This window comes from Nocardiopsis sp. iso_40, assembly GCF_056173285.1.
The window spans coordinates 1489056-1719741 of sequence record NZ_CM149666.1; the positions used below are offsets into that span (position 1 = coordinate 1489056).

Annotated in this window: 188 protein-coding genes, 6 tRNA genes and 2 pseudogenes; 122 read left to right on the top strand and 74 right to left on the bottom strand. The window is 69.9% G+C overall.

Going from position 1 to position 230686, the window contains the following annotated elements:
* Positions 1-2550: 2550 nt before the first annotated feature.
* A complete protein-coding gene (locus tag AC0VYD_RS06575) occupies positions 2551-2982 on the bottom strand; it encodes an integrase core domain-containing protein (protein ID WP_475479061.1) in 432 nt (143 codons plus the stop codon).
* A 250-nt stretch (positions 2983-3232) separates the two neighbouring features.
* Between AC0VYD_RS06575 and AC0VYD_RS06580 the strand changes: the two genes are divergently transcribed.
* Both AC0VYD_RS06580 and AC0VYD_RS06585 read left to right on the top strand, forming a co-directional pair.
* Complete coding sequence (locus AC0VYD_RS06580) at positions 3233-3715, top strand: hypothetical protein (RefSeq protein ID WP_475479062.1); 483 nt, start codon at positions 3233-3235, stop codon at positions 3713-3715.
* Positions 3716-3977: 262 nt separating this feature from the next.
* Positions 3978-4775: pseudogene (locus AC0VYD_RS06585) on the top strand (IS5 family transposase).
* A gap of 259 nt (positions 4776-5034) precedes the next feature.
* Here the strand turns inward: AC0VYD_RS06585 and AC0VYD_RS06590 are convergent.
* The 7 genes from AC0VYD_RS06590 to AC0VYD_RS06620 all read right to left on the bottom strand — a co-directional run bounded on the left by AC0VYD_RS06590 (position 5035) and on the right by AC0VYD_RS06620 (position 15930).
* Positions 5035-5358 (bottom strand): hypothetical protein, encoded by a 324-nt coding sequence (locus AC0VYD_RS06590; protein WP_475479063.1) that lies wholly within the window; start codon positions 5356-5358, stop codon positions 5035-5037.
* 10 nt (positions 5359-5368) lie between these two features.
* On the bottom strand, positions 5369-5863 hold the full coding sequence (locus tag AC0VYD_RS06595; protein WP_475479064.1) for a CdiA C-terminal domain-containing protein: 495 nt from the start codon (positions 5861-5863) through the stop codon (positions 5369-5371).
* Between the two features lie 79 nt (positions 5864-5942).
* Complete coding sequence (locus tag AC0VYD_RS06600) at positions 5943-6245, bottom strand: hypothetical protein (protein WP_475479065.1); 303 nt, start codon at positions 6243-6245, stop codon at positions 5943-5945.
* Between the two features lie 1086 nt (positions 6246-7331).
* Positions 7332-8510, bottom strand: a complete 1179-nt coding sequence (locus tag AC0VYD_RS06605; RefSeq protein ID WP_475479066.1) for a hypothetical protein — start codon at positions 8508-8510, stop codon at positions 7332-7334.
* 294 nt (positions 8511-8804) lie between these two features.
* Complete coding sequence (locus AC0VYD_RS06610) at positions 8805-11438, bottom strand: RNaseH domain-containing protein (RefSeq protein ID WP_475479067.1); 2634 nt, start codon at positions 11436-11438, stop codon at positions 8805-8807.
* A gap of 11 nt (positions 11439-11449) precedes the next feature.
* Positions 11450-14737 (bottom strand): hypothetical protein, encoded by a 3288-nt coding sequence (locus AC0VYD_RS06615; protein WP_475479068.1) that lies wholly within the window; start codon positions 14735-14737, stop codon positions 11450-11452.
* Complete coding sequence (locus tag AC0VYD_RS06620; protein ID WP_475479069.1) at positions 14734-15930, bottom strand: restriction endonuclease-related protein; 1197 nt, start codon at positions 15928-15930, stop codon at positions 14734-14736. Before AC0VYD_RS06620 ends, AC0VYD_RS06615 begins: the two co-directional genes overlap by 4 nt.
* A gap of 219 nt (positions 15931-16149) precedes the next feature.
* Here AC0VYD_RS06620 and AC0VYD_RS06625 point away from each other — a divergent pair, with 219 nt between their 5' ends.
* The 7 genes from AC0VYD_RS06625 to AC0VYD_RS06655 all read left to right on the top strand — a co-directional run bounded on the left by AC0VYD_RS06625 (position 16150) and on the right by AC0VYD_RS06655 (position 28891).
* Positions 16150-16476 (top strand): IS3 family transposase, encoded by a 327-nt coding sequence (locus AC0VYD_RS06625; RefSeq protein ID WP_475479070.1) that lies wholly within the window; start codon positions 16150-16152, stop codon positions 16474-16476.
* Between the two features lie 759 nt (positions 16477-17235).
* A complete protein-coding gene (locus AC0VYD_RS06630; RefSeq protein ID WP_475479071.1) occupies positions 17236-18264 on the top strand; it encodes a hypothetical protein in 1029 nt (342 codons plus the stop codon).
* 557 nt (positions 18265-18821) lie between these two features.
* Positions 18822-20579 (top strand): N-6 DNA methylase, encoded by a 1758-nt coding sequence (locus tag AC0VYD_RS06635; RefSeq protein ID WP_475479072.1) that lies wholly within the window; start codon positions 18822-18824, stop codon positions 20577-20579.
* The gene (locus AC0VYD_RS06640; protein WP_475479073.1) at positions 20576-22609 is read left to right on the top strand and encodes a type I restriction-modification system subunit M; all 2034 of its coding nucleotides are present in this window, start codon (positions 20576-20578) and stop codon (positions 22607-22609) included. Before AC0VYD_RS06635 ends, AC0VYD_RS06640 begins: the two co-directional genes overlap by 4 nt.
* Entirely contained in the window at positions 22602-23927 is a 1326-nt protein-coding gene (locus tag AC0VYD_RS06645) for a restriction endonuclease subunit S (RefSeq protein WP_475479074.1), read from the top strand. Before AC0VYD_RS06640 ends, AC0VYD_RS06645 begins: the two co-directional genes overlap by 8 nt.
* Positions 23928-23938: 11 nt before the next feature.
* Positions 23939-27160: a type I restriction endonuclease subunit R gene (locus AC0VYD_RS06650; RefSeq protein WP_475479075.1), complete on the top strand. Its 3222-nt coding sequence runs from the start codon at positions 23939-23941 to the stop codon at positions 27158-27160.
* Between the two features lie 90 nt (positions 27161-27250).
* A complete protein-coding gene (locus AC0VYD_RS06655; protein ID WP_475479076.1) occupies positions 27251-28891 on the top strand; it encodes a protein kinase domain-containing protein in 1641 nt (546 codons plus the stop codon).
* A gap of 204 nt (positions 28892-29095) precedes the next feature.
* On the opposite strand, the gene AC0VYD_RS06660 is transcribed toward AC0VYD_RS06655, so the two are convergent.
* The 10 genes from AC0VYD_RS06660 to AC0VYD_RS06705 form a co-directional block, all read right to left on the bottom strand.
* A complete protein-coding gene (locus AC0VYD_RS06660) occupies positions 29096-30127 on the bottom strand; it encodes a hypothetical protein (RefSeq protein ID WP_475479077.1) in 1032 nt (343 codons plus the stop codon).
* Positions 30128-30198: 71 nt separating this feature from the next.
* On the bottom strand, positions 30199-32217 hold the full coding sequence (gene fxlM / locus AC0VYD_RS06665; protein ID WP_475479078.1) for a methyltransferase, FxLD system: 2019 nt from the start codon (positions 32215-32217) through the stop codon (positions 30199-30201).
* Positions 32210-33463: a lanthionine synthetase C family protein gene (locus tag AC0VYD_RS06670; protein ID WP_475479079.1), complete on the bottom strand. Its 1254-nt coding sequence runs from the start codon at positions 33461-33463 to the stop codon at positions 32210-32212. Before AC0VYD_RS06670 ends, fxlM begins: the two co-directional genes overlap by 8 nt.
* Positions 33460-35631: a lantibiotic dehydratase family protein gene (locus tag AC0VYD_RS06675; RefSeq protein ID WP_475479080.1), complete on the bottom strand. Its 2172-nt coding sequence runs from the start codon at positions 35629-35631 to the stop codon at positions 33460-33462. Before AC0VYD_RS06675 ends, AC0VYD_RS06670 begins: the two co-directional genes overlap by 4 nt.
* Before the next feature lie 66 nt (positions 35632-35697).
* A complete protein-coding gene (gene fxlA / locus AC0VYD_RS06680; protein ID WP_473040223.1) occupies positions 35698-35856 on the bottom strand; it encodes an FxLD family lanthipeptide in 159 nt (52 codons plus the stop codon).
* Between the two features lie 97 nt (positions 35857-35953).
* Positions 35954-36826, bottom strand: a complete 873-nt coding sequence (locus AC0VYD_RS06685; protein ID WP_475479081.1) for a helix-turn-helix domain-containing protein — start codon at positions 36824-36826, stop codon at positions 35954-35956.
* A complete protein-coding gene (locus AC0VYD_RS06690; RefSeq protein ID WP_475479082.1) occupies positions 36816-37352 on the bottom strand; it encodes a DUF6879 family protein in 537 nt (178 codons plus the stop codon). Before AC0VYD_RS06690 ends, AC0VYD_RS06685 begins: the two co-directional genes overlap by 11 nt.
* Entirely contained in the window at positions 37336-37530 is a 195-nt protein-coding gene (locus AC0VYD_RS06695) for a hypothetical protein (RefSeq protein ID WP_475479083.1), read from the bottom strand. The genes AC0VYD_RS06690 and AC0VYD_RS06695 overlap by 17 nt, the downstream gene beginning before the upstream one ends.
* Positions 37531-37665: 135 nt before the next feature.
* On the bottom strand, positions 37666-38067 hold the full coding sequence (locus tag AC0VYD_RS06700) for an ATP-binding protein (protein ID WP_475479084.1): 402 nt from the start codon (positions 38065-38067) through the stop codon (positions 37666-37668).
* Positions 38064-38327 carry a hypothetical protein gene (locus tag AC0VYD_RS06705; RefSeq protein WP_475479085.1) on the bottom strand — a complete coding sequence of 88 codons (264 nt, stop codon included), beginning with the start codon at positions 38325-38327 and terminating at the stop codon, positions 38064-38066. Before AC0VYD_RS06705 ends, AC0VYD_RS06700 begins: the two co-directional genes overlap by 4 nt.
* A 231-nt stretch (positions 38328-38558) precedes the next feature.
* Between AC0VYD_RS06705 and AC0VYD_RS06710 the strand changes: the two are divergent.
* The 3 genes and pseudogenes from AC0VYD_RS06710 to AC0VYD_RS06720 all read left to right on the top strand — a co-directional run.
* Positions 38559-38753, top strand: a pseudogene (locus AC0VYD_RS06710) (helix-turn-helix transcriptional regulator); the annotation flags it as partial.
* A 66-nt stretch (positions 38754-38819) separates the two neighbouring features.
* The gene (locus tag AC0VYD_RS06715) at positions 38820-39350 is read left to right on the top strand and encodes a DUF5753 domain-containing protein (protein WP_475480204.1); all 531 of its coding nucleotides are present in this window, start codon (positions 38820-38822) and stop codon (positions 39348-39350) included.
* An 11-nt stretch (positions 39351-39361) separates the two neighbouring features.
* Positions 39362-39538 (top strand): DUF397 domain-containing protein, encoded by a 177-nt coding sequence (locus tag AC0VYD_RS06720; protein ID WP_475479086.1) that lies wholly within the window; start codon positions 39362-39364, stop codon positions 39536-39538.
* A 543-nt stretch (positions 39539-40081) separates the two neighbouring features.
* On the opposite strand, the gene AC0VYD_RS06725 is transcribed toward AC0VYD_RS06720, so the two are convergent.
* Positions 40082-40157: transfer RNA gene (locus AC0VYD_RS06725), tRNA-Arg, on the bottom strand.
* A 565-nt stretch (positions 40158-40722) separates the two neighbouring features.
* On the opposite strand from AC0VYD_RS06725, the gene AC0VYD_RS06730 reads away from it, so the two are divergent.
* Positions 40723-41586 (top strand): cobalamin biosynthesis protein, encoded by an 864-nt coding sequence (locus AC0VYD_RS06730; protein ID WP_475480205.1) that lies wholly within the window; start codon positions 40723-40725, stop codon positions 41584-41586.
* A 62-nt stretch (positions 41587-41648) separates the two neighbouring features.
* On the opposite strand, the gene AC0VYD_RS06735 is transcribed toward AC0VYD_RS06730, so the two are convergent.
* Positions 41649-42167, bottom strand: coding sequence for a hypothetical protein (locus AC0VYD_RS06735; protein ID WP_475479087.1), 519 nt, complete (start codon positions 42165-42167; stop codon positions 41649-41651).
* Between the two features lie 279 nt (positions 42168-42446).
* On the opposite strand from AC0VYD_RS06735, the gene AC0VYD_RS06740 reads away from it, so the two are divergent.
* From AC0VYD_RS06740 to AC0VYD_RS06750, 3 genes are all read left to right on the top strand, one after another.
* Positions 42447-45332 (top strand): penicillin acylase family protein, encoded by a 2886-nt coding sequence (locus AC0VYD_RS06740; RefSeq protein ID WP_475479088.1) that lies wholly within the window; start codon positions 42447-42449, stop codon positions 45330-45332.
* Positions 45333-45494: 162 nt separating this feature from the next.
* Positions 45495-45968, top strand: coding sequence for an NfeD family protein (locus AC0VYD_RS06745; protein WP_475479089.1), 474 nt, complete (start codon positions 45495-45497; stop codon positions 45966-45968).
* Positions 45969-46013: 45 nt separating this feature from the next.
* Entirely contained in the window at positions 46014-47099 is a 1086-nt protein-coding gene (locus AC0VYD_RS06750) for an SPFH domain-containing protein (RefSeq protein WP_475479090.1), read from the top strand.
* Between the two features lie 139 nt (positions 47100-47238).
* On the opposite strand, the gene AC0VYD_RS06755 is transcribed toward AC0VYD_RS06750, so the two are convergent.
* The 3 genes from AC0VYD_RS06755 to AC0VYD_RS06765 form a co-directional block, all read right to left on the bottom strand.
* Positions 47239-48204, bottom strand: coding sequence for a quinone oxidoreductase family protein (locus AC0VYD_RS06755; RefSeq protein WP_475479091.1), 966 nt, complete (start codon positions 48202-48204; stop codon positions 47239-47241).
* A 107-nt stretch (positions 48205-48311) separates the two neighbouring features.
* A complete protein-coding gene (locus AC0VYD_RS06760) occupies positions 48312-50540 on the bottom strand; it encodes a protein kinase domain-containing protein (RefSeq protein ID WP_475479092.1) in 2229 nt (742 codons plus the stop codon).
* Between the two features lie 180 nt (positions 50541-50720).
* A complete protein-coding gene (locus AC0VYD_RS06765) occupies positions 50721-52571 on the bottom strand; it encodes a serine/threonine-protein kinase (RefSeq protein ID WP_475479093.1) in 1851 nt (616 codons plus the stop codon).
* A gap of 310 nt (positions 52572-52881) precedes the next feature.
* Here AC0VYD_RS06765 and AC0VYD_RS06770 point away from each other — a divergent pair, with 310 nt between their 5' ends.
* A complete protein-coding gene (locus AC0VYD_RS06770) occupies positions 52882-53169 on the top strand; it encodes a DUF6504 family protein (protein ID WP_473036094.1) in 288 nt (95 codons plus the stop codon).
* Positions 53170-53224: 55 nt separating this feature from the next.
* Here the strand turns inward: AC0VYD_RS06770 and AC0VYD_RS06775 are convergent, their stop codons facing one another.
* On the bottom strand, positions 53225-53827 hold the full coding sequence (locus tag AC0VYD_RS06775; protein ID WP_475479094.1) for a GNAT family N-acetyltransferase: 603 nt from the start codon (positions 53825-53827) through the stop codon (positions 53225-53227).
* A 197-nt stretch (positions 53828-54024) separates the two neighbouring features.
* On the bottom strand, positions 54025-55143 hold the full coding sequence (locus AC0VYD_RS06780; protein WP_475479095.1) for a peptidoglycan recognition protein family protein: 1119 nt from the start codon (positions 55141-55143) through the stop codon (positions 54025-54027).
* A gap of 449 nt (positions 55144-55592) precedes the next feature.
* On the opposite strand from AC0VYD_RS06780, the gene cobT reads away from it, so the two are divergent.
* The 9 genes from cobT (at position 55593) to AC0VYD_RS06825 (ending at position 70398) form a co-directional block, all read left to right on the top strand.
* Positions 55593-57998, top strand: a complete 2406-nt coding sequence (gene cobT / locus AC0VYD_RS06785; RefSeq protein ID WP_475479096.1) for a nicotinate-nucleotide--dimethylbenzimidazole phosphoribosyltransferase — start codon at positions 55593-55595, stop codon at positions 57996-57998.
* 242 nt (positions 57999-58240) lie between these two features.
* Positions 58241-59521 (top strand): uroporphyrinogen-III C-methyltransferase, encoded by a 1281-nt coding sequence (gene cobA / locus AC0VYD_RS06790; RefSeq protein WP_475479097.1) that lies wholly within the window; start codon positions 58241-58243, stop codon positions 59519-59521.
* A gap of 116 nt (positions 59522-59637) precedes the next feature.
* Positions 59638-61530 (top strand): dynamin family protein, encoded by a 1893-nt coding sequence (locus AC0VYD_RS06795; protein WP_475479098.1) that lies wholly within the window; start codon positions 59638-59640, stop codon positions 61528-61530.
* Entirely contained in the window at positions 61527-64274 is a 2748-nt protein-coding gene (locus AC0VYD_RS06800; RefSeq protein ID WP_475479099.1) for a GTPase, read from the top strand. The genes AC0VYD_RS06795 and AC0VYD_RS06800 overlap by 4 nt, the downstream gene beginning before the upstream one ends.
* Before the next feature lie 623 nt (positions 64275-64897).
* Entirely contained in the window at positions 64898-66253 is a 1356-nt protein-coding gene (locus AC0VYD_RS06805) for a sensor domain-containing diguanylate cyclase (protein WP_475479100.1), read from the top strand.
* Between the two features lie 89 nt (positions 66254-66342).
* Positions 66343-67434, top strand: coding sequence for a DUF4192 domain-containing protein (locus AC0VYD_RS06810; RefSeq protein WP_475479101.1), 1092 nt, complete (start codon positions 66343-66345; stop codon positions 67432-67434).
* A gap of 198 nt (positions 67435-67632) precedes the next feature.
* A complete protein-coding gene (ettA, locus tag AC0VYD_RS06815; RefSeq protein WP_473036083.1) occupies positions 67633-69297 on the top strand; it encodes an energy-dependent translational throttle protein EttA in 1665 nt (554 codons plus the stop codon).
* Between the two features lie 97 nt (positions 69298-69394).
* Positions 69395-69727 (top strand): arginase family protein, encoded by a 333-nt coding sequence (locus tag AC0VYD_RS06820; protein ID WP_475479102.1) that lies wholly within the window; start codon positions 69395-69397, stop codon positions 69725-69727.
* 170 nt (positions 69728-69897) lie between these two features.
* Positions 69898-70398: a globin gene (locus tag AC0VYD_RS06825; RefSeq protein ID WP_475479103.1), complete on the top strand. Its 501-nt coding sequence runs from the start codon at positions 69898-69900 to the stop codon at positions 70396-70398.
* Between the two features lie 36 nt (positions 70399-70434).
* Here AC0VYD_RS06825 and AC0VYD_RS06830 read toward each other — a convergent pair whose 3' ends face one another.
* Positions 70435-70872: an acyl-CoA thioesterase gene (locus tag AC0VYD_RS06830; protein WP_191272853.1), complete on the bottom strand. Its 438-nt coding sequence runs from the start codon at positions 70870-70872 to the stop codon at positions 70435-70437.
* Positions 70873-71070: 198 nt separating this feature from the next.
* Complete coding sequence (locus tag AC0VYD_RS06835) at positions 71071-73164, bottom strand: prolyl oligopeptidase family serine peptidase (RefSeq protein ID WP_475479104.1); 2094 nt, start codon at positions 73162-73164, stop codon at positions 71071-71073.
* A gap of 381 nt (positions 73165-73545) precedes the next feature.
* Here AC0VYD_RS06835 and AC0VYD_RS06840 point away from each other — a divergent pair, with 381 nt between their 5' ends.
* Positions 73546-74046 (top strand): HNH endonuclease, encoded by a 501-nt coding sequence (locus AC0VYD_RS06840; RefSeq protein ID WP_452546840.1) that lies wholly within the window; start codon positions 73546-73548, stop codon positions 74044-74046.
* 129 nt (positions 74047-74175) lie between these two features.
* Positions 74176-74382, top strand: coding sequence for an FmdB family zinc ribbon protein (locus tag AC0VYD_RS06845; RefSeq protein ID WP_475479105.1), 207 nt, complete (start codon positions 74176-74178; stop codon positions 74380-74382).
* Positions 74383-74393: 11 nt separating this feature from the next.
* On the opposite strand, the gene ilvD is transcribed toward AC0VYD_RS06845, so the two are convergent.
* Positions 74394-76256 carry a dihydroxy-acid dehydratase gene (gene ilvD, locus AC0VYD_RS06850; RefSeq protein ID WP_475479106.1) on the bottom strand — a complete coding sequence of 621 codons (1863 nt, stop codon included), beginning with the start codon at positions 76254-76256 and terminating at the stop codon, positions 74394-74396.
* A gap of 221 nt (positions 76257-76477) precedes the next feature.
* Positions 76478-77263 carry a nuclease-related domain-containing protein gene (locus tag AC0VYD_RS06855; protein WP_475480206.1) on the bottom strand — a complete coding sequence of 262 codons (786 nt, stop codon included), beginning with the start codon at positions 77261-77263 and terminating at the stop codon, positions 76478-76480.
* 211 nt (positions 77264-77474) lie between these two features.
* On the opposite strand from AC0VYD_RS06855, the gene AC0VYD_RS06860 reads away from it, so the two are divergent.
* Positions 77475-78911, top strand: coding sequence for an amidase (locus tag AC0VYD_RS06860; RefSeq protein WP_475479107.1), 1437 nt, complete (start codon positions 77475-77477; stop codon positions 78909-78911).
* Here the strand turns inward: AC0VYD_RS06860 and AC0VYD_RS06865 are convergent.
* The gene (locus AC0VYD_RS06865) at positions 78811-80145 is read right to left on the bottom strand and encodes an MFS transporter (RefSeq protein ID WP_475479108.1); all 1335 of its coding nucleotides are present in this window, start codon (positions 80143-80145) and stop codon (positions 78811-78813) included. The two genes, AC0VYD_RS06860 and AC0VYD_RS06865, sit on opposite strands and share 101 nt — an antisense overlap.
* 199 nt (positions 80146-80344) lie before the next feature.
* On the opposite strand from AC0VYD_RS06865, the gene malQ reads away from it, so the two are divergent.
* A complete protein-coding gene (gene malQ, locus AC0VYD_RS06870; RefSeq protein ID WP_475479109.1) occupies positions 80345-82378 on the top strand; it encodes a 4-alpha-glucanotransferase in 2034 nt (677 codons plus the stop codon).
* 70 nt (positions 82379-82448) lie between these two features.
* On the opposite strand, the gene pepN is transcribed toward malQ, so the two are convergent.
* Positions 82449-84992: an aminopeptidase N gene (pepN, locus tag AC0VYD_RS06875; RefSeq protein ID WP_475479110.1), complete on the bottom strand. Its 2544-nt coding sequence runs from the start codon at positions 84990-84992 to the stop codon at positions 82449-82451.
* Positions 84993-85230: 238 nt separating this feature from the next.
* Here pepN and AC0VYD_RS06880 point away from each other — a divergent pair, with 238 nt between their 5' ends.
* The 10 genes from AC0VYD_RS06880 (at position 85231) to AC0VYD_RS06925 (ending at position 93517) form a co-directional block, all read left to right on the top strand.
* Complete coding sequence (locus AC0VYD_RS06880) at positions 85231-85866, top strand: mycothiol-dependent nitroreductase Rv2466c family protein (protein WP_475479111.1); 636 nt, start codon at positions 85231-85233, stop codon at positions 85864-85866.
* Between the two features lie 82 nt (positions 85867-85948).
* Positions 85949-86104, top strand: coding sequence for a hypothetical protein (locus AC0VYD_RS06885; RefSeq protein ID WP_191272872.1), 156 nt, complete (start codon positions 85949-85951; stop codon positions 86102-86104).
* 136 nt (positions 86105-86240) lie between these two features.
* Positions 86241-87662, top strand: coding sequence for an aldehyde dehydrogenase family protein (locus tag AC0VYD_RS06890; RefSeq protein WP_475479112.1), 1422 nt, complete (start codon positions 86241-86243; stop codon positions 87660-87662).
* Between the two features lie 127 nt (positions 87663-87789).
* Entirely contained in the window at positions 87790-87936 is a 147-nt protein-coding gene (locus AC0VYD_RS06895; RefSeq protein WP_191272876.1) for a hypothetical protein, read from the top strand.
* Between the two features lie 88 nt (positions 87937-88024).
* Positions 88025-88492: a ribose-5-phosphate isomerase gene (locus AC0VYD_RS06900; RefSeq protein WP_475479113.1), complete on the top strand. Its 468-nt coding sequence runs from the start codon at positions 88025-88027 to the stop codon at positions 88490-88492.
* Positions 88493-88867: 375 nt separating this feature from the next.
* On the top strand, positions 88868-89971 hold the full coding sequence (locus tag AC0VYD_RS06905; RefSeq protein ID WP_475479114.1) for a PP2C family protein-serine/threonine phosphatase: 1104 nt from the start codon (positions 88868-88870) through the stop codon (positions 89969-89971).
* Between the two features lie 272 nt (positions 89972-90243).
* Positions 90244-91584 (top strand): magnesium transporter, encoded by a 1341-nt coding sequence (gene mgtE / locus AC0VYD_RS06910; RefSeq protein WP_475479115.1) that lies wholly within the window; start codon positions 90244-90246, stop codon positions 91582-91584.
* A 141-nt stretch (positions 91585-91725) separates the two neighbouring features.
* A complete protein-coding gene (locus tag AC0VYD_RS06915) occupies positions 91726-91938 on the top strand; it encodes an Rv0909 family putative TA system antitoxin (protein WP_475479116.1) in 213 nt (70 codons plus the stop codon).
* A 52-nt stretch (positions 91939-91990) separates the two neighbouring features.
* Positions 91991-92851 carry a M23 family metallopeptidase gene (locus AC0VYD_RS06920; protein ID WP_475479117.1) on the top strand — a complete coding sequence of 287 codons (861 nt, stop codon included), beginning with the start codon at positions 91991-91993 and terminating at the stop codon, positions 92849-92851.
* Positions 92852-92974: 123 nt separating this feature from the next.
* On the top strand, positions 92975-93517 hold the full coding sequence (locus tag AC0VYD_RS06925; protein WP_475480207.1) for a (2Fe-2S) ferredoxin domain-containing protein: 543 nt from the start codon (positions 92975-92977) through the stop codon (positions 93515-93517).
* Between the two features lie 64 nt (positions 93518-93581).
* Here AC0VYD_RS06925 and AC0VYD_RS06930 read toward each other — a convergent pair whose 3' ends face one another.
* Together AC0VYD_RS06930 and AC0VYD_RS06935 are read right to left on the bottom strand one after the other, a co-directional pair.
* A complete protein-coding gene (locus tag AC0VYD_RS06930; protein ID WP_475479118.1) occupies positions 93582-95444 on the bottom strand; it encodes an ABC transporter ATP-binding protein in 1863 nt (620 codons plus the stop codon).
* Positions 95445-95567: 123 nt separating this feature from the next.
* The gene (locus tag AC0VYD_RS06935; protein WP_473036065.1) at positions 95568-96071 is read right to left on the bottom strand and encodes an adenylyltransferase/cytidyltransferase family protein; all 504 of its coding nucleotides are present in this window, start codon (positions 96069-96071) and stop codon (positions 95568-95570) included.
* 222 nt (positions 96072-96293) lie between these two features.
* Here AC0VYD_RS06935 and AC0VYD_RS06940 point away from each other — a divergent pair, with 222 nt between their 5' ends.
* A complete protein-coding gene (locus AC0VYD_RS06940) occupies positions 96294-96557 on the top strand; it encodes a hypothetical protein (protein ID WP_475479119.1) in 264 nt (87 codons plus the stop codon).
* A 110-nt stretch (positions 96558-96667) separates the two neighbouring features.
* On the opposite strand, the gene AC0VYD_RS06945 is transcribed toward AC0VYD_RS06940, so the two are convergent.
* Positions 96668-96741: transfer RNA gene (locus tag AC0VYD_RS06945), tRNA-Gly, on the bottom strand.
* 117 nt (positions 96742-96858) lie between these two features.
* Between AC0VYD_RS06945 and AC0VYD_RS06950 the strand changes: the two genes are divergently transcribed.
* The 5 genes from AC0VYD_RS06950 to clpX all read left to right on the top strand — a co-directional run bounded on the left by AC0VYD_RS06950 (position 96859) and on the right by clpX (position 101704).
* Positions 96859-96933, top strand: a tRNA-Pro gene (locus tag AC0VYD_RS06950).
* A 229-nt stretch (positions 96934-97162) separates the two neighbouring features.
* Positions 97163-98596, top strand: coding sequence for a trigger factor (gene tig, locus AC0VYD_RS06955; RefSeq protein WP_475479120.1), 1434 nt, complete (start codon positions 97163-97165; stop codon positions 98594-98596).
* Between the two features lie 286 nt (positions 98597-98882).
* Positions 98883-99431 carry a ClpP family protease gene (locus AC0VYD_RS06960; protein ID WP_191273690.1) on the top strand — a complete coding sequence of 183 codons (549 nt, stop codon included), beginning with the start codon at positions 98883-98885 and terminating at the stop codon, positions 99429-99431.
* Positions 99432-99475: 44 nt separating this feature from the next.
* Complete coding sequence (locus AC0VYD_RS06965) at positions 99476-100132, top strand: ATP-dependent Clp protease proteolytic subunit (protein ID WP_475479121.1); 657 nt, start codon at positions 99476-99478, stop codon at positions 100130-100132.
* Between the two features lie 291 nt (positions 100133-100423).
* Positions 100424-101704: an ATP-dependent Clp protease ATP-binding subunit ClpX gene (gene clpX, locus AC0VYD_RS06970; protein WP_475479122.1), complete on the top strand. Its 1281-nt coding sequence runs from the start codon at positions 100424-100426 to the stop codon at positions 101702-101704.
* 137 nt (positions 101705-101841) lie between these two features.
* Here clpX and AC0VYD_RS06975 read toward each other — a convergent pair whose 3' ends face one another.
* The gene (locus tag AC0VYD_RS06975; RefSeq protein ID WP_475479123.1) at positions 101842-102552 is read right to left on the bottom strand and encodes a DUF305 domain-containing protein; all 711 of its coding nucleotides are present in this window, start codon (positions 102550-102552) and stop codon (positions 101842-101844) included.
* A gap of 296 nt (positions 102553-102848) precedes the next feature.
* Here AC0VYD_RS06975 and AC0VYD_RS06980 point away from each other — a divergent pair, with 296 nt between their 5' ends.
* The 3 genes from AC0VYD_RS06980 to AC0VYD_RS06990 all read left to right on the top strand — a co-directional run bounded on the left by AC0VYD_RS06980 (position 102849) and on the right by AC0VYD_RS06990 (position 107365).
* Entirely contained in the window at positions 102849-104219 is a 1371-nt protein-coding gene (locus AC0VYD_RS06980) for an LVIVD repeat-containing protein (protein WP_475479124.1), read from the top strand.
* 193 nt (positions 104220-104412) lie between these two features.
* On the top strand, positions 104413-105834 hold the full coding sequence (locus AC0VYD_RS06985; protein WP_475479125.1) for an LVIVD repeat-containing protein: 1422 nt from the start codon (positions 104413-104415) through the stop codon (positions 105832-105834).
* 136 nt (positions 105835-105970) lie between these two features.
* Entirely contained in the window at positions 105971-107365 is a 1395-nt protein-coding gene (locus AC0VYD_RS06990) for an LVIVD repeat-containing protein (protein WP_475479126.1), read from the top strand.
* Between the two features lie 114 nt (positions 107366-107479).
* On the opposite strand, the gene AC0VYD_RS06995 is transcribed toward AC0VYD_RS06990, so the two are convergent.
* The gene (locus tag AC0VYD_RS06995; RefSeq protein ID WP_475480208.1) at positions 107480-108292 is read right to left on the bottom strand and encodes a hypothetical protein; all 813 of its coding nucleotides are present in this window, start codon (positions 108290-108292) and stop codon (positions 107480-107482) included.
* A 55-nt stretch (positions 108293-108347) separates the two neighbouring features.
* Positions 108348-108809: an IS200/IS605 family transposase gene (tnpA, locus tag AC0VYD_RS07000; protein WP_475476157.1), complete on the bottom strand. Its 462-nt coding sequence runs from the start codon at positions 108807-108809 to the stop codon at positions 108348-108350.
* Between the two features lie 19 nt (positions 108810-108828).
* Between tnpA and AC0VYD_RS07005 the strand changes: the two genes are divergently transcribed.
* Complete coding sequence (locus tag AC0VYD_RS07005; protein WP_475476156.1) at positions 108829-109992, top strand: RNA-guided endonuclease InsQ/TnpB family protein; 1164 nt, start codon at positions 108829-108831, stop codon at positions 109990-109992.
* A gap of 297 nt (positions 109993-110289) precedes the next feature.
* Here the strand turns inward: AC0VYD_RS07005 and AC0VYD_RS07010 are convergent, their stop codons facing one another.
* The gene (locus tag AC0VYD_RS07010) at positions 110290-111561 is read right to left on the bottom strand and encodes a hypothetical protein (protein WP_475479127.1); all 1272 of its coding nucleotides are present in this window, start codon (positions 111559-111561) and stop codon (positions 110290-110292) included.
* A 111-nt stretch (positions 111562-111672) separates the two neighbouring features.
* Between AC0VYD_RS07010 and AC0VYD_RS07015 the strand changes: the two genes are divergently transcribed.
* The 15 genes from AC0VYD_RS07015 (at position 111673) to proB (ending at position 130643) form a co-directional block, all read left to right on the top strand.
* Complete coding sequence (locus AC0VYD_RS07015; RefSeq protein WP_475479128.1) at positions 111673-113022, top strand: bifunctional folylpolyglutamate synthase/dihydrofolate synthase; 1350 nt, start codon at positions 111673-111675, stop codon at positions 113020-113022.
* Between the two features lie 35 nt (positions 113023-113057).
* Complete coding sequence (locus AC0VYD_RS07020; RefSeq protein WP_475479129.1) at positions 113058-113471, top strand: DUF4233 domain-containing protein; 414 nt, start codon at positions 113058-113060, stop codon at positions 113469-113471.
* Between the two features lie 236 nt (positions 113472-113707).
* Positions 113708-114112: a nucleoside-diphosphate kinase gene (gene ndk / locus AC0VYD_RS07025; RefSeq protein WP_475479130.1), complete on the top strand. Its 405-nt coding sequence runs from the start codon at positions 113708-113710 to the stop codon at positions 114110-114112.
* A 228-nt stretch (positions 114113-114340) separates the two neighbouring features.
* Positions 114341-115375: a rod shape-determining protein MreB gene (gene mreB, locus AC0VYD_RS07030; RefSeq protein WP_475479131.1), complete on the top strand. Its 1035-nt coding sequence runs from the start codon at positions 114341-114343 to the stop codon at positions 115373-115375.
* Between the two features lies 1 nt (position 115376).
* Positions 115377-116276 carry a rod shape-determining protein MreC gene (gene mreC / locus AC0VYD_RS07035; protein ID WP_475479132.1) on the top strand — a complete coding sequence of 300 codons (900 nt, stop codon included), beginning with the start codon at positions 115377-115379 and terminating at the stop codon, positions 116274-116276.
* Complete coding sequence (mreD, locus tag AC0VYD_RS07040) at positions 116273-116833, top strand: rod shape-determining protein MreD (protein WP_475479133.1); 561 nt, start codon at positions 116273-116275, stop codon at positions 116831-116833. Before mreC ends, mreD begins: the two co-directional genes overlap by 4 nt.
* Positions 116834-116836: 3 nt before the next feature.
* Entirely contained in the window at positions 116837-118969 is a 2133-nt protein-coding gene (mrdA, locus tag AC0VYD_RS07045; protein WP_475479134.1) for a penicillin-binding protein 2, read from the top strand.
* Positions 118969-120153, top strand: a complete 1185-nt coding sequence (gene rodA, locus AC0VYD_RS07050; RefSeq protein WP_475479135.1) for a rod shape-determining protein RodA — start codon at positions 118969-118971, stop codon at positions 120151-120153. The genes mrdA and rodA overlap by 1 nt, the downstream gene beginning before the upstream one ends.
* A 192-nt stretch (positions 120154-120345) precedes the next feature.
* Positions 120346-122286: a TIGR03960 family B12-binding radical SAM protein gene (locus AC0VYD_RS07055; RefSeq protein ID WP_475479136.1), complete on the top strand. Its 1941-nt coding sequence runs from the start codon at positions 120346-120348 to the stop codon at positions 122284-122286.
* A 658-nt stretch (positions 122287-122944) separates the two neighbouring features.
* On the top strand, positions 122945-123727 hold the full coding sequence (locus AC0VYD_RS07060; protein WP_475479137.1) for a TIGR03936 family radical SAM-associated protein: 783 nt from the start codon (positions 122945-122947) through the stop codon (positions 123725-123727).
* Positions 123728-123885: 158 nt separating this feature from the next.
* A complete protein-coding gene (locus AC0VYD_RS07065; protein ID WP_475479138.1) occupies positions 123886-127020 on the top strand; it encodes an Rne/Rng family ribonuclease in 3135 nt (1044 codons plus the stop codon).
* A 279-nt stretch (positions 127021-127299) separates the two neighbouring features.
* Positions 127300-127611, top strand: a complete 312-nt coding sequence (rplU, locus tag AC0VYD_RS07070) for a 50S ribosomal protein L21 (protein ID WP_191273694.1) — start codon at positions 127300-127302, stop codon at positions 127609-127611.
* A 13-nt stretch (positions 127612-127624) separates the two neighbouring features.
* Entirely contained in the window at positions 127625-127885 is a 261-nt protein-coding gene (rpmA, locus tag AC0VYD_RS07075) for a 50S ribosomal protein L27 (protein WP_191272926.1), read from the top strand.
* A gap of 130 nt (positions 127886-128015) precedes the next feature.
* On the top strand, positions 128016-129380 hold the full coding sequence (obgE, locus tag AC0VYD_RS07080) for a GTPase ObgE (protein WP_191272928.1): 1365 nt from the start codon (positions 128016-128018) through the stop codon (positions 129378-129380).
* Positions 129381-129479: 99 nt separating this feature from the next.
* Positions 129480-130643 carry a glutamate 5-kinase gene (gene proB, locus AC0VYD_RS07085; RefSeq protein ID WP_475480209.1) on the top strand — a complete coding sequence of 388 codons (1164 nt, stop codon included), beginning with the start codon at positions 129480-129482 and terminating at the stop codon, positions 130641-130643.
* 9 nt (positions 130644-130652) lie between these two features.
* Here the strand turns inward: proB and AC0VYD_RS07090 are convergent, their stop codons facing one another.
* A complete protein-coding gene (locus tag AC0VYD_RS07090) occupies positions 130653-131018 on the bottom strand; it encodes a DUF4276 family protein (RefSeq protein WP_475479139.1) in 366 nt (121 codons plus the stop codon).
* Between the two features lie 15 nt (positions 131019-131033).
* Between AC0VYD_RS07090 and AC0VYD_RS07095 the strand changes: the two genes are divergently transcribed.
* The 3 genes from AC0VYD_RS07095 to AC0VYD_RS07105 all read left to right on the top strand — a co-directional run bounded on the left by AC0VYD_RS07095 (position 131034) and on the right by AC0VYD_RS07105 (position 132854).
* Entirely contained in the window at positions 131034-131696 is a 663-nt protein-coding gene (locus AC0VYD_RS07095) for a DUF5753 domain-containing protein (protein WP_475480210.1), read from the top strand.
* A 2-nt stretch (positions 131697-131698) separates the two neighbouring features.
* Positions 131699-131878 carry a DUF397 domain-containing protein gene (locus tag AC0VYD_RS07100; protein ID WP_191272932.1) on the top strand — a complete coding sequence of 60 codons (180 nt, stop codon included), beginning with the start codon at positions 131699-131701 and terminating at the stop codon, positions 131876-131878.
* A 91-nt stretch (positions 131879-131969) separates the two neighbouring features.
* Positions 131970-132854, top strand: coding sequence for an alpha/beta hydrolase fold domain-containing protein (locus AC0VYD_RS07105; protein WP_475479140.1), 885 nt, complete (start codon positions 131970-131972; stop codon positions 132852-132854).
* 36 nt (positions 132855-132890) lie between these two features.
* Here AC0VYD_RS07105 and AC0VYD_RS07110 read toward each other — a convergent pair whose 3' ends face one another.
* Genes AC0VYD_RS07110 through AC0VYD_RS07125 form a run of 4 tightly spaced genes read right to left on the bottom strand, consistent with a single transcriptional unit; the run spans position 132891 to position 136832 of the window.
* Positions 132891-134000, bottom strand: coding sequence for a phosphotransferase family protein (locus tag AC0VYD_RS07110; protein WP_475479141.1), 1110 nt, complete (start codon positions 133998-134000; stop codon positions 132891-132893).
* The gene (locus AC0VYD_RS07115) at positions 133997-134746 is read right to left on the bottom strand and encodes an SDR family oxidoreductase (RefSeq protein WP_475479142.1); all 750 of its coding nucleotides are present in this window, start codon (positions 134744-134746) and stop codon (positions 133997-133999) included. Before AC0VYD_RS07115 ends, AC0VYD_RS07110 begins: the two co-directional genes overlap by 4 nt.
* Positions 134743-135579 (bottom strand): SDR family NAD(P)-dependent oxidoreductase, encoded by an 837-nt coding sequence (locus AC0VYD_RS07120; RefSeq protein ID WP_475479143.1) that lies wholly within the window; start codon positions 135577-135579, stop codon positions 134743-134745. Before AC0VYD_RS07120 ends, AC0VYD_RS07115 begins: the two co-directional genes overlap by 4 nt.
* Positions 135576-136832 (bottom strand): acyl-CoA dehydrogenase family protein, encoded by a 1257-nt coding sequence (locus tag AC0VYD_RS07125; protein WP_475479144.1) that lies wholly within the window; start codon positions 136830-136832, stop codon positions 135576-135578. Before AC0VYD_RS07125 ends, AC0VYD_RS07120 begins: the two co-directional genes overlap by 4 nt.
* 70 nt (positions 136833-136902) lie before the next feature.
* Here AC0VYD_RS07125 and AC0VYD_RS07130 point away from each other — a divergent pair, with 70 nt between their 5' ends.
* Together AC0VYD_RS07130 and AC0VYD_RS07135 are read left to right on the top strand one after the other, a co-directional pair.
* Positions 136903-137457 (top strand): TetR/AcrR family transcriptional regulator, encoded by a 555-nt coding sequence (locus tag AC0VYD_RS07130; RefSeq protein WP_475479145.1) that lies wholly within the window; start codon positions 136903-136905, stop codon positions 137455-137457.
* A 60-nt stretch (positions 137458-137517) separates the two neighbouring features.
* Positions 137518-137973: a type II toxin-antitoxin system PemK/MazF family toxin gene (locus AC0VYD_RS07135; RefSeq protein WP_475479146.1), complete on the top strand. Its 456-nt coding sequence runs from the start codon at positions 137518-137520 to the stop codon at positions 137971-137973.
* Here the strand turns inward: AC0VYD_RS07135 and AC0VYD_RS07140 are convergent.
* Complete coding sequence (locus tag AC0VYD_RS07140) at positions 137958-139013, bottom strand: aldo/keto reductase (protein ID WP_475479147.1); 1056 nt, start codon at positions 139011-139013, stop codon at positions 137958-137960. The genes AC0VYD_RS07135 and AC0VYD_RS07140 overlap by 16 nt on opposite strands.
* A 123-nt stretch (positions 139014-139136) precedes the next feature.
* Between AC0VYD_RS07140 and AC0VYD_RS07145 the strand changes: the two genes are divergently transcribed.
* The 5 genes from AC0VYD_RS07145 (at position 139137) to AC0VYD_RS07165 (ending at position 144558) form a co-directional block, all read left to right on the top strand.
* On the top strand, positions 139137-139964 hold the full coding sequence (locus AC0VYD_RS07145; protein WP_475479148.1) for a helix-turn-helix transcriptional regulator: 828 nt from the start codon (positions 139137-139139) through the stop codon (positions 139962-139964).
* 170 nt (positions 139965-140134) lie between these two features.
* Entirely contained in the window at positions 140135-141409 is a 1275-nt protein-coding gene (locus AC0VYD_RS07150) for a glutamate-5-semialdehyde dehydrogenase (RefSeq protein WP_475479149.1), read from the top strand.
* 278 nt (positions 141410-141687) lie between these two features.
* Positions 141688-142659, top strand: a complete 972-nt coding sequence (locus AC0VYD_RS07155) for a hypothetical protein (protein WP_475479150.1) — start codon at positions 141688-141690, stop codon at positions 142657-142659.
* Between the two features lie 215 nt (positions 142660-142874).
* On the top strand, positions 142875-143639 hold the full coding sequence (locus tag AC0VYD_RS07160; protein WP_475479151.1) for an SDR family NAD(P)-dependent oxidoreductase: 765 nt from the start codon (positions 142875-142877) through the stop codon (positions 143637-143639).
* 196 nt (positions 143640-143835) lie between these two features.
* Positions 143836-144558, top strand: coding sequence for an alpha/beta hydrolase family protein (locus AC0VYD_RS07165; protein WP_475479152.1), 723 nt, complete (start codon positions 143836-143838; stop codon positions 144556-144558).
* A gap of 106 nt (positions 144559-144664) precedes the next feature.
* Here the strand turns inward: AC0VYD_RS07165 and AC0VYD_RS07170 are convergent, their stop codons facing one another.
* The gene (locus tag AC0VYD_RS07170; RefSeq protein ID WP_475479153.1) at positions 144665-145753 is read right to left on the bottom strand and encodes a M48 family metallopeptidase; all 1089 of its coding nucleotides are present in this window, start codon (positions 145751-145753) and stop codon (positions 144665-144667) included.
* A gap of 254 nt (positions 145754-146007) precedes the next feature.
* Here AC0VYD_RS07170 and nadD point away from each other — a divergent pair, with 254 nt between their 5' ends.
* The 4 genes from nadD (at position 146008) to AC0VYD_RS07190 (ending at position 147949) form a co-directional block, all read left to right on the top strand.
* The gene (nadD, locus tag AC0VYD_RS07175; protein WP_473036031.1) at positions 146008-146661 is read left to right on the top strand and encodes a nicotinate-nucleotide adenylyltransferase; all 654 of its coding nucleotides are present in this window, start codon (positions 146008-146010) and stop codon (positions 146659-146661) included.
* 70 nt (positions 146662-146731) lie between these two features.
* Positions 146732-147130: a ribosome silencing factor gene (gene rsfS / locus AC0VYD_RS07180; protein ID WP_191272958.1), complete on the top strand. Its 399-nt coding sequence runs from the start codon at positions 146732-146734 to the stop codon at positions 147128-147130.
* A 45-nt stretch (positions 147131-147175) separates the two neighbouring features.
* A complete protein-coding gene (locus AC0VYD_RS07185) occupies positions 147176-147799 on the top strand; it encodes a histidine phosphatase family protein (protein ID WP_475479154.1) in 624 nt (207 codons plus the stop codon).
* 77 nt (positions 147800-147876) lie between these two features.
* Positions 147877-147949: transfer RNA gene (locus AC0VYD_RS07190), tRNA-Ala, on the top strand.
* A gap of 445 nt (positions 147950-148394) precedes the next feature.
* On the opposite strand, the gene AC0VYD_RS07195 is transcribed toward AC0VYD_RS07190, so the two are convergent.
* Positions 148395-150164, bottom strand: a complete 1770-nt coding sequence (locus AC0VYD_RS07195) for an ABC transporter ATP-binding protein (protein ID WP_475480211.1) — start codon at positions 150162-150164, stop codon at positions 148395-148397.
* Positions 150165-150323: 159 nt separating this feature from the next.
* Here AC0VYD_RS07195 and AC0VYD_RS07200 point away from each other — a divergent pair, with 159 nt between their 5' ends.
* Positions 150324-150911, top strand: coding sequence for a TetR/AcrR family transcriptional regulator (locus AC0VYD_RS07200; RefSeq protein ID WP_475479155.1), 588 nt, complete (start codon positions 150324-150326; stop codon positions 150909-150911).
* 96 nt (positions 150912-151007) lie between these two features.
* On the opposite strand, the gene AC0VYD_RS07205 is transcribed toward AC0VYD_RS07200, so the two are convergent.
* Positions 151008-151301, bottom strand: a complete 294-nt coding sequence (locus tag AC0VYD_RS07205) for a GroES family chaperonin (protein ID WP_191273706.1) — start codon at positions 151299-151301, stop codon at positions 151008-151010.
* Between the two features lie 196 nt (positions 151302-151497).
* Here AC0VYD_RS07205 and AC0VYD_RS07210 point away from each other — a divergent pair.
* A tRNA-Ala gene (locus tag AC0VYD_RS07210) sits at positions 151498-151570 on the top strand.
* A gap of 402 nt (positions 151571-151972) precedes the next feature.
* On the opposite strand, the gene AC0VYD_RS07215 is transcribed toward AC0VYD_RS07210, so the two are convergent.
* From AC0VYD_RS07215 to AC0VYD_RS07230, 4 genes are all read right to left on the bottom strand, one after another.
* Complete coding sequence (locus AC0VYD_RS07215; RefSeq protein ID WP_475479156.1) at positions 151973-152575, bottom strand: DUF998 domain-containing protein; 603 nt, start codon at positions 152573-152575, stop codon at positions 151973-151975.
* 115 nt (positions 152576-152690) lie between these two features.
* Positions 152691-152912, bottom strand: coding sequence for a hypothetical protein (locus AC0VYD_RS07220; protein ID WP_475479157.1), 222 nt, complete (start codon positions 152910-152912; stop codon positions 152691-152693).
* Positions 152913-152990: 78 nt separating this feature from the next.
* Positions 152991-154535, bottom strand: coding sequence for an endonuclease/exonuclease/phosphatase family protein (locus tag AC0VYD_RS07225; protein WP_475479158.1), 1545 nt, complete (start codon positions 154533-154535; stop codon positions 152991-152993).
* 153 nt (positions 154536-154688) lie between these two features.
* Positions 154689-155720, bottom strand: coding sequence for a LacI family DNA-binding transcriptional regulator (locus AC0VYD_RS07230; RefSeq protein WP_475479159.1), 1032 nt, complete (start codon positions 155718-155720; stop codon positions 154689-154691).
* A 154-nt stretch (positions 155721-155874) separates the two neighbouring features.
* Here AC0VYD_RS07230 and AC0VYD_RS07235 point away from each other — a divergent pair, with 154 nt between their 5' ends.
* The 10 genes from AC0VYD_RS07235 (at position 155875) to AC0VYD_RS07280 (ending at position 167120) form a co-directional block, all read left to right on the top strand.
* Positions 155875-157572, top strand: a complete 1698-nt coding sequence (locus AC0VYD_RS07235; RefSeq protein WP_475479160.1) for an HAD family hydrolase — start codon at positions 155875-155877, stop codon at positions 157570-157572.
* Between the two features lie 92 nt (positions 157573-157664).
* Positions 157665-158621 carry a DUF8171 family membrane protein gene (locus AC0VYD_RS07240; protein ID WP_475479161.1) on the top strand — a complete coding sequence of 319 codons (957 nt, stop codon included), beginning with the start codon at positions 157665-157667 and terminating at the stop codon, positions 158619-158621.
* Positions 158618-160393, top strand: coding sequence for an ABC transporter ATP-binding protein (locus AC0VYD_RS07245; RefSeq protein ID WP_475479162.1), 1776 nt, complete (start codon positions 158618-158620; stop codon positions 160391-160393). Before AC0VYD_RS07240 ends, AC0VYD_RS07245 begins: the two co-directional genes overlap by 4 nt.
* On the top strand, positions 160386-161216 hold the full coding sequence (locus AC0VYD_RS07250; protein ID WP_475479164.1) for an energy-coupling factor transporter transmembrane component T family protein: 831 nt from the start codon (positions 160386-160388) through the stop codon (positions 161214-161216). The genes AC0VYD_RS07245 and AC0VYD_RS07250 overlap by 8 nt, the downstream gene beginning before the upstream one ends.
* Positions 161217-161278: 62 nt before the next feature.
* Positions 161279-161351, top strand: a tRNA-Ala gene (locus tag AC0VYD_RS07255).
* Between the two features lie 448 nt (positions 161352-161799).
* Positions 161800-162609, top strand: coding sequence for an alpha/beta fold hydrolase (locus tag AC0VYD_RS07260; protein ID WP_475479165.1), 810 nt, complete (start codon positions 161800-161802; stop codon positions 162607-162609).
* Between the two features lie 100 nt (positions 162610-162709).
* Positions 162710-163969 (top strand): glutaminase A, encoded by a 1260-nt coding sequence (gene glsA / locus AC0VYD_RS07265; RefSeq protein WP_475479166.1) that lies wholly within the window; start codon positions 162710-162712, stop codon positions 163967-163969.
* 94 nt (positions 163970-164063) lie between these two features.
* Entirely contained in the window at positions 164064-164414 is a 351-nt protein-coding gene (locus AC0VYD_RS07270) for a metalloregulator ArsR/SmtB family transcription factor (protein ID WP_473036012.1), read from the top strand.
* Complete coding sequence (locus AC0VYD_RS07275) at positions 164407-164880, top strand: SRPBCC family protein (protein WP_475479167.1); 474 nt, start codon at positions 164407-164409, stop codon at positions 164878-164880. The genes AC0VYD_RS07270 and AC0VYD_RS07275 overlap by 8 nt, the downstream gene beginning before the upstream one ends.
* A 95-nt stretch (positions 164881-164975) precedes the next feature.
* Positions 164976-167120 (top strand): ATP-dependent DNA helicase, encoded by a 2145-nt coding sequence (locus tag AC0VYD_RS07280; RefSeq protein ID WP_475479168.1) that lies wholly within the window; start codon positions 164976-164978, stop codon positions 167118-167120.
* Positions 167121-167267: 147 nt separating this feature from the next.
* Here AC0VYD_RS07280 and AC0VYD_RS07285 read toward each other — a convergent pair whose 3' ends face one another.
* Both AC0VYD_RS07285 and AC0VYD_RS07290 read right to left on the bottom strand, forming a co-directional pair.
* Positions 167268-167792, bottom strand: a complete 525-nt coding sequence (locus AC0VYD_RS07285; RefSeq protein WP_475479169.1) for a DUF6315 family protein — start codon at positions 167790-167792, stop codon at positions 167268-167270.
* Between the two features lie 258 nt (positions 167793-168050).
* Positions 168051-168398: a hypothetical protein gene (locus AC0VYD_RS07290; RefSeq protein WP_475479170.1), complete on the bottom strand. Its 348-nt coding sequence runs from the start codon at positions 168396-168398 to the stop codon at positions 168051-168053.
* A gap of 187 nt (positions 168399-168585) precedes the next feature.
* On the opposite strand from AC0VYD_RS07290, the gene AC0VYD_RS07295 reads away from it, so the two are divergent.
* The gene (locus AC0VYD_RS07295; protein WP_475479171.1) at positions 168586-170121 is read left to right on the top strand and encodes a hypothetical protein; all 1536 of its coding nucleotides are present in this window, start codon (positions 168586-168588) and stop codon (positions 170119-170121) included.
* A gap of 29 nt (positions 170122-170150) precedes the next feature.
* On the opposite strand, the gene AC0VYD_RS07300 is transcribed toward AC0VYD_RS07295, so the two are convergent.
* Entirely contained in the window at positions 170151-170930 is a 780-nt protein-coding gene (locus tag AC0VYD_RS07300; protein WP_475479172.1) for a glutamate racemase, read from the bottom strand.
* Positions 170931-171169: 239 nt separating this feature from the next.
* Between AC0VYD_RS07300 and AC0VYD_RS07305 the strand changes: the two genes are divergently transcribed.
* From AC0VYD_RS07305 to AC0VYD_RS07325, 5 genes are all read left to right on the top strand, one after another.
* Positions 171170-172633, top strand: coding sequence for an FAD-binding oxidoreductase (locus tag AC0VYD_RS07305; RefSeq protein WP_475479173.1), 1464 nt, complete (start codon positions 171170-171172; stop codon positions 172631-172633).
* A 125-nt stretch (positions 172634-172758) separates the two neighbouring features.
* Positions 172759-174045 (top strand): class I SAM-dependent methyltransferase, encoded by a 1287-nt coding sequence (locus tag AC0VYD_RS07310; RefSeq protein ID WP_475479174.1) that lies wholly within the window; start codon positions 172759-172761, stop codon positions 174043-174045.
* Between the two features lie 217 nt (positions 174046-174262).
* Complete coding sequence (locus AC0VYD_RS07315; RefSeq protein WP_475479175.1) at positions 174263-174748, top strand: hypothetical protein; 486 nt, start codon at positions 174263-174265, stop codon at positions 174746-174748.
* A gap of 133 nt (positions 174749-174881) precedes the next feature.
* A complete protein-coding gene (locus tag AC0VYD_RS07320; protein ID WP_475479176.1) occupies positions 174882-176165 on the top strand; it encodes a sugar ABC transporter substrate-binding protein in 1284 nt (427 codons plus the stop codon).
* Positions 176166-176225: 60 nt separating this feature from the next.
* Positions 176226-177125, top strand: a complete 900-nt coding sequence (locus AC0VYD_RS07325; protein ID WP_475480212.1) for a carbohydrate ABC transporter permease — start codon at positions 176226-176228, stop codon at positions 177123-177125.
* Positions 177126-177196: 71 nt separating this feature from the next.
* Here AC0VYD_RS07325 and AC0VYD_RS07330 read toward each other — a convergent pair whose 3' ends face one another.
* Positions 177197-177484, bottom strand: a complete 288-nt coding sequence (locus tag AC0VYD_RS07330) for a hypothetical protein (RefSeq protein ID WP_475479177.1) — start codon at positions 177482-177484, stop codon at positions 177197-177199.
* A gap of 190 nt (positions 177485-177674) precedes the next feature.
* Here AC0VYD_RS07330 and AC0VYD_RS07335 point away from each other — a divergent pair, with 190 nt between their 5' ends.
* Positions 177675-178583, top strand: a complete 909-nt coding sequence (locus AC0VYD_RS07335; RefSeq protein WP_475479178.1) for a carbohydrate ABC transporter permease — start codon at positions 177675-177677, stop codon at positions 178581-178583.
* Between the two features lie 99 nt (positions 178584-178682).
* On the opposite strand, the gene AC0VYD_RS07340 is transcribed toward AC0VYD_RS07335, so the two are convergent.
* Entirely contained in the window at positions 178683-180263 is a 1581-nt protein-coding gene (locus AC0VYD_RS07340) for a long-chain-fatty-acid--CoA ligase (protein ID WP_475479179.1), read from the bottom strand.
* A gap of 264 nt (positions 180264-180527) precedes the next feature.
* On the opposite strand from AC0VYD_RS07340, the gene leuS reads away from it, so the two are divergent.
* The 3 genes from leuS (at position 180528) to AC0VYD_RS07355 (ending at position 184370) form a co-directional block, all read left to right on the top strand.
* The gene (gene leuS, locus AC0VYD_RS07345) at positions 180528-183023 is read left to right on the top strand and encodes a leucine--tRNA ligase (RefSeq protein WP_475479180.1); all 2496 of its coding nucleotides are present in this window, start codon (positions 180528-180530) and stop codon (positions 183021-183023) included.
* 124 nt (positions 183024-183147) lie between these two features.
* The gene (locus AC0VYD_RS07350; protein ID WP_475479181.1) at positions 183148-183720 is read left to right on the top strand and encodes a hypothetical protein; all 573 of its coding nucleotides are present in this window, start codon (positions 183148-183150) and stop codon (positions 183718-183720) included.
* Complete coding sequence (locus AC0VYD_RS07355) at positions 183717-184370, top strand: hypothetical protein (protein WP_475479182.1); 654 nt, start codon at positions 183717-183719, stop codon at positions 184368-184370. Before AC0VYD_RS07350 ends, AC0VYD_RS07355 begins: the two co-directional genes overlap by 4 nt.
* Before the next feature lie 81 nt (positions 184371-184451).
* On the opposite strand, the gene AC0VYD_RS07360 is transcribed toward AC0VYD_RS07355, so the two are convergent.
* Together AC0VYD_RS07360 and lexA are read right to left on the bottom strand one after the other, a co-directional pair.
* Entirely contained in the window at positions 184452-185543 is a 1092-nt protein-coding gene (locus tag AC0VYD_RS07360) for an alpha/beta hydrolase family protein (RefSeq protein ID WP_475479183.1), read from the bottom strand.
* Positions 185544-185599: 56 nt separating this feature from the next.
* A complete protein-coding gene (gene lexA / locus AC0VYD_RS07365) occupies positions 185600-186307 on the bottom strand; it encodes a transcriptional repressor LexA (RefSeq protein WP_475480213.1) in 708 nt (235 codons plus the stop codon).
* Positions 186308-186993: 686 nt separating this feature from the next.
* Here lexA and nrdR point away from each other — a divergent pair.
* The 3 genes from nrdR (at position 186994) to AC0VYD_RS07380 (ending at position 190948) form a co-directional block, all read left to right on the top strand.
* Complete coding sequence (gene nrdR, locus AC0VYD_RS07370; RefSeq protein WP_473040861.1) at positions 186994-187491, top strand: transcriptional regulator NrdR; 498 nt, start codon at positions 186994-186996, stop codon at positions 187489-187491.
* 104 nt (positions 187492-187595) lie between these two features.
* Complete coding sequence (locus AC0VYD_RS07375; RefSeq protein ID WP_475479184.1) at positions 187596-190397, top strand: vitamin B12-dependent ribonucleotide reductase; 2802 nt, start codon at positions 187596-187598, stop codon at positions 190395-190397.
* A 119-nt stretch (positions 190398-190516) separates the two neighbouring features.
* Complete coding sequence (locus AC0VYD_RS07380; protein WP_475479186.1) at positions 190517-190948, top strand: CBS domain-containing protein; 432 nt, start codon at positions 190517-190519, stop codon at positions 190946-190948.
* Between the two features lie 56 nt (positions 190949-191004).
* Here the strand turns inward: AC0VYD_RS07380 and AC0VYD_RS07385 are convergent, their stop codons facing one another.
* On the bottom strand, positions 191005-191310 hold the full coding sequence (locus tag AC0VYD_RS07385) for a hypothetical protein (protein WP_475479187.1): 306 nt from the start codon (positions 191308-191310) through the stop codon (positions 191005-191007).
* Between the two features lie 297 nt (positions 191311-191607).
* Between AC0VYD_RS07385 and AC0VYD_RS07390 the strand changes: the two genes are divergently transcribed.
* On the top strand, positions 191608-193416 hold the full coding sequence (locus tag AC0VYD_RS07390; RefSeq protein ID WP_475479188.1) for an SPFH domain-containing protein: 1809 nt from the start codon (positions 191608-191610) through the stop codon (positions 193414-193416).
* Entirely contained in the window at positions 193417-194883 is a 1467-nt protein-coding gene (locus AC0VYD_RS07395; protein WP_473040857.1) for an SPFH domain-containing protein, read from the top strand.
* Positions 194884-195020: 137 nt separating this feature from the next.
* Here the strand turns inward: AC0VYD_RS07395 and AC0VYD_RS07400 are convergent, their stop codons facing one another.
* The 3 genes from AC0VYD_RS07400 to AC0VYD_RS07410 form a co-directional block, all read right to left on the bottom strand.
* The gene (locus AC0VYD_RS07400) at positions 195021-195209 is read right to left on the bottom strand and encodes a hypothetical protein (RefSeq protein ID WP_191273044.1); all 189 of its coding nucleotides are present in this window, start codon (positions 195207-195209) and stop codon (positions 195021-195023) included.
* A gap of 165 nt (positions 195210-195374) precedes the next feature.
* The gene (locus AC0VYD_RS07405) at positions 195375-196031 is read right to left on the bottom strand and encodes a hypothetical protein (protein ID WP_191273046.1); all 657 of its coding nucleotides are present in this window, start codon (positions 196029-196031) and stop codon (positions 195375-195377) included.
* Between the two features lie 72 nt (positions 196032-196103).
* Positions 196104-196730 (bottom strand): DoxX family protein, encoded by a 627-nt coding sequence (locus tag AC0VYD_RS07410; protein WP_475479189.1) that lies wholly within the window; start codon positions 196728-196730, stop codon positions 196104-196106.
* A 185-nt stretch (positions 196731-196915) separates the two neighbouring features.
* Here AC0VYD_RS07410 and AC0VYD_RS07415 point away from each other — a divergent pair, with 185 nt between their 5' ends.
* The 4 genes from AC0VYD_RS07415 (at position 196916) to AC0VYD_RS07430 (ending at position 201912) form a co-directional block, all read left to right on the top strand.
* Positions 196916-197647 (top strand): ribonuclease HII, encoded by a 732-nt coding sequence (locus AC0VYD_RS07415; protein ID WP_475479190.1) that lies wholly within the window; start codon positions 196916-196918, stop codon positions 197645-197647.
* Between the two features lie 167 nt (positions 197648-197814).
* The gene (locus tag AC0VYD_RS07420; protein WP_475479191.1) at positions 197815-200298 is read left to right on the top strand and encodes an AAA family ATPase; all 2484 of its coding nucleotides are present in this window, start codon (positions 197815-197817) and stop codon (positions 200296-200298) included.
* Between the two features lie 35 nt (positions 200299-200333).
* Positions 200334-201068 (top strand): nucleotidyltransferase family protein, encoded by a 735-nt coding sequence (locus AC0VYD_RS07425; RefSeq protein WP_475479192.1) that lies wholly within the window; start codon positions 200334-200336, stop codon positions 201066-201068.
* Between the two features lie 46 nt (positions 201069-201114).
* On the top strand, positions 201115-201912 hold the full coding sequence (locus tag AC0VYD_RS07430) for a tyrosine-protein phosphatase (RefSeq protein WP_475479193.1): 798 nt from the start codon (positions 201115-201117) through the stop codon (positions 201910-201912).
* Between the two features lie 7 nt (positions 201913-201919).
* Here AC0VYD_RS07430 and AC0VYD_RS07435 read toward each other — a convergent pair whose 3' ends face one another.
* Both AC0VYD_RS07435 and AC0VYD_RS07440 read right to left on the bottom strand, forming a co-directional pair.
* On the bottom strand, positions 201920-203533 hold the full coding sequence (locus tag AC0VYD_RS07435) for a hypothetical protein (RefSeq protein ID WP_475480214.1): 1614 nt from the start codon (positions 203531-203533) through the stop codon (positions 201920-201922).
* A 188-nt stretch (positions 203534-203721) separates the two neighbouring features.
* Complete coding sequence (locus AC0VYD_RS07440; RefSeq protein WP_475479194.1) at positions 203722-204009, bottom strand: hypothetical protein; 288 nt, start codon at positions 204007-204009, stop codon at positions 203722-203724.
* 585 nt (positions 204010-204594) lie between these two features.
* Here AC0VYD_RS07440 and AC0VYD_RS07445 point away from each other — a divergent pair.
* Both AC0VYD_RS07445 and AC0VYD_RS07450 read left to right on the top strand, forming a co-directional pair.
* Positions 204595-206652: a SpoIIE family protein phosphatase gene (locus AC0VYD_RS07445; protein ID WP_475479195.1), complete on the top strand. Its 2058-nt coding sequence runs from the start codon at positions 204595-204597 to the stop codon at positions 206650-206652.
* A 194-nt stretch (positions 206653-206846) separates the two neighbouring features.
* Complete coding sequence (locus AC0VYD_RS07450; RefSeq protein ID WP_475479196.1) at positions 206847-208499, top strand: RNA polymerase sigma factor; 1653 nt, start codon at positions 206847-206849, stop codon at positions 208497-208499.
* A 348-nt stretch (positions 208500-208847) separates the two neighbouring features.
* Here AC0VYD_RS07450 and yaaA read toward each other — a convergent pair whose 3' ends face one another.
* Positions 208848-209642: a peroxide stress protein YaaA gene (yaaA, locus tag AC0VYD_RS07455; protein ID WP_475479197.1), complete on the bottom strand. Its 795-nt coding sequence runs from the start codon at positions 209640-209642 to the stop codon at positions 208848-208850.
* A gap of 187 nt (positions 209643-209829) precedes the next feature.
* On the opposite strand from yaaA, the gene AC0VYD_RS07460 reads away from it, so the two are divergent.
* Positions 209830-210522, top strand: coding sequence for a GNAT family N-acetyltransferase (locus AC0VYD_RS07460; RefSeq protein ID WP_475479198.1), 693 nt, complete (start codon positions 209830-209832; stop codon positions 210520-210522).
* A gap of 136 nt (positions 210523-210658) precedes the next feature.
* Here the strand turns inward: AC0VYD_RS07460 and AC0VYD_RS07465 are convergent, their stop codons facing one another.
* Positions 210659-210865 (bottom strand): DUF7455 domain-containing protein, encoded by a 207-nt coding sequence (locus tag AC0VYD_RS07465; protein WP_475479199.1) that lies wholly within the window; start codon positions 210863-210865, stop codon positions 210659-210661.
* A 475-nt stretch (positions 210866-211340) separates the two neighbouring features.
* Between AC0VYD_RS07465 and AC0VYD_RS07470 the strand changes: the two genes are divergently transcribed.
* Positions 211341-213446 carry a DNA gyrase/topoisomerase IV subunit B gene (locus AC0VYD_RS07470; RefSeq protein WP_475479200.1) on the top strand — a complete coding sequence of 702 codons (2106 nt, stop codon included), beginning with the start codon at positions 211341-211343 and terminating at the stop codon, positions 213444-213446.
* A 67-nt stretch (positions 213447-213513) separates the two neighbouring features.
* On the opposite strand, the gene cds1 is transcribed toward AC0VYD_RS07470, so the two are convergent.
* From cds1 to AC0VYD_RS07495, 5 genes are all read right to left on the bottom strand, one after another.
* Complete coding sequence (gene cds1 / locus AC0VYD_RS07475) at positions 213514-214650, bottom strand: L-cysteine desulfhydrase Cds1 (protein WP_475479201.1); 1137 nt, start codon at positions 214648-214650, stop codon at positions 213514-213516.
* Positions 214651-214698: 48 nt separating this feature from the next.
* Positions 214699-215025 carry a tetratricopeptide repeat protein gene (locus AC0VYD_RS07480; RefSeq protein WP_475479202.1) on the bottom strand — a complete coding sequence of 109 codons (327 nt, stop codon included), beginning with the start codon at positions 215023-215025 and terminating at the stop codon, positions 214699-214701.
* 68 nt (positions 215026-215093) lie between these two features.
* A complete protein-coding gene (locus AC0VYD_RS07485) occupies positions 215094-215624 on the bottom strand; it encodes a beta-class carbonic anhydrase (RefSeq protein WP_475479203.1) in 531 nt (176 codons plus the stop codon).
* Positions 215625-215712: 88 nt separating this feature from the next.
* Positions 215713-218208, bottom strand: a complete 2496-nt coding sequence (locus AC0VYD_RS07490) for a DNA gyrase/topoisomerase IV subunit A (protein ID WP_475479204.1) — start codon at positions 218206-218208, stop codon at positions 215713-215715.
* A 213-nt stretch (positions 218209-218421) separates the two neighbouring features.
* Positions 218422-221295, bottom strand: coding sequence for a glycosyl hydrolase (locus tag AC0VYD_RS07495; protein WP_475479205.1), 2874 nt, complete (start codon positions 221293-221295; stop codon positions 218422-218424).
* Between the two features lie 319 nt (positions 221296-221614).
* Here AC0VYD_RS07495 and AC0VYD_RS07500 point away from each other — a divergent pair, with 319 nt between their 5' ends.
* The 5 genes from AC0VYD_RS07500 to AC0VYD_RS07520 all read left to right on the top strand — a co-directional run bounded on the left by AC0VYD_RS07500 (position 221615) and on the right by AC0VYD_RS07520 (position 224656).
* The gene (locus AC0VYD_RS07500) at positions 221615-221821 is read left to right on the top strand and encodes a hypothetical protein (protein WP_191273082.1); all 207 of its coding nucleotides are present in this window, start codon (positions 221615-221617) and stop codon (positions 221819-221821) included.
* 6 nt (positions 221822-221827) lie between these two features.
* On the top strand, positions 221828-222382 hold the full coding sequence (locus AC0VYD_RS07505) for a DUF6879 family protein (RefSeq protein WP_475479206.1): 555 nt from the start codon (positions 221828-221830) through the stop codon (positions 222380-222382).
* Complete coding sequence (locus tag AC0VYD_RS07510) at positions 222383-223225, top strand: helix-turn-helix domain-containing protein (protein WP_475479207.1); 843 nt, start codon at positions 222383-222385, stop codon at positions 223223-223225.
* A gap of 145 nt (positions 223226-223370) precedes the next feature.
* Positions 223371-223511, top strand: a complete 141-nt coding sequence (locus AC0VYD_RS07515) for a hypothetical protein (protein ID WP_191273772.1) — start codon at positions 223371-223373, stop codon at positions 223509-223511.
* Complete coding sequence (locus AC0VYD_RS07520) at positions 223511-224656, top strand: methyltransferase domain-containing protein (RefSeq protein ID WP_475479208.1); 1146 nt, start codon at positions 223511-223513, stop codon at positions 224654-224656. The genes AC0VYD_RS07515 and AC0VYD_RS07520 overlap by 1 nt, the downstream gene beginning before the upstream one ends.
* A gap of 23 nt (positions 224657-224679) precedes the next feature.
* Here AC0VYD_RS07520 and AC0VYD_RS07525 read toward each other — a convergent pair whose 3' ends face one another.
* Together AC0VYD_RS07525 and AC0VYD_RS07530 are read right to left on the bottom strand one after the other, a co-directional pair.
* Complete coding sequence (locus AC0VYD_RS07525; protein WP_475479209.1) at positions 224680-225027, bottom strand: hypothetical protein; 348 nt, start codon at positions 225025-225027, stop codon at positions 224680-224682.
* A 102-nt stretch (positions 225028-225129) separates the two neighbouring features.
* On the bottom strand, positions 225130-225693 hold the full coding sequence (locus tag AC0VYD_RS07530; protein ID WP_475479210.1) for an ATP-binding protein: 564 nt from the start codon (positions 225691-225693) through the stop codon (positions 225130-225132).
* Positions 225694-225922: 229 nt separating this feature from the next.
* Between AC0VYD_RS07530 and AC0VYD_RS07535 the strand changes: the two genes are divergently transcribed.
* From AC0VYD_RS07535 to AC0VYD_RS07545, 3 genes are all read left to right on the top strand, one after another.
* Positions 225923-226777: a helix-turn-helix domain-containing protein gene (locus AC0VYD_RS07535; RefSeq protein ID WP_475479211.1), complete on the top strand. Its 855-nt coding sequence runs from the start codon at positions 225923-225925 to the stop codon at positions 226775-226777.
* 17 nt (positions 226778-226794) lie between these two features.
* Positions 226795-227025 carry a DUF397 domain-containing protein gene (locus AC0VYD_RS07540; protein ID WP_475480215.1) on the top strand — a complete coding sequence of 77 codons (231 nt, stop codon included), beginning with the start codon at positions 226795-226797 and terminating at the stop codon, positions 227023-227025.
* 162 nt (positions 227026-227187) lie between these two features.
* A complete protein-coding gene (locus AC0VYD_RS07545) occupies positions 227188-229386 on the top strand; it encodes a RecQ family ATP-dependent DNA helicase (RefSeq protein WP_475479212.1) in 2199 nt (732 codons plus the stop codon).
* Between the two features lie 96 nt (positions 229387-229482).
* Here AC0VYD_RS07545 and AC0VYD_RS07550 read toward each other — a convergent pair whose 3' ends face one another.
* On the bottom strand, positions 229483-230418 hold the full coding sequence (locus tag AC0VYD_RS07550; RefSeq protein WP_475480216.1) for a carbohydrate kinase family protein: 936 nt from the start codon (positions 230416-230418) through the stop codon (positions 229483-229485).
* Positions 230419-230686 lie beyond the last annotated feature (268 nt).

Genomic DNA, 230686 nt, shown 5'->3' on the forward strand with positions numbered 1-230686 from the left:
ACGCCTGTGACTACGCCCATCGCCCTACCTATGACTACGCCTGTGACTATGCCTGTGCCTACGCCAGCGCCCCCAGTGGCACGATCGGGCTGAAAACTCTCATCCTTGCAGGTCAGGGCATGTTTGAGCGTGACTCACGGGGCCAGACTTATACCCAGTGGGTACTCAACTTCACGTAGGGGGCGGCGGCCCCGGCCTACTGGCGGATCGGCCCACCGGCTGACCCGCCCCCGTTCTTTCGCTCTGACCTGACCATCATCTCCCACTCCTCTCCATTCATCTTCACTTATAAAAAAGTTATTCACTGATCTTATTAATGCTATTGTTCTGGGATCTCGTGGACCGTTCGAGATTCATGGGTTCTTCAGCGGTGTGATCGCTCGGGTGAGCGCCGGGCATGCCAGCGCCGTAGCCGCATGGTCTGGTGCGCTGTTGTGAGGTGCGCGGGCAGCAGTGGTGGAGGTGGGCCATGGCTGAGGAGTCGCAGACGGATCCGATGCGTGGTGGTACGAGTCTGGTCGGGAAGGTCGTGGCGTTAGCAGAGCAGGTGTTCGAGCTTGCTGGGAGCCTCGCCGTTCGAGGTCTGCTGGGGCCGCTGGTGTCGTTCTGCTGGCGTGTCCTCTCCGACGTGTGCGGGTCGAGGTGTCGAAGTCCTGGGGCGGGAGCGGTTCTCGATACGGGAGAAGAACTTAAGAGTGCGTACGGGTGCTCGGGGTGAGGGGTGAGTACGGGACGTGGGTGGCGCTTCGTGTCCGGGGTCGTGGTCGCCGGGCTCGGGGTTGGGGTGGGGTGCCGGGCTGGGTGGTTCCCGTCCTGTTCGGATCGTGGGGCGGTGTGGGGCCACCAGTGCCCCGCTGTCGCCCCGAACACCCCGGCCCCGGCATCAGGGCCGTCCCTGCGGCCAGCGCCCCCGCGGGGCCGGTGGTGGCCACGGCCAGCGAAAAGGGCATAACGCCCGTATCGGGTGGTGCGGGGGTGGAAAGGCCCGGTGGGGGTGTTGGTCAAGGCGCTTGAGCGTCAGGGCGAGTTCGAGTGTGGGTGTTGGGTCCTCGCGCTGTGTGGGCTTGCCTGGAAGGTGTTGGCCGCGGGCTCGGCTGTGCAGGTGGCCTCGGGCGGGTTGGGCCGCCTCATCACGTACTTCACACAGCACACCTGCCAGAGCGTGTTTTCCGCATGCGACGACGACGGAGGCTGGGGTCACTGCCGCGCTGTTACGCGGTGTGGCGGCTCCGGTTGAGGTGAGCAACCTGGCCCCGGTGCGGTAGCCGGTTCAGGGGAGCACACCAGGAGCACCACAGGGCCGCTGACCTCAAGTGGGGATGCGGGTTCACCCGTTCTGGCCTGGGGTTTCCTCGCGCCCGGGGCCGGTGGACCATCGGATCAAAGGTCCGATGGCTGAGTCACTCTTCAGGCAGTTCGTTTAGCCAGTGTTGTAGGAGCTGCTCGCTGACCTTCGCATCGGGGTGCTCGGGCCCGAGCACACCTGCTTGGTCACGCACCAGGGAGGAAAGAAGATCGATCTGACAGGGGGTCGAGGGGCGACGCGTTGAGCTGGTCGGGGCACTCTCACCCTTGCCGGGGACGCTTCAACACATACCGAGACCCGATCCTCGCGTTGGGCGATGAGTCGATTCCCACCAACTCCCACCCCTGCCCACCCAACTCGTTGAGTTTGTGCTGCGGGTTGTGGATCTTCTCCAACACCAAATACTCCCAGCCCTGCGGGGCCGCGTGAGTGCGGACGAGTGTGGGTGCGGCCGGGGCCTGTTGCTGGTACCCCTGCGAGGGCTGCGGGGCTGGGGGTGGTACTGCACGTGCTCCTCGTGTTCCTGCCACACCCGCCTGGAGGGGGCACCTGTGGCTGTAGGCGACGACTCCTCGCAACGGTACTGGCCGCACGGGCCACAAGCACTCCGGTTGGTTCCATCTGATGGCCAGCGGACGGGTGAACAGCACCCGCAGGCAGGACCTCCCCCGAACTGGGAGTCGGAGATCCGGCCCAGCACTTTGGCTCGTGTCGCCTGGCCGCGCTTCCCCAGGCACTGGCCCTCGCACCTTCACGGGAACACCGGCTTCGACTCGACCTGCCCGGCCGGGAACCCCGGTACGGCATTATCAACCCGACCCAGCTCGAATACAACCCGGACAGCGGCACCGCCCAACTGCCGACCGTCCTGGACCCGCTGCCCCTGGACGTCGTGTTGGCCAGGGCGTGGGCTGACGACCTGTTCGGCACTACCCCGAGGAGCCCACCCGCACCGACACCGTCACCATGGACGGCCGCCTCACCCTCGACACCTACATCGGCACGTACACCCTCGGGGACGGCCACCTCACCATCCCCCGCAGGCGACCGTTGACCGGTTGCTGCCGGGCTCCATCGGCCCCGCGATCGCCCAACTGTTGCGGGCAGCCGCGGACAGCCTGAATGCTCTTCACGAGGAACGCACGCAAGTTCTCGCCCTACCCCCAGGAGACAACATGTTTCGTGCCGGGTGTGATGGAGGCTCTGGCATGTCCTGAGTTTGGTGGAGCCGTGTTTCTGGATTCTCAGGCCGCGGTGCTCGATTTCTTGTTCTCAAACTCTACGGGTGTCAGCCAGCCGATCGCCGAGTGCCGGCGTTGGCGGTTGTGGAAGCTCTCCAGGTACTCAAAGATCGCGTTGGCCAACTCCATCCGGGTCCGCCACCTGAGCCGATCCAAGAGTTCGACCTGCGTGCGCGACCAGAACGACTCGATGACCGCGTTGTCGTAACAGTTCCCGATCGAGCCCATCGAGGGCACCAACCCGGACTCCTTGGCCCCCGGCTGGAACCGGGCGGTCTCCGAGGAGTGACAGGTGTGGCAGAGACCGCGACCGTATGAGGGGTCGTTGGGGTCCAACCCCATGGCGATCAACGTCTTACGGTCCAGCGGCCAGTGGTCGGCTTCCTCGGCCTCGGCCTTCTTGCAGATGCGGAACTGGCGATCACGCTTGAGCACGCCGGGCCAACCGTGTCCGGTGGGCGTGCCCGTACCCCTGCGCTGTGGAGTGGCCACGGCGTTGTCTCAGGTCGCGGTTGGATCGGGTTCGGCAGTCGGGACAGGTGAGTTTGCCGGGGCGGGCCTTCCCTCGGCAGCCGGGGGTTTTGCATGGTTGTCCAGGGCGAGCAGAGATTCGGCCACCTCCACACAACCGCTGCTGCGGTACCGACGTCTTACTAGGTAGGGACCAACTCGGGGGTGGAGGGCCATGTGGAGACGCAAGAAGATCGAACATCTCGAAAAGTGGAATCAGTACGCTGAAGCGGGGTGCTACGACGAGGGGGCTTGGTGCGAGCACCGAGAAACCGCGCGTACTAAGAAGCAAGCTGATGTAGCGAGATATCTTTCCCGTGGAATGAAGAAGACCGCCCAAAAGGTCGAGGGTGGCGACTACGACATTCTGTATCTCGCCGAGTGTGAGAAAGCGGATCTCAAAACGTACCGCAACAGGATGGGCAAGGTCACCGAGTGGCGAGAAGAGGTAACTGGGGAGAAGTTCTATCCTGACTATTTACCTGATAGTCAAATTCGGATGATGGAAGGGCGCCCCTCCAAGGCTTCAGAAGAAAGCGAGCGCAAAACGCAAGAGCGCATAGCAAGGATGCAGCAGAAGAGCAAGGAACGCAGCCAACGAGCGAATGAACGACTAGAAGCGGCTAAAGCGATTTGGCGCAGGAAGCCAAAAAACTGAACGTCCGGCCACAGCGACCGCACTCCCTGCTGACACTGCCACGAGTAGCCGACTACGAAGCAAGGTAGTCCAGGGCGAACCCGACGAAGAACAACGGCACCGCGACGAGTCGTCCATGACCACTCCCCTGCCTCCGATGTGGAGGCCCACCAGCGAAGCGGAACTCAAGGCAGCCCTGAGGAACGGTGCCTTCACCGAATCCCACTACCGGGACGCTAAGAGCTCATCTCATTTGGATTCTCGATAGCCTGGACCGGTGTCGATGGTTGAGCGTTTGGTGCCGGACGGACTGTGGGAGCTGTTTCAGCGGGTGGCGCCCGAGGCGCCCACCCGGCCTCAAGGTGGTGGGCGGCGCAGACACGGAGACCGTGAGGTGTTGGCCGTGGTCATCTTTGTGTCGACCACCGGCTGCACTTGGGCTCAGTTCCCACCGGTCTTCGGCCCCTCCGGGCCTACCGCGCACTGGCGTTTCGCCGAGTGGAGTCGGGCCCGTGTGTGGGCGAAGCTGCACCGCCTGGTCCTGGACGAACTCGGCTCCCGTGGTGAGCTGGACTGGTCGCGGTGTGCGGTCGACTCGGTGAACATGCGTGCTCTCAAAGGGGGACCTGACAGGTCCCAATCCTGTCGATCGGGGCAAGATGGGTGCCAAGATCCACTTGATCACCGATCGGGCCGGGCTTCCGATTTCCATGGCGATCTCGGGTGCGAACCTGCATGACAGCCAAGCGCTGCGACAGCTGATTCGCGCGATACCGCCTATCAGGTCCAGGCGAGGCCGCAGGCGGCGCAAACCCGGCAAGCTCCACGGCGACAAGGGTTACGACTACAACCACCTGCGCCGATGGCTGCGTGAACGCGGGATCGTCCATCGCCTGGCCCGCAAGGGCGTGGAGTCCTCGAAGCGGTTGGGGCGGCACCGTTGGCAGGTCGAGCGCACCATGTGGCCTGGCTAGCCGGATGCCGCCGGCTGCACCGCCGTTATGAGCGCAAGGCTGAGCACTTCCTCGCGTTCTCCGGCATCGCCCGCACGTTGATTTGCTTCCGCAGACTCACCAAATGAGATGAGTTCTTAGGGGGGAAACGGCCGTATACGGCCGCGGTCCTGGATAGTGGCAGCCTCTCGGCAGGGCCACCGTGAAGTGACGGCAAGGGCTTGGCAGGTAGACATGAGCTCCGGATCACGCGTGGAGGGTCATGCGATGGCAAAACACTCCGCGCGGCCCCACGCCTACCAGCTTCCCTGGGCTCCCAAATTCCACAGCGGGAAGCCAATCGGATCAAAGGTCCCCTGGTTCCCTTTATGGGATCACTCAGTTTGTTTAGGGGTGCGCTAGCGCTGGCCTGTCTGAGCTGTCGAAGTCCATGCCAAGAGGCCAGTCCAGTACATCGGCTAGCTGATGGAAGATAGCTCTGGCCGCTTTGTGCGCATCCCTTCGGCTGTCGCCATAGACGTCGATCGCGTAGTTGTAACCGGGATACTCGTCTGCTTGCTCGAGATCAACGATTCGTCCGTCGAGCAGCGTCATCTCGTATGTGACGCCGTCGAAGCGCGCAGGCTTGGTGTCCAGCCACGACGAAAGATGGTGTGCTACGGCATCAAGGTCTTCGGAGGTGGCCAGCATGATGGAGACGGAGTACGCCATCCTTCCCCCTCTAAGGCCAGTGCAAAGAGTAGTCGTTACCTAACAGGAGGATGCCCTCGATGCAGGGACGATACTGATTTCCTCTCAAGGCCCTGGCTAAACCTGCCTCAGCGTCTTCTGGTGACAGTATGACGGCTCGGGCATCGATCACGATCCTGCTGGACTGCTTACACCCCTTGCGGATCGCTTGCCTGACGGTGCTTACGGTTCCTTGCTCCAGTGTCTTGAACTCAGCAGTCACGTGGTGGCTACTGAGGACGCAGTCGGGTGTCTTTCTCGTGCGGGTCGTATCTACGGATACGACCGGGCATAAGTGTTGCTGGAAGTATCTGGCAATACGATTTTCTACTGTATCAAAGTACTCCCAAGCAGTACCAATCAAATTTGCCTCCACAAGATCGTCTACGGAGGCTCGATTGTGGGCGCAGTGCGCAGAGATCGTCGGCTCAGGGAGGTCTAGATTCTGGAGCAGATTCCCAGGCTTTGGAGGATACGAATCACACACTGATTCCGCCCTTCATGAACTTCCGTAGCCAAGAGCTCCGCTACACGGCTGATAGCAGATAGTTGGAGTCCGCCCCCCATCACCTGTCGAAGTCGAACCCACAAAGATCATCCATCGTGGGGATGAGGATCTCGTTTGCATCACGGTAACCCCAGCCTTGCGAGGAAGCATCCGCAACAACCTGGTCAGAGGGAGTCGTCCCGAAGTACATGCACAGGTCGTATTGTTCCGAATCGCTCAGGCTGTTGAAATTTTCGCGCAATGATTTTTCCTCGTTAGGCATCCAGTCATGCCCGTAGGCCAGATACAGTACGATGACAATTCCCAGGAACAATACGACGAGACCGATGCCCGCATGGTATTCCTTAATGAATTGGATCATTCTGTGACTTCCTGCTGTTCGAGGATGGTCCACTGAATCGGAGCGAACCTGATTAGCTGGTTGATTGCTGCCGCGCCTGATTCAGTCTCAATGACAGCAACTACTGTTCTCGTGTCTCCTTCAAGGATCGGCGCCGGACGACTCCCGGTCAAGCGCTCTCAAATTTGGTTCGGCTCAAGAGTCCAAGAAGCCTGAATCTGTCGAGTATTCCCCGGCTTGCGTAAAGGAGTTTTTGGCAGTCATGTCCCTTGGGGTGATGTAACTCCCTACGTGCACAGCGTCTCCACTGCGCAGTGGAGGACCTGGTCAAAGCGTTGAGAGCCGATGGGGGATCTTGAAGTCCGGAATTTCGCTGATCTGCGCCGAACTGGACGAGGTGGTTGAGGCCTTCGCCGAACGGCCGCTGGACCGTGAGGCAGTGCGCACTCATCTGGACACGGTCGCGTCCATGCTCGGGCATCAGTTCCCCCAGGTGGAACAGATGCTGACTGAGGCAGCGGGAGCTGGAAGGGGATCTGTCGACCAATCCTCTGGAGCGATTGAACCGGGAGGTCAGACGTTGGGCAGACATGTTTTGGGGAACGGCCGTGTCCGGCCGTGGACGGTGAGAGGGTCCTGAGGGCGGCGCCGCCCGTCCTGGGGCGGGTGTGGGGCGCTGATGGGCGGACACGGGCCGCCCCGGCGCGGGCCGTAGGGTCACGGTTCGGCAAAGTGCTCCGGGAGGTCGACCCCTACCTGCACCCACCTTGTACTGGGGAGCACACCAGGAGCACACATGGCACCCATACGCGGCGAGGACCTCGTTCGAGGTCCTCGCGCACCCCGTCTGACCTGGGGTTTTGTGGCGCACCCGGCAGGATTCGAACCTGCGGCCATCGGATTAGAAGTCCGGTGCCCGGGTATCGCCACGTGTCACTTCGTACTGCTGTGTCCCGCGCCATCCGAATTCGGATGGCGTTCTGTGCTGCGTCGTGCCGCCCTGTGGCGTCCCGGTCCAAAACTGCGGAGCACGAACGGAGCACACATGAGTGGTTGGTGGCGTCCGATGGCACCTCGCGAGGTCGCCGCGCGAGCACTACTCTCGTGTTAGAGGAACCGGTCCCGGTTGCTCTCGGCTTCGACACGGACCAGGGCGACGAACCTCTTGTGGATCTCCTGGGTGTAGGCCTCCCACTCCTCTTGGTCGACTTCATCATCGTCCGGGCCACTCTCGGGGAGGTCGATCGGCCCACCGAAAGCCTCGTCGAGCTGGTCTGCGTATTCGTGGAAGAGCGTTGCGCATCCTTCGATCCCGGCGAGGAGGTCCTCCAAAAGGTCCGGAGCGGGCCGGATTGGATCTAGCGGGGTGGTGCGGACCGAAGCCAGTAGCGCATGCCGCAGATTGGGGTCGTCGCTGTGCTGCTGCGCCATCTCCTCGGCCTCGGTGAAACGTTCCCTGAGCTCGTCAGGATCGGGAATTGTGCCTTCGGCCGCCATCATTGCCTCGCCGATGAGGCTCGTGACGATCTCATAGGGGCGGAGCCCGGCTTCCATCATGGTTAGTACATGGGTGGGGGTTTGGTGGGGGAGCGCATGGATGTTGTCGGACTCCACGACGATGTCGGCCGCGGGCAGGTCGCACACTTCGGAGGTTATGTCGGCGGCTGCCTGGAGCCAGTGCGCTGCGGCTACCGCGGCAGCGGCGGGGTCCACTTCGGTGAATAGTTTTTCGCCCCCGAGGGGATGGGTGTGTAGGAGTCGGTCGGCTGCCTCGACCTGCACGGGGGAGGCCCCGGCTCGGCTCAGCGCGATTGCTTGGATGGCGCGGCCGGACAGGTCACCGCGTTCGGCTTGTTCGATAGCGGTTAGCTCGGCTTTGACCTCGGTGGAGATCGCAGCGGTCAGGCTGGGGTCGTTGATGGTGTGCAGGGCCCGGCCGACACGGTGGGCTTGTTCCTGCGAGGGGACGTAGGACTGGATGATCCTTCCGTTGGAGGGCAGGTTCGGGTCAGTGATGGCGCTGGGAACGGAGGCGAGGTTGTCGCGTTCGTGTTGGCGTCGCCAGCCTTCGCCGTTGGGTTCGGTGCTGTGGGCCGCCGCGGGGGGATAGGTGTAGGTGCGCCACAGTATGTGGGAGAGGTCGGTGAGTTTCCGTGCCAGTGCTTGGGCTTGGCCGGGAACGGTGGTTGGAGGCAGGGGCGCGAGGGTTGCGGCGACGTCTCCTGAGCCTGTGGGCCAGGACACGATCAGCGCGTTGTGGTGGGGGTCGAATGCGTAGCGGCTCACCGGTCGTTCCCTTTCGTGCACGGTGGGGTTCGGACACCGATGCTGCCATCTGTCGGTGACAGGAAGGAGCCCTCTGCGTAGGGGATTGTCGAGTGAGTGATTTCCTTCCACCGTAGGGCTGCCGCTGTATTTCGACCCCTCAGGGCCACAACGGCGGCAAGATGAGGGTGTCGCCTCAAAGCCGCTCAGCTCCACTTTCTCTGGGCGACCAGTGCTCCGCGATCGCCGAGGTGAACGGCGAGCGCGGAGCTGAGAGAATGTCAGGTCGCCTCATAGGGGGCGTGACCGGGCGAGTCACGGTGATTTCTCATCCTGCGGTTTGGCGTCGTTTAGGGATGGCCCTCGGTACTCAGGATGAACTCGGTCGACTGCTCCAGCGACGTGGAGGGGGTACGGATGGCGGGTACGCCAATCCCAGGCCGCTGACTGGTGGCATAGCTGTGCTGCGAGGGTCGCCAGTTCCTCTTCCGAACGCCCTCCGCTGTTGGCGACGAGGAACTGAACCGCGGTGAAGCCGTGCCAGTCCTTCTTCAGGTGAGCGCGACGGTCCTCGTCGGGGAGGGTGAAGCGGGTGTAGACACCGCCAGCACGGCCGTCAGCACCGAACCCCTGGTAGGTGCGTGAGGCTTGGGCGATGTACCAGGTCGTGACACCGGTACTGGATGTGCGGTGGTAGAGGTAGTCCTGAGGGTTCGCCGGCCGCCTGAGGTTCTCTCGGCTGCGAGCGGTGTTCTCAACTGGGTCAGGCACCTCGCCGTAGGAGGTGTTGACCGAAACCACCGAGATCGACCTTCCGTTCCTACGCAGAGGGTCACCGGGGAGAGCCCCCTGTTTGAGAGATTGATGTTGCAATCCAGGCCAGATAGTTCGGCATGCCTCGGCGTCGACAAAGATGATCAGAGGGCGGTTCGTCGGTAGGGTGCGCAGCGCCGCCTCGACTTGGTCGCTTACTTTCTTGGCACCTTCCTCATGGCGCGCGTGGCCATCCTGGCCGATGGGCCCTTGCCCGAAGACAGCCTCAGCTTTGGCCTGGGGCAGCCAATCGTTGGTGTTCGGGTCATATGTCGTTGTTCGCCAGGGGATCTCTGGATCCGGGCTGGTGTGCACAGCGGTGAGGACCTCGACCATCTGTGTCTGATTGGCTCCCCGCGGGGTACGGGAGCTCTTGCGCTGTTGGCGCAGGTGGATACCGACCAGGATTGCGTTGTCGTCCAACCGAACCGCCTCGGACAGGCGGTGGTCGATGGCGCCTAGGCGAAAGAGCAGGTCACGTGGTGCGTTGATCGCGGGGTGATCCGTTTTCTCGCGATTACTGGTGGTCTCAGAGGTGTCGGTGTTTGATTCAGCGCCGGTGGTTTCGGTGGGCTCCTCCTGCTTGGGCTTGGGAGGGTCTTTGCGGGCGAGGAACTGGGAGACGACGCCCGCGCTGTAGAGGCTGCGTCGCAGGTCTCGCTTGTGGTCGTGGGGGGTGGTCTTGTCCTCGCGCTGCTTCTTGGTGGGCTTGGGCGTCCACACCGTCTCGACCAGGGCCCCGGTGAGCATGTCGTCGCGGAAGAGCTCGTGGAGAGGGGCCAACTCGTTGTTCCATACGACCGGCTTGGGAGAGTCGATCGCTGGTACGCGGCGGAAGTGGACGTAGAGGTTTTCCGAGAGCTCGTGGTCGGTGCGATCAGCGCACTCTACTGGTCGGTCGGGTGTTGGGGTGTAGGCGGTGAGTGCCGTGCTGACGCGCTTTCGCGTGAAACCCTCGCTGTAGAGCACGAGGATGCGGATCTTCTCGTGGCCTGTGGCTCGGATCGCGTGCTTGATGTCCTCTGGACGTAGCTGCCCAGTCAAGGGGCGGACGAGCTTCTTCTTCGAGGCGGCGGTGAAGACCACGGGCGTGATACGTGGACGCTTGACGGTGTCGGTGATGTGCTCGGAAAGCGTCTTGATGAAGCGCGTCCCCACTCCCTTGCCGATGGGATATTCCTGAGGTCCGGGTAGGAGCACGCGACCTGAACCGCCTAGGACCGCAAGTTCCTCGTTGGTGGGAAGGCCGATCAGTTCCAGCCCGCACTCCTGGACGATCTCGGCGGCGAAGTTGCGTGGATACGCCTCCCAGTGCGGTTTGCCTTCCCCGTCTGGAGCCTTGAGGGGGCGATGGCCCACAGGGAGTCGTAGCAAGGCCTGCTTACCCCGGTCGAGCACGACGGTGCGGGTACGGGCCCAGTGGGTGGCCAGCCGGGTGAACGTCGGAATGACGTGGACGGCGAAGAGTGGCTCCCCTGGCAGCGTGATGATGCGAAAGTCCAGCTTGTGCATTGCGAAGCCCACGCGTTTGGGGCGCAAGGTTTCGTTATGTGTCGGCAGATCCCATGACCACAGGCTGCCTTGGGTGTCCATCCTCCAGGCGACGTTAACCGCCTTCCCCTCTGTGCTGAGGGTGAGAGGTTTTCGAGCGAGGCGTTGAGCGAAAGACCAAGTGGCGACGTGGTAGAACCACCCGGGGGCAACGGGCCTGCCTTCCTTCGACCCCCGGACGAAGGACGCGAGTTCGTAGCGCTCGATGGCGGCTTCGCCCAAGAGAGGAGCCAACGTGTTGGCGTCATCTCCTTTACGCACCAAGCGTTCCCAGGTACGGACCGCACTGGCCATCAACCGAGAGTCGATGGGGTCAGTGGTGATCGCGACCATCGGGGTGATCTCGTCCGTGTCAACGTGGTGATAAGTGTCGGGCATCAGCACCACCGGTTGACCGGTGACCGCGCTCAGCGCTGAGGCTAGACCAGCATAGGGCGGCCGTTTGAAACGTTTCTTGGCTCCGTTGTCGGAGTCACTGTAGCCAGGGAGCCGCTGCCACGCGGCGGAAAAGTCTCGGCTAAGAGGGTAGGCGGTCACGGCCCCCAGACCGGTATGGGGGAAGAGATAGGCCAACGTGGTGATCATCGAAACGGCTCTCAGTGGTTGTCGGCGAAGTCAAAGAAGGCATCGAGCGTGGTGCCATAGAGCTCCCGCATGAGCGGTAGAGCACCGTTGCAGTCCCAGTCGGCACGAAGGTGCCGGATAAGTGAAGGCAGATCGGAGCGACCGGAGGGATCGATGAAGGCATGGTCGACGAGCTTGATCCGACCAGGAGTCCCTCCTCGGCGAGCCCGGCCGACGAGCTGGATGAGGGAGATGACGAGTTCGGCCGCAATGGCCCTCTTCGTCACATCAGGCAATGATCGGAAATAGCGCTCGTTGGTGACCAACTCCTCGAAGTAGTGCCCAGCCACCTTCCGGCGACGCTGCATCTCCACCCAGGGCTCGGCGCTGCTACGTGCTTTGGCCAGGCAGTGAGAGCCAAGAAAGGCGAGAAGCTCATCCGGATCGTCAACAAGCGGAATCGGGCGGATTACCACCCAAATAGAACCGATCGCGGAAACATGGGTCTCCGGCGCGAGGATGTTGAGCCCACGCTCGGCTCGCCCCAACGGGGCGATCAGGATCCTGGCGCCCGACAGACGCGGGAAGTCTTCCAAACGGTCGCCGGGAAGCTCCTGGCAGACCCCCTCAGGAGGTGCGACCGAGGCGCTCCCAGTTGAGGTGTACTCACCCGGACGGCCTGCGACAACCAACGAATTGGGTTGGGCACCTCCGTAGACCAGTCCTTCGGCGAGGTAGCGGCAACTGTCGTAGGACGTCGAGGCGAGCAAAATCCGATCCTGTACACCACGAGCCCCGGATTGTTCAAGGGCGTCCAGCTCGTTGCGAAGCAACGGCCACAGCCGCTCGCCCATGAGGCGAGTCGCCTCAACACGCTTCTTCCCGGACCGGCCCGAGACACGGACATTCTCTCGGTCGGGCCCGCGCACCGCGACCGATTCGATATCCACAGCTCCTGGCTTTTGGTCAGGAACCCACCAGGTCGGCTCGACATGCACGTGGTGACGGTGTGCTCCTGGCGCGTATGCGGTCGCCGAAAGCCCCAACACGGCCCGGCTATGACCACATCGTGCATAGGAGGTGATATCGCCCAGGGTGGCAACGTAGGAGTGAGGGTCGCCACCGAAGGCGGCCACACTGAGCTTGGTGTCCCCGGACCGGCCATGGCGGATGTCCTCGGTGAAGGCAAACATCAACCGGCCGAGGGGACCATGCGGGATAGCCCTCCACGCACTGTAAGGCCCAAGGACATCAGCGATGTCCCGTACGGATTCCATACCGGCCTGGGTAAACGCTGGAGCCCCGTGCACGAACTGGTACATCAGGAGCCGAAGAGGCTCCAAGAAGGCACGTCGCAGCAGCCGATCAGTGACGTCACCGCGCAGGCGCTGCTCAGGAACCCAGCCGTGCAGGAGATCATCGATCAGGCGACGGATCTGGTGAGTGTCACCCGAAGGCTGACGCGGGTGGACGACCTCCCGCAAAAGTCGGCCCAGTGGGCGCACGTGCTCAGGGAGTTTGTCGACAGCGACACGCTCGTCCGTAAGGTCGTCGAACAGGGAGCGATGGGGTGATTGAGAATCGCTTTCCTGCTCCCCTCCGACGATGAGTTCGGGGTTGTCTGCCATGTAAGCCCGAAGCTGGGTTACGAGCCAGGTGTCCCACCGCCGGGGGAGAATCCACCGCTTCTCGGCGGGCCGATGCCGCTTAAGACGGGACCTCTGCCTCTGAGAAGGGCCGAGAGTGCCGTCGGCCAGTGCGTTGATGTAGGTCTCCGCCAGCCAACGGGTGCTGGCGATCGTATTACGCAGCCCCTGGGAGAGCCGGGCGGGAAGGCGACCGAATGCGTCGATGTGCTCAGTGTCCGCATCCAGCAGCGGACGGTCCTCTCGGTGGTTGCCCCACGCCAGGGTCAGACCGCGGCCTTCACTGCTGAGCACGTGAGATTGGAAGTCATCGATCTCGTCGATGACGATCAACTGGCAGCGGCGCATCACCAGTTCCTCGACCGGCAGCCGGTCCACGAGCGCCCCATCGTCCAGTAGGACCGGGATGTGCACGCGCCCCTGGTAGAAGTTGGCGTGCGTCGTCACGATAACCCTCGCGGTACAAGCCTGCCGCTGTTGCTCGAACTTTCCGCACGTGGACTGGAAAGGACAGGTCTGCGCACGGGGCGGACTCTTGCGTCGGCGCACGAAAGCTTGACCGGACTCCTCTGGAGCAAGTTTCACGCAGGGCTCGTTGCCCGCGTCCCAGGTATCGACCTCATGCTCGGTCGAGGTGGCTGACGGAAGCGCGCAACCGTAGCCGAACTTCTCCTGAGCCCACAGGCGTACGTCCGGATCGGGTTCCTGCTCCATGACGCGCTGGAGTTCTCGCATCTGCGCATTGGGCGACATCAGTGGGACGACCAGACCCCGGGGATCGATTCCCTGGCTGCGCAAATCCTCCTCGATCCCGTGCGCCAGCTTAATCACATCGCTGTTACGAGGCGCGATGAGAGCGATGGTGACGTCCTCCTGGACGGCCCAGGAACCGAGCACCCGCATCTTCACGCTCTTTCCGAACCCAGTCGGAGCGTTGAGCACAGACACCTGACCCGACGGCACCCGCAGTACATCGACGGGAGACCGATTCCCCCGGCCGCGAAGGCGTTTGAACAACTCGGACAGGACCGAGGCCCGGTGTGTCCCCTTGGAAGCATGATCATGCAGGGCTGCCAGCTCTTGGACCTCACCAAGCTTGATGTCGATGTCCTCCCGAGCTACCGCCGTGGCGACGCGGGTCGGGGCAGTGATGGCGGTGGTGTGATGGTCTTCGAGCGTGAGGTGCGCGGTGACAACGGAGGGCACCCGGTCACCGATTTGAGGCACTCGGACGGTAGCGACATAGTGCCCGGGTTGAGCAACTGGGCGGTCGGTAGTCGATCCTGCTCGAATCCGGTCGATCTCGTCGAGAAGTTCGTCAGCGCAAGCACGGGGGGCCATCCCATGCCGAGGAAGGAGAAGCCCACTCTCCCCGAGCGTGTACTGGCACAGACTCCCGTCGCCCTCGATGAAACGCTGTAGTTCACCCTTGAACAATTCTTCGTTGCTGAGAGGGTTGGATCGATGACGGAGCAACCGTCCCAATCGGCGCAGATCCTCCTCGGGAAGATCGGGGTAACGGTCCCAAGCGTGCAGCTCACCACTGATCAGAAAATGTGCTGCCTCGACCGTTGGTATGGGAAAGTAGGCCTCGGCGAGGGCACACGCTGCGGCCAGGACCCGTGGCACGATGCGGTGGTCGCCGGAGCTCTCTTCAAGCAGAGAATCGGTCATGCGCTCTGTACCTTCCGCAACTGCCGCTTGACGTCCTTGACGACATCGCGGGCCAGAACGACTTCGAAGCGATAACGCGGGTTCAACAAGTCGTCGAGTTCGTCGCGCTGGGCCGTGCCGCGGTGATCCGGAAGCACGATGGTCGGCGCTGCCGGAGGCTTGGCTATGATGCGCTCAGCCAGGTGCGCGGCATGAGTGACATCCTTGAGGTCCAAATGCTTGGTCCACTGCAGAGCGGGGATACGAACGGTGATGTCGTAGGTGTCCTTGCCCGGCCACAAGTCCACCTTCACACCTCGAGGTCGTAGTCGCTCCAACTGGTTGAAGAGGTCAAGCTCGCTGATACCGGGCACGACGATATAGCGCCATACCGCCTGCTCGACGCACACTGTCCGGTCAGGGCCATCGGCGTGAAAACGTCGCGTTCTCGGCTGGCGAGGCACGTCCCCATCACGCGGCTGCAGCATGGGCTTTCCACGCTCACGCTTCGTGCGCACATAATAGACAGCGTTATGCGGCGAGTACTGGCAACGGACCTCGGTATCCTGGACGCGCATCGGCCATCGGCACACAGGACAAGGCCACCAGAAATCCCCTTCGAACCGGCGTTCAGGCGGGAGCAGGGCATAGCGCACCTGCCGCCGATCTCCCCTGACATCAGAGAGCTTGTCGACGATCTGCTGCCGTATACCGGCAGGGTTCTCGACGATGCACCGCCGGTGCGCTGTGTACTCCCGATCGCTGCTGTCCTCCTGGATAGCTGCGAACGCCTGACGCTCGATGAGTTCGGCGCGTGTCCATGCCCACGTCGGCATCCACCCCTGACGACCGGTCTCGTTTTCCCCTTCCAGGAGGTCAACGATGTGCTCACAGCCATACTCGTAGACGTTGTCGCTGAGCTGAACTTCCTTGTCCCGGCCGTCGCCGTGGCAAATGGTCAGATCGCCAACAGGGTCGTCCTCGAAGATCGCGGGAGCCATTTGGCGGAGTGGTCGGGATAGTGCGCGAACCAGTGCGCTCGAGGTATTCGGTCCCTGCCCCGGTCCGCAGGCGTTCATGACCACGCCTGCCATGCGCGCGAGCTCCAGCCAGGCGTCCTTTTCTGCGTCGAACGCCGTCCAGGCGTATCCGGCTCGGATGGCTGCGGTGACGAGTTTGTCCCTGCGTAGCAGGCGTTCCTCTGTGGGCAGCATGAATAGACCCCCATCTCACTTCACATAGTGATCACGACAGAGTTGTCTGTGCCCGAAGAAGCTAGCACTTCTTCGTGGTGCGCGTGGAAACTTTGGGTGATTCGAGGTGTCGCAGATGGAACTATCCCCACAAAGCGCACAAGGAACTTATTATAAATATATGTGTAAACGTCTGGATGGAGTGATCGTTTGTTGGCGTTGAAGTAGGGGTTGCAACGATTGGTTGAACCTGCCCAGTACACGAGTCTGGCGTTCGGTCGGCGGTGCGAGGAAGCGGGGACCAGCTATTCGGCCGGGCGGGCAGGGGCGTGCTACGACAACGCTGTCAACGAGAGCTTCTTCGCGTTGTTGGAGGCCGGGCTGACCGACCGCACCCGCTTCGTCACCCGGGTGGACGCCGAGTGGGAGGTGTTCTCCTGCATCGAGGGGTTCTACAACCCCTGGCGGCGTCATTCCGCGAACGGCCAGCTCAGCCCTGCCGAGTATGAACGTCGCCACAGCAGAGCTACCCAGGGCAAGCTTGGCGAGCTGTCGCGGGCTGCGTAAAAACACAGCTCACGGGTGTTTACCGAACTGAAGTGCCTTCATCAGGTCGAAGCTGCTCTAACGCCAGATGTACGTGCGGGCCGGGTTCCCGTTGCTCCGCCACCGCATCCTCCTGCCGTAAGGTCACCGACCTTTACCACCGGAATGAGGACCGAGCCAAACCCATGACAGCCTCATCCACGGCGCCGGCCAGCGCCTCAAGATCGGTGTGTCATCGCCTTATAGCCCTCCAGCCCGGCCAGCGCGGGCCCGAGACACCGGAACCGGCGCCTCGGGCCCTGCCTATGTCAGTCCAGAATCATGTGGAGCGCACCACTGGTGGCTACCGCGAGCGTGATGGCGGCAACGGGTCCCTCGGCAAGGAACACGACTGCGGCGGTTCCCAACGTGACGGCCAAGATGACCCCCCAACGCAGCGGCAGTCGGGGCGGTTCGCTCGGTCCGGAGGGGGTGAGGTGGGGGGTAGGAGTAGTCTGATCAGGCATTCTGCCTCCAAAATACTTCGGGACGGTTGGAATGGGACGGCCCCGGCGGCATCCGGGGCCGTCCGTACAGCACAGTCACAAGCGAGGTTCCTCCGGCCCTCAATCCGTAGGTTCGCTTGCCGACGAGCCCAGTTTGCTCCGATCTCGAGTAGGGTGGTGCGTAATGACAGCTCCGGCTTGATCCGCACTAGAGGACATTCCCAGTACCTTTAAGACCGACATGAGATAAATGCTTTAGTGCGGATCAAAGCGTTGAGATCAAGGCGGAGTAAGAGTGGGCAAGAATCTTGACGCGCTCGATACGCGGCTGCGGAGGCTGCGGTCCTTGGGTTCCGGGAACGGGCAGTACGAGCTCGTCAAGCGAGTCCTCTGGCGCACGTGGGATACCCCGCGCAGATCACCCGCGTACGTGTTCGTTCGCCTGCCTTTCATTCAGACGTATACGGAAGACGGGGAACCGCGTCGACCGGTGGCCACCCGCTTGTTGCACCCCCGTGGCATCGCTCTACGCTTTTACCTGCTCAGCCTCTTCGAAGCCCAGTGTCGCCTCGTCCCTGGGGCGCCCCTCACGAACGTCCTGCCTCTCGATGGCGAAGGCAGCAGGGACGGATGGACCGACCTGATTGCGGTCGATGCTCTCTACAGCTCGGAGTCCGACAGCTATGAGCGCACGGACGTCAAGCAACGCCGCGACTCCACCGTGGCGAAGATCCGTCAGGTCCAGGGTGCGTTGACGACGTTGGAGAAGTGTGGGCTCGCTGAGGTGCCCCGCAAGAACGCACGTGGTCACCGAGATTTCAAGCGCTTCGCGCTCATGGCCGAAGCAGGGCGTGGTGATCGCCCTACCCCGCGTCGATACACCACGCCTGACCCCAATAAGGAGCCGGTAGTCGGCATCCCTGCCGACTTCTTCCTCCAGGGGTGGATCCATGTCCTCTACCCGTCGGAGATTGCTACGTGGTTGACCCTGCGCTTCTTGCGGTGGCAGTACCCGGGTGAGCATAGGGAATCCGGTGTGTTCCTGTTCGCGGACAGAAGGGAGAAGGAGTTCTTCCTGAAACGGGACGCCTACGAGGACGGATGTGCAATGCTCCGAGACCTCGGCCTGATCCAACAGGCGTGGAAGTCACCGGACGTGGAAGACCTTTCCGCTGACCTCTCTCAGCTGAACGTCAATCCGGAGGAGACTCCTCGGTACGGACCTCACCGCCACCAGCTGTTGGACGAGCGCCTCGGATCGGATGCTTTGGAGACGGCGATTGCCGTGATCGAACGCAGGATCGACGAGTTCAGCGACGGTTGAGGTAAAGTGCCCGTCACCTTGCTCTGATATTTTTCATTGTGCTCTGCGAGCTGAAGCAACAGGACTGCCCGGGTGATTTGAAGCGCATGCTGTCGGCAGCAACAAAGCCTGTGCAGGGCTCACCACTGCTTGAGCCGGACCATTCACGCTAACCTGGTCTGCGAAATTTCTTGTGTTTTGTGCCTCCTGTTGTGGGGGGCTGTGGTGTGTGCGGGGACCACCTCCCGCCGCTCACGAGGGCGGGGTCCCGGTGGATCAGGTGCCCAGTCGCGTGGTGTCTCGTTGCTGACTGCACAGGAGATGACTGACTGGCGTTCGTGACTGACGCCGCGGGTGCCGACAGAGCTTTCTGGCGCGGCTCTGGAAAAGGCACAGGCGGAAGATCTGGTTCCACCTCGGCCCCACTTTGGCCCCATCAGTAGGAGAGCACGGCGCGAGAGAGGCCGCTGTACCTCGTCTTAGCTGGGGTTTTGTGGCGCACTCGGCAGGGTTCGAACCTGTGGTCGTCGGATTTGAAGTCGTTGGCGTTGTCAACAGAATGTAACTTGGCGACCTGAGTGCTACTTGTGTACGCTCATGCCATGGCCAGAGGAAACCAGGTATCCGATGCTGCGGTGACCGCTGCGGAGATCGCACGGTTGGCAGGCGTTACGCGCGCTGCAGTGTCCAACTGGCGCAGGCGCCGCTCGGACTTTCCCGCGCCCGTCGGTGGCACCTCGGTGAGTCCCCTGTTCTCGCTCGCCGAGGTACAGCAATGGCTGGAAGGGCAGCGCGAAGGGCGAGAGGTCAGTGGGGAGGTCCGGCTCTGGCAGGCGCTGCGTGGCACTTACGGCGAGGAAATGGTCAAGGCGCTGGCTGCTGTAGGAGAACATCTCCGAGGGGATGTGGACGAGCTGACCGACCAGACCGCCCGCGAGGCGGTGGACGGGCTGATCGCCGACCGGATGCCCACCGAGGTCATGGACGGCCTGGTCGCCCGGTTGCTGAAGTCCACCGCACGCGCCGCGTTGGACGGGGCCTCGACATTGCGGCTGGCTCGCGCTGTCCGAGAGTTCGCCGGTGAGACCTCTGGGACCGTCTTCGACCCGGCGTGTGGCATCGGCTCCCTTCTTGTTGCAGTGGGCGGTGGTGCGGTCAGTGGCAGGCTGGGGCAAGACACTCACATAGACGCGACGCGCGTGGCCCGGGTACGCGCGGCCCTGGCCGCTACCGGGGCGACGGCACCGGTTCAGATCGTGGCGGGCGACTCGTTGCGGGCCGATGCGTTCCCCGATCTCCGCGCGGACGTGGTCGTGTGCGAGCCGCCGACCGCCGTGGCTGACTGGGGTCGCGAGCAGTTGCTCGTCGATCCGCGTTGGGAGGCGGGTGTGCCCTCGCGAGGGGAGAGCGAACTTGCCTGGCTTCAGCATTGCTACCACCACATGGCACCCGGCGGGCGAGCCGTAGTGGTTCTGCCGGCATCGGTCGCCCATCGCCGCTCTGGTCGCAGAATCCGGGCGGAGTTGGTGCGTCGCGGCTGTGTCGCCGCAGTGGTGGCTCTACCACCGGGCCTCGCTGCCAGCCACGCACTTCCGCTACACCTATGGCTGCTGAGTCGTCCCTCTGGCCCCGGGCGGGCAGCGGGGACTGTACGCATGGTGGATCTCAGCACCAACAACCCGGACGGACCGTGGGAACCTCAGGCGCACCAGGTTGCGGAGGTGCCGCTGATTGATCTGCTGGACAACGAGGTGGATCTCACGCCCAGCCGCTACGTACGTGAGCCAGAACCTGACTACGCGGTGGAGTACGCCAAGCTGCGCGAGGACCTCGACACTCGCCTGAGCCGTCTGCGGGCGCTACTTCCTGAGCTGCCACCACGTGGCCGGGCCGACGCCCTGGACGATGGCGTCCCGATCGCGATGAGTGACCTGCTGGCCGCTGGCCTGGTCAGCTTGGACGGTGACGAGCTCATCTCCGCCAGCGACCAGTTGGATCCCGACTACGTACGCGGATTCGCCAATAGCGCGGCGAACGCCCGTCGTAGCACGTCCTCCTCGGGTACGTTCCGAGCGGACGTGCAGGCGGCACGCCTACCCCGCATGGACGTTGAGCGACAGCACCGCTACGGCGACGCCTTTCGCTTGTTGGGCGCGTTCGAGCGAGAACTCGCCGAACTTGCCAGCATCGGCGACCGGGCTGCGAGGCTCGCCCGTGACGGTCTCACCGAAGGTGCACTCGATCCGTTGCCAGCCTTTGACGGCGCCAACGCTGAACACCAAAGCACGACAAATGACGGAGACGCCGCAGTAGGGCGAGAGGACAGGACGCTTTGAGCAAGAACCAGGAACTGGCTGACTTCATCTGGTCGGTGGCCGATCTGCTGCGCGGTGACTACAAGCGCTCAGAGTACGGAAAGGTCATCTTGCCGCTGACGGTGCTGCGCAGGCTGGACTGCGTCATGGCCCCGACCCGGCAGGCGGTGTGGGACCGGGCGGCCTCCTACACCGGTGAGAACAAGGACGGCCTACTGCTAGCAGCTTCCAAGCTGAAGTTCTACAACCTCTCCGAGCAGACCTTCGACACCATCAGTAGCGACGCGGCCAATGTGGCGAAGAACCTCAAGGACTACATTCGGGGATTTTCCTTGGAGGCCACCGAGATCATCAACCGCTATGAGTTCCACCTCCAAATCGACCGCCTGGACAACGCCGACCTGCTCTACCAGGTGGTGCGGAAGTTCGCTGGCCTGGACCTGAGCTTCGAAGCCGTGGACAACCACGACATGGGCTATGTCTTCGAGGAGCTGATTCGCAAGTTCGCCGATGCCTCCAACGAGACCGCCGGTGAGCACTTTACCCCGCGCGAGGTCATCGAGCTGATGGTCGAACTGCTGCTCGCCCCGGACGACGACCGGCTGACGGGGGAGGGCCAGGTCGTCAAGATCCTCGACCCGGCCTGCGGCACTGGCGGCATGCTCTCAGCGTCCGAGGAACATATCCGCAAGCTGAATCCGCGCGTGCGCGTGAACCTGTTCGGACAGGAGCTGAACGCCGAGTCGTACGCTATCTGCCGGTCCGACATGCTGCTGAAGGGTCATACTGCCAAGAACATCCGCTTCGGTAACTCCTTCAGCCAGGATGGCCACGACGGAGAGACCTTCGACTATATGCTCGCTAACCCACCCTTCGGCGTGGAGTGGAAAAAGGTCGAGAAGGCCGTCCGCCAGGAGCACGAGGACCGCGGGTACGACGGCCGCTTCGGTGCTGGCCTACCCCGGATCAACGACGGATCGCTGCTTTTCCTTCAGCACATGATGAGCAAGATGCAGCCGCTCAAGAAGGACTCGGCCGGCGACGAGGTCGGCGGCACACGCCTGGCCATCGTATTCAACGGTTCCCCTCTGTTCACCGGTGGGGCAGGGTCGGGCGAGTCGGAGATCCGCCGGTGGATCATCGAGCATGACTACCTAGAAGCGATCGTCGCCCTCCCGGACCAGCTCTTTTACAACACCGGCATCTCAACGTACTTCTGGATCGTCACCAACCGCAAGCCCGCCGACCGCAAGGGCCGCGTGATCCTGCTCGACGCCCGCGACCAGTGGACCAAGATGCGTAAGTCCCTTGGCGAGAAGCGGAAGGAAATTACACGGGCGCAAATCGAAAATATCTGCGCGATCTATCGCGATGCACTGAGCATCGCTAGCGACGAAGCCCATCCGGATCACGGGCGGGTGAAAATCTTCGCCAACCGAGACTTCGGCTACCGACGCATCACTGTGGACCGGCCGCTCAAGCTCCGCTTCGAGCTGACCGAGGATAGCCTCGCTCAGCTTGGTGCATCGGCCGCCGTGAAGAAGGCGGTCGGGGGCGAAGCAGCGGTCGAGTCGTTGCTGGCCGCGTTCAAGCCGCTGCTCGGATCGCAGTGGGCCACCAAAGCTGAGGCATGGGACGCCATGCGGACGGCGATGGTGGCTGGTGGCGTGCTGTGGCCCTCCGCCGCGCCGTTCCAAAAGGCCCTGCGCGATGCGGTGGGCGTGATTGATCCAGAAGGCGAGGTTCAGCTCGTTAAGGGCAAACCCGAGCCTGACCCGGGCCTGCGCGACAACGAGAACGTATCGCTGGGGGAAGACATCGATCAGTACCTTGCCCGTGAGGTACTGCCGCACGTCCCCGATGCCTGGATCGCCGAGACCCGCAACCCGAAGACCAAGGAGATGGAGCGGTTCAAGCTGGGGTACGAGATTCCCTTCACTCGTCACTTCTACGTCTACACGCCGCCAAGGCCGCTCGCGGAGATCGACGAGGAACTGAAGTCGCTTGAGGCTGAAATCCAGGAGCTGCTGGGCGAGGTAACTAATGGATGAGAAGCTTAAAAGCGGAAAGAGCCAACTCGTACGCCTCGGTTACCTGTGCCGTTTGCAGACCGGTTTGACAGTTGACGGATCCCGAGATCTTGATGGCGATGTGGTGACGCGGCCGTATCTGAGAGTTGCGAATGTCCAAGCTGGCCATCTGAGCCTTGGTTCTGTTTCGCAAATCACTGTCCCGCGTAAGATGGCACAACGAAGCGAACTTCGCCCAGGTGATGTCCTGATGACTGAAGGTGGTGATCTCGATAAGCTTGGGCGGGGGACCGTTTGGCGGGGAGAATTGGATGGCTGCCTGCATCAGAATCACGTATTCGCACTTCGAGCAGATCCCGAGCGACTCGATGCCCGATATCTAGCTTGGGTTACACAATCCGCCTATGGTAGAAGGTATTTTGAGAGTACGGGCACTAAGACAACCAATTTGGCATCTACGAACAGTAGTAAAATCCTAGATTTCAGGATTCCTTTGCCTGGGTTGACTGAGCAGTGCCGCATCTCCGACTTCCTTGATGCTGAGACTGGCCGGATCGACCGCCTGATGGAAGCTCAGCAGCGAGTTTCTGACAGGTTGGCTGAGCGTAGGATCGCTGGAGCCATCGCCGCAGTCACCGGAGCACGTCATTCCGAGCAGCGGGCTTCTGCGCTCGCGTGGTCAAGGACCCTACCGGCTCACTGGAGTGAAGTTCGGGTAGGTCTGGTGGCTCGCATGGGTAGCGGACACACTCCAAGTAGATCTCATCCTGAGTGGTGGGTGGACTGCATCATTCCGTGGATCACTACAGGTGAAGTCAGCCAGGTTCGCGACGATCGACTCGAAGAGATCACTGAAACCCGCGAAAAGATTAGTGAGCTTGGCCTGCAAAACAGTTCGGCTGAACTGTGCCCTGCGGGAACCGTGGTTCTCTGTCGAACTGCATCTGCGGGATATTCGGCCGTAATGGGAAGAGAAATGGCCACTAGCCAGGACTTTGTCACATGGAATTGCGGGCCGCTTCTGGATCCGTATTACCTCTTGTGGTGCTTGCGTGCCATGCGGCAAGACCTCCTCGGGCGTCTTGCCATGGGGTCCACTCACAAAACTATTTACGTCCCTGATCTTCAGATGCTGCGCATTCCTCTTCCTGGCCTGGAAGAGCAACGCAACATCGTGCAAGAGATCCGCAAGCAGAACCAGGGGATTGACCGACTGGCTGATGCCGTTCAGTGGCAGATTGCACTCCTCAGTGAACGCCGCCAAGCGCTAATCACCGCTGCCGTCACCGGTCAGCTAGACGTCACCACAGCCCGCCCCATGCACGACCACGGCCTCTGAGGGGGACCCAGATGAACGACGCCCGCGTGTACACCGAGAAGGCATTCGAAAACGCCGTGGAAGCGGCGCTACTGCGCAGCGGCTGGCAGCGCGGGCTATCGAACACCTACAACCTCACGCTCGGCATCGACACCTCCGAGCTGGCCGCGTTCCTCGGCGCGTCGCAGAACGACGCGTGGTTGGCGCTCCGGGACGCCTACGGCGAGGACGAAGAGCAAGCCATCGGCCGATTCGCGAAGCGCGTAGCCCGGGAGATCGACTCGCGCGGCCTGCTGGACGTGCTGCGTCGGGGTGTGAATGACCGCAACGTGAAGATCCAGCTTGCGTACTTCCGTCCTGCGCACACCCTCGCCGCCGACGCCTTGGCTGAGTACAACGCCAACCGGCTCACCTTCGTGCGCCAGTTCCACTACTCGTCATCGCGGCCGACCGACAGCCTCGACATGGCGTTCTTCCTTAATGGACTTCCTGTCGCCTCGGTGGAGTTGAAGAACGGACTTACCGGCCAGACCATCGAGGATGCCAAGCGGCAGTACCGCCGCGATCGGGACCCGAAGGAGCTGTTCTTCGCCAAGCGCAGCCTGGTCCACTTCGCGGTCGATCCGACGCTGGCTTTTCTGACGACCCGCCTGGCTGGCGACGCCACTCGCTTTCTCCCCTTCAACACCGGCTCCGGTGGCCCTGGCCAAATCGGCGGAGCGGGCAACATCCCGGCCCCGACTGATGGGAAGTACCCCACCTCCTACCTCTTCGACCAGGTGTGGGCCCGGGACAACTGGCTGGAACTGCTTCAGCGGTTCCTGCATGTGGAGGATGCCGCTGCGAAGGCCGGTCGGGCACCGTCGCACAAGCCGGGCAGCGCGCACACGCAGCCGTTGATCTTCCCGCGGTTCCATCAGTGGGATGCGGTGCGCAAGCTCATCGCGCACGCGGCCCGCCACGGGGCGGGCGAGAACTACCTGATCCAGCACTCGGCTGGCTCGGGCAAGTCCAACACCATCGCCTGGCTCGCGCACCACCTATCCAGCTTGCACACCTCTCACGATCCTGGCCAGATCGCGCCCGCTGCACTCGCCTCCGGCCTGGGGGCGAACAAGCTGGTCTTCGACAAGGTCATCGTCATCACCGACCGTCGGGTACTGGACAAGCAGCTCCAGGACACCATCTACCAGTTCGACCACAAAGCTGGCGTGGTCGTGCGGATCGACGAGAACTCCCAGCAGCTCGCGGACGCGCTGACAGGGCCGACGGCCCGGATCGTGATCACCACGGTGCAGAAGTTCCCCTTCGTCCTGGACAAGGTCGCGGGGTTGGGCGGCCAACGCTATGCGGTGATCATCGACGAGGCGCACTCCTCACAGGGTGGAGAGAGCGCGGCGGCTTTGAAGAAGGCGCTGGGACGTCTGGGCTCGGACGCGGTGGACGAGGACGGCGACCCGTTGACAGCCGCGGCCCTGGCACGAGGAAAGCAGCCGAACCTGTCCTTCTTCGCGTTCACGGCCACTCCCAAGGCGAAGACGATCAACTTGTTCGGTACCCCTTACGGCAATCCCGGCTCAGGGGAGCAGGAGAAGGGGCCGTTCCACACCTACTCGATGCGGCAGGCCATCGAGGAGGGCTTCATCCTCGACGTGCTCGGCAACTACATCACCTACGCCACGTACTTCAAGCTCCAGGAAGCTGCCGCCGAAGAGGCGGAGCAGCAGGTGGACCCGCGCAAGGCCCGCTCGAAGCTGGTGCGGGCCGCGCTGATGTCGGAAGCCTCGATGGCCTCCCGAGCGAAGATCATCGTCGACCACTTCCGCTCACACTCCAGCCCGCGCCTCGGAGGCCGGGCCAAGGCGATGGTGGTCACCTCTGGCCGTGACCACGCCGTTCGGCTGTACCAGGCCATGCGGGCCTACATCGACCAGCGGGGCTTCACCGATTGCGGCACCCTGGTCGCCTTCTCCGGAGCACTGACCCTCGACGGGATCGAGTACACCGAGGCCAAGCTCAACGGCTTCCCCGAACGCGAACTGCCGGCACGTTTTGGCTACACCCGCGCGGACGACCCGAACCCGCCTTCCGTCCCCAAACCCGAGCACCGCATCCTCGTCGTCGCCGAGAAGTACCAGACCGGCTTCGACCAGCCGCTGCTGACCACCATGTACGTGGACAAGATCCTGGTGAAGCTGGCCGCGGTGCAGACGCTTTCCCGGCTCAACCGGCCCCACCGGCTCAAGACCACTGAGGACTTGTTCATCCTCGACTTCGCCAACCGGCCCGAAGACATCGAGCAGGCTTTCCAGCAGTACTACGAGGCGTCGGTCAGTGAGCCCACCGACCCCAACTTGCTGTTCGACCGCGAGCGCGAGGTGATGGCCTACCAGCTCCTGGTCGAAGCCGAGATGGACGCCTTCGTCACCGCGTACTTCGCAGCCTTCCAGGGCGGCTCAGTCACCGACACCACCGTCATGAAGGCCCACGCCCGCCTCTACGGCTACCTGCAGCCCGCTCTGGACCGCTTCAACGCCCTCAACGCCACCGAACCGGACACCGCTGCCGAGTTCCGCCACGCCCTGGACTCCTACACCAAGGCATACGGCTGGCTCTCCCACGTGATCGGATTTGAGAACCTCGAACTGGAACGGCTCTACCAATATGGACGTTTCCTACTACGCCGCCTGCCAGCGCCCGCTCGCAGCGCCAGCGCCGACATAGGGGCGGCAGCCCCGAGCCACATGCGCATCGCCCAAACGGGCACCCCGGAGCTGCGCCTGGAGGCAGCGGGCGCACAGGTACTGTCTGGCCTTGTACCCGAGGCTGCCGGAGCGGCGGCCGAGTCGGAGGAGATGTCGCTGGCCGAAGTGATCCGATCCGTCAACAACGAGTACGGGACCGGGCTCTCCAGCGCCGACCAGATCCTGCTAAGCCAGCTCGTGGTCGCCGTCAGCGAGGACCCCGAACTCCGGGCTATCGCCCTGCACCAGGACCAGGACGTCTTCGGCGGAGAACTGGAGAAGGACCTCGACCGGATCGTCATCGACCAGGCGGCGTCTAACGACGCCTTGATGGTCCGCTACTTCGACGACACCGACGTCAACCGCCTGTTCAAGCAGGTCGCAACCCAGCAGGCGTACCAGCTCATCCGGAGGCCGGTCCGACGCGAGGCCGAACGCCGGGCCACCCAACAGCGGGCCGCCGAACTCAAGTCGTCCGGAAGCCGTCGGGCGGAACCGCCGACCGCATAGCCTGTGCTCTGCAGCACGTCACGCAAGAGGCCGAACGGGGTGGTCACGCTCCGACCACACAGAGAGGGACCTCCCATGGTGCAGGGCGGCATGCCGAGCTTCGACGCTGGCGTACCGGCTCGCGTGATCGCGGGCCGGTACCGGCTGCACACACCCATCGGCGCGGGCGGCATGGGCGAGGTCTGGCAGGCGTACGACGAGCGACTGGACCGCCGGGTCGCGGTCAAGATGATGCTGGCCGATAGCCCGGTCCCGCCCGGGGTCCAGGGCGCGGCCTTCGCGGAGACTCTGCTGACTCGCCGAGCCCGATTCCTGCGCGAGGTCCAGATCACCGCTGGCATCGAGCACCTGGGTGTACCGGCCGTCTACGACACCGGAGCCGACGCGGCCAGCGGACGGCTGTTCGTCGTTATGCAGCTCCTACAGGGACGCGAACTGCAGACGTTCATCGACGAGACCGACTACGAAAGCGAGACGGTCCCCGTCTCTTGGGCCGCGGCCGTCGGTGCCCAGATCGCCTCCGTCCTTGACACCGTGCACCATCACGACGTCGTTCACCGCGATATCAAACCGTCCAACCTGATGCTCACCCCCGGAGGCGTGGTCAAGGTCCTTGACTTCGGTGTCGCTGCCCTGCGAGGAGTCGGTACCCTGCCCCGCCTCACTCAGGTCGGCATGACCGTAGGCACCCCGCCCTACATGTCCCCCGAACAGAGCCTGGCCAACGCGGTGGGCCCCGCAGCAGACGTCTACGCCCTCGCCTGCCTGCTCCACGAACTCCTCACCGGCAAACCGCCGTTCACCCCCGATGACAGCCGCTCCCACATGTGGCACCACGTCCACACCCTGCCCCCGCCCATCCGTGTCCTGCGCCCGGATGTGCCGGCCGATATCGAGAAGCTCCTGTTGGGGATGCTTACCAAGGAGTCCGAGCAGCGCATGGACGCGATGGAGGTCTATGACGCCCTCCTACCTTTCGTCCACGCTTCCACGGGCACCCCCGCCATGACTGACGAGGACATCCTCGACCCCCGTCTGCCGTTCCTGCGACCCTTCGGTGGCCGGATGCCCAGTCCCAGTGTCGCCGCCTCGAACACCCCCACAGTCATCGTTCCCTCGCCGCTCGCGCCCTCACCGGCAGCCGCGCCGCAGGGGCCGGAGACAGGCCCTGCCGCACTGACCGAGCAGGAGGCGGACGCGGTCTCCGACCGGGCAGCGCAGCTGGCTCAGGATGGCCAGTTTACTCAGGCCGCCGACGCACTCGCCGAGGCCATCGCGAGAGCCGCTGACCCTGAGCTACGAGAGGGCATGCAGTTCAGCCTCGCCCAGGTGAAGTTCCTGGCCGGAAGCCACCGCGAGGCCCTAGCGCTCTTTGAGCCGCTCGCCCACCATTACACCGACCGTTACGGCGACGGCGATGAGCAAGCTCAGCTGTGCTGGTACTACGCCGCGCAGTGCCGGATGGAACTCGGCGAGGCCACCGCCGCCACCCAAGCATTCAACCGAGTTAGCGAGAGCACGCCTGAGCCTGGCGACGAGGACGCCGTCTACCGCTACTTGGACGCCCTTGCACGATTGATGAGTCTGCATGCCGCGGCGGAAAGGCTCCCACAGGCACTGCACGTGGGCGACCGGCTGCGATCGGAGACATTCCGCCTCCGGGGAAGCGACTGGCCCGGCTTGGGGCAGATCGACGCCTACCTTCGCCGCCTTCGCCAAGACCTGGGCTGACCGTCTGATGTCTCGGGCTCTGTCAGAGCTGACACGTAAGTATTTCGTGCCGAGTTTGGTGGAGAGCGGTGCGTGCTCGGATCGCTGCCCGTCGCTCCCTCGACGTACTCGGGTCTGGATCGTAGAGCATCCGTGTTCACGAGTGTTCGGCCTCTACAACCGGCACTGGCTGTAGAGGCCGATCTTTGGGAAGAAACTCTTGGACTACTCGGAGCTGAGGGCCACGGGGGTAGTTGAAGGGAAGGCTGCGTCGAGTCTGTCGGACGCCGTCATGACCGCGTTCGTCAATCGATCGTGTAGGTGTATGGGGAGATCACCCCCGGCGAGACCAGACGCGTCAAGCACTCTCACTAAATCCCTGTTCTGATCAGCTGTGCCCTTCCACGAGCTGAGCAGCTCTCGGGCAGCGTACCCGTCCTCGGCACGTAGGACGATTGCCGTCACCGTTTTGGTGAGATCTGTTGTTTCGGCTCCCACACGGTGAAGCAGGTGCAGTGCTGCCAGCCCGAGCCGTGTGGAGAACAGAGGTCGGCTCACATCGAATGCCTGACTGACACTCCCGTGAAGATCGTCAACTTCGAGCGAGGTCTGATCCGAGAGTTCCGTTCGACACCACAGGTTCAGGACCGCTCGGAGCGCCTGGTCCCACGGCTCTTGTACGGTCGAGCCCTCCACGAGGGCCAGGGCGTGCTCGGTTCGGCCTGACAACAGATGGGCGATGATCAGGGTCTGGCGCCCATCGAAGAGCCGATCCCCGGCCCCGCCGTGCCGCTGAGCCTGCTCGGCGGCTTCGTCCCACCGGCCTGCTGAAGTCAGGGCGCGGAGCCCGTCACCGAGCAGGACCGTCCACACCCACTGGTGGAGTTCCTCGCGGTCGTCCGCGGTGGCGGTGATGCGGTCCAGGGGCAGTGTTCGACCGTCGAGCACGATCGCCTGCCCTGTGCGCACTCCTTCGTGAAGAGCAGTGAGCATCGTGAAGGCCTGTCCACCCTCGTCCGCGCGGATACGCAGCCGGGCCAGGTTCACCACGGGCTCCAGGGCACGTTGGGCCATCGTTGCGTTCAACGGAAGGCGGGCGAGGTAGTGCTCGGCATGCTCCCAACACCAGGTGCGGGCCAACTCCTGCTGTCCGGTGTCGGAGGCGATCAGAGCGGCCCCGTTGTAGACACGCGAGGCTGCGTCCAGCGCCTCTTGCCCGGTCCCCTCGCGGGCCAGAACAGCGTCCTGGGTGATCATGTCGACCCGGTCGGTGAGCCGGTGGCCGGGTGGACGGGGCCGCGGAACGAGAGGAAACCATCGCTCGAGGTTCATACAGGGTCGCCCCAGGCGACCACCAGCGAGGAGCCGCCCCTCGCCATGACGCGCCGCGTCTCGGTCTCCTCAGCAGACACCGAGCTGTAGGTCAGCGCGAAGTGCAACGGGTCGTTCCGGTGTGCCTCCCAAACGGCGACCTGTTCGGCCACCTGCTCCGCGAGCACGTGTCCGGCTTTGGCGTGTCCGATGACGCCGAGCTCGTGACGGCCCGGCTGGTTCTCCACCGAGCGCAGGGTGAGGTAGGCCAGGCCGCGCTCGACCACGGGCACTCCGGCCATGTCGCCCCAGGGCAGACCGGGTGAGACCAGGCCGCTGTCCACGGCAGGTCGGGTGACGGGCATGCGCGAGAGGCGGTTGGGCAGGTGGGTGGCCAGCCACAACCACATCGGGTCCAACGGCTGCCCCTTGCCGAACGTCACCCCCGACCACACGGTGCGGGGCTGTTCGGCCAGCACCTCGTGGACCTGGGCGCGTTCGATGGCCTGGTCCTGGTTGGCCTGGAGCAGCACGGTGGCGTCCGCATCCAGGGCCAGGACGGTGCGGGGGTCGTCACCGATCCCACCGCCGCGCAGCGGCATGAACGTGCACAGCTGACTGTCGGTGCTCGACCAGTGGTCGCCGTCGGCTTCGAAGACGATGGAGCGGGAAACGTCCCCGGCGATGCGCACCGGGGCGATGAGCCTTCCACCCGGGGCGAGCTGGTCCACCCAGACACGGGGTACGTCGTGTGAGCCGACCGTGGCGATGATCCGGTCGAAGGGCCCGCCCTCGGGGTGGCCGAGTGCTCCGTCTCCCATGAGGACCTGCACGTTGGTGATGCCGTTCTCCTTCAACCTGGCCCGGGCTCCCTCGACCAGGTCGGTGTCGACGTCGATGGTGGTCACCGATCCGGCTGGTCCGACCAGGTGGCCCAGGAGGGCGGCGTTGAACCCGGTGCCGGCACCGAGTTCGAGGACACGCATGCCGGGTTCCAAGGCGGCCTGTTCGAGCATCATCGCAACCACCCCGGGCTGGGAGCCGCAGCTGATCGAGGCGCCGTTCTCGTTGTGCTTGATGTGCACGGGCGCGTTGGCGTAGGCCTCTTCCAAGCTGGCGTTGGGGACGAAGGCGTGCCGGGGGATTGATCCGAACGCGTCAGCTACCGCTTCGCTTCGGATTTGGCCGCTCTGGCGCAGTTGGTCGACGAGTTCTTCTCGGAGCCGATCGGTATCGGCCGAGGAAGCGGTGGCGTGGGTGGTGTCGGTCATGACGACTTCTTTCGCGGTTGTGGTCAAGATGTGCTGGTCGCGGTAGGGCAGGCCCCACCGGTTGAAGGCGAAGATCAGGTGGTGGGCGAGCACGGCCCTGAGCCCTCGAGCCAGGAGCCCGCGGGTTGACAGGTCCGCCAGCGCTCGGCCGGTCGTGGTGAAAGCATCCGTCCACGGGGCGAGCACTCCCAGTGGTTCTGTCGTGCCCAAACCCTTGGGAGCGGTGCGCATGAGGGTGTGCACCTGGGCGCGGAGCCGGTCGTCGGAAGTGAAGAGTGCGGTGGAGGGGCGCAGATCAGCCACACGTGCCCACACGTCCCCCTGCTCGAACCAGTCCAGGCCCGCCCCGCGCAGCAGAGCGGACCCCAGCAGCAGGGAGAGTTCACGCCGCCCCAACTCCCGTTCAGGGGCCGCGTGGAGGCGGTCCAGGTAGACCAGGGTGTGGCGGCTGTCGGCCTGGAACAGGTGGTGGGCCAGCTCCATGCTCCTCCGGCCTCCGAAGGCGTGAACCTCCGGTTCGTAGACCGAGTGCACCCACTCGGATACGGCACCGCCAGAGCGGAGCCTTGCGAGCTCGGCATCGAGAAGAGCGACGGCCCCGGGCCCCGCGCTATAGCGCAGCCGCCAGTGCGGGCGCTTGCGGATGAACCACCACGGGCCCAGCGCCGCAGAGCCCTCCAACGCCCGGTACAGGCGCACCGCTGACGGTTCGGCGCTCTCCCCGTCCGACCAGGTGATCAAGACCTGCGCCTGCTGTTCAACCACGGGCGCCTCCTGTTGGGGCGCACAGCAAGAACCCTGCCCACCCGGACTCAGGGGCAGGACCGGTCAGGGTGTGCAGGGCCAGGGCGGTTCCGGCCGCGCCTTCCAAGAGGCCGATGCCGCCGGTGGAGATCAGCTCTGTCGCGACCGTGTGCGCGTCGCCGCCGCCCACTACCGGGACCAGCAGGTCTTCCGGGCGGCCTGTGCCGGTGGTGTGAGCCAGCAGCGCCAAGCCCGCATATCCATGGCACAGCGAGGCATCGTTGACCCCCAGCGAGACCGCAGCGGTCGTGAACATCCGGTTGAGCACAGCTCGGCACAGATCGGCCCTTGCCGCGTCCCCCAACGCCCTGGCAGCGAGCAGCTGAGCGTGGGCGACCCCGGCCGCCCCGTAACACCAGGACGGCCGCTGAGGGCCCACCACTTTCTCCGCCCCGGAGCGCTGGGCGCGGGTGACCCAGTAAGGCCACCACGCCTGGTCTGCGTCGCCCTGCTGCCAGGCATCGAGCCACTCCAGGATGCGGCCCATCGCCTCGGAGCACTCCTGGGCCGCGATACCGCGTTGCAGCGCAAGGGCGAGGAGCGCGAGCGGTCCGCAGATGCCGTGCGCCATGCCGGTGTTGGCGTGCCCTGCCGGGAAGCGTGGATCCTCTTTTCCATCGGGCCCAACGCGGGCCCACCAACCGGGCACGTCCACGCCGTCCACCGTGAGTGGTTCGGTCAGCGCCGCCAGGTAGGAGACCACGCCTGGTAGGAGCGGGTGGTGTTCGTCGCGGGCCAGGAGCAGGGCGCCGAGCCCGGCCAGACCTCGGATGGTGTCGAACTCCGCCAGCACCGGACCTGCCCCGGCCGCCAGGCGTGCCCGTGCGCGCTCCAGCCGGTCGGTGACGATCCGGTCCACGGCCGCATCGAGTCGGGCGAGCTGGGGCCCGAACTCCGGGCGGACGCTCTGCGCCCGGTTCAGGACGTGGGCGAGCGCGGGCGCCCCGTAGAACAGGTGCGCCGCGGGGGAGGCGTCCACTCCCTGGGCTACCGCGCACTCCAACCACGCCTGGGCCCGCTCCCACGAACCCTCTCCGGTGCGGGCGCGCTCGATGTGCAACAGCGCGACTCCGGCCGCGCCCTGGGCCAGGGACTGGGGCCACCAACGCTCTCCGGCCCAGGCGCGCGCCTGTTCGGGTGTGGCGAGCAGGTCGGCGACCCGGGCGGCCACAGCACTCGCCCTGCTGGTGGTGCACGCCGCTCTCATACTGACCTTCCGCGGCGCAGTTGCAGGACCACTTCGACCGGCCGGCCGCGGCACCACCCCGAGGCGGTGGGGGAGGGGGCTTGGGTGAGCACGGCGCTGCCTTCCTTGTTCAGGTGGCTGCGTAACAGGAACAGGCACCCCGGCTCGGACAAGTCCAGGCGGAGCCTTTGATCACCCGCCCCCAGCTCAACCGCCTCGGGAAGGCGACGCCGCCGTGCCCAGGAGTTCCAGGCCTGGCGCCAGTGCGGCCAGCTAGCACCGGCAGGAGGGAGTTCGGCGGCAGTGATGCGCCAGCGGGCGTCGGTGAGGACGAGGTTGCCGAAGCGCAGGCGGGGCAGGAACGGCAGCACGGAGGCGGCGCCCCAGTCGAAACCGGTGAGCACGGTCCTGTTGGCCCGGGGAAGCTCGGCCAGGAACCGGGCCAAAGGCGGGGCGTAGCGCAGGTTCAGCGCATGGGGAACGAAGGGCTCAACACGAGCGTCCAGGGCGTGGGACCACAGGAACAGCTCGCGGCCGTCGTCGCCGACCGCAAGGTCGTCCACAGCCGGGGAGCCATGCTTGCTCCCTGGGTATTCACCGATGTGCAAGACGTGTTCCACCAGCTGCGGGGCGTGGGCCACATGAGCGCTCGCAGCCCGTACCGGGGGAAAGGACAACTGCACCGGTACAGCGCCCATGCTGTGCGAGAACAGGGTCGCCCAGCCCGAGGTGGTGCCGGTCAGGGCGGTGAAACGCCCGGCCATGGTGGCCATGGCACGCGAGGCGCCCAGAACCGCCAGACGGAAGCGGCCGCTCTCCAACGCTCTGGTCGACGGTGATTCGATACGCAGGTTCAGCTCGGTGTGCTCTGGTGGGCGCAGCTCGCGTGAGGTGGCCAGCTCCTGCATGAGCTCGTCCACGAGGACCTCGCGCTCACCCTCCAGCGCTGCCACCTGGGCTCGTTTGAGCAACCACCGATCGCGCTGCCCCACCCGCTCCCCGCCTGCGGCCTGACCGGGGGCGCTGTGAGCGGGAGGCAGCCCCAGCCCTTGGGGGTCGATGATTTCGGCCAAGGGCACGAGCCGGTCCCCGTAGCGGTCAGCGAAGCGTTCCCGGTAACCGCGCCAGGCCGGAAGGCCTTCCGGGTGGGGTGAGAGCACACCGAGCAGGTGCGCGGCCTGTTCGGCCGAGCGCGCCACCGAGGAAGGGAGTGTGATTCGGGCGTCCACGCGCACGTCCACCCCCAAGGGGTGCGCCGGTGAGAGCTCGTCAACGGCCTCCTGTGCTTTGCGCAGCAGATCCGGATCGGCTCCGCACCGGTTGTGCGCACGGACCAAGGAGTGCACCTGCTCGAGCTGAGAGACCGAGGGGCGGGCCTGGGGCAGGGTGTGGCCGCCCAGCCGGGTGAGGGCACGCAACAGGTGTTCGATCGGGTCCTCGACCGTCAAAGGAGCACACAAGTGGGGGTGCAGGGCCCGCACGCTCAGCAGACGGACAAGCATGTCTCCGGCTTGGTCGGGCGATCCGCTGGGGTGGCTGCTGATGAGGGCCTGTACCAGGGCATCCCAGCTCCTCGGAGAACGGGCTTTGTCTAAAACGAGCCGGACTGGAGGGGACGCGCCGATCCGCACCTCTCCGGGGCCGGTGCCAGGCCCCGAACGGGCGAACTGCGCCACCGTGAACTCACCGTCCTGCTCGGTGACGGTGTTGTCCGCTGCCAGAAGTAGGCGTTCACGCACCTGGGGCAGCGATACCAGCTCCCCGACGACCTGCGCCATCCAGCCTCTACTGACGCGGGCGAGGCGCTGATGGTCGGTTCCGAACGCGGCGGAGGCAGACTCGGTGAACTCGGCCGGCGCCACCCCGGCGAAGAGCCCGAAGGGTGTGGCCCGGTGGCTGATGCGGAGTACGTACCGCAGCAGGGCCGCCGTTGTCTTACGGGCACGCTTGATGGGGACGTCCGCTGGTGTGCGGGCGCACAGCGATTCGACACCTTCAGCCAGGGTGGGGGAAGCGTGCGTGATCGCTTCGGTCACCGCGGGCACGGCCCACACCTGGCGCGCCCATCGCCTCCAGGTGGCGGTATCCGTACCGGTCAGGTCCGGGATACCAGGGTCCGCGAAGCTGAGAACACACGTACGCACGTGAGGTTGGCCCATCACCTGCCAGCCCGGTGTCGTCGCAGTCATGATTCCCGCTTTCCTCGAACGGCGGGCAGGCCGAGACCGGACCCGCCCGCCTGCAACAAAGACCGGTCAGTCCGCCGTGCTGGTGGCGCAGGCGCTGGGGCAGCTGGATCCGCACCCGTCATCGGTGAGGTTGATCAGCGGTGTCGTGTCGCTGTTCTCGATCAGGCGGATGTCCAGAGCGAAGGGGGAAGAGGTCTCCTGTCGGGTTTCCTGTGCAGCCTGCAACGTGGGCTCCTTTGTCGTAAGGGGGTTGGTGCACGGGAAACACTAGGGACCCTGATAGGTCAGATGAAGGGCTTTCTCGGGTGCGAATAAATTCGCCCTACGGAATGTCCGCTTTTGCTCTGAAGCGGAACTCTCGGGCGAGTTCATCGAGGAAAGAGCGACTCTTTTCACCTGAAAGGGCGTGCTCGTGGAAGAAGTCGAAGATCTCACGGCTGTAGGAGATGTCCTTGGGATCGCGCAGGGCGAGTTCCCCGGTGAACACCTCGATGGTGACCAGGCGGTCGTCGTAGAGCGTGAAGCCGTTGAGCGGGCCGCTGGGCACCGGAGGGTGGGCCGGGACGACGCGAATATCGACCCCCGCGAGTTCGCTGAGGGAAGCGATCCGGTCCATCTGCAGGGCCATGACCGCGGGCGGACACAGCGGCCAGCGCAACGCGGCCTCGGTCAGTACGAACACGAACCGTTTGCCGGGGCGGTAGAGGATCTGCTGGCGTTCCAGGCGCCGTGCCAGGGCTGACTGCCACTCCGCACCGCGGTTCACCAGCGGATGGGTCAGAGTCTGGCGCGCGTACTCGGGGGTCTGGAGCAGCCCGGTGATCATGCACGGAAGGAAGAAGCGCACCGTGGAGGCAGCGGTCTCGATCGCGGACAGGTCCCGCTGGAGCTCGCCCAGTCCCCTTTGCAGGGCGGTACGGAACCCCTGGTAATCGGAGTTAGCGACCCGGGCCAACTCCAGCAGGCGGGCACCGTCCTCGCCGGTGGTGGATACCCCGAGCGCGGTGAGGATGCGCTCGACATCCACCACCGAGGGGCGGATGCGGTTGTTCTCGATCTTGCTGACCTTGGCCTGGCTCATCCCGGTACGGGTGGCCAGGCTGGCACCGGTCAGACCGGCAGCGCGGCGCAGGCGACGCAGGGCGTCGGCCAGCTCGCCGCGCTGCCGGTCAGCGTGTTCGGGCTCAAGGGTCAAGCGGTGCGGCCTTGTAGTACTCGGTGAAGGGTGTTGCGTGTTTCAGCGCCAGGTCCTTGTACCGGACATAGGGGGCGGGATCCGCGCCCTCCAGGAGTTCCCGACCGGTCTGGGTGCCGTCGGCAGCGTAGTGCATCAGCACCACGTGCTCGTCGTCGAAGAGCCAGAAATCCTGTTGGGGCAGCCCGGGGTCAGGGGTGGTCGCGAAGTCGAGGATGTTGACCTCCTCGCCCGCCGCGACACTGAAGGCGTAGCCCCACTCGAACTGGAACCTCAGGTGGTCGTTGAGCGGGCTGGTGAGGGTGTGGACCCGGCGCATCCTGCGGCCCGCCTCGACGTGTTCACGGACCTTGATCAGGTAGGTGTCGGTGTGCAGCTCCTGAGCTGGGCGGGTTACCCCGGCCAGGAACTGGCGTAGTTCGTCCTCCTCTTCGGGCACCGTGTAACCGGGCAGAGTTTCGAGCCTGAACGCCTCTCGTTGGAAGGAGTGGAAGAACTCCTGCCAGGCCTCACCCTCCAAGCGCACGGGCGGCCTCCTCGATCAGATGGGCGGGGATGCGCACGGCCACCTCTCCTTCGGAGAAGGTCAGCCCTTCGGTGGCGGTCAGCAGCGGTCCCTGAACGATGACGGATCCGTCTCCGCTCGTGTAGACCCCGGGGCAGTCGTTGCGGTTGCAGTCACCAGAAAGCTTCTGAAGTGCCACGAAATAGCCTTTCCGTTCAGCACAATGCGGAATTCACGGTAGAGATTTCAGAGGTGGTGGTCAAGATTCCTGGGAGTATTCACGCCCATGAATAAAATCCACCTCGGAGAGGGACACCTTCGCGGGGACCCTCGTTCATCGGGGGAGTTCTGCGAACACTCCGGTGCCGACCTTCAGCGGTCCCCAGTGAAGGGAGAGGGAGTCGACCAGTGCCAGGCCGCGGCCGTGTACAGAGTCCAGGCGTGGGGTCCTTCGAGTGGGGGTGCGTCCGGTCCTGGGGCCCGCGTCCCTGACACCAACGCGAATGTGGTCGTTGTACAGGCTCAGACGCACGGTGAACTGTCCGTTCGGGGCGGAGCTGAGTGTGTGGCGGCAGGCGTTGGTCGCGAGTTCGGACACGACCAGGAGGGCGGCATCGGTAACGTGCACGCCCCACTCGTTGAGGGTGAGCGCGGTCCAGTCGCGGGCCCGGCCCACGGAGTGCGGGGTACCGGGCCAGGAGTGGCGGGCGTGCAGGGCGTCAGATGTGGCGATCACACGAGCCTCCTGTTCCGGTAGGAGGTCTCCCAGTCGAGTACGTCGAGGAGCTGTTCGCTGGTGCCGGCGTGCAGGCTGCCCTGGAATCCCAGGGTGATCTCCTGTCGGGTCAGCGGAACCTGGGCGTCTGCGCTCCATCGTCGAGAGGCGATCGCGTCGGTGTTGACACGAACCGACCATCCGGGGTGCTGCATGGCGATGCTGCGGGCCAGCCGGAGCAGACCTGGTGGAGGTCCTTCCGACAGGGGTGGGTGCGGCATTTTCTCACCTCACGGGCGTCTTGGCGGTTCAGCCTCAGGGGTGGCGCTCACCGCCGGGGTGCTGTTCACGAACAACGGCGCGGATTCTGATCAACGGAACCGCTGTGCGTGGGACGACCATGCCTGACCGGACAGTGAATACTCCACATGTGGTCGGATACTGAATTCGAACTAGTGCTTTCGCTATTCATCCGTGGTCTCTTGTGGTTTCCTGGTTTCATGCCTCCCAAGATGACCCCTGCGGAACGTGCGGCAACCACACTTTTCGGTCAGGAACTAAGGCGGTTGCGGGAGTTGGCCGATATGTCGCAATCGACTCTGGGAAAACTCTCTGGAACGTCGAAACAGCAGGTAGGGGCGGTAGAGCGTGGTATCCGCCGACCGTCCAAGCTCTTCGCCAAGCTCGCGGACGAAGCACTGGGTGCCCACGGACGACTACAGAATCTGTGGCCCGGAGCCAGGAAGGCTCAGCCCAGGTGGCTGGAGGAGTTCGTGGAACTGGAGGCGAAAGCGCAGGTCATCTATGAATTCCAGCCGCAGGCGATCCCGGGGCTGTTGCAGACCGAGGACTACGCACGAGCGGTGGTGGGTGCGAGCTTCCCGCCCCTGCCCACACTGGCGGTTCAACGTGAACTCGAAGCCAGGCTGGGCCGTCAGGAGATCCTCGACCGGGACCCGGCGCCGCTCACCCTGTTCGTGATCGATGAGGGCGCCCTGCGGAGGCAGGTCGGGGGAGCGGAGGTGATGAAGAGGCAGTTCCAGACGTTGCTGCGGCGAACGTCGAACCCCGCTGTGCAGATCCAGGTCCTCCCGTTCGGTCGTGGTGCGCACAGCGCGATGAACGGTCCCCTGGTCATCCTCGACATGGACCATGCGGAGTCGCTCGTGTACGCGGAGACGCCCGGATCGGGCCAGGTGATTACCGACCAGGTGACCGTGGGAAACTGCCAGCAGCAGTACGGGCACCTGAGGAGCCTCGCGCTCTCTCCGGACGAAAGCCTGCACTTCATCGCATCACTGTGAGGAGAACAACCGTGGACACGACCTGGCGGACGTCGAGCTACAGCGGCAACCAGGGCCACTGCGTGGAAGCGCGGCGGGATGCGGGTTCCGTTCTCGTTCGGGATTCGCAGAACCGGGGGTCGGGTCACCTGGAGTTTCCCGGCGAGCAGTGGATGCTCCTCCTGGAAGTGGCTACCTCGAAGCTCTGACTCCGCGAGGCCCGAGCGGCTCCGTGCGCTCTCGAGGCACACGGGTCGACCGGTGATGAGCCGCCGAGATGCCGTTCCGCGCTCTTGAGCGGGTGGCCGACCAGGTCGGCTGGTCGGGGTAGACAAGTCCCAACTGTCGGCTTCGTCCAGGGAAAACGCTGCGTCGGATTTACGGTCCGATAGGTTCTCGCACTTGCTTCGTCAGCACTACCTCAACACGCGCTCGTCGTTGGGTCAGCGGAGGGGGAGTGAAGGGTGCTGGAGGGAACGAGGCGCTCTCAAAGCGCCTCAAATCCTGCCAGAAGGCCTTCCTGTGGGCAGTCATGAGGCGGGTGGGGCTGCCCCAGGAGATTTGGTGGGGAGGACTCAGCCGAGAATCCGAGGGGTGGCGTGGCTGCGAGGTGGCCAAGTCCGATGGGGTTCTCACGGGTGCTGCTGTGACTGTGCTCCGACTGGGGAGCACACGAGGAGCACACATGGCCCCGAAACGCCGCGAGGACCTCGTTCGAGGCCCTCGTGCACCCAGTCTGACCTGGGGTTTTGTGGCGCACCCGGCAGGATTCGAACCTGCGGCCATCGGATTAGAAGTCCGGTGCTCTATCCACTGAGCTACGGGTGCCTGATTCAATTGTGGCCCTCTGTGGCAGGGCGCGACCGGCTGTCGCCGGTTGTGGGGCCGGGGTGGTGATCCTACGGCCGGGTGGGGGCGTGCCGTGGTCCCGGGCAGACATTCTAGGGTATTCCTCGGATGTCGCCCAAGGGAGGGCAAAGCCTCACCAACTACGGTGATTCGTAGTTGCGTCTCGTTATCACGCGCGTTCCACCAAACCGGTCGCTATGGGCCTCGCGCCCCACGTTACCGGTGATTAACCCCTGGTGCGCTGCTGTGCTGCTGGCGTTTCGTGAACTCCGGGGCCGCCCCGGGCCCGGGGCGGCCTGGCCGGTCAGAAGAGCCACCACTGACCTGCCAGGATCAGCAGTGACACCAGCGCGAACAGCATGAGCCGCCCCCTCTCTGGGTCGACTGTAAGGGTGCTCTACGTGTATGGGCGAATACATTGCGTGGCAAACGCTGGTTTGCCGCGGTTTGGGGATGACTGGGGGTGCCGTTGACTGCGCGGCTGAAGAAGGTACTGGGCAGGGGTTTTCGGTCGGCAGGACGGAGGGGGCTGCGCCAGGGGCTGATCGCCGGGTTCCTGCTGGACGGGATCGTGCGGGATCCGCAGCGGGGCCACCCGGTGGCGCTCTTCGGCACCGCGGCCGCGCACCTGGAGCGTCGGCTGCACCGGGACTCGGTGGGGGCCGGAGCGGTCTTCGCGGGCGCCGCTGTCCTGCCGGTCGTTCTCGCGGGATCGAGGGTGCGCCACCCGGCCCTGGTCGCCCTGTCCGCCTGGGCGGTGCTGGGCGGCAGCATGTTGGGGCGTGAGGCCGAGCGGGTCGCCGACGCCCTGGAGCAGGGCGACCTGGAGCGGGCACGGGCCCTGGTGCGCGGGCTGTGCGGGCGCGATCCGGAGTTCCTGGACGAGGCCGGTATCGCCCGCGCCGTGGTGGAGTCGGTGGCGGAGAACACCTCGGACGCCGTGGTGGGGCCACTGGTGTGGGGTTCGCTCTGCGGGGTCGGCGGTCTGGCGGGCTTCCGGGCGGTGAACACCCTGGACGCCATGGTCGGGCACCGCAGCCCCAGGTACGAGCGTTTCGGGAAGGCCTCCGCGCGCCTCGACGACGTGGCCGGGTGGGCGCCCTCGCGGTTGACCGCGCTGCTCGCCGTGGCGGCGGCTCCGGTGGTGGGCGGGTCCGCCCGTCAGGCGTGGCGGGTGTGGCGGCGGGACCGAGCCGCCCACCCGAGCCCCAACGCCGGTCAGTGCGAGGCCGCGTTCGCCGGTGCGCTCGGCCGGACCCTGGGCGGCACCAACACCTACGGGGACCGTGCGGAGCGCCGGCCGCTGATGGGGGAGGGGCCCGCCGTGGACGTCGCGGACATCCGGCGGGCGGTCCGGCTGGCCCGTGCCGTCAACCTGGGGGCCCTGGTCGCCGCGGTCGTCCGCTGAGCGGCGGCCCCGGCGGGATGCCGTTCATCCCGCCGGGGCCCGGTGCCCCTGGCGGGCCGGGGTCAGGCCGCGAGGCTGCGCGCGTAGTTGACCTGCTGCTGGACGTGCTGCACGTAGGCGCTGTTGCTCACCATGATCTGGGTCGCGTGGTAGTGGCCGCCGCCCTGGACGGTGACCTGGATGTGCCCGGTCGTCTTGGTCTCCTTGACCAGGAGCAGGAGCAGGCCGAGCAGGCAGGTCCACCAGAAGATGAGGATGGCCACGATGATCGCCCAGACGGGGGTGGACTGCTCGGTGCGGCTCATGTCGGTCGTCGTCCACACGGTGCCCTTGATGGGGAAGCGTCCGGACGGTGTGATCACGGTGTTCTGCGTGATCGCGATGTCGCCGATGGTGTCGAGGGTGGGCTCGGCGTGCTCGGGCATCCCACCCGTACCGGCGGGCTGGTAGCCGCCGGTGGGGTTGCCGTAGGGCTCGAGCTGGCCGCCGGTGTGCGGTTCGGGGGGCATGCCCCAGCCGGGATTTCCACCGCTGGGCTGCTGCCAGGGCTCACCCTGGTGGGGGTCGGGGTACTGGTTCATGGCAGCGATTGTCTCAAAGGCCGACGTGAACTCCGCTCCTCGGCCCTGAACGAAAACCGGTTGTGGCCGGATGTGGCCAGTTCCGACGGTGGGTGTCGGGGTCGACACGGGGAGCACGCGCGGATTTGCCCTGGTGTGGTGTGGGTCACCGTAAACCACGGGATTCCGGGCACCGGGAACCAGCACGGGACAAGAAACATGAAAGTCTTTCGCGATTTCCCCACCCGTACGTAGCATGCGGCAGATCCATCGCCCGCTCCCCCCAGGTGGTGACAGCACATGCCCCCCTCCCTCCGACTGAGGATCCGCACCGGCGCCGCGGGCGCGGCCCTCGCGGTCGCGGCGTCCACGGCGGCCGCACTGCCGGCCGCGCCGGTCCTGGCCGAACCCGCCTTCGAGGACTACTGCGCGCCCTCCGGCTGCCTCGACGTCCTCCCGCCCGGCCAGAACGGCAGCGCCACCCTGGTCGAGATCCTCGGTCACCAGGCCTTCGGCACCCGGCCCGAGCACTCCTCCAGCCAGCTCGACATGTACGACAACCTCGTGCACCACTACGACGGGCTCACCGACGACGGCCTCGACGCCTTCTTCAACGACGCCACCTTCGGGGTCGGTGATGACGAGGTCGGCCGCGAGTACCGGCCGCGCGAGGACGTCACGATCACCCGCGACTCCCAGCACGGCATCCCGCACATCCAGGGCACCACCCGCGAGGGCACCATGTTCGGCGCCGGGTACGCCGCGGGCGAGGACCGCCTCTTCCTCATGGACGTCCTGCGCCGGGTCGGCCGGGGCGAGCTCACCCCCTTCGCCGGGGGCGCCCCGGGCAACCGCGGCCTCGAACAGGACCTGTGGAACACCGCGCCCTACACCGAGGAGGACAAGCAGGCCCAGATCGACCGGGTCGCGGCCAGCGGTGAACGCGGAGCCCGGGCCCTCGCCGACGTCGACGCCTACCTCGACGGCGTCAACAGCTACATCGACGCGGCCGACAGCGGCCGCTACTTCCCGGGCGAGTACGTCCTGACCGGGCACAAGGACGCCATCACCAACGCCGGGGAGATCGAACACTTCACGCCCACCGACGTCGTCGGGATCGCCGCGATGGTCGGCGGCATCTTCGGCGGCGGTGGCGGCGGCGAGGTCCAGGCCGCGATCGTGCTCGCCAACTTCCAGGACCGCTACGGCGCGCAGGAGGGCGCCGAGCTCTGGCGGGACTGGCGGATGGAAAACGACCCCGAGGCGCTGGTCAGCGTCGACGGCGAGTTCCCCTACGCACAGACCCCCGAGAACCCGGTCGGCGAGGCGGTGCCCGACCCCGGCTCCGTCGAGCCCTACGACATCGTCCACGACGAGTACGGCTCCGCCGCCTCCGACGCGGCCGTGGCCGCACCCCTGGCCGAGCACGCACAGGAGGAGGCGCCCGAGGGTGAGGCGTCCACGGTGGAGGAGCTTCCCGGGGACCAGCGGGCCGAAATCGAGGAGATGGTCGAGGAGGGCGACCTGTCCGCGGCCGAGGGCGTCTTCGACGAGGGCGTCCTGCCGGAGGACTTCCTCGACCCCCGCGGCATGTCCAACGCCCTGCTCGTCTCCGGGGAGCACACCGAGAGCGGCAACCCCGTCGCGGTGATGGGCCCCCAGACCGGCTACTTCTCCCCGCAGCTCCTCATGCTCCAGGAACTCCAGGGGCCCGGGATCAGCGCCCGGGGCGCCTCCTTCGCGGGGGTGAGCTTCTACGTCCAGATGGGCCGCGGCGTCGACTACGCCTGGAGCGCCACCTCGGCGGGTCAGGACATCACCGACACCTTCGCGGTCGAGCTGTGCGAAACCGACGGCTCCGAACCCTCCACCTCCTCGCGCTCCTACGTCGACACGGCCGGGGAGTGCACGGACTTCGAGGAGTTGAGCGTCAGCAACGACTGGTCGCCCAGCGTCGCCGACGGGACCCCGGAGGGCGGTTACACCCTGACCTCCCTGCGGTCCGAGTTCGGCCTGGTGCGGTCGTTCGCCACCGTCGACGGCGCCCCGGTCGCCTTCACCGAACTGCGGTCCACCTACATGCGCGAGGTCGACTCCATCCTCGGCTTCCAGCGGTTCAACGACCCCGGGGAGATCACCTCCGCCGAGACCTTCACCGAGGCGGCCGGGGACGTCGGGTACGCCTTCAACTGGCACTACGTGGACGACGAGGACATCGCCTTCATCAACTCCGGCACCAACCCGGTCCGGGTCGAGGGCACCAACCCGACCCTGCCCATCGACGCCTACTCCGCGTCCGGCTGGTCCGGCTGGGACCCCGCCACCAACGAGGCCGACTACCACCCGCAGGAGGACCACCCGCAGCAGATCAACCCGGACTACATCGTCAACTGGAACAACAAGCCCGCCCAGGGGTACACCTCGCCCTGGGCCACCGGTCCCGTGCACCGGGGCGACCTGTTGGACGCCCGGGTCTCCGGGCTGATCGGGCAGGGGCACCGGTTCACCCCCGCCTCGCTCACCGCCACGATGATGGAGGCCGGGGTCGCCGACCTACGGGCCGAACAGGTCCTCCCGCTGCTGTTGGAGGTCATCGACACCGAGGCGGTGCAGGACCCCGAACTCGCCGGGACGGTGGAGGCCCTGCGCGCCTGGACCGAGTCCGGTTCCCTGCGCCGCGAGCCCCACCGCGACGCCGGATACTACGAGCACGCGGACGCCGCCCGGGTCCTGGACGCCTGGTGGCCGCGGCTGGTCCGGGCCCAGTTCGAACCGGAACTGGGCGAGGACCTGTACACGGAGCTGACCCGCGCCGCCCCGGTCGACGAGTCCCCGTCCGGTGTCGGGCACGTGGGCTCGGCCTTCCAGTACGGCTGGTGGTCCTACGTGCACAAGGACCTGCGCACGGTCCTGGACCGGGACGTGGAGGGCGCGCTCGGCGACGGGGCCTACTGCGGCGGGGGCGACACCGGGTCCTGCCGCACGGTCCTGCTGGACAGCCTCGCCGAGGCGGCGGCGGTCCCCGCGGGCGAGGTCTACCCCGGGGACGGCGTCTGCTCGGCGGGCGACCAGGTCTGCGCGGACTCCGTGGCCCACCAGGCGGTGGGCGGCATCAACATGTGGCCGATCGCCTGGCAGAACCGGCCCACCTACCAGCTCGTCTACCAGTTCTCCGGCGGAAGGTAGCCCGGACCCGGGGACGGCCCCGGGAGGACGCGGCCCGCGGTGCCCCGGCGACGGGGGCGCCGCGGGCCGCGATCGTGTATCCCTTCTCGGGATCTTGTGGTGTGCCGGGTCTGTGTGGGTAGCTTAGGACTACCCGAAACCACAGCGGGAGGGCCACAGGAAATGCCTGCCTGGCTGATCTGGATCATCCTCGCGGCCGCGCTCGGGGCCGCCGAGTTCTTCACCCTGACCTTCGTCCTGGGCCTACTGGCGGCGGCCGCACTCGTCGCCGCGCTCCTTGGTGCCGTCGGACTCCCCGTGGTCGTGCAGGTCATCGGTTTCGCCGCCGCTGCCGCTGCCGGGATCGTCCTGGTCAAACCCATCATGGACCGCCAGCTCACCCGGGGGCCGGACGCCCGTTCCGGCACGGCCGCCCTGGTGGGCCGCTCCGGCGTGGTCCTCCAGGAGGTCGGCGCCGACGACGGCAGGATCAAACTGCAGGGAGAGGAGTGGTCAGCACGCTGTATCGACGAGGACCTCGTGATCCCGGTGGGCGCGCACGTCGACGTCATGGAGATCGACGGCGCCACGGCCGTGGTCTACCCGCGTGAGGCGCTGCCCGAACTGCCCGAACAGAACCGACCGGAACAGAACTGAGCCGGAACACAGTTGCTTTCCCGGACCTAGGCACAGGTGCAGAACATGGAATCTGCCATACCCTTCATCATCCTCGCCGTCCTCCTGGTCGCCGTGGCGTTGTCGGCGATCCGTATCGTCCCGCAGGCGCGGGCGTACAACATCGAGCGCTTCGGCCGCTACATCCGCACCCTCGACCCGGGACTGAACTTCATCATCCCGGGGGTGGACCGGGTCAACACCAAGTTCGACCTGCGCGAGCAGGTCTTCAGCTCGCGTCCGCAGCCGGTGATCACAGAGGACAACCTCGTGGTCAACATAGACACGGTGCTCTACTACCAGATCACCCAGCCCAGGGCCGCCGCCTACGAGGTCGCCAACTACATCCAGGCCATAGACCAGCTCACCGTCACCACGCTGCGCAACGTCATAGGTTCCATGGACCTGGAGAAGACCCTCACCTCCCGGGAGGAGATCAACACCCGGCTGCGCGGGGTCCTGGACGAGACCACCGGCAAGTGGGGCATCCGCATCAACCGGGTCGAGATCAAGGCGATCGACCCGCCGCCCACCATCAAGGAGGCGATGGAGAAGCAGATGCGGGCCGACCGCGACAAGCGCGCGGCCATCCTGCACGCCGAGGGTGAGCGCCAGTCCCGCATCCTCAAGGCCGAGGGCGCCCGCCAGCAGGCCATCCTGGAGGCCCAGGGCGACCAGCAGGCGGCGATCCTGCGCGCCGACGGTGAGGCCAAGGCGATCGAGCGGGTCTTCCAGGCGGTGCACGCCAACAACGCCGACGCCAAGCTGCTCGCCTACAAGTACCTGGAGACGCTGCCGAGCCTGGCCGAGGGCGAGGGCAACACCTTCTGGGTGATCCCGGGTGAGCTGACCGAGGCGGTCAAGAACGTCAGCCACGCCTTCGCCGGCGAGGCCGCCAGCAGCGCCCCCTCCACCACCAAGGAGCAGTCCGGGGAGGACGCCGAGGGGCCGGCGCAGATCACCGGGCCCGACCCGGCGCAGAGCTCCGCTTCGGCGCAGGCGGCGGCGGAGGCCGCCGAGGCCGCGGAACGCGCGGTCGCCGACGCGCGCGACGACGTCCGCCGGGCCGGCGCCCGGATGGGGAGCACCCCGGAGCCGCGTCAGAGCGAGTGAGTGCACGCCCGTTCCGGCGCGCCCCCGCGGGTGCGGTCGGGCGGGACGGACGGGAACGGCGGTGGCCGCCCCGAGGAGGGGCCGCCACCGCCGTTTCGTGTCACACCCTGCCGCGGGTCCTCCGCCCGGGCCGGTCGGTTCAGACCAGCAGCAGCTTGCCGGTGGTGCCCCGGGAGGCGAGGTCGCTCTGCGCCCGGCCGGCCTCGCCGAGCTCGTACCGGCCGCCGATCCGCACGTCCAGGCGGCCCTGTTCCACCAGACCGAACAGGTCGTCGGCGCGTCCCAGCAGCTCCTGGCGGTCGGCCACGAAGTAGGCGAGCGAGGGCCGGGTCAGGTACACCGCTCCGGCCTTGTTGAGCCGCTGCGGGTCCACGGGCTCGACCGGTCCGCTGGACTGCCCGAACAGGGCCAGCACACCGCGCGGGCGCAGGGAGTCCAGGCTGGCGTCGAAGGTGTCCCGGCCGACCCCGTCGTAGACCGCCGCGACGCCCTCGCCCCCGGTGAGCTCGCGCACGGCCGGGGCGACCGGGTCCCGGGTGTAGCGGATGATCTCGTCGGCCCCCGCATCCCGGGCGATCCGCTCCTTGGCGTCGGTGGAGACGGTGCCGATGACCCGGGCGCCGCGTGCCTTGGCCAGCTGGGTCAGGAGCAGCCCGGTCCCGCCGGCCGCGGCGTGCACCAGCACGGTCTCGCCCTCGGCCACCGGGTGCACCGAGTGGGTGAGGTAGTGGGCGGTCATGCCCTGTAGCAGCAGCGCGGCGGCCTGGTCCGCGGAGACCGCGTCGGGCACCGGCACGAGCAGGGACGCCTTCACCACGGCCCGGTCGGCGTACCCGCCCGGGGCCATCGCCCAGCCCACCCGCTGGCCCACCCGCAGGTCGGTGACGCCCTCGCCCAGGGCCGCGACCACACCGGCGGCCTCCATGCCGGGGACGTAGGGGAGGGGTACCTGGTAGGCGCCGCTGCGCTGGTAGAGGTCGATGAAGTTGACGCCCCGGGCCTCGACGTCCACGAGGACCTCGCCCGGCCCCGGTTCGGGAGCCTCGGTCTCGGTCAGCCGCAGGACCTCGGGGCCGCCGTACTCCTCGATCACGATCGCACGCATGGTTCTCCTCAGTTGGTGGCTGGTTCCGGGACCGGTACCGGTCCGGTGTGTGGTTCTCGGTGCGGGTTCGGTGCGGGGCGGAGACGGCGCCCGGGGCCGGCGGGTGTTCAGCCCTCGACGTTGATCCTGTACAGGGCGAAGTCCGTGTACAGGGAGGCGATCGGTTCCGTGCCCGCGCCGGGGCGCATCACGATGCCGACCCGGCGCCGGTCCTCGTCGTCCAGGCCGCTGTCGTCGGGGAGCGGCGGCTCGTCCGTGGCGGAGAGCACGAGTTCGTCGTTGACCCACATGCGCAGGCCCATGAACGGCTCCTCGCCGTCCTCGGCCACGTACTCGCAGGAGAACTTGAGGTTGTTGGTGACCAGGTCGTCGGTTCGCACGTCGTAGGGCAGGCCCTCCACCACGGAGTCCTCGTCGAAGAGGTCGTAGGTCCGGAAGCCCCTGACGTCCGTGGTCTCGGCGATCGCGCTGTTGCCGCTCTCCTCGGTCACCCTGCGGATCTGCGCCTCCTGGCCGTCGAAGCGGAGCAGGGCCTCGTACATGGTGCGCTCGTCCTCGCCGTCCTGGTCCCAGCAGCGCACCCCGAAGTTGCTCTCGCCGGGGCCCTCCAGAGGCGCGAGGTTGGTGCTGATCAGGACGCGGTCCGGGGTCTGCCGGTCGTAGGGGGCCACCGTGCCGCGGGATTCGTAGCGGGTGGGGTCGAGTTGGAACACCATGGCGTTCTGCTCGTTCCAGTAGCCGTCCGAGTCCTCGGGGGCCTCGGGATCGAAGACGCGGCTGTCGGACCAGTCGGGTTCGGTGGCGAAGTCGGTGACGTAGATGCTCGTGGTGTTCTCCGGGGGGTCCTCCGAGCCGGAGAGCAGAACGGTGGCGCCCACACCGACGACCAGCAGGACCGCGGCCGCGGCTCCGCCGACGAGCAGCGCCCTGCGGCGGCCGCCCGGCTCCCTGCCGCCGTTCCGGGCGGTCGGGGGCTGCTGCGGGCCGCTGGGCCCGCCGGGCCCGCTGTGGGCGGCGTGGGCGGGTTGGCCGTGGGGCGGCGACTGACCGTACGGGGCCTGGCCGTGCCGGGCCGCCTGCCCGTACGGGGCCTGGCCGTACTGTGCCTGCCCGTACTGGGGCTGGCCCGGCTGCTGGTACGGCGGGACGGACGGGTGGCCGCCACTCGGCCCCCCGTGGCCGACCGGGCCCTGCGGCACACCCTGCTGGGGGCCGGACTGCGGGGCGTTCGGACGGGGGTACTGCCCCTGGGGGAACGGCTGTCCCTGCTGGACGGTCGGCACCTGCGGCTGCATCTGCCGGGTCGGGGGCACCGGCTCGGCCTGGGTGAGCGCCTGGGTGGGCGGCACCTGCGCGGGTGGGTTCTCCGGCGTGGCCGGGCCCTCGGCGGTCTGCCCCCGCGGCTCCTGCCCGGCGGCTTCCGGCGGTTGCCCGGGCACCGGGGAACTGCTCGGCGGCGCCCACGACGTGGTGATGGTGTGCCGGATCTCCGCCTCCTCGGGATCCTGCTGGCCGGTCAGCCGGGCCAGCAGCTGCTGGGAGGTGGGCCGGTTCCCGGGGTTCTTGTCGAGAGCGGATCCGACCAGGTCCAGCAGGCTCGGGTCGAGACCGTCGAGCCTGGGCGGGGCCGAGGAGATGTTGTGCAGGACCGCGGGGACGGTGGCCGCGTCGAAGGGTGCGCGGCCGGTTCCGGCGAAGGCCACCAGGCAGCCCCAGGCGAAGATGTCGGCCGCGGCCGTGGCCTGCTCGCCCAGGATCAGTTCGGGGGCCATGTAGGAGGGGGTGCCCATGAGCTGGCTGGACCGGGTGACCGCGCCGCCGGAGCCGTCCAGGGCGCGGGCGATCCCGAAGTCGATCACCTTTGGGCCCACGGGGGAGAGCAGCACGTTGGCGGGCTTGAGGTCGCGGTGCACGATCCCCGACCCGTGGATGGCGGTGAGGGCGGCCGCCACACCCATGGCGAGGCCCTCCAGGGTTCCGCCGTGCATCGGCTCGCCGCTGCGGACCGCCTCGTCCAGGTTCGGGCCGGGCACGTACTCGGAGACGATGAACAGCGGTTCGCCCTCCAGGCGGGCGTCGATGACCCCGGCGGTGGAGAAGCGGGCGACCCGGCGCGCGGAGGCGACCTCGCGGGCGAAGCGCATCCGGAAGGACTCGTCGTCGGCCAGGTCGGGGTGGATCAGTTTGACGGCCACGGACCGTTCGGCGGCGTCCTTGGCGAGGTAGACGGTGCCCATGCCGCCGCGTCCCAGGCGACTGACGATGCGGTAACCGTCGAGTTCGCGCGGGTCCCCCGCGCGCAGGGGTTTGCCGCTTTCGTGCCCGTTGGACGTCACAGTTGGGGGTCCCTCGTATGGATCGTGTGCTTCGCGGCTAACAGCGTACCGATGTCGATACGCCCACGTGCTCCGGTGGTTCCCGGTCGTTTCCGGCCGGGATGCGGTTCGGCCGCCGCGGTGGTAACGGCTGGGTGCGCGGTCGGGTCGAGGGACGCACGGGCGGGGCCGTGCGGGCGGTCACTCCCCGACGATCTCGTCGAGCCTGAAGCCCTCGAAGAGGACACGGAGCGGCTTGTTGCTCTGCCCGCGGTCGTAGTGGACGGCCTGGCGCTGGACGACCTGGAGATCCGCGTACTCGTCCGGGTAGGGCTCCTCGTCCGTCGCGCTGACCGCGAGCCGGTCGTTGACCCACAGGCGCAGCTCGGCGACGGGGGCCCCGCCGTCCTGCTCGGAGAACTCACAGGCGAACCTGACGGAGTTGCTGACCGGTTCGGCCTCCTCGGTGTCCCTTCCGCCATCGCCCGCCTCCTGGGTGAGCACGGGATAGGGGTCGAACTCGGCCACGTTCCCGCTGGCCAGGTCGTGGGTCTCCTCGTCGCTCGACCACTTGGAGATGGTGGCCTGGGCGCCGTCCGCGCGCAGCCAGGCCCGGTAGGAGAGCACGTACTCGTGGTCCGGGTAGTCGGGATAGGCGTCCTCGTCCGACAGGTCGGCGTCGGCCGGGTACAGGTACCGGACACAGCGCACCCCGAAGCTGAGGTAGTCGTACCCCTCCTCGACACGGACCCCTGTGCTGATGAGCAGGCGGTCGGCGGAGTGGACCCCCGCCACCGCGGGGGCCCGCCAGTTGCGGCCGCTCGAGGGGTCGGACTCCTGTGCGGGCTCCATGGCCATCATGAGGCCCTCTCCCGGTAGGTAACCGGAGGTGTAGGGGTCCTCCTGCTCGTCGTGGACGTTGTCTCCCCAGTCGGGGTTGGTGGCGAAGTCGCTGCGGTAGAGGTTGCGCAGGTTCTGCGGCGGTTCCTCGTCGCCCGGCAGCAGGGCGTACAGGAGCGCGGCGGCCAGGCCCAGGGCGGCCACACCCGCACCCGCGCCGATCAGCGCCCTGCGGCGGGAGGGCCGCGGGCCCGCGGGCGGAGACTGGTTTCCGGGCGCGGGCGGGGACTGGTCACCGGTCGGGACGGGGTCCGTGGGGGCGGGAGGGGTTTCCGGCGGGGGAGGCGTCCGGTCGCCGGGTGCCGGATGGCCGCTGTCGGCCACTTCACGGTGGCCGACGAGCCGGTCGAGGATCTGTTGGGAGGTGGGCCGCCGCGCGGGTTCCTTGTCCAGGGCCGCGGTCACCAGGGGGAGGAGTTTCGGGTCGAGCCCCGTCAACCGGGGCGCGGCGGTGGAGATGTTGTGCAGGACCGCGGGGACGGTGGCCGCGTCGAAGGGTGCGCGGCCGGTTCCGGCGAAGGCCACCAGGCAGCCCCAGGCGAAGACGTCGGCCGCCGGGGTCGCCCGCTCGCCGTGCAGCAGTTCGGGGGCCATGTAGGAGGGGGTGCCCATGAGCTGGCTGGACCGGGTGAGGTCGTCGCTCCCCTCCAGGGCGCGGGCGATCCCGAAGTCGATCACCTTGGGACCCACGGGGGAGAGCAGCACGTTGGCGGGCTTGAGGTCGCGGTGCACGATCCCCGACCCGTGGATGGCGGCCAGCGCGGCGGCCACGCCCACCGCCACGCTCTCCAGCGTGCCGCCGCTCATCGGGCCCTGCCGGCGTACCGCCCGGGCCAGGTCGGGGCCCTGGATGTACTCCGAGACCACGAAGAGGGGTTCGCCCTCCAGGCGGGCGTCGATGACCCCGGCGGTGGAGAAGCGGGCGACCCGGCGGGCGGAGGCGACCTCGCGGGCGAAGCGCAGCCGGAAGGACTCGTCCTCGGCCAGGTCCGGGTGGATGACCTTCAGGGCGACCTGAGCACCGGAGGGTGCCTGCGCCAGGTGGACGGTGCCCATACCGCCGCGTCCGAGGCGGCGCAGGATCCGGTACCCGCCCAGTTCGCGCGGGTCGTCCGGATGCTGTGGGGCGGGGTTGTCGTGCCCGTTCGACATGGGGTCCTCATGGGGGTCGAGGGGTGTGCGGGGCCCGGGAGGTGGGGCGATGGGACGGCTGCGGGGTGGCGGCCAGAATACCGAGTCCGGGGCGGGGCCCGGGGCCGGTGGCCCTGCCGGCTCCGGGCAGGCGGGGCCGCTACCGCTGTCACTGGTGGTGATGCCGAAAGCGCGGAAACAGTTCCACGGGCCCCCTGCCTTCGCTAGTATTCGAATGCACGTTCGAAAGCCTGGCCGTACTTCCCCACGGGCAGGCCAGCCGGTGGTGTGCCCGCGCACGCGTCCGGACGCCAGACACAGGGAACGGTCGATGCTGGGGAGAGCTGTCGTGGGGCGGTACTACGGGGCGGAGGTCACGGTCGTCGAGGCTGACGGGCGGCCCAGCCGGTTCACCTGGAACGGCAGGGTGTACGGGATACGCAGGATCATCGACCACTGGGTGACCCTGCGCGGCGGCTGGACCCCGGGCTCGGGCTCCCAGGTGCCCGAGCACAGGCACTGGCGGGTGGAGGCCGGTTCGGCCTACGCGCAGGGCGTGTACGAACTGCGCCACGACACCGCGACGGGCGGGTGGCTGCTCTCCCGGGTGTGGGGTTGAACCTCCGACGGGGCCGCCCGGGGACCACACGGGGCCGGGTACGGCCGGCGGCCCGTCACACCCGGGCAGCCGACGGGTCCTGGGGCCGCACGTCCGAGGGGACGAGGCCGAACACCGCGAGGTCGGAACGGCCCTCGTGCAGCGGCATCGCGTTGCGTTCGGTGCCCTCCCGGACGAACCCGGCCGACTCCGCCACCCGGCACGATCCGGTGTTGGCCGTGGCGGCCTTGAGCTCCACCCGCTGGAACCCCTGGTCCAGGGCCCACCGGGAGACGGCGACCACGGCCTCGGCGGCGTACCCGCGGCCCCGGCCCCACGGCGAGACCCAGTAGCCGATCTCGGTCACCATGGCGGGCCACTGCGTGCGCATCAGCGCCACCGAACCGGTGAACCTGCCGCTCTCCCGGTCCACCATCGCCCAGTGCTGGCCGTCACCGCCGGTGCGGATGGCCGGGGCGACGTTCAGGCAGAAGTGTTCGGCCGTCTCCCGGGTGTACTCCCGCCCCGGGGCGGGGAGCGGGATCCACCTCTGCAACTCGGGGTCCACACACGAGGTGTACACGTCTTCGATGTCGCGTTCGAGCAGGGAACGCAGGCGCAGCCGATCGGTCTCCAGGATGACCGCGGGCATGATCGGAGCGCTCTGGACGGTGGCCATGACGGGTGTTCCCTCTGTGCTTCGGACTGCGGGCATCGCGCTGGGGTGCGATCACGATACGCGCCCCGCCGGTGTGCGCGGCCGCCGGGGCCCTCCGCGCCGAAGCCGCAGCGGGGCCCTGCGGGAGCGCCCGCGCCGCGGTCCGTCACCGCGCCTCCCCCGTACCGTCCGCGGCACGGGGGTGTCGGCGCCCCGGCTCAGAGCCAGCCGTCGACGACCCGTTGCCGGATCACCGTGTCGAACGCCTCCGCGAAGGCGTTGCCCGGGCACTCGGTGTCCAGCCAGTCCCGGTGCCGCGCCACCGCCTCCTGCGGGGTCACCGACCCGGTGACCGGGTTCACGTACTCGATCCGTTCGGCCGGGTCCACGCCCGTCAGCGCGCACAGCACCCGCAGAACGTCCACGAGCGAGTCCCGGGCCGCCCGGGTGGGGAGCTCCCCGGTGAAGTCGCCGAGCAGACACACCCCGATGTTGGCGTGGTTGAACCCGAACGCGTGCCCGGCCGTCACCGACCTCGCCAGACCGGGCAGCGGCAGCCCGTCGAAGACCGGCAGGCCGCCGCCGGAGTGGCGCCCCTCGTACACCGTGCCCCGGGGGTCGACCAACAGGTGGTAGCCGATGTCGCCCCAGCCCTGTTCGGCCGCGTGCAGGTGGTACACCGCCCGTACGTCCGCGGCGTGGTCGCCGGTGGTCGCCATCGCCGTGTGGTGCACGGTCAGCGCCTGGACCCGGTGGAACTCGGCGGGCCACAGGTCGTTGCCCTCCTCGTCGAAACGCAGTGACTCGTCGGCGCCCCACCCCGCCCGGGTGCGAACACGCAGCGCCGAACCCCCGGAGAGCGTCGAGACCCCCTGGTCCCGTGCCGAGAGCGACACCCGCTCCCGGCCGCCGAACCGCAGCTCCTCGCCGTCGCGCACGTTCACGGCGGCCAGGTCGGCGCCGTCCGCGCCGCGCACCTGGTAGCCGACCGCTCCCTCGGGTGCCCGCACCAGCGCGGAGGCCGACGGCGGCAGGTGCTCGGGGCCGCCGGTGTGCGGGTGCAGGTCCTGCCAGCCGCCCAGAACCCCGTCGGCGGTCTCGAAGCGCACGGCGGCGGCCTCGGAGCCCCGGGCGAGGCCCTCGGGGCGGTGGGCGACGGAGACGAGGTCGAAGCGGTGCTCGGGGCGCACGACCGCGCCGGTGGCGGTGGCCCGCTCGGCCAGGACCCTGGGGGCGGTGCGGGTGTCCGAGGCCGCGGCCGGGGCGGCCGGGGCGGGAGCGAGCGCGCTCAGGCCCGCCGCCGCGGTGGCACTGGTCAGGAAGGTACGCCGACGCATGGGTGATCCGTTCCGTTCTGGGGTGTTTCCCGGGACAGGGGGTGCGGGCACCGGAACAGAGTGCCACAGGGGTGTGACCCAAAGCACTCCCCGTGTGGGGGTCGTGGTGCCGTAGTGCGCTTTGGCTCCCGTCCGAAAACCCGCTGGTCACAGTGGTCTCCTGAGCCACGACAACCTCTCGGGACACGAGTTCCCCAGGGGCGCGCGGCACGGTCCGCGCCGACGAGGCGGCGCCGGAGCCGACCCCGGTGGCCAGCGCGCGGCCGTGCGGACTCTGGCACAGTTGGTCCTGACTTGAGGACCCCGGTGTTCGTACCGGGGCAGGCTGCGCCCCGGGCCGGGGGACCCGTGTGAGCGGTGCGGACACCGCGGACTACGCTGGGCCGGATCCATGCCGGACCAGGTGGAAACGGGCAGCCCACAGGCCTCTTGAACCTTCGGGAGCGATCATGACCGACGATGACCGCGAGGACGCCCGCCGCGGCGACCAGGAGGGTGCGCGATGGCGTGGAAACCGTCCCGCGCCCGGCCTGGGCCCGGGACTGGGCGGCCTCCTGGACGGACTGCCGGAGAGCGGTAGGGGAACCCGGACGGGTCAGGAGCAGGAGCCGAGGGCCGCTGCTCCGGGCAACCCCTTCCGACGCCCCCTCCACGAGCCGGAGACACCGCCCGCTCCGCCCGAGCCGCCGCGCCCCGAGGCCGGGGCCGAGACTCCCGCGCAGCCCGAACAGCCGGGGGAGCAGCCCCCGGCCCCCTTCGCGCGGACCTCCGCCCCGGCGGCCCCCGTGAACGAACCCCGGCTCAACGTCATCCCCTTCCGAGGGGGTCCCCGGGACACCGCGGCCCAGCAGCCCGAACCCCAACAGCCCGAACCCCAGGCCGGGCCGACCCACCCGGCCGGGACCCGCGAGTCCGCGCCCGCCGACCCCGCCCACGCGGACGAGAACCCCATCACCACCGAACCGAAGCAGAGCGAGACCGTGCACGCACACGAAGCAGCGGCGCCCCTCCCGGAGCCGCAGCACACCGGACCGCAGCAGCGGGCCGAACCGGAGGAGACCCGGCCGCCCGAGGAGGACCGGCCCCGGCCTGTCCAGGCCGCCCCGGCACCCGCCGACGACGCCTGGGGCCTCGGCGGCCACGCCTTCGACGACGCCGAGCGCGCCGCCGTCTACCGCGCCATCCGCGAACGCCGCGACGTCCGCGCGGGCTTCCGGCCCGACCCGGTCCCCGCCGACGTGCTCACCCGAGTCCTGGAAGCCGCCCACCAGGCGCCCAGCGTCGGGCACACACAGCCGTGGGACTTCCTGGTGGTGGAGGACCGGGAACTGCGTTCGCGGGTGCGCGACCTCGCCCGCGACGAGCGCGACACCCGCTCCCGGGCCCGCCCCGGCCCCCGCGCACACGCCTTCTCCGGCCTCAAGGTCGAGGCCGTCCTGGAGAGCCCGCTCAACATCGCCGTCACCGTCGACCCGAGCAGGGGCGCGCACGGCGCGGGCCGGCACTCCCGGCCCGCCTCCTACTCCGCCGCGCTCGCCGTCGAGAACCTGTGGCTGGCCGCCAGGGCGGAGGGGCTCGGGGTCGGCTGGGTCGCCGTCGCCGACGAGCGCGAGGTCGCCGGAGCCCTCGAACTCCCCTCCCACCTCGAAGTCGTCGCCTACCTGTGCGTCGGCTACGTCGAGGAGTTCCCCACCGAACCCGAGCTCGGCCTCGGCGGCTGGGCGAAGGGACGCCCCCTGTCCTGGGCGGTGCACCGCGACCGCTACGGTCGCCGCGGTCTGCCCGGCCACGAGCCGACCACCCTGCTGGAGGAGACCATCGCCGCCATCGGAGCGCTCAACGCCCGAGCCGTGGAGGAGGCGAGAGACCGGCAGGCCCGGATGACCAAGCCCCAGGGCTCCCTCGGGCTTCTCGAAGAGGTTTCGGTCCGGCTGGCCGGGCTGGCGGGGGAGTGCCCGCCGCCGGTGCCCGAACCCGCCGCCGTGGCGGTCTTCGCCGGTGACCACGGGGTGTACGCCCAGGGGGTGACCTCCTGGCCGCAGGAGGTCACCGCGCAGATGGTGCAGAACTTCCTCGACGGCGGGGCCGTGGTCAACGCCTTCGCCGAGCAGGTGGGCGCCGAGGTGACCGTGGTGGACGTCGGCGTGGTCGGCGACCTGCCCGGGGCGGCCGGACTGCTGCCCCGCAAGGTCGCCCGGGGGACCGCGGACTTCACGCAGGGACCGGCGATGACCCGCGACCAGGCGCTCCAGGCACTGGAGGGCGGTGTCGAGGTCGCCCGGGACCTGGTCTCGGCGGGCAACCGCTGCCTGGTAACCGGAGACATGGGGATCGGGAACACCACCCCCGCCGCGGCTCTGGTCTGCGCCTTCACCGGGGCGGACCCGTCCGTGGCGACCGGGCGCGGGACCGGGGTGGACGACGCCACCTACGAGAACAAGGTGAAGGTGGTGCGCCGGGCGCTGGAGGCCAACCCGGTGGACCCGGAGGACCCCATCGGTACGCTCGCCGCGCTCGGCGGACTGGAGCACGCCGCGCTGGCCGGGTTCATCCTCGGCGGTGCGGCGCTGCGGGTGCCGGTGCTGCTGGACGGGGTGATCGCCGGTTCGGCCGCGCTGGTCGCCGCCGCGGTCTCCCCGGAGTCGGTGAGCGCCTGCTTCGCCGGGCACCGTTCCGCCGAACCCGGCCACGGGGTGGCGCTGGAGCACCTGGGCCTGACCCCGCTGGTGGACCTGTCGATGCGCCTCGGGGAGGGTTCGGGGGCGCTGCTGGCGCTGCCGCTGCTGCAGGGCTCGGCGCGGGCGCTGCGCAACGTGGCCACCTTCGACACGGCCGGTGTGTCCACCGCCCGGTAGGGGCACGGCCCCGAAGGGGACGAACGACGGGCCCCGACCGCCGCGGTCGGGGCCCGGGGGTGGATGCGTCCTGGGTCACGCCCTTCGGGGCTCGCCCCTTTACCGCGATGTAACACCGCTTTGACAAGGTAATTTGGAGCAATCGCCGAATATCGCCGGCGGCGCGCAGGGGCCTGTCCCCCACGCGTGCACCCCGCCGTCGAAGCCGGGGGCCGGTGCGGACGACCGAAGGGGTGCGATCCGTGACCTATCTCCTTGGCTTGCGTATGCGGGACCGTGACGTCCTCGTCGTCGGAGGCGGAAGGGTGGCCCAACGCCGGGTCCCCGTCCTGCTCGGGGCCGGCGCCCGCGTCACCCTCATCTCTCCGCAGGTGTCCGCCGCGCTCGAGGACCTCGCCGACGCCGGGCACCTGACCTGGCTCCGCCGCCCCTGGGAGCCGGGTGACGTCCGCGGCCCCGAGGCTCCCCTCTTCTGGCTCGTGCACGCGGCCACGGACTCCCCGGAGGTCAACGCGGCCGTCGCCGAGGAGTCCGAGCAGGCCCGGATCTGGTGCGTGCGCGCGGACGACCGGCACGCCTCCTCCGCGTGGACCCCCGCCAGCGGCTCCGCCAACGGCATCACGGTCGGCGTGGTCGCCTCGGGCGACCCGCGCCGCTCCGCCGGTCTGCGCGACGCCGTCATCGACGGACTGGCCGACGGCACCCTGGACGCCCGGCGCGGCCGTGAACGCCTGCGCGGCGTCGCCCTGGTCGGCGGCGGCCCCGGCGACCCAGGCCTCATCACGGTCCGGGGCCAGCAGCTGCTGTCCCAGGCCGACGTGGTGGTCGTGGACCGCCTCGCGCCGACCTCCCTCCTGGACCGCCTTCCCGCGGACGTCGAGATCGTGGACGCCTCGAAGATCCCCTACGGCCGCTCCATGGCGCAGGAGGAGATCAACTCCGTCCTCGTCGAGCGCGCCAGGGAGGGCAAGTTCGTGGTCCGCCTCAAGGGCGGCGACTCCTTCCTCTTCGGCCGGGGCGGTGAGGAGGCCGCGGCCTGCGCGGCCGCCGGGATCCCCGTGACCGCCGTCCCCGGTGTCACCAGCGCCCTGGCCGCACCCGCCAGCGCCGGCATCCCCGCCACGCACCGGGGCGTCTCCCAGGACGTGCACATCGTCTCCGCGCACGTCGCCCCGGGTGACGGCCGCTCCACGGTCGACTGGGCCGGGCTGGCCCGGGCCGACGGCACCGTGGTCGCCCTCATGGGCGTGCAGCGGATCGAGGCCATCACCGACGCCCTGATCGAGCACGGCCGGTCCCCGCAGACCCCCGTCGCGGTGGTCCAGGAGGCGACTCTGCCGGGTCAGCGGACGGTGACGGGTACGCTGGCGGACATCGCCGACTCGGTCCGAGCGGCCCAAGTCCGGCCCCCCGCCGTGGTGATCATCGGAGAAGTGGTCAAAACAGCGCGGGATCTTGACATACTGCACACGGGAGCCCAGGTCGAGATCGATCGAATGGCGACCGGGCGCGATCTCCACTAGGACCTCCGGCGGCGGCGCACGCCAGGGGCCGACGGGGGAACCTCAGTACCGGTAACGGGCCCCTCCCGGCGGAGGGGTATCCGCCCCAGACACTCGATGAGGAGGGCATACCGATCATGACCCGGCCGTCGGCCGCACCGGACGCCTCGGGCGCCGGTGCCTCGGACCGGTTCGGAACCGGACCGGACGCCACCTCCGCCCAGCCCGCCGCCGCGGGCGCCCAAGCCGCGCCCCGACCCGGCGGGACCGAAGGCGGACGCCGGGGGCCCACGGTCCCCGTGTCCGCCGGACCGGCCAAGCACCGGGCCCCCACGAACGAGGACGACCGCTTCGAACAGGTCCTGGAGTCCCTGCGCAGGCAGATCCGCGACCTCGCCTTCGCCGAGGGGCTGGCCGGGGCCGAGGAGGGCAGGGCGCTTCAGGAGGACGTCCTGGCCCAGCTCTCCGACTACGTCCTGCCCCGTGTGCGCCGCCCCGACATCCCCCTGCTCATCGCCGTCGCCGGTTCCACCGGCGCGGGCAAGTCCACCCTGGTCAACAGCCTGGTCGGTGAGCAGGTCACCACCACCGGCGTGCGTCGGCCCACCACCAACAGCCCTGTGCTGGCCTGCAACCCCGCCGACGTGGACTGGTTCAGCGAGGCCTCCTTCATCCCCTCCCTGCCCCGGGTGCGCCAGCAGGGCCTGGCCATGCCGGGCAAGGACGGCATGCTGGTGCTCGCCGCCACCGAGGCCATGCCCCCGGGTGTGGCGCTCCTGGACACCCCCGACGTCGACTCCGCCGTGGCCGCCCACCACGAGTTCGCCGCCAAGTTCCTGGACGCCGCCGACCTGTGGGTGTTCGTCACCACCAGCGGCCGGTACGCGGACGCGCGCGTGTGGGAGTTCCTCCAGGTGGCCCGGGACCGGGACACCTCGCTGGCCGTCGTGCTGTCCCGGGTCCCCCGCAAGGGCCGCCGCCAGCTCCTGGACCACTTCGGCGCGATGCTGGAGGCCAACGGCCTGGGCAACGCCGCCCGCTTCGCGATCCCCGAGACCGACCAGATCGAGGGCGAACGCTTCACCTCCAACGTCGCCGACCACATCCGCGAGTACCTGGCGGACGTGGCCGGGGAGGCCGGACAGCGCGACCGGGTCTCCCGGCGCACCTTCATCGGTGTCATCGACAGCTTCCGCACCCGTGTCCCCGAACTCGTCCGCCAGGTCGAGGCGCAGATCGAGACCGGGCGTTCCCTGGGCGCCGTCGTGGACGACGCGTACGCGGGAGCGGCCGCGCGTATCGACACCGCCCTGGGCGACGGCACCCTGCTGCGCGGCTCCCTCCTGGCCCGCTGGCAGGAGGTCGCGGCCAGCGGTGAGCTCGCCAAGAGCCTGCGCCTGCGCGGCAGGCGCGCCCGCAAGGGCCGTGCCGAACAGGCCGAGCGCGGACAGCGGGTCAGCGCCCTGGAACGGGCCGTCCGCGACGCTCTGGAGGCCCTGGTGGTCTCCGCCGAGGAGCGGGCCTCGGAACAGGTCGAACAGCGCTGGCGGGAGGTGCCCGGCGGTGCCGCACTGGCCGACAGGGCCCTCGACCAGCCCGGATCGGGCACGCTCGCCAAGCAGCTCCGCCAGGAGATCACCGAGTGGCAGCGGGAGGTCGCGGAGATGACCGCGGCCAACGGCGCCACCAAGCGGTCGGTGGCCCGCTTCGTCACCTTCGACCACGACATCGTCGCCCTGGTCATGATCATCGACCTGCTCGGTTACGAACGATCCAACTCCGGAGGCGGCGCCCACGCGGCCGACGCCTCCGGTCCGTCCCCGCAGCGCCTGCTCAAGGGGTTGTTCGGCGCCCAGTCGTTGCGCAGCATCGGCGGGAGCGCACGGGAGAACCTGCGCCAGCGTGTCCTCGGGCTGCTCTCCCACGAGCGCACGCCCTTCGACCACGCCCTGGCCGCGGCGGGCATCCCGTCCGAGGACAGCGCCGTCCAGCTCTATCAGGCCACGTACAACCTTGAGATTGCACGATGACGACTCAGTGGAACTCCCCCCGCGCGGGGGACGCCGACCACGGGGAGCCCCGGGCCGAGGGCGAGGAGCGCGAGAGCGGACCCGCCGCGTCCGGACCCTGGAACGACGAACCCGGCCGGGGGGCCGCCTCCCCCGCTCCGTCCGGGGGCCCAGCCTCCTACGAGAGCAGCCCCTGGCGCGGCTACACCATGCCGGTGCCGGAGCATCCCGAGCACGCCGAGGAGCGTGAACGGGCCGCGGAGGAACCGCCCGCCCACGAGCCCCCGGCCTACGACGGGATCGCCGGGTACCCGGACCCCTCCGGAGCCGGGGCGGCGCAGAACGCCCCCCAGCAGGCCCCGGAAACCGTCACGGACGCCTCCACCCGGCCGGAACCCCATCCGGAGTCGGCGGAGGCCGCCAAGGCCCGGCAGCGGCGTTTCGGACGCCACGCCCGCGCCTGGGCGGACGCCGAGGGGGAGCGGCGCCGCCAGGGGCACACCGAGCGGGAGGACGACCCCGACGGCCTCGCGGGGTGGGTCGGCAGCCTTACCGAGGCCGCTGACGACACCCGCATCGCCGGTCGCAGCACCGGCAGCTTCCCGGTGGTCACCCCGGAGACCGAGCGCCCCGCGGATCGGGCGGCCGACCCGGCGGCGGAACAGCCCGACCGGAGCGCTCCGGAAGGCCCCGAGGCCGAGGAGGCGCCCCGGCGCCACACCCGGCGCCCGGCGCCCGGCGCCACGCGTACACCGGCCACCGCCACCTGGGTGCCCAGCCCGGAACAGGACGAGCGGGACGGGGGGGAGGACGGGGGACACGCTCCCGGGGCGGCCTCGGAGCCCGAGCGCACCGAGGCAGCCGGCCCGGCGGGCCCGGTCGCGGAGACCGGTGCCGGGGGACCGCACGGCGGCACGGACGAGGACCCGCCGCCCCTGCCCCGCAGGATCCCCGGACCCTCCGCGGTCTCGGGGTCCTTCCGGGCGGTCGGCGCCGAGACCCCCGCGCCCGGGACGGAAACCGCGCCCGGTACGGAACCCGGAGCCGCCCCCGAGCGGGACGCCCGGTCCGCGTACGAACGGGAGGACACCGCCTCGGAGGAACCCGAGGAGGAGTACCGCCCCACCACCCACGACCACTGGCAGCCCACCAGCACCACCAGCCGGGCCGAGCTCATCGAGCGGTTGGACGCCCTGAGCACCCTCGTCGAACTCGGCCGGGAGGACCTGCCCGAGGAGGTCCTGGGCCGGGCCGGGCAGTTGCTCGACCACGCCGGGGCGCGTCTGCGCCTGTCCGGCGAACACACGGTCGTGGCCCTGGCCGGAGGCACCGGAAGCGGAAAGTCCTCCCTGTTCAACGCCCTGTGCGGGCTCGAACTCTCGCAGACCGGAGTCACCCGCCCCACCACCTCCAAGGCACACGCCTGTGTGTGGGGGCACGAGGGCGCCGACGCGCTCCTCAGCTGGCTGGGGGTGCCCACCCGGTACCGCCACTCGCGCACCAGCGTCCTGGACTCGGGCAACTCCGAGCTGACCGGCCTGGTCCTGCTCGACCTCCCCGACCACGACTCGGTCCGCAGCATGCACACCGCCGAGGCCGACCGTCTCATCGGTTCCGTGGACCTGCTCGTGTGGGTGCTCGACCCGCAGAAGTACGCCGACGCGGCCGTGCACCACCGCTACCTGGCCAAGATGGCCGGGCACGGCGCGGTCACCGTCGCCGTCCTCAACCAGGTCGACAAGGTCGCGTCGGACGAGCTCGAGGAGCTCCTCACCGACCTGCGCCGCCTCCTGGAGTCGGAGTCGGGCGTGCACCCGCGGGTGATCACCACCTCCACCGTGACCGGCCAGGGCGTTCGCGACGTGCGCGACTTCCTGAGCGAGACGGTCACCGAGCGGCACGCCCTGGTGGACCGGCTCGTCGCCGACCTCGACCAGGTCATCGTGCCGTTCGAGGAGTTCTACGGCGACAGGGAGGTCCCCGAGACGGTGTCCGTGCAGACACGGTCCCGGGTCCGGGAGGGGCTGGCCAACGCGGCCGGCGTCACCGCCGTCGCCGACGTGGTGGAGACCAACGACGTACGCAGGGGCAAGCGACGCGTCGGCTGGCCGGTGGCCCGCTACGTCGCCAAACTCCGCAAGGATCCCCTCGCCACCGTGCAGTTGGACTTCCTGCGCCGTGACGAACCGGGTGTCGGCGGCCGGGTCGACGCGCACGAGGCCGAGCTGGAGACGTCCCTGGGAGAGGCCGCGGACGAGGTGTCCGAGGGGATGCCCGGCCCGTGGCGCCGCCGGATGCGGGCGGCGGCTCGCAGCGGTGCCGCCGAACTCCCCGCCGAACTGGGTGAGGCGGTCGCCGGTGCGGTCGGTGACCCGGACCGCAGCCCGTCGTGGTGGCGGTTGGCCCGGACGGTGCAGTACTCGCTGCTGGCCGTGGCCGGGGCGGGGTTCGCCTGGGCGCTGCTGTCCCTGTTGAGCTGGCTCGGGGGCGGTATCACCGGCCTGCGGATGTTCGACGACCCGATCTTCATCGCCTACTCGGGTGCCGTGGTCGGCGCCGGCCTCCTGGTGGGCTGGCTGACCGGGGTGGGCTGCGGAAACCTCGTGGAGGTCGCCGCCGTCCAGCGCCGGGAGAGCGTGGAGCGCGCCGCTCAGGAGCGCGTTCGGGAGATCGCGGTCCTGCGGGTGGTCGCTCCGATGGAGGAGGAACTGGCGCGCTACCGGGCCTTCCGGGCCGCCTACGAGGTGGCGCGGATCCGGGACTGACGGAACCGCCGCCGGAGCGGGCCGCACTCACGGGACGCCCACGGGAGCGTACGAACCACAGGAGTACACGAACACAGCGAAGGCCGGCCGGGTCGAGACCCGGCCGGCCCGGACCGGGGACGGGCCGCCTGTCGGTGGCCCGTCCCCGCTCGTGTCAGGAAGAGGGGACTACAGCCAGTGAAGGACCTTCTTGGCCATGTGTTGCTCCTTGGTTCGAGTGCTGAGTGCTGACGGGCGTCGAGCGGCCGGTACGACAGACGGACGGACGAACCGGACCAGATTTCTGGCCGAAACCGTCGGCGCCCTCTGGCAGGATGCCCTAAATCGTGACGCCAACCAACCCCCTCTGGAACAGAGGGTGATGGCTGCGGTAGCCTCGGCCTGCAAGGCACATACAATCGGCAATTAAGTTATTACCCAAAGTAATGTAAAGTGGGGAGGGTGTGCTTGCCAGAGGCCCACCAGGGAGGATGTGGGGCCGCCCTGGTCACCGAGTGGCACCGCAGCGGAACGCGGGGCGAATCCGGTTCGTCGAAAGGAGAACCGTGGGAGGCGGTGGGCACATCAGAGACAGGTGTAGGGCTCCGGAGGCAGAGGGTGACACAGGGAGGGAGGATGGAGCGGTGAGCATCTCGGAGAAGCCGATGGCGGCGGAGGAACGCCGCCCCGGCGACCGCCGGACCTGGCCGATCTTCCAACAGCCCCTCGGGCTGGTCGTCTACCTGCTCCTGTTGGTCTTCGTCGCGTTGTTCCTGTTCGGGGTGGCCGCCGCGCAGACGGCCCTGACCGTCCCGGACCTCACGCTCTTCTTCGCCCTCGTGGTCTCCGCGGTGGTGTGTGTGGAGGCCATCCGCCGCATCGACATGCCGGCCGGCCTGACCCGCGACCTGCTGGGAGCCTGGTGGTTCCCCGCGATGCTTCTCCTGCCGCCGGTGTACTCGCTCCTCATCCCGGTCCCCGTGTACCTGTTGCTCCAGCGCCGGAGCCGACGCACGCTGCCGCACCGCCGGGTGTTCAACGCGGCCTCCGTGGGGGTCTCGGGGTTCCTCGCCTCGGTGGTCTGGCACGGTACCGAGGTGGGGCTGCTCGCCGGGATCGGCGGCTCCCCGGCCGCACACCAGGTCCTGACCACCGTCAACGGCGTGTTCATCGCGTTGGCCTGCTGTGCCGGGTTCACCCTGGTGAACACGTTCCTGGTGTTCATGGGCGCCGGACTGAGCGGGGGGTCGGGCGGTATCCGCAGCATGTGGGACCGAGAGGCTTTCCTCGTGGACTCCGTCGAATTATGTGTCGGGGCCACCGTCGCCATCCTCGCGCAGATCTCCCTGTTCCTCCTGGTCATCGCGGTTCCGCCGGTGCTCCTGCTCCAGCGCAGCCTGGTCTACCAGCAGTTGCAGGCCGCGGCCCGGACCGACCCCAAGACCGGTCTGCTCAACGCGCCCACCTGGGAGCAGGAGGCGGCCGCGGAGATCGCCAGGACCCGTGCCGCCCGGGGACGCGCGGCCGTGCTCATCGTCGACATCGACCACTTCAAACGGGTCAACGACAACCACGGCCACCTGTTCGGCGACCAGGTCCTCCTCGGCGTCGCGACGACCATAGCCCAGCAGTTGCGCCAGTCCGACCTGCTCGGCAGGTTCGGCGGCGAGGAGTTCGTGGTCATGCTGCCCGGGACCGACACCACGGAGGCCTGGCAGGCGGCGGAGCGACTGCGCTCCCAGGTCGGGCGGATGGAGATCGCGGTGGACGGCGTCCAGGTGTCGATCACCATCTCGGTCGGTGTCGCCGTCGTCGGCGACCACGGCAACGACCTCGTCGAACTGCTGACCGCGGCCGACCTCGCGCTCTACCGGGCGAAGGAGACCGGTCGCGACCGCGTGTGCCTGCCTGCCGGACGGCCGGAGGTGAGCGGGAAGATCCCGGGCCCCCGCGGCGGTGAGATCCCCGATTCGGCGGGCAGCCCGGGAGAACCTTCCTGACCTGCGGATAAGGCGGAGGTGGGGCGGGTTTTCCACAGGTTCGCGCGGGGCCGCTTGCGGGTCCGCGCCCGGTGACCGAACGTGAGGGTATGCCCTGTGATCAGCATGAACCCTCCACTGATCCCTTCGAAGACCCGCCCCCCACCCCCGACCCCGCAGCCGTCCCCCTCCGGTTGCGCAACCCGGCCGACCTCCTCGCCGCCCTGCCCTACCTGGTGCCCCACCCCCTGACCGACGCGGTGGTCTCCCTCGTGCTCGCGCGGGGGAGCGTCCTGGGTGTCCTGTACGGCGAACTCGACCACCTGGACCACGTCCTCACCCCGGCCCGGAGCGGCACGGCGGCCGTCGACGCGGCGCTGGCCGCAGGCGGCACCGGCATGCTCGTTGCCGGTTTCGGCCGTCCCGAACGCGTCACCCCGCACGTGGACGCGCTCCTGACCCGGGCCCGGGACCGGGGGCTGGCGGTCCCGGAGGCCCTCAGGGTGACCGGGAACCGCTACTGGTCCTACGTCTGCCGCGATCCCGGCTGCTGTCCGCCCGGGGGCGTGCCCTTCGACCCCGACGCCTCCCCGGTGCCGGCCGAGGCGGTCCTGCGCGGCCTGGTGCCGGGCGACGGGGGAGGGAGCGCCCGTACCCGGTTCCTGCTGGAGCCGGTGCTCGGTGCCCCGCGGGCGGAGGCCGCAGAGGCAGCGCAGGCGGAGGAGGAGCGGGTCCGCCACGAGGACACGGAGGAGGACCTGAGGGGCCGGCGGCTGCCCGAGGTGCTCGCCGCGCTGCGCCGGGAGGGCCACCGGAGGGTGACCGAACCGGCGGCCCTGGCCCGGCTGGGCGTCCACCTCACCGAACTCGGGGTGCGCGACGCCGTGTGGACCCGCATCACCCCCCGGACCGCCGAAACCCACGTCCGCCTGTGGTCCCGGGTCGTCCGCCACGTCCCCGAACGCCACCGCCCGGCCCCTGCCGCGCTGCTCGCGGTGGCCGCCTGGCAGCACGACGACCAGCGGTTGGCCCGGGCGGCCCTGGACGTGGCCCTGGCCGCTGACCCCGGGTACGCGATGGCGGTGCTCATGGCCCGGGCCCTCAGGTGGGGGCTGCCCGCCGAACGCTGGCGGGACTTCGTGGCCACGCGCCTCGACGGCGGGGAGGAACCGGGGGACGGGGAGTCCCCCGACCAGGGGTGAACCGGCCCGGGATACCGGACCGCCGGTTCCCCGGCGGTTCCGGCCCGGGGCCGGGCCGCCTCGCCCGGACCGTATCGACCCCGCGCAGGGGGCGTGCCGACGCGCTTCGGTACGCGTCGGCACTCCCGGGCACCGGGGTCCGCACGCGGGCCCCGGTGATGGCGGGGGCACCGTTTCCGACGCCCTAGGCTTGGAGGTATGCCGGAGTACATCTACACCATGCAAAACGTGCGCAAGGCGCACGGCGACAAGGTCGTCCTTGACAACGTTTCGGGGTCGTTCCTGCCCGGAGCCAAGATCGGTGTCGTGGGCCCCAACGGCTCGGGTAAGTCGACGCTGCTGAAGATCATGGCCGGCATCGAGCAGCCGTCCAACGGTGAGGCGCGGCTCATGCCCGGGTTCACCGTGGGCCTGCTCGCCCAGGAACCCCGACTCGACGAGAACAAGTCGGTCCTGGAGAACGTCGAGGACGGCGTCGCCGATACCAAGGCGATGCTGAACCGCTTCAACGAGATCGCCGAGAAGATGGCGACGGACTACTCCGACGACCTTCTCGAAGAGATGGGCAAGCTCCAGGAGCAGCTCGACCACCGCAACGCCTGGGACCTCGACAGCCAGCTGGCACAGGCCATGGACGCCCTGCGCTGCCCCCCCGGCGACGCCTCCGTCACCCAGCTGTCCGGTGGTGAGAAGCGCCGCGTCGCGCTCTGCAAGCTCCTGCTGGAGGCCCCCGACCTCCTGCTGCTCGACGAGCCCACCAACCACCTCGACGCGGAGAGCGTGAACTGGCTGGAGCAGCACCTGGCCAAGTACGCGGGCACCGTCATCGCGATCACACACGACAGGTACTTCCTGGACCACGTCGCCACCTGGATCCTGGAGCTGGACCGCGGCCAGTTCTACCCCTACGAGGGCAACTACAGCACCTACCTGGAGACCAAGCAGGCCCGCCTGAAGGTCGAGGGGCAGAAGGACGTCAAGAAGGCCAAGCGCCTCAAGGACGAGCTGGAGTGGGTCCGCTCCAACGCCAAGGCCCGCCAGACCAAGAGCAAGTCCCGTCTGGCCCGCTACGAGGAGATGGCCGCCGAGGCCGACAAGACCCGCAAGCTGGACTTCGAGGAGATCCAGATCCCGCCGGGTCCGCGTCTGGGCAACACCGTGGTCGAGGTCAGCAACCTCAGCAAGGGCTTCGGGGACCGGCTGCTCATCGAGGACCTCAGCTTCTCGCTGCCGCCCAACGGCATCGTCGGCATCATCGGTCCGAACGGTGTCGGCAAGACGACCCTGTTCAAGATGATCGTCGGTGAGGAGACCCCCGACGAGGGCAAGATCAGGGTCGGCGACACCGTCGACATCTCCTACGTGGACCAGTACCGGGGCCGTATCGACGACTCCAAGAACGTCTGGGAGACCATCTCCGACGGCGAGTCCTTCATCACGGTCGGCAAGGTCGAGATCCCCAGCCGCGCCTACGTCGCCGCCTTCGGCTTCAAGGGCTCGGACCAGCAGAAGTCCGCCGGTGTGCTCTCCGGTGGTGAGCGCAACCGCGTCAACCTGGCGCTCACCCTCAAGCAGGGCGGCAACCTGCTGCTCCTGGACGAGCCCACCAACGACCTGGACGTCGAGACCCTCGGTTCGCTGGAGAACGCCATCCTGGACTTCCCGGGCTGCGCCGTGATCACCTCCCACGACCGCTGGTTCCTGGACCGCGTCGCCACGCACATCCTCGCGTGGGAGGGAGGCTCCTCCTGGTACTGGTTCGAGGGCAACTTCGAGTCCTACGAGAAGAACAAGGTCGAGCGCCTGGGCCCGGAGGCCGCACGCCCGCACGCGGTCACCCACCGCAAGCTCACCCGCGACTAACCGCACCGCTCGGGCACACGGGCCCCGCCGTCCGGATCCGTCCGGACGGCGGGGCCTTCGTTCGCCCGGGGCGCGGGCAGCGCCAGCGGAGCAGGTCGTGCCCGGAACCGGGGAGCGGGCCTCCGCCGCGCCGGGCGCGGGGCCGCGGAGCACGGTCGCCGGCACCGACCCGACGGCGCTCCCGGAGGGCCCCCTCCTGCTCCACGTGGACCTGGACGTCGTCGACGCCTCCGAAGTGCCCGGTCTGCTCTTCCCCACACCGGGCGGTCCGCGGACCGACGAGGTCCTCACCGCCGTCCGCGCGGTCCTGGAAACCGGCCGGGTCACCGCGCTGAGCGTCGGGTGCACCTGGGCGCCCGACGAGGAGTCGGACGGTGACGGAGGGGTCCGGGCCCGCCTGCTCACCGCGCTCCTGGAAGCCTCGGCCTGAGGGCGCCGCCGCCCCCGGTACCGGTCCGCCGAACACGCCCCGGGCACCGGACGGTGCGGAACCGTTCCGGGACGGACGGCCCACGGAGGAGCCCGCGAACGTGGCATACCCTGGACGCGATGACTTCCGCGCGTGATGACCACCAGGGTGCGGGCGAAGAGCCCGTACAGATGACGTTCTACGAGGCCGTGGGCGGTGAGCAGACCTTCACCCGTCTGGTCCGCCGTTTCTACGAGGGTGTCGCCGACGACCCCGTGCTGCGGCCCATGTACCCCGAGGAGGACCTGGGACCCGCCGAGGAGCGCCTGCGCCTGTTCCTCATCCAGTACTGGGGCGGCCCGCGTACCTACAACGAGCAGCGCGGCCACCCGCGTCTGCGGATGCGGCACGTCCCGTTCCGGATCGGCGCGACCGAGCGCGACCTGTGGCTCGAGCACATGCGCGCCGCCGTGGACTCCCTCGGCCTGCACGGGGCCCTCGAGCGCCAGCTCTGGGAGTACATGGTCATGGCCGCGCACAGCATGGTGAACGTCGCCGAGGAGGCCACGCCCCCGGAGGTGGCCGACCCGACCTCACTGCGGGTGGGCGGCGACGGCAGGGTGCGCCGCGACAGCGGGGACGCGGGAGACGATGACGACGGCGAGGCCGTCACCATCTCCCTGAAGAGGTGAACCCTCCCAGGCGCCGTCCGGGGTGTCCGCGGGCCGTCAGGAGTACTTGTTCAGGAGCGCGCGCTCGGCGTCGTTGAGGCGTCGGGCGCTCTGCGTCGCCACGTCGAAGCCGACCAGGACCGTCCTGGCGCGCAGGTAGACCCGCTCGTCGTCGAGGATCTCGTAGGCCATGCTGAAACTGGCGTTGCGCACCTCGGTCACCCACAGCTCCACGCGCACCGGGTCGGTGCGGGGCAGCAGCGGGGCGACGTAGTCGGCCTCCTGGCGGGCCACGACCGTGGCGCCGAACGCCTCGGGGTCGTGGCCGCCGACCCCGAAGTTCAGGAAGCCGACGCGGGCGTCCTCCAGGTAGGTGAGCATCCGGACGTTGTTGACGTGCTGCTGCGGGTCAAGGTCGGCGTAGCGCACCTGGGCCAGGTGTACGTACCGCTGGGGCTCGGCGCTGGTGGGGCTCTCGGCCTCGATCTGTGTCACGTCCTGGGTCCTCTCCCGATGTTCTCCCGGATGGTCCTCCCCGGGTCGGGCGTGTCCCGTGCCTCACACGCTCGTCGTGACGCACGGGACACGCCTGTGGTCTCCTTCGATTGTCCCAAAGACACCTCGCGGGAACCCCGGCAGGGGATGTCCGGTTCCTGTGTCCTTGCTCTCTCCGGCAGGAGTCCGAGGTCCTGGTCAGGGGACCGAAAGGCCCAGGTGGTGGGCGAGGAAGGCGAGTTGCTCGGAGGTCAGGGCGACGCTCCGGCTCACCGAGCGGGAGCTGTGTCCGACCTCGGCCTCCCTGCGGATGAGCACCGGGTGTTCTCCGATCGGCGCCGAGGTGGCGTGCTGCATCCAGGCGCACAGCTTGCGGGCGTGCATCGGGTCGACCCGGGTGTCGTTGTCGAACACGGTGAACAGGGTGGCCGGGTAACGGGTCCCCGAACGCACGTTGTGGTAGGGGGAGTAGCCCAGCAGCCAGCCCAGCTGTTCGGGGTCCTCGGCGCTGCCGTACTCCACGTTCCACAGCTGGCCCAGGCCGAACCGCTCGTACCGCACCATGTCGAGCAGGGGCGCGGAGCACACCGCGGCGGCGAACAGGTCCGGTCGCTGGGTGACCATGGCGCCCACCAGCAGTCCGCCGTTGCTGCCGCCCATGACCGCGAGCCGTTCCGCGCTGGTGGTCCCGCTGGAGATCAGGTGTTCGGCCGCCGCGGCGCAGTCGTCGAAGACGTTCTGCTTGTTGCCGAGCATGCCGCCCCGGTGCCACTCCTCCCCCTCCTCCAGCCCGCCGCGCAGGTTGGCGACGGCGTACACGCCCCCGGCGCGCACCCAGGCCAGGATCGCGGCGGAGTATCCCGGGGTGAGGGAGATCTGGAAACCGCCGTAACCGTAGAGAACGGTCGGGAGCGGACCGTCCGCGGGTTCGGCCGGGGACACCACCAGCATGCGTACGGTGGTGCCGTCCTTCGAGCTGAAGGCGACCTGTTCGGTGCTTACCCCGGGCAGGTCGATCTCGCCCGGCGGGTCGGCCCACCGCGTCACCTCTCCGGTCCGGGCGTCGTAGTGGTACACGGACGAGGGGTGGGTGTTGTCGGTGTAACCGAACCACGCCTCGTGCCCGCCCTCGGGGCGGGTGCTGAGCCCGTTGAGACTGCCCAGGCCGGGCATCGCGAGTGTGCCCAGGCGCTCGCCGGAACCCGCGTCGTGCCTGCTGATCTCGCTGATCGCGTGCCGGCTCCAGGCCACGAGCAGCTCGGGGGAGTCGAGTCCCTCCCCGTCGAGCAGGGCGTGGCCCTCCAGAACCGCTTCGGGGTCCTCCGCGACCAGGGTGTTCCAGTTCTCGTAGCCGGGGGCGGCCGGGTCGGTGACGCACAGGCGTCCGCGGGGGGCGTCGCGGTCCGTGAACAGGTACAGGCGGCCGTCGAGACCCACCTCGGGGCGCAGGTCGTGGTCCACGTCCTCCTGGATGGTCACCAGGCGGGGGCTCTCCAGCGGCCCCGCCGACAGGTCGGCGATCCAGGCGTTGGTGGCCGAGGAGGTCCCCTTGACGGAGGTGAGCAGGAGCCAGCGCCCGTCCCTGCTCACGGAGACCCCGAAGTACTCGGTCTTGTCCCTGCCCGCACCGAAGACCAGGGCGTCTTGGTCCGCGGGGGTGCCCAGGCGGTGCAGGTAGACCCTGCGGTGGTAGGAGGTCTCGTCCTCGGGCACCTCGTCCTCGGGCAGGCGGCGCACGTAGTAGAAGGCCGAGCCGTCGGGCAGCCACGCCACGGGGCTGTAGCGGGTGCGGTCGACGGGGTCGTCGACGAGCTCGCCGGAGTCCACGTCGATGACGCGCAGGAGTGATTCCTCGTCGCCGCCCTCGGAGAGCTGGTAGGCGAGCAGCCGGCCGTCCGGTGAGGGACGCCAGGCGTCCAGGGTGGTCAGGCCGGAGGGGTCGAGCGCCCCGGGGTCGATCAGGGCGCGTTCGGGGCCCCCGCCGTCCCGGACGTGGAGCACCGCGTGCTCCTGGCCGGGGTTGCGGCGGCTGAGGAAGCGGCGCTCGCCGCGCCAGAGGGGTACCCCGACGTGCCCGGCGCCCATCAGCGAACGCACCTGGTCGGCGAACCAGTCGCGGGTCTCGTAAGCGCTGGAGAGTTGGTTGTACAGGGTGTCCTGGGCGGCGGACCACTCCTTGGTCTCGGTGGAGTCGGCGTCCTCCAGCCACCGGTAGGGGTCACGGACCGTGTGGCCGTGCAGGGTTTCGTCGATGTCCAGCCGGGTGGCCGGGGGATAGCGGAGTTCACGCATGCTTCGCACCCTATCCACCGTTATCTCACTGTGTGTGTTCGGCGCGGCGACAACGTGAATCCGGGTTTGTCGGACGCACAATGGGTCTCGGAAAGCGACAACGCGCGTTTTCCGGGTGGCCCGGACCAAATTGGGGTGGCGCCCGAGTGGTCCGACCAAGCAAACTGAATGCGGGACGCAACTCGGCGGGAACCACCGGGAGGTCCGTGTGGCAAGGCGTAAGAGGACACCGATCATCGGATCGGTGCACAGGGAGGTTTCCTGGCTGGCCGAACGGCTGGCCGGGGAGGAGACACGGCGGTCGGACACGGCCGTTGGGGCGACGCTGTGAGCGCCCGACGCAGCCGGGAGGGTGGTCCACCAGGTACCGCCCGCCGTCACGTGCTGCTGCTCAACGCCAGTTTTGAACCGCTCACGACGCTGCCCCTGCGCAGGGCGATTCTGCTTGTCCTGCGCGAGAAGGCGGAAGTCGTCCACGATGACGGAGCGGGGGCGGTACTGCACTCGGCGACACGTTCCTACGACGTGCCGTCGGTGATCAGGCTCAGGCGCTACATCAGCGTCCCGTACAGCCGGAGGGTGCCCCTCACCCGGGTGGCGCTCATGCGGCGGGACAGGCACACCTGCGGTTACTGCGGGAGGAAGGCCGAGACGATCGACCACGTCGTCCCGCGCAGCCGCGGCGGTGCCCACGTGTGGGAGAACGTGGTCGCGGCCTGCAAGCCGTGCAACCACCGGAAGGCGGACAAGTTCCTGGACGAGATCGGCTGGGAGCTGCACATCACCCCCAAGGTGCCCAAGGGCCCCCACTGGCGGTTGATCAACGGTGACCTGCACGGCGACCCCCAGTGGGAGCCGTACATGGCACATCTGGCCGCATAGCGGCCGCAAGGGTCGGAACCGGGCGTCCCACCCGGCCCAGACAGCGCCCTCGAAAGCGCCGGACCCCTCTCGGCGGCTCTCGGGGGCGCCCCCCTGTCCGGGATCGGAGCGGGGACCTATCCTTGGCCCATGCCCAGATACGACTTCCGCTGCCGCGAGTGCGGCGACACCTTCGAGCTCTCCCGCCCCATGGCGGACTCCGACGCCCCCGCGGACTGCCCCCGGGGCCACGGTGACACCGTCCGGCTGCTGTCCACCGTGGCCGTGGGCAGACGCGCCGCCGCCCCCGCGCCCTCCGGTGGCGGAGGCTGCTGCGGGGGCGGCTGCTGTTCCTGAGGCTGTCGGCCCTACTTCTCGATCTGGCTGACGTCGCGCGCCGCGCCGGTCGAGGCCGAGGTGGCCATCGCCGCGTAGGCGCGCAGCGCGGCGGTCACCGGTCGCTGGCGGTCGCGCGGCCGGAACCGGCCCAGTTCCTTGAGCAGGCGCTCCCGGCGGGCGTCCAGCTCGTCCGCGGGGACCTCCAGCACGAGCCCCCGGTTCGGGATGTCGATGCTGACGGTGTCGCCGTCCTCGACCAGGGCGATGTCGCCGCCCGCGGCCGCCTCGGGCGAGGCGTGGCCGATGGAGAGCCCCGAGGTGCCGCCGGAGAAGCGCCCGTCGGTGATCAGCGCGCACGCCTTGCCGAGTCCGCGGCCCTTGAGGAAGCTCGTCGGGTACAGCATCTCCTGCATACCGGGGCCGCCCTTGGGGCCCTCGTAGCGGATGACGACCACGTCACCGGGTTCGATCTGCTTGTTGAGGATGCCGTCGACGGCGTCCTCCTGCGACTCGAACACCTTGGCGGGCCCGGAGAAGGTCCACAGCTCCTCCTCCACACCGGCGGTCTTGACGATGGCGCCGTCCGGGGCGAGGTTGCCGAACAGGACGGCCAGGCCGCCGTCCCTGGTGTAGGCGTGCTCCACCGAGCGGATGCAGCCCTTCTCCCGGTCCTCGTCCAGCGTGTCCCAGCGGACGCTCTGCGAGTAGGCCTTGGTGGTGCGCCTGCCGCCGGGGGCGGCGTGGAAGAGCTCCACGGCCTCGGGCAGCACGGTGTCCGAGACGATGTCCCACTCGCCGATGAACTCTCCGATGGTCTTGCCGTGCACGGTCGGCAGCGAGGTGTCGAGCAGGCCGCCGCGGGCCAGTTCGCCCAGGATGGCGGGGATGCCGCCGGCCCGGTGCACGTCCTCGATGTGGTACTTCTCGGTGTTCGGCGCGACCTTGCACAGGCAGGGGACGCGCCGCGAGACCTCGTCGATCTCGGGGAGCCCGAAGTCCACCCCGGCCTCGGTGGCTGTGGCCAGCAGGTGCAGGATCGTGTTGGTGGAACCGCCCATGGCCACGTCCAGGGCCATGGCGTTGCCGAAGGCGGCCGGGGTGGCGATGGACAGCGGCAGCACCGAGGAGTCGTCGTCCTCGTAGTAGCGCTTGGCGGCCTCCACGACCCGGCGTCCGGCGTCCTCGTACAGGGCCCTGCGGGCGGTGTGCGTGGCCAGGACCGTGCCGTTGCCGGGCAGGGCCAGGCCCATGGCCTCGGTGAGGCAGTTCATCGAGTTGGCGGTGAACATGCCCGAGCAGGAACCGCAGGTCGGGCAGGCGTTCTCCTCCATCTCGTCCAGTTCGGCCTGGGAGACGCTCTCGTCGGCCGCGGCGATCATCGGGTTGATCAGGTCGAGCTTGCGGACCGTGGTGGCGGTGCCGTCGACCACCGTGACCTTCCCGGCCTCCATGGGGCCGCCGGAGACGAACACGGTGGGGATGTTGAGGCGCATGGCCGCGAGCAGCATGCCCGGGGTGATCTTGTCGCAGTTGGACACGCACACCAGGGCGTCGGCGCAGTGCGCGTTGACCATGTACTCGAGGGAGTCGGCGATGAGCTCGCGGCTGGGCAGCGAGTACAGCATGCCCCCGTGGCCCATCGCGATGCCGTCGTCGACGGCGATGGAGTTGAACTCGCGGGGGACTCCGCCGGCCTCGCGGATGGCGTTCGCGACGACCTCGGCGACCTCGCGCAGGTGCACGTGTCCGGGCACGAACTCGGTGAAGCTGTTGGCCACGGCCACGATGGGCTTGCCGAAGTCCTCCCGCTCCACGCCGGTGGCGCGCATGAGGGCGCGCGCGCCTGCCATGTTCCTGCCGTGGGTGACCGTGCGTGAGCGTAGGGCGGGCATGGGGCTAGCTCCCATCGTTACGGGTGTTTCCCCTCGATGGTAGTCCCCTCGGGGAACAGCTTCGGTCTCGCCCCGAAAGACGGGTGTTCCGCATGTTGAGATGGGCTGGTTCGGGGCGCCCGTTTCGGTGCTGGTGGGACCCGGTGCGGCCGGCCCTGGCGGGGCCCGCGCACGGCTGGGGCCCGGGAGGCCACGGCGGTGTGGCCTCCCGGGCCCGGGCGTCAGTGGCGGGGCGGCAGGGCTTTCTTCGCGGCCTGGTAGATCTCCTCGATCTCCGTTTCGCTCAGGCGGTCGCGCCCGCTGCGCAACCACTTGCGGACCTTGGTTCCGGTGATGATGTCCACGCCCCGCAGCCGGTGGCTGTCCCAGGGCATGCCCGGACCGTAGATGGCCAGGGAGGCGCGCACCGAGATGTCGCGGCCGAGCTCCTTGCTGATGAGCTCCTCCGCGCGCTTGGCCTCCTCCAGGGCCTCGTCGATCCGTTCGTTCTTGCTGAACCGGCCGTGGTAGAGCTTCTCCAGCTTGTTGCGCAGCGGGAGACGCTTGTCCCAGGACTCCGAGTCGATGGCGAACGCGCCGCGCCGACCCACGATGAAGTGGTCGATCTGGCCGTTGCCACCGGGTACGGCGCGTGCGTGAAGCACGCGGTAACCGAGCTGCTTCATGAGCTTGAGCTGGGCCTCGGTGCGGCGCTGCGCCGCCGAGGGCTTGCGCCAGCGGGGGATCTCGGACTCACGCCGGGCGCTCCACACCATGACGGAGACCAGGGTGAGGAGTCCGAAGGTGAAGCCGATCCTCCAGTCGCCGGTGAGCATGCCGAAGGCGCCCGCGGCCGCCGCCGCGACCAGGCTCCTGACGATCCACTTGCGCGCGGCCTCGTTGGACTTCAGGGCCCCGTAGAGGGCCCTGGGGTTCGAGGTCCCGGATTCCTTGCGCTGGTTGGGGAAGAAGAGGGATTCGGGTCGTTCGGGCTTCGACCCTTCGGACGATGGGCTGCGACCGTTCACTCTGGTTGCCGATTCCACGACGGACAGGTTAGTTCCATCCATATCCGAGTCCTAGTGCATTACTTCTCACACTTTTCTTCCCCTGTGCCCCGGTGTCCCTACGTGTCGTGGACGTCGGGGCGGGGAAGGATTGATCCTTGGCCACCTCTCTGGAGAAGTTCCGCCTCACCGCCGTGGTGCCCGTTGGCCTACCCGGTTAATCTCGGGTGCCATGACCCGAATCCACGACCTTCCCGTGCACCGGCTCGCGGCCTTGGTCCGCAGTCGTGAACTGTCGCCTGTTGAGATCGCTGAGCACTATCTGGAACGAATTCGGCGGCTTGGCGAACGTTACGGTGCCTACGTTACGGTCACTGAGGAATTGGCCTTGGAACAGGCCCGGAATGCGGAAAAGTGGGTGTTGAGCGACACGCCGGACGCGCTGCCGCCCCTTCTCGGCGTCCCCCTGCCCGTCAAGGACCTGGACACCCTCGCCGGTGTCCGCACCACCTTCGGCTCACGTGCCGTACCCGGCCTCCCGGCCCCCGCCGACTCCGCCGTGGTCGCCCAACTGCGCGCCGCCGGCGCGGTCTTCCTCGGCAAGACCAACACCCCCGAGTTCGGCGCGACCTGCTACACCGAGAACGAGGTCGCGCCGCCCAGCCGCAACCCCTGGGACACCGGCCTCTCCCCGGGCGGGTCCAGCGGTGGCGCCGCCGCGGCGGTGGCTGCCGGGCTCGCGCCCGCGGCCCAGGCCAGCGACGGCGGCGGGTCCATCCGCATCCCCGCCAGCGCCTGCGGCCTGTTCGGACTCAAACCCACCCGGGGCCGCATCTCCGGCGGCCCCGCCCAGGTCGACCTGACGGGCCTGTCCACGGCGGGCCCCCTCACCCGGACGGTCCTGGACGCGGCCCTCCTCCTGGACGTCATGGCGGTCAACCTGCCCGGCGACCCCTACACCGCCCCGCCGCTGCCGCCCGGCCGGACCTTCGCCGACCACGCCCGCCGCGAACCGGGAAGACTGCGCATCGGACGCTACGCCGACACCGGATCCGCCGGTATCCCCGTACACCCCGACGTGCTCGCCGCCCACGAGGAGGCCACCCGAACGCTCCTGGACCTGGGCCACGAGGTCGAGGAGATGGAGAACCCCGCCGACACCGCCTTCGGCGGGACCTTCGCCGAGGACTTCCGGTACCTGTGGGCGGCCACCGCCTCGGTCACCCCCGTCGCCCCCGCACGCGAGGGCGAACTGACCCCGATCTACCGGTGGCTCCGCGAAAGCGCCCGCGCCACCCCGCTCCCCGAGTACCTCGCGGCCAGCGCCCGTCTCCTGCACGGCACACGCGCGATGCTGACGGCCACGGCGCGCTTCGACGCCGTGCTCACCCCCACCCTGGCCCGCCCCCCGGTGCCGGTCGGACACTTCACCTCGGGCGGCCCCGCGGACGAGTTCCGGCTGATGACCGAGTTCACCCCGTTCACCTCGCTCTACAACGTGTCCGGGCAGCCCTCGGTGAACGTCCCGCTGCACTGGTCGCGCAGCGGGTTGCCGATCGGTGTGATGCTCACCGCCCCGAGGGGCGGGGAGGGGACCCTGTTGTCCCTGTCGGCCCAGCTGGAGCGGGCCCGTCCATGGGCGCACCGGGTTCCCGAGGGGTGGCACTGACCGGAGCCGGCGCGGCCGGGCGGGGCAGGAACAGGCTCAGTACGGCGGCCAGCAGGATCAGTCCGGTCGCGCCCAGTACCCCGCCCGCGATCCCGTGGGTGTCCACCAGGGCTCCGGCTACCGGACCGGCGAGCCCGCTCCCGGCCCCCATCGCCGTGGCCATCCACCCGAACGCCTCCGCCCGCCGGTGGGAGGGCGCGGTCTCGCCCAGCCGTCCCATCACGGCGGCCAGGGTGGGCGCTATCGCCAGCCCCGACACGAAGAGCAGCGGGGTGATCAGCAGGGGCGTGGACAGGTGGGTGACCGGTGGGACGAACGGGACCAGCACCGCGATCCCCAGCGCCGCCGCGAAGGCCCGCAGCCGGAGCCTCGGGGCGCCCTTCACCGTCCCGGCGACCGCCCCTCCGACCAGGGAGCCCAGGGCCCACACCGAGGCCAGCGCCATCACGTACTGGGGCGCGTCCAGCTCGTTGGCCCAGGCGACGATCACCAGGTCCATGTTGACCACGCCGGAGACGATGAGCATGCACATCACGAACACCAGGCACAGCGCCGGGTGGAGCAGCAGGCTGCGGCCGGGACGGGCGCCGGCGCCCCGGCCCCCGTCGGTGGGACCGCCGTCCCCCCCGGCCTCCCGCGGGGCCGGACCGGTCACCCCCGCCCGACGCAGTGACAACGCGAACCCCACCGCGCCCATCAGCCCCAGAACACCCAAGAGCAACAGGGCCCAGCGCGCTCCCGCCATCGCCACGACGCCGGCGGTCAGGATCGGGGAGAAGACGAACAGCAGCTCCTGGGTGGTGGCCTCGGCCGCGTAGACGGCCTGCCGTTCCGGGCCGCTGGTCAGCCGCGGCCACAGCGCGCGCACGATCTGGTTGGCCGGGGTGCCGAAGAGCCCGGTGCCCAGGGCCAGGGGGACCGACAGCCACCACACGGACGCGGGCAGCAGCGCCAGGGTCGTCAGGCCGACGGTGAAGACCACCCCGCACACCAGTACCAGCCGGTCGCTGTTGCCGCGGTCCGCCATCCGCCCGCGCAGCGGCCCGACCAGGGCTATGCCCAGGGTGAAGGCACCGGCGACCAGACCGGCCAGCGTGTAGGAGTCCGTCCAGCCCTGCACCAGGAAGGTGACCGCGATCATCAGCCCCGGAGTGTAGAACCGGGCCGCCAGGGACCAGCTCAACAGGGACAGGACGTGGGGAACGGCGAAGAGCCGCCGGTAGTTCGCGAGCACGCCACCGATTATGCAGTTCGTGCACGACATCCGCGACGGGATGAGCGCCCCGTACTGCCCGAACGCGGGACGGTAACGAAAAGTCGTGGGAAAGGGGAGGTCCATGGGGAACACAGAAACGGGGCCGAGGGGATCTTCTGCCCCCACACCGGGCCGTCCTCCGGTGTACACGGGCCCCTGTGGGGCATGATCGGTTCCTGTGAGGGACGTTCAGCTGGCCCGGGTGGCCGAGCAGCACGGGGTCGCGACCACGTACGAGGACTGGCGGGGACGGCAGGTGCCCGTCAGTCCGGACACGATCCGCCATGTCCTGTCCGCTCTGGGGGTGGATCCCCGGGACCCCGGCCAGGGACCGGGACGCGGTCCGCTGCCGCCCGCGGTGGTGGTTCGCGAGGGCAAGGCGCCCGACCTGGTGCTGCCGGAGGGGGCCCGCAGCACCGTGGAGACCGCCGACGGCTCCCTGCTGCCGTTCGACCCGGGGCTGCCGCTGGGGACGCACACCCTGCGGGTGACCGGCAACGGTGCCGAACACGACGCCCCGCTCCTGGTGGTCCCCGACCGGATCGACCCCACCGCGCTGCGGGAGAACCCGCGCCTGTGGGGTCTGATGGCACAGGTCTACAGCGTGCGCTCCCGTGCCTCCTGGGGGACCGGCGACCTGCGCGACCTCTCCGAGCTCGCCGACTGGAGCGCCCGCGACCTCGGAGCGGACTTCACCCTCGTCAACCCGGTACACGCCACCGAACCGCTGGTGCCCGTCGAACCCTCCCCCTACCTGCCGGTCAGCCGCCGCTACGCGAGCCCGCTCTACATCCGGGTGGAGGACGTTCCCGAGTACGCACGCCTCGACCCCGCGCAGCGCGAGGGGGTACAGCGCCTGGCACGGCCGCTGCGAGAACGCGGCCGCACCGCCGACCTGCTCGACCGGGACGCCGTCTGGGAGGCCAAGCGCACCGCACTGGAGATCCTCTTCCAGGTGCCCCGCGCCCCGGGCCGGGAGGAGGCGCTCCGCCGCTACCAGGAACGCGAGGGCCAGCCCCTGGTCGAGTTCGCGACGTGGTCGGCGCTGGCGGAGGAGCACGGGTCCGACTTCCGCGCCTGGCCCGCGCACCTGCGCGACGTCGGTTCGCTCGCGGTGGGCCGGGAGGCCCTGAGGCTGTGGCCGCGGGTGGAGTTCCACCGCTGGCTCCAGTGGATCCTCGACGAACAGCTCGCCCAGGCACAGGAGAGCGCCCTCGACAGCGGGATGCGACTCGGGATCGTGCACGACCTCGCGATCGGTGTGCAGGCGGGCGGCGCGGACGCGTGGATGTACGGCGACGCGCTCGTCCCCGGACTGCACGTGGGAGCCCCGCCGGACGAGTTCAACCAGCTCGGCCAGGACTGGGGGCAGCCGCCCTGGAACCCGACCCGTCTGGCCCGGCTCGGGTATGGGCCCTTCCACCAGATCCTCTCCCAGAGCCTGCGCCACGCGGGCGGCCTGCGGATGGACCACGTCATGGGCATGTTCCGGCTGTGGTGCGTACCCGAGGGCGCCTCCGCCGACCAGGGGACCTACCTGCGCTTCGACCACGAGGGCATGGTCGGCACCCTGGCGCTGGCGGCCCACCGGGCCGACGCGGTGGTCATCGGGGAGGACCTGGGGACCGTCGAGCCGTGGGTCCGCGACCACCTGGCGGACCGGGGCATCCTCGGTACTTCCGTGCTGTGGTTCGAGAAAGACGAGGAGGGGAGGCCGCGCGAACCCGGCCGGTGGCGCCGGGACTGCCTGGCCACCGTGGCCACGCACGACCTCCCGCCGGTCGCCTCCTACCTGTCCGCCGAGCACGTCGAACTGCGTGACCGCCTGGGGCTGCTCGACCGGCCCGCCGCGGAGGAACTGGCGGACGCCGAGGCCCGGGTGGACCAGTGGTGCGCGCTGCTGGTGCACCTGGGGTTCCTCGAGGAGGACGCCGACCCGGTCGGCGATCCGGCCGCCGTGGTCGCGGCGATGCACGCCTACCTCGCGGCGACACCGGCCCGGATGCTCGGGGTGGCTCTCACCGACGTGGTGGGGGAGCGGCGTATGCAGAACCAGCCGGGGACCAGCACCGAGTACCCGAACTGGCGGATCCCGCTCACCAGCAGCGAGGGCGAGCCGGTCCTGGTGGACGAACTACTGGCCGACCCGCGGATGGTCGCCCGGATCCGCCGCACCCTGGGCCCGCTCGGCAACCACTACCGGGAACTCTAGGCCGGGTGCACGGCGGCCCCGGGGAGGACTCCCCGGGGCCGCGGCGGACCGGTACCGTCAGTCGCCCGCCTCAGCCCTTCCGGCCGGCGGCGATGTCGGTGGCGCGGGCGCGCAGGGCGCGCTCGACCCCGGCCCGGCCCTCGATCAGCAGGCGGTGCAGCGCCGGGGCGGGGGCGTTGTCGGCGATGTAGGAGTCGGTGCGCTCCAGCGTCGCCTCCTCGACCAGCTGGCTCGGGTAGACCACCTCGGCGAAGGTCTGCGCGAACTCACCGGTCCACTTCTCCCAGGCCGGGGCGAGCTGGTCGAAGTACCGCTCCACGTAGGGGCGGTACAGCTCGGCCTGGCGCGGCTCGGTGAAGCCCAGCAGGGTGGCGCGGAACTCGGCGTTGGCCAGGTCCCCGCCCACGATCCGCTCCCAGGCGGACTCCTTGGCCTCGGCCGTGGGGATGGCGGCCCTGGCGCCCGCGGCGTTGCGCTGGCCGGTGGCGGTCGGGTCGGACTCCAGCTCGGCGGCGATCTCCGCCTCGCCCGCCTCACCCGCGGCCACCAGACGGCGCAGCAGGGTCCAGCGCAGGTCGGTGTCGACCGTCAGGCCGTCCACGGTGATGGCGCCGTCCAGCAGCCCGCGCAGCAGCGACAGGTGCGCGTCGCTCACGGCGGCGTCCGCCAGCGCGTTGACGTAGGCCAGCTGGAGGTCGCTGCCGGGCTCGGCTGCGGAGAGCAGCTCGCGCAGGCGGTCGGCCAGCAGCTCGAACCCGAACGGGCGCCACGCCGGGTCGGCGTAGTTGTACAGCGCCCCCGAGGCCTGGCGGAGCAGGGTCTGGGCGACCGTGACGTCGTTCACCCCGCCGATCCCGGAGATCACCAGGGCGACGTAGTCACGGGCGGCCATCTCGCCGTCCCGGGTCATGTCCCAGGCGGCGCCGAAGGCCAGTGCGCGGGGCAGGGACTCGCGGATCTCACCGGCGCCCTCCACCACGGTGCGCAGGGAGCGCTCGTCCAGGCGGATCTTGGTGAAGGTGAGGTCGTCGTCGTTGATGAGCACCAGGTCCGGCCGGGCCCTGCCGACCAGCTCGGGGACCTCGGTGCGCTCACCGCTGACGTCCAGCTCCACGCGCTCGCGGCGCACGATGCCGTCCGCGGTGCGGTCGTACAGGCCCACGGCCAGACGGTGCGAGCGCAGCGTCGGGTGTTCCGGGGCGGCCTCCTGCAGGACCGCGAAGGACGTGAGGTTCCCGTCCGCATCGACCTCGAAGTCCGGCCGCATGGTGTTGACGCCGGTGGTCTCCAGCCACTCGCGCGACCAGCCGGACAGGTCGCGCCCGGAGGCGGCCTCCAGATGCTTGAGCAGGTCCTTCAGCTCGGTGTTGCCGAACGCGTTCTCCTTGAAGTAGGCGCGCACGCCCGCGAAGAACGCGTCCACGCCCACGTACGCGGCCAACTGCTTGAGCACCGAGGCGCCCTTGGCGTAGGTGATGCCGTCGAAGTTGACCTCGACCGCCTGGATGTCGACCATGTCGGCGGCGATCGGGTGCGTGGAGGGCAGCTGGTCCTGGCGCAGCGCCCAGGCCTTCTCCACGTTGGCGAACGTCGTCCAGGCGTCGGACCACTTGGTGGCGTTGACCTGGCAGTAGACGCTGGCGTAGGTCGCGAACGACTCGTTCAGCCACAGGTCGTCCCACCAGCGCATGGTGACCAGGTCGCCGAACCACATGTGCGCCATCTCGTGCAGGATGGTCTCGGCGCGGCGCTCGTAGCGGGCGTCGGTGACACGGGACCGGAAGACGTAGTCCTCCAGGAACGTCACGGCGCCGGCGTTCTCCATCGCGCCCGCGTTGAACTCCGGCACGAAGAGCTGGTCGTACTTGCCGAACGGGTAGCGCAGGTCGAACAGGCCGTGGAAGAAGTCGAAGCCCTGCTTGGTGACCTCGAACAGGGCCTCGGAGTCCAGGTGCTCGGCGAGCGAGGCCCGGCAGTACAGGCCCAGCGGGATGCCGTCGTGCTCGTCGCGGACCACGTGGTACGGCCCGGCGATCAGCGCGGTGATGTAGGTCGACATCACCTGGGTGGCGGGGAAGTGCCAGCGCACCCGCTCCTCGCCCGCGGCCTCGCGCTCCACGTCGGGGGCGTTGTTGGAGACCACCTCCCACGTCGGGGGCGCGTACACGGTCAGTTCGAAGACGGACTTCAGGTCGGGCTGGTCGAAGCACGTGAACATGCGGTGCGCGTCGGCCGTCTCGAACTGGCTGTACAGGTACACCGATCCGTCGACCGGGTCCACGAACCGGTGCAGGCCCTCACCGGTGCGCATGTAGGCGGCATCGGCGACCACCGTCAGCTCGTTCTCGGCCGCCAGGTCCGGCAGGGTGAGCCGCTCACCGTCGAACAGCTCCGCCGCGTCCAGCTCGCGCCCGTTCAGCACGGCGCTCCGGATCCTCGGCGCGGCCAGGTCGACGAAGGTCCGTGCGCCCGGCTCAGTGCTGGAGAAACGCACCACGGTGGTGGACCGGAAGGTCTCGTCCCCGGTGGTCAGGTCCAGCTCCACGGCGTAGGAGTCGACGCTGAGAATGCGCGCCCTCTCCCGAGCCTCGTCCCGTGTCAGGTTCCCTGCCACGCCACGCTCCCTCCACGGCCGCCGTCATCGCCGGCCGGAAATCGTTGCCGACCGCGGCGAGCCTGCCGCCTGGGGTGGGCGTCGTCGGGCCGGAGGTCGTTGTCATCCGGGATCGATCCTGCCACGCACACGAGCGGAATGTGCAACCGATGGGCGTGGTTGGTGACCTACGGCGAGAAGTTCTCGGCCGTCCCGGGTCCGGCCCCGGGGCTTCGACCGTCCCAGACGAGGAGCAGCGATGACCCAGTCCCCCGAACAGACGGGCGACCAGGAGACCATCCACGCGGACATGTGGTTCGACCCCGCCTGCCCGTGGGCGTGGATCACCTCCCGGTGGCTGCTGGAGGTGGAGCAGGTCCGGCCGGTGCGTGTGCGCTGGCGGGTGATGAGCCTCGGGGTGCTCAACGAGGGCCGCGACCTGCCCCGGGAGTACCGGGACTCGATCGACCGGTCCTGGGGTGCGGTGCGCGTGTGCGTGGCCGCCGAGCAGCGTTTCGGGCCGGACGTTCTCGGCGACCTCTACACCGCCCTGGGCACCCGCTTCCACAACAACGGCGAACCGCGCACCGCGGACACGGTCCGCGCGGCGCTGGCCGACGCCGGCCTGCCCGCCGACCTGGCCGACGCCGCGGACTCCACCGAATACGATGAGGCCCTGCGCGCCTCGCACGGCGAGGCGATGAAGCTGGTCGGCGAGGACGTCGGCACGCCGGTCGTCCAGGTGGAGGGCATCTCGTTCTTCGGCCCGGTGCTCACCCCGATCCCGCGGGGCGAGGACGCCGGCAAGCTCTGGGACGGTGTGCGCCTGGTCGCCGGGACCGACGGGTTCTTCGAGCTCAAGCGCACCCGCACCCGCAACCCCGTCTTCGACTGATCCGCTCCGCGGGGCCCTGCCCCGCGGGACCCGCAACCCCGCAGCCCCTGCGGACACGTAGCTCCACGACCACGGAGGACCCATGCCCGGGCCTGACGGTGACCGCCGCCCCAACTTCCTCGACGACCTCGACCTGCTGCCCGACACCACGAGCGACGAACGCTCCGAGGGCTGGGGCGACGGCGACGAGGACTCCACCGCGCGGCTGATCGCCGACCGCCCCCCGCACTGGGACTGATCCGCACGGGCGGCCGGACCGGACTCCGGAGGCGCTCCGGGGCGGGTATCCGTGGAACCACGGGTCCCCGCCCCGGCCGCGCCTTCGCACCTCCCCGCCCTGGCCAACCAGAATCCCGTTCTGCGAAAATGGGACCATGCGATCCCTCTACATCGACGGCGCCTGGCGCGACTCCGCCTCCGACGAGGCCCTTGACGTGGTCAACCCGGCTACCGAGCAGGTCATCGACACCGTTCCGGCGGGTGCCACCGCTGACGTCGACGCCGCGGTCGAGGCCGCGGCCGCCGCCCTCCCCGCCTGGTCGGCGCTCACCCCGGGCCAGCGCGTCACCCACCTGACCAAGGCCCTGGAACTGTTCAACGCCCGTATCGGTGACATCGCCGCCGAACTCACCCGGGACATGGGCGCTCCCGCCACCTTCGCCGCCAAGGTGCAGGCCGGGCTGCCCTCGCTCATGTTCCGGACCTACATCGACCTGGTCGAGGAGCACGGGGAGCGCTACTTCACCGGGGAGAAGGTCGGCAACTCCCTGGTGGTGCACGAGCCGATCGGCGTGGTCGGCGCGATCACCCCGTGGAACTACCCGCTGCACCAGATCGTCCTCAAGGTCGTCCCCGCGCTCCTCGCGGGCAACACCGTGGTCCTCAAGCCCAGCGAGGTCGCCCCGCTGAGCGCCTACGCGCTGGCGGAGGTCTTCGACGGGGCCGGCCTGCCCGCGGGCGTGTTCAACCTGGTCTCCGGCACCGGGCCGGTGGTGGGCGAGGCGATCGCCGCCCATCCCGGGATCGACATGGTCTCCTTCACCGGTTCCACCCGCGCCGGCACCCGGGTGTCCCAGGTCGCGGCCGAAACGGTCAAGAAGGTCGCCCTGGAGCTGGGCGGCAAGTCGCCCAACCTCATCCTGCCGGGCGCCGACCTGACCAAGGCCGTCAAGCGCGGTGTCGCCGACGTCATGCGCAACACCGGCCAGAGCTGCAACGCGCTCACCCGGATGCTGGTGCACCGCGACTCCTACGCGGAGGCCGTGGAGCTGGCCGCGGCCTCCGCCGCCAAGTACGCTCCGGGCGACCCCGGGGACGAGGGCACCCGGATGGGCCCGCTGGTCTCCGCCGCCCAGTTCGACAAGGTCCGCTCCTACCTGGACCTCGGCGTCTCGGAGGGCGCCCGCCTGGTCACCGGTGGCTCCGAGCCGGTCGAGGGGCTGGAGAAGGGCTTCTACGTCCGCCCGACCGTCTTCGCCGACGTGCGCAACGACATGCGCATCGCCCAGGAGGAGATCTTCGGCCCGGTACTCGTCCTCATCCCCTACGACACGGTGGAGGAGGCGGTCGAGATCGCCAACGACACCGTCTACGGCCTCAACGCCGCGGTGTGGTCGGGCGACCAGGAGGAGGGCCTGGCGGTCGCCCGCCGCCTGCGTGCCGGCCAGATCGAGCTCAACGGCGGGGCCATGAACCCGCGGGCGCCCTTCGGCGGCTACAAGCGCTCCGGCAACGGCCGTGAGTGGGGTCTGCCCGGCCTGGTCGAGTTCTGCGAGGTCAAGGCCGTGCAGACCTGACCACTGTGGCCGGACTCACGGCCCTCGCGCGCGTTCGTCCGGAATCGGCCCCGGTGACGCGCGCGTTGTGGGGTGTGGAAAAATTCCGACTGGTCATCCCCTGGTCCGAACCCAAACGAGGTGTGAGTTGAGCAGCAAGCCCGCGGTCTCCAAGGCAGGTCCCCTCAGTAAGGACCTCAAGTCGATGTTCGTGTACAACCTGGTGGCGATCCTGTCGATGGTCGGCTTCGCCGCGCTCGGTCTGAGCGTCGCGGCCGCCGCGGCCGGTGCCTGACCCGCACGGAGAACGCCGCGCCCCCGCCGGTCCACCGACCGGCGGGGGCGCGGCGTCGTCCGTACCAGGGAGCTGTCACACTGGTGACGTGCGTGTTTACCTTGGATCAGATCATGCGGGCTTCGAGCTCAAAGAACACCTCGTCTCCTGGCTGAAGGAGCACGGCCACGAGGTCGTCGACGCCGGTCCGGACGTCTACGACGCGGTCGACGACTACCCGCCCTTCGTCCTGCGCGCCGCCGAGGGCGTCGCCGGGGACCCGGGTTCCCTGGGGGTGGTGATCGGCGGTTCCGGCAACGGCGAACAGATCGCCGCCAACAAGGTCCGGGGCGTCCGTGCCGCTCTGGCCTGGAGCGAGGACACCGCCAGGCTGGCGCGGGAACACAACGACGCCAACGTGCTCTCCGTCGGCGGTCGGATGCACTCCCTGGAGGAGTCCACCCGGTTCGTCGAACTCTTCCTCGCCACCCCGTACAGCGACGAGGAGCGGCACACCCGCCGCATCGCCATGCTCGGCGACTACGAGCAGACCGGCGAGCTCCCCCCGCTTCCGTAACCCCGTCCGTGGTCCCGCACGGGCGCGGGGCCGATCGTCCGCCCCCGTGTGCCCGGCGCGCGGGGGCGAACCCGTACTCTGGCCCCGCCCCCGTACACCCGGGTTTAGGCGGAACCCAAAACCGGGGTTAAGGGGCGGAACATCGCTGGTTGCACGTGCCACAGCCGCATGCCAACCGCTACAGTTCGTGCACGGCGGCGGGCTGACGTCGTCCGCGACCCAACGGTTTCCGCCCCCTGAACGGAACCAGCCACCACGATCGGGCGTGCCCCCACAGAGCCACGGCCCGCCGACACGAACCGACCCCCGGACCGCACCGGTGTGCCGTACGACCACCAGGAGTGACCCCCGCGGGCGAGCGGGCCGAGAGGACCGATGAACTCCACACCGACCGCCAAGACCACCCGGCTGCTGCGCTCCACCGCGCAGCGGCTCATCGCGGTGCTCCGGCGCAAGGTGTTGTTCCGCTACCGGCTCGTCCTGATCACCCTCGTCGCCATCGCGGTGGGGATCGGTGTGGGCGCGGTCTGGGGACCCGCGGGCTGGTTCCCGCCCAGCTCCACCATCCTGACCGTCCTCGCCGGAGGACTGCTGCTCAAGCGCAAGAGCCTCGCCTTCCTGCTCGGCGTGGTCGCGGCGGTCCTGCTGTTCGTGGCCTTCATGCTCGACTTCGGCCAGGTGGGCCCCGGCCTGCTCGTCACCATCGGTGTCACCGGGGTGCTGTCCTACCTGCTGTCCGGGGTGCGCGAACGCCTCGGCGTGCAGGGGCTGAGCGGCGAGATGATGCTGCTGGACCTGCGTGACCGCCTCCGCGACCAGGGAAACCTGCCCGAGCTCCCCGAGGGGTGGGGCCGAACCGCTGTCCTGCGCCAGGCGGGCGGCTCCTCCTTCGGCGGTGATTTCGTGGTCTCCATCCGCAGGGAGAACCGGCTCGACGTCGCCGTCGTCGACGTCTCCGGCAAGGGCGTGGACGCCGGGACCCGGGCCCTGATGCTCTCCGGGGCCTTCAGCGGGCTGATCGGGGCGGTGCCCGCCGGCGACTTCCTCGCCCACTGCAACGACTACCTGATGCGCAACAGCGGCGGTGAGGGCTTCGTGACCGCCGTGCACCTGAGCGTGGACACCGACACCGGCGCCTACCAGGTCGCCTCCGCCGGACACCCGCCCGCGCTGCACTACGACAGCGGCGGCGGGATGTGGAGCACCACCGAGGCCAAGGGCGTGGTCCTGGGCGTCATCCCCGAGATGACCTACACCTCAGTCGAGGGCAAGCTCCGTCCCGGAGACGCGATCATGCTGTGCACCGACGGTCTCATCGAGACGCCGGGGGAGGACCTGGACGCGGGCATCGACCGTCTTCTCGGAACCGCCGACATCCTGGTCACCCAGGGTTTCGCCACCGGTGCGGACGAGGTCGTGGACACGCTCAGCAAGGACAAGAACGACGACTGCGCCCTCGTGGTCCTCTGGCGCACCTGACCCGGACCCGCTCCGCCCCCGCGGGGATGAGCCGCCCCCGCCGCTCCTGGCGGTAGGGTCGACGTGTTCCCCGACCCCGGTACGAGGTCTTCGTACCCGTCCCCGGATCGCCGTGCCCGCCCCTCCACGCCCCCGGGCGCCGGCGCCGCACGGCCCACCACACCAGTGACGAGGGGCCGGACCCGAGCCCCGGGACAGGACCCGGACTTCCCAGATTTCGCGGCCCCGCGGGCGTGCCCGCCGGGCGATGGAGACGCAAGGGGGTGCTTCGCATGGACGGCGAGCGCGCTGAAGAACTCACAGATCTGGTCGAGAACAACGACCTGACCGGGATCAGGCTCTGGTTGGCCGAACACAGGCCCCACGAGATAGCGGACGAACTCTCCCGCATGGTCGGCCGCGAGGCGATCATCCCGTTCCGGCTCCTGGACAAGGACCGCGAGCTGGAGGTCTTCGAGGAGCTCGACCCCGGTCAGCAGCAGGCCATCCTCCTCGGCCTGCGCGGCACCGACTTCCACGAGATCCTCGAGGAGATGGACCCGGACGACCGGGCCCGCCTCATCGGGGAGGCGCCGGCCAAGATCGCCACCCGTGCCCTGGCCGGGCTGAGCCCCGCCGAGCGCAAGATGACCGCCGCGCTCCTGGGCTACCCGGAGGACTCGGTCGGCAGGTACATGACCCCCGAGACGGTCATCCTGCACCGGGACCTGACCGTCGGCCGCGCCCTGGAGGTGGTGCGCGCCAAGGGAGCCGACGCCGAGACGATCTACACCCTGCCGGTGGTCAGCGACGGCCGTCGCCTGGTCGGCACCATCACCCTGAGCGACCTCGTGGTCAGCGACGACGACCGCCTCCTCAAGGACCTGGTGGACGTGTTCGCGCCGCGGGTGGGTGCCAGCGAGCCGGTCGAGGACGCCGCCCGACTGATCCAGGAGGCCAACCTGGTCTCCCTCCCGGTGGTGGACTCCGAGGACCGATTCGTCGGGCTGTTCACCTTCGACGACGCCCTGGAGGTCATCGAGGCGGCCGACTCCGAGGACATGGCCCGCCAGTCCGGTGCCAGCCCGGTCGGCGAGCACTACGTGTCCGTCGGCGTGCTGCGCCTGGTCGGTGCCCGTTCGGTGTGGCTCATGCTGCTCATCGTCGCGGCGACCCTCACCGTCAACGTCATGCAGGTCTACGAGGCCACGCTCGAGCAGGTCACGGCGTTGGCGATGTTCGTCCCGATGCTCATCGGCACCGGCGGGAACGTCGGCGCCCAGTCGGCCACGGCGATCGTGCGCGCCCTCGCGGTCGGTGAGGTCCGGGTGCGCGACCTGCCCTCGGTGATCTGGAAGGAGAGCCGGGTCGGCCTGCTCCTGGGTGTGATGCTCGCCGGGATCGCCCTGGCCATCGGTTCCCTGCTGGTCGGGTTCGACATCGCGATGGTGGTCGCCCTGTCGGTGATCGCGATCTGCACCTGGGCGGCCGTCATCGGCTCGTCGATGCCCCTGCTGGCCCGCAAGGCGGGGGTGGACCCGGCGGTGGTCTCCTCACCGATGGTCGCGACCCTCGTGGACGCCACCGGCCTGCTCATCTACTTCTCCGTGGCCCAGACGGTCCTCGGCCTCTGACCGGACCCGGATCGGCGGATACGGGGCCTCTGACCGGTTCCGTGCCCGTACGCGAGGTTCCCGACCGGTGACACGCCGCATGAACCCCGGTTGGAGCGGGTATTGCGTCAGGAAGCAGGACGGATCTACAGGGGGGATTCCATGTCCGCTAGCGGAGGTGCGTTCGACCGGCTGAAGAAGGCCGTCACCGACAACGCCGACAAGGCCGAGGGCGTGGTCGGAAAGGCTGCCAGGGCCGCGAAGAAGGCCACCGGCGGCGCACACGACGACAAGATCGACAAGGGGGCCGGCGCGGCCACGGACTACCTGCGCAAACGCGCCCGGGAGAACGACCGGGACGACAAGGAGTCCTAGCCGGGACGGCAGCCGGGGACGCGGGGCGGTCGGGCCGTGTCCACAATGGTGGATGCGCTCCTCCGCTCCGCGTCCCCTTCCCGTCCTTCTCGCCAGGCTCCGTATGCCCCTGATGTGGCTGGCCATGGCCGCTCTCCTGGCCGGGTACCTCGGCCTGCCCTGGTGGGTCGGCGGTGTGTTGTTGCTGGTGGCCCTGGCCGTGCACCTGCGTCTGGGCACCCCGCGCTGCGCCCCGCGAGTCCTGGCGCCGCCGGTGCGCGGCCGATGGATGGCGTTGACCAGCCCCGTGGACAGCGTTCCGAGCCAGGGCACCCACGCCTACGGGCAGACGTACGCGCTCGGACTGGTCGCCGAGGACGGTACCCGCCCCGACATCGCCTGGCGCCCGCTCAGCCGTCCCCCGGAGGACTTTCCGGCCTTCGGCGCCCCCGTGTACGCACCGGCGGACGGGACCGTGGTCCGGGTGCACGACCGCCAACGCGACCACCGCAGCCGCAACTCCTGGCTCTGGCTGTTCGGCACGGTCGTGGAGAACACCCTGCGCGAGTTCCGGGGCCCCTCGGGGCTGATGGGCAACCACGTGGTCATCGACATCGGCGGCGCCCACGTACTCCTGGGCCACCTGCGCCGCGGGTCGGCCGCGGTGGCCCCCGGGGACCGGGTGGTGGCCGGCCAGCCGATCGCCCGATGCGGAAGTTCCGGGGCCTGCACCGAGCCGCAGGTCCGGATACAGCTGATGGATCTGCCGCACCCGCTCTTCGCCGCCGGGCTGCCCGTGGTCTGGGGGAGCGGCTGGAAGGCGGGGACTCCGGACTCCGAGGGCTCCGAGGGCCTGCCGGAGACCTGGCGTCCGGTGGAGGTCACCGGCCCCTACGCCGTACCCGCTGATCAGAGCGGTTCAGCGGGAGACTAACCTGACAGTCAGGTAAGGCGAACCTAACGGGGGTGCGGAGTGGTGAACGCGGTCGACGGTGCGCCCTGCAAACTCACGGTCTGCCGGGGCTGCTGCTGCGGGACGAAGAAGAAGGTGCCCGGGGTGGACCACAAGGCCCAGCTCGCCCGGCTCAGTGCGATCGAGGACCACTCCGCTCGCCGCGTCCCGGTCCGCACCAGCAAGTGCCTGGGCATCTGCTTCCAGGCCAACGTCGTCGTGGTCCAACCCTCCCAGGAGGGCCGGGCCGCGGGAGCGCGCCCCGTCTGGCTGGGCCGGATGACCGAGGACGGGCTCCTGGAAGCGGTGGACGACTGGATCTTCGAGGGAGGGCCCGGGATCGCTCCGCTTCCCGCCGTCCTGGAGGGCCACGTGACCTCCAAGGACGCCAAGAAGCCGAAGAAGCGCAAGAAGCCCAAGCACTCCAAGTCCGCGAAGAAGGAACGCAGGAAGGCCGAGGAGAAGCTGGCCAAGAAGGCCAAGAAGGCCAAGAAGGCCAAGAAGGCCAAGAAGGCCAAGAAGGCCGCCGGGGCGGAGTCGGCCGGAGGCGGCGCCACGAAGGACGGTGGCGGGAAGGCCGAGAAGGACGGCGCCAAGAAGAAGGGCAAGAAGTCCAAGAAGGGCAAGGGCAAGAAGGACGCGGGTTAGGGGGCGGCGGGGGAGCCCGGGGCGGGGCCCGGAACCCGTTGGGCCCCGCCCCGCCCGCCGCGCGCTAGCGGGACTGCGGCGCGAACTGGGTGCGGTACAGAGCCGTGTACAGGCCCTCCGCGTCCAGCAGCTGCTCGTGCGTACCGCGCTCCAGGATCCGGCCGTCCTCCAGGACCAGGATCTGGTCGGCCTCGCGGACCGTGGCCAGCCGGTGCGCGATCACCAGTGAGGTCCGGCCCTGCAGGGCGACCGCCAGGGCCTCCTGCACCGCCGCCTCGGACCCGGAGTCCAGGTGTGCCGTGGCCTCGTCCAGAACCACGATCGACGGCGCCTTCAGCAGCAGCCGCGCGATCGCCAGACGCTGCTTCTCACCGCCGGAGAGGCGGTACCCGCGGTCACCGACCATCGTGTCGAGCCCGTTCGGGAGCTGCTCCAGGAGCGGCCCCAGGCGCGCCATCCGCAGCACCTGCGCCAACTCCTCGTCGGTCGCGCCCGGCTTGGCGTAGCGCAGGTTGGCGCCCACGGTGTCGTGGAAGAGCTGCGCGTCCTGCGTCACCACGCCCACGGCCTCGCGCAGCGAGTCGCCGGTGGCCCCGCGCAGGTCCAGCCCGCCGATCCGCACCGCCCCCTCGGTCGGGTCGTACAGCCGGGACACCAGATGGGTGAGGGTGGTCTTGCCCGCGCCAGACGGACCCACCAGTGCCACCATCTGACCGGGCTCGGCCCGGAAGGAGACCTCGCTCAGCACCTGGGTGTCCTCGACGCCCTCGGCCTGGGGCGTCAGCTCCAGGGAGGCCACCGAGGTCTCCGCGGAGCCGGGGTAGCGGAAGGACACCCGGTCGAACTCCACGCTCAGCGGGCCCCCCGGCAGCGGCTTCGCGTCCGGGCTCTCCTTGATCTGCGGTTCCAGGTCCAGCACCTCGAAGACCCGGTCGAAGGAGACCAGCGCGGTCATGATCTCCACGTGCACGTTGGACAGGGTGGTCACCGGCCCGTAGAGCCGTGCCAGCAGGGTGGTCAGGGCGACCAGCGTGCCGACCTCGAAGGCGCCGCCGGCGGCCAGCACACCGCCCACGCCGTAGACCATCGCCATGGCCAGCGCCGTGATGGTGGCCAGCATCGTGAACAGCAGGCCGCCGATCACGGACTGGCGGACCCCCAGGTCGCGCACGCGCGCCGCCCTGCCGGCGAACCCCCGCGACTCCTCGTCGGGGCGCCCGTACAGCTTGACCAGCATGGCCCCGCCGACGTTGAACCGCTCGGTCATCAGTGAGCTCATCGCGGCGTTGTTGTCCATGGCGTCGCGGGAGATGTTGGCGAGCCTGCGGCCCAGCAGCTTCGCGGGGATGATGAACAGCGGTACCAGGGCCAGCGCCAGCAGGGTCACCTGCCAGGACAGCGCCAGCATCGTGACGACCACCGCCACCACACTGATCAGGTTGGACACCACGGACTGCAGTACCGAGGTGATGGCGCGCTGGGCGCCGACCACGTCCGTGTTCAGGCGGCTGATCAGCGAACCGGTCTGGGTGCGGGTGAAGAAGGAGATCGGCATCCGCTGCACGTGGGTGAACACCTGGGTGCGCAGCAGGTAGATGACGCCCTCACCGATCCGGGAGGACAGCCACCGGCCGGTCAGGGTGATGACGCCCTCCAGGAGCGCCAGCACCGCCGCGGCGACCGCCAGCCAGACGACCAGCGAGGTGTTCCCCGGAATGATGCCCCGGTCGATGATGGCCCGCAGCAGCAGCGGGTTGGCCACGACGATGGCCGCGCCCACCGCGGTCACCATGAGGAAGAGCACGATGGATCGCCAGTGCGGTGTCGCGTAGGACAGGACGCGCCCGGTGATCCCCGGGGGCAGTTCCTGCCCGCGTGCGCTTCCGTCGTTGACCAGTGCCCTGTAGGAGGGCCTCCCTGACATCATCGGCAGCCTCGTTTCGTACCTCGGTTCGCCACGCATGCGTCAACGCCGGTGTGCGCGCACCGCTTCCCGCCCGGGGACGGCGGCCGGACCGGGAGCGCCGGATGTGGGGCGCGGCACCCGGGGTCAGAGGGAGTGCGCGAGACGGCCGAGCGCCGCGGTCGTGGAGCGGCCGGGGGTGAAGGGAAGCTCCCAGGCCTGGGCGTCGAGGGCGTCGGCCCCGCGGATCTTGGCCTGGGTGTAGCGGTCTCCGGCGGTGAAGGCCAGGGCGGCCGGTGCGAGGGGGCGGAGCAGGTCCGCGTAGGCCGCCCAGTCGGCGACCGAGGGCGGGCCCTCGATGATGAAGGAGCCGGTCACACAGGAGAGGGCGGCGATGGTCTCGGCCCGTTCCGCGTCGGGGTTGACCGGGCGTCCGGGGCCCTTCCACGCCCGCACGCGCTCGTCGGACTCTATGCCCACGACCAGGGGGAGTCCGCGTTCTGCGATGGAGCGCAGGAAGCGCACGTGCCCGACGTGCAGGACGTCGAAGACACCGGTGACCACGGCTGGGCGCTCCAGCGGCTCCGGCCGCTGGAACCAGAGCGCGCTGAGCGGCTCCGCCATCTCGTGAGTCCCGTCCGTGTCCGTCATCTGGCCCCCGTTTCGCCGAACCCGAGGGGCGCCCGCACCTGATCGAGCCGACGGGGCCGCCCGAAAGGTCAACGTACCCGTTCGAGGCGGGTATTCCGCCTCCGGGGACGCCTGAACCGAACCGTGTTCGTCCGAATGTGTGAGTCCCCTCACCCGGAACCTTCCGGGTCGACGGTGAGTCCCATCACCGAAAGGGTTCGCGAAGAAGGGTGGATTCAGCTGATGGCGTGGTCGGTGCTGGTCGAGGAGAACATCAGCTACGGGCAGAACGTGCGCTGGGGGATGGGGCTGATCAGGGGCGAGTACCCCGAACGGGAACAGGCCAGGGCGGCGGCACTGGAGCTGACCGGGAGCTTCACCCCGAAGCACCCCTGGGCCGAGCGTGAGCGCACGGTCTACCGGATCTCCGAGGACTCCTACCTCGTCAACCTGGTCGGCGCCACGACCGAGTTCCACTTCCGGGTGAACGTCGCCGAACGGCTCTGACCCTTCGGGGCGCCGGGTCGCCCGCGCCGCACGGCGCGGGCGACCCGGGGTGCTCCCGGGCAAAGAAACGGAGCGAGCCGTGTGTGCCGTGCACACCAGCTCGCTCCGGGTGGAGCGGGCGACGAGAATCGAACTCGCATGACCAGCTTGGAAGGCTGGGGTTCTACCATTGAACTACGCCCGCGTGGCATCGGAGCCCTTGAGTTTCCTCTAGACTCGTGGAGCCGACGGAGACAAGAGTACAGTCTCCGGGGCGGTGGTCGCACACCCGATTTCGGGAACGTGTGTCCGCGCCGGGCAACGGGGTGTAGCGCAGCTTGGTTAGCGCGCATGCTTTGGGAGCATGAGGCCGCGGGTTCGAATCCCGCCACCCCGACGAAACCACCCACTGGTTGCGCTGCCTTCGGGCCGTGCGCCGTGGCCCCCTGTGTATCTGCCCTAGACTTGGTGCGATCAGCAGGAAACTGTAAGTCCCAGCCCGTCGCAGGGCACCCCAGTAGAACGTGGTCATCACTGGCCCGGGGTGCGCGCGTGCATTCGCCGTTTGTGTGGTGCGCCTGCGGGCCGACGCGGACACCAGCCGGCAAACCTAGGAGTACCGCCCCGTGAAGACCGATGTCGAGGAGCTCAGCCCGACCCGGGTCAAGCTGACCATCGAGGTGCCCTTCGAGGAGCTCGAGCACGCTTTCGACGAGACCTACAAGTCGCTCGCGAAGCAGGTTCGGATCAAGGGCTTCCGCCCGGGCAAGGCGCCGGCGCGGCTGATCGACCGCTACGTCGGCCGTGGCGCGGTGATCAGCGAAGCTGTCAACCACGCCGTTCCGGAGCTCTACAACGAAGCCATCCAGAAGGAGGAGATCTTCGCGCTCGGCCAGCCCGACGTGGAGGTCACCAAGCTGGAGGACAACGACGAGCTCGCCTTCACCGCCGAGGTCGACATCCGACCCAAGTTCGAGGTGAAGGACTACAAGGGCATCGAGGTGACCGTCGACAACGCGACCGTCACCGACGAGCAGGTCGACGAGCAGATCGGCACCCTGCGCGAGCGCTTCTCCACCCTTGTCGGTGCCGACCGTCCCGTCGAGGACGGCGACCACCTCTCCATCGACCTGGCCGCCGCCATCGACGGTGAGAAGCTCGAGGACGTCGCCGTCAGCGGCTACTCCTACGAGGTCGGCACCAACACCATGCTGGAGGGCCTCGACGAGACCCTGCGCGGCATGGAGGCCGGTGGCGAGGCCACCTTCAAGACCACCCTCGTCGGTGGCGAGCACGAGGGCGAGGAGGCGGACGTCACCGTCACCGTGCACTCGGTGAAGGTGAAGGAGCTGCCCGAGCTGGACGACGAGTTCGCCCAGCTCGCCTCGGAGTTCGACACCATCGACGAGCTGCGTGAGGACGTGCGCAAGCGCATGGCCGACGTCCGTCGGATGCAGCAGCTCTCCGCCGCCCGTGACAAGGCGCTGGAGAAGCTGATCGACTCCGTCGAGATCCCGCTGCCCGACGCGGTCGTCGACGAGGAGATCACCCGTCGTCGGCAGAGCCTGGAGCAGCAGCTGGGGCAGAGCGGCCTGACCAAGGAGGCCTACCTCGAGTCGCAGGAGAAGACGGAGGAGGAGTTCGAGGAGGAGCTGAAGACCGGCGCCAACTCGGCGGTCAAGGCTGGTTTCATCCTCGACCAGCTGGCCCTCCAGGAGGACCTCAGCGCCGACCAGGGCGAGCTCAGCCAGTACGTGTTCGAGCAGGCCCAGCGCATGGGTGTGAGCCCGGACCAGCTGGCCCAGCACCTGGTCGAGTCGAACCAGATCCGCGTCGCCTTCACCGAGGTCGTCCGCGGCAAGGCCATGGACCTGGTCCTGGCCGCCGCCAAGGTGACCGACGAGGACGGCAACGTCGTCGAGCAGGAGATCGTCGAGGCCTCGGACGAGGACGCCGTGGAGGAGGCCGCCAAGGCCGCCGCCGCTGCGGTCGCCGAGGCTGACGAGGCCGTCGAGGAGACGAAGGACGACGAGGCGGCCGCCGAGGCCGACTCCAAGTAGTCCTTCGGCCGCACAGCCCTCGTACGGGCCCCGACCGACCCGCACCGGGTCGGTCGGGGCCCGTCGTGTTTGTTCGCCGCCAGGAGAGAAGGCGCGTTCGGGGCCCGACGCACCCTGCGCTCAAAGCGAACAGGGACGGTATCCGGACGAGCCTGGCGTCTGTCGGCGTTAGTGTCGCTGTATCGCAACCGTTTCGATTCCGGAGCAGGTGACGAGAGTGCCGCCGACCTTTGATGAGTCCCCGCGATTCGACGCTCGTACGTCGGATCCGCAGCTTTCCCCTTTTATTGAGCAGACGCCTCAGCGCCTGTTGCGCCAGCGAATCGTATTCCTCGGCCAGCAGGTCGACGATGACATCGCCAACCGCCTGGTTGGTGAACTCCTGCTGCTGTCCGCCGAGGACCGCCAGCGGGACATCACCATGTACATCAACTCGCCGGGTGGTTCCGTAACGGCGGGCATGGCGATCTACGACGTCATGCAGTACATCCCCAACGACGTGCGCACCGTGGGTATCGGTATGGCCGCTTCCATGGGCCAGATGCTCCTGTGCGCCGGTGCTCCCGGCAAGCGTTACGCGCTGCCGCACACCCGCGTCATGATGCACCAGCCCTCCGGTGGCATCGGGGGCACCGCCTCCGACATCCGGATCCTGGCTGACCAGCTGCTCTACGTGAAGAAGATGTTCATCGAGAAGATCTCCGAGCACACCGGGCAGACGGTCGAGCAGATCGAGAAGGACGCCGATCGTGACCGCTGGTTCACGGCCCGGGAGTCACTGGAGTACGGCTTCATCGACGAGGTGCTCGAGGGCACCCTCGACGTGACCAGCTGACCTGGCCCAGCCCATGAATCGGCGCAGTGCGTGGAAGGCGTGAAATGACCGAGTTCAATCCCAGTCCCATCGGCGGCGCGGCCTCGATGGCTCCCCAGAGCCGCTACGTCCTGCCGTCCTACGTGGAGCGTACGTCGTACGGCGTCAAGGAGATGAATCCGTACAACAAGCTCTTCGAGGAGCGGATCATCTTCGTCGGCGTCCAGATCGACGACGTTTCGGCCAACGACCTGATGGCCCAGCTCATCACGCTTGAGCAGCTCGACTCCGAGCGGGACATCCAGATGTACATCAACTCGCCGGGCGGGTCCTTCACCTCGCTCATGGCGATCTACGACACCATGCAGTTCGTGCGCCCCGACATCCAGACGGTGTGCATCGGACAGGCCGCGTCGGCCGCCGCGATCCTGTTGACGGGCGGCACCAAGGGCAAGCGCGGTGCGCTGCCCAACGCCCGGATGATGATTCACCAGCCCGCGACCGAGGGTATGCACGGTCAGGCCAGTGACATCGAGATCCAGGCCAACGAGATCACCCGGATCCGCCAGCAGCTGGAGACCACTCTGGCCAAGCACACCGGGCGGTCCGCGGAGCAGATCTCGAAGGACATCGAGCGGGACAAGATCCTCACCTCGGAGGAGGCCGTCGAATACGGTCTCATCGACTTCGTGCTGCCCTACCGCAAGGCTTCCCTGAAGTAGGGCGACACCGGCCGTCGGCCTCTGGCCGGGACTTTCCGCGCATGCGGAGGCGTTCCCGGCCAGAGGAGTCCGGCCATCGGGAAGTACCTGCCGGACCGGTTTCTGACCCGCCTGGGACAGCCCGGTGGTGAAGCCGGTCCGGTTTTTCGCTTAGTCTGGCGGAGAGCGACACACAGATCGCCCCGTTCGTGGCTGGCCGGTCGTGAACGGATCACGGGAACTTGAGCTTTCCGTCCGTTCGGCGCCGGGTGCGCCGGGAACGGGGCGGCCTTAGTTTTGAGGAGTGGCTGGGTGGCACGCATCGGTGACGGCGGGGATCTGCTGAAGTGCTCATTCTGCGGCAAGAGCCAGAAGCAGGTGAAGAAGCTCATCGCCGGCCCCGGCGTGTACATCTGCGATGAGTGCATCGATCTGTGCAACGAGATCATCGAAGAGGAACTCGCCGACGCCACGGAGCTCACGTGGGACTCCCTTCCCAAGCCCCGCGAGATCTACGAGTTCCTCGACTCGTACGTGATCGGTCAGGAGCAGGCGAAGAAGTCCCTCTCGGTGGCGGTGTACAACCACTACAAGAGGGTCCGTTCGGAGACCGACCGTCCCGGTGACGAGGACGTCGAGATCGCCAAGTCGAACATTCTCCTGCTGGGGCCGACCGGGTCGGGCAAGACCCTGCTGGCCCAGACCCTCGCGAAGATCCTGAACGTCCCCTTCGCCATCGCGGACGCCACGGCGCTGACCGAGGCGGGCTACGTGGGCGAGGACGTCGAGAACATTCTCCTGAAGCTGATCCAGGCCGCTGACTACGACGTCAAGAAGGCCGAGACCGGCATCATCTACATCGACGAGGTCGACAAGGTCGCCCGCAAGAGCGAGAACCCCTCGATCACGCGCGACGTGTCCGGCGAGGGTGTCCAGCAGGCGCTGCTGAAGATCCTGGAGGGCACCACGGCGAGCGTCCCCCCGCAGGGCGGACGCAAGCACCCGCACCAGGAGTTCATCCAGATCGACACCACCAACGTGCTGTTCATCTGCGGTGGGGCCTTCGCGGGCCTGGAGCAGCTCATCGAGTCCCGCACCGGCCAGCAGGGCATGGGCTTCAACGCCGTGCTGCGGCCCAAGAGCGAGAAGGGCGAGACCGCGCTGTTCGGCGAGGTCATGCCGGAGGACCTGCTCAAGTTCGGGATGATCCCGGAGTTCATCGGCCGTCTTCCGGTGATCACCAGCGTGCACAACCTGGACAAGGCCGCGCTGATCCAGATCCTCACCGAGCCGCGCAACGCCCTGGTCAAGCAGTACCAGCGGTTGTTCGACCTGGACAACGTGGAGCTGGAGTTCACCCCGGACGCCCTGGAGGCCATCGCGGAGCAGGGCATCATCCGGGGGACCGGGGCCCGCGGTCTGCGCGCCATCATCGAGGAGGTTCTGCTCTCGGTGATGTACGAGGTGCCCAGCCGTGAGGACGTCGCCCAGGTGATCATCACCCGCGAGTCCGTCGAGCAGCACGTGAACCCGACGATCGTGCCGCGGAGCCAGCTGGACTCGGGCGACGGTCGCCAGGAGAAGTCGGCCTGATCCCGCCGGCCCGCTGAGAACGCGCGGGAGGCGGACGCGAGCCCTCGGGGCGCTCTTCTACCAGGGAGGGCGCCCCGAGGCGCGTCCGGGCCCCGCACCGCGCCGCCGGGGGCGGCGTGCGGGTCCGTGACGGAGTCCTAGTCCTCGGACAGGACCTGCTCCATGCGGGAGATCTCGGTGTTCTGTTCCGCGATGAGGTCGTTGGCCATCCGCAGGATCGTCTGGTCCTTGCCCTGTGCCATGACCTCCTCGGCCATGGTGACCGCGCCCTGGTGGTGGACGGTCATGAGTTCGACGAAGAGCCGGTCGAAGTCGTCGCCCTCGGCCTCGGCGAGGCGTTCCATCTCCTCGGCGGAGGCCATGCCCTCCATGTCCTCGTGGTCGACCTGGAGATCGCACTCGACCACCTCCCCGTCCTCGGAGTGGTGGCTGCCGTCGCCCTCCAGCCCGCAGAAGTTCTGGTGGGCCGGGTTCTCCCGGGCGGGGCCGAAGACGTTCTCCTCCAGCCAGCTCTCCATCGCGGTGATCTCGGGGCCTTGGGCCGCGGAGATCCGGTCGGCGATCCGCTCGACGCCGTCGCGTTCGTGGCGCTCCTCGACCAGGTCGGTCATCTCCAGGGCCTGGGCGTGGTGTTCGATCATCTTCACGAGGTAGGTGACGTCCGCCTCGTTGTGCCCCTGTTCCTCGGCGAGGGCGGCGATCTGGTCGGGGGTGGCGGGGGTGGAGGACTCTCCGGGGGCTCCGGGGGCGATGACGTTGGCGGAGTCCTGCCCGCCGTCCCCGCCGGTACAGGCCGAGGCTCCGAGCAGCACGAGGGCGGTTCCGGCTGCGAGTGCCAGGCGACGCACGAGGTCTCCTCCAGGGGTGGGGGTTCGGCGGGCCGGGTGCCCGACGGTGACGGAGGGCGCGCCAGGGTGAACGCGACATCCTGCGGGTTTTCTACTCACTCGGTGGGTGTTTTGTCCAGTGTCGGGCCCGTGTCGGTCGCGCTGCGTCGGTTCCTCGGGCGCGCCGGGGTGCCCGGTGAAGGGTGGTTTCAGGGTGAGATGTCTGATCTCGGTGTTTCGTCTGTTCTGTGAAGAGTGATGCGTGTATAACCCAAAGTAGTCGACTGGCTTCTTCGAGTGGTTCTCGGGGGTGGGGCATGGCTTCGGGAGCGGGGCGGGGGCATGGACGCCGCGGTGTCACGGCGCTCTCCGCGCTGCTCGCGGCGGTGGGGCTGGCGGTGCCGGGCGCGGCCGATGACGGGGCGAGCACGGGCGGGGGAGTGGTACACCTGGCCAACGTCCCCAAGCCCCAGGTCCTGACCTCGGCCTTCAACTCGGACCTGGCCTTCACGGGTGACTACGCGATCGGCGGCAACTACGACGGCTTCGTCGTCTACGACATCTCCGAACCAGCTTCTCCGGTCGTGGCGGCCACGGTGCTGTGCCCCGGCGGTCAGGGCGACGTCTCGGTCAGCGGGGACCTGCTCTACTTCTCCGTGGACTACCCCCGGGCGGGCGACGAGTGCGGGGCACCCGCCGTGCCCACCACCGATCCCGACGGGTTCGAGGGCATCCGGATCTTCGACATCTCGGACAAGGCCAACCCGCAGTACGTCGCCGCCGTGCGCACCGACTGCGGTTCCCACACCAACACCCTGGTGCCCGGCGCGGACGGCAGCAGCGACGTGGTCTACGTGTCCTCCTACTCGCCCTCGCCGGACTTCCCGAACTGCCAGCCGCCGCACGACGGGATCTCCGTCATCGAGGTGCCGCACGAGGACCCGGCCTCCGCCGCCGTGGTCGGCGAGCCGGTCCTGTTCCCGGACGGCGGCCACGCCACGACCACCGGATGCCACGACATCACCGCCTACCCGGAGCGGGGGCTGGCCGCCGCGGCCTGTCTGGGTGACGGGGTGCTGCTCGACATCTCCGACCCGCTCGCCCCGGTGGTCGTCGAACGCGTCCGGGACGGGAACTTCGCCTTCTGGCACTCCGCCACGTTCACCAACGACGCGGCCCACGTGCTCTTCACCGACGAGCTCGGTGGCGGGAGCGCGGCCACCTGTAACGAGGAGACCGGCCCGGAGCGGGGCGCCGACGCGGTGTACTCGCTGGACCTTTCCGGGGACAGCCACGAGCTGCAATTTCGGAGCTACTACAAATTGCCACGTCATCAGTCCGAAACAGAGAACTGTGTGGCGCACAACGGTTCGCTGATCCCCGTCCCCGGGGAGGACCTCTTCGTGCAGTCCTGGTACCAGGGCGGCGTCTCGGTCATCGACCTCACCGACCCCGACCGGCCCGCGGAGGTCGGCCACTTCGACCGGGGCCCGGTCGACCCGGACGGCCTGCGCACGGCCGGATCCTGGTCGGCCTACTACTACAACGGCCACGTCTACTCCTCCGACATCGAGCGGGGGCTGGACGTGCTCGAACTCACCGGTCCCCGGTTCGAGGGGGCCGGGGAGCCGGTCCTGGACGAGTTCAACCCGCAGTCACAGCCGGTGCTCCGGACGGAGGAGCAGTGACCGGCGCCGCGGTCCGCGGCCGACGAAGCGCTCGGAGCGCGATGCCGGACGAACCCTAGGCACTGTGCGTAGTCAGATCGGGTCAGCTCTACACCGTGTTAACAGCCATCTTTCTTTTGTTTCCCTCTATACATATTGATGTTGAACTGTGTACGTTCTTCCTGTTTCGCTCCATTCGGAATCAGGAGTACACATGGCGTCATCCCCCGTCCGTCCCGTCCCCAGACGCCCCTCGTACCGACGCGGTCCAGCCGGCCTCGCCCTCGCCTTCGCCACCGTCCTGACCACGGGACTCCTCGGTCCGGCCACAGCCTCGGCGGACCAGGCCCCCTTCGAGAGCGACGCCGACACCAGCGACAACGTCACCCATGTGACCAACGTCCCGAAGTCCGAGGCCATGGACGCCTTCAACTCGGACCTGGCCTTCACGGGTGACTACGCGATCGGCGGCAACTACAACGGCTTCGTCGTCTACGACATCTCCGAACCCGAGGACCCCCGGATCGTCTCCGAGGTGCTGTGCCCCGGCGGCCAGGGCGACGTCTCGGTCAGCGGGGACCTGCTCTACTTCTCCGTGGACTACCCCCGGGCCGGTGACGAGTGCGGCGCGCCCTCCGTGCCCACCACCGACCCCGACGGGTTCGAGGGCATCCGGGTCTTCGACATCTCGGACAAGGCCAACCCGCAGTACGTCGCCGCCGTGCGCACCGACTGCGGTTCCCACACCAACACCCTGGTGCCCGGCAAGGACGGCGAGTACGACTACGTGTACGTGTCCTCGTACTCGCCCTCGTCGCGGTTCCCGAACTGCCAGCCGCCGCACGACAAGATCTCCGTCATCGAGATCCCCGTCGACAACCCCGCCGAGGCGGCCCTGGTCAACGATCCGGTCCTGTTCCCCGAGGGCGGGAACCGGAGCACCAGCGGGTGCCACGACATCACCGCCTACCCGGAGAAGGACATCGCCGCGGGCGCCTGCATGGGCGACGGCATCATGATGGACATCTCCGACCCCGCGCACCCCGTCGTCACCGACGTGGTCCGGGACGAGAACTTCGCCTTCTGGCACTCCGCCACCTTCACCAACGACGCCGACACGGTCATCTTCACCGACGAGCTCGGCGGCGGTGGCGGCGCTATCTGCACCGAGGAGTACGGCCCCGAGCGCGGCGCCAACGCCCTCTACAGCGTCGACGGTTCCAAGGACGACCCCGGGCTCGCCTTCGAGAGCTACTACAAGATCCCGCGCCCGCAGAGCGAGACCGAGAACTGCGTGGCGCACAACGGTTCGCTGATCCCGGTCCCGGGCCGGAACTACTTCGTGCAGTCCTGGTACCAGGGCGGCGTCTCGGTGATCGACTTCAACGACCCGGAGAACCCCCGCGAGATCGGTTACTTCGACCGGGCCCCGATCAACGAGGACAGGCTGGTGCTCGGCGGATCCTGGTCGGCCTACTACTACAACGGCCACGTCTACTCCTCCGACATCAGCCGCGGCCTGGACGTGCTGAAGCTGACCGACCCGCGGATGCGCGTGGCGGAGCGAGTCACCTACGACGAGTTCAACCCGCAGTCCCAGCCCAGCTACCGCCCCGGAAACGGGCACGGACGCTGACCACGAATCCCTCCCGGTGGCTCCTCCTGGGGAGTCAGGGCAAACGGGAGGGACCGGGGCCGCGGCCACACGGCCGCGGCCCCGCCGCCCATCACCCCCGGACCCCCTCGCCCCCCGAACACGATCAGGAGAGACCATGCCCGAAGCTCCCCCGACACGGGCCGGACGCCGCCTGCGCGGAGCGACCACGGTCGCGCTGACCGCGTCGGCCACCCTGCTCGCCGGGCTCCTCGGCTCGGCGGCGGCCCACGCCGACACGCCCCCCGCCGACAGTGTCAGCAGCGACAACGTCGAGCACGTCGCGAACGTCCCCAAGCCCGAGGCGATCAGCAACACCAACTCGGACCTTGCGTTCACGGGTGACTACGCGATCGGCGGCAACTACGACGGTTTCGTCGTCTACGACATCTCCGAACCCGAGGACCCCCGGATCGTCTCCGAGGTGCTGTGCCCCGGCGGCCAGGGCGACGTCTCGGTCAGCGGGGACCTGCTGTACTTCGCGGTGGACTACCCCCGGGCGGGCGACGAGTGCGGCGCGCCCGCCACCTCCAGCACCGATCCCGACGGGTTCGAGGGCATCCGGGTCTTCGACATCTCGGACAAGGCCAACCCGCAGTACGTCGCCGCCGTGCGCACCGACTGCGGTTCCCACACACTGACCCCGGTACCGGGCAAGGACGGCGTGCACGACTACGTGTACGTGTCCTCGTACTCGCCCTCGTCGCGGTTCCCGAACTGCCAGCCGCCGCACGACAAGATCTCCGTCATCGAGGTCCCGTTGGACGACCCGGCCTCCGCCGAGGTCGTCGACGCACCGGTGCTCTTCCCCGAGGGCGGGAACCGCGGCACCAGCGGGTGCCACGACATCACCGCCTACCCGGAGAAGGACATCGCCGCGGGCGCCTGCATGGGCGACGGCATCATGATGGACATCTCCGACCCGGCGGCTCCGGTCGTGACCGAGGTGGTCCGGGACGAGAACTTCGCCTTCTGGCACTCGGCGACCTTCACCAACGACGCCGGGACCGTCCTGTTCACCGACGAGCTCGGCGGCGGTGGTGCCCCCACCTGTACCGAGGAGATCGGCCCCGAGCGCGGCGCCAACGCCGTCTACACGCTTGAGGAAACCGCTGACGGCCACAACCTGGAGTTCGCCAGCTACTTCAAGATCGACCGGCACCAGGGCGACCAGGTGTGCGTGGCGCACAACGGTTCGCTGATCCCGGTCCCGGGCCGGAACTACTTCGTGCAGTCCTGGTACCAGGGCGGTATCTCGGTGATCGACTTCAACGACCCGGAGAACCCCCGCGAGATCGGCTACTTCGACGCCGACTCCCGGGTCGACCCGGGAGTCCAGGACAACGACACCTGGTCGACGTACTACTACAACGGCTACGTGTACTCCTCCGACATCGTGCGGGGGCTGGACGTGCTGAAGCTGACCGACCCGCGGATGCGCGTGGCCGAGCGTGTCACCTACGACGAGTTCAACCCGCAGACCCAGACCAGCTACCGGCCCGGCAACCGGTAGGGGACGAGCCCGCCGAAGCGCCGCGGGGGCCGGAGGCGACCGTCATCCGGCCCCCGTGACAAGCGCGGGTTCGAGGACCGCCCAGCGTCCGTCCGGGGGCGGCCCCCGCACGGATCAGGTGAAGAGGTCCTCGGGGCGTTCCACCGTCACGGCAGCGGGAACCCATTTCGCCAGGGTCTCCAGGTCCGTGCAGTCCTCGATCCGCTCACGAACCTTGCCGGAGACGTCGAAACCCCGCGCCTCCAGAACCGAGATCACACTCCGTACCGCGAGAGCTCGCCCTTCCTCTCGCCCTTCTTCACGCCCTTCCTCTCGGCCGATTCCGACGTACTTGCGGGCGAAGTCGCTCTGCCACTCGTAGGTCTCCACAGCCATCAAGCTCTCCAGCTCCTTCCGAGCGGCCTCGTTGAGGCCGGACAGCACATAGTCATAATAAAACGCCCTGTTCGCCTCGGGCGTGGAATCCAGGGCCTCGATCACCGCGTCCAGAGTGCGGTGGTCGGTGTTTCCGTGGGCGTGGGCCGACAGCACCGCCAGCTCGGGGAGAGCGCGGGCTTGTTCCTTCTGCGCGATGACCGGCATCCGGGTCGGCCCGATGGTGAGCGGAACCAGATCGAACCCCGGGTGGCCGGTCCGGATCGGTTGGGCGCACCAGCGGGCCATGGCATCGCTCGGGCACAGGACCAGCAGCACCGTCGGGCACTCCAGCCGGACATGGAGGGTGATCAGGTAGGCGGGCCAACTGCGCCGTTTGTCCCTGTCATGGCCGTTTTGGCGTTCGACCACCACCGCCATCACGTTCTCGGTGCCGTCGCGCAGCACGACGGCACCGTCGCTGTTGAACTCCTTGGGATCGCAGTTGGTCAGTGCCGAACTGGTGTTGAGTACCTCGGTGTGTCGGGGCACATCACAACCGAGGGAGTTCAGCGTGTCTTAGCGAGGAATCCCGGGGCTTCAGCCCCGGGAGGAATCGCCCCCAAGACTAGGTAGAGCGCCGCTCGATCCCTGGAGCACCGGGACCGGGACGTTTCTGGTTCTCGATGTACTCCCGCACGATCGACATCGGCGCCCCACCACACGAGCCGACGAAATAGGACGGCGACCAGAAGTGTCCGTGCGTGCTGGCACGGTTGACCCGTCCGGTGAACTCCTGACGAAGCCTGCGAGCGGACACACCCTTGAGCGAGCCGACCAGGCGAGACAACGCGACCTTGGGCGGGTAGTGCACCAGCAGGTGGACGTGGTCAATCTCGCCGTTGAACTCGCGCAGTTGCGCCCCGAAGTCGGCACACACCTCGCGCATGATCTCCTCGCATCGGGTGAGCAGGGCGTCGTCGAACACACCCCGGCGGTCCTTCGGTGTGAAGACCAAGTGCGCGTGGAGGTTGTAGACGACGCTTCTTCCCCTGCGTACATCGGGTTCTTGTTCCCATCGCGGTGACATAGATCAATGCTGCGATGCGGTGGTGTCCACGATCGTGGTGCAGCTCAAGCTCACGTCTTCGCCCGGACAGGCGGCGGCGCTTGAGGCAACCCTGCACACGGTCAACGAGCAGGCCAACCGTGTTTCCCGGATCGCCCACAGCGAAGGTGCCCACCGCAACTACGCGCTGCGCAAGCTCGTCTACGCCGACGTGCGCGCGGCCGGTGTCGGATCCCAAGCAGCGCAGCACGTCGTCAAGAAGGTCGCCGACGCCTACACGACGTTCAAGGCCAACCTGAAGGCCGGGAACTATGGAAAACCCGGGTCGAAGCGGCGCAAGCGCGTCGAGGAAAAACCGATCGTCTTCCGGTCGGACGCCGCACAGCCCTACGACCAGAGGAACCTTTCCTTCTGTGTGGACGCCCGCACGATCTCGTTGTGGACTGTCCGGGGACGGTTGAAGGACGTGCCCTTCGCTTGCTCACCTGATGCGGCCAAGGCCTTGGGCGAGCACAAGCGTGGAGAGTCCGATTTGCTGTATCGGGACGGCGTGTGGTTCCTGTCCGTCACGCTCACCGTGCCCGACGACGAGGAGTATGACCCGGAGGGATTCCTGGGTGTGGATCTGGGGATCGTCAACATCGCCACCACCAGTGATGGCCGTGTCATGGCCGGGCGCAAGCTCAACCGGTACCGCAGGCGGCAGCAGCGTCTACGCCAGAAGTTGCAGGCCAAGGGCACCACGTCCGCCAAACGTGTGTTGAAGCGGCAGCGATGCAGGGAATCACGCGTTGCCAAGGACGCCAACCACTGCATCTCCAAACGCATCGTGGCCGAGGCTGAACGCACCTCGCGCGGGATCGCCCTGGAAGATCTTTCGGGCATCCGGCAGAGGGTACGGCTTCGCAAGCCCCAACGGGTCACGTTGCACTCCTGGGCGTTCGCCCAGCTCGGGAGCTTTATCGTCTACAAGGCCAGGCGGGCGGGTGTGCCCGTGGTGTTCGTGGATCCGGCGTACACGTCCCAGACGTGTAGCTGGTGCGAGTACCGCGAGAAGGGCAACCGCATCAGTCAGGACTCCTTTGTCTGCCGGTCGTGCGGCGTCGTTGCGCACGCCGACCGGAACGCTTCCCGCAACATCGCCTACCGTGGTGGGGTTGTATGGAACGCGGGGCGGAAGTCACACGTCCCACCCGGATTCTAGGATCGGGGTAAGACGCGGTGGACGTTCCTGGCAGCCAGTCAGGTGTTCAACCGCAAGCTCGGTCCTTCAGGGCCGAGAAGCTGACCAATGCCGGGGCCATGGCGGGTTGGTTCTGGACGAGCCGCAGCGGGATCTCGTGCTCGCGTGTGGGCATGCGGTTCCTTGGAGCTCGGGGACGGCCGAACGCACGTATCGACGCGGGTGTTCAGCCGCCGAGGGGACGACCAAGCGTGGTCATGCCGACTCGTCCCCAGCCGCGCGGGCCTTTTGCGGACTACGGGTCGCGGGGTGTGAAGCCTATGCTCGATCGGCGTTGAACAACCGGTCGGTGGGGGCGTCCAGGACCTCCAGCACGCGGCCGGTGAAGTAGACCGTGCCCAGGGCGAGCACCCGTGCGCCCAGGGCGGCGACGGCAGCGGGTGAGAGCTCCTCGGCCTCCATCCGGCCCCAGTGGGCGGGCAGACCGTGGTCGAAGCGCAGGTGGGCCTCGGGCAGCCGGACCGCAGTCACCGGCAGGTCCGCCAGGGCGGCCACCGCCCCGGACACGTCCTTGTGGTCGGGCAGGCACAGCAGGACGTGGTCCACACCGCCCCACAGACTTCTGGCGTGGGACAGGGCGGCGGTCACACCGACGCGGTCGATGGCTGAGTCCACCACCACCTCGGTGGTCGAGCCGGGCACGGTGTGCCGGGACAGCCGGGCGGGCAGGGTGACGGTCTCCAGGACGGAGTGGAGGCGTTCCGGGGGCGCCGCCGGGTGCCCGAGCAGTTCCAGTGCGCGTGCGGCGGCGGCCGTCCCCAGCACCCCCGAAGCCGCTGACAGCCCCGCCGGGCGCAGCTCCACCGGGGGCTCGGCGCCCTCGTCGGCGGGGTCCACCACCTCAGGGGCCAACCGGCCCCCGGTCGCCTCGGCCAGGGCCTGCTCCACCACGGGGGCCACCTCGGTGGTCTGCGGCAGCGTCACCAGGGCCCGGGTCCGTTCGGCGCTCACCACCCGGGTCTTCTCCCGGGCGATCTCGGTCACGGTGTCACCAAGGACACCGACATGCTCGGCAAAGACCATGCCAAGGGCCACGACCTCCGGGCCGAGCAGCCGCAACTCGTCGCGGTGGCCGCCCATCCCGGCCTCCAGGACGCACACGTCGGCGCCCACCGCCCGGGCGTGCAGCAGCCCGGTCACCAGGAACAGGCCGCTCGGCGCCAGGTATCCGCCCTCCCGCTCCGCGGGCACGAGCTCCCGCCGGGCGGACTCGACCTGCCCGCCCAGCCGACGGAGTTCCCCGTCGCTCACGGACACTCCGTCCACCCGGACCCGCTCCCGGTAGTTCCGGAAGCTCGGACCCGTCACCAGGACGGTCCGCAGCCCGGCCGCGGACAGCGCCGCGGCCGCGTACGTGGCCGTGCTCCCCTTGCCCTTGGAGCCGACCACCCCCAGAACCGGCGCCCGCGCGGAGTCCAGGCCGAGCCCGTGGAGCAGTGCGGCCGCGCGGTCCAGGCTCCGCACCTGGCCGGGACGGCGGTGCGTCCACTCGGAGAAGAAGGGGACGAGATCAGGGTCAAGGCTGGGCATACCCACAGTATGGTCCGGGTGATATCGCGCTTTGCACACCCGGACCGGCACCGGTGTCCAGGTGAGGCCGCGTACACTGGCGCGGGTGTACACCCCGACCACCGAGACGCCGTGAGCGGCGTGAGCGCCGACGAGCGCTACGCCGCGGTCACCGCGGAGATCCTCTCCCGCGCACCCGAGTCCGACATCGACCCTCGTCTGGACCGTGTCCGCACGGTCCTCGACCTCCTGGGCGACCCGCACCGCAACTTCCGGGTCATCCATGTCACCGGGACCAACGGCAAAACGTCCACAGCCCGAATGATCGACGCGCTCATGCGCGGCCGCGGCCTGCGCGTGGGCCGATACACCAGCCCCCACCTGCGAACGGTGCGCGAGCGCATCGTCGTCGACGGTGAGCCGGTCTCCCAGGAACAGTTCGTCGAGGCCTACGACGACATCCGGCCGTACCTGGAGATGGCCGACACGATGAGCGACGTGCGGTTGTCGTTCTTCGAGATCCTCACCGTCATGGCCTACGCCGTCTTCGCCGACGCCCCCGTGGACGTCGCCGTGGTGGAGGTCGGCATGGGCGGCAGGTGGGACGCCACCAACGTCGTCGACGGCGACGTCGCGGTCATCACGCCCGTCGGCATCGACCACACCGAGTACCTGCCCGACACCCTCGACGGCATCGCCGAGGAGAAGGCGGGCATCATCAAACCCCACTCCGTCACGGTCATGGCGCAGCAGCCGCTGCCCGCCGCGGAGGTCCTGGTCCGGCACGCCGCCGAGGTCGGGTCCACGGTGGCCCGGGAGGGTCTGGAGTTCGGGGTGACCTCCCGTGAGGTGGCGGTCGGCGGTCAGCAGATCGCCGTCAAGGGCCTCACCGGGAACTACGAGAACCTGTTCCTCCCCCTGTTCGGCGAGCACCAGGCCAGCAACGCCGCGGTCGCCGTGGCCGCGGTGGAGGCCTTCTCCGCGGCCGAGGACGCCGCCGGACTCGACCCCGAGATCGTCGGTGAGGCCCTGACGGGACTGGAGTCCCCGGGGCGGATGGAGGTCGTGCGGACCAGCCCGACCGTCATCGCCGACGCCGCACACAACCCGGCGGGGATGACCGCCACCGTCGCCGCCGTGCAGGAGGCCTTCTCCTTCTCGCGGCTGGTCGGCGTGGTAGCCGTCATGGCCGACAAGGACGTCGAGGGGATCCTGGACCCCCTGGAGCCGCTGCTCGACGAGATCGTCGTCACCCGCAACTCCTCACCGCGCTCCCTCGATCCGGAGCAGCTGTCCGTCCTCGCCCAGCAGATCTTCGGCGAGGACCGCGTACACGTGGCCCCCAGACTCGACGACGCCATCGACCGGGCCGTGGGCCTGGCCGAGGAGGGCGGCGAGTTCGGCGGGGTCGGTGTGCTGGTCACCGGATCGGTCGTCACCTCGGGTGACGCCGTCCACCTGCTGCGGGGCTCCGGGGAGTAGCGGGACAGACGAGCCACCTACGAAGGGAAACCGCCGTGCGCACACTCTGTGCCGTAGTCCTCGTGTTCGAGGTCATCGTGATCGGTCTTGCGATCCCCATCGCCATCAACCTGGAGGGCGCCGACCCGGCCCTGGCCGGGGGCGTCTGGGGCGGGATGGCCCTGGCCGCGCTGGTGCTCTCCGGGCTCCAGAAGCACACCTGGGCGCACTACGCCGCCTGGGGCCTGCAGGCCGCGTTCCTGTTCAGCTCCTTCATGGTCACCGGGGCGCTCCTGGTCGCGGTCGTTTTCGTGTCCCTGTGGATCACCGGGGTGATCCTGGGCCGCAGGGTCGACGAGGTCCGTGCGATGCACGCCTCGCGGGCCGACGCGGGGGAGGAGACCGGAACCCGGGGGGCGGCCGGGGCCGCGGAGACCGCCGGGGCCGCCGGAGGCGCCGGGCGGTCCTGAGCCGAGCGGTCGGTACCGGCGAGAACGCCGTGCCCACCGCGCTCCGGCGCCAAACGCGATAGTGTGACGCACGTCCGGGCAGGCGAACGGCCGGTCCCGCGGATGGCGGACCACACCCCTTCCCTCGCCTCCGACCCCCGGGCGCACACCCGTACACCCCACCGCGTGCGACCGCCACCGCGGGCGCAGGTCCGCGCGCGCCGCGCGGGGGGTCCCAGTGAGGAGTTGAAACGCACGTGGAGCGCACTCTCGTTCTCATCAAGCCCGACGGCGTCCGCCGCAGCATCGTCGGCGAGGTCATCTCGCGCATCGAGCGCAAGGGCCTGAACCTGGTCGCGATGGAGTTGCGCACGCTCGACGCCGACACCGCCAAGACGCACTACGAGGAGCACGCCTCGCGTCCGTTCTTCGGCTCGCTGGTGGAGTTCATCACCGGCGGACCGCTGGTCGCCATGGTGGTCGAGGGAGAGCGCGCCATCGAGGCCTTCCGCGCCCTGGCCGGTGCCACCGACCCGGTCACCGCCGCTCCCGGCACGATCCGCGGCGACCTCGCGCTGGAGGTCCAGCAGAACATCGTGCACGGTTCGGACTCCACCTACTCCGCCGAGCGCGAGATCAAGCTGTTCTTCCCCGACCTGTAGGGGATTCGGGCCCGAGCGCCCTACCACCGGTGCCCCGGGGCGTCTGCCCCGGGGCACCGTACTTTTCTCACCATTCGTCCGGTGACGAGGCAACAATTCGGTGTGTTTGCGTAACTATCCAAGTGCCGACCGTTACGATGCGGAGGACTAGACACCTAACGTGTTGGAGTGACTACGCGTGGTCGTGCCGAATCTCCACGCCCGACACGGCGCCTCTGAGGACGTTACATGCCGAACAACCTTGCATTTCTCGGCCGGGACATGGCCGTAGACCTTGGTACCGCCAACACACTCGTCTACGTACGCGGACGCGGCATCGTCCTGAACGAGCCGTCGGTGGTCGCGCTCAACACCTCGACCGGCAAGATCGTGGCGGTCGGTATCGAGGCCAAGCAGATGATCGGCCGCACGCCGACCAACATCACCGCCATCCGCCCCCTCAAGGACGGCGTCATCGCCGACTTCGAGGTCACCGAGCGGATGCTGCGGTACTTCATCCAGAAGATCCACCGCCGCCGCCACTTCGCCAAACCCCGCATCATCGTCGCTGTCCCCAGCGGTATCACCTCGGTCGAGCACCGCGCGGTCAAGGAGGCGGGCTACCAGGCGGGGGCGCGCCGGGTGTACATCATCGAGGAGCCCATGGCCGCCGCCATCGGCGCCGGGCTGCCCGTCCACGAGCCCACCGGCAACATGGTGGTCGACATCGGCGGCGGCACCACCGAGGTGGCCGTCATCTCCATGGGCGGCATCGTCACCTCCCAGTCCATCCGGGTGGGCGGCGACGAGATCGACCAGGCCATCATGACCTTCGTCAAGAAGGAGTACTCCCTGATGGTCGGTGAGCGCACCGCCGAGGAGCTCAAGCTGGCCATCGGCTCCGCCTACCCGACGGGCACCGAGGAGCTCCAGGCGGAGGTGCGCGGCCGCGACCTCATCAGCGGCCTGCCCAAGACCATCGTCATGTCCGAGTCGGACGTGCGCCAGGCCATCGAGGAGCCGGTCACCGCCATCATCGACGCGGTCCGCACCAGCCTCGACAAGTGCCCGCCCGAACTGTCCGGCGACATCATGGACCGGGGGGTCGCGGTCACCGGCGGCGGGGCCCTGCTGCGCGGCCTCGACGACCGCCTTCTGCACGAGACCGGGATGCCCATCCACATCGCCGAGAACGCGCTCGACTCGGTCGCCGTCGGCTCCGGCACCTGCGTGGAGAACTACGAGCGACTGCACCAGGTCCTCGTCCCGGAACGGCGGCGCTGACATGTTCCGCGACTCCCCGCAGTCCCGGCTGTTCCTCGCCGTGCTCGTCGTCGCGGCCGTGGTTCTGATCGCCGTGGACGCGCGCCCCGGCAGCAACCCGGTGACCGCACTCGCCCGCGGCGGCGGCGAACTCGTCTTCGTGCCCGCCGCGGCCGGGGTCGGTCTGGTCACCGGGCCCGCGGCCGAGCTCTACGAGGCCGTGCGCCAGGGGCCGAAGGCCGCCGACCGCATCGCCGAACTGGAGGAGGCCAACGCCGAGCTGGAGTCGCAGCTCGCGGCGGCCCGCCTCGACGACGGCCGCGCGGACCAGCTCGACGAACTCCTGCACCTGTCCGGCCTCGGCTCCTACGAGGTCGTTCCGGCACAGGCCGTCACCCGGACCACCGCTCGGGGGTACGCGCACACGGTCACGATCGACGCGGGCACCGGCTCCGGGATCCGCCCCGACATGACCGTCGTCAACGGTTCGGGTCTGGTCGGCCGGGTCATCGAGGCCGGGCCCCGCACCGCCACGGTCAGGCTCGCCACCGACGTCAACTCCACGGTGGGCGCCCGACTGGAGCAGACCCGCAAGATCGGCGCCGTCACCGGGGGCACCGTCCCGGGCGGCCCCGAGGCCGACATGACCCTGGAACTGTTCGACATGGAGGCGCCCATCGAGTCGGGGGACCGCGTGGTCACGCTCGGCTCGCACGACGGGGCTCCCTTCGTACCCGGCGTCCCCGTCGGCACCGTCGACGAGGTCCAGGTCGCGCCCGGCGCGCTCAGCCGGATCGCCCGCATCACTCCGGCCGTGGACTTCTCGTCCCTGGACGTGGTGGGCGTGGTCGTCGGAGGCCCCGACGAGGACCCGCGCGACTCCGTGCTTCCGCCCAAACCCGAACCGGAGGGGGACCGATGAGGGCCGCAGTGACCCTGCTCATGGTGACCGTCGCGGTGCTCGCCCAGGCCACCGTCGTCAACCGCCTGCCCTTCGAGTGGGGGCCTGGACCCGACCTCGTGCTCGCGGCGGTCGTCGCCGTCGCCCTGACCACCAGCCCGGCCGCGGCCGCAGGCTGCGGGTTCGCGGCGGGGCTGGCCGTGGACGTGCTCCCCCCGGCCGAACACCCGATGGGCCGCTACGCCCTGGTGCTGTGCCTGGCCGCCTACGTGCTCGCCCTGCTGCGCACCAACACCGGTTTCGGCGGCTCGACGAGTTCCGGCGTCTCGGCCTGGGCCGCGGTCGGTGCCACCGCCGTCACGGCGGCGGGCGTGGGCCTGGGGTACGCGTTCGTCGGTTTCGTGATGGGCGACGCCGGCATCACCCCGGCCGCGGTCGCCCTGCACACCGGGGTCGGCGTCCTGCTCACCACCCTGGCCGCCGTGCCGGTCACCCTGCCGGTCCTGTGGGTGCGGTCACTACTCACCGAGAGCGACTTCGCCACCATCCAGGGCCCGACCTCGCCTGGGGGGTGGTGAGCGGTGCACAAGCCTCCCGTGGACCCCGCGCTGCCGGGGCGCAGGCTCGGCCGGTTCGGCCTCTTCCTCGCCCAGTTCATGGTCCTGGTCCTGTTCGCGGCCCTGGCCGCCCGCCTCTGGTACCTCCAGGTACCCATGGCCGAGCACTACCGTGAGCTCGCCGTCTCCAACCACCACCAGGAACTGGTGGTCCCCGCCACCCGGGGACAGATCCTCGACGCCAGCGGCCGCACAGTGGTCAGCAACAAGACCGAGCTGATGGTCTCCGCCGACTACCACGAGCTCCAGGGCATGCCGGACGGGGGAGAGGCGGTCCTGAGCGACCTCTCCGAGGTCATCGACGTCCCCCTGGAGGAGCTCCAGCAGCGCATGCGGCTCTGCGGCCCCGAGGTACGGCGACCCTGCTGGCCCGGCTCGCCCTACCAGCCCGTCACGCTCGCCGAGGACGTTGCGGGGCCGGTCGCCCTCCAGGTCATGGAGCGCGCGGACGAGTTCCCGGGCATCACCGCGCAGGCCCAGGCCGTACGCGAGTACCCCTACGGGGAGCACGCCGGCCAGATGCTCGGCTACCTCCAGCCCGTCACCCAGGAGGAGTTGGAGGCACGGGAGGAACTGCGCACCCAGTTCACCGGGATCGACCAGGTGGGCCGGGACGGCCTCGAAGCCGTCTACGACAAGGAACTGCGCGGCAGGGCGGGACTGCGGACCCTGGGCGTGAACAACCACGGCGAGATCATGGACGTCATCTCCGAGCGCCTGCCCGAGGCGGGGATGCACCTGGTCACCCACATGGACATGAACGTCCAGAAGGTCGCCGAGCGGGCCCTGGCCAAGGGCATGGAGAGGGCCCGGCCCCGGTACCGGGCCGACTCCGGCGCCGCCGTCGTCCTGGACGTCACCAACGGCGGGGTCGTGGCCATGGCGAGCCTGCCCACCTACGACCCCGCCATCTGGGAGGGCGGGATCGACCAGGAGACCTTCGACTCCATGCTCAGCGAGGAGGCGGGCGAACCCCTGCTCTCCCGGGCCGTCCAGGGCACCTACCCGCCCGGCTCCACCTTCAAGGTGTCGTCGCTGTCCGCCGCGGTCGAGAACGGGTACTCGCTGCGCAGCACCTACGCCTGCCCGGGGTCGGTCTCCCTGGCCGGCCAGAGCTACGAGAACTACGCGGGCGCGGGGCAGGGCAGCATCACCCTGAAGCAGGCCATCATCGCCTCCTGCAACACCGTGTTCTACAACTTCGGCTACCAGATGTGGAAACAGGACGGCGGGCTCCACCCCGACGGCGAACCGGAGGAGGCGATGGCCGAGATGGCCCGCGGCTACGGCTTCGGCTCGCCCACCGGCGTGGACCTGCCCTACGAGACCGGCGGCCGCATCCCCGACCGCGAGTGGAAGCGCACCTTCTGGGAGGAGACCCGGGAGACCAACTGCTCGCGGGCGGAGAAGGGCTACCCGGAGGTCGCCGAGACGGACCCGTCCCGGGCGGCCTACCTCAAGCGGCTCGCCCACGAGCACTGTGTGCAGGGCTTCGAGTGGCGGGCCAACGAGGCCGTCAGCTTCGCCATCGGCCAGGGGGACGTCCTGGTGAGCCCGTTGCAGTTGGCCAGCGCCTACGCGGCCATCGCCAACGGCGGCACACTGTACGAGCCCCGCGTGGCCAAGGCGATGGTCTCCGCCGACGGCTCCCGGGTGGAGCCCGTCGAGCCCTCGGTCAAGGGGGAACTGCCGGTCAGCGACGAGACCATCAGCTACCTCCAGGAGGCCCTGACCGAGGTGCCCAAGACCGGTACCGCAGGCGGTGCCTTCGGCGGCTTCCCGCAGGACAGGGTGTCCATCGCGGGCAAGACCGGCAGCGCCGACGCGCAGGGGCGCCAGGTCTCGTCCTGGTTCGCCTCCTACGCCCCGGCCGACGACCCGCAGTACGCCATCGTCGTCCTGGTCTCCCAGGGCGGTACCGGCGGTGCGACCTCCGCGCCCATCGCCCGCGAGATCTACGAGGGCATCTACGGGTTCTCCTCCTCCGGGAACGCCGAGGACGTCGAGCAGGGGGAGCCGCTGCTGCCCGACGGCAGACCGTACAGCGAACTTCCGGTCGTACGCCCGGACGGTTCCATCGAGACGCTGGAGCCCTGATGATCACGAACATGGGGGGACCGCCGCGACGGCGGCACGACCTCGGACGGGCCCTCACCACGGCGGCGGGGGGAGCCCGCCGCCTCGACTGGGTGCTGATCTCCTCCGTGCTGGCGCTCGGGGCGATCGGGTCCCTGCTGGTCTGGTCGGCGACGCTGCCGGGTGACGGGGGCGACCCCCTGGAGTCCGTCGACCACCTGCTCCGGCACCTGGCGCACCTCGGTGTGGCCTGGACGGTGTGCCTGCTGGTGGCCGCCCTGGACTACCGGACGGTGCGCGCCTACGCACCGATCGCCTACGTGGCCACCCTCGTCGCGCTGATCCTGGTGCTCACCCCGCTGGGCGCGGTGATCAACGGCTCGCGCGGGTGGATCGTGCTCGGCGGCTTCCAGTTCCAGCCCAGCGAGCTGGCCAAGGTCGGCCTGATCCTGGTGCTGGCGACGCTGCTCGGCGAACCCCGGGACGGCGAGACCAGGCCGATGACCAGGGACGTCCTGTTCTGCCTGCTGGTGACGGCGGTCCCGCTCGGACTCGTGATGTTCCAGCCCGACCTCGGCACCGGCCTGATCCTGTGCGTGATCTTCCTCGGCATGCTCACCCTGTCCGGCGCCCCTTTCGTGTGGGTGGCGGGCATGGCGCTGGTCGGGGCCGCCGGCGTGTTCTGCGTGTGGTGGTTCGACCTGTTGGAGCCCTACCAGGTGGACCGGATCGCCACCCTCGTGGACCCGGCGGCCGACCCCCAGGGCGCGGGCTACAACTCCGCACAGGCACTGATCGCCGTGGGATCGGGCGGCTTCGACGGCACCGGGCTCTTCCACGGGGAACAGACCCACGGCCGCTTCGTGCCCGAGCAGCACACCGACTTCATCTTCACCGTCGCGGGGGAGGAGCTCGGGTTCGTCGGGGCCGTCTCGGTCATCGCCCTGTTCACCGTGGTGCTCTGGCGGATCCTGCGCATCGCCCAGGGGTGCGACCAGCCGTACCCGCGGCTGCTGTGCGTGGGTGTGGCCTCCTGGTTCGGCTTCCAGACCTTCGTCAACATCGGGATGGGCCTGGGGATGCTGCCGGTGACCGGGCTGCCGCTCCCGTTCGTGTCCTACGGCGGCACCGCCATCCTCGCCAACATGCTCGCCGTCGGCCTGGTCCTGGGCGTCAACTCCCGGGACCGGGGCTTCGAGTTCTGACGCCGGACCTGGCGCGTCGGGAGCAGACCGGACCGGATCGGGGCTGTGGACGGTCGGGCGGTGCCCGGCTGACGCCGGTAGCCTGGTGGAACACCGGGCCCGGTGGCTCCCACAGCACCGCCCGGACCGCACGCCCCTTCGGGGGCACAGGATCCAGCCAGACACGATGTCCGCCGATCGAAGGCCCGCACCATGTCCGTCGAAAGCCTCTTCCCGCGCCTCGAAGCCCTGCTTTCCCAGGTGAGCAAGCCGATCCAGTACGTGGGCGGTGAGCTCAACTCCGTGGTCAAGGACTGGGACGAAACGCAGGTGCGCTGGGCGCTCATGTACCCGGACGCCTACGAGGTGGGCGTGCCCAACCAGGGTGTGCAGATCCTCTACGAGGTCCTCAACGAACGCGAGGGGGTCCTGGCCGAACGCGCCTACGCGGTCTGGCCGGACATGGAGAAGCTGATGCGCGAGCACGGCCTCCCGCACTTCACCGTCGACTCCCACCGGCCGGTCCGCGCCTTCGACGTGCTCGGGCTGAGCTTCGCCAGCGAGATGGGCTACACCAACATGCTCACCGCGCTGGACCTGGCCGGGATCCCGCGCCGCTCCGCCGACCGGACCGGCCAGGACCCGATCGTCCTCGCCGGCGGGCACTCGGCCTTCAACCCGGAGCCCATCGCCGACTTCCTGGACGCCGTGGTCCTCGGTGACGGTGAGGAGATCACCCTCGCCATCACCGAGATCATCCGCGAGTTCAAGGAGGAGGGGGAGCCCGGAGGGCGCGACGGCCTGCTGCTGCGTCTGGCCGCCACCGGCGGTGTGTACGTGCCCCGCTTCTACGACGTGAGCTACCACGAGGACGGCAGGATCGCCGCGTACACGCCGAACCGTCCGGGGGTGCCGAACACGGTGCTCAAGCACACCGTGATGGACCTGGACCAGTGGCCGTACCCGAAGAAGCCGATCGTGCCCACGGCCGAGTCCGTGCACGAGCGCTACAGCGTGGAGATCTTCCGGGGCTGCACCCGCGGCTGCCGGTTCTGCCAGGCCGGGATGATCACCCGGCCGGTGCGCGAGCGCAACCAGCAGACCGTCCAGAAGATGGTGGAGGAGGGGGTGAAGGCCTCCGGTTTCCAGGAGGTGGGCCTGCTCTCGCTGTCCAGCGCCGACCACAGCGAGATCGGCGGTATCGCCAAGAACCTCGCCGACCACTACGAGGGCACCAACACCGGCCTGTCCCTGCCCTCCACCCGGGTGGACGCCTTCAACATCGACCTGGCCAACGAACTGACCCGTAACGGCCGTCGTTCGGGTCTGACCTTCGCCCCCGAGGGCGGCAGCGAGCGGATGCGCCGGGTGATCAACAAGATGGTCACCGAGGAGGACCTCATCCGCACCGTCACCGCCGCCTACGCGGCGGGTTGGCGCCAGGTGAAGCTGTACTTCATGTGCGGTCTGCCCACCGAGGAGGACGAGGACGTCCTGGCCATCGCCGACCTGGCCACCGAGGTGATCCGGACCGGCCGCGAGGTGACCGGCCGCAAGGACATCCGCTGCACGGTCTCCATCGGCGGTTTCGTCCCCAAACCGCAGACCCCCTTCCAGTGGGCGGCGCAGACCTCGCACGAGGACGTGGACGCCCGCCTGCGCAAGCTGCGCGACCGGCTCCGCGGCGACCGCAGGTACGGCAAGTCCATCGGCCTGCGCTACCACGAGGGCCGTCCCTCCATCGTGGAGGGACTGCTGTCCCGCGGTGACCGGCGGGTCGGCCGGATCGTGGAGGAGATGTGGCGTGCGGGGGGCCGGTTCGACGGCTGGAGCGAGCACTTCTCCTACGACCGCTGGATGGCGGCGGCCGAGGCCGGCCTGGCCGGAACCGGAGTGGACGTGGACTGGTTCACCACACGCGAGCGCGACGAGGACGAGGTCCTGCCCTGGGACCACCTGGACGCCGGGCTGGACCGCTCCTGGCTATGGCAGGACTGGCAGGACTCCCTGCACGGTGAGGAGTCCCTGGAAGTCGACGACTGCCGTTGGAACCCCTGTTACGACTGCGGTGTGTGCCCCTCCATGGGCACGGAGATCCAGATCAACGACGACCAGGCGCAGGGACGGCCGATGCTGCCGCTGACGGTGCTCTGAGGGACCCTGGCGGCGCCGACGGGCGCGCGGGGCTTCGGCCCGCGCGCCCGTTCGCGTGCGGGGCGGGGACGACGGAGGCGGTGCGGACCAGAGGATCTCCGTGCGCACGGGCCGGTCCGCGAACGCGCACGGTGAAACCGGGCAAACAGTGTGTCCTGGAGGGGAGTAGGATTCGCGCGCCGGACGCTCTGCGGCGCCTGCCTCGACCCTCAGTGGGGGAGTGGGGGCGCGGTGTCCTACGGAGAGGAAGGTGTACGGCCCGGCGCCCCGCTCGCGCCGGGCCGTACGTGAAGTAAGACTCGCGGGGTGCGCGGGGGGTTGCCATGGATTCGGGATTTTCTTTGGATTTTTTTTCCGGAACCCCGTGTTCTGGTGGTGAATGCCGGTTCGGTATCCGCCCGGATCCGGGCGGGACTTTTCGATCGCAGGTCATCGGGGGAGATACCGGTATGCGTGGTCCTGTTGGCGCATGTGCACCGCGGCGCACCGTACGCTGAACAGGACGAGGAACAGCCCCTGCGGGCCGCCACGACCGGCCCGGACCCAGGGGGCACTGAGGAAAGGAGTTGAGCTGCCCCCCGCACACGAGGGCACCACCTCACCCTCCACCGCCAAACCCGGCCAACGGCTCCGCGTCCGCTATGCCAAGCGCGGACGCATGCGCTTCGCGAGCCATCGCGACATCGCCCGGGCACTGGAGAGAGCCCTGCGTAGGGCCTCGGTACCCGTGGCGTTCTCCGCTGGCTTCTCACCACACCCCAAGATCTCCTACACCGGTGCGGCCCCGACCGGGGTCGCCAGCGAGGCGGAGTATCTTGAGCTCACCCTGGCCCAGGACCGCAGGCCCGAACAGGTCAGGGACGCGATCGACGCGGCCATGCCCGACGGCGTCGACGTGGTCGAGGTCGTCGAGGCCCGCACCCAGGGCCTGGCCGACCGGCTCCAGGCCTCCCTATGGCGGGTGGAGATGGCGGACGTCGACCCCGACGACGCCGCCGAGGCGGTGGCCACCTATCTGGCCGCCGAGAGTGTCGAGGTGGAACGGATGACGAAGAAGGGCCGACGCCGCTTCGACACCCGCCCGGCTGTCCTCGGCATCGAAGTGTGTAGCGGTTCCCACGGGCGCGCCCCAGAGGACCGACACGCGACATATGCCATACTTCAAATGGTCATACGGCACACGACACCTGCTGTACGACCAGACGACGTGCTGACCGGCCTTCGCCAACTGGCCGACCTCGCGCCGCCGTCATCACCGAAGATGACCAGGCTGGCGCAGGGGCCACTGGACGAGGCGACAGGTGCGATCGCCGATCCGTTCGACGCGGACCGAACCGGAGTTCCCGCCACAGGGAGCAACGGTTCCGCGCACGACCAGACGAACGATCGACGCACCCGCGCACCACGGCCGTCATCGCCCATGACGGGGCCGTCGCAATGAGCGGCCCCAACGCGGGGAACATGGGCGAAACCACAGGACTTTGCCCCGGAGGCACCTCGGTGTCTCCGGCGCCGACACAGCGACGACAGCTTTCGTGAGCCGCGCCGCCGACCGAGAGGTCGCGGCGCGCCCGAGGGCTTTGACGGGAGACCGCCCGGATGCTCGACAACGAGCCCAACAGCGGTGCCGAAGAAGGCACCGAGGGTACAACCGAAACAACCGAGAACAGGGCGGCGACGCCCCCTCCGGGGGACGGCGGGGTACGGGTGACCACACCCGCGCCCGCCAAGGGCGCTCGCCGCGCGGCAGGGCCACCCCCCGAGCCCGACGACGTCTTCTCCGCTCCCACCATGCCGGTCACCACCCTGGCCGGCTCCGGTGAGGGCGGCACGGTCAAGACCTCGGTGTCCACCGCCAGCTCGCGCAGGCGCACGGTCCGAGCCGCCGGCCGTCCCGAAGACGCGCCCGCGGCCCCTCCGCGCCGCAGCCGCACCCGGGCCGCCGCGCAGGAAACCGTGCGGGAAACGGAGGGGGCCACCACCGAACCGGCAGGGGCCGAGGAGCCCGGTGACGGACCCGAGGAGGGCACCGGAACCAGGAGCCGTGCCCGCGGCAGGACGCGCACCCGCGCCGCCAAGGCGCCCCAGGCGCCCGCTCCGGTGACCGAGCAGGAGGCCGGGGAGGACGAGGAGGGCTCCGAGTCCGGCGGCAGCGTCTTCCAGCCGCCCGGCGGCATGCTCTTCCAGCCCCCGGTCGCCAGCGCCCCCGCCCCGACCCGGTCCAGGAAGGACCAGCAGGTCGAGTCCGAGGCCGAGACCCCGGACGAGGCGGAGGAGGAGACCGCCGAGAGCCCCGCCGAGGAGACGGGTTCGGACGAGCGCCCCAGCCGTCGTCGCCGCCGCCGCGGCGGACGCGGCCGCGGACGCTCCCGCGGTGCCGAGGACGACGAGAACGAGAACGGCCAGAGCGACCCCGCCCCCGCACAGACCAGTGCCAAGGACAAGGAGCGGAGGCAGGACGACCGGCCCGCCGCCGAGGAGCACGGCTCCGCGGGAGGCGAGTCCGGCGACGACTCCGCCGACGACGAGCGCGGCAGCCGCCGTCGCCGCCGTCGCCGCCGCCGGTCGGGCTCGGGTGGCGACACCACCAACGACGACCCGCCCAACACCGTGGTCAAGGTGCGCGAGCCGCGCCAGGAACGGCCCATCGAGGACGAGGTCCAGGCGGTCCGCGGATCCACGCGTCTGGAGGCCAAGAAGCAGCGCCGCCGCGAGGGGCGCGAGCAGGGCCGCCGCCGGGCGCCCATCGTTACCGAGTCGGAGTTCCTGGCCCGCCGCGAGGCGGTCAAGCGCGACCTGGTCGTCCGCCGGACCGGAGACCGCACCCAGATCGCCGTCCTGGAGGACGACGTCCTGGTCGAGCACTACGTCGACCGGGCCACGCACCGCTCCTACGTGGGCAACGTGTACCTGGGCCGGGTGCAGAACGTGCTGCCGTCGATGGAGGCGGCCTTCGTCGACATCGGCAAGGGCCGCAACGCCGTGCTGTACGCGGGCGAGGTCAACTGGGACTCCTTCGGCCTGGACGGCCAGCCCAAGCGCATCGAGTCGGTGCTCAAGTCCGGCCAGTCGGTCCTGGTGCAGGTCACCAAGGACCCGGTCGGGCACAAGGGTGCCCGTCTGACCAGCCAGATCAGCCTGCCCGGCCGTTACCTGGTGTACGTGCCCGCCGGTTCGATGACCGGTATCAGCCGCAAGCTCCCCGACAAGGAGCGCGCGCGCCTCAAGCAGATCCTCAAGAAGGTGATGCCCTCCGGCGCCGGTGTGATCGTGCGCACGGCCGCCGAGGGGGCCAGCGAGGAGGAGCTGGAGCGCGACATCATGCGTCTGGCCAAGCAGTGGGACTCGATCAAGCGCAAGTCGAAGTCGGCCAACGCCCCCGCCCTGCTCAACAGCGAGCCCGACCTGACGGTGCGCGTCGTGCGCGACGTCTTCAACGAGGACTTCTCCAGTCTGGTGGTCTCCGGTGACGAGGCCTGGACCACCGTCCACGAGTACGTGGACTACGTGGCTCCCAACCTCGCCGAGCGGCTCTCGCACTGGGACGAGGACCGCGACGTCTTCTCCGCCTACCGGATCGACGAGCAGATCAACAAGGCCCTCGAGCGCAAGGTGTGGCTGCCCAGCGGCGGTTCGCTGGTCATCGACCGCACCGAGGCCATGACCGTGGTCGACGTCAACACCGGCAAGTTCACCGGACAGGGCGGCAACCTCGAGGAGACGGTCACCAAGAACAACCTCGAGGCGGCCGAGGAGATCGTCCGCCAGCTCCGCCTGCGCGACATCGGCGGCATCATCGTCATCGACTTCATCGACATGGTGCTGGAGTCCAACCGGGACCTGGTGCTGCGCCGGATGCTCGAATGCCTCTCCCGGGACCGGACCAAGCACCAGGTGGCCGAGGTCACCTCGCTCGGCCTGGTCCAGATGACCCGCAAGCGGGTCGGTCAGGGCCTGCTCGAAGCCTTCTCGCACACCTGCGACCACTGCAGCGGCCGCGGCCTGATCCTCTCCGTCGACCCGGCGGAGGGCAAGGGTGGCGGCAACGGCGGTCGCAAGAAGAAGAAGGGCAAGGCCGACGCCGAGCCCTCCGGTGACAGGGCCGACAAGCAGGAGAAGGCCGAGAAGAAGGAGAAGGAGGCCGCGGACAAGCCCGTGGACGGCGACGAGAGCGCCGACCAGGGCGAGCGGACCGCCGACAGGGCGGGCAGGGCCGACAAGCCGGAGAAGGGCACCAGGAAGAGCCGCAGCCGCAAGGCCGCGGCGGCCCCCGAGCCCGCCGCCGAGTCCGAGCCCGCTGAGGCCGACACGGCGGGGAGCGAGCCCGCCGGGGCCCCCGAGGCGGAGCAGGCCGCTCCCGTGAAGAAGACGCGCAAGCGCTCCTCCCGCGCGAAGAAGGCCGCCGAGCCCGCCCCGGAGGCGGAGGAGTCCGCGCCGCGGCAGGAGGAGCAGACCCCGGAGCAGCCCGAGGCCCCTGCGGCCGAGGAGCCCGCCCCGGCCAAGAGGACCCGCAGGCGCACCAGCACCCGCAAGGCCGCGACGGCCGACAGCGGTGAGGGTGTGCAGGCGCAGGCGAGCGGTGCCGAGCAGGCCTCGGACACCGACGCCGCAGAGGCACCCGCCGACGGTGACGCCGACGGCGCCACCGAGCGGCCCAAGCGCCGCCGTACGCGGCGGACCAAGACGGCGGTGACCTCACCGACCGGTGGTTCCACCGCTGTCGACGCCGGCTGACCGGCGGTAGAGGCGGGACAGCAGCCCGGTCCGGACCCCGTAACGAACGGGTCCGGACCGGGGCATGTGTGCGGTCCTGTGTCGGGTCGATGGTAATCTGATGGACGGTGCGTCGGCGCGCCCCAAATGTTCGCGCGCCCCGAGACCGCAGTGCTCTCCACCAAGGTGGGTTTGTTTCCCTCAGATCCCCGCGCCCCGCTACAGGCGATTCGTGGATCGTGGCATCACGGTCATGAGTGAGCGCATTATTCGTTGAGCGAGCAGGAAGAGAGTTCCCCGGTGTACGCGATCGTGCGAGCGGGCGGCCGACAGGAGAAGGTGTCTGTCGATGACGTCCTGAACATCGACAGGGTCTCCGACGAGACCGGCGCCACCCTCACGTGGCAGCCCATCCTTGTGGTCGACGGTGACAACGTCATCAGCGAGGCCAGCAAGCTGAGCGGCTACACGGTCACCGCCGAGGTCCTCGGCGAGACCAAGGGCCCCAAGATCAACATCATGAAGTACAAGAACAAGACCGGTTACAAGAAGCGCCAGGGGCACCGCCAGAAGCACACCCAGGTGCGCGTCACCGGTATCGCGGCGAAGTAGGAGGCCTGGAGAAATGGCACATAAGAAGGGCGCTTCGTCCAGCCGTAACGGTCGTGACTCGAACGCCAAGCGCCTCGGCGTGAAGCGTTTCGGCGGTCAGTCCGTTTCGGCCGGTGAGATCCTGATCCGTCAGCGCGGCACCAAGTTCCACCCCGGCGCCAACGTCGGCCGTGGTGGCGACGACACGCTGTTCGCGCTGGTCGAGGGCGAGGTCAAGTTCGGCAGCTTCCGCGGCCGCAAGGCCGTCAACATCGTTCCGGTCGCCGCCGAGTAGGCTGCGCCGTAACAGCGTTTTTCGGGGGCGGGCCAGGGAACACTGGCCCGCCCCTCGCGTTGTCACAGGTGACACGCGTGCAGTACCGGTCCCCGCCGCGCGGTGGGGGCCTTGAGCAACGGGGAGAACTATGCCTGACTTCGTCGACGAGGCGGTCTTGCACGTCAAGGCCGGGAACGGCGGGCATGGTTGCGCCTCCGTGCACCGGGAGAAGTTCAAACCGCTGGGCGGGCCGGACGGCGGCAACGGCGGCCGCGGCGGCGACGTCGTCCTGGAGGTCGACACCCAGTCCGCGACGCTGCTCGACTACCAGCGGCGCCCGCACCGCAACGCCCCGAACGGCACCCCCGGGCAGGGCGGCCACCGGGCCGGGGCCAACGGCCGGGACCTGGTGCTGACCGTGCCCGACGGCACCGTGGTCACCAGGGACGACGGTGAGGTCATCGCCGACCTGGTCGGCCACGGAACCCGCCTGGTGCTGGCCCAGGGCGGCAGCGGCGGCCTGGGCAACGCCGCACTGGCCTCCAAGAAACGCAAGGCCCCCGGCTTCGCCCTCAAGGGCGAGGAGGGCGAGGCCTTCGACGTGCGCCTGGAGATGAAGACCATCGCCGACGTCGGCCTGGTGGGTTTCCCCAGCGCCGGAAAGTCGTCGCTGATCGCCGCGATGTCCGCGGCCCGGCCCAAGATCGCCGACTACCCGTTCACCACCCTGGTCCCGAACCTGGGAGTGGTGGAGGCGGGCGCCACCCAGTACGTCATCGCCGACGTCCCCGGCCTGATCCCGGGCGCGAGCGCGGGCAAGGGTCTGGGGCTGGAGTTCCTGCGCCACATCGAGCGCTGCTCCACCCTCCTGCACGTGCTGGACTGCGCCACCTACGAACCGGGCCGCGACCCGGTCAGCGACCTGGACGCCCTGGAGGCCGAACTGGCCGCCTACGGGGAACAGGCCGGGGTCGACCTGTCCGACCGTCCGCGCATCGTCGCCCTGAACAAGGTGGACGTGCCCGACGCCCGCGAGCTCGCCGACATGGTCACCCCCATGCTCCAGGAGCGCGGCTACCGGGTGATGGAGGTCTCCGCTGCCTCCCGCGAGGGCCTGCGCGAACTCTCCTTCGCCCTGGGCGAGCAGGTCTCCGCCGCCCGCGCGGCCGCCCCGGCCGCCGAGCCCACCCGTATCGTGATCCGGCCCAAGATGATCGGGGACACCCCCTTCGAGGTCGTGCCGCTCGGCGACAACGCCTTCCAGGTGCGCGGCGACAAGCCCGCCCGTTGGGTCCGCCAGACCGACTTCTCCAACGACGAGGCCGTCGGCTACCTCGCCGAGCGCCTGAACCGCCTCGGCATCGAGGAGGCACTGGCCAAGGCCGGTGCCACCCAGGGCGCCGAGGTGCACATCGGCACCGAGGAGGACTCGGTGGTCTTCGACTGGGACAACTCCATGGACGCCGAGGCCGTCCCGTCCGGCCCGCGCGGAACCGACGCCCGGCTGGGCTGACCCGCGCGGGGACCCGCAGCTCCACACCAGCCGGACCCACACAGGTACGCGCACGGCGCCCCGAGCGGGCGCCGTGCCACGGATGGAAAGCCCCTCGTGGTGCACAGCGCAGACATTGAGAAGCAGCACATCGACCCCCTGGAGCTGGCCGGTCGCGCGGCGGTCGCCGAGGCCCGCAGGGTCGTGGTCAAGGTGGGGTCCTCCTCACTGACGACCCCGGACGGTCTGATCGACTCGGGCCGGATCCGCGACCTGGTCGAGGTGCTGGCCGCCCGCCGAGCCGTCGGCCAGGAGGTGATCCTGGTCTCCTCCGGCGCGGTGGCCGCCGGGATGTCGCCGCTGGGGATGACACGCCGCCCGCACGACCTCGCCTCCCAGCAGGCCGCGGCCAGCGTCGGCCAGGGGCTGCTGGTGTCCTCCTACGCGGCCGAACTGGCCGGGCACGGGCTGACCGCCGCCCAGGTCCTGCTCACCGTCGAGGACATGATGCGCCGGGTGCAGCACCGCAACGCCCAGCGCACCCTGCGCCGCCTGTTGGACATCGGCGCCCTGCCGATCGTCAACGAGAACGACACCGTCGCCACCCACGAGATCCGGTTCGGTGACAACGACCGCCTGGCCGCGCTGGTGGCGCACCTGATGCGCGCCGACGCCCTCGTGCTGCTCTCGGACGTGGACGCCCTCTACGACGGCAACCCGGCCGATCCGGGCACCTCGGTGGTGCACCTGGTGCGCGGCCGGACCGACCTGGACGGCATCGACATCGGCAGCACGGGCAAACGCGGTGTGGGGACCGGGGGCATGGTCACCAAGGTGGACTCGGCGCGCATCGCCACCGAGGCGGGCGTGCACACCGTGCTGACCTCGGCCGCCAACGCCCGCGCCGCGCTGGCCGGGGACCGGGTGGGCACGTTCTTCGCCCCCGCCGACGGCCGCCGCCCCTCCGCCCGCCAGCTGTGGCTGGCGCACGCCACCGCGGGGCGGGGCAGCCTCGTCCTGGACCCGGGCGCGGTCAACGCGGTGGTCACCGAGAAGGCGTCGCTGCTGCCCGCCGGGGTGATCAGGGTGCGGGGCGAGTTCAGCGCGGGGGATCCGGTGGACCTGCGTGACGAGGAGGGCGTGGTGGTCGCCCGGGGCCTGGTCAACTACGACGCCGCCGAGGTCCCCGACCTGATGGGGCGTTCCACCCGCTGGCTGGCCCGCGAGATGGGGCCCTCCTACGAACGGGAACTGGTCCACCGCGACGACCTCGTGGTGCTGTGACCCCTGTCCTCAGCGGGTCCGCCCGGTTCCGAGGTGCTCCTCCAGGGTCCGGAACCACGCGTCCGCGTGCGGGCGCTGACGACGGATTTCGTCGAGACCAGTCAGATGGATGGCCTCCGGGCCGTCCGTGGTTTTGCGATAACCCGGGTAGAGTTTTGCCAAGCGTCTGGCAGGCGCCGTGTCGTAGCCGTCGTTGACCTGTTCCGGTCCGCCCGCCGTGCGCGTCAGGTTGTTCACGTCTGCTGCCAGGCCGGATTTCCCGGTAACGATTTCCAAAGCCTCAGGGCAGGCGAGAACCCATGCCTCGGCTTCGTGGAGAACGAGGTGCGGAAGAAAACGCAGGTCTCCCACATGCTCGTTCAGGGTCTTCTCCACGTGAATGACGTCGCTATAAGCGATATCTCTGAAGCCGCGTGCTCATGCCCGGGGTGTCATGAGGAGGAGGCGTGCGGGCGTAGCGACTGGCACGAATACGCCGATCTTTTCACCGGACCCCTACCTGACCTGGAGGCGGAAGCCGTTCGGATCAGGACGTATGAGACGGTCCTCATTCCTGGGGTACTGCAGACGCCGGACTACGCCGAGGCCATCTTCAGGGCCGGGCGGGTGATCCCTCCCGAGCAGATCGAGCGCAAGGTCGCTTCTCGTATGGCGCGACGAGGGGTGCTCGACGCCCCGAACGGGCCACTGCTGACCGCGGTCATCGACGAGCCCGCACTGCGGAAGGCCGTCGGTTCGCACGCGGTGATGGCCGAGCAGTTGCGCTTTCTGGTCGGGATGGCCGCGCACTACACGGTGACCGTGCTGGTACTGCCCGATGAGGCCGGAGCCCACCCCGCCGTTGACGGTGCCTTCACGCTGTTCGACTTCCCTCGCCCGGAACCGGGCATCGTCTCCATCCCCACCGTCGTGGAAGCCCTCTACGTGGAGGACCCGGCCTATTTCGATAGGCATACGCTGGTCTTCGACGCCGTACAGAACCTGGCGCTGGATCCGCAGGGTTCCCTCGACCTCATCGGTTCCATTACCGCCGAGCACGACAAGAAGGCCTGACCATGCTGCTGGAGTTCCGTAAGTCCTCGTACTCGTCCGGTGGTGACAACTGCGTGGAGGTGGCCGACCTGCCCACCGGGGCGGCCGTTCGCGATTCGCAGAACCCCGACGCCGGTTACCTGCCGGTCGGCGCGGCCGAGTGGGTCGCCTTCGCCCGTGCCGCTTCGCTTCCGCGGGGCTGAAACACCCCGCGCCACACCGGCTCTCCACGGCGGGCTGTCGTCGGTCCGTGAAAGGGTCCGTGGGAGGACTTCCGGACGAGGGGGCGATGGTGTGACGAGTCTGGTGGCGCGAGTGCTCTCCCTGGCCCTCCGGGTGGTGCGCAAACGTCCCATGGCGTCCGTGGAGGGCGCCCGGGAGTGGCTCTACGAGCCCAAGGACGATCCGGCCCCGCCCAGGTGGGTGGCGCTGCGCCACGAGGTCACCGAGCGCAGGACCGGGGGGTTCGGCGTGTACACGGTCGAGCCCCGGGGCGGCGCCTGCGACAGGGCCGTGCTGTACGTGCACGGCGGGACCTACGTCAGCGAGATCTCGCCCTGGCACTGGGTGCTGATCTCCCGGATGGCCGACACGGGGTGCCGAGTGGAGGTGCCGCTCTACGGGCTGGCGCCCGAGCACACCTACCGGGAGGCCTTCGGTTTCCTGCAGGCCGTGTACCGGGAGCTGCTGGGGCGCGTCGACCCGGGGCGGACCGTGTTCGCCGGTGACTCGGCCGGGGCCGGGCTCGCCCTCGCCCTGGCGCAGACCCTGCCCGGGGCGGGCCTGCCCGGGCCCGCACGGCTCGTCCTGGTCTCCCCCTGGGTGGACCTGACCATGTCCAACCCCGACATCTCACAGGTCGACCCGGTCGACCCCTGGCTGAGCCCGGTGGGCCTGCTGGAGGCCGCACGCTCCTGGGCGGGCGGCGACGACCTGTCCCTGCCCAGACTGAGCCCGGTCAACGGGGAGCTGGCGGGCCTGCCGCCGATGGACCTCTACATCGGTACGCACGACGTCTTCCTGCCCGACACCCGACGCCTGCGGGACCTGGTGGCCGAGGTCGGGGGCGCGGTGAACCTGAGCGAGGAGGAGGGCGCCTTCCACGTCTACCCCCTGGTCCCCGTCCCCGAGGGCAGCCGGGCGCGCGCCGAGATCCTGCGGACCGTCCAGGAGCTGTGAGCCCCCCGGGCACCGGCCGCGCCCGGGGAGGCGGAGTCAGCGTTCGACGGCGCGGATGATCTTCCCGCAGCGCCGCTCCAACAGCCGGCAGGCCAGCCAGAAGAACCGGAAGGCCGGGTTGGTGGTCTGCCGGTGGTGGTACCGGTAGTAGATCTGCTGGCAGATCACCGCGAGCCGGAACAGCCCGAACACCTCGTAGAACGCCCACTCCCGGTCGGTGAGCGAGATCCCCGAGCGCCTCAGGTAGTACGCCAGGGCCTCGGCTCTGGTCAGCATCCCGTCCAGGTGGGTGGGCTGGCGGCGGAACAGCCGGAACAGCGGGTCGTCATCGGCCTCCACCCAGTACGCCAACGCCCCTCCCAGGTCCATCAGCGGGTCGCCCAGGGTGGCCATCTCCCAGTCCAGCAGACCGACCGGGCGGGTGGGGTCCCCGGCGTCCAGGACGACGTTGTCGAACCGGAAGTCGTTGTGAATGAGGCAGGTCCGGCGGTCCGGGGGCTGGTTGGCGTCCAGCCAGTCCGTCACCCTCCCGAACGACCCCACGTTCCAGGTCCTGGCGGCCCGGTACCGCCTGGTCCATCCGGCCACCTGGCGTGCCACGTATCCCTCACCGCGGCCGAACCCGTCCAGGCCCGCGGCCCCGGTGTCCACCGCGTGCAGGTCCACGAGCAGGTCCAGCACGTTCACGCACAGCTTCCGGACCTCCTCAGGGGACAGGTCGACCCCGCGGGGGAGCTCCTTGCGGGGGATCGGCCCGGTGAGGCGCTCCATCACGTAGAACTCCGAGCCGATCACCGACTCGTCCCCGCAGAACGCCACCATCTCCGGGACGTACGGGAAGACCGGGGCCAGCCGGGACTGGACCCGGTACTCGCGCTCCATGTCGTGGGCGCTCCTGGCCTTCCTCCCGGCGGGCGGGCGGCGCAGGATGAGGTCGTGCTCCGGGTAGCGCAGCAGGTAGGTGAGGTTGGAGGCGCCGCCGGAGAACTGGCGTACCTCGGGGACGCCCTCCAGCCCGGCGGTGTCCTCGGCCTGCCCGCGCAGCCAGTCGGCCACGGCGGCTGCGTCGAAGGCGTCCTCCGCACGCACCTCGCGCGCGCCCGCGACACGGCCGTCGGGGGAACCGGTGCCGGGGGATCCGCTCATGCCAGCTTCCTGACCACGGACAGCGGCAGGCGCTTCATCAGGAAGCCGATCGGCGCCCAGGGCCAGGCCGGGACGTAGGCCCTCACCCGGCGCTTCTCGATGGCGGCGACCATGGCGCGCACGCCGGTCTCGGTGTCCACCATGAACCGGGTCTTCTGGGCGACGTGCTCGTTCATCTCCGAGCGGATGTAGCCCGGGTAGATCACGGACACGTCCAGGCCGGGGACGCGTTCGGAGCGCAGCCCCTCGGCGATGGCGGCCACCCCCGCCTTGGTCGCGGCGTAGACGGTCATGGCCTTGCGCATGCCGCGCAGGGCCGACATCGAGGAGACCATCACCAGGTGGCCGCGGCCCTGCTCGCGGAAGATCTCCATGGCCGCCTCGGACTGGGCGAGGGCGCCCACGAAGTTGGTCATGGCGGTCTGCCGGTTGGCGTCGAAACGGCCCTTGCCGAGTGCGGCGCCCTTGCCCAGCCCCGCGTTGACGACGACCCGGTCCACGGAGCCGAACTCGGCGGCGAGCTCCCCGAAGACCCGGAAGACGGCCTCGTCGTCGGTGACGTCCAGGGCCCTGAGCACCACCCGGCGCTCGGGGTGGGCGGCGCTGATCTCGTCCTTCAGCGCGGCCATCCTCTCCGTGCGCCGGGCGCACAGGCCCAGGTCGTAGCCGAGGGCGGCGAACTGCCGTGCCATCTCGGCCCCCAGGCCCGCGGAGGCCCCGGTGACGATGATCGTTCCCTTGCTCATGACTGCTTCTCCGTGGTGTTCTTCTGGTCCCGCTCGACACGGCGGCGGACGCCTTCGGCCATCCGGCGCATCGTGCGGTCGTACAGGGGGCGCATCAGGCGCTTGGTGCGCAGCGCGAGGCGTCCCGCCCGGTCGGTGAGGACGACCGGCCTGCCCCGGTCGACGCCCTTCAGCACCTCGGCGGCGATGTCGTCCGCGGTCAGCTTCGACCTGTTGATCAGCCGTGCGGCGAAGGCCTCCACCTCGGGGTCCCGACCGCTGAGGGAGGAGGCGAGGTTGGTGCGGAAGAACGTCGGGCACACCACCGAGGTGGTGATGCCGTAGGGGCCCAGTTCGTGGGTGAGGGTTTCGCTGAGCGCCACCACCGCGGCCTTGACCGCGTTGTAGGAGCTCATCACCGGAGGATGGACGAGCCCGGCGGCCGAGGCCGTGTTGACGATGTGCCCCGAGCCCTGCCGTTTGAACAGCGGGGTGAAGGTGCGGCAGCCGCGGACCACGCCGAACAGGTTGATCTCGGTGATCCAGCGCCAGTCCTCGACGGTGAGGACGTCGATCCGTCCGCCCGCCGCCACCCCGGCGTTGTTGACCAGGACGTCCAGGCCGCCCCAGGTGTGTTCGACGCGGTCGAGTGCGGTGGCCCAGTCCTCGTCACGGGTCACGTCCAGGCGCAGGTACCCGACGCCCTCGGGGAGGGTGCCGGGGGCGTGTTCGGCCAGGTCGGTGGCGATCACCCGGTCACCGCGTGCGGCGAGGGCCCGGACGAGGGCGGCGCCCAGGCCGGAGGCGCCGCCGGTGACCAGGACGCGGCGGCCGGTGCCGCTGGGGCGGGTCATCTCCTGGCTCCGTGCTTCATGAGTTCGAGCCGGGCGACGACCCCGCGGTGGACCTCGTCGGGCCCGTCGGCCAGGCGCAGGGCCCGAGCGCTGGTCCAGGCTCCGGCGAGCGGGAAGTCGTTGGACATACCCGCCCCGCCGTGCAGCTGGATGGCGAAGTCGATGACCTGCTGGGCCATGTTCGGTACGGCCACCTTGATCTGGCTGACCTCGCTGAGGGCGTTGCCGGGGCCGCCCTGGTCGAGTTTCCAGGCCGCGTTGAGTACCAGCAGGCGTGTGGAGTCGATGGCGATGCGGGCGTCGGCGATCCGCTCGCGGTTGCCGCCGAGGTTGGCGATCGGCTTGCCGAAGGCGGTCCGGGACAGGCCGCGCTGGCAGGCCAGTTCGAGGGCCCTCTCGGCCAGGCCGATCAGGCGCATGCAGTGGTGGACGCGGCCCGGGCCCAGACGGCCCTGGGCGATCTCGAAGGCGCGGCCGGGGCCGGCGATGACGTTGGCCAGGGGCACCCGGACGTCGGTGAAGGTGACCTCGCCGTGGCCGCCGGGCTCGTCCTGGAAGCCCATGGTGTCCAGTTGGCGTTCGACCCGCACACCGGGGGCGCTGCGGGGGACGATGACCATGGTGTGCCGGTGGTGGCGGTCGGCCCCGGGGTCGGTGAGGCCCATCACGATGAGCATCTCGCAGTCGGGGTGGCCGATGCCGGTTGCCCACCACTTGCGGCCGTTGACCACGACCTCCTCGCCCACGACCTCGGCGCGCAGCTCCATGTTGGTGGCGTCGGAGGAGGCGACGCCGGGTTCGGTCATGCAGAACGCGCTGCGCACGCGCGCGTCCAGGAGCGGCTCCAGCCACTGCTCCTTCTGCTGTTCGGAGCCGTAGCGCAGGAGCACCTCCATGTTGCCGGTGTCGGGGGCGTCGCAGTTGAACACCGCCGGGGCCAGGTGTGAGCGGCCGGTGAGCTCGGCGACGGGGGCGTAGTCGGTGTTGCTGAGCCCGGCCCCGCCGAGGGTGCCGAAGCGTTCGGCGTAGGGGCCCTCGTGCCCGGCGGGCAGGAAGAGGTTCCACAGGCCCTGGGCGCGGGCCCTGGTGCGGAGCTCCTCGATGACGGGGAGGGGCTGCCAGGGGTCGCCGTCGGCCCTGAGGGCGGCCAGGTCGCGGTGGTAGGCCTCCTCGACGGGGTCGATCTCGGTCTCCATGAAGGCGCGGACCCGCTCGATCAGGTCGGCGGCGCGGGGAGATGGTGCGAAGTCCATGCCGTTGACACTACGTCCTTATTGAGCAATGCTCAATAGTGTGAGTGGAGGAGCGCCGCGCCGGACGCGGATGACCCAGGACGAACGCAGGCGCCAACTGGTCGGGATCGGCCTGAGAATGCTGGTGGAACGGCCCATCCAGGAAGTGGCGGTCGACGAGGTCGCCCGGGAGGCCGGGATCTCCCGGGGGCTGCTGTTCCACTACTTCCCGAACAAGACCGCCTTCCACGAGGCGGTCGTGGCGGCCGCCGGGCGCCGGGTGGTGCGCAACACCGCCCCCGACGAGGGGCTGACCGGCTGGGACGCGGTCGCCCAGTTCGTCGAGCGCTACCACGAGCAGGTGGACCGGCGGCGGGAGTCCTACCTGGCTCTGGTGTTCGGCGGGGGGCCGGTGACCCTGGACGGCGGGCTGGTGGAGGACCTGCGGGATTCCATGGGTACCCGTGTGTGCGCCCTGCTCGGCCTCACCGGGTCCTCGGGCCCGGTCGCCCGCGCCTGGACCGCCTACGTGGAGGCGCGCGCCCTCCAGTGGACGGCCGTCCCCGCCGCGGAGCGGGCCACGGACCCGGCGGCGGAGGCGGACCACTGCGTCCGGGCCCTGAGGGCACTGCTCGACCTCGGCTGACCCCGGGCCGGTCCCGGGGAGTCGCCCCCGCGGGGACGCGGAGCGTTCTAGGATGCGCTCGTGAGCCAACAGACGACGCAGCACAGCAACCCCGGCCAGCACCACCCCCACGAGGGCGCGGTCCGCGAGGTCCCCACCGGGCGCAACGCCACGGAACTCGTGTACGCGCCGGAGCGGGACGGGCTCGCCGACGCGGGCGAGATCGTGTGGACCTGGGTGCCCTACGAGGAGGACGCCGCCCGGGGCAAGGACCGCCCCCTCCTGGTGGTGGGCCGCAGGGGCGACCGCCTGCACGGCCTCATGCTCTCCTCGCGGACCCCCGGCGAACACGAGCACCAGGACTGGCTGCCGATCGGCGCGGGCGCCTGGGACCGGGAGGGCCGCGACTCCTACGTTCGGGTGGACCGGCTCTTCGAGCTCGACGAGTCGGCCGTCCGACGCGAGGCCGCGGTCATGGACGAGGAGCTGTTCTGGAGGATCGCCGCGGTCCTGCGTGAGCGCTACGGCTGGCGCTGACCCCGCGGATGCACCGGGCCCTCACCCGCCCCCGTACGGGTGAGGGCCGCGGCGATCTCGTCCAGGTCCTCCCCGGTGAGTTCCAGGGAGGCGGCGGGCAGCCACCCGTCGACCTGCTCGGGCCGACGCGCACCCACGATCGCCCCGGTCACACCCTTCCAGGCCAGGGTCCAGGCCACGGCGACGGCGGCGACCGGCACCCCGTGCCGCTCGGCCACGGGTTCGAGGGCGCGTGCCACGGACAGGTTCCTCTCCAGGCCGGTGGTGAAGTCCGGGGCGGTCCTGCGCCAGTCGGTGTCCGGCAGGGCGGCCACCCGGTCGGCGGAGAACTCCCCGCTGAGCAGGCCCGAGTGCATGGGCTGGTAAACGATCGCTCCACTGCCGTTGCGCGCCGCCCAGGCCAGGTCGGGGGCGGCCCCGCGGGACAGCAGGGAGAACTGGGGTTGGATCGCGTCCACGTGCGCGATCGTGTCGGCCTCGGCCAACCGGTCAGCGCCGTGGTTGGACAGCGCTATCGCGCCGACCTTGCCCTCCTGCCGCAGTTCGGCGAAGGTCGCCCAGTACTCGGCCAGCGGTACGGCGTCCGGTGAGGGTGTGCCCGGCGGTGTCTCGAAGTCGAGGGGGAGGCCGTCGCCGGGCCAGTGCGCCTGGTACAGGTCGATTCGCTCCACCCCGAGGCGGCGCAGCGAGTCCTCCAGCTCGCGGCGGACGCTCTCGGGGCTGAGGATCTTGCGTGGCGGGGCGAGGGGGTCCGCGTCGTCCCAGACCAGCCCGGCCTTGGTGAACACGAAGGGCCGGTCGGCCTCGGGGAGGGCGCGCAGAGCGGCGCCCACGACCTCCTCGGAGTGGCCCAGGCCGTAGACCGGCGCGGTGTCGATCCAGTTCACCCCGGACTCGACCGCGTGCCGAATGGCGGCGATCGACTCCAGGTCGTCCTGCGGCCCCCAGGCGAACTTCCACCCGGTGCCGCTGATCGCCCAGGCGCCGAATCCCACGGTGGAGATCTCCAGCCCGGCGAGGGTGCGTGTGGCCAGCGTCATCGAACGCTCCGTCCTTGTCGACTGAGTCCAGGTTCGTTCCGGCCGGGGGCCGGTGCCAGTGCGGGCCGATCCTGGTCGCGCGGCGACCACCACGGGCCGGGCCCGGCCCGTGATACTGGGAACGTGGACAGACGATCCGAACTCTCCGACTTCCTGCGCTCCCGCCGGGCCCGCCTGAGCCCGGAGGACGTGGGCCTGCGCGACTACGGGGGCCGAAGGAGGGTCCCCGGCCTGCGCCGGGAGGAACTCGCCCAGGTCGCGGGCCTCAGCGTCGACCACTACGTGCGCCTCGAACAGGGCCGTTCCCTGCGTTTCTCCCCGGAGGTGCTCGACGCGGTCGCCCGTGTTCTCCGCCTCGACCCGAGCGAACGCGAGCACCTGTACAACCTCGCCGTCCCGGAGGCCGGCCGTGGTGGGGGCGCGGGACAGCAGGTCCGCCCGGGCCTGGTCCGGCTGTTGGCGGCCGCCGAGGGGGTGCCCGCCTACGTGGTGGGCCGCCGCACCGACGTTCTGGCCTGGAACCGCCTCGCCGGTGCCCTGTTCACGGACTTCGACGCGTTGCCTTCGAACCACCGCAACCTGGCTCGCCTGCTGTTCCTCGACGAGGACTACGGGAGGGTCTACCGGGACCGGAACCGCAAGGCCGAGGACCTGGTGGCCTACCTGCGCCTGGACGCCGGGCGCCATCCGGGCGACCCGGTGACGGAGGCCCTCCTCGCCGAGCTGGCCGAGCGCAGCCCCGAGTTCCGGCGCCACTGGGGCGCCCACGGGGTGCGCGACAAGACCCGTGGCCGCTACCGGCTGCGCCACCCCGCGGTCGGGGACCTCGACCTCGCCTACGAGACCCTGCGCCTGCCCGACGACCCCGATCAGGTCCTGGTCTTCCACACCGCCGATCCGGGGAGCGGGTCCGACCGGGCGTTGGCCAAGCTCCGGGCCGAGTCCGGCTGACCGGCCACGGCCCGGGGCGGGCCCGGAAGGGGCCGGGCGTCCCACACTGTGGATAACTCCGTGTGTCCGGCGGCGGCGCGCTATACGCTGTGGGTGACCCACCTGACCCGGCGCCCTTCGACGCGGCAGGGCCCACCGGGTCGGGCGGCCTCCGAGTAAGGAAGAACCCCATGAGTGACATCGAGCGCGAGGTCCACGCGGTAGCCGAACGTGCCAGGGACGCGGCGGCCGACCTCGCCCCGCTCAGCCGTGCGGTGAAGGACGAGGCCCTGCTGGCCATGGCGGACGCCCTGGTCAAGCGGGCGGACGAGATCACCGCCGCCAACGCCGAGGACGTCCGGCGGGCCCGGGAGGCCGGTACCGGCCCGGCCATGGTCGACCGGCTCACCCTCGACCCGCAGCGGATCGAGGCCATCGCCGACGCCGTGCGCGAGATCGTCGAGCTTCCGGACCCGGTCGGTGAGTCCGTGCGCGGCGGAATCCTGCCCAACGGCCTCGACCTGCGCCAGATCCGGGTCCCGCTCGGGGTCGTCGGCATCATCTACGAGGGCCGTCCCAACGTCACCGCGGACGCCGCGGCCCTGTGCCTCAAGAGCGGCAACGCCGCCCTGCTGCGCGGCTCCTCCTCGGCCTACAGCTCCAACACCGCCATCATCGGGGTGCTCCGCGACGCCCTGGCCGGAACCGGGGTCCCGGTCGACGCCGTCCAGATGGTCCCGGGGCGCACCCGGGAGTCCTCCAACGCGCTGATGCGGGCCCGCGGACTCGTGGACGTGCTCATCCCGCGCGGCGGCGGCTCGCTCATCCAGGCCGTGGTCCGCGACTCCACCGTCCCGGTCATCGAGACCGGCGAGGGCCTGTGCCACGTGTACGTGGACGCCGACGCCGACCTGGACAAGGCCGTGGCCATCGCGACCAACGCCAAGGCCCAGCGCTGCTCGGTGTGCAACTCCGCCGAGACCCTCCTGGTGCACGAGGCCGTGGCCGAGGCCTTCCTGCCCCGGGTGCTGTCCTCCCTCGCCGAGGCCGGGGTGACCGTGCACGGCGATCCCCGCGTCCTGGAGGCCGCCGCCGCGCACCCGAGTGGTGCCACCGTGGTCGAGGCCACCGAGGAGGACTGGGCGACCGAGTACCTGTCCATGGACCTGGCCGTGCGGGTGGTGCCGGACGTGGACGCCGCACTCGCGCACATCAGGAAGTACTCCACCCAGCACACCGAGGCGATCATCACCGACTCGCTCAGCACCTCCCGGTACTTCGTCTCCCGGGTGGACTCGGCGGCGGTGATGGTGAACGCCTCCACCCGTTTCACCGATGGTGGCGAGTTCGGTTTCGGTGCGGAAATCGGTATTTCCACCCAGAAGCTGCACGCCAGAGGGCCGATGGGGCTCACCGAAATGACGTCCACCAAGTACGTGGTCACCGGGGACGGTCACCTGAGGTAATCAACCGCCGTTGCTTCGGCCTTGAACGGCCGCCCGGAGAACCGGGCGGCCGTTGTCGTTTCCGCCCACCCCGGAGGTGATCCCGTGCCCCAGGGGTAGCTTGTGCCACAACGACCGTTTTCCTTCTGGAAACCTGGACAGAAGCGAATCTTCTCCGGACAAGTATTCCCAAAGCGCTCGCCTCTCGGTACTTTCACTGTGGTGTCACAAGGCGCTCTCACCGCACCCCCACCAGAGCGTCGGCCCCCCACCGGTCACGACGAAAGGAAATCCCCCGCATGAAGCTCGGGAGTAAGATCGCGGCGTCCACCGCCACAGCTGCCCTGGCCATCGGCGGCGTCACCCTCATGGCCGCACCCGCCCAGGCAGATCTGGTCACCGTGTGCTCCGGACACGGCGGCGCGGTCACCCTGCCCACGGACCTGAAGGTCCCGGCCGGCGCGAGCTGTTTCCTGGACGGCACCGTCATCCAGGGGGACGTCACCGTCGAGGGCGACGCCAACCTGCACGTTCTCGGTGGCCAGATCGACGGAGAGGTCACCGTCTCCAGCAACGGTTACTTCGACGCCTCCGACACCTCCGTCGAGGGCGACGTGGTCAACTCCGGCTCCTACGGGACCTACCTGGAGGAGGGCACCTCGGTCGCCGGCCTGAGCGCCACGGCCGCCGAGGGGGCCGCCAACGACGGCTTCGTCTTCGTGGTCGACGCCTCCGCCTCCTCCATCGACGCCCAGGTGGGCGAACTCTACGTCTCCGGCGCCCGCCTCGGCGGTGTGTCCGCCGACGGCACGGAGTACGCCGACGTCTTCGACAGCGTGGTACGCGGCGACCTGTCGGTCTCCGGCACCTCCTCCGGCGCCATCCTGTGCGACAGCGAGGTCCTGGGCAACGCGACCTACGCCGACACCAGCGGCCCGGTCGCGGTCGGCGCGGGTGAGCAGGACGGCTTCTGCTCCTCCGTCAACTACGTCGACGGCGACCTGTCCGCCACCGGTGTCTCCGGCGGCGTCTACATCGACAACAACATCGTCGGCGGCGACCTGACCACCGCCCAGAACAGCCCGACCGCGCAGGTCGGGGACAACAACCGCGTCCGCGGCGGCATCATCACCGAGGAGGTGGCCATGCGCACGATGGCCGCCGAGGTGACCGCCGAGTTCGAGGAGCACGAGGCCGAGCTGGAGGAGACGGTCGAGGAGATGCGCTCCGAGACGGTCGAGGAGGCCATGGAGGCCGGCCCCGCCTTCTAGGGCCCCTCACGGTCGAGCGGCACGACCCGGCAGGGGACGGCCGCCCTCCCGGCACCACACAGCGCCGACGGCCCCGCGCCGTCGGCGCTGTGCGTGTGGGCGCCCGGAAGACCCGCGGAAATTCCGAACCTCCACGTGAACCCCGCTCGCCCCGTCCGCCCCGTACGTACGTCGTGGCGGTGACGACGGTCATGGACCGGTGATACGTTCCGGGCATGGCTGACTCCGAACGGCGTGTCGTGGTCTCCGGTGGTTCCAGCGGTATCGGCAGGGCCACCGTGTTCACCCTGGCGAAGGAGGGGGACGAGGTGATCGCCCTCGGGAGGGACTCCGGGCGGCTCGCCGCCCTGGAACGCAGAGCCCGCGCCCACGGGCTCAACGTCACCTCCCGGGTCTGCGACCTCACCGACGAGAGTGCGGTCCAGGCACTGGCGGACGAGCTGGGCGAGATCTCGGTACTGGTCAACAACGCGGGGACGGCGCAGAGCGCGCCCCTGGCCGGCACCAGCCTCGAACTGTGGGAACGCCACCTGAGCACCAACACCACATCCGCGTTCCTGCTGACCAGGGCCCTCCTGCCGGGCATGCTCGAACGCGACGAGGGGCGCGTGGTCTTCGTCGCCTCCACCGCCGCGCACACCGGCTTCCGTTACACCGCCGCCTACACCGCGTCCAAACACGCGATGCTCGGCCTGGCCCGCTCCGTGGCCGCCGAGGTCGTGGGCACCGGCGTCACCAGCAACACCGTGTGTCCCGCGTTCGTCCGCACCCCCCTGACGGAGCGGTCGGTGTCGCGTATCGCCCAACGCACCGGTCGCGGGCCCGAACAGGCCGAGGCCGCACTGGCCAGGACCAGCCCGCTGGGCCGACTCATCGAGCCCGAGGAGGTGGCCGCCGCGATCTCCTACCTGGCCAGCCCCCTGGCCCGAGCGGTCAACGGACAGTCCCTGACCATCGACGGAGGCGGTACCCAGCGGTGAGCCCGACCCGGGCGTGCCCGCACCCGACCGGACAGCGGCGCCGTTTCGCCCCGTACCGGGAGGCCGGTGCGGTCGCCGCGGCCCCGGAACTGCCGGCTCAACGCCCCGAACTCCGGGGCCGCCGGTTTCCTCCAGCGAGACAGACGCCGCCCGGCACCGGCGGCGTCCCGACCCACCCCGACCCAGGGAGAGCACGGTGGCAACCGCCTACGGTGAGCACCCCAGCCAGATCGTCCACCGCTGGGCGCCGCAGGGGGCCGACGCCCCCGCCCCCGTCGCCGTCCTCCTGCACGGCGGCTGGTGGCGGGACCTGCACGACGCCCGCCTGATGGACCCGCTCGCCCGTGACCTGTCCGCCGCCGGCTGGGCTGTGTGGAACGTCGAGTACCGGCGGACCGGGGCGGACGGTGGGGGTTGGCCGCAGACCCGCGACGACGTCGCCCGCGCCCTGGACCTGCTCACCGCCACCGCGGCCCGGGACGAACGCCTCGACACCTCGCGCGTGGTCTCGGTCGGCCACTCCGCCGGAGGCCACCTCGCCCTGCTGACCGCCGCGCACTCCCCGGTCACCTCCGTGGTCCCGCTCGCCCCCATCACCGACCTGCGCCGCTGTGCCGAGGCCGGGCTGGGGGAGGGGGCGGTCGGCCCGTTCCTGGGCCCCGACCCCTCACCGGAGCTGTACGCCGAGTCCTCTCCGCTGCACCGGCTGCCGTTCGGTGTGCCCCAACTGCTGGTGCACGGCGCCGACGACCAGCGCGTCCCGGTCGGGCACAGCCGCGACTACGCGGCCGCCGCCCGGGTCGCGGGCGACCCCGTCCAGTACCGGGAGGTCCCCGGGGCCGACCACTTCGCCGTCATCGACCCCGCACACACCGCCTGGCGCGCGGTGCGCGAGACACTCGCGACCGGCTGGGGCTGACCCGGCGGAACCGGGGACGGACCGGCCGTCCGTACACCGCCCCCGAAGATCCGACCGGAATCGTTTCCCTCAGCCCCGGTCCTGCTCCCGTGCCGGGCCGGGCGGGTCAGTTGCTGTTGCCGCCACCGCTGCCGTCGCCGCCTTCGCCGTTCCGGTCGCTTGCGGTGCCGCCGCCCTGGCCTCCCCGCCAACGGTCGGCCACCGTGTCGAAGAACTGGCCCCCGGCGCGCCCGGCGCCGCCCGCCACGTCCCGGAGGGTCTTGACCAGCGGATCCGAGCTGCGGTTCCACCCCTCCCGGTAGGACCTGGCCGCGTTGGCGGTCTCCTCGGAGACACTGGCGTCCCCGTCCGTGGCACGGCGCGGGTACTCGCCGTCGACGATCCGCCGGTAGTCGCCGCTCTCGACCCACCGGTGCAGCTCGGCCACCCGGACCACCGCGAACGGGTGGCTCTGCGGAACGGTGGTCATCAGCTTGAGGACGCTGTCCACGGCGTCACCGCCGCTCTCGTACTCCCGGGCCTGTTCCATGAACGCGTCGGGGTTCATCTGGGACAGGTTCGAGCCACCGGCCAGCTTCATCAGGGCGCGCTTGGCGGCCTCGGGGTTCTGACAGGTAAGCAGACCGGCGCGGTCGCTGGAGAGCTCCGACTTGCGCTGCCACTCGCGCAGCCCCGCGAGGATCGCCTGGATGGCTATGGCCCCGAGCGGGATCCACATGATCTTGGTGGACAGCCACACCAGCAGGAGGAGAATGGTGCGGTACACAGCGTGGCCGCTCAGCACGTGACCGACCTCGTGGCCGATGACGAAACGCTTCTCCTCGGCGTTGAACAGGTCGAACAGGCCGGTCGTCATGACGATGAACGGCTTCTTGCGGCCGATCGCCATGGCGTTGGGCTGGGGGTCCATCTTGACGTAGAGCTCGGGCACCTCGTCCAGGTCCAGGACGTAGGCGGCGTCGCGGAGGTAGTCGTGCAGCTCCGGGAACTGCGTGGGGCTCACCCGCACGGCGCTGGAGAGGAACATCAGGCGCAGCGAGCGCTCGTTGATCCGACCGAACAGGGACTTGACGAGGGTGTCGAACCCCGTCAGCGAACGCAGCGCCACCAGGGCGCCACGGTCCGCGGGGTGCTCGTAGGCACGAGGGGAGATGTCTGTGAGCCGGACACGTACGCGGTCTGGTGAGTTGGCCATATCGGCATGCTATGCGCCGCGTTGCCGCTTGGCCACGGTTTGCGGCGAACGAGATATGACGTGATTCGCCGGTGTTTCACGAAGCACCGGGGGAAGCAACGCGACACGGTCCTTGTTTGACCAGTTCCAGGGAGTGACACGCCCGCGGCCCCGCGGCGGGCGGACCCGCGCACCGCCGACGGTGCCCGGGGTCGGCTACCCTCGGTTGGCCGAAACCGGCAACACGGCAGCGCCACTGCGAAACGGAGCGCACAGTGACACAGCAGGCCACCGGCGTCTCCCACGGGGGGAGTTCCCCCGCGCGACGAGACGGTTCCGCGCCGACCAAGGTCGGCATCATGGGCGGCACCTTCGACCCCGTCCACCACGGACACCTCGTCGCCGCCAGTGAGGTCGCACACCTCTTCGGTCTCGACGAGGTCGTCTTCGTCCCCACCGGCCAGCCCTGGCAGAAGGACCTCGACAAGGTCACCCCCTCGGAGGACCGCTACCTCATGACGGTCATCGCCACCGCCGAGAACCCCCAGTTCAGGGTCGACCGCATCGAGATCGACCGCTCCGGGCCCACCTACACCCTCGACACCCTCCGCCAGATGCGCGCCACCTACGGCCCCGAGGTGGACCTGTACTTCATCACCGGAGCCGACGCCCTCGGCGCCATTCTGAGCTGGCACAACGTTGACGAACTCTTCGACCTCGCACATTTCGTAGGCTGTAACCGGCCCGGCCACCACCTCAGCGACACCGGCCTGCCCGAAGGCAAGGTCTCCCTGGTGGAGGTCCCCGCGCTCGCCATCTCCTCATCCGAGTGCCGCGAACGCGTCCGCAAGGGCGAACCCATCTGGTACCTCGTGCCCGACGGTATCGTCCGCTACATCAACAAGACCGGGCTCTACCTGGAGTCCTGAACCGCGCCGCGCACCACCCGGTCCGCGCGGCACCAGCCGAACACCGAACAAGTAAGGCAGCAAGCACAACGTGACAGCCACCGACAGGGCCGTGGAACTCGTCAAGGTCGCCGCAGAGGCCGCCTCCGACAAGCTCGCCCAGGAGATCATCGCCTACGACGTCAGCGACCAGCTCGTCATCACCGAGGCCTTCGTGCTGTGCTCGGCGCCCAACGACCGCCAGGTCCGCGCCATCGTCGACGAGGTCGAGGACCAGCTGCGCATCAAGTCCGGTGCCAAGCCCGTCCGCCGCGAGGGCGAACGCGACGGCCGCTGGGTCCTCCTGGACTACGCCGACATCGTCGTCCACATCCAGCACGAGGAGGAGCGGGGCTACTACGGCCTCGAACGCCTCTGGAAGGACTGCCCGGAGATCGAGCTCCCCGAAGGCGCCCGCGGTGCCGAACGCACCCCGCTGGACGAGCAGTAACCTCCGCGCGGCCGTCCAGGTCGCAGAACAAGAGAGACACACCGCGTGAGTGAGACCCCTCGTGTGCTGTTCTGGCGGCACGGACGCACCGCCTGGAACGTCGAGAAGCGCTTCCAGGGACAGACCGACATCGACCTCGACCCGGTCGGCCACGCCCAGGCCGAACGGGCCGGTCGGCTCCTCGCCACCCTGAATCCCGACGTCATCGTCGCGTCCGACCTCAAACGCGCGGCCGACACCGCCGGGTACCTCAGTCGCGCCTCCGGGGTCCCGGTGGAGTACGACAAGGCGCTCCGCGAACGCTTCGGCGGCTCCTGGGAGGGCTTCACCGCGGCCCAGCTCGCCGAACGCTGGCCCGCCGAACACCCCACCATGAGCATCCCCGACGGAGAGGACGTCGCCGAGGTCGGGGACCGGATGCGCGCCGCCGTCGACCGGGGCCTGGCCAGGACCCCGCCCGGCGGCCTCCTCGTCGTCGTCAGCCACGGAGCCGCCCTCAGGATGGGGATCTCCCGCATGCTCGGTATCCCCGACGAACGCCGCGAGCTCCTCGGGCCGCTCAGCAACTGCTGCTGGTCCGTCCTCCAGGCCCGCGGGGACGCCTGGCGGCTCATGGAACACAACGCCGCCAGCCTCCCCGAGCCCGTGGTGCTCAGCGACGACGCCTGAATCCGTTTCGACGGACCGCCAACTTTCCGCTAAGGTTCAGGGAGTCGGAAGGGCACGCGCCCGGACGACTCCCGCAAGGGGCTATGGCGCAGTTGGTAGCGCGCCTCCATGGCATGGAGGAGGTCTGGGGTTCGAATCCCCATAGCTCCACAAACTCAGGACGACCCTGCTTGCGCGTCACCGCGCTTGCCGGGTCGTCCTTCGTGTTTCCCGGGGGAGACGGCCCTGCCGGAGGCCGCGGAAGAACGCGCACACGTCACCGACCAGCGGGGCGGGCCTCTCCACGGCCAGGAAGTGGCCGCCCTCGCCGAGCCCGGTCCACCGCACCACGTCGTGGTCCCGTTCGGCCCGGGCACGGAGAGCCCCTACCGGCTGGTCTGGATGATCACCTCGGGCAATGTTTGCTTCACCGCCGGTCAGCGTCCCGCCCGAACTCGCCGGAGCCCTCCGGGACCAGGCCAGGAGGCGTGCTGCCGCCCTGCCTGACGGGGAGGTCCCGGGGACGGAGGACCCCGCGCCCTGAACCTGTGCTGTCCCGGCCCGGGCCCGTCGGGCGGCCCGGTCGGCCGCCCCGTGGAAACACCGGCGGGGTCGGTCAGGCTCCGGCGGGCACCTCCTCGCCCCGGCTCCCGGTCTCGGAGATGTGCAGCGCCGCGACGAGGTTCCGGTACAGGGCGTCCTGCTCCAGGAGCTCCTCGTGTGTGCCCCGGGCACGGATCCCGCCGTCCTCCATCAGCAGGATGCGGTCCGCGTGGATGACCGTGGACAGGCGGTGCGCGATGGTCACCACGGCGGCCCGCTCGGCCTGTCGGCGCACGCTCCGGGTGACGGCGGCCTCGGTGATCGCGTCCACCTGCGAGGTGGCCTCGTCGAGCAGCAGCACGTCCGGGGAGCCGAGCAGGGCGCGTGCCAGGGCGATGCGCTGCCGCTGGCCGCCGGAGAACGAGGTGGCGTCCAGGGGTGTGTCCAGCCCCTCCGCCAAGGAGTCGACCTTCTCGGCCAGGAGTACCTCCTCCAGCACCCGCCGGACCTCCTCCTCCCCGGCCCCGGGCCTGGTGAACAGCAGGTTCTCGCGGATGGTCCCGGGCACCACCGGGGTGTCCTGCTCGACGTAGCAGAAGTGCGACCGCACCTGCTGCGGAGACAGCTCCCGGTAGGGTGTCCCGTCGAGGGTGATCCGGCCGTGCTCGGGCTCCAGGAAACGCAGGAGCAGGGAGAACACGGTGGTCTTGCCCGCGCCGGAGGGGCCCACGATCGCGGTGTGACCGCGTCTGGGAATGACCAGGTCCACGTTGTCCAGGGCCGCGGCGGCGCCCGGCGCGTACCGGGCGGTGACCCCGCGCAGCTCCAGCAGCGGGCTCCCCTCTCCGCCGCCGCCTCCGTCGGCGGAAGCGCCAGTGGTGTCCGGCCCGCTCTCCGGGGTCTGGGCCGTGGGTTCGAGCGGAATCGCCTCCACCTCGCGGATGCGCCTGGCGGCGGCGATGCCAGACTGGAGGGTGGTCACACTCTGGGAGAGCTCCATGACCGGGGTCATCAGGGTGAACGCGTACAGCAGGAACGCCACCAGGGTGGAGACCGCGATCTCACCCGAGGAGACCCGGACCGCTCCCACGCCGAGGATGGCGATGATCGCCAATTGGATTCCGCCGAAGGCGACCGTCCAGGCCACGGCCTCGCGGCGCACTGAGCGGATGCCGTGCCGGGCCGACTCCCGCGCGTGTGTGAGGATCTGCGAACCCAGGCGCTCCTCGGCCCGGCTGACCTTGACCGTGCGGATCGCGCGCAGGGAACCGTCGAGCACCCCGCCCATGAGCCCGAGGGAGTTCTGCGCCTTCTCCTGGGCCCTGGCGATGGCGGGCATCAGGGTGAGGAACAGGACCGTGACGACGATCACCGCGCTGGCCGTCACGCCCAGCAGAACCAGGTCCAGGACGCCCATCATGACCAGTGTTCCGACCAGCAGGACGCCGCCGTTGACCAGGCTGATGACGCTGCTGGAAGCCGCCTCGCGCAGCAGCACGGTGTCGGAGGTGGCCCTGGTGACGAGTTCCCCGGAGTGCCGTTGGGAGAGCGGGATCAGGGCCGCCCGGAAGTAGCGGCGCACGAGGGAGGTGCGCGCGTCCAGGACGACCCTCTCCGCGACGGTGCCGAGCACGATCCAGTGCCACAGGCCGGTCACCATGCCCACGCCGAAGAGGCAGAGCAGGACAGCGATCGGCATGGCGAGGCCGCCCGCCTCGGAGACGGTGTCCAGTACGAGCTTGACCACCATCGGGTTGGCCAGCTCCAGTGCGGAGCCGAACAGGGCCAGGACCAGGCCCAGCAGGAGTTTGCGCCGGTGCGGGCGGACGAAGGCCCAGAGCACCCTCAGTTGGGCGAAGCGCGGCTCCGGTGTGCTCGTCCCGGTTTCTCCCGGTGGCATGAGCGAAGCATTATCTACTTTTGAATGTTCATCCATGCTCCAAATTAGGTCACAGGTGACCGATTATTGTCAATGAAGTACCCACGCCTCTAGGATGAGGGCATGGTGAAGAGTGCTTCCTCGGAGGAAGAGACGAGGACCCGCGCACGGACCCGCCGAGCGATCCTCGACGCGGCGGTGGACGTGCTTGCCGAGAACCGGGCGGCGCCGCTGTCCCAGGTGGCCGCGCACGCCGGGGTGGCCCGCAGTACACTGCAGCGCTACTTCCCCGAACGCGCCGACCTCATCACGGCGCTGGGCGAGTACTCCGACGAACTGGCCCAGGAGGCCACCGAACGGGCCCGCACCACCGAGGGCCCCGCCATCGACGCCTTCTCCCGCCTGGTGTCCGAGTACTTCGAGCTGCGCAGGATCGCCATGATCGCCCTCGGCGGCGAGGACCAGGCGCAGGAGTACGACGAGGAGGCGTGCGGGCCCAGCGACCTCGCCCTCTACGAACTCGTCGAACGCGGACACGAGGACGGCACCATCGACCCCAGGATCACCCCGCTGTGGGCCCAACAGCTCCTGTGGTCCTCGCTCTACGCGGGATGGCTCTACGTGAACGTCGCCAGGGTCCCCGCCTTCGAGGCCCACAACATGTGCCTGATGTCGCTGGTCAAAGCCCTGGCCCGGGACCGCAGGGGCTGAACGGCGACCTCCCGGGCCGCCGGGACCCGGAAACGGGCCGGGCTGGGGAGGCCCGGGCTCCGGTCGGGCCTGTGCCGACCCCGGCGGGGGCAGGTCTCACAGGTACAGGCCCGTGCCCCGCTCCGGCGCCTCGTTCGCGATCGCGTGCACGTCCCGCTCCCGCAGGATCACGTACCGCTCGCCGTTCAACTCGACCTCGCCCTGCTCCTCGGGGTCGAAGAGCACGCGGTCACCGGTCTTCACGTGCCGGGCACCGGTCCCGGCGCCGCAGACCTCACCCCACGCCAGCCGGGTCGCCAACTTCACCGTGTCCGGGATGACCAGACCCGCGCTGCTGCGCCGTTCACTCTTGTCCGGGACCGCCTTCACCAACAGGCGGTCGTGGAGCATCTGGATTTCAAGCTTGGTTTCGGGCACCAACCCAGGATATTCGGCCCCGGCCGGCCTCGGTTCCACGCCCCCGGGGCGCGCAGTAAGCCCCCTCGACGCCGTCCGGGGGTCACCCGTGGTTTCACCCTGGTTCGACCCAGCCTTGACTTCCTGTAGAGTATTCACGTGCCGAGCGGGGAAACCGCCCGGCCCACCAGGGGCTATGGCGCAGTTGGTAGCGCGCCTCCATGGCATGGAGGAGGTCTGGGGTTCGAATCCCCATAGCTCCACTCGACTCCGAGACGACCCTGTTCGCGCGTGACCGCGCTCACCGGGTCGTCTCGTCGTTTCCTCTGGGGGCGACCCCCAGACCCCCGATGCGGGGCTTCGCCCCGAGGGTTCGAGTGACGTCCCGTCAGGTCCACGGACTCAGGACGACTCTGCTCGCGCGTGGCCGCGCTTGCCGGGTCGTCCTTCGTTCTTCCCGGGGGACCCCCGACGCGACCCCCTGTGGTCGGGTTCGCGCGGATCCACAACGCGAGACCGCGTCTCGCGGGTGGCGGCCGGTTCGTCCAGGGGCCACGAGCAGGCCCGTACGGTCAGCCGCTTCGCGGCCTTTCGTGCGGGCCCGACCGCTGTCCAGGGGCCCCGCTCTGGTGCGCGTCTGTCGGCGCGCTCACCGGCCCGGCTCGTCACCGGACGGCGCCGTGCGTGAACAGCGCCCCGAGCCAGACCAGGCCGAGGAGGATCGTCGCGCGCTGCACCAGGCCGGCGTGCCGGGAGTCGTTCTCCCAGGCCTGCCCGAAGACACCGGTGCCCACGGCGGCCGCCGCGCAGACGATCCCCGAAGCCCACTTCCAGGCCGGGTCCGTCAGTACGAACGTGGCGACCAGCGCCGTCCCGGGCAGCAGTGTGAAGACGACCGCCCCGGCCGCGTCGTGGATCCGGTGGGCGCGGGACGGCTCCTCGGGGGTTCGCTCAGGGGCGCCGGGCGGGTAGCCCCGCATCGGGTCCATGGCGAACACCCCCGACGCCACCAGCGCGAGGCCGAGAGCCCCGACCGCGCCGGCGAGCAACAGGCTTTCGAACACGGCGGGGACGGCGCCCGCGCCCGCCGTGACCAGCAGCCCGCACACGATGAAGTTCGTGGTCTGCACCCACCCGCGGGAGCCGAGCGCCAGGGCACTGACCGGTTGCCGCACCGGGTCGTATCCGGGCCGGGTGAGGCCGTCCACCAGGAAGACTGCGTTGAACAGCAGGGCCCCGGCCGCGCCCGCCCACAACAGCGCCGTCACAGGGGGAGGTCCGCGTCATCCGCTGTCCGCATGCGACGACCCTAGGCCGGTCGGGCCGACCGCGGCAATCCCCGATCCGTCCCGGATCGCGGGCCGTGGCGCGGTCCGGGTCCCCTCAGCCCGACCGTTCCGGGCCGGACCGGCCGTCGACGAAGGCCAGCAGTTCCGGGTCCTCGGAGGTCAACCGCTCCACCTCGGTGCCGCCGTCACAGGTGAGCATCGACACCGTCACCGCGGTGTCCGTGCGCACCACCACCCGCCACGGCGCTCCGTACTCCTCCCAACGCGACAGGGCGGCGACGTGCGGGTTCGGCGGGTTCTCCTCGGACGTGCCCACAGCAGCCTCCCTCCGTCCGGGACGCCCAGGGTAGGGGAGGGCGTCGGCCCCCTCCGGGTCCCGGAGGGGGCCGACGGCTCAGGACGGGAGCGAGTAGGAGGTCAGCACCGCCGCGTGGTCGGTGGTCCACTCGTTGTCCGCGTGCTCCGGGACCGGGGCGGGGTCCCCGACGACCAGGTCCTGCGAGTCCAGGACTCCGAGGTCGCCCGCGTGGTAGACGAAGTCGATCCGGTCCTGCGGTTCCGCACGGCCGGTCGAACCCCCGTGGAACGGGTACAGCGGCGACCAGGTGGTGCCCGGGTCGGCCACCGGGTCGGGGTGGGCCACCCGGTAGGAGTCCGTCAGTCCGGCCTCGGCCGGCAGCACCGAGGTCGGCCAGGGCACGTCGGCGTACCCGCAGTTCCTTTCCCGCGTCCCCTCGGTCCAGTCCAGGTGCGAGGGGGCGTTGAAGTCGCCCAGGAGCAGGACCGGGACCTCCCCGGCCGCGTCCAGATGGTCGGACATCGCGTCGAGGGCGTCGGTGATCTGGGGGGTGCGGCCCGACTGGGCCTCCCGCGCCAGGACCTCCTCCACCCCCATCCCGTCGAAGCAGAAGTCATAGGGCCCGTACGGGGTGTAGCCCAGGTGCACGTTCCACAGGTTGACCTGTGACTCCTCGCCGTCGAGCGCGATCCGCACCCCGCCCGAGGCGTTGACCTCCCCGTACTCCTCCACGATCGGGTAACGGCTGATCACTCCGAGGCTGTTGGAACCCTGCCAGTGGTACCAGCCCAGGGCCTCGGCCAGCCGGGCGGCGTGCACGCCCTGCGTCTCCTGGAGGCCGACGACGTCGGCCCCGCTCTCCAGCAGGAACCGGACCTGCTTCTCGTGGTGGCCGTCGACCTGGGTGCCGCCGTGCCAGGTGTTGAGGCTCATCACGCCGAGCTCGTCGACGAGCGGCTGGTCGTAACGGCGTACCGGGACGGTCACGTCCAGGCGTGCCGTGGACCCGTCCGCCCCGGCGGCCTCGACCGTCACCCGGGCCGAGGAGTGGTCGGGGCGGGACACCCCGGGCGGGGTCTCACGCTGGGCCGAGGCCCGCGGAGTACCCGAGAGGGTGCCGTCCGACGACACCTGGACCCAGTCGTCCCCGTCGACCTTGCCGAACTCCGTCCCCGGGCCGCCGCCCGTGACCAGGCCGCCCAGGTCCGCCTCGTAGGGCTGGCCCTGGCGGGCGTTGTGCAGGGTGGCCTCCGAGACGGGGAAGGAGACCGGGCCCTGCGAGAACAGTTCCACCCCGATGGGCTCGGCCAGCCACCCGTAGCCGTCACGGGCCAGGTAGAAGGCGGTGTAGGAGCCGGGCTCCAGGGAGTCGGCGGACAGCCGCACGGTCCCCTCCGCCTCGGGCGCGTACTCCCAGACCAGGGAGGGGGCGACGTACTCCTCGTCCACGGGGCCGCCCCCGGAGGCGCGGTACAGGCCGACCCAGTTGGCGGGGTGCGGGTCGGGTGTGGAGTAGGCGAAGGTGAACTCCTCGCCGTCGGTCAGGGACAGGGTGCCCTGCGGGGCGGCGGACACGGGGTGGGCGCCCAGCGCCAGCAGGAGGGCGGTGAGGACCGTCGGGATCAGGAAACGGACACGCATCCGGGGGAGGGCCTCTCGTTACGGGGGATGGATGGTCAACCACCATCCGGTACCCCGGAAACGGGCGTCCCCAACCTGTGAGGAGCACGGTTTAAGGGGCGGTGAACAGGCCCGGTGAGCCCGGAGGGGTCCGGCGCGCGAGGCGCCCCCTCCTCAGCCCGTCGTCCCGCGGGGCGGCGCGGCCGTGGAGCCGCGGACCACCAGGCTCGGGGTGAGCACCTCGTGGCGTTCCCCGGTGCGCCCGCCCATCCGCTCCAGCAGAAGCCCGGTGGCCAGCCGTCCCATCACCAGGCGCGGCTGGTCCACGCTGGTCAGCCGGGGCCGCACGGTCTCCGCCAGTGACGTGTTGTCGTAGCCCACCACCGAAACCCCCTCCGGGGCGGCCCGCCCCGCCTCGTGCGCCCGGTCCAGCACGGCCAGGGCGGCGAGGTCGTTGACGGCGAACACCGCCGTGTGCCCCTCGCCGAGCAGTGCGGCGGCGGCCCGTTCCCGGCCCCGGGCGGGGTCCCCGCCCCCGTGCACGGCCGTCCGCCCGGCCAGACCCAGGGCACGCATGGTCTCCCGGTACCCGGCCTCGCGGGCCCGCGAGGCCGGACGCCCGGTCCCCGCCAGGTGTGCGATCCGTTCGTGCCCCAGCTCCGCCAGGTGCCGCACGGCCGCCTCGGCCCCGGCCCGGTCGTCGTTGGCGACGGTGTCCACCCCCGGTGCGAAGGCCTCCGGGCGCCCCACCATCACCACCGGCACCCGCCGCGCGGCGGCGGCCAGCACCTCCGGGTCCGGCCAGGAACTGACCACCACCACCCCGTCCACGTTCAACTGGAGCAGGGCGTCCAGCTGGCGGGTCAGCCGGGAGCGGTCGCGGCGCCCGTGCGCCAGCAGCACCGTGAACCCGCGCTCCTCGGCCGATTCCTCCACCCCCGACACGACCTCGGTGTGGTACGGGTTGGCCAGGTCGGTCAGGAGCACCCCCAACAGCATGGTGCGGCCCTGCACGAGCCCGCGCGCCAGCATGTTGGACCGGTAGCCGAGCCGCTCGGCGGCGGCGAGGATCCGCGCGCTGGTCGCCTCGCTCACCCCGTGTTCGCCGCGCAGGGCCAACGACACCAGGGACTTGGACACCCCGGCGGCGGCCGCCACGTCCACGATCGTCGGGCGCGGTGCGCGCCGTTCCTCTCCTTTTGTCACAGGTACATTCTGGCCCGGTCCGGGCAGCGGGGCACATCCGGATCTGGAACGTTCCAGACGCGTTTCCCGAAGATCCACCCGGGGGTCGCCCGGAGTCCGGGGCCCGTCTCTAACGTCACTGGTGAACACAGATCCCACCGGTAGGAGACACTCCTTGGACACGGACCCGCTCCGGCACCGCCCCGACGCCCTCCTCCTGGACTTCGGCGGCGTCGTCTTCCAGACCCGCAAACGCCCCGAGGGGCGCTCGGACGTCACCCGCCACCTGCACGAGTTCCTGGCCCGCGCCGGCCACCGCGTCGACCCCGCCCTGCTGCGCGGCTCCCTGGACGCCGGCCTGGCCGCGCTGAAGGACTGGAAGAACGCCGCTGGCCGCCGCCGCACCCCGACCGAACTCGACCACCGCACCATCTGGACGGACTTCCTCGCCTCCGACCTGGACGACCGCGCCCGGGAGCTCCTCGCCGGCAGTGCCGCGGACCTCCTGGCCGACATGTCACCACTGATCTCCGAGCACGAGGTCCGCCCCGGCGTCCGCGACCTCCTGGCCGCCGCGCAGACCCTCGGCGTGCACGTCGGCATCGTCTCCAACGCCCACTCGGGGCGCTCCCACCGCCGCATCCTCCGCGAGGCCGGGCTGGAGCACCGGTTCGGCGTGCAGGTCTACTCCGACGAGGTCGGTATCCGCAAGCCGCACCCCGAGATGATCGCCCTCGCGGCCCGCGCGCTCGGCACCGTGCCCGCCCGCTGCTGGTACGTGGGCGACACCCAGGACCGGGACGTCGTCGCCGGGCGCCGGGCCGGTGCCGGCGCCGTGGTCCTCACCCGCCACCACCACACCGACCACCCGCCCTACCCCGTCCGCGAACACGCCGACGCGGTCCTGGACACCCCCGAGGGCCTGGTCGCCCCGCTGTTGCACAGCCTCCCCGACGAGCCCGTGCGCCGGGGTGATGCCGCGGGCACCGCACCCGCCCAGGTCGCCCGGCAGGAACCGGAAACCGGGGAGTCCGCCGCTCCGCCCTCCGGCGACCCCGCCGGGCCGGGGCCCGCGGCCACCCGCCGGGTGCCCGGGGCGCTCCTCCTCGACCAGGGCGGCGTGATCGCGCACTCCACCGTCACCCCCGACACCCAGCGCGACTTCGCCCGGAGCCTGGCGGCCCGCCTGGACCGCGTCGGGTACGCGGCCACCACCGACACCGTCCTCTCCCTCGTCCTGGCCGGCCGCGACCGCTACCGTGCCTGGAAGGCCGCCCACCCCTCCGGCGGCCCGATCCCCGAGATCACCCCGCGCCGGTTCTGGTCCGACATGGTCGGCCGCGACCTGCCCTCCCGCGCCCGTTCCTTCCTGCTCGCCGAGTCGTCCGAACTCACCCTGGAGTACGCCCGCTCCAAGAGCCACGCCGTCATGCGCTCCGGGGTGCGCGAGGTCCTGGAGTTCTGCGCCGAACGCGGCATCCCCGTCGGGATCGTGTCCAACACCGTGTGCGGACGGGCCGTCCGGGAGGAACTCGACCGTTTCGGCATCCTGCACCTGGTCAGCGCGCACGTGTACTCCGACGAACTGGGACTGCGCAAACCCGACCCCGCCACGGTCCGCGCCGCCACCACCGCCCTGGGCGTGGCCGCCGCGGACTGCTGGTTCGTCGGGGACAAACCCTGGCGGGACACGGCCGCTGCCCGCCGCGCCGGGGTCGGGGTCCCGGTGATCGTCCGCGGCGGTTCCGCCGCCGACGACCAGATCAGCTCCGCCCAGGACGGCCCCGCCGAGCTGCGACCCGCCCACGTCATCGACGAGATGGGCGAACTTCTCGGCCTGTGGACCGAAGCCCCCGTGCCCTCCGGCACCTGAACCCGGCCGACCCGGCCACCGCGCCGGCTCCGCCCGCTCCCCGCAACCGTTCCCCGACCTCACCCTTCCCCGTCACGGCGAAAGGCACCCCCATGGCCGAGTCCTCCCGCCCCACCGCCCCGCCCGCCCGCTCCGGCGCGCTCCGGCGCCCCGGTCCACCCGAACTCAACTCCGGCCAGAAGCTCATGGTCTTCGTCCTGTCGATGACCCTCTTCGGCCTCGCGAACATCGTCACCGAGGTCATCCCCGAAGTCCGGGTCGGACCGGTCGAGGTGGGGGTCTCCTACCTGGCCTTCGTCCCGGTCATCATGGTCGCCCTGTTCAACCCGCTCTACGCGGCCCTGGGCGCCCCGCTCGGCGAGATCGTCTTCGTCGACCTGCTGATGGGCGACTTCTCCGGCATCGGTGAACTGGAGGGCTACCTCCAGATGTTCCTGGGCCTGTACATCGCGGGCTGCCTGGTCCGCGACCCGCGCAGCCCGCGCCAGCTCTTCGCGGCGGGCGCGGTCGTCGTCATCGTCGACAAGATGCTCTCCGCCATCGTCGACATCGCCAAGGTGTCGGTGGGCGTGGACGACGCCGAGTTCGTTCCGGGCCTGCCCCAGTCCATCCTGCTGCTGGAGGGCGTCGACCTCGTGGTCGCCCTGCTGGTCAGCGGAATCCTCTTCGGCGCCCTCCCCGCGATGGCCCTCGCCCCGCGCCTGTACGGCAAGATCGAGCCCCTCCTCGGCCTGGCACCGCGCGACCCCGGCCACCCGATGCCGCTCGCCCAGCGCGGCACCGCCGCCTTCATGCTGCTCGCCCTCTTCCTCTCCTTCGTGTCGATGATCGCCGCGTTCACCTCGGAGATCTTCGACAACTTCGGGGTGTGGGAGCCGGACTTCATCGAGCAGTACGGCGACCGCTTCCTGTGGATCGGGGTGTCGGCGGCGCTCATCGTGCTCGTCGCCCTGGCCGTCGCCGTCCGGTTCGTGCTCGCCTCGCGGCGGGCCCGGGCCGCGCAGGGGTCGGACAGCCCGGACGTGCAGAACACGGGGGAGCGGCGGTGACCGGTAACGACAACACCCCGGCGATCGAGGTGTCGGGGCTCTCCTTCCGCTATCCGGGCGCCGACCGCGACTCGCTCACCGGGGTGGACCTGCGGATCGAACGTGGCGACTTCACCGCCGTGGTCGGCGGCAACGGCTCCGGCAAGACCACCCTGTGCAAGACCTTCAACGGGCTGGTCCCGCACTACTGGTCGGGGACCTTCGACGGGGCCGTCCGCGTGATGGGACACGACACCCGCGACCTGTCCGTGGGTGCCCTGTCCCACCTGGTCGGATACGTCTACCAGGATTTCGGCAACCAGCTGGTGCGCCCCACCGCCCGGGACGAGGTCTCCTTCGCCCCGGTCAACTTCGGCCTGGCCGACCACCGCGAACGCACGGAGGAGGCCCTGGAGCTGCTCGGCGTCGCCCACCTCGCCGACCGGTTCACCTGGCAGCTGTCCGGCGGCCAGCAGCACCTGGTCGCCCTCGCCGCGATCATGGCCCTGCGCCCCGACGTGGTGGTCGTGGACGAGCCCGTGGCCGAACTCGACCCCGCCCACGCGGACGGGATCTACGAGGCCCTCGCCGACCTCAACGCCCGGCTCGGGACCACGGTCGTCGTCATCGAGCACCACGCCGAGTACGTCGCCCGCCACGCCCGCTCCGTCGTGCTGATGGCCGACGGGGCGCCCGTGTGGCACCTGCCGGCCCGGGAGGCGATGGAACGCGTCGCCGAACTCGAACGGCACGGTATCCCCGCGCCCCAGGTCGTCCGGGCCACCCGGAGCCTGGCGCCGTGGGCGCCGGTCCCGCTCACCGTGGAGGAGGCCGCCGGGCACCTGCGCGAGCACTTCTCCGACCCCGGCGGCTCCGCGTCCCCGGACCCGGGCGCAGCCCCCGGGCCCCCGCCGCCCGCCGCCCCGCCCGGAGCGTCGGGCCCTCCCGGACCCCGTCGGACCCCCGGGGAACCGGTCGCCGAGATGGTCGGGGTCCGGCACGGCTACCGGGAGGTCGGCGGCGGACTCGCCGTCGTCCTGCACGGGCTGGACCTGACCCTGCGCGACGGCGAGCGCGTCGCCCTCGTGGGTGGCAACGGTGCGGGCAAGTCCACGCTGATGCGCCTGTTCACCGGCCTCAAGGTGCCCCGCGAGGGCACCGTCAGGGTGGGCGGCACCGACACCCGGACGGTGCGGCCGGCGGCCCTCGCCGACCGGGTCTGCTACCTCTACCAGCGCCCCGAACAGATGTTCCTCAAGGACAACGTGCGCGAGGACGTCGCCATGTTCCCCCGGGGCAGGGGCCGTTCCGACACCGACGCCCTGGTCGCCGACGTCCTGGACCGGGTCGATCTCACCGCCCTCGCCGACCGCGACGGCCGGCTCCTCTCCGGCGGCCAGCAGCGCCGGGCCACCCTCGCCATCGGTCTGGCCATGCGCCCCGCGCTGCTCCTGCTCGACGAACCCACCTCGAGCCTGGACACCGCCAGCCGCGACGCCGTCATCGCCATGCTCGACGCCCTCGCCGACACCATCCGCTGCACCGTGGTCGCCACCCACGACATGCACCTGGTCGCCGAGTGGGCCCACCGCGTCCTCGTCCTCGACCACGGGCGGATCATCGCCGACACGACACCCGCCGCACTCTTCGCCGACCAGGCGCTGATGGCCTCCGTCGGCCTGGTCGCACCCCAGATCACCCGCCTCGGGCTGAGTCTGGGACTGAACCCGCCACCCCTGTCGGTCGGGGAGATGCTCGACCGGCACCGGACCACCGGGAGGATCCGTGCGTAAGGAACGAGACGGAATATCCGTGGAGTGGGTCAAGCTCGAACTGCTCCGTACCGCCTACGCCACCCGGGGCGGGCTGCTGGCCGCCCGCGACCCGCGGTTCGTGATCGGCTGGTACCTGATCTTCGCGGTCGTGCCCTGGTTCACCCACAACATCACCGTGCTGGCCGCGCTGTTCACCGTCTGCGCCGCCGCCGTCTTCCTCAGCCGGGTCGGCCCGCTCGTCCTCGGCCTGTTCGTCATCGGGTTCGTCCTGGAGAGCCTGTACGTCCTGTTCGCCGCCTGGCTCTTCGGCGGCGACATGAGTACCGTCCTCGCCCTGGTCGTCCTCACCCTCAAACTCGCCACCGTCAGCCTCGCCAGCATGGCGGCCTTCGTGTCCCTGGACCCCGAGAAGCTCTCCGACGGCCTTCTCAGCATGCACGCCCCCGCCATGCTCAGCTTCGGCGTGAGCTACGGCTACCGGATGCTGCCCGTCCTGATGGAGGAGTTCCACACCGTCGTCGACGGCCACCGGCTGCGCTCCGCGCCCCTGGCCGCCAGGGGGTTCCTCGGCTGGCGCGTCGTCGTCCGCACCGCCACGACCCTGGTCCAGGCCTTCTACCCGCTCATGCTCAACACCGCCAAACGCACCCGTACCACCGTCGAGGCCCTGGAGACCAAGGGGTTCACCTACGCCGCCGAACACCCCGACGGCCGCCGTATCCGCCTCGCCCACCTGCGCGCCGACCACCGGGACGTGCTCCTCATCGCGGTGACGCTCCTACTCGTCGCCGCCTCCTTCGCCCTCGGCCACGCCTACCCCCTCCAGGCGGGGGTGGGCTGAAACACCCTCCGATCCTGTACAACCCACTCCTCACCTCCGCTAGACTGGTGCCACAGCTTCACGGGGCTATGGCGCAGTTGGTAGCGCGCCTCCATGGCATGGAGGAGGTCTGGGGTTCGAATCCCCATAGCTCCACGGACTCAGGACGACCCTGCTCGCGCGTAACCGCGCTCGCCGGGTCGTCCTTCGTGTTTCCCGGGGGAAGACCCCCCGCCCCCCGAGGTAACCCCCTGTGGCCCGGGTCGCGCCGGTCGGTGGGGCAGATAAGGCACTTCCCTGCAACGCGAGGCCGCGCCTCGCGGGTCGTGGTCACGTCCCCCAAGCTCCACGGACTCGGGGCGCCCCTGCTCGCTCAGGACGACCCTGCCCGACGGATTTCTCCGCTCGGCAGGGTCGTTCGTCGTTTCTGCTGGGGGAGCCCTCCGCGCACCCGTCGGCGCTGGTGCTCCCCGCCGCCCCGACGGAGGACGCCCAGCCTGCTGCGGGCCCTCAGGCCGGGGCCCGACCCGTGTCCCACCTGCGGTTTCCGCCAGAGCGCTGTTAGCGTCGGATGCCCTGGTTCCGGGGGAGAGGGCCGAGACACATGGCGGATTTCAGGCGTGTTCGCGCGGGCGGGACCGAACTGGAGGCGGCCTGCTGGGGTTCGGGAGAACCCGTCGTGTTCGTGCAGACCGCACTCTCGGCCGACGAGTTCAGGCCGTTGGCCGAGGACGCCGCGCTGCGTGACGGCTACCGCAAGGTCCTCTACCACCGGCGCGGGTACGCGGGCAGCGCCCCGGCGCGGGGGGCCGGCTCGGTCGAGCGGGACGCCCGGGACTGCGCCGCCCTGATGGAGTCCCTGGGAATCGAACGGGCCCACGTCCTGGGCGGGTCCTACGCCGGTGCGGTCGCCCTGCGCCTGGCGGTCGACGCGCCCGAACGCGTGCACAGCCTCGTCCTGCTGGAACCCCCGCCGACGATCACCTCCCGGGCCCCGGAGTTCCGCGTCCTCGTCGAGCGACTGATCCGGGCCAGCGAGGAGCGCGGGCCCTCCGCCGTGCTGCCGGAGTTCCTCAGCTCCTTCGGATGGGACCCGGACTCGCAGGACCCCCTGGGCCCGGGGTCCTCCCGGCAGATGGAACAGGACGCGGGCACCTTCTTCGGCACGGACCTGCCCGCGCTGCTCGACTGGCGTTTCGGCGCCGACGACGCCCGCCGCGTCCGCTGCCCGGTCCTGCACGTCGGCGGAGCGGAAAGCGGACCCTACTTCGCGGAGGTGCGCGAGGTCGTGCGCCGCTGGTTCCCCGAGGCCGAGGACGTCGTGATCCCGGACTCCGACCACGCGATGGTCTGCACGCGCCCGGGTGCGGTCGGGGCCGCCGTCGCCTCCTTCCTGGGCCGCCACCCGATGTAGTCCGCGATGCCGTCCCCGAGCTCCTCCTCCCGGCCTTGAAGACCGTCCGGCGCCGCGTGGCCAGTGCCGGAGCCGGGCACTCCCTTCCTAGACTGGGCGTATGGACCACGCCGCGAACGGACAGCCGACCGACGGGCCCGAACCGGACGAGGTCCGGGAGGCTGACGAGGGCAGTCCCGTCAGCCGGGTCCTGGAGGGGATCCGCGAGGAGGTCGCCGCTCTGACCGGCGGTCGGGTGGCGGACTACATCCCCGAACTCGCGCACGCGGACCCGGACGCGTTCGGCATCGCCGCGGTCAGCGCCCACGGCCGCTCCTACTGCGTCGGCGACGCCGAGCACGCCTTCACGCTGCAGTCGATCTCCAAACCGTTCGTCTACGCGGTCGCGGTGGAGGAACTCGGTCTCGACGCCGTCCACGGACACGTCGGCGCCGAGCCCAGCGGGGAGCCGTTCAACGCGATCAGCCTCGACGAGCGCGGCCGCCCGGAGAACCCGATGATCAACGCGGGCGCCATCGTGACCACCTCCCTGGTCGGAGGGGCGGAAGGGCGGTTCGAGCACATCCGCTCCGTGCTCTCCGACTTCGCCGGCCGCCGGCTGTCGGTCGACGAGGACGTGTACCGCTCGGAGGCGGAGACCGGGCACCGCAACCGGGCCCTGGGCTACCTGAGCCTGGCCGGAGGGGTCCTCGTCGGGCCCGTCGAGGAGGCCGTCCAGGACTACTTCCGCCAGTGCGCCCTCAGCGTCACCGTGCGCGACCTGGCCGTCATGGCGGCCACCCTGTCGGTCGGCGGCGTCAACCCGGTGACCGGGCGCCGGGTCGTGTCCCAGCGGACCGCCCGGCACGCCCTGTCGGTCATGGCCAGCTGCGGCATGTACGACCGGGCGGGGGAGTGGGGGCTGCGCGTCGGGATCCCCGCCAAGAGCGGTGTCAGCGGCGGCATCCTCGCCTCGGCGCCGGGGGCGTTCGGGCTCGGCGTGTTCAGCCCGCCGCTGGACGAGGCGGGCAACAGCGTGCGCGGGGTGGCCGCCCTGGAACGGCTCTCCGACGACTACGACCTGCACATGCTCCGGACCCCCTCGGAGCCCCCGTCCCCGATGCACAGCGTGACCCGGGCCGGGGGCACGCTCGACGTCCGCCTGCGCGGCGAGATCGACTTCCTCGCCGCCGAGCAGGTGGTCTCCCGGCTGGCGGAGGCGATCGACGACGCACGGGTCACCTCCGTCAGCGTCGCCCTCGAACGCGTCTCCGGGCTCAGCGACGCGGCCCGGTCGCTGCTGGCGGCCGAACTCACCGAGCTCGCCGACGCCGGGGTCGACGCCACGGTCAGCGACCCCCGCGGCGTACGCCGGGCCTGACCGCCGCGGAAAGCCTCCCGCTCCCCTTGACCCGGGGGTCCTCCGGGCGCATAATCAACCTAACGGTTTATCAACTGGGAGGTTGAATTCACTGATGGCGAACGACCCGCTCAGCCTCACGTTCGCCGCACTGGCGGACCCGACCCGCCGGGAGATCCTCGCCCGGCTGGCCGAGGGCGAGGCGACCGTCAACACCCTGGCGGAACCGTTCGACATGAGCCTCCAGGCGATCTCCAAACACCTGAAGGTCCTGGAGCGGGCCGGACTCATCACCCGGGGGCGCGACGCCCAGTGGCGGCCCTGCCGCCTGGAGGCCGCCCCCCTGGAGGAGGTCGACCAGTGGGTGGACCGCTACCGGGACCGGTGGGAGGAGCGCTTCGGCCGCCTCGACCGGGAACTGCGCAGGATCCAGAACAGCACCGAGGGAGAGAAGAACCATGAGTGACCTCCAGGTCGTCGCCGAACCCGGCCGCCAGGACATCCTCATCACCCGCACCTTCGACGCGCCGCGCGAGACGGTCTGGCGCGCGCTGACCGAGCCCGAGCTCGTGGCCCGCTGGTTCGGGCTGGACGAGACCGCCACCGAGGTCGACCCGACCGAGGTCCGCACCGGCACCCCGTGGCGGACCTCGGAGAGGACCCGGGACGGCGAGGTGTACGCCTTCCACGGGGTCCACCACGACGTCCGGGCCCCGGAGCGGATGGTGCGCACCTTCGAGTTCGAGGGTTACCCCGGCCACGTCTCGCTGGAGACCCTCACCCTGGAGGAGGCCGACGGCCGCACCGAGTACCGCGTCGTGGCGCTCTTCCAGTCCGTCGAGGACCGGGACGGCATGGTCGCCTCCGGTATGGAGTCGGGGCTCGCGCAGTCCCTCGACAAGCTCGACGAGGTCCTGCGCTCCCTGCGCTGACCCCGGTCGCCTCCGGTCCGGACCGCGCCTTCCGGACCGGAGAACCGCCTGTGGACGACACCGAACCTGTCGTCGCGGCCCGGTACTGTCGACCCGTGGCAGATCTCCCCGACGTTCCCACCCTGCTCGGCGCGGCCGTCAAGGCCCTGGGCGGCAGCAGCCGAGAGGGCCAGCAGACCATGGCCGACGCCGTCTCCTCGGCGGTCGAACAACGCGAACACCTGGTGGTCCAGGCCGGTACCGGCACCGGTAAGTCCCTGGCGTACCTGGTGCCCGCGATCAGACACGCGATGGCGACCAGGACACCCGTGGTGGTCTCCACGGCCACCATCGCGCTGCAGAACCAGCTCATCGACCGCGACCTGCCGCGTCTGGCCGCCGCGCTCGCCCCGCTGCTGCCCCGCGAGCCCACGTTCGCGGTCCTCAAGGGACGGCGCAACTACCTGTGCCGCAACCGGATGCAGACCGCGTCGGACGAGGAGGCGGAAGGCACCGAACTCTTCGACGCCCGCCAACTCTCCTCCCTCGGCCGCCAGGTCGCGCGCGTGCACGAATGGGCCGAGGACACCCTCACCGGCGACCGCGACGAACTCGTCCCCGGCGTCAGCGACCTGGCCTGGCGCCAGGTCTCCGTGGGCGGGAACGAGTGCATGGGCGCCCGCGTGTGCTCCTTCGGCCAGGAGTGCTTCGCCGAGTTCGCCCGGGAGGCCACCACCGGCGTGGACGTGGTGGTCACCAACCACGCGATGCTCTCCATCGACATGTCGCAGGGCTACCACATCCTGCCCGAGCACAACACGATCATGATCGACGAGGCCCACGAACTCGTCGACCGGGCCACCTCGGTGGCCACCGGAACCCTCACCGAGCGCGCCGTCACCGCCGCCGCCAAACGTGCCGCACGCCTGGTCGAACCGGGTGTCAGCGAACGGCTCAGCGAGTGCGCCGACGGTCTGTCCCTGATGTTCACCGAGGTTCCGGAGGGCCGCCTCGACCAGATCGACGACGGCCTGGCGGGCGCGGTGGCCGCGACCAGGGACGCCGCGGCCGCCTGCGTCGCCGCCATCGGTCCCTCCCCGGGCGAACTCGACCCGGACACCGCCTCCGACCGCCGCCTGGCCCTGGCCGCGCTCGGCGAGGTCCGGGAGGCCGCCGAACGGGTCCTGGAGTCCTACGAGCCCCCGCTCCGCGACCGCACCGAGATCGTCTGGCTCACCAAGGGCATGTCCAGACCGCCGGCGCTCAACGTCGCCCCGCTCGGGGTGGGCGGGCTGCTGCGGGAGAAGCTCTTCGGTGACCGCACCGTCGTGCTCACCTCGGCCACCCTCACCCTGGGCGGCGACTTCACCGCCCTCGCCCGGCAGTGGGGGCTGGGCCGCGAGGCCGCCCAGGAAGCCGCGGACCGGGCCGCCCGCGCCGACGTGCCGGACACCGGCCCCGAACCCGCACCGGCAGCCGAGGGCACCGGGGACGCGGCGCAGACTGCGGGAGAGGGCCCGTCGGACGGCGACGATGACGGCCCGCACCGTGCCGCCGGGGAACCGCGCTGGCGCGGACTGGACGTCGGATCCCCCTTCGACCACGGCCGCAGCGGCATCCTCTACGTCGCCCGGCACCTGCCCAAGCCCGGCCGTGACGGGCTCTCCGAGGAGTACCTCGCCGAGATCGCCGGGCTCATCGAGGCCTCCGACGGCCGCGCCCTCGGCCTGTTCTCCTCGATGCGGGCCGCCCAGCAGGCCGCCGACGAACTCCGTGAACGCCTGGACCAGCCGATCCTGTGCCAGGGCGAGGACTCCACCGGCCAGCTGGTCCGCCGCTTCGCGGAGGAGGAACGGTCCTGCCTGTTCGGCACCCTGTCCCTGTGGCAGGGCGTCGACGTGCCCGGCCCCTCGCTCCAACTGGTCATCGTCGACCGCATCCCGTTCCCGCGCCCCGACGACCCGCTGGCCTCGGCCCGCCAACGCGCGGTCTCCGCCCACGGCGGCAACGGCTTCCTGGCGGTGTCGGCCACCCACGCCGCGCTGCTGCTCGCCCAGGGCACCGGACGCCTGCTGCGCTCCACCGAGGACCGCGGGGTGATCGCGGTCCTGGACCCGCGCCTGGCCACCGCTGGTTACGGCGGTTTCCTCAGGGCCTCCCTGCCCCCGTACTGGGGTACCGCCGACCCGGAGGTCGCCCGTTCCGCCCTGCGCCGCCTGGCCGAGAAGGCCGGGGCGGACCGGGGAGAGACCGCGGCCTGATCCGGGGCCCGATCCCGGCACGACGGCGGCCGGCCACCCGTGGGGGTGTCCGGCCGCTGCCGTCGTTCCGTCCGGGCCGCGGCCCCGCGCCCCGTACCCGTGCGGTTCTCCTGTTGTTCCGGGGTGCTGCTCCGCACCCGTGCCGGCTCAGCCCTTGGTGCGGTACCCGAAGAGGCGGACCGCGTAGCCGGGGGAGTTGTCCTCCGGTTCCTGGATCTGCCAGCGGTCGTCGTGTTCGCCTACCAGCAGCTCGTTCCACATCATGTCGATGAGCTTGAGCCGGGACACCACCGAGGACTCGGGGTCCAGCACGATCGAGTAGGCGTGGTCGGTGAGCCGTTGGGTCACCATCCCCACGGACTGGCCGTCCCAGATGGCCGGGACGGGGGCGTGGCCGACCTCGACCCCGCACAACCGGAGCTGCTCCACCTCCTCGTCGAGTGCTTCCGCGGCCAGCGCGCCGTCGAGCCGGAGGGCGTCCTCCAGCTCGTCGCGTTCCTCGTCGGTCCGCAGGTAGGCGTGGTAGGTGCGGTAACCGCAGGTGCGGCACTTGCGCCAGACCACGCAGCGGGCCAGTCCGTAGGCGGACTGCGCCTCGCCGACGCTCTGGTGGTCGCTCACCTCGCGAACCATGCCGCATTCGCAGCACAAGGCAGTGAGATCCTGCTTCATCGGAGTCCCCCCTCCCAGGTGAGTATGCGACGGATGGGGGCCGTTAGGGAACCCGTTCGGAGAGGAAGTCGCGGCAAGGACTCGTCATCAATGCCCAAAATGACCGGGCGACGGGTTTCGGACGTGCTCAGAGGGGGCGTCGGCGTGGCCGACCTCACCCCGGGCGGAGTTCCTCGGAGCCCTTCGGCGGGGGCTCCCGCCGGGGCCCGGGAAGGGCTGTCCCAGCGGGGCCCGGGGCGGTGCGAAACCGGGGCGGTGTCACTCGTCCATGCTGAGACCGCGCTTGTTGCGGGCGGTCCAGTCGCGCATCCGCTGGGGGTAGCCGACGATCTGCACGTCGTAGGCGGGCACCGCGAGCTTGCTCGCGACCTTGCGGATGACCTCCGGGGAACCGCAGCGCCGACGGATCCACTCGCCGTCGGTGGCGACCGCCACGGCGGTGGTCCGGGTGGCGAAGGTTTCGGGCTCGACGAAGAACTCCACTCCCACCCGGCTCTTGGCGAACTCGATCAGCGCCTTGACGTCCGAATCCTCGGAGACGCGGTCGAAGCGGGCCTTGCCCTTGCGGTTGGCCTTACGGAGCCCGAAGCGGTCTCGCCATCCCATGGGTGCTCATGTCCCCTTAATGCCTGTTCGTGACTGTCGTCCATGCGCACCGCCGAGTGTATCGGCCCGGAATCGGTCACAGCCGGGCTCCGAACGCCCAGGCTGCACCGGTTTCCAGCGTTTTCCGGACAGCTCTGTCACCGCGCTGCTACGTTCTGTCCACGCGTGACTCAGTCAGGGGGAGAGTATGACGATGTGGACATGGGCGGGGGAGGCAGGACGCCAACTACGTGCCGCGGGGCAGGACGAACTGGCCGAGGCCGTCACCGGCCTGCCTCAGCTCAGCGAGGCGGGCGACGCGGTCAAGGTGGAGGCGCTGGCCAGGTCGGCGATGCGTACCGCCAGGCGCCTGGTCGCCGAAGCGGGCAACACCGAGGCCGCGGTACCGGGGGTGTTCGGTCCGCCGACACTGTTCTTCCTCGCGCACTGGCCGCTCGCCGTGCGCGTGGGAGCGCTCGCCGAGGGCCGCAGGGCGCTGGAGCAGGCACGGGCGGCCGCGGAGGACGAGCCCGCTCCGCACGCGCACGGGCCGCTGCCGGTCTCCGCGCTGGAGACACTCGTTCGCTGCCACGCCAACGTCGACGCCCAGGGCACCACGGAACAGCGCCGTGAACTGCTCAGCGCCCAGCGCCTGTCCGGCTGGGAGAGCACCCCGGCCTGGCCCGCGTTCACGCTGGCACGGGTGCACCTGCTCATCGACGAGGGCCGGGCCGACCGTGCCGAGGCGGAGCTGCGCCGTTACGAACACACCGCCACCGGTCCGGCGCTCCTCGGCGCCGACGGGGTGTTCTCCATGGTCCGGGCCCTGCGCCACCAGGACAGGCACACCGACGCCCTGGACGCCCTGGACCGGATGGAGGCCGAACTCGGCCTCGGCGACACCGGCGACCCCGCCGGCAACCCGCGGCGCACGGCGCTGCGCCGGGTGATCCGCTTCGAGCGCGCCCGGCTCCTGTCCTGGCTGGCCCGCCTCGGCCTGTGCGACGCCCACAGGGCGATCGGGCTGCTGCCCACGGTGGAGGAGGCCGAGACCTACCCGAGGCTGCGCCCGGCCTGGGTGGAGGCGGTGGAGAACCTGGTGTGCCAGGGCAGTGTCCGCAACGACTGGCGGCTCGGCGTACGGGTGACGAGCTGGTCCCGCTACTTCGAGCGGGTGGGCGCGCCGCGGCGCGGGGCGGAGCTCGCCCTGGCCGCCACCCGCCTGGCCAGCGGCCGGGGCGCGCGCTGGGTGGCCGAGTGCTCCGCGCAGCGGGCCGAACGCCTCATCCGCGAACTCGGCGGTGCCGAGGAGATCATCGGTGACCTCGCGGAGGTCCGGTCGATGGTGCGGAGCATGAAGCCGATCCAGCCGATGGCTCCGGCGCAGAACATCCTGGAGTTCCTCCGGGCGCAGCGGACCGAGGACGTCAACCCCGAGGAGCAGGCGGAACAGGTCAACGTGGCGCTCGCGGAGCAGCCGCACGACACGGCGCTGCTGAGCGCCCTGGGCCAGGTCGGCCGGACCCTGATGCTGTCCGACGCCGCCACCGAGCCCCAGTGGCGCCACGTCCGGGCGCAGCCGGGCGACCAGCGCGCCGCCCTGTCGCTGCTGGAGACGCTGCTGCACGACAACGACACCGCGGGGGTGCGGAACCTGGTCAGCACGCTCGCCGCCGGGGCCCTCCAGCCGGAGGGCGGCGGGGTCCTCAGCACCGGGGCCGCGCAGTTCAGCACGAGTCGCTGAGGTCGCGCGGCCGAGGCCGGTCACCGTCCTCAGCCGCGCGGGCCGGCCCCCGTCACCAGCGAGCGCCCTGCCGGGTAGCTCAGGGCGGCCTCCGGCAGGGCCGCGGGGCGACCGCTGGCCAGGACGGTCACCCTTCCCGTCCCGCGGGTCGCCGCCCGGTCCGCGCCGATCCTGCGCAGGGCCTGGGCGGCCACCGCCCGGGCCGCGGTGAACAGTTCGGCACGACCGGACAGGGCCTCGGAGATCTCCTCGCCCACCAGGTCGTAGTGCGTGCAGCCCAGCACCACCCCGCGGACGTCGGCGGGGGTGAGAGCGGCGGCGTAGGCCACGGCGTCGGCGACCAGACCGGGGTCGGCGGACTCCACCGCCTCGGCCAGGCCCTTACAGGCCACCGGGGCCACCGACACGTCCCGCGCGAAGGTCTCCACCAGACGGCGCTGGTAGGCGCTGTAGGTGGTGGCCTCGGTGGACCACACCGCGATCGGGGTCCCCGGGGCGGCCGCCGGCTTGATGGCGGGGACCGTGCCGATCACCGGGACCCCGGGCTCGAACTCGGCGCGCAACTCGTTCAGGCCGTGCACCGACGCCGTGTTGCAGGGCACGACCACGGCGTCCAGGGAGCCCGCGGCGTCCAGGGCCGCCCGGGCTCCGGCCAGGGCCCGGGCGATGATCTGTTCCGGGGTATGCAGACCCCAGGGCATGTGGTCCGGGTCCATGGACAGGAACAGGTCCGCGTCTGGCCGGGCCGCGTGCAGGGCGGCGGCGGTGGACAGCATGCCGATACCGGAGTCAACGAGAGCGATGCGCACGGAACGGAATCCTACGCGGATCAGGGCGTGGCCATAACAACACCGCAGGTGAGGGCTTCTGGCTCCTGCCGTCGGTTCCGCCGGGCGCCCCGAAGGGCAAGACACGTACCGAAATGGGGTGGCCGAGGACCGTTACCGATAGGTAGAACTGAGGGGATCGGCCTGCCGCGGAACGCCGTCCCGGTCCCGGCCGACCCGCGCTGTGCGTCGTAGCTCGTGAGAAAGTCAGGGGATCCGACATGACTCCGAAACAGCCCGGTACGACTTCGGGGCAGCAGGCGAACCCCGGGTCAGGGCTCGCCGAGCACATCACGGCGGTCCAGCGGTTGCGCAGGCAGTACCGGGAGCTCCCGGAGGGAGCCCCGGTCCGGTTGGCCAAGCCGACCTCCAACCTCTTCCGTTTCCGCGAACCCTCCTCGGCCCCCGCCCTGGACGTGTCGGCCTTCTCCGGGGTCATCTCCATCGACCCGGTGGAGCGCCTGGCCGACGTCGGCGGCATGACCACCTACGAGGAGCTCGTCGCCGAGACCCTTCCCCACGGCCTCATGCCCATGGTCGTACCGCAACTGCGTACCATCACCCTGGGCGGGGCGGTCACCGGTCTGGGCATCGAGTCCTCCTCGTTCCGCAACGGGCTGCCGCACGAGTCGGTGCAGGAGATGCAGATCCTCACCGGTTCGGGCGAGGTCGTCACCGCCAGCCGGGACAACGAGCACCGGGACCTGTTCCACGGTTTCCCCAACTCATACGGGACGCTCGGCTACAGCCTCCGCCTGCGTATCGAACTCGAACCCGTCTCCCCCTACGTACACCTGCGACACCTCAGGTTCCACGACGCGGACGAGGCGATGGACGCCCTCGGCCGGATCTGTGCCGACGCGGCCCACGAGGGGCAGCCCGTCGACTTCGTGGACGGGGTCGCCTTCGGCCCCGGCGAGCTCTACCTGTCCCTGGCCCGCTTCACCGACCGGGCGCCCTGGACCAGCGACTACACCGGGAACGACGTCTACTACCGCTCCATCCCCCGCTACGCGGAGTCCGGGTCGACGGCCGGGCCCGGCGACTACCTCACCACCCATGACTACCTGTGGCGCTGGGACACCGACTGGTTCTGGTGCTCCCGCGCCTTCGGCACCCAGAACCCGCTGGTGCGCCCGCTGTGGCCGCGCTCCCTCAAACGCTCCGACGTCTACCGCAGGCTGGTCGCCTGGGACCGGCGCACCGACTTCTCCCGTCTGCTGAACCACTACCGGGGCCGCCCGCCGCAGGAGCCGCTCATCCAGGACGTCGAGGTGGGGATCGAGCGCGGGGCGGAGTTCCTGGACTTCTACCACGCGGAGGTCGGCATGACCCCGGTGTGGATGTGCCCGCTGCGGCTGCGCGAACCCCGCCGCCCGGGCCTGGCCGAGGACGGACACGTCTGGCCGCTGTACCCGTTGGAGAACGACCGCCTCTACGTGAACTTCGGGTTCTGGGGAATGGTCGACATGAAACCCGGCCAGCGCCGGGCCCACCACAACCGCCGTGTGGAGGAGGAGGTGTCCCGGCTCGGCGGGCACAAGTCCCTGTACTCGGACGCCTTCTACACCGAGGACGAGTTCTGGGAGCTCTACAACGGCACCGCCTACGACCACCTCAAGGAGGCCTACGACCCGGACGGTCGGCTCCTGGACCTGTACGCCAAGTGCGTACGCAACCGCTGAACAGTCGACACCGGCTCCAGTAGGCGTCGCTGGCCGGCGGACACCACCGCTGAACAGTCGGACACCACCACCGGGAGGCGACCCATGGCCACGGGCCGCATCCGAGAGGGGAAAGGAACAAGAGCATGCGGCTTGCAGAGATCTTCGAGCGCGTCGTCGGCCCTGGCGCACCGATCCGTTTCACCGCCTACGACGGCAGCACCGCCGGTGACCCGAACAGCGAGGTCACGCTGAACGTGCGGACCCCGGTCGCCGTCAACTACCTGGCCCAGTCGCCCAACGCCGTCGGCCTGACCCGCGCCTACGTCTCCGGCCACCTGGAGCTGGAGGGCGACATGTACACCGCCCTCAGACGGATGGCGGACTTCGTCTTCACCAAGGGCGTCGACGTCTCCGCCCGCGACGTCCTCGAGATCGTCCGCTCGGTCGGCTGGGTCAAGTTCGTGAACAGGGTGGCGCCGCCGCCCCAGGAGATGCGGCCCGGCACCCTGCTCGGCCGGGGGATGCGGCACTCCAAGGAGCGCGACGCCGAGGTCATCCACCACCACTACGACGTGTCCAACGAGTTCTACGAGATGGTCCTCGGGCCGTCGATGACCTACACCTGTGCGGTCTTCGACGAGGAGGACGGCTCCCTGGACCGGGTGGACGCCTTCGACGGGGCCCTGGAGTCCGCGCAGTTCCGCAAGTACGACCTGGTATCCCGCAAGCTGGGCCTGGCGGAGGGCATGCGCCTGCTCGACGTGGGCTGCGGGTGGGGCGGGATGGTGCGCCACGCCGCCCGGGAGTACGGCGTCAAGGCGGTGGGGGTGACCCTCTCCAAGGAGCAGGCCGAGTGGGGCGCCAAGCGGATCGCGCAGGAGGGTCTGACCGACCTGGCCGAGATCCGGTACATGGACTACCGGGACGTGCCCGACGGCAGCTTCGACCGGATCAGCTCGATCGGACTCACCGAGCACATCGGGGCGAGGAACCTGGGCGCCTACTTCGCCTCGCTCAACGACAAGCTGGTGCCGGGCGGACGGCTGCTCAACCACTGCATCACCCGGCCCCGCAACGACCTGAAGCCCATGAACGCCAAGGGCGTCATCAACCGGTACGTGTTCCCCGACGGCGAGTTGGAGGGACCCGGGCAGATCCAGACCGCGATGAACGACGCCGGGTTCGAGATCCGCCACCAGGAGAACCTGCGCGAGCACTACGCCCTGACGCTGCGCCACTGGGGGGCCAACCTGGAACGCAACTGGGACGAGGCCGTCGCGGAGGTCGGGGAGGGCACCGCGCGCGTGTGGCGGCTCTACATGGCCGGGTGCGTCCTGGGCTTCGAGCGCGACGTCGTGCAGCTCCACCAGATCCTGGGGGCCAAGCTCGACGGCACCGACGCCCGTATGCCCCTGCGTCCGGATTTCTGACCGCCGCCTCCCGGACCGGCACGGCGACCGCACGGGGGTGTTCGCGCGACGCGGACACCCCCGCCCGCACGCCCCGGCCTGCACCACACGGCGGCCCCGAGACGGCATCATGGTGCCGACGCGTCCCACGACGCGATCCCTCGCACCGAACCGCCGCACGAACCGCCCGGGCCCTGGGCCCGGGAGTCCGCACCCAGCACCGTGAAGGGACCCCACAGTGTCCTCCGACGACAACGCGCCCCGGGGCGAGCAGACACCCGGGAACGACCTGCCGGACCACGTCAAGGAGACCGCGATCGCTCTGGTGAGCGCCTACGCGGACCACAACCGGGAGGAACTGGACCGGGTCGTCCCCCGGGCGGCGGACGACGTCGACGACGTCCACTCCGAGCTCAAGGTGATCGCGGCCTTCCTCGGCCGTCGGGTCCAGGGGACCGGTGTCGTGTGGAAACCCGCCGACTCCCGCGAAGCGGTGGCCCGCACCGTCGCGGAGATGCTCCCGCCGGAGCTGGAGTTCGCGGTCTCCACCGCATGGGAGGCCCACTCGGTCGGTGAGGAGGAGGCCGCGGAGCGCTTCGCCCAGGGCGACCCCATGGTGTTCGTGCACATGCTCGCCGCCTTCTGCGCCGCCATCGGGCTGGCCGTCTACAAGCGCGCCGAACTCGTCTCCACCCTGCGCCAGGTGTCCGGCCTGAGCGGCTGAGGAACGGCCCCCACCGGACACGCCCTAACGGCTCAGCCACAAGTCGCAGTGGTTTACTTCACAAGACGCCGTTCATTACGTAGGTTTCCTACCAACCCTCAGGGGACCCTCGAAAGGAACGGGAGGCGAGCCGATGGCCCGCAGACGAGCACACAAGTACGTCCCCCTCCCCGCAGCCGCACTGGCACTGGTGCTCGCGGCGACCGCATGCGGCGGCGGGGGCGGCGACGCGTCCGCCGACAGCCTCCAGGTGTGGATCATGGAGGGCACCAACCCGGACGCCACGGCCTTCTTCGACGCGGTCAACGAGACCTTCACCGGACAGACCGGCATCGAGGTCGACGTCGAGTTCGTGCCGTGGGCCGACGCCCAGGACAAGATCTCCACGGCGATCGCGGGCGGTACCACGCCGGACGTCATCGAGCTCGGTACCACCTTCACCCCGGAGTTCGCCGACGCCGGCGCCCTGCACGACCTGTCCGGCTACATCGACGACCCCTCCCGGTTCCAGCAGGAGATGTACGAGATGGGCGTCATCGGCGACGCCGCCTACGGTGTGCCCTGGTACGCCTCCATCCGCTCCATCATCTACCGCAAGGACATCTTCGACGAGCACGGGCACCAGGAGCCGGAGAACTGGGCCGAGCTGCGTCGGACCGCGCTCGACCTCGCCGAGGCGGAGGAGGACATGATCGCCTTCCCGGTGCCCGGATCGGCCCAGTACTCGGTCATGCCGTGGATCTGGGGCGGTGGCGGGGAGGTCGCGGTCCAGCAGGACGACGGAACCTGGACCTCCACCATCAACTCCGAGGAGGGGCGTGCCGGGGTGGAGTTCTTCACCGGCCTGGCCCTGGAGGACGGCCTGTCCACCACGGGCGCGGTCAACTGGAACGAGATCGACGTCATGGAGTCCCTCGCCGACGAGCAGGCCGTCATGGCGATCTCCAACAGTTCCAACCCCAAGGCCATCATCGAGTCCAACCCGGACCTGGAGGACAAGCTCGGCGTCTTCGTGCTGCCCGGCCAGGAGAGCGGCTACACCGACTCCTTCGCCGGCGGGTCACTGCTGTCGGTGTTCGAGGGCACCGGCAACGAGGAGGCCGGCTGGCAGTACGTCGACCTCCTCACCAGCGGCGAGTACTTCGAGCGCTGGGGCCAGGAGAGCGGTTTCTTCCCCGCGGGCGTCGCGGAGATCGAGGCGTACGCGGACTCCGACGACCCGCTGGTGCGGCCGTTCGCGACCCAGCTCCTGGAAGCCGGGCGCAGCACCCCGGCCGTCCCCGCCTGGTCCCGGGTCGAGGCCGAGGGCGTCATCGTCGGCATGCACCAGGACATCCTGAACGGCAACGCCACCGTCGAGGAGGCCACCGACAGCGCGGCCGAGGCCATCGAGCGCATCCTCAACGAGGGCAGTTAGTTGCCCCTCACCGCCCCGGTCCGACCGGCCGAAGGCGGGAGGCGGGCGCCGGTCCTGGGCATGCGCAGGCGGCGCGCCCTCCTGCCCTGGGCCCTGCTCGTCCCCCCGCTCGGGGTCATCGGCCTCCTGCTGCTGTTCCCCATCTTCCGGATCGGGTGGCTGTCCTTCCGGGACTTCAAGCTCCGCAACCTGGTCTCCGGCGAGTCGGACTTCATCGGCCTCGACAACTACGCCGCGCTCCTGACCGACCCGTACCTGTGGCGGGTCGTCCTGGTCAACACCGTCGTGTTCGCCGTGGTCGCGGTGCTCGCCACGGTGGTCCTGGGGACGCTCGTCGCCCTGCTGCTGGCCAACCTCAAACCCGTCACCAGGGTCGTCGTGGTCTCCTGCATCATGGTGGCCTGGGCGATGCCCGCGGTCAGCGGTACCTACGTGTGGATCTGGATCTTCGACGTCGACCAGGGGGTCGTGGCCCAGGCCCTCAAGGCCCTGGGCGTGATCGAACCCGCGGGCTACAACTGGTTCGCCGACCGGTTCTGGTTCTACGCGATCGTCACGCTCAACATCGTGCACAGCGGATTCCCGTTCGTGGCCGTCACGGTCCTGGCCGGACTGCTCACCGTGCCCGGGGAGCTGCACGAGGCGGCGCGGATCGACGGCGCGGGCGCCTGGAAGCGCTTCTGGCACGTCACCTTTCCCACGCTGCGCCCGGTCTTCGCGGTCGTGACGGTGCTGTCGACCATCTGGGACTTCAAGGTGTTCGCGCAGATCTACCTGATGCCCGGCGGTGACGTCGCGGGGTCCCAGATGCTCAACCTGGGCGTGTGGGCCTACGTGCGGTCCTTCGGCCAGAACGACTTCGGTACGGGCTCGGCCATCGCGGCCATGCTCACACTGCTGCTCCTGGGAGTGACCGTCCTGTACCTGCGCGCGATGTTCCGGGAGGACGAGCTGAGATGACCGCGCCGCACCAGCTCCGCAGCACGCCGGCCGTCGGTACACCGGCGTTCCCCCCGCTCCGGGGGCCGTACTCAGCCCGGGTCGGGGACCAGCTTCTCCCGCACCGCCCGCCAGTCCACCGAGGTGAGCGAACGGCGGTCCAGGTCCTCGCGGACCGCGGCCATGGTGCGCAGGTCGTAGTCGCTCAGCGGCCTCCCGTCGTCGTTGTCCCGGTTGACCAGGCTGTCGACGTACACGTGGAGCCGTCGGCCGCTGGCGTCCCGCAGGGCGTGCCGGACCGCGCTGTCGCGGAACCGGGCGTCGTGCGGGATCCAGGCGGTGATGACCTCGGTGGGGGAGGGCGCGGCAGGGTCGTTCACGCTCTCCACCGCCCGTTCCCGTTCCGCACCCGTCCGATCGAGGAGGATTTTAGGGCATGTCCGGTGGGGGCGCGCCCCGCCGCCCGCTGCTCCGGCGGCGGCGGGGCCGCTCTCCCGAACCGGGTCCCGACGGCCGCCGGGGAGCCCCGCACGGCCCCGGGGGCAGCCCCTTCGCCCACGAGGAGGTCCGTTGGACACGCACACCGCTGAGAGGGCCCCCGACCTGACCGGGGCCGAGTGGCGGGCACGGCTTCGCGCCTCCCGGCGCCGGGGCGGCAGGCTCCGGGCGGGCCGCCTCCTGGGCAAGGCCGCCGGGGTCGGCGCGATCCTGTTCTTCACCCTCTTCCCGGTCTACTTCATGCTGGTCAGCGCCTTCTCGTCCAGCACGACCTCCGGTGGCGGGGCGCTGCTGCCGACCGCGCCCACCCTCGACAACTTCGTGTACGTCATGACCGAGGGCAACTTCGGGCTGTACCTGCGCAACTCGCTGACGGTCGCCGGGATCACGGTGGCCTTCGCGTGCGTGCTGTCGATGCTGGCGGCCGTGGCGGTGGCGCGCTTCCGCTTCAGGTTCCGCACCGCGGTGCTGGTGATGATCCTCGTCGTGCAGATGGTGCCCCTGGAGGCGCTGGTCATCCCGCTGTTCATCCAGGTGCGCGACCTCCAGCTGCTCAACACCGTGCTGGGCCTGAGCATCGTCTACGTGGCGCTGTCCCTGCCGTTGGCGATCTGGATGATGCGCGGCTTCGTGGCGGCGGTCCCCAGGGAGGTGGAGGAGGCCGCCTACATCGACGGCGCCTCCTGGCCGCAGATGTTCTGGAGGGTGCTGTTCCCGCTGGTGGCCCCGGGCCTGGTGGCCACGGCGATCTTCTCGTTCATCGTGGCGTGGAACGAGTTCGTGCTGGCGCTGACCTTCATGACCCAGAGCGAGAACTACACGGTCGCGGTGGGCCTGCGCCAGTTCTTCGGCCAGTACGCCAACGACTGGGGCCACGTCATGGCGGCCTCCACGATCATCACCATCCCCGTGATGGTGTTCTTCGTCCTGGTCCAGCGCTGGCTGGTGGCCGGGCTCTCCCAGGGCGCGGTCAAGGGTTAGCCCCGGCGGCGCGGCGGAGGTGGCCGACCCGCGGGTCGGCCACCTCCTGCCCGGCCGGGACCGTCCGGGCCCGGGGCGCGCCCGGGTCCGGACCGGGGCCTAGGAGTTGCGCAGCTCGCGCTTGAGGATCTTTCCGGTGGAGGTCATCGGCAGCTCGGTGCGGAACTCGATCTCACGCGGGTACTTGTACGCCGCCAGCCGCTCCCGGGCGAACGAGCTGATGTCCTCGGCGGTGGCCTCGACGCCGTCCTTGAGGATCACGAACGCCTTGATCTCCTCGCCGTGGGTGTCGTGGGGGACGCCCACAACGGCGGCCAGGCTGACCGCCTCGTGGGTCATCAGGACCTCCTCGACCTCACGCGGGTAGACGTTGTAGCCGCCGCGGATGATCATGTCCTTGGAGCGGTCGATGATGAAGTAGAAGCCGTCGTCGTCGCGGCGGGCGATGTCGCCGGTGCGGAACCAGCCGTCCTTGAGGACCTCGGCGTTGACCTCGGGGCGGTTGTGGTAGCCCTTCATGATCAGGTGGCCGCGGATCGCGATCTCGCCGACGGGGTCCCCGTCGCCCTCCTTGACGACCTCGTTCCACTCCGGGTCGATCAGCTTCATCTCGACCCCCCAGACCGGGCGGCCGATGGAGCCGGTCTTGGCTCCGGTGGCGGGGTTGTTGAAGGAGGCGACGGGAGAGGTCTCGGACAGGCCGTAGCCCTCCTTGATGCCCACGCCGAAGAGCTTGGTGAAGTCCTCGGCGAGCTGGCCGGGCAGGGCCGAACCGCCGGAGACGGCGTCGACGACGTTGCCCGCGATGCTCTCCAGGTCGTACTTGCCGGGCTCGGCGTTCTGGGCGGCGTTGAGCAGGCCCCAGTACATGGTGGGCACGCCCGCGAAGCCGGTGACGCCCTCCTTCTGCATGAGTTCCAGGGCCTGGTCGCCGTCGAAGCGCGGCATGAGGACCATGGTGGCGTGGCGGTACAGGGCGGCGTTGAGCATCACCGTCTGGCCGAAGATGTGGAACAGCGGCAGGACGGTCAGCGCGACGTCACGGCCGCTCGGGTGCGGGTTGACCAGGCTGGAGGCCACGACGGCGTTCATCATCAGGTTGTTGTGGCTCAGCTCGGCGCCCTTGGGCTTACCGGTCGTGCCGCTGGTGTAGATGATGACCGCGGTGTCGTCGGCGCTCGACTGCACGGTCTCGAAGGTGCCCGGCTGGCCGTCGAGGGCGGCCCACAGGGTCTGGGCGCCCTCGATCGTGGACTCGGTGGCCCCGGCCGTGGCGGGCATGTCCACGAAGGTCTCACAGGTGTCCACCTGGTTGAAGGCCTCGTAGGCGCGCTGCCCCAGCGGGAGTTCGGGGCTGCCGGTGAAGGCGAAGAGGGCCTTCGCGCCGGAGTCCTCCAGGTGGTAGGCGATCTCGCGCGGGGTCAGCAGCACGTTCAGCGGAACGACCACGGCGCCCGCCTTGAGCGCGCCGAAGTACACGAACGGGAAGTACGGCAGGTTGGGGCTGGCCAGGGCGACCCGGTCGCCGGGCCGGATACCCCTGGAGACCAGCAGGTTCGCGACCTGGTTGGCGATCATGTCGGTGATCGCGTAGTTGAGCCGGGTCTCGCCGAAGACCAGGCACTCCTTCTCGGGTACGGATCGGGCGCCGTCTTCGAGAAGCACGGACAGGTTGAACATGGGGGCCTCCCGCAGGCAAGTGAATCCAGACAGGCGAAACGAACCAGGTGTGACCTGGGCCGCGTGTTCTGCGCCACTTTTACGGCAGAGTAACAAACCAGGCGGTCGGTGTGCAGAGGCAAGGGGCCCGTAAAATCACCGGCATTTTCGTCACCCTCCGTGACAGGAGTCGGCTCCGGCCCGTGGAAAAGCGGTCCTCCACCGGGTGTCGCAGCCGCTAACCTGAAGGCGACACACCCAGACCCGGCTAAGGAAATTTCAGCGATGACAGCGGTAGACGGCGACCAGACGACGGGCGACACCTACGACGCCCACGCCCTCCAGGACAAGTGGCAGGCGCGCTGGGCCGCCGAACTCCCGTTCGAGGCCAACGAGGACCCGGCGGACGACCGGCCCCGTTCCTACATCGTCGACATGTTCTCCTACCCCTCCGGCGACCTGCACATGGGCCACGCCGAGGCCTACGCCATCGGGGACGTGATCGGCCGCTACCGCTTCCAGCGCGGTGACAACGTCCTGCACCCGGTCGGCTGGGACTCCTTCGGGCTGCCCGCCGAGAACGCGGCCATCAAGAACGACACGCACCCGCACGCGTGGACCTACGCCAACATCGAGACGCAGGCCGCCTCGATGCGCCGCTACGGCCTGGCCCTGGACTGGTCGCACCGCCTGCACACCAGCGACCCCGAGTACTACAGGTGGAACCAGTGGCTGTTCACCCGCTTCTTCGAGCGCGGACTGGCCTACCGCAAGGACGGCCTGGTCAACTGGTGCCCCCAGGACCAGACCGTGCTGGCCAACGAACAGGTCGTGCAGGGCAGGTGTGAGCGCTGCGGCGCGGACGTCGAGCGCCGCGCCCTGAACCAGTGGTACTTCAAGATCACCGACTACGCCCAGCGCCTGCTGGACGACATGGACCAGCTGGACGGCGGCCGCTGGCCGGACGAGATCCTGGCCATGCAGCGCAACTGGATCGGCCGCTCCACCGGTGCGGACGTGCACTTCGAGATCGAGGGCCGCGACCGCCCGGTCACCGTCTACACGACACGCCCCGACACCCTGTACGGGGCCACCTTCTTCGTGGTGGCCGCCGACGCGGACCTGGCCGACGAGCTGTGCGCGCCCGAACAGCGCGAGGCCTTCGAGGCCTACCGCACCGACGTCGCCAAGCTGTCCGACATCGAGCGCCAGACCACCGAGCGCCCCAAGACCGGCGTGTTCCTGGGCCGGTACGCGGTCAACCCCGTCAACGGCGAGCGCATGCCCGTCTGGGCCGCCGACTACGTCCTGGCCGGGTACGGCCACGGCGCCATCATGGCGGTGCCCGCCCACGACCAGCGCGACCTGGACTTCGCCCTGGCCTTCGACCTTCCGGTCCGGGTCGTGGTGGAGACCGGCGAGCCCGACCCCGCCGAGACCGGCGTCGCCACCGCGGGCGAGGGCACCCTGCGCGACTCCGGCCCGCTGGACGGCCTGTCCAAGACCGAGGCCATCGAACGCATCATCGGCATCCTGGGTGAGCGCGGTACCGGTGAGGCCACGGTCAACTACCGCCTGCGCGACTGGCTGCTGTCCCGCCAGCGCTACTGGGGCACCCCGATCCCGATCATCCACTGCCCCTCCTGCGGCGAGGTGCCCGTCCCCGACGACCAGCTGCCGGTCACCCTGCCCGACCTCAAGGGCGCCGAACTGGCGCCCAAGGGCATCTCGCCGCTGGCCGCGGCCGAGGACTGGGTCCGCGTCGACTGCCCCTCCTGCGGCGGGCCGGCCGAACGCGACACCGACACCATGGACACCTTCGTGGACTCGTCCTGGTACTTCCTGCGCTACGTCTCCGCCCACCTGGACACCGCCCCCTTCGACACCGAAGAGGTCAACAAGTGGGGCCCCGTCGACCACTACATCGGCGGAAAGGAGCACGCGACCCTGCACCTGCTGTACGCGCGCTTCTTCACCAAGGTCCTGTACGACATGGGCATGCTGAACTTCACCGAGCCCTTCCGCCGCCTGACCAACCAGGGCCAGGTCATCAACGAGGGCCGGGCGATGTCCAAGTCCCTGGGCAACGGCGTCGACCTGGGCCGGGAGATCGACCTCTACGGCGTCGACGCGGTCCGCCTGACCATGCTGTTCGCCTCCCCGCCGGAGGAGGACGTCGACTGGGCGGACGTGTCCGTGGTCGCCGCGCAGAAGTTCCTCAACCGCGCCTACCGGGTGATGAACGAGGCCGGTGCGGCCAGCGCCCCCGGCGCCGACCCGGCCGCCGGGGACACCGAACTGCGCCGCGTCACCCACCGCAGCATCGAGCAGATCACCGCTCTGGTCGAGGACAAGCGCTTCAACGTCGCCATCGCCCGCTGCATGGAGTTGGTCTCGGCCGTGCGCAAGGCCATCGACTCCGGTCCCGGCGCCGCCGACCCGGCCGTCCGCGAGGCCGCCGAGTTCGTGGCCGTCGCCCTGTCGCTGTTCGCGCCCTACGTGGCGGAGGAGGGCTGGGAGAAGCTGGGCCACACCGGCAGCGTCGCCGTCGGGAACTGGCCCCAGGCCGACCCCGCGCTGCTGGTCCAGGAGTCCGTGACCTGCGTGGTCCAGGTCCAGAGCAAGGTCCGCGACAAGCTGTCCGTGGCCCCCGACATCGACCCCGCCGAGCTGGAGCGCCTTGCCCTGGCCTCGGAGAAGGCCCAGAGCTTCATCGGGGACAAGACGGTCCGCAAGGTCGTCGTCCGGGCGCCCAAGCTGGTGAACATCGTCGTCGGCTGACACCTCTCGCGGGGCGGTGGTCGCGACAGCGGCCGCCGCCCCCTACCGTTGGCGTGACAACTGACTGGGAGGCGGTGGCCGGGTGGGCTCTGCGACGGGTGGACTCCGACCCTGGGTGCGGGCTGTGATCATCGGTACGGGCGCGGCGGCGGTCTCCGCCGCCGCGGTGGCGGGAGGACTCCGGTTCGCCGGGGACGACCCCGACCGGCCACGGGGCGGCGACGCCCACACCGCGGCGCCCGAGTGCGGTGCGGTCCCCGAGGAAGCGGTCGCCCGGGCCCTTCCCGAGGCCGTCCTGGAGTCGGCCGGAAACGGTCCCCTGCCGGGCGGCGAGAGCACGGTGTGCGTGTGGACCTCGGCCGGGCGGACCGACGGGGGGCAGGGCGTCCTGCGCGTCAACCTGTCCGCCCGCTTCACCGACGCCTCCGCCGAACCCGTCGTCACCGGCGAGGAGTCGGCCTCCCGTGCGCAGGCGGCCGCGGTCCCCCCGCGCGGCGAAGAGGTCGTCCTGGGAGCCGGGACCGAGGGCCAGGTGTGGCGCGGACAGGTCCCGGGCACCGCCGAACTCGCCTTCCGCACCGACAACCTCCTCGTCCGCGTCTCCTACAGCGGGGTCGGCGACGGTGACCCCGTCCCCTTCGAGGAGGCACGCGAGACCACCGTGGCCTTCGCCGACCTGCTCGGGGAGGCGCTGTGAGCGCGGCCCTTCCCGGCGGCCCCGCCCCCGAGGACCCCGGGGCCGTCCCGCCGCAGAGCCGGGGCCTGGCCATCGCGCTCCTCGCCGTCCTCGTCCTGGCCGTGCTGGGCCTCGCCGGCTGGCTCGGCTGGTACCTCCTGCACAACGGTGTGGAGGAAGGCGACTTCGAGGCGGCACCCGAGTGCGAGATCGGGGAGACGGAGGTCCTGGCTGAACTCGTGCCCGGCTACGAGACCGAGATCGAGGAGACCGTCGGCACCGTCCAGGACTCCTTCGGGACGGGCTGGCAGTGCCGGTGGGCCACACCCGAGGGGGCGGGGGAGTCCGTTCCGGCCGCCGCCACCCTCGTCCTGATCGCCGCACCGGTCGAGGGCGGCGAGGAGACCGCCTCGGAGACCATGAGCGCCACCGCGGAGCGCAGCGGTCCCCAGCCGGTCCAGGGCCTGGGCGACGAGGCCCTCACCTGGGTCGAGGAGGGCGCCTTCGAGGTCGGATGCGTGGCGGTGCGGGTCTCCAACCTGTACCTGGAGTCCTGCTACACGGCCGCCACCGACTACGACGCCGTCGACTCGGTCGACGGCGACCTCGCCGCGGAGGAGGCCGAACGCCTCGCGCGCGCCGTCGTCGACCAACTGCCCGAACCCGAATGAGGCGCGCCCGCCCTCCGGGGCGGGCTCCCGCCGGGCACGGCCGACCGCGTCCGGCGCGGTCCCCCGACGGAGGGGAGCGGTCTACAGACCGTTGAGGAACTCCTCGACCACCGGGGCGACCTCGGATGAGAAGGGCCGGTCGGCGTCGGGCGCCGCGGCCCCCGGCGAGTCGTCGTACTCGCGCAGGACGTGGTCGACCCCGGGCAGGTCCACCCGCTCGGCGTCGCTCAGACCGGTCATGAGCCGGTCCACCTCCTCACCGGCCACCTGGGCGTCCTCCTCACCCCACAGAACCAGGACCGGAGTCCGGGACGGCAGGTCCGAGGCCAGCTCCACCGGGTCGAAGGAGTCGATCCAGGCGAGGTAGCCCTCGTTCTCCGGGCTGAACAGACCTGTGGCGTCCCCCGGGGGCAGTTCCCGGCCGCCGCGGATCGCCGCCCGGGCCGCCCGGGTGTCGGAGAGCATCTGGACGGCCCCCGCCGTGCCCACCGCGCCACGGGCCTCACCGGTACGGACTTGTTCGGTCAGCTGCCGGTCGATGAGGTCGAGCATGCGGGTGCCGGGCGGGGCGGCCAGCACGAGGGCGGGTTCGGCGTCGAGGACCTCGTGGGCGCGCAGGGCGAACAGGGCGCCCTCGCTGTGGCCCAGGACGACGGTGCGCTCGGGGTCCACCTCGGGCTGGGCGAGCAGTTCCTCGTAGGCAGCCGCCATCTGCTGGTCGTAGACCAGCGGGTCCACCGGGCGTTCCAGGGCCTCCAGCTCCGCCTCGTCCATGTCGGCGGGGTCTCCGCTGCCGAACTTGTCGTAGCGCAGGGAGGCCGCGCCCGCTCCGCTCAGCACCCGGGCGAGGTTGAGGTTGGTGTCGGCTTCGGGACGGGTCTGACTGTTGCCGTCCCGGTCGGTGGGGCCGCTGCCGGAGATGAGGAGCACACCGGGGACGGCCTCGTCACCGGTGTGGGCGGGAGCGGTGAAGGTGCCGGGCACGGTGAACCCGCCCCCGTGGAAGGAGACCTCCCGCTCGTGCCCGACCGCGCCGGGCAGGGCCGGACCGGCGTCGTCGGCGGGGGTGCAGGAGGTGGCGATCAGGGCACCGGTGACCAGAACCGCGGTCATCGCGGTGCGGGGGCGGCCGGTGCGCCGGGAGAGTGCGGGGGCGGAAGCAGGTGTCGACACGCCCTCAGCGTATCGGCCCGCTGGCCGCCCCCGACGTGGCCGGGAGCCGGGAGGGATCAGACCCGGCGCATGACCGTGACGACCTTGCCGAGGACGGTGGCCTCGTCGCCCCTGATGGGCTCGTAGGCGTCGTTGCGCGGCATCAGCCAGACGTGCCCGTCCGGTTCGCGGTGCAGCACCTTCACGGTCGCCTCGTCGTCCAGCAGCGCCGCGACGATGTCCCCGTTCTCGGCGTCCTGCTGTTGCCGGATCACCACCAGGTCGCCGTCGGTGATGGCGGCGTCGATCATCGAGTCGCCGACCACGGTGAGCATGAACAGCTGGCCCTCGCCGACCAGTTGGCGGGGCAGGGCGAGGATGTCCTCGACCGCCTCCTCCGCCAGGATCGGGCCGCCGGCGGCGATCCGTCCGACCAGCGGGACCGAGGCGGCCCGGGCTGGGCCGGCGGTGAGCTCCTCCGCAGGCACGGTCTGCGCGGAATCACGGCCCGGCGTGCGCAGCTCCACCGCGCGCGGTCGGTTCTGGTCGCGGTACAGGTAGCCCTTGCGCTGGAGCACCTTGAGCTGGTGCGCCACGCTGGACGGGCTGGACAGGCCGACCGAGTCGCCGATCTCCCGGATGGAGGGCGGGTAACCGTGGTCCCGGACGTACCGCTGGATGCAGTGCAGGACACTCTGCTGGCGTGCGGTGAGTTTGGGGGCTTCGGGCGTGGCAGTACCCGTGTCACCCACAGGTGAAAGAACGGTGGTGGGTCCGGAGCCCACGGCTCCGGGATTCTCCTCCGGCACGGCCGGGCCTCCTCGGCGTTCGGTTCGGTCAGGGCCTGATCGTCTGGCCAGTACCGGCCCGCGACCGCGCCGACCTGGTGGTCCACGTGACGGCGAAACCGGCGTGAAATCAAGGTCAACATTAGTCGTTGCACACGGTGATATCAAACAAGCGTTCGAGGACGTGTGGATATCTCATTGTGTTTTCACGACCCGTTTCTGATGGCCTTCGCTTATGTGTGTACACGTGTTCACCCGTCGTTGTCCCCCGAATGCTGGAAGAGGTTCGCGGAACCGGTCCGGGCGGGCCGCTCCGGGTATGGGGTTCGTCTCGTGTCCGCGGCGGCATCCACCCCCGACACCAGGTGGGACCGGTGCCGGGGGAGCCCGTGCCGCACCGGGGCGTGGCGTCGGGGAACCTCCTGCTCCGACGCCCCTATCCTTGGGGTCTGCGCCCAGTGCCGCCCCTTCCGCCCCGCCCGCGCCGGGAACCCGTGGGCCGCCCCGCCGTCCGGAAGCGGCCCCTTTGCCGGACACGCCGTCGCCAAGGTTGCGGGCATTCCGGCAGGCCTCTACGTTCGACCACAACATCTGGTGTCGCCCAGGGGGCCGTGGTCCAGAAATTGTGGTTAAGTAGACCTTGAGGGTTGTTGGTCGGGTAGAGGGAAGCCAGGTGAACCGGGATGCACTGTCCGTTCTGTCGCCATCCGGACACCCGGGTGATCGACAGCAGGTCCACCGATGACGGTGCGGCCATCCGCCGCCGCCGGTCCTGCCCCGTCTGCGAACGCCGATTCACCACCCAGGAGACCGTCCTGCTGATGGTGGCCAAGCGTTCCGGGGTGACCGAACCCTTCAGCCGCACCAAGATCATCGCCGGGGTGCGCCGGGCCTGCCAGGGCCGTCCCGTCTCCGAGGACGCCCTCGCCAAACTCGGCCAGCAGGTCGAGGAGGAGATCCGCGGCAGAGGGGTGGCCGAGGTTCCGGCCCACGAGATCGGCCTGGCCATCCTCGGGCCGATGCGGGACCTGGACGAGGTCGCCTACCTGCACTTCGCCAGCGTCTACCGTGGCTTCGAGAGCCTGGCCGACTTCGAGGCCGAGATCGCGAGCCTGCGCAGGGACCGCGAGGACGAGGACGACTCGCGGGCGGCCAGGCCCACGGCCGACACCGCCCCCTGACGGACCGGACGTTCACCGAACCCTCCGGGACCGCAGCGACAGCAAGGACACCCGCGCGGTCACCACAGGTCCGCGCACGAACAGCACTTCGGGGAGTCGCCGCCATGACGCAAACCACGAGCGGTCCCGCGGGACGCAAGGGAAAGGGCCCGCGCAAGGGCCTGAAGCTGAAGCGGGTCTTCACGACCGCGGACACGCACCCCTACGACACCCTCGAATGGGAACGCCGCGACGTCGTCATGACCAACTGGCGTGACGGCACCGTCAACTTCGAGCAGCGCGGTGTCGAGTTCCCCGCCTCCTGGTCGGTGAACGCCACCCAGATCGTGGCCAGCAAGTACTTCCGCGGCGCCGTCGGCACCCCCGAGCGCGAGTGGAGCCTCAAGCAGCTCATCGACCGCGTCGTCGGCGTCTACACCGAGACCGGTCGCGCCCACGGCTACTTCGCCTCCGAGGAGGACGCCGAGGTCTTCGACCACGAACTGAAGTACGCCCTGGCCCACCAGTTCTTCAGCTTCAACTCACCGGTCTGGTTCAACGTCGGAACCTCGGCCAGGGCCCAGGTCAGCGCGTGTTTCATCCTCTCCGTCGACGACAGCATGGAGTCGATCCTCGACTGGTACAAGGAGGAGGGGCTCATCTTCAAGGGTGGCTCCGGCGCGGGTGTGAACCTGTCCCGCATCCGCTCCTCCAAGGAGCTGCTCTCCTCCGGCGGCAACGCCTCCGGGCCCGTCTCCTTCATGCGCGGAGCCGACGCCTCGGCCGGGACCATCAAGTCCGGCGGCGCCACCCGCCGGGCGGCCAAGATGGTCGTGCTGGACGTCGACCACCCCGACATCGAGGACTTCGTCGAGACCAAGTCCCGTGAGGAGCACAAGATCCGTGCCCTGCGCGACGCCGGTTTCGACGTGGACCTCGGCGGCGACGACATGTTCAGCGTCCAGTACCAGAACGCCAACAACTCCGTCCGGGTCTCCGACGCCTTCATGCGCGCCGTCGAGACCGGCTCCGAGTTCGGCCTGACCTCCCGCACCACCGGCGAGGTCATCGCCACCGTCGACGCCAAGGACCTCTTCCACCGCATGGCCAGGGCCGCCTGGGAGTGCGCGGACCCGGGCATCCAGTACGACGGTGCCATCCAGGACTGGCACACCAACCCCGAAACCGGACGAATCAGCGCAAGTAACCCATGCAGTGAATATCTGTCCCTGGACGACTCCTCCTGCAACCTCGCCTCGATCAACCTGCTGAAGTTCCTGCGCGAGGACGACACCTTCGACGTCGAGAACTTCACCAGGCTCACCGAGCTGGTCATCACGGCGATGGACATCTCCATCACCTTCGCCGACTTCCCGACCGAGAGCATCGGCGAGACCACCCGCGCCTACCGCCAGCTGGGTATCGGCTACGCGAACCTGGGCGCCCTGCTCATGGCCACCGGCCACGCCTACGACTCCGACGGGGGCCGTGCGGTCGCCGCCGCGGTCACCTCGCTGATGACCGGTACCGCCTACCGCCGCAGCGCCGAACTGGCCGGGGTCGTCGGTCCCTACGAGGGGTACGGGCGCAACGAGAAGGCCCACAAGCGCGTGATGCGCAAGCACGCCGCGGCCAACGACGACCTGCGTACCGTCGGCGCCCTGGAGAAGCCGATCCACGCCGCCGCCACCGTCGAGTGGGCCGAGTGCCTCAAGGCCGGTGAGCGCCACGGCTGGCGCAACGCCCAGGCCAGCCTCCTCGCGCCCACGGGGACGATCGGCTTCATGCTCGACTGCGACACCACCGGGATCGAACCGGACTTCTCGCTGGTCAAGTACAAGAAGCTGGTCGGCGGCGGATCCATGCAGATCGTCAACCGGGCCATCCCGCGGGCACTGGGCAACCTGGGCTACCAGGACGAGCAGATCGAGGCGATCGTCGAGTACGTCGCGGAGAACGGGCACGTCGAGGACGCACCGACCCTGCGGCCCGAACACTACGAGGTGTTCGACTGCGCGATGGGGCGCCGCTACATCCAGCCCATGGGCCACGTGCGCATGATGGCCGCCGTGCAGCCCTTCCTGTCCGGGGCCATCTCCAAGACGGTGAACGTGCCCGAGGAGGCCACGGTCGCCGACTTCGAGCACATCTACCACGAGGGCTGGCGCCTGGGCCTCAAGGCCCTGGCCGTCTACCGCGACAACTGCAAGGTCGGCCAGCCGCTGTCCACCGGCAGGACCGAGAGCGCGGCCGAGGAGGCGCCCGCGGCCGCCCAGGCGGCCCGTCCGGTCCGGCGCCGCCTGCCCAAGAAGCGCCCGAGCGAGACCACCTCGTTCTCCGTGGGCGGCGCCGAGGGCTACATCACCGCAGGGTCCTACCCGGACGACGGCCTCGGCGAGGTCTTCCTGAAGCTCGGCAAGCAGGGTTCGACCCTGGCCGGGGTCATGGACGCCTTCTCCATCGCGATCTCCATCGCCCTCCAGTACGGGGTGCCGCTGGAGACCTACGTGGAGAAGTTCACCAACATGCGCTTCGACCCGGCGGGGATGACCGACGACCCGGACATCCGGATGGCCCAGTCCGTGGTCGACTACATCTTCCGCCGACTGGCCCTGGACCACCTGCCCTACGAGGAGCGGGCCGCTCTGGGGGTGCTGTCCGCCTCCGAGCGCGAGGCCAGGCTGAACGGGGAGGACCCGGCCCAGCTCGCCGCCCAGGTCGAGTCGTACGCACAGTCCGCGGTCTCCGCCGAACCGGCTCCGGACGCCGCCCCGCGCCGGGAGCGGAGCGAACCCGCCGCCGAGGCGCCGCGGGCCGAGGGCTTCATGGCCGACGCCCCGCTGTGCACCACCTGCGGCACCAGGATGCGGCCCGCCGGCAGCTGCTACGCCTGCGAGGGCTGCGGCGCCACCAGCGGCTGCAGCTGAGGCGTCCCCGGGGCGGTGCGCCGCCCCGGGGAGACCGCTGTGGTCCACACCTGTGGTTGGCGGGGGAGGGAAGCGGGTAATCCTTCGGCACCCGGCGCCAGCCAGCGGAAGGTGGTCCCATGCTGATAGCCGCGATCCTCCGGGCCAAGGGCCCGGAGGTGGTGAGCGTCGCCCCGGAGGCGACCGTCGCTCAACTGCTCACCGAACTCGCCCGCCACAACATCGGCGCCATCGTCGTCGCGGCCGGGGACGGAAGCCTCGCCGGCATCGTCTCTGAGCGCGACGTCGTCCGCCACCTGGAGCGCAGGGGCCCGGAGCTCCTGACCGCCCCCGTCTCCGACATCATGACCTCCGACGTGGTCACCTGTACCGCGGAGGACTCCGTCGAGGAGGTCAGCGAACGCATGACGACGCGCCGTTTCCGGCACGTACCCGTGGTCTCCGAGGGGCGGCTGGCGGGGATCGTCAGCATCGGCGACCTCGTCAAGAGCCGCCTGCGGGTCCTGGAGGACGACCGCGCCCAGCTGGAGGCCTACATCCACGGCCGCTGAGGCCGCACCCGGACCGGCGGCGCCGTGCCGGGCGCGCCGCCGGTCCCGCCCCGCCGTCAGCTCCGCGAACGGTCCTGCGAGGCGACGGCCACGGCGGCAGTCGCCGCGGTCACTCCGAGGACGGCGGGCCAGGAACCGACCTTCTTGGCCAGCGGGTGCGACAGGCCGAAGGCGGCCACGTACACACCGGTCAGCGCGGTCGCCGCCCCCAGCCCGGAGCGGCGGCGCGCGGTCTCGAAGGCCGCGGCGCCGAACCCGGCCAGGACCGCGCCGCCCAGGGGCCGGTTCCCGGTGGCGCGGGCCACCGAGTAACCGCCGATCAGACCGGCCGTGGTCAGCACGGCACTGGGTACTGCGGGCATGGAGAACTCCCCGTTCGGTGTGGTTCGGTGCGTCCGACGTTAGCCCCGCCCCGGGCGGGGCGCCATCCGGCACGCGTGATCCGCGCCGGGAGCCGGTCGGGGCCGCGGTCACCGGGCGGCCGACTCCGCGTCACGCTCGGGAAACGGCCCCTGGGTTTCGGTCGGGGACCGTGACAGGCTAGACGCAGACCACTACTGCTTTTTCGTGCGTCGTTCCTGTTCCGGACCGGAACCGGCACACAGTACGCGACGTCGAAGCCCGTAGTTCCGATCTTCCGTCGCAAGGAGTGCATGCCTATGTCGTTCGCGCAGACCGTGCGCGGCGCGGCCGGTGCGGTAGCCCAGGGGGGCGATCCGCGCCAGGCCGTGTCCGACGCAGTCCAGCAGGCCGCTGGCCAGGTCACCGACCAGGGGTCCGGCCAGCGGTCCGGTCAGAGTTCGGAGGGCGGTCTCGATCCGCGGGACTTCGTCGCGGCACGCGAGCAGGGCGCCTCCGTCGACACCCGCATCGAGCAGAAGACCACCTCGCTCAGCAACGCGGGCGAGGCCCTCAACAGCAGCTACTACGAGCGCGGCAGCGGCGGCCCCGTCCACGTCATCTGCCCGATGGTCATCCCCCGGGGCCGTACCTTCGTCACCATGCTCCCGGCGATCGCCCTGGCGGTCATCGGTGTCGTCGGGTTCTCGGCCGTGTCGGCCACGGCCATGGCCACCGGTGCGAACCCGCTGCTGAACCCGTTCTTCGGCGTCCACTACTGGGTCATCACCGCCGGCGTCAGCGCCTTCATGTGGTGGCGCCAGGGCATGGTCATGGTCCCCGAGGGCTGCCAGGCCATCGTCACCCGCTTCGGCAAGATGGAGAACCTCTTCCAGCCGGGCAGGGTCACCCTGTTCAACCCCTGGAAGCGCGTTTCCTACATCGTCAACACCACGCGCGAGTACCCCTTCAACGCGCCGATCCGCTCCGCCCCCACCAAGAGCGGTGTCCAGGCCTCGGTCGACCTGTTCGTGCAGTTCAAGATCGAGAACGCCACGGACTTCGTCTACACCCTGGGCGGCGTCCCGGGCTTCCAGGAGAAGCTCAACAACGCCATCAGCGAGACCACCCGAAGCCTCATCTACGAGCAGGAGGCCTCGGCGATCTACGACATGGTCGGCGAGAGCACCCAGGCCCTCCTCGACCAGCTCAACCGGCAGTTCGGCGGTATCGTCGTCCTCACCAGCGCCAACATCACCCACGCCGAGCCCTCCAGCCAGGAGTACCGGATGGACCTGGCGGCGCCGGAGATGGTGCGGGTGGCCAAGGACGCCTACACCTTCGAGTACGAGCTCCAACTGCGCAAGGAACAGAACGAGGGCGACCTGAACAAGGAACTCGCCACCCTCAACGAGACGCTCTCCGCGATCCAGGCCGACATCGCCCAGTACCAGGCGCAGATGGACACCGCCCTGGAGCGCGAGACCAACCGGGCACGCGCCACCGCCCGCCAGCGCTTCGTGGAGGCCGAGTCCGAGGCCAACGCCAACGCCGCGCTCCTCCAGGCCCAGGCCCTGGACATCCGCGCGGTCAGCGCCGCCGAGGCCCCGGAGATCCTCAACTACCGCTTCCGGGAGAACCTCCTGGACAAGCTGGAGGCGGTCGCCGACAGCCTTCCCCAGGTGCTGCGGATCGGCTCGGGCGACGGCGCCAGCGTCGACTACCTGCGCATCGCCCAGGAGATCATCGGCCAGACCGACGCCGCCCTGTTCTCCGACGAGGACATGTCCGCGATCCGGGAGCGCCTGGGTGAGATCAACGCCCGTATCTCGGAGAGGGAGCAGGAGATCAACGCCCTCGTCGAGGACGAGGCCGAGGAGCGTCGCCGCCCCTCCGCGGAGGACCCGGGCGAGGACCTGGTGGAGGAGATCCGCCAGTCGGTGAGCGACGACTCCATCGACGAGCGCATCTCCGACGCCTCTCCGGAGGACGAGCCCCGGGAGTCCGCCCCGGCCGACGCACCGCCGCCCTCCGGGGCCCCGTACCAGCAACCGCAGGCCCCGCAGGGCCCGCCGCCGCCCCCGTGGTCGCAGGGCGGCGCCGAGGGCCAGAACCCGGGAGGTCAGTAGATGAGTGAGTCCTTCAACCCCGGCGGCGGCTCCAACATCAAGGAGTCCCTCGCCTCGTGGAGCGACCTCGCCGGTCTGCTGCGCGGCGGCGACCAGGGCGCCATCGTCCCGGTCGTCATCCCGCGCGACAACCGCGGCCTGCGCTGGACCGTCCTGGTCTGGTTCGGCCTGTTCGCGATCACCTCCGCGCTGATGATGTCGCTCAACGTCGCGTTCGGCGGCGCCCTGGCCGGCGTGGCCTACGGGGTCCTGGCGGTGCCGACCCTGATGGTCGGTGTGCTCAGCGTGCTGGCCGCCGGCCTGTGGTGGTGGCGCGGTTCGATCGTGGAGATCGAGGAGGGCACCACCGGCATCCTCACCAAGTACGGCGCCTTCGCCAAGAGCATCGGCCCGGGCCGCCACTACCTGTGGCACCCGTGGTCGCGTGTGGACTTCGTGGTGGACACCCGCACGGAGATCCCCTACACCGCGCCGGTCCTGGCCTGCCCCACGCGTGAGAACGTGCCGCTGAAGTCGATCGAGTTCTTCCTGAAGTTCCGGATCGAGGAGCCGTACCGGTTCGTCACCGTCATCGGTGCGAGCAACTTCGACCTGGTGCTCTCCAGCGCGGTGCAGGACGCCATCCGCCAGCGCAGCCGCATGGTCAACACCGAGTCCGCCTACGACCTGCGCGGCTCGAACGTCGAGGACATGCGCAGCCTGCTCAACGCCCAGCTGCACAAGTACGGCGTGACCATCACCGGCTGCAACATCCCGGACGTGCAGCTGCCCAGCCAGTACCAGCAGCACCTGGCCACCCGGGAGCGGGTCGCCAAGGAGCTGGTCGCCTACGAGCAGGAGTGGGAGCTCACGCGCAAGCGCCGCATCGACACCCTGCTGATGGACATCGAGCGCTCCAAGAAGACCCGCGACGCCAAGATCGTCGAGGTCAACGCCTCCCTGAACAAGGCGCGCAAGGACGTCGCGCAGATGCTGGAGGAGCAGGAGACCGAGGCCCAGCGGGTGCGGTACGAGATCGAGACGCGCGGCCGGGCCGACCTGGTCGCGGCCGAGAACGAGGCCAAGGCCCAGCGGCGCCTGGCCACCGCCTACCGCGACAACCGGGCGGTGCTGGAGTACGAGCTGGCCCGTCGCCGCCTGGACGTGGGCGCGGTGCTGGCCGAGCACGCGCCGCGTCCGGTCGTGGTGCAGACCGAGGGCGGTTCCGGGGACGGTTCGGCGCTGTCCACGCTGTTGACCGCGCAGCTGCTGCCGCAGGTCATGAACGGCGGGGGCAACTCCTCCGGCCGTTCGCTGGGAGCCTCGGCGGCTCAGGAGGCCTTCGAGAACGCCCAGGGGTCGGTGGCCGCGGCCGCCGCCCGCCAGCAGCAGATGGCCGAGGAGTACCAGAGCCAGCAGGACACCGCGATGCGCCAGCAGTTCGAGCGCGGTGAGGGCTACGGCGGCGGGCAGGGCAGGCGCCGCTGACCGCGGCCGAGTCCGACCGCGGCCGGTCGCCGGAAGGGCTGCGGACGACAGGGGCCCCTGCGGTCCGCCTGGTGCGGACCGCAGGGGCCCCTGTGCGTGTGGGGGAGGCCGCGGGTGGTGGTCGGCCCTTCCGGGGGTCAGCCGGTGGGGGACAGGGCCGCGTAACCGGCGATGTCGATTCCGTGCCGGGCCGCGATCTCCACCAGGTCCTCGACCTCCCCGGCCTGGGCGGTGGCGAGGTCGTCGTCACCGACGGCGTGTGCGCGGCGCAGCGCGGTGATCGAATCGTGGAGGCGTAGGTGGAGGGTGAGCACGAACTCGCGCATGGGGCTTCTCCTCGGGTGGGCGACGCTGCCTTGGGGGAGAACCTCGAGGGGTGTCTCCCGGGGGATCGCCACCATCTCTACACGTCGAGGGTGAGAGTCACGTTGGAGCGGGACAGCGCCCGGCAAAGAGCCGGGTAAGAGTCCGTGGCCGGGGCGCGGGGGCGGTCAGTGGTCCACCCAGACGTACCAGTCGCCGGACACGTGTTCGTAGATCCGGGAGTCCTGACCGGGGACGAAGACGCCCACGGGGATCTCCTCGGAGCTGTACGCCAGCCCGGCGGGCTGGAACAGCCCGGCGTCCGCCACCTCGTAGTGGGTGACCCCGTCGGTCTCCGAGACGCTGCGCAGCGAGTACAGGCCGGTCCACTCCCCGTTGCGCGGGATGGTCGTGGGGTCGGCCACCTCCTCGCGCAGTTCGAGGAGTTGTTCGGCGGAGGCCTGCACCCGAAGCTGGAGGGGCACGTCGGCGACGGCCAGTCCCAGGGCGGCGAAGGCGATGAGCGGGGCACTGATCCAGCGCAGCCAGTAGTGGCGGATCATCGGACGGGCGACGGCGAGCGCGATGCCCAGGCGCAGCGCGCCCATGCCGGCCAGGAGCAGTCCGGCGCCTAGGCCGACGAAGAACGTGGGCAGGTGCCCGGCGGGCACGCTGTCCTCGAAGAGCAGGACGAGACCGATCACCGAGCATGCGGGGATGTAGAGCCGACCGGGCGGGCGCGAGGCCCAGCTGATCAGCCGTTGGCCCAGCGTCGGCTTCTCCGCGATCTCGATCAGCTTGGCCACGGACCCGTCGGGGGTCGGGCCGGAAGCTGAGGCGGACATGGCGTTCCCCCCACCGAATCCTGGTCGTGGCGACGCGGTTCCCGGGGCAGCCGGGGGCTCGAACGGGCCGCGTCACAGTCGATACGGCCGTCGTGGTGCGGCCTGCCCCACAGGATAGAGCAGTGGCGGGGCGTGTTCGGGGCGCCGGGGGGAAATACCGGGAGCTTTCTCCTGTTCCGCGGATGTTGTCCGGTGGCGGACGGGCCGGGGCGTCCGGGGCCGGGGCGAGACGATCAGGTAGTCCCACGACCACCGTCCGCCGCCCACCGCCATGAGCACGCAGACCGCTGTGACCAGCGCGGTCGCCCCCCAGGAGTCGAACGGGGTCAGGTGCGGTGCTCCGGCGGTGAGGCTGCCGGCCACGGCGGCCAGCGCCAGCAGCGGCCCGGTCAGCCATGTGAGCAGACCCACTGCGAAGGAGACCGAGAGCGCGACGAGCAGGGCCGGTACGAGGGGTGCCGCGAGTGCGGCGACCGGCATGCCCGCCTCGGACAGGTGCCCGGCCACCAGGTCCTCCCTGCCGCGCAGGGCCAGGCCGTACTCCGCGAACACCCAGCCCACACCCACGCGGGTGGCGGCGGAGACGACGTCGTAGAGGCGGCCGCGCGGTACGCGCGGTTTCGCTCCCGGCTCGGGCCGGTGGCGCGGCGGGCGCCGTGTTGGGGTGCGCGGCCGTGTCCTCGGCGTGGTGCGCTGCATGTCCATTCCTCCCGGGCGGCCAGGCACGGCGGTTCCGACAAGCGGAAACTACCGAAAGTCATGGGTCATGACTGCTTGTCACTGTCGGTGAGTCGCACAAAACCCACCGGATCGGCTCCGGTGCCCTCGGGGTCGACCCCTCAGAGCGGGCCCGGGGGGTCACCGGACAGTCCTAGGGTTGGTATGTGCCGACGACGACTTCACAGACGATCCCATCGAAGAACGGCCCCGCCCGCGGGAGCGGACCGCAGCCCGCACCGACCTTCGAGGTCGAGGACGAACTCCGGGCGGCGGGCGCACGCGTGGTCGCCGGGGTGGACGAGGTGGGCCGGGGCGCCTGGGCCGGGCCACTCCTGGTCTGCGCCGCGATTCCCGGCCGGGGCGCACCGCCTGCCGGGCTCACCGACTCCAAGCGGCTGACCCCCAAACGGCGCCGCGAGCTCGCCGTGCTGATCGAACCCTGGGTCGCCGACCACGCCTTCGGCTGGTCCGAGGCGGCCGAGATCGACGAGGTCGGTATGACCGAGGCCCTGCACCGGGCCGCCCGCCGGGCCCTGGACGCGTTGGATCCCCGTCCGGAGGCGGTCATCCTCGACGGCCGACACGACTTCATCGGCCGCCCCTGGAGCGTGCGCACCCAGGTCAAGGGTGACCTGACCTGTGTGAGCGTGGCCGCGGCGGCGATCCTGGCCAAGGTGCGCCGCGACGCCCTCATGGCCGAGCTCGCCGAGGCGCACCCCGGCTACGGGTTCGAGAGGGCCGCGGGCTACCCCTCGCCGACGCACCGCGCCACCCTGGCCGAGGCCGGGCCCACCCCGCAGCACCGGATGAGCTGGGCCTACCTCGACGACCTGCCCCGGTGGAGGCATCTGCGCAGGGTCCGCCCCGCACCCGGAGGCCAGATCCCGCTGCTGTGAACCGGGGCGGCCCGCGACACGCCGCCCCGCACTGGACATCCGGCCCCGCTTGGGGCAAGGCTGTTCCTTGTCCACGGCCGTGTCCCGGGTCCCGGTCCCCTCCGGCCCCGCCCGACCTCCTCCGGCCCCGGGCCGACCACGTGACCCCCACGCAGGAAGGTGCATGGATGACGCGCGAGATGCGTTCCACCGCCGCCGCGCAGCCGGAACGCGCCTCGGGGGTGGACCGCCTGCGCGCCGTCTACCGCGGGGTCCCCCTCGGCAGGCGTCTGGTGGCTGCCCTGGTCGTGCTCACGGTGGTCGCCGTCGTCGCCCTCGTGCTGAGCCTTCCGGTGCTCACCGTGCTGGTCGGCACCCTCCTGCTGCTGGCGGCCTTCTCGGCGCTGATGCGTTCGCTCGACGCCCTCCTCACCGTGCTGGTGTCGGTCGTGTGGCTGCTCATCGCCGTCCCCCTCTTCCAGATCCCCCTGCTCGGGGAGCCGGTCGTCCTGCTGGTCCTGCCCCTGCCCCTGCTCGTGGTGCTGGCGGCGAGCCGGGCCCGGGAGTTCCCCGCCTGGCACACCGCCCTGCTCTCGCTGACCGCGGGACTCGTCGCCGGCTTCTCCGTCGCCCTGCTCGGGATGGTCGTCGAGCCCGTTCCGGCCGGGGCCGGGATCGCGGCCCTCTACGTCGCCGCGGGCGCCTGCCTGCTGTGGCGTCTGGCCGCCTCCGGCCAGGTGGCCAAGGAGAGCAGGGACAACGACGAGAAGAGGCGGAACAGCACGTCCGGCTCCCGTCCCGGGAGGAAGGAGGCCCCGGAGGGGAAGGGCGGCCCCGGGCAGGAGGGCGGGCCCCGCCCCCAGCGCGGCCGTGCCTCCCGGGTGCCCCGCCGGGGCGAGGCGGCCGGGGGCGGTACGGGTGACGGGGAGGAGCCCGTCCCCGTCGACCAGGCACTGGCCGAGCTGGAGAACATGATCGGACTTGACCCGGTCAAACAACAGGTCCGCGGGATCGCCGCCTCCATCGAAGCCGCCCGGCTGCGCGCGGACGCCGGCCTCTCCGTCGAACGCCCCCTGCGCCACCTGGTCTTCTCCGGGCCGCCCGGAACCGGCAAGACCAGTGTCGCCCGCACGCTCGCCACGATCTTCCACTCCTTCGGCCTCCTGCCCACGTCCCGGGTGGTGGAGGCCCAGCGCGCCGACCTGGTCGGCGAGTACCTGGGCGCCACCGCCATCAAGACCAACGAGCTCATCGACGGAGCCCTGGGCGGTGTGCTGTTCGTCGACGAGGCGTACTCGCTGGTCAACGAGGGCGACGGCCAGGCCGACCGGTTCGGCAACGAGGCGGTCCAGACCCTGCTCAAACGGGCCGAGGACGACCGCGGCCAGCTGGTGGTCGTGCTGGCCGGATACGAGAAGGAGATGGACTCCTTCCTGGCCTCCAACCCCGGGCTGGCATCCCGTTTCGCCACCCGTATCAGCTTCCCCAGCTACTCCTCCGCCGAGCTGTTCCGGATCGCCGAGACGCTCGTCGCCCAGCGCGGGGACGTCCTCGACCCGGACGCGGCACGCACCCTCCGGCGCAGGTTCGACCAGACCGTCCAGCGCGAGGCCGTGGACGAACTCGGCAACGGCCGTTTCGCCCGATCCATGGTCGAGAAGGCCTCCCAGGCCCGCGACGTCCGTGTGGTCACCTCCGGGGCGGGCGGGGACGAACCGGCGCCCCGGCCCAGCGCGGACGACCTCGTCACGGTACGCGCCGCCGACGTCGAGACCGCCTACACCGAACTCACCTCCCGCCTGCCCGGTTTCGGGGAGTCGCCGGGCCTGGAGGAGGCGATGGCCGAACTCGACGGCATGATCGGCCTGGAACCCGTCAAGGAACAGGTGCGCTCCCTGGTCGCCCAACTGCGGGTGGCCCGGTTGCGCGAGGAGCAGGGGCTGCCGCACCAGCCGCCGATGCGCCACTTCGTCTTCACGGGCCCGCCCGGCACCGGCAAGACCACGGTCGCCCGCGTGCTCGGGCGGGTCTTCTCCGCCCTGGGCATGCTGGGCCGCGCCGAGGTGGTCGAGGCCCAGCGCGCCGACCTGGTCGGCGAGCACCTCGGTGCCACCGCCGTCAAGACCAACCGGCTGGTCAACCGCGCCCTGGGCGGGGTGTTGTTCGTCGACGAGGCCTACTCCCTGGTCAACCCGGGGTACAGCGGCGGCGACGCGTTCGGCGCCGAGGCCATCCAGACCCTGCTCAAACGGGCCGAGGACGACCGGGACAGGCTCGTGGTGGTCCTGGCGGGCTACACCGACGAGATGGACCGCTTCCTGGCCTCGAACGCCGGGCTCTCCTCCCGTTTCAACGTGCGGGTGCGGTTCCCCTCCTACAGCCCGGGCGAGCTGTCCGAGATCGCGGACACCGTGGCGGCCCGCACCGGGGACGCCTTCGACGACACCGCGCGCCAGGACCTGCACAGCATCTTCACCCACGTGTGCGTGACCGGGTGGATCGACGAGCTGGGCAACGGCCGCTTCGCCCGCTCCCTCTACGAGGGTGCCTGCTCCCACCGCGACCTGAGGGTCTCCCAGGAGGTGGGGGAGGCGGCCACCGCCACCGAGCTGACCGTCATCACCAGCGAGGACGTGCGAAAGGCGTACGCCGACGCCACCCAGCAGAGCTAGGGTCCCCCGCCACCCGTACTGCTACTGTCCGGTATATGACCGCTTCACCCTCATCCAACGAGTCCCCCGTCACGCAGGCGCTGATCCTCGCTGGTGGACAGGCCACCCGGTTGCGGCCCTACACCGACACCCGCCCCAAGGCGATGGTGGAGGTGGCCGGGCGGCCCATCATCGACTACCAGCTGGAGTGGCTGGCCTCGCACGGAGTCGAGCAGGTCGTCGTCTCCTGCGGTTACAAGGCCGAGGTACTGCGCGAACACATCGAAGCGCGGCGGGTCGGCCCCGAGATCACGCTGCTGGTCGAGGACGAACCGCTGGGCCGCGGCGGTGCCCTGCGCTACGCCGCCACCGGGCTGCGCGACCCCCGAGCCCCCTACTTCGCGCTCAACGGCGACGTCCTCACCTGGTTCTCCCTGAAGGAGCTGACCGAGCACCACCGGGCCAAGGGCGGCCTCGGCACCCTGGCCCTGTCCCAGTTCCGCACCACCTGGGGCATCGTCGACGTCGACGGCGACGACCGGATCGAGGGCTTCACGCAGAGCCCCCTGCTGCCGGTGTGGATCAACGCGGGCGTCTACCTGTTCGAGCCGGGCCTGACCCCGCTCCTGCCGGTCAAGGGCGACCACGAGTCCTCGACCTTCCCCGAGCTGGCCAAGGAGGGGAAGCTGTCCGCCTACCGCATCGAGGGGTTCTGGCGCGGCGTCGACACCGCCAAGGACGTCAAGGAGGCGGGAGCCGAGATCGAGGCCCTCCGGGAGAAGTCCGGCTGAGTGTTCACCCGGAGGCGGGACCGGGTGATGACGGGGTACCGGGGCGGTGGGTATCGTCGCCGTCGTGACGAATGACGGCTTCCTCCTCCCCAGTGCCCCCAACTTCCGCGACCTCGGCGGTCACCGCACGAGGGAAGGCCGCACCGTGCGCGACGGCCTCCTCTACCGGTCCGACGCCCTGCACAGCATCTCCGAGCAGGACCGGGCCGCCTACGACGGCTTCGGTATCCGCCAGCTGATCGACCTGCGCACCCACCACGAACGGGACCGCCTCCCCGACCTGGTCCCCGAGGGCGCGGAGTACGCCGCCGTCGGGGTGCAGAACGCCGAGGCGCCCGGGGCCAACTTCGTCGATCTGCTCACCGACCGGGAGCGGGCCCGCAAGGCGTTCGGAAACGGCGCCGCCGAGCGCTTCATGTTCGGTGTCTACCGTGACCTGGTCACCGAGGACGAGGCCCTGGACGGCTACCGCGACCTGGTCGAACGCGCCGCCAAGGGCCCGACCGCCCTGGTCTTCCACTGCAGCGCGGGCAAGGACCGCACCGGCTGGGGCGCGGCGCTGTTGCTCACCCTGCTCGGTGTGGAGCGCGAGGCCGTCACCACGGACTACCTCACCAGCAACGAGCGCCAGGCCAACACCGACCACTGGATGCGCCAGCTGTCCCGGCACAGCGGTCTGCCCTGGGAGGACGTCGAGCCGATGACCCGGGTCCGCGCCGAGTACCTCGACAGCGCCTTCGGTCACGTGGACCAGGTGTACGGATCGTTCGACAACTACGTGGTCGACGGCCTGAAGCTCTCCGGCGGGACCCTGGAGAGCCTCCGCGAGCGACTGCTCGTGTGACCCCCGCCTACAGCGCGTCCAGCCTCCGGCGCAGGTCGCTCTCGCTGGAGGCGGAGTACAGCGTTTCGACCAGGGCGGACAGCACCGTGGGGCGGTCCGCGCCCCGGTCGAGCATCCTCCGGGCCGCCGCCCACAGGTTCGCGGGGCGCCCGTCCCACAGGCGTTTGGCCAGGCGCTCGTGGCGGTCCAGCTCCTCCTCCCGCTCCGGGTCCCTTCCGGTCACCGGCCGGTACCAGCGGTCCTGGCCGGTCGAGTGGTGCCGACCGCTGTGCGGGGTGGCCGCCTCGTACTCGCCGTAGTGGTCCAGCCGCAGCAGGGCCCGCCGCCCCCTGGACGTGGCCGGGTCGAACTCCTCCGGCGCCCCCGTCACGAGCTCGCTGGCCAGGAGCGGAAAGGCGAACATCCTCCGGGCCAGCGACGCGAAGTCGCCGTCCGGCAGCAGCCGCCGCACCGCGTCCTGCCGCAGGCCGAGGGGGCGTGCCGGGTCGCGGTAGGTCCTGGCGAAGGCCGAGGTGGCCTCCCACAGGGCGTCGAGCGTCGCCCCCACCGCGACATCGGGAAGCCGGGTCCGGGCCCCGGCCCAGCGCACCCACGCGGCGAGGACGTGCGGCATGGCCTCCTGCTCCTCGGGCAGCAGCACCACCCGGCCGGGCAGCCAGTGCAGCAGGAACGACTCCACCTTGCGCGGACTGACCCGCATCGGGCGCCCGCTGTCCACGTCGCAGCCGTGCGTGATGATGTGGTCCGCGCACCGGCTCGCCGCGTAGGAGTCCGACAGCTCGGCGGCCTGGTCCGAGGCGAGGAACCGGGCGGCCAGCACCGCGCGCCGGTCGCGCCGCCAGACGGGGACGGGGGAGTCCGGGACGCCCCGGGGCGGGCGGGGGAGCCGCTGGACCCGGGACGCGGCCAACGCGAAGTGCGCGGCCAGCGAACCGCCGGTCAGGTCGGCCGCGGCGATGCCCACCGGTTCCACCGTGGGTCCGGCGGAGGGGTCGGCCGCGGCCCCGGTGACCACGCGTTCGGTCCGCTCCAGGGCGCGGGCGAGCAGGGACCGGGCGTCGCTCAGCTCCAGTTGCTCGAAGCGGGCGAAGCCGTCGGCGCGGGCCTGTTCCCGGCACTGCTCCAGGAGCAGGTCGACCTTGGTGGTCACCCAGGCGTCGCGCAGCAGCCCGCCGCTGTTGTGGTCCACGACCAGGATGAGCGCGTGCTCGGGCGGCAGGGCGCCGGTGCTGTCGGGGGCGTCCCGGCTGAACACGCACACCACGTCGTCGGTGTCGCCGAACCGGTCCCCGTTGACGTACACGGACACGGGGGTCACCGCGCCCAGCTGGGACGCCCAGGCCGGGGCCTGCAGCCCTCGCTCCCGCAGGGCGATCATCCCCTGTTCGGCCAGTTCCCGCTGGGAGGCCGAGGTGCCCAGGGCGGTGATCGCGGCCAGCACGCCCAGCCCCGCGGGTTTGCCGGAGGCGGTGGCGTGCGTGATGAGCCCTTCGCCGAGCAGACGTTCGACGTCGACCCCGGGCAGCCGTTCGCCCCACCAGGAGCCGAGGAGTTCACTGAAGGCCAGTTCGGCGTCGAGCGGGTGTCGCATGGCGAGCAGGGCTCTGGCCGCGCGCAGCATCTCCTCGAAGGCGGCGGCGGGGACGTCGGGGCCTGTGGGTGAGGGCGAAGGGGAGGGCACGGTCCGAGCGTATGCCAGTTGGAACCGGCTGTGATCCCGCCTGTGCACGGTGGAGCCCCGCGGCCCCGGGCAGCCCGAAGCCGGGCACGGCGCCTACGGGGCCCGTGCCCGGCTTCGCCGCCACCGGGTCAGCGCGGTTCGGGAACCGCGCGGTGACCGGTGAACAGTGTGGTGCCAGGGTGGCGTGCGGCCTTCCTGACGGCTTGTGAGGGCGGCACGGAGTTCACCATGGCCTCGAGGTGTTCGCGGGCGACCCGCTCTACGAGGTGTGGAGTGACCGTGATGCCCAGGTGTTCGACGCAGTTCCAGGTATCGCTGACACAGCGCTCGACGCAGCGGTGGGACAGACCGCTGAACTCGTCGTGAAGTCTCGCCGAGATCTGCCTGAGATCCTGGACCGGGAAGGTCTGGAGCATTCTTGCTCACACCCCTAGCTGAAGATGGCCTGGACGGTGACCTCCACCCATTTCACTTGTTCTGGCTGGACTGTCAACCCCTCCCGCGGCACGCTGTTGATAAAACATGGGGGAGGTGCCGTTTACCCTGGTTGCTTTGTCGTCGCAGGTCAGCGAGGCGAAAAGGACGTTTCGGGCATATAACGGTCCTGTTTCGAAGAGTTCTCTGCAAACCGTCCGACCCGGCTCATCGCTGGTAATTATGGGAAAACACGCCCGCAAAACCCCCGGTCGGCTGTGGGGGGAGGGTTCGGTGGCCTAGCATTTACCTTCCGTGTCCGCAGCGGCTCCCCCTCCACGGCCGCCGTTGCGTGTGGACGGGTGTGTCTTATGCTTGAGCCGTGACAGCGGCCGAGAGGAGTCATGGAGCGTGACTCCCGGGGCCGCGGAGCCCCCGACCGGAATCGGCGCCCGCGCACCCCGCGCCACAGTGCCGCCGCGAACGGGTGGCGGGCACGGTGGCAGGGACGGACCCCCGCGCGGTCCACGAACAACCCCAACGAAAACACGGCTGGGGAATCCGACGGTTCCGGAGGTGTCGAGCAGTTGAGCGCCGAGACGTCCATTCCCCCACCCCGGATCAGCGTGGCGGAACTGCCTGACGCGGTGAAATCCCTTCTCACCGACGCGCCCATCGGATTCGCGCTGCTGGGGCCCGACGACGTCTTCGTTTCGATCAACCCCCGGCTGGCCACGGTCTTCGGCAGCACCCCCGCCCGCTGCCTGGGCCGCACGCCCGCCCAGGCCCTGGCCGAGGCCGGCGACGAGGCGGGGGCCCGTGCCCAAGGAGCCTCCGTGGTCCGGGTGCGCGAGACCGGGCACGCGGTGCGCGACCGCCACCGCGCGTCCTCCGGGCACGCCTGGGACCTCACCTGGTTTCCGGTCAACGACCCCGCCAACGGCGACGAGCACATCGCCCTCATCGCCGCCCGGGACCACGAGGACGCCGACTCCCGGCGCCAGGAGCAGCGCCTGCGCGCCCTGCTCCAGACGGGCAACCAGATCGTCTGGTCCGCGGGCCCGGGCGGCGACGTCCGCGAGGACTGCCCCCAGTGGCGGGCCGTGACCGGTCAGAGCCCGGACGACTACCTGGGCCGGGGCTGGTTCGACGCCCTCCACCCCGACGACCGCAGCCGGGTGGAACGCGCCTGGGACGACGCCGTCCTGGACGTCACCCCCTTCGACACGATGTTCCGTGTGCGCACCCGTGCGGGCGGCTACGTCCACTACCGGGCCCGGGCGAACCCGGTCATGGACGGCGCCGAGACCGCCGAGTGGGTCGGCACCCTGGCCGACATCACCACCGAGCGCGAGGCGGACGAACTGCGTCAGCGCCTCAACCAGCAGCTCAGCGAGGCGGCGATGCGTACCGCCCGCCTGCAGAAGGCCACCTCGGACCTGGCCGAGGCCCTCACCGCGGACGAGGTCGTCCAGGCCATGTCCGAGATCGGGCGTTCCGGTGTGGGCGCCGACCACACCTCCGTCGCCCTCCTGGACCGGGACCGGCTGCGCCTGCGGATGCTCTCCGCGGACGGCTGCGCGGGCCTGCCCGAACGCGGGTTCGCGTTGGACTACCCCGACGTCGCGGCCAGGGCCGTGGCCGACCGGGCGCCGCGGCTGGCGGCCAGCCCGGCCGAGCTGGGCGAACTCATGGAGCACGCGCCCGAGGTGGAGAGCCTGGTCGAGCGGACCGGGGAACGCGCCTGGGTGGCGCTGCCGATGATGGCGGCGGGCCGCCCGATCGGTGCCCTGCGCTTCTCCTTCGACGCCCAGCGGGAGGTCACCGACGAGGAGCGGGTTTTCCTGGAGGCGCTCGCCGGGCAGTGCGCCCTGGCCATCGGCCGGGCCATCGTCTACGAACGCGAACACGGAACCGCCGAGGAGCTCCAGCGCAGCCTGCTGCCCGAGGAACTGCCCGAGGTGCGCGGGGTGCGCCTGGCCGCCTACTACCGGTCGGGCTCCCAGCACGTGCAGGTCGGCGGGGACTGGTACGACGCCTTCCCGCTGCCCGACGGCCGCGTCGCCGGGGTGCTCGGCGACGTCATGGGCAAGGGCATCCCGGCGGCGGCGGGAATGAGTCGGATCCGCAACGCGTTGCGGGCACTGGCGTTCTCCATGCCCGAACCGGCCGACGTGTTGACCGGACTCGACCGCATGTTCACGGCCACGGAGGGAATGGACCAGGTAACAACGCTGGTCTACTTCGTCCTGGACCCCGTCACCGGACAACTCGACCTCAGCAACGCGGGCCACCTCCCGCCGCTGGTGGTCGCCGGCAACGCGGGGCCCTCGCTGCTCGACACCGAACCGGACACACCGCTCGGGGTCAGCTCCACGAGAGGTCACCACAAATTCTTCGTACAACCCGGTAACACTGTCGCTCTCTACTCCGATGGACTGGTTGAGAACCGCAAACGTTCGGTCGACGCAGGTCTCGACGAGTTGCTCCGGAGAGCGTCCCAGGCCCAGCCCGAAGTGGTGGGCGATCCACAGCAGATGCTGGAGTACCTTGTGGAGAGCATGCTCGAAGGGTATGAGCAGGACGATGACGTCACTCTGCTCGCCGTTCAGCTTCCGGTGATCGATTCCGGGTCGGAGCGGTAGACCGTACGAACAAGTCCATTGCCTTGCCTACAGTGAAGAAGCCGCCGTGCCCCGCGAAGACGGGGGTGACCCCGGCTTCCCCGCCCAGTGGGGACGATCCCAGGCCGCAGGTGGGAGAGGGTGCAGTGCCCGGTCCCGCGTCAGCGGGCCCACGGGTCCGACAATCTCGCCACACGTCCGTTCGAGAGGTGTTTGTGTCATCTGCCAGTTCGACTCGCTCGAAGCAGTCCGAGTCACTGCAAGAGCCCGTCATTCAGCAGCTGATCGAGCGTGGGCGGTCCCAGGGCTTTCTTGAGCCCGAGGACGTGCGCCGTGCCTTCGAAGAGGCCGAAATCCCGATGTCGCAGGCGCAGTCCGTGCTCCGAAGCCTCGCCAAGGAGGGCGTGACCGTACTCGTTCCGGAGTCGGCCTCCTCGCGGCGCAAGACCACACGGCGCAAGACGGCCGCTCCTCGGTCCAGCACCACGACCCGCTCGACCACGAGCCGGGCCGCCAAGCCCGCCCGTGCGGCGGCCGCCCAGGAGCAGCCGGAGACGGTCACCGCCGTCGTCGACTCCTCCGAGGGCACCGCCGCCAAGAAGCCCGCGGCCAAGAAGACGGCGACCGCGAAGAAGGCGGCCGCCCCCAAGAAGACCGCGGCGGCCAAGACCACCGCCAAGGCCCCGGCCAAGAAGGCGACGGCCAAGAAGTCGGCGAAGAAGGACCTCGAACTCGCTTCGGGTTCGGGTTCGGGCGAGTTCGTCGAGGAGGGGCTGGACGACGACCTCGAGCACACCGGTGCCGAGCTGGAACTGGTCGAGGACACCGACGCCCCGGCCAAGCCCGCCAAGCCCGAGACCGTCGGTGCCCCGGTCAAGCCGAGCAAGGACGACGACTCCTTCGTCCTGTACGACGATGACGACGACGCCCCCGCCGCGCAGGTGGTCGCGGCCGGTGCCACCGCGGACCCGGTCAAGGACTACCTGAAGCAGATCGGCAAGGTGCCGCTCCTCAACGCCGAGCAGGAGGTCGAGCTCGCCAAGCGGATCGAGGCCGGCCTGTTCGCCGAGGAGAAGCTCTCCGAGGAGGGCGAGGTCCTCACCTTCGAGCTCCGCGACGAACTGGAGTGGATCGCCGAGGACGGCGGCCGCGCCAAGAAGCACCTGCTCGAGGCCAACCTGCGCCTGGTCGTGTCCCTGGCCAAGCGCTACACCGGCCGCGGCATGCTGTTCCTGGACCTGATCCAGGAGGGCAACCTCGGTCTGATCCGCGCGGTGGAGAAGTTCGACTACACCAAGGGCTTCAAGTTCTCCACGTACGCCACGTGGTGGATCCGCCAGGCGATCACCAGGGCGATGGCCGACCAGGCCCGCACCATCCGTATCCCGGTGCACATGGTCGAGGTCATCAACAAGCTGGCCCGCGTCCAGCGCCAGATGCTCCAGGACCTGGGCCGTGAGCCCACCCCGGAGGAGCTGGCCAAGGAACTCGACATGACCCCGGAGAAGGTCGTCGAGGTGCAGAAGTACGGCCGCGAGCCGATCTCCCTGCACACTCCGCTGGGCGAGGACGGCGACAGCGAGTTCGGTGACCTCATCGAGGACTCCGAGGCGATCCAGCCGGGCGAGGCGGTCAGCTTCACCCTGCTCCAGGAGCAGCTGCACTCGGTGCTCGACACCCTGTCCGAGCGCGAGGCCGGCGTCGTCTCGATGCGCTTCGGTCTGACCGACGGTCAGCCGAAGACTTTAGACGAGATCGGCAAGGTCTACGGGGTCACCCGAGAGCGCATCCGGCAGATCGAGAGCAAGACGATGTCGAAGCTCCGTCACCCCTCGCGCTCGCAGGTGCTCCGCGACTACCTGGACTAGTCAGCCGGTCCGGGTGAGGACCCACGTTTCAGGCTGAGACGACGAAAGCGAACAGGCGCGCTCTCCCGGGCTCCGGGAAGGCGCGCCTGTCGTGTTCGGTGCCCTGGTCCGCTCACGGGCGTGGCGACCCCCGCGTGTCCCTCGCATGACTTCAGGCACTTCACTGTCCCCGCACGGAGTCCGATCTCCATCCGATGCCGCCCATGCTGCCGCACGCCCTGTAGGTGTGGCATAAAGTCGCCCTGATCCGGTTTCCTGCGCGGCTCACACCGTCCGGGGGCGCGCCCGGCGACGGGCGCCTTCGCCGGTCGGCGGGGTCGGGGAGGCGCCAGGGGACGCCTCACGCGGTCAGTCGCGGACGATCACGTCCATCGTGCGCGCGGTCCCCGGCCTGGTCGCGGGCGGCAGCTCCACGGTGTGCCCGAGGTCCCGCAGCGCCGAGACCAGCTCCTGTGGCGTGCGGGCCCGGACGTTCTCGCTGACCAGGGCACGGGCGACGTCGCCCCGGGTGGCCTTGGCCATGTGGCTGACCACGGAACGCCTGGTCACTCCGTCCACCTCGCGCTCGCGCAGCACACGTACCGCCACGGTCCGCTCGGCCGCCTCTCCGGCGGGCTTGAAGGCCGCTGCGTAGGCCGCCGAGCGGCAGTCCACGAGCAGGCGCCCCTCCGTGAGCTCGCCGAGCGGCCCGGCCAGCGCCCTGCGCCAGTACGCGCCCAGGCCGCCCAGCGGCGGCAGTTTCACGCCCATGGCCAGCCGGTAGGGCGGCAGCCGGTCGGCGGGGCCCACCACGCCCCACAGGCCGGAGAACACCAGGATCCGGTCCCGGACGAGCGCCTCGTCCCCGTCGAGCAGCCCGGACAGGCCGAGACGGTCGTAGAGCACGCCCGTGTAGAGGTCGGCGGCGCGCAGCGTGGGCGCGGTGGCCACGTCCAGGTTGCGTTTGAGGGCCTCGCTCTGGGACGCCGACAGGCCGAGGACCTCGCGCGCGGCGTCCTCGGGGCCCGAGCAGAGTTCGGCCAGCGCGGCCGTGACCCGCTCCCGTGCCGGGGCCAGCTCGGGCAGGGTCAGCGCGCCCTGGTCCAGGCGGGGCCCGTCACCGGAGGTGGCCTTGCCCTCGGAGGGCGGGAGCAGGATGAACATCTGAGGATTCTCCAGGTCGTGCGTGGTGCGGGGCCGAGCCCATGCTAGGCCGTCGCTCGATCGGGCGTGCTCCTGCCGGACGCCTCCCGGGGCGCGGGTGCCGGGCGGGCGCCGTGGAGGAGACCCGGTGCCGGCCCGGACGGATAGGATCTGCGGCCTCCGACCGTAGGACAGCGAGGGAACGAACATGCACGCATGGGCGGAGCGGGTGTCACGGGACTGGCCCGCGTTCCACACCCGCACGCGGGGCGGCTGGCGCTTCGGCCTGGCCGACGGGATCACCAAGCGGGCCAACTGTGCCCTGGTGCGGGACCCGGGAGCCGACGTCGAGGAGGTCACCCGGTTCTACCGTGCGCGCGGGCTGCGGCCCTGCGCGCAGGTGTGGCCGGGGGAGGAGGAGGTGGACGCGCGGTTGGCCGAGCACGGTTACGCGGTGGTGGAACCGACCCTGGTACTGGCCAGAGAGCTGCGGGAACGCCCCCGGGGGCCGGGGGCGACCGGGATCTCGGACACCCCCACGGAGCGCTGGAGGGAGCTCTCCTCCCAGACGGGCGCGGGCGCGGACCACGCCGAGGGCGTCGTGCGCATCCTGAGCCGGGTGAACGCCGTCTACGGGGTCCACGGGGACGGGGACGGCCGGGGCTGCGCGGTGCTGGACGGGGAGTCGGTGGCGATCTGCGCCATGGTCACCGCACACCGCGCCCGCGGGCGCGGTGTGGCCGGGGCGGTCCTGGCCGACCTGCTGGCCCGGGCGCACGACGAGGGCGCCCGCCGGGCCTACCTGTGTGTGGTCGCCGACAACGAACCCGCTCTGCGGCTGTACCGGGGCGCGGGGTTCGCGGAGGTCTCGCGCTACCACAACCGGGTGCTGGCCGACTGAGACCCGCCTTACGGCCCGGTCGCGGGACCGGGGGAGCCCGCCGACCGCGGGTCCCGACAACGAGGGCGGCGGCCCCCGTTCTCCGGGGGCCGCCGCCGACGTTTCGTGGTCGTTGTGGCTAACGCTCTACCGCGCGCTACTTGCTCTCGTTGAGCTTGTCCGTCTCGTCCTGGATGTCCGAGGCGATCTTGCGGATTGAGTCGTCATGCTTGCGCATGTGGTGTGCGCAGAACAGGAGTTCGCCGCCGGAGTTGAACAACACTCGGACGTACGCCGGTGCACCACAGCGGTCGCAGCGGTCAGCAGCCGTCAGCGGCTGAGTGGGGGCAAGGGTTCCAGTCACTTCGCCATCCTCAATACTCGGCGTTAGTCACCTCTGACAACATCTAACCCGACCCAGACGTTCCCAACCGGACCCCGTGTACGCCGACAGCGGAATCCGACCGATTCATGCCTGGGTGTAGCGCTATGGCACCTTTCTTGTCGGAGACCGTCTCTGCTCCTTGTTGTACCCCCGGGTGAGGCACGGCTATCCCCGGAAAACGGGAGTATCCAGGTCGCATCCACCGGAGGTGGTAGTCTCGCGCGGGGCAGGCCCGTCCGACCCCGCGTCGGCCCGTGGAGCCCGTCACAGCGGCCCCGGCGACGAAGCCGGCGCCCCGGATCCGGGGGACACGGCTCCGCCCACACACGGCCGTGCCACCACGGAGCCCCCGGCTCGTCGTAGCCTGGCCCCCTCAACAGTCGGTGCGGCGCGGTACGAAGGGCACGCACCGCACAGCGCCCCGATTGCCCCTCAAGACGCAGGAGATGTCCGAGTGACCGCCTTGACCGCAGCCGTCCACGATCCCGAGGATTACTCCGCCCGGCACCTGTCGGTCCTCGAGGGCCTCGAGGCGGTGCGCAAACGGCCGGGCATGTACATCGGCTCCACCGACAGTCGCGGCCTCACCCACTGCATGTGGGAGATCATCGACAACTCCGTGGACGAGGCCCTCGGCGGCCACTGCGGGCGCATCGACGTGACCCTGCACAGCGACGGCTCCGTCGCCGTCAGCGACGATGGCCGCGGTATCCCCGTCGACACAGAGCCCAAGTCCGGCCTGTCCGGTGTCGAGCTGGTCATGACCAAGCTCCACGCGGGCGGCAAGTTCGGCTCCGGGTCCTACACCGCCTCCGGTGGTCTCCACGGCGTCGGCGCCTCCGTCGTCAACGCCCTGTCCGCCCGGGTCGACGTCGAGGTCGACCGCCAGGGCAGCACCCACGCGCTGAGCTTCCGGCGCGGCATCGCCGGGCGCTTCGCCGGAGCCGGGCCCGACGCCGAGTTCACCCCGGTCTCCGGGCTTGAGCAGACCCGCAAGATCGCCAAGAAGATCACCGGCACCCGGATCCGCTTCTGGCCGGACCGGCAGATCTTCCTCAAGGACGCCGATATCACCCGGGAGAACCTCCTCGACCGGGCCCGCCAGACCGCCTTCCTCATCCCCGGGCTGACCATCGCGGTGCGCGACGAGCGCGCCGAGGGCGAGCCCGCCTACACTGAGGAGTTCCGCTTCGACGGCGGGATCAGCGAGTTCTGCACCTTCCTGGCCCCGGACGAGGCGATCAGCGACGTCCTGCGGATCCAGGGCTCGGGCAACTTCACCGAGACCGTCCCGGTCCTGGACGAGTCCGGCCACATGGTCCCCGCCGACGTCGACCGACGCCTGGACGTCGACGTGGCCCTGCGCTGGGGCACCGGCTACGACACCACCGTGCGCTCCTTCGTCAACGTGATCGCCACCCCCAAGGGCGGCACCCACATCAACGGCTTCGAGCGCGCCCTGGTCCGGGTCGTCAACGACCAGTTGCGCGCCACCAAGCTGCTCAGGAACAACGACGACCCGGTCACCAAGGACGACACCCAGGAGGGGCTGACCGCGGTCGTCACCGTGCGCCTGCCCGAGCCGCAGTTCGAGGGGCAGACCAAGGAGATCCTCGGTACCTCCGCGGCCTCCCGTATCGTCTCCCAGGTGGTGGGCAGGGAACTGCGCGAGTTCCTCGCCTCCACGAAGAAGGCGGAGAAGGCCAGGGCGCGCAGCGTCATGGAGAAGGTCGTGGGTGCGGCCAAGGCCCGTCTGGCCGCCCGCCAGCAGCGCGAGACCCAGCGCCGCAAGAACGCCCTGGAGAGCTCGGCCCTGCCCGCCAAGCTGGTGGACTGCCGCAGCGAGGGACTCGAGCACAGCGAACTCTTCATCGTGGAGGGCGACTCCGCGCTGGGCACCGCCAAGCTCGCCCGCGACTCCGAGTTCCAGGCCCTCCTACCCATCCGGGGCAAGATCCTCAACGTGCAGAAGTCCTCGGTCGCGGACATGCTCAAGAACGCCGAGTGCGCGGCGATCCTCCAGGTCATCGGGGCCGGCTCGGGCCGGACCTTCGACCTGGACGCCGCCCGCTACGGCCGTGTCATCCTGATGGCCGACGCCGACGTCGACGGCGCGCACATCCGCTGCCTGCTGCTCACCCTCATCTACCGGTACATGCGGCCGATGCTGGAGGCCGGGCGCGTGTACGCGGCCGTCCCGCCGCTGCACCGCATCGAGCTGACCAACGTCCGGCGCAAGCGCGGTGCCAAGCCGGAGGACCGCTACATCTACACCTACTCCGACGCCGAGCTCTCGCGCACCCTGCTGGACCTGGAGAAGCGCAAGATCTCCTGGAAGGAGCCGGTGCAGCGGTACAAGGGTCTGGGCGAGATGGACGCCGACCAGCTCGCCGAGACCACCATGGACCCGCGCCACCGCACCCTGCGCCGCATCCGGGTGGAGCAGGCGGAGGAGGCCGCCTCCGTGTTCAACCTGCTGATGGGCAACGAGGTGGCCCCGCGTCGCAGGTTCATCCAGGAGGGCGCACAGGAGCTCGACCTGGAACGCATCGACGCCTGACCCGGGAACACGGGGGCCGCGCCGTTGGACGGTGCGGCCCCCGTCGTCCTTCCGGGCCCCGGCCCGCTCAGGGCGCCTGCGGCGGCTCCCAGACGCCGTCGGCGAAGAACCGGTCGATGGCGGCCCGGTACGGAGCGGGGTCCAGGCCCCGCTCCGAGACCCAGGAGTCGTTGTAGTAGCTGTGCTGGTAGCGTTCGCCGCCGTCACAGATCAGGGTGACCACACTGCCCCTGCGCCCCTCACGGAGCATCCTGGCGACCAGGTGCCACACCCCCCACAGGTTGGTGCCGGTCGAGCCGCCCGCGGACCGGCCGGTGAGGTCGTGCAGGTGGCGCATCGCGGCGATGCTCGCGGCGTCGGGGACCGGCATCATCAGGTCGATCACCGAGGGGACGAAACTCGGCTCCATCCGCGGACGGCCGATGCCCTCGATCCGGGACGGCATGCCGGTCGCGTAGTCCGGGGCACCGGTCACCCAGCCGGGGAAGAACGCGGAGTTCTCCGGATCCACCACGGCCAGGCGCGTGTGCAGGCGTCGGTAGCGCAGGTAGCGCCCGATGGTCGCCGAGGTGCCGCCCGTTCCCGCGCCCACCACGATCCAGTCCGGGCATGGGTGGCGCTCCATCGCGAGCTGCTCGAAGATCGACTCGGCGATGTTGTTGTTGCCCCGCCAGTCCGTGGCCCGCTCGGCGTAGGTGAACTGGTCCATGTAGTGGCCGCCGGTCTCGGCGGCCAGGCGCTCGGCCTCGCTGTACATCTCCGGGGGGTTGTCCACGAAGTGGCAGCGGCCGCCGTACCGCTCGATCAGGGCGATCTTCTCCGGACTGGTCCTGCGCGGCACCACGGTGATGAAGTCCAGCCCGACCAGCTGCGCGAAGTAGGCCTCCGAGACAGCGGTGGAGCCGGAACTGGCCTCCACGATCGTGGTGCCCTCGGTGATCCACCCGTTGGCCAGGCCGTAGAGGAACAGCGACCGGGCCAACCTGTGCTTGAGACTGCCGGTGGGGTGCACCGACTCGTCCTTCAGGTACAGGTCGATGCCCCACTCCGGGGGCAGCGGGAACACGTGCAGGTGGGTGTCGGCCGAACGCGTGTCGTCCGCGACCACCTTGCGCACGGCCTCGTCGGCCCAGGAACGGGCGCTGTCCGAACATCGGTCGACCCAGGCCTGGCCCGGGTCCTGTCTGTCAGGTGTGGAAGCCATGCTCAGCAGGCTAGCCGGGTCCGGTCCCGCCGGTGCCGCACACCCGGTTCAGTCCAGCGAACCGCCGGACATCACCGCGTGCATACGCCGGTAGGTGGCCGCCTCCCCGTGGCGGCTCTGCCTCTCCAGCGTGCGCGCGAGCGCGATGTGCGCCCAGTTGTCCACCGGGTCCAGTTCGATCAGCCTGCGGAAGGCCGACTCGGCCTTGTTGAGCTGGGCGGAGCGGAAGTAGGCGCGGCCCAGCAGCTCCAGGAGGGAACGGCTGTCCGGTTCGTCCTCCACCGCGGGTTCGAGGGTCCGGGCGGCGTAGATCGGGTCGCCCAGTTCCAGGAACATGCGGGCCCGGTTGAAGGTGTCGTAGGTGCTCTCTTCCACGGTGCTCCTCTCGGCGGCCGCCTGCCGTCGCGGATGACAACGGCCGCCGGAGCGAGCGCATTCCCGCCTCAGAGGTCGACCGGCTTCACCCTCCCGGTGTCCACGTCGTAGAGCGCACCGGCCACCGGGAGCCCCTGGGGGAGCAGCGGGTGGTGCCGGATCCGCTCCAGGTCGTGCCGGAGCGCGCCCAACTGGTCGTTGTCGGTGTGGAACTCCAGGCTGCGGGTGTCCACCCCGTGCTCCTCCAGGATGAGGTCGTGCACGGCGTCGTCGCTGGCCACCGAGGCCATCTTGCAGCGGGTGTGCGGCAGGACCAGCACCCGGTCCACCCCCAGCAGGTACACCGCCAGGACGAGGGTCCGCAGGGTGTCGTCGGTGACCCGGGCGCCCGCGTTGCGCAGGATCTTCGCGTCACCGGGCTGCAGACCCAGCATGTCGAGCGGTTCGATCCTGGAGTCCATGCAGGTCACCAGAGCCAGACCGCGGGCCGCCAGCGGTTTGAGCCCGGCGAGTGAGAACTCCTCGGCGTAGGCGGCGTTGGCGCCGAAGACATCGTCGAACGTCCCCGGGGCAGGGGTGGTGTCCTGGTTTTCACTCACTTGGTGTCACTCCCTATGCGTCATCGGTGCACGCCGGTGCCGTGCACACAGGTAAGCACACCCGTGTGCACGGCACCCCGCGTCAAGCTCAGGTGTTCGCTCCGGGCGCGGTGATCCCGGAGTCGGTCTGGCCGCTACCGACCGTGGTGATGGCACGCGGCAGAGCCTCGCCGGAACCGTCCCTGCGCTCGGTCAGGTCCGGCAGCCGGACCGGCTTGCCGTCGGCCCGGGAGGCCCGGGCCGGGGCGCGTCCCACCCATGCGAACAGCAGGGTGTCCTCGCCCTTCAGGTAGCGATGGCAGCGTACACCGCCGGTCGCCCGGCCCTTCGAGGGGTAGGCCTCGAAGGGGGTGACCTTGGCGGATCCGGGCTGGGTGCCCTCCAGGGCGTTGCTGCTGCCGGAGACGGTCACCACGACCGAGTCCTCCGGGCTGGGCACCGCGCCGAACCACAGGACGCGGGCCTCCTCGGACAGGCGGACGCCGGCCACGCCCCCGGCCTGCCGGCCCTGCGGACGGGCGGTGGCCGCCGAGAAGCGCAGCAGTTGCGCCTCGGAGGTGATGAAGACGAGGTCCTCCTCACCGGTGGAAAGCTGGGTGAGGCCGACGACGCGGTCGTCGTCCTTGAGCGTGATGATCTCGAAGTCGTCCTTGTTGGGCGGGAAGTCCGGCGCGACGCGCTTGACCACACCGCCGACGGTGCCCACGGCGAAGCCGGGGCCGGAGTTGTTCATCGACACCACCGACACGACCCGCTCGCCCTCGTCGAGCTGCACGAACTCGCCGACGTCCAGACCGGCTGCCAGGGGCGGGCGCTCCGGTTCGCCCTCGCCCTGCTCGGGGAGTTCTGGCAGTTCCACGACGGGGACGCGGATCATCCGTCCCAGGTCGGTGACGAAGCCGATGTCGGACCGGGACGTGGTCGGGACCGAAACCTCGATCGCGTCGTGCGGAGTCCGCAGACCCTCGTACACGCGCGGCGGCGCCGCACCCTTGGTCCGCGCGATGTGGCCGTCCACACCGAGCAGCACGTGGCAGGGCTGGTCGGCCATCTCCAACGGGATCACCGCGGCGCGGGCCGCGCCGTCGCTCTCGCGCAGCTGGGTGCGGCGCGGGGTCGCGAACTTCTTCGAGACGTCGTTCAGCTCCTTGGAGACGACGCGGCGCAGCTTCTTGTCCGACTCCAGGATCGAGGTGAGCTCCTCGATCTCCTGGTTGAGCCTGTCCCGCTCGGTCTCCAGCTCCAGCCGGTCGAACCGGGTGAGCCGGCGCAGCGGGGTGTCGAGGATGTAGCGCGCCTGGATCTCGGACAGGTCGTAGGCGCCCATGAGGGACTCACGGGCCGCCGCGGTGTCGTCGGCCTCGCGGATGAGCGCGATCACCCGGTCGATGTCGAGCAGGGCGACGAGCAGGCCGCCGACCAGGTGCAGGCGCTCCTGGCGCTTCTTGCGGCGGTGCTCGCTGCGGCGGCGGACCACGTCGAGCCGGTGGTCGACGTAGACCTCCAGCAGCTCGCGCAGCCCCAGCGTCTGGGGCTGGCCGTTGACCAGCGCCACGTTGTTGATGCCGAAGGACTCCTCCATCGGCGTGAGCCGGTAGAGCTCCTCCAGCACCGCCTCGGGGTTGAAGCCGTTCTTGAGCTCGATGACCAGGCGCAGGCCCTGGTTGCGGTCGGTCAGGTCCTTCAGGTCCGAGATGCCCTGGAGCTTCTTGGACTGCACCAGCTCCTTGATCCGGCTGACGACCTTCTCCGGGCCGACGCTGTAGGGCAGCTCGGTGACGACCAGGCCGGTGCGGCGCGCGGACACCTTCTCGATGGAGACGGTGGCGCGGGTCTTGAAGGTGCCGCGGCCCTTGCGGTAGGCGTCGCGGACCCCGTCCAGACCGACGATGGTGCCGCCGGTGGGCAGGTCGGGGCCGGGGACGAACTCGGTGAGCTCCTCCAGGGTGGCGTCGGGGTGGGCGATCAGGTGGCGGGCCGCCGCGATGACCTCGCCCAGGTTGTGCGGGGCCATGTTGGTGGCCATGCCCACGGCGATGCCTGAGGCGCCGTTGACCAGGAGGTTGGGGAAGGACGCGGGCAGGACCTCCGGCTCGGTCTCCTGGCCGTCGTAGTTCGGCCTGAAGTCGACGACGTCCTCGTCGATGGAGGAGACCAGCAGTTCGGCGGCGCTGTCCAGCCGGGCCTCGGTGTAGCGCATGGCCGCGGGGGCGTCGTCGCCGCCCAGCGAACCGAAGTTGCCGTGGCCGTCGACCAGGGGCACACGCATGGCGAAGGACTGGCTGAGGCGCACCAGGGCGTCGTAGATGGCGGAGTCGCCGTGGGGGTGGAGCCGACCCATCACCTCCCCGACGACACGGGCGCACTTGACGTGCCCGCGGTCGGGCCGAAGGCCCATTTCGTTCATCTGGTACAGGATGCGCCGTTGGACCGGTTTCATACCGTCGCGCGCGTCGGGCAGAGCGCGTTGGTAGATCACCGAGTACGCGTACTCCAGGAAGCTGCCGCGCATCTCCTCGGAGACGTCGATGTCGATGATCTTTTCGGCGAGATCCTCGGGGGGACGGGAAGTAGTACGGGCCATGTCCGTAATTCTGGCCTGTTCCGGGGACTGAAACGTACGGGGGCGGGGGTTCGGGCGTGTGTGAGTCGTGCGACTAGGGGGGTTTCGCCCGTTCACGGGTGGGTTTTCCGCCCCGGAAGGCGGGGCCGGGAGGGGGAACTCCTGGCGGGGACGGACCGTCGTGGAGCGGTCCGCCCCCGCCGCGGGCGTTCGGCGCCGGTACGGCGCCCGCGGTCAGTCGGTGAAGGGGATGCCCAGGGTGGCGCCCTGGCCGCCGCCGATGCGGATCTCGGAGTCCTGGCCGCCGAGGGCGCTCCAGACCTCCAGGCGCACCGATCCGCCCGCCAGGTCGGCGAACTCGCCGTCAACGGAGCTCAGTCCCCGGCTCTCGGTGTAGACCTCCCAACCGGGCAGGTCGTTGGTGGCGAAATAGTGGTGGGTCTCCTCCCGGTCGTGGCTGCCGTCGCCGTCGAAGTCGTAGGAGACGCGCACCTGCACGGCGTTGCCGACGCCGTCGCCGGAGTCCACCGGCAGGGCGAAGGTGGTGCCCTCGCCGGTGAAGGAGCCGTTCAGGCCCTCCAGTTCGAGCACCACGGCGTCCGGGGGCGGGGTGCCGTCCTGGTTCCGGCCGTCGGCGCTGGACACGGTGACCGCGCCCTCCGTGCCGTCCGGTTCGGTGGCGAGCGCGGTGGAGCCCAGGTGCAGGGTGCCCTCTCCCACGTTGCCCTCGCCCGGCCCCGGGCCGGGGTCGCCGTCGTCGCCGTCGCCGGGGTCGCCCCCGCCCCCCTCGCCCACGGTGGAACCGAGTGCGCCCGGTGCGACCTGGAGCGTGGTGCCGTCGGAGAAGGTCACGGTCAGCGGGTCGGAGCCCGGGTTGAAGGCCGTGTAGGCGCGTTCGGCCCCGTTGTCGAACACGGCGTAGTGGGCGGTGTCCGCGGTGACAGAGACGTCCACGTTGCCGACCTCGGCGAGCGTGGACACCCACTGGTAGGTGTGCGGCTTGGACTCGCCCGCCTCGGGTTCGTAGGTCCGCCACTGCTCCTCGAACATCCTCAGGGCGTCCTCGCCGTCGGAGAGCGCGCGGTGCGCCCAGTGGATGTCCCGCCAGATCTCGGGTTCGCGGCCGAGCTTGTCCAGGAGCGACTCGTGGACGGCGCCGGCGTGCTCGGGGTCGTGCCCCAGGTACAGCGAGCCCGCGGTGATGGGCAGGTAGTTGATGCCGTAGTGCTCCTCGTGGCCGCCGTCCCACCAGATGCGGTAGTCGCCGCCGTCGCCCCACACCATGCCGACGACGTCCTCGTCGAAGTCCTCGGGGAAGGTGTCGCCGCCCTGGTTCTGCCAGTAGCGGGCGATGGTGGAGGCCTGCGTGGTGTGCAGGTAGACGCCCAGGTCGCGCAGTTCCTCGTCACCGGTCAGGGCCCCGAAGGTCGCGGTGGCGGCGGCGAAGTGCATGCCCTCGGAGGAGGACTCCTGGTTGTTGCCCGCGGCGAACCCGGCGTGGCCGGAGGCCCAGCCGTGCCCGGCGTAGGGGGAGAAGGAGCGCAGGCGGGGGAACATGTCGCTGTCGGGGTCGGTCCCGGCCACGTCGTCGATGAGCAGGCGGATCATGCCGCCCCAGGCGTCGTCGTCGGCCCAGTCGCGGTCGTAGCGGGCGACCACGGCGGCGGCGGAGACGAAGTACCCGTAGTGGAAGTCGTGGTCGTTGATCTCGGTGGCGGCCCCGAAGCTGTCGGGGAAGCCGAGCATCGTGCCCCAGGTCTGGTCGTGGTGGAAGCGGCGGGTCCCGTCCGCGGTCAGCCAGTCCTCCAGCCGCCCCTTGACCAGGGCGAGGAGTTCGTCGCGCGCCTCGGTGTGCCCGATCGAGTCGGCGATGGGCACGAGCTGGGCCAGGCGGCCCATGGCCTTGCCGTCCCAGTAGGTGTCGCCGGGCTCGGGGAAGAGTTCCTCCTCGGCCAGCACCTCGTCGATCAGGGCGGCCAGCCGGTCGTGGTCGGCGCTGTCGACGGTGGGCAGGCTGGGCATGATGCCCTGGGTGGTGAGCTCGGTGGTGAAGGAGGCGCCCTCGGAAACCCTCATCTCTCCCCGGGGGGAGGCGTAGGACAGGTCGGTGAGGTCACCGGTGACGTGTTCCCACTGGTGCGGGTAGAGCGCGGTGAGCGTGCCCGTCTCCGAGCCCTCCCTGGCCTCGGTCTCCAACCGGTAGGTGCTGGTGAGGGTGGCCGCGGACTCGTCGTAGTCGTACTCCACGAGGGAGTCGGTGACGAAGGAGTGCGCGTAGGGGGCGAAGGCGTCCAGGTCCTCGGGCGAGGGCAGGACGGCCACCGAGTAGTACCCCGCGTCCCCGGTGTCGGCGGTGAGGGTGTCGCCGGACAGCGACCAGGGGGCGTCGGAGGGGGCGAACAGGGCGTAGTGCCTGCCGTTCACGGTGGCGCCGACGGTGGATCCGTCCTGGTGCCAGACCTCGGGGGTGCCGGTGAAGGTCACCTCGGCGTCGCCGCCCCCGGTCTCGGCGTAGGCGAAGGGCAGGCCCTGGCCGATGGTGACGCGCAGGGTCGAGCCGCCGCCCTCCCAGTGCGCGGTGACGGTCCAGTCGCCGCTGTCGGCGGTGCGGGTGTCGGGCGACTCCAGCCCGGCGACGCCGAGCGAGAGGTCGGCGACGGCGGTGTACTCGTACTTGAGGCCCTCGCCCACGAGCCGGTGGGAGTCCGGGTAGCCCATGTTGAGGCCGCCCTCGTGGGGGAGGTAACTCAACGGGTGGGCGAACAGGTTCTCGCCGTGGGGGTTGTCGGGGTAGCGCTGGAAGATCAGGGAGGACCACCACTCGTTGGTGGGGGCCGGGCCCTCGAAGTCGTCGGTCACCTTGGGGGCGACCGGGTTGCCGTTGAGGTCGGAGGGGCCCGAGGCCCCCTCGGGGAGGGCGGTCGTGTAACTGCCCGAGCCGACGGGTACCTGGGCCGTCTCGGCCGAGACGGGTGCGGCGCCGCCGGTTCCGGCGCCGGTGACGGCAAGGGTGGCGCCGCCGACCACGAGCGCCGAGGCGGTGGCGAGCAGGCCGAGCCTGCCGCGCGGCCCCGGGCGTGCGGGGTGGCGGTAGCGGGGGTGTGCCATCGTCTGCCTTTCGTGCTTCTCGATGGGACGCGAACCCGACGGGAGCGCTCCCATAGGACATGAGCCCTGACGCTGAGTGTTGGGGCGGCTTCGCCGAAGCGCAATGGCACCTAACTGGAAAGTTTCTATTCTGTTACTAGGGTGAACTTGTGGGCGAATATGGAACCGGGTTCCGTTATGTGTCGCTTTTGGGCTCTGCGGTCTGGGCCGTTGGCCGCCCTGGCCAGCTTCGGACACGAATGGCAGTTGCCTTGATGCGCTCTGTCGTCAAACATGGATTCATCATGAATATCCGTGACTAGCCGAGAGGCTTGATGCCATGCGTCTGGAGTTCCTGGGTACTGACAGCCGAGTAGGTAAGTGCCCGACCCTCTACCGGACCGACCGAGGCACCATCGTGGTTCAGGGGTACAGGGTCACCGACCCCGAAGCCCTCGCCGACCTGCGTGACCTGGCCGAGGACGAGACCGTGGTGGAGATCCCCGAGAAGCTCCTCCGCTTCGCAAAAAGCAAGAACGAGGAGTAGGTAGGCGTGACGAGGCTCATCACTGACGAGGAGTTCGCGCAGCAGTTCCTCGACTTCGAGCACACCACCTGGAAGCTGGAAGTCCGGGACCGGTACAACGTCTCCGGCGAACAGGAAGAGTTCGACTACTGGTTGCGCACCGGCGACACCTCCCTCGAAGAGAAGTACGCCCGAACCTCCACCTGGCACCGCAACGTTCGCCGGGCCCGTGAGGCCGGGAAGCTCTGGCAGCGGGTCCGCGTGGTCAGCGAACCGCTGAGCGACTACATCCGTTGGGAGCACGCCGCCACCCAGTTCAACCAGGAGGCCGGGGAGGACATCCGCTGGCTTCCCCGCCACCATCCGTCGGTCGAGCGGCTGCCGCAGCGCGACTTCTGGCTCTTCGACAGCCGTTGGATCTGCGTCCTGCACTTCGACGAGGACGACGTCCCCTACGAGTACGAGGTCATCGACGACCCGGCAACCGTCGCCCAGCACTGCCAGTGGCGTGACATCGCCTGGCACTACGCCGTCCCCCACCGTGACTACGACCCCGTGTCCAGGAAGCGGTTTACTGCGTAGGTGTCCTACTCCCTCGAACGTGCCCGCCACGAGATCGGGCGAAGTCTGCGCGAGCTGCGCACCGGTGCGGGCCTGACCGGTGCGCAGCTCGCGGAGTTGGTGGGCTGGAGCCAGCCGAAGGTCTCCCGGTTGGAGACCGGTCGCCAGACTCCCACCAGCGCGGAAGTACAGGCATGGGCTGGCGCGTGCGGCCGGGAAAGGGCTGCCGAGGAGATCGTGGACCGGCTCCGCGTCCTGGAGTCGATGTACGTCGAGTGGCGGATTCAGACACGTGCAGGCATGCAAGGACCGCAGGCTGAGGCGCACCGCCAGGAACAGCGGGCCTCGTTGCTTCGCATCTATGAGTGCACCGTCGTGCCGGGCATCCTCCAGACAGAATTTTTCGCGCGGGCGGTACTCACCCAGTTCGCAGGATTCAGTGGTGTGTCCATCGGTGTGGACGAAGCGGTCCGCAAACGCCTCCAACGCCAGGAGACTCTCTACAGCAGGCGCAAACGGTTCCGCTTTCTCCTCACCGAAGGTGTGCTCCACACCCGCTACACCGACCGTGACGCCATGGTGGAGCAGCTCGACCGGCTCACCTCGGTTTCAGCACTCTCCAATGTCTCCCTGGGCATCATCCCGTTCGACCAACGCGTGGTCTTCGACCCGGGGCACGGCTTCTGGATTCACGATGACCGGCTCGTCACCGTCGAGACCCTGTCGGCGGAGCTGCGCCTCACCCACTCCAGTGAGGTCGAGCAGTACGTCCGGGCCTTCGACCTGTGCGCGCGGGCGGCCAGGTACGGGCAGGAGGCCCGCTCCCTGATCCTGCGTGCGATCGACGCCCTGAACGGAGAATAGGCAGGCGTATTCACGTCTATTCATCCCCGTCCACCAGGCACCGTCCCCTGCCGCATAGCTGCGCATTCCGCTTTCACTCCTCCTGGCCGCTCCCTAATCTGGCTCTGCGAACACAAGCGATCACCTCCCACCTCTGGAGCGGCCCGTGTTCATCACCGCCACCCTGTACGGCAAACACGACGACAACTCCACCGCAGACGGACACAAACCCGACCGGCCCGTCCCTCCGCCCACCCCCGACGACGGAGGTTCCGGCGGGGGCAAGCACGAGAGGGACGGCAAGTAGTGATTCCGTCCCACGAGAAGCTGGTCGCCCGCCTCGTGCAGGCGGGCGACCTGCCCCAGCACTGGCGGGCCGCGTTCGAGCAGGTGGAACGGCACCGCTTCCTCCCCGACCAGATCACCGACCCTGACGGGGCCACCGTCGACCGGATCCGTGAGGCGGACCGCTGGCTCACCCTGGCCTACGACGACATCCCGGTCGTCACCCAACTCGACGACGGCACCGGGGGCGGTTCCGGGTACCCGACCAGCTCCGCCTCCCAACCCTCGATCGTCGCGGACATGCTCCGCCGTCTGGACGTGTTCCCCGGGATGCGGGCCCTGGAGGTCGGCACCGGGACCGGGTACAACGCGGCGCTGTTGTCGCACCTGCTCGGTGACGACTCCGTGACCAGCATCGAGGTGGACCCGGAGCTGGCTGAGCAGGCCCGGGTCAGCTTGATGTCGGCCGGGTTCGCGCCCCTGGTGGTCACCGGGGACGGCACCCAGGGCTGGCCTGCCCGAGCCCCCTTCGACCGGGTGATCAGTACCGCCGCCGTGCAGCGGGTTCCCTACCACTGGATCGCCCAGACCCGGCCCGGCGGCAGGATCCTCACCCCCTGGGGCAACGCCTTCCACAACGGGGTCCTGGCCGACCTCCAGGTCGGGCCGCACGGCACCGCGCAGGGGCGCTTCGGTGGTGACGCGGCCTTCATGTGGGTGCGCGACCAGCGCGTGCCCAGGCGGGTGGTCGAAACCCACGTCCGCCCCCGGGAACAGGAGTTCACCACCGCCCGAACGAAGCTGCACCCCTATGAGCCGGTCGGGGACTTCGAGGCGAGCTTCGCCATCGGGTTGCGTATGCCCACCGTGCTGAACCGGGTCGAGTTCCCCGACGAGGACGAGCAGCGGTTCACGGTGTTCCTGGTCGATCCCGGTAGCGCCTCCTGGGCGTCCTGGCACATCGACCAGACCCCGGGGGCCTCCGACCACGAGGTCCGCCAGCACGGTCCCCGTGCCCTGTTCACCGAACTGGAGGCAGCCTATGGGTGGTGGCAGCGGAGCGGTCGGCCCGAGCACACCCGCTTCGGCCTGACCGTGTCCGCCGACCACCAACAGATCTGGCTGGACCACGAGGCGAACACCGTCACCCTGGCCCGAACCGCCTGACGGTCCGGGCCGGTCCGCCGGTATCACCAGAGTTCGAGCACCGGTGGGAAGAGGCGGTCCAGGGTCGCGGCGTCGGGGACTTCCGCCAGGCCGGTGGAGGAGGCGACCCAGTAGGAGCCCGTTCGTTCCCCGTACCAGACGATGTAGCGCGGGTCGCGGGCCTGCACGGCGGCGGCGAGGGTGTGCTCGTTGCGGTACTCGGCCAGGTGGCCGCCCAGGCGGGGCAGCCGTTCGGCGCGGCGTCGGCGGCAGGAGGGGTGCGAGCACGAGAGGCAGGCCGGGCCGATGAGCGGGGTGCGGCGGGGCAGTGCCGGGCGGGTGCGGTACAGCGGGTCGCTGGAAGGTCGGGGTGCGGGGATAGGATGCGTCATCGATCCTGCTTTCTGGCTTTGAGAGGTCTGGAATTCGGGGTTGTTGGGGCCCGGGAAGCGTTGCAGCGCTTTCCTGGGCCCTCCTTTCGTTTCGGAGTGCTGCTAGCGGGCCGGTTCGGGCCAGGCGCTGTCCTTCAGGTCGTAGGCGAGGAAGAACCAGACCGCGCGGTGTGCGGGGCGGCCGTTGTCCCCCCAGCCGGTGGCCAGGGCGTCCACCATGGCCAACCCGCGCCCGGCCTCGGCACTGGGGTCCAGCCCACCGGGGTCCACGGTCAGGTAGTGGCGGTCGTGCACGCTGGTGGGGTCGTTGGCGATGCCGTCGTCGCGGCAGGTGAGGCGGAGTCCGTCGCGCTTGCGCTCGCAGAGCAGGGTGTAGCTGCGCCCGGGGAGTCCCGACCGTGAGTGTGTGAGCGCGTTGCTGGCGAGTTCGGAGCCGATGAGGGTGAACAGGTAGCGGTAGTCGGTGCTCTGCTCGGCCGCGCAGGTGTCCAGAAAGGCCCGCACGAGTGGGAGGAGGAGCGGGGAGGCACCGAAGTCGTAGCGGCGGGAGGAGTAGTAGGGGCGGTCGGGGCGGCCGTTGAAGTAGTGGCGGTAGGCGTGCGGCACCAGCTCGTGGAGGGCGATGGTCACTTCGGCCATCGGGGGTACGGGGGCGAGTGCGGGCATGACGAACAGAGCTCCTTACGCAGGCGGAAGCAGTAGATGGTTCGGGGGAGTGCCCGCTGGGTTGATGACCTTCACGTTTTCCCCGTGCAGGGAAAGGGGCACAAAGTAGTCTGATCAGCAGAGACTCTAGGTAAGGCTCCGATCACCGACTACACACAACGCTAGACAGTAGAATCCACTCCGTCAAGTGGATTCTACTAACTACGACAACTTGGGCTAGGCTCCTCCCATGGCCGCTCCTTACAGCCCCAGCGTCCGACGGCGACGTCTTTCAGCAGAGCTCAAGCGGCTTCGCACGGAAACTGGGATGACTCTCAACGAGGTCGCGAAGCACACCGGCATCAGTAGAGCCAATCTGAGCAAGATCGAACAGGCTGAGTCCAAGACGGTCCCTGTCCCGACCTTGAACAAGCTCTTGGACCTCTACAAAGTCGACGACCCTTCCGTGCGTGCAGCCATGCACGAACTATCCAAGCTGGCTGGTTTGAAGGGCTGGTGGTCCTTGTACAAGGACCTCATGCCTCAGACCCTCGTCGACTTCGAAGCTGAAGCTTGCGCCATCCGTACCTATGAGGCCCAGGTAATCCCCGGACTACTTCAGACTCCGGCGTATGCGGATGCCATCTTCCGAGCGAACCGCGTACGGGATGACAGCGAGATCGCCCAAAGAGTGACCGCCCGTATGGCACGGCAAAGCATCCTGAACCGCCCCAACCCGCCCACCTACCTTGCGATCATCGACGAAGCAGCCATCCGCCGCATGGTCGGTTCAGCAAGCGTGATGTGTGAACAGCTACGCCACCTGAGTCACATGGCTGCGCGAGGCAACATCGACGTCTACGTACTGCCGTTCACTGCGGGCGCTCACACTTCGACTGAGGGAAACTACCTCATCATGGACTTCCCAGACCCGAGGGATGCGAGCGTCGTCTATCTCGAGAGCCCCACCACTACCATGTTTCTTGAGGAAGACGAGCAGATCAGGCTGTACAACGACATGTTCGGCAGCACACAGAGTTGTTCCATGACCCCAGCGCAGAGTCTGGACTTCCTCAACCATCGGGTTCAAGAACTAGAAGAGTGAGCACAGTGACCGACCAGATGATGTGGCGCAAGAGCAGCTACAGCGGTGTTAATAACAACTGCGTCGAGGTCGCCCACTTCCCCAGCAGCTTCCGGAAGAGCAGCTACAGCGGACAAGAGCCGAACTGCGTCGAGGTCGCCGACCTCCCCTGCGGTGCCGCTGTCCGGGACTCGAAGAACCCCGCCAAGGGTCACTTCCCCTTCCCCGCCGCCGAGTGGACCGCCTTCCTCTCCACCGCCCGCGGCTGACCGCTCCTCCGGCTTCCGGCGCCCCGCCCTGAATCCGTACGGGCCGGGGCGCCGCTGCTTGTCGAGCCCCGGGCCCCGGTGGAGACGGCCTTGCGCCAGCACGGGCCCGGGAGCCTGTGGACAACCACACCGACCCCCGCCGCCTCTGGTACCAAGGAAGTCATGGCCACTCCCACCCCGCCCGGCGCTCCCGTCCCGGACACAGAACCCGTCACCGACCCCGCGGACCACCGTCCCGGCGGCGCCCTGCGCGAACGCGCCGAGGAACACCTGCGCGCCCTCGCCGGGGACTCCGCCCGCCTGCGCGAGGACCAGTGGACCGCCATCCGCGCCCTGGTCGAGGACCGGCGGCGCGCACTGGTCGTGCAGCGCACCGGCTGGGGCAAGTCGGCGGTGTACTTCGTGGCCACCGCCCTGCGCCGGGCCGAGGGCGCGGGCCCCACCGTCATCGTCTCTCCGCTGCTGGCGCTGATGCGCAACCAGATCGCCGCCGCGGAGCGGGCCGGTATCCACGCCCGCACCATCAACAGCTCCAACACCACCGCCTGGGAGGCCACCTACGCCGAGGTCGCCCAGGGGCGGGTGGACGTGCTCCTGGTCAGCCCCGAACGGCTCAACAACCCGGAGTTCCGCGACCGGGTCCTGCCCGAACTCGCCGCCGGGGCGGGCCTGGTCGTCATCGACGAGGCGCACTGCGTCTCCGACTGGGGCCACGACTTCCGCCCCGACTACCGGCGGATCCGCTCCCTGCTGCACGACCTGCCCGACGGGGTGCCGGTCCTGGCCACCACCGCCACCGCCAACGAGCGCGTCACCCACGACGTCGCCGAACAGCTCCAGGCCGGCGCCGACCGCGCCGACACCCTGGTCCTGCGCGGCAGCCTGGAACGGGAGAGCCTGAGCCTGGCCGTGGCCGAGCTGCCCGACCCCACCGCCCGGCTCAGCTGGCTCGCCGAACACCTGCCCCGGATTCCCGGTTCGGGAATCGTCTACACGCTCACCGTCAGCGCCGCCGTGGAGACCGCCCGCTTCCTCGCCGAACAGGGGATGGAGGTGCTGCCCTACACCGGGCAGACCGACCCCGAGGAGCGCAAACGGGCCGAGGACGCCCTGCTGGACAACCGGGTCAAGGCGCTCGTGGCCACCAGCGCCCTCGGCATGGGCTTCGACAAGCCGGACCTGGGCTTCGTCGTCCATCTGGGCGCCCCGCAGTCGCCGATCTCCTACTACCAGCAGGTCGGCCGTGCGGGCCGCGGCGTCCAGCGGGCCGAGGTCGTGCTCCTGCCGGGCCGTGAGGACGTCCAGATCTGGGAGTACTTCGCCGGGCTGTCCTTCCCGCCCGAGGAGACCGTCCGCCAGACCCTCCAGGTGCTGGCCGAGGCCGACGGGCCCCTGTCCGTCGCCCACCTGGAGACCCGGGTGGACCTGCGCCGCACCCGCCTGGAGCAGATGCTCAAGGTGCTGGACGTGGACGGGGCGGTGCGCCGGGTACGGGGCGGCTGGACCGCCACCGGCCAGCCCTGGACCTACGACGCGGACCGCTACGCCGCCGTCAGCGCCGCCCGTGAACGCGAACAGCGGGCCATGCTCGACTACATCGCCGCCGACACCTGCCGGATGGAGTTCCTCCGCCGCCAGCTGGACGACCCCGAGGCGGTCGTCTGTGGCCGCTGCGACGTGTGCACCGGTCAGTACTGGCCCACCGAGGTCGACTCCGGGCGGCGCAAGGCCGCCGCCGACCACCTGGACCGGCCCGGCACGCCGATCAGCCCGCGCCGCCAGTGGCCGACCGGCATGGACACCCTCGGGGTACGCCTGTCCGGCAAGATCCCCGAAGAGCTGAGAGCGGGGGAGGGGCGCGCCCTGGGACGCCTCACCGATATCGGCTGGGGCACCGAACTGCGCCGGATCCTCGCCGAGGACGCCCCCGACGCCCCCGTGGACGAGCGGGTCCTGCAGGGGGTGGTGCGGGTACTCGCCGCCTGGGGCTGGCAGAACCGCCCCGTCGGTGTGGTCGCGATGCCCTCGGCCACCCGCCCGGTCCTGGTCGCCGACCTCGCAGCCCGCATCGCCGAACTGGGGCGGCTGGCCCCGCTCGGCTCGCTGTCCTACCGCCGGGGCGGTCCGGGCGCCCGGCGCCACAACAGCGCCATGCGCCTGGAACAGGTGTACTCCGAGCTGGTGGCGGACGAGGCGCTCACCGCGCGCCTCACCGAGCTCCAGGACCGGACCCCGGGTCCGGTCCTGCTGGTGGACGACCACTCCGACACCGGGTGGACTCTCACCGTCGGCGCCGCGCTGCTGCGCAGGGCCGGAGCCCCGGAGGTCCTGCCCCTGACCCTGGCGACCTCCGGGGGCTGAGCGGCACCCGCACGCCCCGGCAGGCCCACAACGCCCCGGCAGACACGTGAAGGGGCCCGTGGTCGTCCTGACCACGGGCCCCTCCCGAAGCTCCTACTAGCGGATGCGCTGTCCGCGGGGCGCGCCCCGGCGGACGGGCTGGCCCTCACCCAGGTCCGGACGGGCACCCGGCTGGTGCAGCGCACGGGCGGCCAGGTGGCTGGCCCGGCCCAGCGCCTCTTTGGGGTGGCGTCCGGCAAGCCACGAGGGCAGGAAACCGGCGATGAAGGCGTCACCGGCGCCCACCGAACCGGGGGAGGGCTCCACCGGCTCGGCGGGGGCCTTCACGCAGTCCTCGCGCGTCTTGGAGGCCCACAGCCCGCCCTCCTCACCGAGCTTGATCACCACGTTGGGGAACCAGGCGGTCAGGACCTTCGCCGCGGCCTCCGCGTCGTCCCGCCCGGTGAGCACCCGGGCTTGGGCGAGGTTGACGAACAGCAGCCGGGCGCCCTGGGTCCAGTCCAGGAAGTTCTCCGCGCCCGCCCGCTCCAGCGGCGCGTGCGAACCGCCGTCCACCGAGATCGACATTCCGCTCTCCCGCGCCATCCGCAGGGCCACCCGGGCCGCGCGGCGGGAGTCGGAGTTGATCAGCGTGTAGCCGGACACGTGCAGGTGGCCGTCGGCGCCGAAGACGTCGCGGGGCAGGTCCTCGGGCTGGAGGCGGGCGTTGGCGCCGGGGTCGCTGAGCATCGTCCGGTCGCCCCGGTGGGTGATCATCACCACGCAGGTGCCGGTGGGGCGTTCGGGGTCCATCACCATGCGCGAGTCCAGGCCGTAGCCCATGAGCTCCATCTCGCGGGTGCGCCCGGTGATGTCGGAGCCGCGGCGGCCAACGAACGTGGTGTCGGTGCCCTCGACGGACAGCCAGGAGGCTATGTTCGCCCCGGACCCCCCGCCGTACATGACCACCGACGCGGGGGTGTCGCTACCGCGGGCCAACGGGTAGAACGCGCGCGCGACGGCGTCGGTCATCAGGTCACCGATCACGACCACTCGAGTCATTTCGCCAGCCACCACCGAGGGTTTGAGAATCTGTGCCCGCACGACGTTAACAGCTTAACGACCAGTGTCGGGTAACGAACTGACAGCGCCCCGGACACGCTGTCACACAGGGGCTGTCGAGGGTCCTCGGACCCACCGGACCAGAGTATGCGGACCCCGTCGCGGACGGTCCCCGAGGCCGCCGGGCGGGGGAGGCCGCGGCGGGGATTTCGGGGAGCCCGCATGGACTTTCCCCGGATTGGACCGATTGTCGTCTAGT

Excerpts from the sequence above, each read along its gene's own strand:
- mgtE (WP_475479115.1), top strand. The coding sequence starts at position 90,244 with ATGGACGGCGAGCGCGCTGAAGAACTCACAGATCTGGTCGAGAACAAC.
- AC0VYD_RS07420 (WP_475479191.1), top strand. The coding sequence starts at position 197,815 with ATGACGCGCGAGATGCGTTCCACCGCCGCCGCGCAGCCGGAACGCGCC.
- AC0VYD_RS06610 (WP_475479067.1), bottom strand. The coding sequence starts at position 11,438 with ATGATCACCACGTTGGCCTATCTCTTCCCCCATACCGGTCTGGGGGCC.
- tnpA (WP_475476157.1), bottom strand. The coding sequence starts at position 108,809 with ATGTCACCGCGATGGGAACAAGAACCCGATGTACGCAGGGGAAGAAGC.
- AC0VYD_RS06990 (WP_475479126.1), top strand. The coding sequence starts at position 105,971 with ATGCCCGAAGCTCCCCCGACACGGGCCGGACGCCGCCTGCGCGGAGCG.
- AC0VYD_RS07260 (WP_475479165.1), top strand. The coding sequence starts at position 161,800 with ATGGCGGATTTCAGGCGTGTTCGCGCGGGCGGGACCGAACTGGAGGCG.
- AC0VYD_RS06735 (WP_475479087.1), bottom strand. The coding sequence starts at position 42,167 with ATGAACCAGTACCCCGACCCCCACCAGGGTGAGCCCTGGCAGCAGCCC.
- cds1 (WP_475479201.1), bottom strand. The coding sequence starts at position 214,650 with ATGGCTTCCACACCTGACAGACAGGACCCGGGCCAGGCCTGGGTCGAC.
- ilvD (WP_475479106.1), bottom strand. The coding sequence starts at position 76,256 with ATGCCCGCCCTACGCTCACGCACGGTCACCCACGGCAGGAACATGGCA.
- AC0VYD_RS06750 (WP_475479090.1), top strand. The coding sequence starts at position 46,014 with ATGGAATCTGCCATACCCTTCATCATCCTCGCCGTCCTCCTGGTCGCC.
- obgE (WP_191272928.1), top strand. The coding sequence starts at position 128,016 with ATGCCTGACTTCGTCGACGAGGCGGTCTTGCACGTCAAGGCCGGGAAC.
- AC0VYD_RS07375 (WP_475479184.1), top strand. The coding sequence starts at position 187,596 with ATGACGCAAACCACGAGCGGTCCCGCGGGACGCAAGGGAAAGGGCCCG.
- AC0VYD_RS06935 (WP_473036065.1), bottom strand. The coding sequence starts at position 96,071 with ATGACGGACACGGACGGGACTCACGAGATGGCGGAGCCGCTCAGCGCG.
- AC0VYD_RS06845 (WP_475479105.1), top strand. The coding sequence starts at position 74,176 with ATGCCCAGATACGACTTCCGCTGCCGCGAGTGCGGCGACACCTTCGAG.
- AC0VYD_RS07290 (WP_475479170.1), bottom strand. The coding sequence starts at position 168,398 with ATGGGATGGCGAGACCGCTTCGGGCTCCGTAAGGCCAACCGCAAGGGC.
- AC0VYD_RS07390 (WP_475479188.1), top strand. The coding sequence starts at position 191,608 with ATGTCGTTCGCGCAGACCGTGCGCGGCGCGGCCGGTGCGGTAGCCCAG.
- rpmA (WP_191272926.1), top strand. The coding sequence starts at position 127,625 with ATGGCACATAAGAAGGGCGCTTCGTCCAGCCGTAACGGTCGTGACTCG.
- AC0VYD_RS06835 (WP_475479104.1), bottom strand. The coding sequence starts at position 73,164 with ATGCGTGAACTCCGCTATCCCCCGGCCACCCGGCTGGACATCGACGAA.
- AC0VYD_RS07140 (WP_475479147.1), bottom strand. The coding sequence starts at position 139,013 with ATGACGCTGGCCACACGCACCCTCGCCGGGCTGGAGATCTCCACCGTG.
- cobT (WP_475479096.1), top strand. The coding sequence starts at position 55,593 with ATGACCGACGATGACCGCGAGGACGCCCGCCGCGGCGACCAGGAGGGT.
- AC0VYD_RS07170 (WP_475479153.1), bottom strand. The coding sequence starts at position 145,753 with ATGGCCAACTCACCAGACCGCGTACGTGTCCGGCTCACAGACATCTCC.
- nrdR (WP_473040861.1), top strand. The coding sequence starts at position 186,994 with ATGCACTGTCCGTTCTGTCGCCATCCGGACACCCGGGTGATCGACAGC.
- mreC (WP_475479132.1), top strand. The coding sequence starts at position 115,377 with ATGTTCCGCGACTCCCCGCAGTCCCGGCTGTTCCTCGCCGTGCTCGTC.
- AC0VYD_RS07495 (WP_475479205.1), bottom strand. The coding sequence starts at position 221,295 with ATGGCACACCCCCGCTACCGCCACCCCGCACGCCCGGGGCCGCGCGGC.
- AC0VYD_RS07425 (WP_475479192.1), top strand. The coding sequence starts at position 200,334 with ATGACCGCTTCACCCTCATCCAACGAGTCCCCCGTCACGCAGGCGCTG.
- AC0VYD_RS07410 (WP_475479189.1), bottom strand. The coding sequence starts at position 196,730 with ATGCAGCGCACCACGCCGAGGACACGGCCGCGCACCCCAACACGGCGC.
- AC0VYD_RS07325 (WP_475480212.1), top strand. The coding sequence starts at position 176,226 with ATGCGCAGGCGGCGCGCCCTCCTGCCCTGGGCCCTGCTCGTCCCCCCG.
- AC0VYD_RS06775 (WP_475479094.1), bottom strand. The coding sequence starts at position 53,827 with ATGGCCACCGTCCAGAGCGCTCCGATCATGCCCGCGGTCATCCTGGAG.
- AC0VYD_RS06655 (WP_475479076.1), top strand. The coding sequence starts at position 27,251 with ATGCCGAGCTTCGACGCTGGCGTACCGGCTCGCGTGATCGCGGGCCGG.
- AC0VYD_RS06645 (WP_475479074.1), top strand. The coding sequence starts at position 22,602 with ATGGATGAGAAGCTTAAAAGCGGAAAGAGCCAACTCGTACGCCTCGGT.
- AC0VYD_RS07160 (WP_475479151.1), top strand. The coding sequence starts at position 142,875 with ATGGCTGACTCCGAACGGCGTGTCGTGGTCTCCGGTGGTTCCAGCGGT.
- AC0VYD_RS07055 (WP_475479136.1), top strand. The coding sequence starts at position 120,346 with ATGTCCGTCGAAAGCCTCTTCCCGCGCCTCGAAGCCCTGCTTTCCCAG.
- AC0VYD_RS06590 (WP_475479063.1), bottom strand. The coding sequence starts at position 5,358 with ATGGCGTACTCCGTCTCCATCATGCTGGCCACCTCCGAAGACCTTGAT.
- AC0VYD_RS07125 (WP_475479144.1), bottom strand. The coding sequence starts at position 136,832 with ATGGACTTCGCACCATCTCCCCGCGCCGCCGACCTGATCGAGCGGGTC.
- AC0VYD_RS07380 (WP_475479186.1), top strand. The coding sequence starts at position 190,517 with ATGCTGATAGCCGCGATCCTCCGGGCCAAGGGCCCGGAGGTGGTGAGC.
- AC0VYD_RS07525 (WP_475479209.1), bottom strand. The coding sequence starts at position 225,027 with ATGACGCATCCTATCCCCGCACCCCGACCTTCCAGCGACCCGCTGTAC.
- AC0VYD_RS06885 (WP_191272872.1), top strand. The coding sequence starts at position 85,949 with ATGCCCGGGCCTGACGGTGACCGCCGCCCCAACTTCCTCGACGACCTC.
- AC0VYD_RS07500 (WP_191273082.1), top strand. The coding sequence starts at position 221,615 with ATGCGTCTGGAGTTCCTGGGTACTGACAGCCGAGTAGGTAAGTGCCCG.
- AC0VYD_RS06650 (WP_475479075.1), top strand. The coding sequence starts at position 23,939 with ATGAACGACGCCCGCGTGTACACCGAGAAGGCATTCGAAAACGCCGTG.
- ettA (WP_473036083.1), top strand. The coding sequence starts at position 67,633 with ATGCCGGAGTACATCTACACCATGCAAAACGTGCGCAAGGCGCACGGC.
- AC0VYD_RS07100 (WP_191272932.1), top strand. The coding sequence starts at position 131,699 with ATGCTGCTGGAGTTCCGTAAGTCCTCGTACTCGTCCGGTGGTGACAAC.
- AC0VYD_RS06795 (WP_475479098.1), top strand. The coding sequence starts at position 59,638 with ATGACCCGGCCGTCGGCCGCACCGGACGCCTCGGGCGCCGGTGCCTCG.
- mreD (WP_475479133.1), top strand. The coding sequence starts at position 116,273 with ATGAGGGCCGCAGTGACCCTGCTCATGGTGACCGTCGCGGTGCTCGCC.
- AC0VYD_RS07120 (WP_475479143.1), bottom strand. The coding sequence starts at position 135,579 with ATGACCCGCCCCAGCGGCACCGGCCGCCGCGTCCTGGTCACCGGCGGC.
- AC0VYD_RS06825 (WP_475479103.1), top strand. The coding sequence starts at position 69,898 with ATGACGTTCTACGAGGCCGTGGGCGGTGAGCAGACCTTCACCCGTCTG.
- AC0VYD_RS07435 (WP_475480214.1), bottom strand. The coding sequence starts at position 203,533 with ATGCTGCGCGCGGCCAGAGCCCTGCTCGCCATGCGACACCCGCTCGAC.
- AC0VYD_RS07400 (WP_191273044.1), bottom strand. The coding sequence starts at position 195,209 with ATGCGCGAGTTCGTGCTCACCCTCCACCTACGCCTCCACGATTCGATC.
- AC0VYD_RS06930 (WP_475479118.1), bottom strand. The coding sequence starts at position 95,444 with ATGATGTCAGGGAGGCCCTCCTACAGGGCACTGGTCAACGACGGAAGC.
- AC0VYD_RS07295 (WP_475479171.1), top strand. The coding sequence starts at position 168,586 with ATGACGATGTGGACATGGGCGGGGGAGGCAGGACGCCAACTACGTGCC.
- AC0VYD_RS07155 (WP_475479150.1), top strand. The coding sequence starts at position 141,688 with ATGAAGCTCGGGAGTAAGATCGCGGCGTCCACCGCCACAGCTGCCCTG.
- AC0VYD_RS07285 (WP_475479169.1), bottom strand. The coding sequence starts at position 167,792 with ATGAAGCAGGATCTCACTGCCTTGTGCTGCGAATGCGGCATGGTTCGC.
- AC0VYD_RS07395 (WP_473040857.1), top strand. The coding sequence starts at position 193,417 with ATGAGTGAGTCCTTCAACCCCGGCGGCGGCTCCAACATCAAGGAGTCC.
- AC0VYD_RS06800 (WP_475479099.1), top strand. The coding sequence starts at position 61,527 with ATGACGACTCAGTGGAACTCCCCCCGCGCGGGGGACGCCGACCACGGG.
- AC0VYD_RS07440 (WP_475479194.1), bottom strand. The coding sequence starts at position 204,009 with ATGCTCCAGACCTTCCCGGTCCAGGATCTCAGGCAGATCTCGGCGAGA.
- AC0VYD_RS07340 (WP_475479179.1), bottom strand. The coding sequence starts at position 180,263 with ATGTTCAACCTGTCCGTGCTTCTCGAAGACGGCGCCCGATCCGTACCC.
- AC0VYD_RS06670 (WP_475479079.1), bottom strand. The coding sequence starts at position 33,463 with ATGAGAGCGGCGTGCACCACCAGCAGGGCGAGTGCTGTGGCCGCCCGG.
- AC0VYD_RS07545 (WP_475479212.1), top strand. The coding sequence starts at position 227,188 with ATGGCCACTCCCACCCCGCCCGGCGCTCCCGTCCCGGACACAGAACCC.
- AC0VYD_RS06920 (WP_475479117.1), top strand. The coding sequence starts at position 91,991 with ATGCGCTCCTCCGCTCCGCGTCCCCTTCCCGTCCTTCTCGCCAGGCTC.
- AC0VYD_RS07240 (WP_475479161.1), top strand. The coding sequence starts at position 157,665 with ATGGCCGAGTCCTCCCGCCCCACCGCCCCGCCCGCCCGCTCCGGCGCG.
- leuS (WP_475479180.1), top strand. The coding sequence starts at position 180,528 with ATGACAGCGGTAGACGGCGACCAGACGACGGGCGACACCTACGACGCC.
- AC0VYD_RS07405 (WP_191273046.1), bottom strand. The coding sequence starts at position 196,031 with ATGTCCGCCTCAGCTTCCGGCCCGACCCCCGACGGGTCCGTGGCCAAG.
- AC0VYD_RS06705 (WP_475479085.1), bottom strand. The coding sequence starts at position 38,327 with ATGCCGCACCCACCCCTGTCGGAAGGACCTCCACCAGGTCTGCTCCGG.
- AC0VYD_RS06940 (WP_475479119.1), top strand. The coding sequence starts at position 96,294 with ATGGCGTGGTCGGTGCTGGTCGAGGAGAACATCAGCTACGGGCAGAAC.
- AC0VYD_RS07010 (WP_475479127.1), bottom strand. The coding sequence starts at position 111,561 with ATGCCCAGCCTTGACCCTGATCTCGTCCCCTTCTTCTCCGAGTGGACG.
- AC0VYD_RS06880 (WP_475479111.1), top strand. The coding sequence starts at position 85,231 with ATGACCCAGTCCCCCGAACAGACGGGCGACCAGGAGACCATCCACGCG.
- AC0VYD_RS07320 (WP_475479176.1), top strand. The coding sequence starts at position 174,882 with ATGGCCCGCAGACGAGCACACAAGTACGTCCCCCTCCCCGCAGCCGCA.
- AC0VYD_RS06745 (WP_475479089.1), top strand. The coding sequence starts at position 45,495 with ATGCCTGCCTGGCTGATCTGGATCATCCTCGCGGCCGCGCTCGGGGCC.
- mreB (WP_475479131.1), top strand. The coding sequence starts at position 114,341 with ATGCCGAACAACCTTGCATTTCTCGGCCGGGACATGGCCGTAGACCTT.
- yaaA (WP_475479197.1), bottom strand. The coding sequence starts at position 209,642 with ATGTTCATCCTGCTCCCGCCCTCCGAGGGCAAGGCCACCTCCGGTGAC.
- AC0VYD_RS06675 (WP_475479080.1), bottom strand. The coding sequence starts at position 35,631 with ATGACTGCGACGACACCGGGCTGGCAGGTGATGGGCCAACCTCACGTG.
- AC0VYD_RS06755 (WP_475479091.1), bottom strand. The coding sequence starts at position 48,204 with ATGCGTGCGATCGTGATCGAGGAGTACGGCGGCCCCGAGGTCCTGCGG.
- AC0VYD_RS07060 (WP_475479137.1), top strand. The coding sequence starts at position 122,945 with ATGCGCTTCGCGAGCCATCGCGACATCGCCCGGGCACTGGAGAGAGCC.
- glsA (WP_475479166.1), top strand. The coding sequence starts at position 162,710 with ATGGACCACGCCGCGAACGGACAGCCGACCGACGGGCCCGAACCGGAC.
- AC0VYD_RS07275 (WP_475479167.1), top strand. The coding sequence starts at position 164,407 with ATGAGTGACCTCCAGGTCGTCGCCGAACCCGGCCGCCAGGACATCCTC.
- AC0VYD_RS07205 (WP_191273706.1), bottom strand. The coding sequence starts at position 151,301 with ATGCTCCACGACCGCCTGTTGGTGAAGGCGGTCCCGGACAAGAGTGAA.
- AC0VYD_RS07460 (WP_475479198.1), top strand. The coding sequence starts at position 209,830 with ATGCACGCATGGGCGGAGCGGGTGTCACGGGACTGGCCCGCGTTCCAC.
- AC0VYD_RS07115 (WP_475479142.1), bottom strand. The coding sequence starts at position 134,746 with ATGAGCAAGGGAACGATCATCGTCACCGGGGCCTCCGCGGGCCTGGGG.
- AC0VYD_RS07530 (WP_475479210.1), bottom strand. The coding sequence starts at position 225,693 with ATGCCCGCACTCGCCCCCGTACCCCCGATGGCCGAAGTGACCATCGCC.
- AC0VYD_RS06810 (WP_475479101.1), top strand. The coding sequence starts at position 66,343 with ATGCCCTGTGATCAGCATGAACCCTCCACTGATCCCTTCGAAGACCCG.
- AC0VYD_RS06780 (WP_475479095.1), bottom strand. The coding sequence starts at position 55,143 with ATGCGTCGGCGTACCTTCCTGACCAGTGCCACCGCGGCGGCGGGCCTG.
- AC0VYD_RS06600 (WP_475479065.1), bottom strand. The coding sequence starts at position 6,245 with ATGATCCAATTCATTAAGGAATACCATGCGGGCATCGGTCTCGTCGTA.
- AC0VYD_RS06765 (WP_475479093.1), bottom strand. The coding sequence starts at position 52,571 with ATGTCGAACGGGCACGACAACCCCGCCCCACAGCATCCGGACGACCCG.
- AC0VYD_RS07200 (WP_475479155.1), top strand. The coding sequence starts at position 150,324 with ATGGTGAAGAGTGCTTCCTCGGAGGAAGAGACGAGGACCCGCGCACGG.
- AC0VYD_RS07270 (WP_473036012.1), top strand. The coding sequence starts at position 164,064 with ATGGCGAACGACCCGCTCAGCCTCACGTTCGCCGCACTGGCGGACCCG.
- AC0VYD_RS07540 (WP_475480215.1), top strand. The coding sequence starts at position 226,795 with ATGATGTGGCGCAAGAGCAGCTACAGCGGTGTTAATAACAACTGCGTC.
- AC0VYD_RS07130 (WP_475479145.1), top strand. The coding sequence starts at position 136,903 with ATGACCCAGGACGAACGCAGGCGCCAACTGGTCGGGATCGGCCTGAGA.
- AC0VYD_RS06905 (WP_475479114.1), top strand. The coding sequence starts at position 88,868 with ATGAACTCCACACCGACCGCCAAGACCACCCGGCTGCTGCGCTCCACC.
- rodA (WP_475479135.1), top strand. The coding sequence starts at position 118,969 with ATGATCACGAACATGGGGGGACCGCCGCGACGGCGGCACGACCTCGGA.
- AC0VYD_RS06660 (WP_475479077.1), bottom strand. The coding sequence starts at position 30,127 with ATGATCACCCAGGACGCTGTTCTGGCCCGCGAGGGGACCGGGCAAGAG.
- AC0VYD_RS06915 (WP_475479116.1), top strand. The coding sequence starts at position 91,726 with ATGTCCGCTAGCGGAGGTGCGTTCGACCGGCTGAAGAAGGCCGTCACC.
- AC0VYD_RS07110 (WP_475479141.1), bottom strand. The coding sequence starts at position 134,000 with ATGAGCGGATCCCCCGGCACCGGTTCCCCCGACGGCCGTGTCGCGGGC.
- AC0VYD_RS07150 (WP_475479149.1), top strand. The coding sequence starts at position 140,135 with ATGAGTGACATCGAGCGCGAGGTCCACGCGGTAGCCGAACGTGCCAGG.
- AC0VYD_RS07310 (WP_475479174.1), top strand. The coding sequence starts at position 172,759 with ATGCGGCTTGCAGAGATCTTCGAGCGCGTCGTCGGCCCTGGCGCACCG.
- AC0VYD_RS06965 (WP_475479121.1), top strand. The coding sequence starts at position 99,476 with ATGACCGAGTTCAATCCCAGTCCCATCGGCGGCGCGGCCTCGATGGCT.
- AC0VYD_RS07065 (WP_475479138.1), top strand. The coding sequence starts at position 123,886 with ATGCTCGACAACGAGCCCAACAGCGGTGCCGAAGAAGGCACCGAGGGT.
- AC0VYD_RS07385 (WP_475479187.1), bottom strand. The coding sequence starts at position 191,310 with ATGCCCGCAGTACCCAGTGCCGTGCTGACCACGGCCGGTCTGATCGGC.
- AC0VYD_RS07305 (WP_475479173.1), top strand. The coding sequence starts at position 171,170 with ATGACTCCGAAACAGCCCGGTACGACTTCGGGGCAGCAGGCGAACCCC.
- AC0VYD_RS06615 (WP_475479068.1), bottom strand. The coding sequence starts at position 14,737 with ATGACCGATTCTCTGCTTGAAGAGAGCTCCGGCGACCACCGCATCGTG.
- AC0VYD_RS06980 (WP_475479124.1), top strand. The coding sequence starts at position 102,849 with ATGGCTTCGGGAGCGGGGCGGGGGCATGGACGCCGCGGTGTCACGGCG.
- AC0VYD_RS06770 (WP_473036094.1), top strand. The coding sequence starts at position 52,882 with ATGCTGGGGAGAGCTGTCGTGGGGCGGTACTACGGGGCGGAGGTCACG.
- AC0VYD_RS06985 (WP_475479125.1), top strand. The coding sequence starts at position 104,413 with ATGGCGTCATCCCCCGTCCGTCCCGTCCCCAGACGCCCCTCGTACCGA.
- AC0VYD_RS07225 (WP_475479158.1), bottom strand. The coding sequence starts at position 154,535 with ATGCGTGTCCGTTTCCTGATCCCGACGGTCCTCACCGCCCTCCTGCTG.
- AC0VYD_RS06890 (WP_475479112.1), top strand. The coding sequence starts at position 86,241 with ATGCGATCCCTCTACATCGACGGCGCCTGGCGCGACTCCGCCTCCGAC.
- AC0VYD_RS06860 (WP_475479107.1), top strand. The coding sequence starts at position 77,475 with ATGACCCGAATCCACGACCTTCCCGTGCACCGGCTCGCGGCCTTGGTC.
- AC0VYD_RS07490 (WP_475479204.1), bottom strand. The coding sequence starts at position 218,208 with ATGGCCCGTACTACTTCCCGTCCCCCCGAGGATCTCGCCGAAAAGATC.
- AC0VYD_RS07535 (WP_475479211.1), top strand. The coding sequence starts at position 225,923 with ATGGCCGCTCCTTACAGCCCCAGCGTCCGACGGCGACGTCTTTCAGCA.
- AC0VYD_RS06580 (WP_475479062.1), top strand. The coding sequence starts at position 3,233 with ATGTGGAGACGCAAGAAGATCGAACATCTCGAAAAGTGGAATCAGTAC.
- AC0VYD_RS06740 (WP_475479088.1), top strand. The coding sequence starts at position 42,447 with ATGCCCCCCTCCCTCCGACTGAGGATCCGCACCGGCGCCGCGGGCGCG.
- AC0VYD_RS06620 (WP_475479069.1), bottom strand. The coding sequence starts at position 15,930 with ATGCTGCCCACAGAGGAACGCCTGCTACGCAGGGACAAACTCGTCACC.